This is a genomic window from Bacillus sp. PK6-026 (assembly GCF_054161455.1).
In genome coordinates this window covers 3,766,754-3,997,439 of record NZ_CP096418.1, presented here as the reverse complement: position 1 = coordinate 3,997,439, position 230,686 = coordinate 3,766,754, and the positions used below count along the sequence as shown (strand labels likewise).

Genomic DNA, 230,686 nt, shown 5'->3' with positions numbered 1-230,686 from the left:
ATTGTTTCATAGCCGATGACAGGAAGGAGCGGCCCGAAAATCTCTTCCTGCATGATCGGCGATTCCCAGTCGGGTTCATCGATAATGGCCGGAGCAATTTTAAGTGCGTCTTTTTGATACGTTCCGCCTGTTACGATATTCTCGTTGTGTAAAAAGCGGAGTAACCGTTCGAAATGACGTTCGCTTATGATTTTTCCGTACGCCGGATGGCTTTCCGGCGCTTTTCCGTAAAATGTTTGGATCGATTGCTTCAGAGCGTGCAACAGCCCGCTTTTCACATCTTTGTGTACGAGCAGATAATCAGGCGCAATGCACGTCTGTCCTGCGTTTGTCAGCTTTCCGAAAACAATCCTTTGAGCTGCAAGCTTAAGATCAGCATCCTTGTGCACGATGCAGGGGCTTTTTCCGCCAAGCTCAAGTGTGACTGGAATGAGCTGTTTTGCTGCGGCTTCCATGACGACTTTGCCCACGGGAACACTGCCTGTAAAAAAGATATAGTCAAATTTTTGCCGCAAAAGCTCTTGATTCGTCTCCACCCCGCCCTCAATAACGGATACATATTCGGGGGGAAAGATTTCTTTAAGCATCTTGGATATGACGCTGGATACAGCGGGAGCAAGCTCTGACGGTTTGATGACGGCCGTATTCCCCGCAGCAAGTGCGCCGATCAGAGGCGAAACGGCAAGCTGAAACGGATAGTTCCATGGCGCGATGATCAGGACCGTGCCATAAGGCTCCGCAATGACGATGCTTTTTGAACCGATGTGCGAGACGGCCGTTTTGGCCTTTTTCGGCTTGGCCCATTTTTTTAGTCGTCTGCTGATGAAGCGGATTTCTTCCAGTACAATGCCGATTTCCGTCATATAGGCTTCGTGCTCTGATTTATTAAGGTCTTTCTGAAGGGCCTCGAGTATGTCCCGTTCATATTTTTTTACAGCATTCTTAAGAATGTTGAGCTGTTCCAGACGATTTTCAACAGCGAGTGTTGACCCGCTTAAAAAATATCGCTTTTGCTCGGTAACGGTCGTTTCGATGGAGGGTGTACGTTCTGCCATTCCCTGATTCCTTTCGCTTTTAGAAATTCGAGTGAAGTTTTTTTTCATTATGTGTGACAGCCTTTTCAGCTGTCAACTTTTAGCCGTAATAAAATCGGCGTTTTCCACCTGCGTTTGCCTGCAGATATCTTTTTTAAAAGTGCAAAAGGTGATATTTCACAGCAGGAGAGGCAATTTTTCGCAATGGATATTTGCAAAGTGCATTCGGCACGGGAGAAGTTAATTTGGTAAAATGAAATGGAAACTGAAAACGGTTTGGAGGATCGATTTGATGAACATACATATATCAAGTTTGCTGCAGAAGATGGAGGACGAATTGAAAAAAGCAAAGGAATGCAGCCAGGAAAATGAATTGAAAATGCACATCGCGGTTATCCGCTCCCTTTGCGACGTCATTGTTGAACCGCAGCAGCGGCCGTCCGTCCAGTCTTCACCCTATGTTCAAACGGCCAATAAACCATCGAGCGACCAGCTGATGCTAGAAAAAATGATGGGGAGCGCCGGTGCTGAACAATACAAAAAACAAGAGAAACAAAAGCACGAAGATGACGGCAACGGAGATTCTATTTTTGATTTCTAGGCGCCGTCGGCTGTTTTAAAAAAGAGAGGTTGATCAACTTGAAACTGCTTTTTGGGGCTTTACAATGGACGGCATTTATTATTGCGGCCGCAATCGTGGTGCCCATTGCAATCGGGCAGTCATTCGGGCTGAACCAGGCAGAGACCGCTGGGCTGGTTCAAAGCACTTTTTTCGTGCTCGGCACAACGGCTTTTATCCAATGTTTATTGGGACACCGCCTGCCGATTAATGAGAGTCCGGCCGGCCTCTGGTGGGGCGTGTACACGATTTATTCCGGTCTTACAGGGACCGTATTTGCGACTCATATTGAAACGCTTCAGGGGCTGCAGGGAGCGATGCTGCTAAGCGCGGTTTTCTTCTTTATTTTTAGTTTATTTAAAGTTATTGATAAGCTGGCTGTGATGTTTACTCCTGTTGTGACGGGCATTTATTTACTGCTGCTGGTCATCCAGCTTAGCGATCCGATCGTTAAAGGTGTCATGGGGATCGGCTACCGGAAAAACGAGGTCGATATACCCGTGTTTTTGCTGGCGGTTGTGGTCATGCTGGCTACGTTTCTGATGAGCCGGTCAAACATTCCGGTTCTCAAGCAATATTCAATTTTAATTGCGCTTTTCGGCGGCTGGGTCTTATTTGCCGTATTCGGCGTGGCGAAGGCGCCTGAGCATGCGAACCAGCTGTTCCGCCTTCCGGATATTTTTCCGTTCGGAATGCCGCTGTTTGACAGCGGATTAGTCGTTACTTCGCTATTTATTACAGTATTGTTAATCGTCAATATGCTCGCCAGCATACGGGTGGTTGAAGGAGCGGTCAGACAGTTTGAGAAGCTGGAGGAGAGGAGGCGGGCACGTCCTGCCGGATTTATCGCCTCCGTCAGCCATTTGCTGAGCGGATTGCTCGGAGCTGTAGGCACGGTGCCGATATCCGGGGCGGCCGGGTTTATTCAAACGACGAGAATGTCTTCGAAAAAACCGTTTTTGCTCGGGAGTTTGATCGTGATCGTCATCAGCTTTTTCCCGCTGGTCATGAATACTTTTGCCAGCCTGCCGTCTCCGGTCGGCTTTGCGGTGAACTTCGTCGTGTTTTCAACGATGGTCGGCCTGGCATTTGCCGAATTCGATTCTTATGAAAAGGACGAGGCAGGCCGCATCCGTTTTGTTACCGGGATTGCGCTCCTTGCCGGCGTGGGGGTCATGTTTGTACCTGAAAGTGCTTTGGAAGGAATGCATCCTGTTTTTGTTTCCATTTTAAGCAATGGGCTTGTCCTTGGAACAATTGTAGCGATTGCTGCGGAACAGATGCAGCTACGGAAAAAGAAATTTGACAATATCGTGTCATGAGATGTGTAAACGTTGAAATTAAAGGCGTGTGCGCTATGATGATAAAAGAAAGGCGGGCGATTTGATCGTGAAATTATTTTTAATTTTAGGTGCTGTCAATGCGATGCTTGCGGTTGCTTTAGGGGCGTTCGGAGCTCATGGTCTTGAGGGGAAAATTCCCGAGAAATATTTGCAAATCTGGCAGACCGGCGTCCAGTATCATATGTATCATGCGCTCGGTTTAATTGCCGTCGCGCTCATCGCGTCAAAGCTTACAGATGCGGGAAGCGTAACTGCGGCAGGTTGGCTGATGTTTGCCGGAATCGTTTTATTTTCAGGAAGTTTATATGTCCTCAGCCTTACGCAAATCAGCGTCCTCGGTGCGATTACTCCGCTGGGCGGCGTGGCGTTTATTGCCGCATGGATCATGGTTGTTGTATCAGCTGTTAAATACTTGTAGCTTACTAAAAAGCCAATCTCCTGAAAGGATTGGCTTTTTTTTATTTTAACAGGGGCTGATTCATGGTAATTTAATGTTATGAACAGGGCGAAAGACCCGGCTTTTGCATTTTGACAGAAGGGATGTGCATGGCGGAGGACCGGTCTCCGTTCAAAGATGAAAATTAAAGTGATCATTGCGGATGACAATTCATTCATAAGAGAGGGTATGAAAATCATACTGAGCACTTATGATGAATTTGAAGTGCTGGCGACGGTGGAGGATGGCTTGCAAGCGGTCGAATTTTGCCGCGGCCAAGCTGTGGATATTGCACTGCTTGATGTCCGCATGCCCAACATGGATGGAGTGGAAGCTGCGCGGCTCATTTCAGAAACGGGCGCCAAGCCTTTTATTTTAACAACGTTTGATGATGACGAATACATCGTCGCTGCCATACGGAACGGAGCAAAAGGATATTTGCTGAAAAATGCCGATCCTGAGCGAATTAGAGACGCAATTAAAAGCGTGTACAACGGCCATACTGTCATGCAGGATATCATCCTCGACAAGATTAAATCTAATTTGGCGGAGCATAAAGAAGCGGAATCCAAAATAGACGAAAGCCTGTTTACCGAACGCGAGCTCGGAATTATGGCCCTGATTGCCAGAGGGCTGTCCAATAAAGAAATATCGAAAGAACTGTTTATTTCTGAAGGTACGATTGCCAATTATATTTCCTCGATTTTGGGGAAAACAGGGCTTGAACACCGGACGCAAATCGCAATTTATTATTTAACTGGAAAAGTTAACTTTTAATCTGGGGGATCACCATGGAATTGCGGATTTTGACCGGCAAACTGATTTTGCTGGGATTTATCATCTATCAATGCGTTTCTTCGGAAATTGACAATCTGCCGTGGCTTGTGTTCAGCATTCTTGTTTACGCCTGTATCAACCTCGGGATTTCAATTTTATCTGAAGGAAAAATAAAAAAGCTTTTTATTATTATGTCTGTCATCATTTCAATTTTTTCTTATGCCGAGGTGCACCCCCTATTTATTTTATTTCTTCCTTTTAGCCTGTATGAAGGAGCAGCTAATTTCGGGCTGCCGAAGTGGATGGTACTTGCCGCTTCAATCGTTCCGGTTTTGTTTATCAATGAAAGCATCTCAGCGGTCTACGCGTTGACAGCCGCTTTTCAATTTTTGCTGTACTGGGCGGCAAGCCAAGATGCAGCGCGGATTGAAAAGCTTGAACATCATATCGATCAAACGAGAAGAGACCTGGAGAAGGTAACAAACATGCTGCGGGAAAACAAAGAGTTTATCAGACAATCCGAATATACGTATAAGCTTGAGGAGCGGAACCGGCTTTCCCAGGAAATACACGATAAAATCGGCCATTCCATGACAGGAGCGCTGATTCAGCTCGAAGCGGCGAAGCGCGTCCTTGACATAGACAAGGAAAAAGCTTCCGAGCTCCTGCAAAACGCGATTAACATCTCCAAGGACGGGATCGAAAATATCAGATTGACGTTAAAAAGCGTCAAGCCGCCCTCAGAACAGATGGGTATCCATAGATTGAAGCTGTTTATCGATGAATGTTCGGCGCGGTATCATATGAATATTTCATTTTTGCATAAAGGCGATTTGGATGTTATTTCTCAAATTCAGTGGAAGATTATGTTTGAAAATATCACCGAAGCACTGACAAACTCGGTGAAATATGCAGAAGCGACACATGTATCCATCTATATTCATGTGCTGAATACACTCATTAAAGCCGAAGTGAAAGACAATGGAAAAGGGCGGCAGAAAATCAAGAAAGGGATGGGGATCATCGGGATGGAGGAACGGGCCGCTTCTGTTAACGGAAAGGTGATTGTTGACGGTTCGAACGGCTTCTCTGTCACCACCTTGCTGCCCAAGCATGAATGATTTCATGAATTGAATATGAATTTTCTCATGTGAAAAAGATGAAATGCTGCACTGCCGCACCATTCATCTTTTTTTTATAATGAAATCAAAATGAGGTGAGAACATGAATGTATTGGAAATCCATCATCTAACAAAAAAATTTGGCGACTTCGTTGCCGTCGACAATATATCACTCTCGATCGAAGAGGGCGAAATATTTGGATTGCTCGGCGCAAACGGGGCCGGAAAGAGCACGACCATTCACATGATCTCGAGTTTGCTGAGATGCAATGAAGGCGAGATTTTGATTCTCGGAAAAAACATTGCGAAACACCGCAAATTCGCCAAGATGAATATCGGCATTGTCCCGCAGGATCTGGCCATTTACGAGGATTTAACGGCATATGAAAATGTGAAGTTTTTCGCCGGACTCTATGGTCTCCGCGGGGCCCAATTGCGCAATCGGGTGGAAGAAGCATTGCAGTTCGTCGGTTTAAGCGATAAGCATAAAAGCTTCCCGAAAAATTTTTCAGGCGGAATGAAAAGAAGGCTCAATATCGCCTGCGCGATCGCCCACAGGCCAAAGTTGATCATCATGGATGAACCAACGGTGGGGATTGATCCGCATTCGAGAAATTATATTTTGGAATCCGTCAAAAAGTTAAATGCGATGGGCTGCACGATTATTTACACCAGCCATTATATGGAAGAAGTTGAAGAGATCTGTACGCGGATCGCCATCGTGGATCATGGAAAAATTATCGCCGAAGGAACGAAGGAGCAGCTGAAATCGATCATTACCAACACGAAAGATATTCAGGTCGTTCTTAAATCGGCGGAAAATGTCGATATCGGCGAACTGAAAACGATCAGCGGCGTGGAGGCGGCTGCTCTTGAAGACAATACGATCAAAATCAACTCGGATGCAGGTGTCAATAATTTAAACCAGATTATTGAGAAGCTGATGAAAAACGGGGCCGAGATTCGTTCATTGGAAGAAAAAGCGCCTAATTTGGAAACCGTGTTCCTGACCTTGACCGGAAGACAGTTGCGCGATTAGAAAGGGGGCCATGGTTTGAATACACTCATCATTGCGAAAAAAGAAATTGTATCGGCTTTTCGGGACAAGCGGACATTCCTTTTTATGCTGGCATTTCCGATTGTACTGATTATGATTTTAGGCACCGCGCTGACGAACGCTTTCGATCAGCAAACAGCAGCGGTCGGCGAGGTTCATGTTCTGTATAAAGACAAGGCTGACGGAGCGTTTTCGGAAGGTTTTAAAACATTCGCAAAAGAAGCGAAAACATCCGGAGTTCATTTTAAAAAAATATTGTCTGATACGGATGGAAAACAAGAAATCAAACAAGGGAACTACGATGCTTACCTTGAGATCGAAAACAGCGGCATCAAGCTTTACCAAATGGATAAAAACAGTATGAAAAACAGCATTATTCAAGGAATGCTGACCGCGTTTGCAAACCGGTACAATGCCGCACAAGAGATCATCAAAGCCGCTCCTGAGCAAGCGGGTGCCGTGCTCGGGGACATACCTGGCGACCATTATATCAAGGAGACGTCTCTCAGCTCAGACAGAAAGCCCAACTCCATGGATTATTACGCGGTTACCATGACCACTCTGATCGCGCTTTACAGTGCACTAAGCGCCAGTTATTTAATAAGGGGAGAGCGGCTTGGAAAAACAGCCGACCGGCTGATCGCGGCGCCGGTTCAAAAAGGCGAGATTTTTGCCGGCAAGCTGATTGGCAATCTTGTGACAAACGGATTGTGTATTTTTGCCGTCGTCATATTCAGCAAATACGTATTTAAAGCGTACTGGGGAGATCATCTCGCCCTTGTGGCGGCCGTGCTGTTCAGCATCGTATTGTTTGCCGTATGCCTCGGCCTTGGCGTCAGTTATTTGACGAGAACGGGGGAAGCGGCAGTGGCGATCATTAACGTGTTGATTCCGCTGGTTGCATTTTTCGGAGGCGCTTATTTTCCTGTCGAGGGTGCGGAAGGTGTTTTAGCTTTGATCAAAGACCTGTCTCCGCTCACATGGACGAACGAAGCTATTATGAACATTATATTTGCGGACGATCTAGCGGCGGGGCTGCCCGTAATCTTGCTGAACATCGGTTTATCCCTGTTATTTCTGCTGATTGCCGTTGTCTCATTGCAGAGAAGGGAGGGGCTGTAAGATGAAAGAAATGCTATGGCTTGTCAAAAACACACTGAATGTCACCTTCAAAAAGAAGATCAATATCTTTCTGTTCGTATGTCTGCCCTTGCTAGGCATATTCGTATCGCTTTTAACAGAGGGAAGCATGGACAAGACAGATTTGCGCGTCGGAATTATCAATCATGACGGCGGACGAATCGCCGAAGATACTAAGGATTTTTTGAAGGGGATCGAGAATGTCAACATCAGCGCGGTCAGTGAGGCAGAAGGGAAAAGTCAAATTGCGTCAGGGGAGCTTGATTGCGTCATTACGTTTGAACAAGGCTTTTCTCAAAGCGTGCAGAGCGGAGAACCGGCTCATATCGCCATTGCATCTGTCAAAGGCGCTGAAATCACCGGGTTTGTGAAATCGTATGTTTATCATTACATTGATAATATCGCCGCAATCGGCAAATCGGCGCAGGGGAATGAAAAGCGTTTTGAGGAAATGTATAAAAATTACCGGAGTTCTGAAACGGGTGTCAAAACATATACGGTTGAAGACACGGCGAAAAATAGAAACATGACGGAGCGAACGGTCGGTTTTCTTCTGATGGCGATGCTTTTTTCAGCGGGAAGCTTGACCGAACTGTTAGTGAAGGAAAAAGAGAACAGAACGTATTTCAGGCTTTTGACCACACCGATAACGGCAAGACAGTACGTTATGTCCAATGTGGCCGTCAGTATGTCTGTCATCGCATGCCAAATCTTTTTAACATTGATAATGGTGAAATATGTGTTCCGGATGGAGACTGGCATCTCATTTTGGGAGATGGCAGCGGTGCTGTTGATTTTTGCGCTAAGCGCGGTCGGCCTGGCGCTGATCACCGTCGTCTTTGCAAATAGCTCCAAGTCATCCGGGGTATTGCGAAATTTAATATTTATGCCGACGATCATGCTGTCCGGATGTTTTTGGCCGATTGAAATCATGCCGTCTTTCGCACAGCGTATCGCGGACTTTCTTCCGCAGCGGTGGGTGCTGGATACGCTGGCAAAATTGCAGGAGGGACAGCAGCTTCAAGGTCTGTATTTGAATATCATGATCCTGTTTGCTTTCGCTGCTGTCTTTTTCCTCATCGTTATTTACAAATTCAAACGTAATAATGATGTGAGAAACTTTGCTTAATATCTATAAAAAAAGGGTTCGGTTTTAATGAAACCGAACCTTTATCTTGGGGTATATGAGGCCATTGAATACGGATAATCATAAGTGATCGGCTCATCAAACGTAATATAGTCAAGATACACCATCAGCAGCAAATAGCGTGTGCCTGTTTTTCTGTCGCTTAAAATAATGTGGTCGCGGCCGGCTGCTTCAATTTCTCCCCGAAAGACTTTCGCATTCCATTCCGGATTGTTTTCAAATGTCATATATACGGTTGCCACTTTTCCGCGATTGAGCCGCAAAATATTTTCAATGTAGGATTGCTCAAGCGGCAGCATGCCGGGGATACTCGGTGAAGTCTGCTGTGCTGAAGGCATCGGAGGGACCTGGACTCCTGCCGGCTGCGGCTGGAACAGCTGTGGGCCGGGCTGCTGATACGATTGCTGCCCCCCCGTTTGGGTGAAAGGCTGCTGTCCATGCTGCTGGTACATTTGCCCCATCTGCCCCATCTGCCCCATCTGCCCCATCTGCGGATAAGGGTTGGGCCCCATTTGCTGCCGGAAATCCGGCATTTCAAGCTCCTGAAGCGGCTGAATCTGATTTTTTTTAAATTTCATCTCGTTCCTCCTCATTTCATTGTGTCAAAGTCATGCCTACCGTCCATACATGAGGAATGATAAAGTGCTGCTATGAAGACGATCCGGCTGTAAAAGACTCAAGATGATAGATCAATATTTCCCATCCCTTTTACAGTATGAACGGGCGGGATGGAATATGACGACACATCATGTTGGAAAGAGAAAAACAAAAAGACCGCTCGTGAAAAGAGCGGTCTTTCTGCATATTAACCTGTGATCACTTCATCTTCAGGATGGCGGATCGGCGCCTTCTTCGGCTTGGCCAGCGTAAACGCCATAGTGAGAGGCCCGACGCGGCCGATAAACATCATCATCATGATAACCGCTTTGCCTGCGGTCGTTAAATCAGGTGTCAGTCCCATCGACAGGCCGACCGTTCCAAAAGCGGAAAATACTTCAAAGACGATTTCCAAAAATGGAGCATTCTCTGTGATCGTCAATATAAATAATGCGAAAAGCACGAATAAAAAACTGATCACAATGATGGCCAAAGCTCTTAAAATGGTTTTCATTTTAATCGCCCTTTTGAACACAACCGTCTCGCTTTTTCCCCTTAAAAAGGTGATCGTCGCCAAGATCATCACGATAAACGTTGTCAGTTTAATTCCGCTTCCTGTTGACGCGCTTCCGGCTCCGATAAACATCAAAACGATGGTTAACAGGAGGGACGGCGTTGTCATCTGGGCGATATCAAGCGTATTGAATCCGGCAGTTCTCGGTGTCACACCCTGGAAGTAAGCGCCCCACATTTTGTCGGCTAAAGGCAGTCCGCCGAGCGTACCTGGATTCGAGTATTCCAAAATAAAAATCAGCAAGGCGGCTGTCGTATTGATGATCAATGTTCCAACGATCATGAGCTTGGAATGCAGCGATAATGTCCGGAAGTTTCGCTTTGTCCATAAATCCAGCAGAACGGTAAAGCCGATACCCCCTGTAATGAAAAGGCCTGTGATGACAATGTTGACAATCGGGTCGCCCACATATTGAGACAAGTTGTCCGGCCACAGGGAGAACCCCGCATTGTTAAAGGCTGAAATCGTGTTAAACAAACTATGAAACAAGCCTTTTTGCAAACCGTATTCAGGAACCCATCTGATCGAAAGGATCAAAAATGCCACAAATTCTATGACAATGGTGAAAATAAACAAATGCTTGACCAGGCGGACAAGTCCGCCTAAAGAAGTCTGGTTAAATGCTTCTTGAACGAGAATCCGCTGCTGCAGGCCGATTTTTTTGCCGATCATCATGATGACGAGAACGGCAAACGTCATTAAGCCGAGTCCGCCGATTTGAATCAGGCACATAATAACTGTTTGTCCGAAAACCGTAAAATCTGCCCCTGTATCGACAACAACAAGCCCCGTTACCGTAGTTGCAGAGGTGGCCGTGAATAAAGCATCCACCCATGAGATGTAAGTAGTGGATGCGCCGGGCAGCTTCAATAAACAGGCGCCGATGGCAATGATAATCAAGAAACTGAGCGCCAGCGTCTGCGGCGGACTAATATTGATGATCTTACCTTTTACAAGATTTGAAGAAACCAATTTAGGCATTTTTTCGTTCCTTTCTTCATCCATTCAGTCAAAACATGAATGGAGAAAAAGCAAGGTGATTTCAAATTTAAACGCAGATGGTCATGTTTCAATAATGTCAATAATGTACAGCCAGATACACCGTTTGTCAACAAAAATCAGGAGAATGAAGAGAAGGAATGCGGACGGGTCTTTTGTCCTTTACTAAAGAACAGCGAAGAAAATCAAGAGGAGCAACGCCTGGTTAAATTCTATTATTTTGCATTTATTTTAAAAATATGACATGGAAAACATTTACTACCTGTTGAAAAAATGGTAGTTTTTAATAGAAATCACCAAAGTGCCGGCGCTTTGGGAAGAAGGCGTTGCTTGATGTTGCCTTTCTTGTACGCTTTCGTCATGACGAATGATGAAAAAAATGATGACTAGGGGGAATTGCTGTGTTGAAAAGAATGTATCGTTCTAAATTGTCAATCTTGGCGGTTAGTCTCGTGATGATGGTTTCGATTTTTCTGCCTTCGTTCCAGGCTAGCGCTCAAACAACCAAAACTGAATCTGTCTACCGCCCGGCTGCGAACGCTTCCTTGTATGCGACTATAACAGGTGCCAGCAAACAGGAGTGGTCGTTCTCGGATATTGAGCTGACGTATCGTCCGAATTCAATCCTGGCGCTGGGAACGGTTGAATTTACATTGCCGTCGGGATTTTCCGCAACAACGAAAGATACCGTGAACGGAAGAGCGTTGACTACAGGGCAAATTTTGAATAACGGAAAAACGGTAAGGCTGCCGCTTACAATTGATCTGTTGGGTATTGCGGAGTTTAAGCTTGTGCTGGCAAACAAAACGCTGCCTGCCGCAGGAAAGTATACATTCCGGGCGGAGAACAGAGTGCTGGGGCTCGGATCGACTTTCTATGCCGAATCTTCAATCGAGGTGCAAAAAAGGGCGACTCCGCCTACACAGCCGTGTAACTGCAAGTAATAGGAAAAAAAGCTCCAAAGACCGAGGTCTTTGGAGCTTTTTATCATTACACATGCAAAAATGCAGGCAGCTGTTCATTTGCGAGGCGGTTGCCGACAAAGAATGAACCGAATTCACCGTACCGGGCGCTTACTTCATCGAAGCGCATTTCATAGACGAGCTTTTTGAACTGGAGCACATCATCTGAAAAGAGCGTGACACCCCACTCATAATCGTCAAATCCGATTGAGCCGGTAATAATCTGTTTCACTTTGCCCGCATAGCCGCGGCCGATCATCCCGTGGCTGCGCATCAAGCTTCTTCTCTCTTCCATAGACAGCATGTACCAGTTGTCATCGCCCGATCTTCTTTTATCCATCGGATAGAAGCAGACATATTTGGCGTTCGGGAGCTCAGGGTACAGGCGCGCACGCACTTGCGGATTTTCGTAAGGGTCTCCCTCGCCGCTTCCCATATAGTTGCTCAGCTCGACAACGGATACGTATGAATAAGCAGGTATCGTGTATTCAGCGAGTTTGGATTTATTGAACTCAAGTTCAATTTGATTTAATTCCTCCATCGTAGGACGCAAAATCATCAGCATGAAGTCCGCTTTTTGGCCGACGATGCTGTATAGCGTGTGGCTTCCGTTTCCTTCTTTTTGAGCAGCTCCCCATTTTTCGAGAAGACCTGTAAATTCGCTAATAATGATCTGGCGCTCATCGCTTGAAAGCATTTTCCATGCGGACCAGTCCATTGTCCGGAAATCGTGAAGGGCATACCAGCCGTCAAGCGTTTGGGCGGCTTCGTTCGTTTTTTGCTGTTCGCTCATTTTGCAATCACTCCCAATTTGTATGTACTTGCCTTCATCATATCATAGTTTGCCGCGTTTTATCCGTTTAGAAGATTTGAACAAAGGTGACGATCTGTCGTATAACTGGGAAAGGCTGTTATATACTAATAGAAGTGTTTAAACCCTGCCGCACTTAAATTAATTTAAAAAAAGCGTTTAAAAAGTGAAAGCATTATAATAAAATACAGAAGGATTGAATTTATATCACAAAAGAGTATGCTTAATAGAGAAATGAAGTATTTGTGACACTTTCAAGGAGGGTATATAGTGGCAGATCTATTTACAACAGTGCAGGAAAAAGTAGCAGGAAAAGGAGTTAAAATCGTATTTCCGGAAGGTATGGACGAGCGCATTCTCAAAGCTGTCAACGATTTGGCCGGAAACAACGTATTAAAGCCGATCCTTGTGGGAAACGAGCAGGAAATCAAAGATAAAGCGAACGGGTTGAATTTGACGCTGGATGGCGTTGACATATACGATCCTCATACATACGAAGGAATGGAAGACCTTGTTCAGGCTTTCGTTGAACGCCGCAAAGGAAAAGCGACGGAAGAACAGGCCCGCCAAATCCTTTTAGATGAGAACTATTTTGGAACGATGCTTGTTTATAAAGGGCTTGCCGACGGTCTTGTCAGCGGTGCGGCTCATTCAACAGCGGATACGGTTCGCCCTGCGCTGCAAATTATTAAAACAAAAGAAGGCGTGAAGAAAACTTCCGGCGTGTTTATCATGGCGCGCGGCGATGAGCAGTATGTATTTGCAGACTGTGCGATCAATATTGCGCCTGACAGTCAGGACCTTGCGGAAATTGCAATCGAAAGTGCGAACACAGCGAAAATGTTCAACATTGACCCTCGTGTCGCCATGCTCAGCTTTTCAACAAAAGGCTCTGCAAAATCAGACGAAACTGAAAAGGTAGCCAATGCGGTTGCGATCGCCAAAGAAAAAGCGCCTGAGCTTACACTGGACGGCGAATTCCAATTTGATGCGGCATTCGTTCCGTCTGTCGCCGAGAAAAAAGCGCCGGACTCCGTCATTAAAGGTGATGCAAACGTATTTGTTTTCCCAAGCCTTGAAGCGGGGAACATCGGCTATAAAATCGCTCAGCGCCTCGGCAACTTCGAAGCGGTCGGTCCGATTCTGCAAGGGCTGAACATGCCTGTAAACGACCTCTCCAGAGGATGCAACGCTGAAGACGTTTATAATCTTGCGCTGATTACGGCAGTTCAAGCGCTGTAATTTGTTTTTGAAAAAGGTGAACCTGAAGAGGTTCGCCTTTTTTTATGCTTCAATCGCTACATTCAGCAGAGATTCCGCCCCTTTCCGACCGGGATCGAGAGGCGGCCACTGACAAAGGTCAAAAGGAAAATCGGAACCCGGAACAAGGCGGTCTTCTCCGATGAGCTTCTTTAAATATGCCGCGCTTTCTTTCTCCCACAGCACGCTGTCAAACCAAAACTTCCGCAAATATTCGCGCGGCGGCGCCGAAAGCGATGAAGAAACGCCGGCCCATTTGTCATATCCTTTGTCCAGTCTTCCGATCTGATAGGGCAAAAAGCCGCCGCCGTGCGCCAGCAGAATTTTCACATTGCGAAAACGGTCTGTAAACCCGCTTAACAAAAGATCAGCGGCGCAAATTGTCGTTTCCCACGGAACGCCGATCAAATTTGGCAGCATCCTGCGGCGAAGCCGCGGATCTTCAGAAAGGAGCGGATGGATAAAGATAATCGCTTTTCTTCTGTCAGCCGTTTCCCAAAACGGTGTAAATGCTTCGTCTGAGAGAAGCATTTGCGAAGCGCCGGGGCCGATAATCGCTCCTTTAAGGCCGTTGTTCATCGCTTCATTCAGGCGCTCGCTCGCCTTTAAAGGGCTGTTCAGCGGGACGGTGCCGAGGCCTGAAAGGCGGCCGTCGTGTTTTTTAACCCATCCGGCAAGCGCTTTGTTGTATACAAAGGACAATTCGTCTGTGATTTCTTCGGCGAGATCGTAAAGGAAAAGCTGGGGAACCGGCGATACCAATGAGTGTGAGACGCCGGCTTCCTGCTGGGCTTCCAAATATAAAGCTTCCTGGTAGAACAGCTCTTTTAATTCAAAGCCCCATTTGTGATTGACCGTCAAAAACTCCGCTTGGCGGCCATCCTTTTTTTCGCGGACGGCGTGGACCTTCTTTTCATTGTCGTCCAGCCAAAGCAGCACATCGTGCGGTATAAAGTGCGTGTGAAGATCATACAAAGCCGATTCCCCCAATTTTTATATTCGTTTCCAGTACCCGATTCTTTCGGAAATATCCCGGGCCGCTTTTTTCACTTGGTATACGATTTTCGCCTGCCGGGCCTTTATGCGTTCTGCCGGACCTACGACACTGACGGCGTACAACACTCGTCCCGCGTGGTTTCTGACGGGAGCTGAGATGGATGTGACACCATCAATGAATTCCCCGCAACTGACGTCAAACCCGTTTTCTTTAACGGTTTTCAGCGCCTCCCTCAATTTGTCCTCGTCTGTAATCGTTTGTTTTGTACAGCTTTTCAAGCCTTCCTTCACATACTCATCCAATATGCCGTCTTCGTCAAAGGCGAGAAGCACCTTGCCCGAGCTTGTGCAATGCATCGGGTTTTGCCGCCCGATATATGAGAGAAGTTCGACAGGGCGGGGGCATTCCGTCCGATTGAGATAAACGACGCTGAGCTCGCGTCGCATCGCAATATGCGACGTTTCGCCGGTCTCTTCTGTCAGCCGTTTGAGGACCGGCTGGGATTCGCGGTTGATTTCAAGAGTGGAGTTGACAATGGTGTTTAACTTCAGAACCGATAAGCCGAGCTTGTATCTTCTGGATTCCGGGTCCTTCATGACAAACCCTTCGCTTTCCAATGTAGTCAAAAGGCGCGATACTGTGCTTTTTCCGAGGCCGAGCGATGAGGCGAGTTCGGTTAGTTTCTTTTCCGGTGTCTCTAATGTAAACGATTGAAGCAGACGAAGTGCATTTTTTACTGAACCGAGCAGCTGGTGGTCCTTTGTCTCAACAGTCATAGGTTCCTCAACTCTCTCCCTTGTTTTCGTTGCCTTTTATTCCATAATATAACATGATTTTAAAAATAAAAAAGCGGAAAATATCAAATTTTCGGAAAAAATGTCTGAGTTGTTCCGCATAGAGGAACATTGCTGTTTTCTTGTCGTTTAAAATCATTTAACTTAATGGAAAGGATTTGAAAAGGAGGATGTTTGTAGAATATGAATGTTCAGACCCCATCGGCAAAACTCGTAAAACCTTTTGACTGTCAGCACTACATAAACGGCAGGTACTTTCCTTCAGAGAACGGCAGTACGTTTGACAACATCAATCCGGCTACACAGGAAATCATCGGGAGCGTTGCGGAAGGAGGCAAAAAAGAGGTCGATCTTGCAGTCGCGGCAGCAAGGCGTGCTTTAAACGGACGCTGGAAAAACATGACCGCTGACGAAAGGATTCGGATCATCAGAAAGGTCGGCGACATCATACTTGAGCGTAAAGACGAACTGGCAAGGCTCGAGACATTGGATACGGGGAAGCCGCTTTCGCTCTCAAGTAATTTAGATATTCCGCGGGCTGCTTTCAACTTTCATTTTTTTGCGGATTTTATGAGAGGAGCCGGAACAGAAGCTTATCAAACTGACGATCTTGCAATCAATTATGCGATCCGCCGTCCGGTCGGCGTCGTCGGGCTGATCAATCCGTGGAACTTGCCGCTGCTTTTGCTGACGTGGAAATTGGCGCCTTGTCTGGCGGCGGGAAATACAGCCGTCATCAAACCGGCTGAACTGACGCCGCTGACAGCCACGCTCCTCGGGGAAATCTGCCATGATGCAGGAATGCCTGACGGAGTCGTCAACATCGTCCACGGGTTTGGGCCTGATTCCGCCGGCGCTGCGCTTTCTGAGCATCCCGATGTTGATGCGATATCTTTCACGGGAGAAACGACAACCGGCAAAATCATTATGGAAGCTGCTTCGAAAACATTAAAGAAACTTTCCTTTGAATTGGGAGGAAAGAACCCGAATATTATTTTTGCCGATGCCGACATGGAGGAAGCCGTCAGCATCTCATTGAAATCGAGTTTCGTCAACCAGGGCGAAGTATGTATGAGCGGCTCCCGCATCTATGTCGAGCGGGAAGCGTATGACGAATTTCTGAACAAGTTCGTTGAGAAAACGAAAGAGCTCAAAGTCGGCGATCCTTTTGATCCGGATACGAATATCGGCGCCTTAATTTCTTCTGAACACACCGAGCGTGTGATGAACTACATCGAATTGGCCAAACGGGAAGGCGGCGTTATTTTAAACGGAGGAAAACGCCCTGAAGGACAGGAATCCGGCTGCTTTCTTGAACCGACGATTATCACCGGACTTTCCCGCAATTCCAGGCTCATCAAAGAAGAAATCTTCGGGCCGGTCGTGACGGTGATTCCGTTCGACGAAGAGGAGGAAGTTATTGCACAGGCTAATGATACACATTACGGATTAAGCGCGACCGTATGGACGAACGACCTCCGCCGGGCGCACCGCGTAGCCGGGCAAATCGAATCGGGCATGGTATGGGTCAACAGCTGGTTTCTCCGCGATCTTCGGACACCGTTTGGCGGCATGAAACAGAGCGGGCTCGGACGAGAAGGAGGCATTCACAGCCTCGAATTCTTCAGCGAATTAACCAATATTTGCATCAAGCTGTAAAAGGAGGAAAACGGATGAATGCCACAGCATTGAAGGATACGGCGCGCCTCTTGTATCTTGCTGAAACAGAGAAGCGCGAGGTTGAAAGAATCACAAAGGACTACCCGGAGCTGACCGTCGAAGAGGCGTATGCGATTCAAGAAGAACTGATTCAACTGAAATTATGGGATGGCAACGGCATTATCGGTCCGAAAATGGGCCTGACAAGCCGGGCGAAAATGGAGCAGATGAACGTCGAGGAGCCGATCTACGGTTATATTTTTGAAGATATGATCGTACCAAACGGCGGAAGCATCCGGATGAACGAGCTGATTCACCCGAAGGTTGAAGCCGAGATTGCTTTTGTGCTTGGAAAGGATATTGAAGGGCCGGGTGTTACAAAGGAGAAGGTCCTTGAAGCCGTTGCTGAATTGATTCCCGTTCTTGAAGTGATTGACAGCCGTTATGAAAACTTCTCATTTACCCTGCCTGATGTCATTGCGGACAATGCGTCATCTTCAAGGGTGGTGTTAGGTGAAAAAGTGAAGATGCCGGACCATTTCAAGCTTGATGAAGCAAAAGTCTCTTTAGTGATAAACGGCGAGGTCAAAGAGCAGGGCACTGGTGCAGCAGTTGTCGGACATCCCGCAAATTCGGCGGCCATGCTCGCCAATATGCTCTCCAGGAAGAAACAAAAGCTTGCGGCCGGAAGCATCATTTTAACGGGCGGTGTAACGGGAGCTGTCATGCTGCAGCCGGGCGACCGCGTTTCAGCACAAGTAGAAGGACTAGGAGATGTATCATTTTCAGTCCAATCATAACCTGAGGTGATCATATGCCGATCGTTCATATTCAATTATTAGAAGGCCGGCCGCCTGAAAAGGTCGAGGAAGTCATTCAAAAAGTGACGGAAACGTTGAGCGCCACCCTTGATGCTCCGAGGGAAAACGTCCGTGTTCTTGTCACCGAAATTCCTAAAAGCCACTGGGGCATAGGCGGAACACCGGTTTCAAAATTAAGACCTTAAAGAAGGCGACGGGAGGAATCTACATGTCAATCGAATTGGCGGCGCTTGTTCCGCATACACCGAGGATGTGCTTTGAAGATAAAACCCCTGACTTTCAAAAAGAGCTGGTCAAAGGGATGAAGCGGCTCTCCGGGATCATCGAAAGAATTCAGCCTGATGCCGTTGTCTTGATTTCCTGTCACTGGACGTCAAGCTTCGATCATCTGATCGATGCGGCTCCCGATCATCAAGGCGTTTTAACAGCTTTGGAGTGCCCGAATTTAATTTCCGATGTTCCGTATTCTTACCCCGGGGACACGGAATTGGCGCTGCAGTTGGCCGAAGCCGGCGCAAAAGAGGGGCTTTCCGTCATTCCTATCAACGATCCCGCCTACTGCTGGGACTACGGGACAGTTGTTCCGCTGCGCTATCTCGTTCCAAAAGGGGATATTCCGGTCATCGATTTATCGGTTACATTGGCGGCGAACCTGGAAGAAACGTATTTGTGGGGCCGGATTGCCGGAAGAGTACTGAAGGAAAGCAGAAAGAAAATCGTGTTCATCAGCAGCGGGGCACTCAGCCACCATTTGGTGAGAGGGCCCGAATGCATGCCGACTTTGGCCGAACAGGCCCTCGATGCTCAATTTTTAACCTATTTAACAGACAACGATCTTATATCTGCTCAGCAGATGCTGCCTCAATATGCTAAAAATGCCGGACTTGAAGCTGGCGGCCGTCACATTGCAATGCTTTTGGGCGTGCTTGAAGACGGATGTAAAAGCACGTTTTACGGATACGGCCAGTCTTCCGGGAGCTCCAATGTCGTCATGGCATTCGAACCTGCGGGGCAAAAAGCTCGCACGCACGCTTTCAATGAAAAAGACACCGTACGTTAAGCTGTTCTCATAATACGATTAGAATCGTGGAGGGAAACATGAAAAATCGTTCAGTTCATCCAGCAGAAATCATGGCGGCCAGCAAATTCAACAAAGTGCATCTGACTGTTTTCCTATGGTGTTTTTTCGCCATCGCCTTTGACGGTTATGATATTGCGATGTACGGCGTCAGCTTGCCGTGGCTGATGGAGGAATGGAGCCTGACCGCCATTCAAGCCGGAGCGATCGGCAGCTATACATTGATCGGTATGATGCTCGGCGCACTTATTTTTTCACCGCTCGCAGATCAATACGGCCGCAAAAAGGTGTTAGGCTTCTGTATTTTTCTGTTCAGCCTGTTTACGGCATTGGCCGGGCTGATCGATTCTCCGCTTTTGTTTACGATCATGCGGTTTCTTGCTGCTCTTGGAATGGGCGGGTTGATGCCAAATGCGATTTCGCTGATGACCGAATATTCGCCGAAAAAAAACAGAGCGGTGATCGTAGCCGCCATGTATTGCGGCTATTCCGCAGGCGGTGTGCTGGCGTCTCTCGTCGGCATGTTCGCCGTGCCCGGGACAAGCTGGAGAGTGCTGTATCTGATCGGAGCCGTGCCGCTCTTTGTGCTCCCGTTTTTTTTCAGCCGGTTCCCCGAATCTCTGTCATTTTACGTTTTGAAGAAGAAGACGAAAGCGTTGGCTGAGATTCTCAATCAGGTGCATCCGGCGGGACGGTACAGGGAAGACGACAATTATCAAATTTCGGTGATTGCGAAAGAAAAGAAGGGCTTTCCAGTTAAAAAACTGTTCGAACAAAAACGTGCAGCGAGCACATTCGCATTCTGGCTTTCCGTTTTCAGCTGCCTTCTCATGGTCTACGGCTTAAATACATGGCTTCCGAAAATGATGCAGGAGTCAGGTTACGGGCTGTCGTCAAGCTTGTCATTTAATCTGGCGCTGTGCAGCGGACAAGCCGCAGGAGCGGTACTCGGCGGATATTTGGCAGATAAGGCCGGCCATAAAAAAGTGCTTGCGGCGATGTATGTCATCGGGGCCTTTTGTTTTGCAGCGTTTGGAATGACGATGAACGCCGTTCTTCTGTACTTGCTGATTGCTTTAGGCGGAGCATGCACTGTCGGAGCGCAAAATATCGCCAATCCTTATATTTCAGAATATTATCCGAAAGAAATCAGAGCGACCGGAATCGGCTGGGCGCTCGGGGTCGGCAGACTCGGAGCGATCATTGCCCCTTCGCTGTTTGCATTGATTCTTGCTGCCGGGATGGAGCCGAAGCAGGCTTTCATGGTGTTCGCGATCCCGAGTGTTTTTGCTGCGCTTGGCATCATGCTCGTCCAAGAGAAGCATGCTTCATTTGATTTTGTCTCTAAATCGGAAAGCGCCGAGTTTACGTTAGAAGCCACATCAAAACATGGATAAAGGGAGGAAACCATTTTGCGGACACAAGTGGGAATTATCGGAGCGGGGCCTGCCGGGCTTATGCTCGCAAACCTGCTCCAACGCCGGGGAATCGAAGCGGTCGTGATCGAATCCCGCTCGCGAAAGGAGATTGAAGAAACCATCCGTGCAGGCGTTCTTGAACAGATGACGGTAGATTTGCTAAATGAAACAGGCGCCGGTGAACGGATGATGAAAACAGCCATGTTTCATCAAGGGATTGAGATCCGCTTTGGCGGCAAGCGGCACAGAATTGATATGCACAAGCTGACGGGAGGAAAGTACATTGCCATCTATCCCCAGCATGAAGTGATCAAAGATTTAATCGACGTCCGTCTGCAATCGGGAGGGCGCATCGTTTTCAATGTGTCTGGCGTCCGCCTGTCAAATATTGATACAGAAGCGCCCGTCATCACTTATCAGACTGAAAACGGCGATACAGAAGAACTGACCTGCGATTTCATTGCGGGGTGCGACGGATTTCATGGGCCGAGCAGACAAAGCATTCCGAGGGAGATCCGCAAAGAGTACGAAAAGGTGTACCCATACGGATGGCTCGGCATATTGGCTGAAGCCCCTCCGTCCTCGTCTGAACTTGTGTATGCCCATCATGAGGACGGGTTTGCCCTCGTCAGCACGAGGACTCCGGAAATCCAGCGGCTTTACCTGCAAGTCAGCCCTTCAGATTCAATCGGGAACTGGCCGGACGAAAGGATATGGGAGAAGCTTCATTTAAGGCTGTCGGCCGATGACGGATGGAAGCTGACTGAAGGCCCTGTGATTCAAAAGAACATTGTCTCGATGAGAAGCTTTATATGCGATCCAATGCAATACGGCAGACTGTATTTAGCGGGGGATGCCGCGCATATTGTACCGCCGACCGGTGCGAAAGGCCTGAATCTTGCGATGGCGGATGTCCAACGGCTTGCGTGGGCGCTCGAAGACTATTACGAAGCTGGCAAAACCGAACGGCTGGACCGCTATTCTGAGGCTTGCCTCCGCCGCGTCTGGAAAGCGGAGCGCTTTTCCTGGTATATGACATCCCTGCTGCACCGTCATCACGGCTACACGCCATTTGACTACCAAATTCAATTGGCTGAGCTTGACCATGTCACAACCTCAACAGCGGCCGCTCAAAGTCTTGCCGAAAATTACGTCGGGCTGCCGCTCGAATTCGGAGAACCGTCTTTAAGCGTCACATGAATGAAGGAGAAGCGCCGGAGATAAGAAAAAATCCCACATCATGTTTTCGTAAATGGTATAATGGATGTTGGCTGAAATGCATAACGAAAGGGTTTACAATATATATGGCAAAGCAACCGATTGATCTACTCATCCAGCCGAAATGGAGAATTATTGACCAATCCAGCCTCGGCCCATATTTTGATGCAAAACAATCATTTGCGATAGATGATACGCTGTGCGCTTCTGTCGGAAAGGGTTTGTCTCCGGCGACGGCGCGTTCCTGGGTGCACCATGACACGATCGTGCTCGGAATTCAGGATACAAGGCTTCCTTATTTACAAGACGGGATTTCATTGCTTGAAGAAGCGGGCTATCAAGTCATCGTTCGCAATTCCGGCGGACTGGCCGTCGTTTTGGACAGCGGGGTTTTAAACGTTTCGCTGATTTTTCAGGATAAGAAAAACGGAATTGATATCGACCGGGGCTATGAAGCGATGTTTGAGCTCGTTAAGCGAATGCTGTCATCCTATGACGCAGCAATCGAAGCCTATGAAATCAAAGGCTCTTACTGTCCGGGGAGCTTTGATTTGAGCATCGGGGGAAGGAAGTTTGCGGGAATTTCCCAGAGGCGGCTGAGAGGCGGAGTGGCTGTTCAAATTTATTTATGCGCTGATCAAAGCGGAAGCGGTCGCGCTGAGCTGATCAAACGTTTCTACGACACCGCATTGAAAGACATGCGCGGGAAAACAAAAGCCGTTTATCCCGATATTCGCCCGGAAACGATGGCTTCGCTCTCTGAGCTTCTCAATGAAGACATCTCGGTGCAGGACTTGATGCTCTTGCTTCTGACACAGCTGAAAGAGCTGGGCGGGGAGATTTATCAAGGCCCCCTCACGCCCGCAGAAGAAGAAGCCTATGAAAAAAACCTCGTCCGTATGATTGAGCGGAATGAAAAAGTTTTTGGATAGAAGAAGAGCCTCTGCGCTCCCGTTATATTCGTTGCCAGGCATGCTTAAAGCGGCGAAAAACCGCGGCTGCCTCTAGCGGATTGAGAAAATGCTTCATAGACGGCAAAATCCTAAAACGGTTGAACGTTTCAGGATTTTGTCACACTTCACCGCTTCCGAAGCGGTTTTTTTATGCTGCGCTTAAAGCGCTTTTTCGTTTTACATATGTTTTGATGAGAAGATAAGCCGCCAAAGCGATGATATACGCCAAACTGACAGCCATTAAAATTACGGTTGCCGGCGTATGCTTGGCCGCGTAGACGAAAAAATCAAGCTGGGAAATATCGTGTGCGTATTTTATGGAGTCCTCTCCATAGAGCAGTTTTGTAAACTTGGCTGTATATTTCCACTCCCACGGCACCTTTAAAAGCTCGCTGCCTTGATACCAGCTTGCCAATGCAGAAAACAAAAACAAAAGGGCTGCCGTGCCTAACTGAACCGCATATAAAACAAACTTCATCGAATACCCCGCCTTATAAATTGCTATCCCTATTATGAAATTTTTGTCATATGAAAGCAAGCCGCAGAGGTAAAAAATACCCCCTTTTTTCAAGAAAGGGGTATCAGCGTATCGGCAAATTTTTATGTTTCAGTTCTGTCTCTTTGCCGCACCCTCTGAAAGCGCTATTCAGCCATTTTTTCTAAATTGCCGTTCCGGTCCATTTTGAAGGCGGGCGCAGCGTGTTCGTCTTCTTCGAATAAAACTAGTTTTCTTGCACGGTTCATAATTTTTACGAGCGTTTCGTAGTCTTCCTGGATGGTCGACTGGTCTTTTTCCAGCTTTTTGACTTCAGCTTCAAGCTTTTCAACTTTTTTCGTCAGCTCTTCATTTTCCTGTTTTAAGCGGTCATTTTCCATTTTTAAAGCGGCAGTCTGTGCTTCGTTTCCTGTGTAGTTTTGCAGGAAGCGGATCACATCATCGATCGTCATGTCTTTCGATGAATCGGCTGAATGGCCTGCCTGCGGCTGGTTTGGCGATAGAAGGTGCGATAAACTAGCTAACTCTTCTTTAAAGCTCTCATCAACATAAGGCAGATGCTCGCTGGCGATCGGCTGCTGTTCGCTTGAATCGGCGGTTGCTTTCTGCTGCCCAATGACGCTTTCTGCAGGCGGTTCAGCCTCTGTTTCGACAGGCGGCTTGTATAATAAGCGTTTTTTCGCCGGCTGGCCGTTTCCAAGGGCGCGCATTCTTTGCTTCCTTTGTTTTTTAGCCAGCTGCAATGCTTTTTCGTATTGGTGGCGGACAACCGCGTTCCATCTAAAACCGCAGGCGGCTGATGTCCTGTTCAGTCTGTCTCCGACTTCCTCGAAGGCGTTCAGCTGTGTGCTGCCTTCTCTGACATGCCGCAATACCGTTTCAGCAAGCAGTAAATCATTCTCTTCAGACCAAGCGTCTTGTCTTTGTTTCATCACTTCTCAACTCCCATTGTCAGTATTGGTATTAGATTGTCCATTTTGGAAAATATTTATACAAGTTTGCTAAAAGAATAGGAACTGATTTTTTTAGCGCGATCCTTGCAGGAATGAAAGAATCCTTGTAAAATGAAGGATGGTGTCATTTTTTATCAAAGTTCGGCACGGTTGAATGCCTTTCATAAAGACAGATGAACAAAACGAAAGGAAGCGTATGAAATGGCTAATGAATTTCGAGTATGCGACGATTGTCAGGCCACTAATTTAAAGACGCTTTTGCCCCGTCTGAAAGAAATCGATCCGGATGCAAAAGTGGAAATCGGCTGCCAGTCTTACTGCGGGCCGGGACGAAAAAAATCGTTCGCGTTTGTCAATAATCGTCCGCTGTCAGCTCCTGATGAAGACGAGCTGATCGAAAAAGTGAAAAAGAAACTCAAAAAATAACCGCCTCCCTAACGGGTCAGGCGTTTTTGCTTGTTTGCCGGCTTTTTTGCAGTCTGGAACAAATAGCCGGGTAAATTCAAGGATGTTTTCAAAAAAGCAGACTCGATATAATAGAAACAGACCTAAAAGAAAACAAGCAGATCGGGCAATACTTACAATATACATTTAGTTCTCCGAAGAAAAAGAGACGGATGGGCAGCGATCAGTTTGCCTCACGTTTGAAAAAAAGAGGGACAAAAATGGCGTATCCAAACGGAAAATTATCAGAAGAAAAAGTGTTTAAAGACCCTGTTCACCGCTATGTCCATGTACGGGACAAGCTGATATGGGACTTGATCGGAACCCGTGAATTTCAGAGACTGCGCAGAATCAAACAGCTTGGAACGACCTATTTGACGTTTCACGGAGCCGAACACAGCCGTTTCAACCATTCTCTCGGCGTCTATGAAATTGTCAGAAGAATGGTTGATGACGTTTTTAAAGGCAGGGAGGAATGGGATGACAGCGAGCGTGATCTGTGCCTTTGCGCCGCATTGCTGCACGATTTGGGGCACGGCCCGTTTTCCCATTCGTTTGAAAAGGTCTTCCGGCTTGATCATGAAGATTTTACGAGAGCGATCATTTTAGGCGATACAGAAGTTAACCAGGTGTTAAACAAGGTGAGCCCGACGTTTGCAAAGGATGTCGCTGAGGTCATCGCGAAAACCTATCAAAACAAACAGGTCGTCAGCCTGATCTCAAGCCAGATTGACGCTGACCGCATGGACTATCTCCAGAGAGACGCCTATTATACCGGCGTCAGCTACGGCCATTTCGATATGGAGCGGATCCTCCGCGTGATGCGGCCGCGCGAAGACCAAATCGTGATTAAGCAAAGCGGAATGCATGCCGTTGAGGATTATATTATGAGCCGGTACCAGATGTACTGGCAGGTCTATTTCCATCCTGTGACAAGAAGCGCGGAAGTGATTTTGACGAAGATTCTTCACCGTGCAAAGCAGCTTCATGAGGAAGGCTATGTTTTCACGCATGCGCCTGTGCATTTTTATTCTATTTTTGAAGGCAATGTCACATTGGAAGATTATTTGAGTCTTGATGAAGCAATCATTCTTTATTATTTTCAGGCCTGGGAAAAAGAAGAGGATGAAGTTTTGTCTGATTTATGCCGCCGTTTTATCAACCGCAGGCTGTTCCAGTATGCGGAATTCAATCCGAATGAGGAAATGGCGACTTACTTTGAACTGACCGCCTTGTTTAAAGAATCAGGGATTGATCCCGATTATTATCTTGTGGTGGATTCGTCCTCAGACCTTCCTTATGATTTCTACAGACCGGGGGAAGAAGAGGAGCGCCTCCCGATTCAATTGCTGACGCACAACGGCCAGATTAAGGAGCTGTCGCGGCAGTCCGATATTGTCGATGCGATATCAGGCAAGCGGAGAACGGACCATAAGCTGTATTTCCCGCTCGATTTAATCGAAGGATTGCCTGACGGCCGTCATGCGAAAAGAATGAAAGAATTGCTCGGACTGATATAGAAAGAAAAGGATGAAGGAGATGGCGGAGATTTGTTAAAAGAACATGCAAAGCTGATGAAGGTCTTCTCGGATTCGGGGGAGATTGTAGGGCGGAAAAAGCTGCAGAAAATCATTTATATCGCAAAGAAATTGGAGCTTCCCTTTTATGAAAAATATGATTTTCATTTTTACGGGCCCTATTCAGAGGAGCTGACGCTTCAAGTCGAAGAACTTTGCAATCTCGGATTTCTTCATGAAGTCAAAGAAAAAAAAGGCGGCTATTATCAATACCGCTATTCGCCCACTGAAGCGGGAACGCAGTTTTTGAGCCAGTGTGAGCTGGATATGCGGGATATTAAAGCCTATATAGACGACGTGAACGGCCAGTCATCGCGCTTTTTGGAACTGGTGTCGACGATTCTGTATTTTGAAGGACTGGAGCAGGAAGAGATCAGAGAAAAAGTGTTTACCGTAAAAAGCAAGCAGCGGTATACGGACGAAGAATTCGATGAAGCCGTCGCTTACATAAAAAAACTCAGAGACCTTTGTTCATAAGCCTGCCGGAAAACGGTAGGTTTTTTGTTTTGTTTTATTGTAAACATTTTGGAATTTTTGTGGGGAAATAGAAAGGAGCAGTAAACAGAACGCGTGTAATATTTCCTCTTTTTGGATGAATTGAAGGAATTTTTAGATAACTAGCAGAATCTTTCATTCGTTCAAAAAAAGGAGGGAATTAGCAGTGAAAAAGCGTTCTATATTCTTATCTCTATTACTTTCCGTCAGTCTCATCCCCGGTTTGACGGCAGGCGCCGCCAAGGTTGACGGGCACGATCATGAACACGGCCATGAAGTAAAAGGAACTCATATCGATTCTTTGCCTAAGGCGAAAGACTTTAAAGACTTGAAAGGAAAAGTTCAAATAGAAAGAACGGTCAATACGAAAATATTGGATGAGAAAGGAAATGTGACGGGAACAAAAACGTTTAAAAAGAATACGAGCAAAGGGACATTTTCAACCCAGGCAGGCACGGGCAGTCAGAAAGTGAGCGTCCTGGCCGTGGCTGACGCTCAGTATCGCGCGAAATACAGCGATTGGCAGACGAGAATCGTCCAAATTATTGAGCAGGCGGATGTCATGTTCAACAGGGACCACGATATTGATTTTGTCGTCGAAGCCGTGGCGCCTTGGACTTCTTCAGGCAGCAACAGCTCTCAAATTCTATCAAACCTTCAGAGCAATTTCAGCGGGCGCAGCTATAAATTTGTCGTCGGATTTACGGCGAACAGCAATTTTGACGCCGGCGGCATCGCATACGTATACAACAGCAAGCCGAACGGCAGCGCCTTCAGCGTAAACCTCGACCAGGGAACGGCCAACACGGCAAAAGCGGCGACCCACGAATTTTCCCATAACTTCGGCTTGAACCACGATGCGCAAGGAAGCGGAATCCGCTGCATTATGAACTACGACTACGCCTACACGGTCGATGTCTGGGATTCGGCTCACAATAGCCAGATCACAAGAAATAAAGCTTGGTATAAATAATAAAAACGGCGTCCCGCATGTAAGCGGCAGACGCCGTTTTTATTACATATCGCTCATTCGTTTGCCGGCGACACCGTAGTTTTCCTTTTTCAATTCCTCAATGATGACCGCGATTTTTTCTGCAGGTGCGCCTGTTGTTTCGGAGACGGCTTCGGTCACTTTTTTCACCAGATTTCTTTTTTGATCATCTGTGCGGCCTTCCAGCATTTGAACCGTTACGTACGGCATATGTTCTCCTCCTCCTTTTAAAAAATGGCTGCTTACTTTAGCATCAGCTGCTCTTATAGTATACTGGAGATAGTAAATCTTTGTATATGAGAAAGAGGGAAAGCCACATTTTAGACCGTTTTCTTATTTATCCGCTGGAAATGATTCCGTATGTTGTTTTGACACTTGCTGCCGCATTCACCGTGCATGAGGTCGCCCATGCATATGTGGCATACAAATTCGGTGATGAGACGGCCAAACGGCAGGGCAGGCTGACGCTCAACCCGCTCAAGCATCTTGATCCGTTTGGAACGATTTTGATCTTTATTTTGGGATTCGGATGGGCAAAGCCGGTGCCCGTTAACCGCTTTTATTTTAAAAATCCGAGGCTGGCCGGATTTCTCGTGTCAATCGCAGGACCGATCAGCAACCTGATCCTTGCTTTCATCGGTTTTATATTGCTGCTTTTGTCCGTGAAGCTGTCCGGGACGCTGCCTTCCGGTTTTTACAGCGGCTTGCTTCAATTTTTTACGATTTGGGTGAATCTCAACCTGCTTTTATTTCTGTTTAATTTAATGCCGTTCCCGCCCCTTGACGGTTTTCGGGTTATACAGGATGTGGTCGCCCCCGATGTGCGGGCGAAGCTGTCGAAATATGAAGCGTACGGCTCGATCGTGTTTCTGATCATCGTCATTACGCCGCTTGGCCAATATGTATTCTGGCCGTTTTTGAATGAAGGGCGGGAATATATCATCTCGATATTTAACAGCGTTTTCCGGCCGCTGATGTAGGAGGTATTTTTGATGGAACAAGGAAAAAAGAAAAAAACAATCGGATTCAATATTATTAAAAGCGATCCGACGGACGGACACGGGGGATTTGGTGCAGGGGCTTTAAGCCTTGACAACATCTCGCCTGTCTTTGTCGATGTCGAAGAGAAAGAAGCGTTTGTTGATATCGGCGCCATGCACGCCCGCAGCACGGTTGAAAAAGGAATCAAATTTTTGCCGAACAAGGAAGAGGTGCCGAACGGAAAACCTTACTGGCTTGTGTGGGTTACGATCGACCGCAGGGAAGAAGGCCCTTATTATGCGGGGGTGACGGCTTGCGAAATGACTGTGGACAGAAGCATCCGCCGCGGCTACAAATCGCTTCCGGAGCACGTGAATTTAATGGATAAGTCGATGAAGCGGAAGATTATCGTCGAGCACATGGATGAAAGTTCCAAGCGCGTTCTGGCCGATTTTCTGAAAAATCATGATCAAGGGCTTTGGGACCGTTCATCAGACGAGCTGAAAAAGGGATTGCTTCAGCAATAGGAAAAAAACCCCCCGGACCGCCGTGAAGTCCGGGGGGTTCGTCTATCCCGCCCAAAAAAGTTTATTCTTCTTTTTTAAACCATTTTTCCCACCACTTTTTCCGCTTGTGGGGAGCGGCGGGTTTTTCGCGCCCGGCTTTTTGATCCTTATAGATTTCTTTTCCGTAGCAAACCTGCTCGGGTTCAGTACCTTCGATAAAATAAGCGAAATATTTGGACGGACAGCTGGGCGCCGCCGCATAGCCTGTAGCAGGGTCAATATACATCCCTTTCACGCCTTCAGGCGGCTTTAAAGCTGCGGCGGGCGCGTTTTCAAGCGCTTTTTCCATAAATTTGGCCCAAATTTGTTTGGCATAGTTTTTCTCTGCGACGGCATCGATTGTCCGCTCTTTGTCATATCCCGTCCACACGCCTGAAGCAAGGCCGGGATAAAAGCCGATCATCCAGCTGTCGGTGCTGGTCGTTCCCGATTTTCCGGCGTATGGGCGCGTCAGCTGATCTGCGATCGTCCGCCCGGTAACAGTTGTATAGCCGTTGAGTGATTTGTCGAACATTCCGCTCATCATGTTTGCCGTGATAAAAGCCGCTCTTGGGTCAAGGATTTGTTTGCTTCGCTTCGGTTTTTCGTAAAGAACCTCCCCGTTCGAATCGGTAATTTTCGTAATAAAGGAAGGTTCGATTTTTTTTCCGCCATTGGCAAACATGGCGTATCCGTTTACCATTTCAATCGGCTTCACGGGGGATGTTCCGAGCGCAAGCGACGGCACTTTTTGCAGCGGGCTCGTGATGCCGAATTGTTTTGCAGCATCAATCAGTTTGTCCATGCCGAGGAAAAGGTGCGTTTTCACGGCGTAAATGTTATCGGACAAAGCCAGGGCCTGAAGAAGAGTGATCGGGCCGTCTGCGTAATAGCCGTGATAGTTGCTCGGCGAATAAGCGCTGCCTTGCCCGAGCTCAAATGTCGTTTCTGCGCTCCTCATCCGGGTGGCCGGCGTAAAACCGTTTTGAACAGCCGAATAATAAAGGAAAGGCTTCATAGTGGAGCCGGGCTGCCGCATAGCCTGGGTTACGCGGTTAAACGGGCTTTTTTCGTAGTCGCGTCCTCCGACAAGCGCGAGAACGCTGCCGTCGGACGGATTGATCGCTGCAAACCCTGCCTGAATGTCAGATGACGAATCAATCGTGCGTTCGATCGTGTCCTCGGCAATTTTTTGGAGACGCGGGTTGAGCGTGGTGAATACGTTGTAGCCGCCGGTTTCTGCTTGCTCCGGTGTCAAATGCAGCAAGCGCGCGATTTCTTTAACCGCTTCGTCATAAAAGTACGGAGCGGTTTTAGCGGTTGTTTGCTTATCCTGTTTTTCAAAGCGGAGCGGCAGTTTTTTCAGTTCTGCCGCCTGCTTTTTCGTGAGCTTGTTTTCTTTCTCCATCATTGTCAGGATTATTTCTTGGCGTTCTTTCGCCTTTTTTTCATTAACAAAAGGCGAATAAACGGAAGGACCCTTTGGAATGCCGGCAAGCATCGCAGCTTCCGCCGCATTGATATCCTTGGCCCGTTTGCCAAAATACATCCGGGAAGCAGCTTCGATTCCGTAGGCTCCATGCCCGTAATAAATCGTATTTAAATAGCCTTCCAAAATATCTTTCTTTGTGTAGTTTTGTTCGAGCCGTATCGTATAAAAAGCTTCATTCCACTTTCTTTTCCATGTTTTATCGTGGCCGAGGTAGAGGTTTCTCGCATATTGCTGTGTAATGGTGCTGGCTCCCTGAACTTTGGACATCGCCTTTAGATCGGCGATGAGGGCGCCGCCCATCCTCATATAGTCGAAGCCATGGTGCCGGAAGAAGTTCCGGTCTTCAACGGCAAGTGTGGCATCGATGACGGCGGGATTGATGCTTTTCAGCGAAACCCAGTACCGCTTTTGCCCGTAATGCGTCTCTCCCATCTGCTTTCCGCTTCCGTCATACAGCACGGTAGACCTCGGCACCTGAATCGAAGGAGCGCCTTGCCATTTGGCTGCCAGGACCACCGTCATGACAACGATTGAAAGGAAGATCAGCATCAATGCTCCCATGAACAAAAATGCGCGTATCGTCTTGATAGTTAAACGGACCCGCTTGTCCGTCATCATGTCCATGTTCAAATCTCCTCCCGGATAAATAAATGTTCTTATCATTATGAGGAAAAAGAGGAGGGTTTAAACAAGCGGGAAGGAAAAAACCGCAGACCCTCTAGGAGGCGATTAACAGAGCAACCGGAGGAATCCTCAGTTTTGGCAGTCGCCGCTGCAGAATAAGCTTATGTACATCTGTGGCAAGCTCAGCCGAAAACGGCCGTCGGGAATGGAATGACTCCTGAAAATAAATCGATCCGTCTTTACAATCACCTGCAATTCCTCTATACTTTTTCCTTAGGCAAAAGCCGATGCTTCAGTGCAGAATAATCGTCGCCGCAGGCGAGAAAAATAGATGGAAATACAGCTTATCACGAAAGGAAGATGACGCTTTGAGCGGACTTTGGTACACAGAGAAGCAAACGAAAAACTTCGGCATTACGATGAAAATCAACAAGACTTTACATACAGAGCAGACGGACTTTCAAAAGCTCGAAATGGCCGAGACGGAAGAATTCGGCAACATGCTGTTTCTTGACGGCATGGTCATGACATCTGAAAAAGATGAATTTGTCTACCACGAAATGGTGGCGCATGTGCCCCTGTTTACGCATCCGAACCCTGAGCATGTACTTGTGGTCGGCGGCGGAGACGGCGGCGTCATCCGTGAAATTTTGAAGCATCCGAGCGTCAAAAAAGCGACGCTTGTCGATATCGACGGCAAGGTGATCGAATACTCTAAGAAATTTTTGCCTTCCATTGCAGGCAAACTTGACGATCCGCGCGTCGAAGTAAAGGTCGATGACGGCTTTATGCACATTGCAGAATCTGAAAATGAGTACGATGTCATCATGGTCGATTCAACCGAGCCTGTAGGGCCGGCTGTCAACTTGTTTACAAAAGGCTTTTACGCCGGCATAGCAAATGCGCTAAAGGAAGACGGCATTTTTGTTGCTCAGACGGACAACCCTTGGTTTACACCTGAACTGATCACTAACGTTCAGCGCGATGTAAAAGAGATCTTTCCGATTACAAAGCTGTATTTGGCCAACATTCCGACATATCCAAGCGGATTGTGGACGTTTACGATCGGTTCGAAAAAATACGATCCTCTTGAAGTGGAGGACAGTCGCTTCTTCGATATTGAGACGAAATACTATACAAAAGAAATTCATAAAGCGGCATTCGTCCTTCCGAAATTCGTCAGCGATTTAATCAAATAAAACAGTTTGGCGCAGGATGGTATTCTGCGCTTTTTTTCAGGGAGGTTTTTGAAGATGAGATTTGATGAAGCATATTCCGGCAAGGTGTTTATCGCAAGCCGCCCCGATTGGGAAGAGGCGGACGCCATCCTTTACGGCATGCCGATGGATTGGACGGTCAGCTACCGTCCCGGATCGCGCTTCGGTCCGGCGAGAATCCGCGAGGTGTCCATCGGGCTTGAAGAATACAGCCCTTATTTGGACAGGGAGCTTGACGAGGTTCATTTCTTTGACGCCGGCGACATCCCGCTGCCTTTCGGGAACCCGCAGAAGAGCCTCGACATGATTGAAGAATATGTTGACAGCATTTTAGAAAAAGGAAAATTCCCGCTCGGAATGGGAGGAGAGCACCTCGTTTCATGGCCGGTTATTAAAGCGATGTATAAAAAATATCCCGATCTTGCCATCATCCATATGGATGCGCACACAGATCTCCGCGTCGACTATGAAGGAGAGCCGCTCTCGCATTCGACGCCGATCCGCAAAGCAGCGGAACTGATCGGTCCCGGCAATGTCTATTCATTCGGCATCCGCTCCGGTATGAAAGAGGAGTTTGAATGGGCAAACGAAAACGGTATGCACATTTCCAAATTTGAAGTGCTTGAGCCGCTTAAATCCGTCCTGCCGAAACTCGCAGGGCGTCCGGTTTATGTAACGATTGACATCGATGTCTTAGATCCCGCTCATGCGCCGGGAACCGGTACGGTTGACGCCGGAGGCATCACATCAAAAGAGCTGCTCGCTTCGATTCACGAAATCGCCCGCTCAGACGTCAACGTCGTTGGAGGAGACCTGGTTGAGGTCGCTCCGGTCTACGACCATTCGGAACAAACCGCAAATACGGCAAGCAAGCTGATTCGCGAAATGCTGCTCGGCTGGGTGAAATAAACAGGCTGTCCTTTTTCGGGACGGCTTTTTTCTTAGAAAATGGTTTATCTTCCCGTCCGTTCTGTTAAGATGGTATAAAGGAGCAGCGGTTGAACTTTTTTTCCCGAATGATTATACTAATCAAGTCAAATCGGATCAAAAAAGGAAGTGTCGGAATGAACCAGGAGACACCCGTTAATATCCATGTGAAATCTGTTATCCGGGAAGGATCGGACACGGAAACGATCGAGTTCCGGACAACTGGGTTTTATTATATGAAAAAAGATAAAATATATCTTTCTTATCATGAAGAGCATGATGCGGGAAAGGTGAAGACGATCGTAAAAGCAAGCGAAAACGAAGTTCTGGTGATGCGTTCCGGCGCCATTGAAATGAAACAGCGTTTCAGGCCGGGCAGCCGCACCGTCACTCATTATAAAATGCCTTTCGGCAGGCTCGAGCTTGGCGTGGATACAAAATCCGTATCAGTCACCCGGCAGCCGCCAGACGGAATGATCAGCGTTGAGTACGATATGATTGTAAGCGATGAACAAAAGCATTTACATATGATGTCGATTTCGTATAGAGGAGGACACGAGTCATGAACATAGTCGAACAAATGAAAGATGTGCTGAAGCAGGAAATTAAAGAAGCTGTCATGAAAGCCGGCCTCGCCGCAGAAAGCGAGATTCCCGAAGTCGTATTGGAAGTCCCGAAAGACAAGTCGCATGGAGACTATTCCACTAACATGGCGATGCAGCTGGCGAGAATCGCCAAAAAAGCGCCGCGGAATATTGCCGAGGAAATCGTCGCATCCTTTGATAAAGGAAAAGCGTCGATCGACAAACTTGATATCGCAGGACCGGGTTTTATCAATTTCTACATGAACAATCAATATTTAACGAAGCTCATTCCGGCTGTGCTTGAAGCAGGAGAGGCCTACGGTGAAACAAATATCGGAGGCGGAGAACGCGTTCAGGTGGAATTCGTCTCAGCAAACCCGACGGGCAACCTGCATCTTGGGCATGCCCGCGGAGCCGCTGTCGGAGATTCTCTCTGCAATGTACTTGAAAAAGCGGGGTATGAAGTGAGCCGCGAATATTACATCAACGATGCCGGCAATCAAATCAACAACCTCGCATTATCCGTCGAGGCCCGTTACTTTCAGGCGCTTGGAAAAGACAAGCCGATGCCTGAAGACGGATATCACGGCGAAGACATTAAGGAAATCGGCCGAAAGCTCGCCGATGAATTCGGCGACCGTTTTGTTCATGAAGAAGAGAGCGAACGCCTCGCGTTTTTCCGTGAATACGGCTTAAAGTACGAATTAGGCAAACTTCGTGAAGACCTCGAGAATTTCCGTGTCCCATTTGATGTCTGGTACTCAGAGACATCGCTTTACCAAAACGGAAAGATCGATCAGGCGCTCGAAGCCCTTCGCGAAAAAGGGCACATCTATGAAGAAGACGGGGCGACATGGTTCCGCTCGACGGCGTTCGGCGATGACAAAGACCGCGTCCTGATCAAAAAAGACGGGTCCTACACGTATCTTCTGCCTGACATCGCTTATCACAAAGACAAGCTTGACCGCGGCTTCCAAAAGCTGATCAACGTGTGGGGAGCGGACCATCACGGCTATATCCCGCGCATGAAAGCGGCCATTGAAGCGCTCGGTTATGACAAAGAAACGCTTGAGGTCGAGATCATCCAGCTCGTCCATCTCTACAAGAACGGCGAAAAAATGAAGATGAGCAAAAGAACCGGAAAAGCTGTGACAATGCGCGATCTCATTGATGAGGTCGGCCTTGACGCGGTGCGTTACTTCTTTGCGATGCGCAGCGCCGATACGCACATGGACTTTGATCTTGACCTGGCTGTCTCCACATCGAATGAAAACCCGGTTTACTACGCGCAGTACGCTCATGCGAGAATTTGCAGCATGCTGCGACAAGGCGAAGAAAAAGGTATTTCATTTGAAGGGAACCTTGACCTGACGAAAATCGCTTCTGAAAAAGAGTATGATCTGCTTAAAGTGATCGGCTCGTTCCCTGAGGCTGTCGCCGATGCCGCAGAGAAGCGGATTCCGCACCGCATTACAAACTATATTTTTGAATTGGCATCTGTGCTCCACAGCTTTTACAATGCTGAGAAAGTTCTCGATCCGGCAGATGAAGAAAAAAGCCGGGCGCGTTTATCATTGATGAAGGCAACACAAATCACATTAAATAATGCACTCAAGCTGATCGGCGTATCAGCTCCTGAAAAAATGTAAAACGAATCCCCCGTCCTTTGAACGGGGGATTTTTTCTTGATTTGGTGAGGAGGCGTCTCACACAAGGAAGGTCCGTCGCCTTCCCTTATTGAACTTGAGCGTCAGAAAGAATCGATTGTGCTTTTCTTACTAACTCCTGCGCCATCTTCCCTTCGATGACAATCAGGCACTCATTTTCGCGATTGGCCATTCTGAACATTTCCAGTTCAATTAAATCTTTAATTTTGCACATTGTTTTTCTTGAGCATATATAAAGCTGATGTCTGGCTGAGCGGCAAAGTCTGTACAGCTCAATCAAGTTTTTTAATGTCATCGATTGTGCGCGGAGCTTAATCGACTCTGCTTGGTTCATCATATATCCCTCCGTATGTAATCATCACTTTGGTGAAATGTTACCCGCATGTTATGCAGGATAAACGTACGATTCATAAAAAATATGAAATCGATTTCGCCAGCCATTCGATGGGCCGCTGCATCACCGGCCGCTTCGCATACCGCTCCTTTGTCAGAAGCTCGGCGTGTTCAATACTTTCCTTGACGACGTCAAAGAATTGTTTTGTCCAGTCTTTATCATGGATGACGACATTCACTTCATCATTGAGAAACAGGCTTCGATTGTCAAAATTTGATGTTCCGATCATCACATGCCGGTCGTCGACGATCAATGCTTTTGCATGATAAAAGCCTCTGTAGTACCGGTAAATATAGCAACCCGCCTCCAAAAGTGCGGGAAAGTTCGTGTAGGCGGCCTCTTTGACAAGCGGATGGTCGGCTTTCATCGGCACGAGAACCGAGACGATCACGCCTCTTTCCCTGGCTGAAAGAACTGCTTGCTGCAAAGCCGGACTCGGAATATAGTACGGCGTGCAAATCATGATTCTTTCTTTTGCCTGATCAATAAATGAAATGTATTTTCCTTCCAGAGAAAACCCTTTTGTCGCATGTATCGAATGGGTGACAGCTCCTTGATGGAGCGGCGGGAACATACCGCTGTCCGGCTGTGATAGCGGCACTTCTCTATTGAAGTCTGATAAAAAAATGTGCTGCAAGTCGGCAACACCTTCCCCCGTCATTCGCAAATGGTAATCCTTCCACGGGCCGAATTCCGCTTTTTTACCAAGGTATTCTTTCGCAATGTTAAATCCGCCCACATAGCCGATCTTTCCGTCTATGACGGCGATTTTCCGGTGATTTCTTGCATTCAGTCGATAAAAGAAATAAGGGAAGCCCGGATTGTTGACAAAAAAAACGTGCGCTCCGCTTTGTTTCAATTCTGACAGCGTTTTTTTCTTTACCTTCATCGCGCCGATCCGGTCAATCAGCAAGCGTACACATACGCCGGCTTTCGCTTTATCCTTCAGCATTTTTAAAAATTCAAGGCTGATATCATCGTTCTTCACAATATAAAACATGACATGCACCGACGATTCGGCCTGGCGGATGTCATCCAGCAGCCGCTCACACAAGTCTTCTCCGTTATGAATCAGTTCAATATCGCTTTTCTTCTCTGAAAAAACGGGTTCGTAGGCTTTCCTTTCAAAGGCTTTGCGGCCGAAACGGAAATCGAGCGCAAGAAGCAGGATGAGAAAACATACCATAATCATAAGCGGCACCAATGAAGACACTCCCTTTTTTCGTGTAAAGAATAGTGTCCCCCTAATTTCCTGCATTTATGAAAACATATTGACTGAACACTCATTCATTATTTAAGATAAAGGTAGTTCAAGGGGATTTAAGGTTGGGGAAATGAAAGGGGGAGCAGCTGATGAATGTCTTATTGTGGTTGAATTTCATTGCGTTTTTAGGTGTAACCGCTTACGCCGTTTATCTGTTTGTCTACTTGATCCGAACGAGAATCAGTTACATCAGGCTCGGACAAAAAGAGGATTTTGATAAGCGGACGAAGGAGCGCCTTCAAAAGATATGGGAGAACGTGTTCGGCCAAAAGAAACTGCTTAAAGATAAAAAAAGCGGCATTATCCACGTCATGTTTTTTTACGGCTTTATTCTCGTTCAGTTCGGAGCGATCGATTTTATTTTGAAAGGGCTCGTTCCCGATCAAGGACTTCCGCTTGGCAGCGTCTACCCGGCGTTTACGTTTTTTCAGGAAATCGTCACGTTGATGATTTTAATTGCGGTGGTCTGGGCCTTTCACAGGCGCTATATTGAAAAACTCGTCAGACTAAAGCGCAATTTGAAGTCGGGGATCGTGCTCATGCTGATCGGCGGCTTGATGTTTACCGTTTTACTCGGAAACGGTATGAACATGATCTGGCATGAACATTCATTATCATGGCACGAACCGATGGCATCAGGCATCGCTTTTGCCCTCGGCTTCATGGGAGAAACCGCCTCAGCGGCAGTGTTCTATGCGGCATGGTGGGCGCATCTTCTTATCTTACTGACATTTTTAGTCTATGTGCCGCAGTCAAAGCACGCCCACTTAATTGCCGGACCGGCAAACGTATTTTTCAGCCGGCTGACAAACCCGGGAAAGCTTCAAAAAATCGATTTTGAAGATGAAACAAAAGAAACGTTCGGCGTCGGACGGATCGAGGAATTCAGGCAATCCCAGCTGATCGATCTTTACGCGTGCGTTGAATGCGGGCGCTGTACCAATATGTGCCCGGCTACCGGAACAGGCAAGATGCTTTCGCCAATGGATCTGATTTTGCGGCTCAGAGACCATTTGACAGAAAAGGGAGCAGCAGTAACATCGAAAACGCCTTGGGTTCCCGCGCCTCTCTTTCAGCATACGAAAGGCAACCAGCTGGCCATGGCGGCGGGAGGAGAAGGATCAAGAGAAGCGGCTGCTTCAGAGCTATACAATCCGAGCTTAATCGGCGACATCATCACCGAAGAGGAAATTTGGGCATGCACAACGTGCCGGAATTGTGAAGATCAGTGCCCGGTCATGAATGAGCACGTCGACAAGGTCATCGATCTCCGCCGCTATCTCGTGCTCACAGAAGGAAAAATGAATGCAGATGCCCAGCGCGCCATGACGAGCATTGAAAGACAGGGTAACCCTTGGGGATTAAACAGAAAAGAACGCGAAAACTGGCGTGACATGAGAGACGACGTTAAGGTGCCGACAGTGAAAGAAATGAAGAAAAAAGGCGAGGCCTTTGAATACCTGTTCTGGGTCGGGTCGATGGGATCGTATGACCGGAGAAGCCAGAAGATCGCCATGGCTTTCGCGCGCCTTCTCAATCAAGCCGGGGTCACGTTCGCGATTTTAGGCAATAAAGAAAAAAATTCAGGCGATACGCCGAGGCGGCTTGGCAACGAGTTTTTATTCCAGGAGCTTGCCGCAAAAAATATTGAAGAATTTGAAAAAAATGATGTTCGAAAAATTGTAACCATCGATCCGCATGCATACAATATTTTTAAAAATGAATATCCTGATTTTGGTCTGAAAGCGGAGGTGTATCATCATACAGAAATTCTCGCTGCCCTTATTGAAGAAGGAAGGCTGAAACCTGAGTTTCCGGTTCGCGAAACCGTCACCTTTCATGATTCATGCTATTTGGGCCGCTACAATGAGGTTTACGAACCGCCGCGCGATATTCTGCGCTCCATCCCGGGCATCCATTTAGTGGAAATGGAACGCAGCCGTGAAAACGGAATGTGCTGCGGAGCGGGGGGCGGTCTCATGTGGATGGAGGAAGAGACGGGCACAAGGATCAACGTTGCCAGAACGGAGCAGGCGCTCAGCGCTTCACCTTCTGTCATCAGTTCGGGCTGTCCGTATTGTTTGACGATGCTAGGCGACGGAACAAAAGCCAAGGAAATGGAGGATCAGGTCGGCACCTACGATGTGGCGGAGCTGCTTGAACGCGCCGTATTCGGCTCAGAACAAAAAGAACATGCTTCATAGACGGATTTCAGGTTTTGAATAAAGAAGGTGTGAGCCGGATCTCCGCCTTCTTTTATCTTCGGTATGCACAAATCATGATAAGGGGAGAGGATGTCAGGTGGCGAGATCGGTTATTGCAGGCGGCGCGCGCACGCCTTTTGGAAAACTCGGGGGCGCGCTTCAGTCAAAGACGGCAGCGGAGCTCGGCGGAATCGCCGTAAAAGAAGCATTAAAACGTTCCGGTGTACATCCTGAGGATGTCGATGAAGTCATTATGGGTTCCGTTCTTCAAGGCGGACAGGGGCAGCTGCCGTCGAGACAGGCTGCGCGTTTTGCGGGACTGCCATGGGACGTCAAAACGGAAACGATTAATAAAGTGTGCGCTTCAGGTTTAAGAAGCGTCACAATGGCGGATCAGATCATCCGGGCTGGTGATGCGGAGGTCATTGCAGCAGGAGGTATGGAATCGATGTCAAATGCCCCTTATTTGCTTCAAAAAGCGAGATGGGGGCTGAGAATGGGAGACGGAGCGGTTAAAGATTTGATGATCACAGACGGGCTGACATGCTCATTTACGGGTGTTCATATGGGCTCCTACGGAAATGCCGCTGCAAAAGAGTTGGAGATTGCAAGAGAAGAACAGGATCGATGGGCGCTCAGGAGCCACATGCGGGCCGTACAGGCTGCAGCTTCAGGTGCGCTCGGAGAAGAGATCGTCCCTGTTTGTATACCGCAGAAGCGGGGCGGCGAATTAACGGTTGATCAAGATGAAGCTCCGCGGCGCGATACGTCATTGGAAAGGCTGTCACAGCTTGCTCCGGTTTTTGACCACGATGGGACAATTACTGCGGGAAACGCGCCGGGGGTAAATGACGGAGCATGCTCGCTTATCGTGATGAATGAAGACAGGGCAAAGGAACTCAATGTGAAGGTGTCCGCCGTCATTAAAGCGCACACATCCATTGCAGTCGAAGCCAAAGACTTCCCGAAAACCCCAGGGCTTGTCATCAGAGAACTGCTTAACAAAACCGGAGCTGAGCTTTCTGATATCAAACTGTTTGAAATCAATGAAGCGTTCGCCGCGGTAGCTTTGGCAAGCGGAAAGATCGTGGGCCTTGACATGGAGAAGGTCAATGTCAACGGCGGCGCCATTGCGCTAGGTCATCCGATCGGCGCGAGCGGGGCAAGAATCATTTTGACGCTTATGTACGAATTAAAACGGCGCGGCGGCGGTACAGGTATTGCTGCCATTTGCAGCGGCGGCGGTCAGGGAGACGCCGTGATGATCGAGGTATAAAAAAGGGGGAGTTTAAATGAAAAAAGACACGATCATGGTCATCGGAGCCGGCCAGATGGGGGCCGGGATCGCCCAGGTCTCTGCCCAGGCCGGATACAATGTTTACATGTACGACGTATCACCTGACCAAATTGAAAAGGGAATGAAGCGCATTTCCGGCCAGCTAGTCAGACAGGCGGAAAAAGGCAAGCTTCCGCATGGAGACGTACAGCAAATCTACCAGCGTCTTTCTCCTTCGGCTTCGCTCGACGATGCGCGGGAAGCTTTTCTCATCATTGAAGCGGCTGTTGAGCAAATGGATGTAAAAAAAGAGATTTTCAAACGGCTTGATGAAGTGACCGAAGACTCAGCCCTATTGGCATCAAATACATCGTCATTGTCGATTACGGAACTCGCTTCCGTCACGAAAAAACCTCAAAATGTCATCGGCATGCATTTTATGAACCCGGTTCCGGTCATGCAGCTTGTCGAGGTCATCAGGGGGCTTGAGACGAGCGGCGAAACATATGAAACCGTCGTGGCTGCGGCGGAGCGGATGAACAAGGTTCCGATCGAGGTGCGGGATTTTCCGGGATTTATCTCCAACCGCATTTTAATGCCGATGATTAACGAGGCGGTTTTTGCGCTTTATGAAGGCGTCGCCGAGAAAGAAAGCATAGACGGAATCATGAAGCTTGGCATGAACCATCCGATGGGCCCGCTGGCTCTCGCTGACCTGATTGGTCTGGATACGTGTCTGTATATTATGGAGACGTTGCATGAAGGTTTTGGCGATGATAAATACCGGCCTTGTCCGCTCCTTAAACAATATGTCAGCGCAGGACGTCTCGGAAAGAAAACGGGCAGAGGGTTTTATACGTACGAAAAGCAGCCGACATAAGGAGGGGTGACCTTGAATTTTCAGTTTACAGAAGAGCAGACCCGCATGCAGAAGATTGTCAGGCAATTTGTTAAACAGGAGGTCGCTCCTTTTGTACCTGAAATGGAGAAAGGGCGTTTTCCAACCTCTCTTTTGAAGAAAATGGCGGAGCGCGGCTGGATGGGGCTTCCGATTCCGGCTAAGTACAGCGGGGCCGGTCATGACTTTATCACCTATATAATGATCATCCATGAGCTGTCAAAGAAAAGCGCCGTTCTTGGCGCGGTTCTATCTGTACACACGTCAATTGTCACCATTCCCATTCTTTTATACGGAAATGAGCGGCAAAAAGAACATTATGTTAAAAAGCTGGCAGCAGGGCAGTACTTGGGAGCCTTTTGTTTAACCGAACCGAGTGCCGGTTCCGATGCGGGCAGTCTAAAAACCAGGGCCGAAAAGCGCGGCGATACCTATGTGCTCAACGGTACGAAAGTTTTTATCACAAACGGCGGAGCCGCCGACATTTATCTTGTTTTTGCTTCAACCGATCCGAAAGCGGGAACGGAGGGCATTTCGGCTTTTATCGTGGAGAAGGGCACGCCGGGCTTTTTTATTGGGAAAAATGAAGAGAAAATGGGGCTTCACGGTTCGCTGACGGTCACTTTAAATTTTGATAACGCTGTCATTCCCGCCCGGCAGCTGCTGGGGAAGGAAGGTAAAGGATTCAAAATGGCCCTTTCCAATCTGGATACCGGGCGGATCGGAATTGCGGCGCAGGCTCTGGGCATCGCCGAAGGAGCGCTTTCTGAAGCCATCGAATTTCTAAAAATACGGTATCCGGACGGAGAGCTGTATAAGAACGGACAAGGGCTTGCTTTTAAGCTGGCCGACATGGCGGCGAGGACAGAGGCTGCCAGGCTTCTCGTTTATCAGGCCGCTTCGCTGAAACAACAAGGCGTCCAGACGGGAAAGGCTGCTTCAATGGCCAAACTGTTCACTTCGGAAACGGCAATGTATGTCGCCGGAGAGGCCGTGCAGCTGCTCGGAGATTTTGGATATACAAAGGATTTCAGCGCTGAACGATATTTCAGGGATGCGAAAGTGTGTGAAATTTATGAGGGCACAAGCGAGATCCAGCGGATCGTCATCGGTAAGCATTTATAAGGGGGGGAAAAGAATGATCTTTAAGCTGAGTGAAGAGCACCAAATGATACAGAAGATGGTGCGCGACTTTGCCCGTCAAGAGGTGGAGCCGACTGCAAAGGAGCGGGATGAGGAAGAGCGGTTTGACATGGAACTGTTTTCCAAAATGGCGGAATTGGGGTTGACGGGAATACCGTGGCCTGAGGAATACGGGGGGATCGGCAGTGACTACCTCGCCTATGTCATCGCAGTAGAAGAGCTTTCGAAAGTCTGCGCCTCAACGGGCGTCACCTTGTCAGCCCATACTTCGCTTGCAGGCTGGCCGATTTATGCATTTGGAACGGAAGAACAGAAGCAGGAATACTTAAAGCCGATGGCCCGCGGTGAAAAGATAGGCGCCTACGGATTGACGGAGCCCGGTTCAGGCTCTGATGCCGGCGGCATGAAAACGACCGCGGTCAGAAATGGTGATGATTATATTTTAAATGGAACGAAGATCTTTATCACAAACGGCGGAATTGCAGACATCTACATCGTGTTTGCCAACCTTGCGCCGGAACAGAAGCACAAAGGCACAACCGCTTTTATCGTTGAAAAGGATTTTCCCGGTTTTTCTGTCGGGAAAAAAGAAAGGAAGCTGGGCATCCGTTCATCGCCGACAACCGAAATTATCTTTCAGGACTGCCGCGTGCCTTTAAAAAACCGCCTTGGCGGGGAAGGTGAAGGCTTTAAAATCGCAATGCAGACGCTTGATGGAGGAAGAAACGGAATTGCCGCTCAAGCCGTCGGGATTGCCCAGGGTGCATTTGAGGCGGCGAAGGCGTATGCGAAAGAGCGGAAGCAATTCGGCAGGCCGATCGCTGAGCAGCAGGGCATCGCTTTTAAACTGGCTGATATGGCGACGGAGATTGAAGCTTCAAGGCTTTTAACCTACCAGGCGGCATGGCTGGAATCAGAGGGGCTGCCTTATGGAAAAGCTTCCGCGATGTCGAAGCTATATGCAGGGGATACGGCTATGAAAGTGACGACGGAGGCCGTGCAAATATTCGGCGGATACGGCTACACAAAGGATTATCCGGTCGAGCGCTTTATGCGCGATGCAAAAATCACTCAAATCTATGAAGGAACGCAGGAAATACAGAAGCTCGTCATTTCGAGAATGCTGATGAAATAAGGGCGGAAAACAGCCGTCTGGCACGGTTTGGACTGCTGCCGGCGGACAGGCCGCCGACGCAGTTTTTTTCGTTTTCAAGGGGCCGGACGCTCCCGGCTGTTCTATGTTTCAATCCCGCTTGCCGCCGATTTCCAATGCAACAGGTAAAAATTATTGAATTAACGGGAATAAAGGTGGCATAAAGTGATTTCTTTTGTTTATAATGAGAGGTATGGTTTGTCGTAAAGACAGGGATTACATGCTTATTTTCTATGACAGAGATAGTAGATACATACATGAAGATAGAAAGGGAGTGTCTGGCGATGAGTTTGAAACAATACTCAGAGGAACAGCTAAAGGAAATGGCTTTAGTTGAAATCGCATACGAAATTTTTTCGGAACACAAAAAACCGATTACATTCCAGGAGCTAACAGATCAAGTGGCTTCCTTGCTTGGAATGGGGAAAGAAGAGCTGGAAGACCGCATCGCCCAGTTCTACACAGATTTAAATATCGACGGACGCTTTTTGGCGCTGTCAGACCAAACGTGGGGCCTGCGCAGCTGGTATCCGTATGATCAGCTTGATGAAGAAACACAACCGACTGTAAAAGCGAAAAAGAAAAAAGCGAAAAAAGTGGTTGAAGAAGATCTTGATCTTGACGAATTCGAAGAAATCGACGAGGATGATATTCTTCTTGACGATGTCGAAGACGACTTGGACATTGCCGCCGATGAATTCGAAGAAATCGATGAAGCCGACGATGATGAACTGGATGATCTTGAAGACGAGATCCTGGACGATGATGATGAAGATTTTGAAGAAGAGGAAGACGAGGAGTAATTTTGCCGCCTGAACGGAATTCATGTTTAAATCGATCTTGACTTTCACAGGCGAACTATGTAGTATGTATTTTGGGCTCTTCAAAACGAAGAGATTCGAGTGATACGGACTATCAGCTCCCTTTCAAGAAATTGAAAGGGAGCTTTCTTGTTTTTCCGCCTCCTTATCATTTAAATCATTTAGAAAAGATCTAAATGATTTTTCATAAAAAGAGCATTTTAAGGAATAAGCGTTAATCGAAGAGAGGGGTACAGAAATGACAAAATATATCTTTGTAACCGGAGGAGTTGTATCCTCGCTTGGAAAAGGAATTACGGCGTCTTCGCTCGGCCGCCTGCTGAAGAACAGAGGTTTGAATGTCACCATTCAAAAATTTGACCCGTATATCAACGTAGACCCGGGGACAATGAGCCCGTATCAGCACGGTGAAGTGTTCGTAACCGACGACGGTGCGGAAACGGATCTTGACCTCGGCCACTATGAGCGCTTCATCGACATCAATTTAAATAAATACAGCAACGTGACAACAGGAAAAATCTATTCCACGGTGCTGAAAAAAGAGCGCAGAGGCGATTATTTAGGCGGTACCGTACAGGTTATACCTCATATCACAAATGAAATTAAAGACCGCGTATTCCGCGCCGGAAAAGAAACAGGCGCTGATGTCGTGATCACCGAAATCGGCGGAACCGTCGGTGATATCGAATCGCTGCCGTTTCTTGAAGCGATCCGCCAGATCAAGAGCGATGTCGGCCGCGACAATGTGATGTACATTCACTGTACGCTAGTTCCATATCTTAAAGCGGCGGGAGAAATGAAAACAAAGCCGACTCAGCACAGCGTAAAAGAACTGCGCAGCCTCGGCATTCAGCCAAATGTCATCGTCGTGAGAACAGAAATGCCGATTTCTCAGGACATGAAAGATAAAATCGCGCTGTTCTGCGACATCGATCCTAAAGCCGTCATCGAGGCCGGCGATGCGGATACGCTCTACTCCATTCCTCTCGACCTGCAAAAACAAGGGCTGGACAGCTTAGTCTGCAGCCACTTGAAGCTGGATTGCAGAGAAGCCGATATGGAAGAATGGAAAGAACTTGTCAAAAAGGTAAAAAGTCTGTCCAAAACGGTGACAATCGCTTTGGTTGGTAAATACGTCGAGCTCCCGGATGCCTACATTTCAGTTGTGGAATCGCTTCGCCATGCGGGTTATGCGTTTGACGCAGACATTCAGGTTAAATGGATCAATGCGGAAGAAGTGACGGAAGACAACGTTGCCGATCTTGTTCAGAATGCGGATGGTATTCTTGTGCCGGGCGGATTTGGAGACCGCGGTGTTGAAGGGAAAATCACGACAGTCAAATATGCCCGCGAACAAAAGATTCCGTTCTTCGGCATTTGCCTCGGAATGCAGGTGGCATCGATTGAATACGCAAGAAATGTGCTCGGTCTTGAAGGAGCGCACTCAGCCGAAATCGATCCTTCCACACCGTATCCGATTATCGACCTTCTCCCTGAACAAAAGGACATTGAAGACCTCGGCGGAACACTGCGTCTCGGACTTTATCCGTGCAAGCTTCAAGAAGGGTCGAAAGCGTATCAGGCATATGAAAATGAAGTGGTCTATGAACGCCACCGCCACCGCTATGAATTCAACAACGAATTCAGACAGCAGATGGAAGAAGCCGGATTTGTATTTTCCGGGACAAGCCCTGACGGCCGCCTCGTGGAGATTATCGAGCTTAAAGATCATCCATGGTTTGTCGCGTCTCAGTTCCACCCTGAATTCACGTCAAGACCGACAAGACCTCAGGCTCTGTTCAGAGACTTCGTACATGCTTCGCTGAAGACTTCGGAAAAGCTGTAAAAAAGAAAAAGGCCTACCGGCACATCACGCCGGCAGGCCTTTTTTGGATTTTTCTGGTGATAATGGCGGCCCGAACTGGTACTATATTCATTAAGGCCGGCCCCACCGTCATTAATTTCCTTTAGGCAACCCTGTTTTATTGGTATTCCTGAAGAATTTCCTTTAATGTAAAGGATAGGGCATGATAAATGTAGAGGCTGACCATCAGGGACGGAAATCCGAACCTTGTTCCGTCTTCATCGGGAAGAAGCGGCATTCTCAGCTTTGAATCGATATGGACATCGGCGAATGATGCGATCGGGGCGCCGTCTTTTCCCGAAGGGGAGATGACAACAAGTCCGATTCCTCTTTCATACAGTTTTTCCGCCATTTTCAGCTCTTCGTCATCCGCTGAACCGGCGCAGAACATCAGCACTTTGTCCGTCATTTCAAAATCGGGCCAGTTTTCTTCGTTCTTCGGCAGCACTTTGACTGAGGGGAACGGTTCAGAACTGTACATCGCTTCTTTCAAAATGCCTTCCAATTCATTTTTTCCGTATACATAAACCGAATGATCACTGATGACCGCCTGAGCCAACAAGCGGGCGCCGTCCTCTATCGATTGGGCCTCGCCCTCTTGAATCCGGTTGAAGATTCCCGTCAATTGAGTGGTGAAAATTTTAAGCAAGCTGACTCCTCCTTTTTTACTGACTATCATTATATAACAAAAGAGAATAATGGGAAAAATCCTCTAAATATGTCGCAAACTTAAATATTTTAATTAAAGGAAAAGAGAAAAACAAAACAGAATAGATAAACTACTGCTTAATTTTGGCGAAAATTATAAATATAGAGGTGTAAATCATGAATGAGAAGATTTTAATCGTAGACGACCAGTACGGGATTCGGGTTCTGCTGAATGAAGTTTTCAATAAAGAAGGATACAAAACCTTCCAGGCTGCGAACGGGATTCAAGCGCTTGACATTGTGAAAAACCAGCGCCCCGACCTCGTTTTGCTCGATATGAAAATCCCCGGCATGGACGGAATTGAAATTTTGAAAAGGATGAAGGTCATTGACGAGGGGATCCGGGTCATCATTATGACGGCCTACGGAGAGCTCGACATGATCCAGGAATCGAAGGAGCTCGGAGCCCTGACGCACTTTGCGAAGCCTTTTGACATCGACGAAATTCGCGATGCCGTTAAAACCTATCTGCCTATAAAGTCCAACGGATAGCTGAAAAGTTTTTGATGTTGTCACAGTCACAATGTTGCCGATTTGTTGATTAATTGTTATTCTATATAAGTAGAGAAAAGCTATCTAACGTTTTTAAAAAACCAAAACATTTTACATATGGCGGATTTTTCTGGTCATGCTAGGTAGGTGTGGAGGCTTTTTTCGCAAAAGCAAATCAGGCTACATAAGGAGGACTTTCGACATGCCTTTAGTATCAATGACGGAAATGTTGAATAAAGCAAAAGAAAACGGATATGCTGTCGGACAATTTAACTTAAATAACCTTGAGTTCACTCAAGCGATTTTACAAGCCGCTGAAGAAGAGAAATCTCCTGTTATCCTCGGTGTATCAGAAGGTGCAGGACGCTATATGGGCGGATTTAAAACCGTTGTGGCAATGGTTAAAGCGCTGATGGAAGAATACAACGTAACAGTACCTGTTGCGATTCATTTAGACCACGGCTCAAGCTTTGAATCTTGTGCAAAAGCGATTCATGCGGGATTCACTTCCGTTATGATCGACGCTTCCCACCATCCTTTCGAGGAGAACGTTGCGACGACTTCAAAAGTTGTTGAGCTTGCTCATTTCCACGGTGTATCAGTTGAAGCTGAGCTTGGAACTGTAGGCGGACAGGAAGACGACGTAATTGCTGAAGGCGTCATCTACGCGGACCCTAAAGAGTGTCAAGAACTTGTTGAGCGCACAGGAATCGACTGCCTTGCACCTGCATTAGGTTCTGTTCACGGCCCTTACAAAGGCGAACCAAACCTTGGATTCAAAGAAATGGAAGAAATCGGAAACACAACTGGTCTTCCGCTCGTACTTCACGGCGGTACAGGCATTCCTACTGCCGACATCAAGAAAGCTATTTCTTTAGGTACGGCAAAAATCAACGTCAACACTGAAAACCAAATCGCTTCTGCGAAAGCTGTTCGCGAAACGCTTGCTGCGAAGCCTGAAGAGTATGATCCGCGCAAATACCTCGGACCTGCACGCGAAGCTATCAAAGAAACAGTGATCGGCAAAATGCGTGAATTTGGTTCTTCAAACAAAGCATAATGACGATTGGAAAAGCATCTGTTTTCCCCGCAAAGCCGGGGGAACAGGATGTTTTTCTGATGTTTTAGGGAAGTGCTGTTAACACATGCCTTTGACGGCATGAGGCTCTTTTGCTTCCCGTTCAGTCAAAAAAGCCGCCTGATAGCGACAGGCGGTTTTATCCATATCATCCGGAAAGCGCAAACATGTTCCACAGTTCAGACATTTTCATGACAGGAGGTTTTATCAATATGCTGTTTTTTATTGATACTGCAAATTTAGACGAAATCAAAGAGGCACACGCTCTCGGTGTGCTTGCAGGAGTTACGACAAATCCTAGTTTAGTAGCAAAAGAAAACATTTCGTTTCATGACCGTCTGCGTGAAATTACCGAAGTGGTTTCTGGGTCAGTCAGCGCCGAGGTTATTTCTCTGAAGGCTGAAGAGATGATTGAAGAAGGAAAAGAGCTTGCGAAAATCGCGCCGAATATTACGGTGAAAATTCCGATGACGTCTGACGGCCTGAAAGCTGTTAAAGCATTAACCGATCTCGGGATTAAAACGAACGTCACGCTGATCTTCAGCGCAAACCAGGCGCTTCTTGCCGCAAGAGCAGGAGCTACGTATGTTTCCCCGTTCCTGGGACGCCTTGACGATATCGGCCACAACGGCCTCGATTTGATCAGTGAAATTAAACAAATTTTCGATGTGCACGGTTTGGACACGCAAATCATCGCCGCGTCCATCCGCCATGCGCAGCATGTGACTGAAGCCGCGCTAAGGGGAGCGCATATCGGTACGATGCCTCTCAAAGTCATTCATCAGCTTACAAAGCACCCGCTGACTGATAAAGGGATTGAACAGTTTTTAGCTGACTGGAATAAATAATTGCTTCATGTGGGTGGCAAGTGGAGGGGCTCCCTCCGTTTGTCACCATTTTGTCTTACAAAGAGAAATGAATGTTTTGCAGAAGAGAACCTTGCCGCAGTCTGCTTCGCTACTTTTCTTCCCGATAAATTTAAAATCTGTTGTATTCTTTCTCTTTTAATTGGATAGATTTTGAAATGAACCATTTATTTTGAGTCTGAAGGAAATCTCATTATGAAGCGCTCCATTAGCTATCTTCTTTAAGGAAGGAGACGATCATGGAAAAGTTAAATATAGCCGGCGGCGATCCTCTCAATGGCACAGTACATATAAGCGGAGCGAAAAACAGCGCTGTCGCTCTCATACCTGCGACGATTTTGGCTGATTCGACGGTTACGCTTGAAGGCCTTCCCCATATTTCAGACATTTTGACGCTGCGCGATCTGCTGAGAGAGATCGGCGGAAACGTTCACTTTGAAAAGGGAGAAATGGTCGTTGATCCTGCGCCGATGATCAGCATGCCTTTGCCGAATGGAAAAGTGAAACAGCTTCGGGCTTCTTATTACTTAATGGGCGCGATGCTCGGACGCTTTAAGAAAGCGGTCATCGGCCTTCCAGGCGGCTGCCACCTCGGTCCGAGACCGATTGATCAGCATATCAAAGGTTTCGAGGCGCTCGGAGCCGAAGTGACGAACGAACAGGGTGCGATCTATCTGCGTGCGGAGGAATTAAAAGGCGCGCGCATTTATCTTGATGTCGTCAGTGTTGGAGCAACGATCAACATCATGCTTGCCGCCGTGCTTGCCAAAGGCAGAACCGTAATTGAAAATGCTGCGAAAGAACCTGAGATTATCGATGTTGCCACCCTTTTAACGAGCATGGGAGCAAAAATAAAAGGTGCCGGTACGGATGTCATTCGCATCGAAGGCGTTGAGTCGCTTCACGGGTGCAGACACTCGATTATTCCGGACCGTATCGAAGCCGGCACTTTCATGATCGCAGCTGCTTCCATGGGACAAGAAGTGCTGATTGATAATGTGATTCCGACGCATTTGGAATCGTTAATCGCCAAGCTCCGCGAAATGGGAGTTCGAATCGAAGAAAGCAGCGAGCAGATTTTAATGGTCGGCGGACAGAAAGAGCTGAAACCCGTCGATTTAAAAACGCTCGTATACCCCGGTTTTCCGACAGATCTGCAGCAGCCGATGACATCGCTCTTAACGAAGGCGAACGGGACGAGCGTCGTCACTGACACCATTTATTCCGCCCGCTTCAAACATATTGACGAGCTGAGGCGCATGGGCGCGTCGATGAAGGTCGAAGGCAGATCGGCGATTATTACCGGTCCCGTTCCTCTGCAGGGCGCCAAGGTGAAAGCGAGCGATCTGCGGGCGGGAGCGTGTCTCGTTGTTGCGGGTCTAATGGCGGAAGGAGTCACGGAAATCACCGGTTTGGAGCACCTTGACAGAGGCTACAGCCAGCTTGAAGAAAAGCTGGCAAAGCTTGGGGCCACTGTCTGGCGCGAAAAATTGACAGACCAGGAAATTGAACAGCTGCAAAATTCCTGATGGACAAATGCTGTGATAGATCAAACATAAAACGATTTCATACGGGTGAGGGGAGATTAGATAGGAATGGAAAGAAGCTTATCGATGGAACTGGTGCGTGTGACAGAAGCGGCTGCGCTTAAGTCAGCGCGCTGGATGGGTAGAGGTAAAAAGGACGAGGCCGACGACGCTGCGACAAGCGCCATGAGGGATGTATTTGACACCATTCCTATGAAGGGAACGGTCGTAATCGGAGAAGGGGAAATGGACGAAGCGCCGATGCTTTATATTGGAGAAAAGCTCGGCAACGGCTACGGCCCTCGCGTAGACGTAGCAGTAGATCCTCTCGAAGGGACGAACATCGTCGCAAGCGGCGGATGGAACGCACTCGCAGTCATTGCTGTGGCTGATCACGGAAACTTGCTGAATGCACCTGACATGTATATGGATAAAATCGCTGTAGGTCCTGAAGCTGTCGGCTGCATCGATATTGAAGCGCCTGTGATTGACAACTTAAAAGCTGTGGCAAAAGCAAAAAATAAAGATGTAGAAGATGTCGTAGCCACGATTTTGAACCGTCCTCGGCACGAGAAAATCATCCATGAGCTTCGCGAAGCAGGCGCCCGAATCAAGCTGATCAACGACGGGGACGTGGCCGGTGCCATTAACACCGCTTTTGATCATACAGGCGTCGATATTTTATTCGGCTCAGGAGGAGCTCCGGAAGGCGTCTTGTCTGCTGTCGCACTCAAAGCTCTCGGAGGAGAAATTCACGGAAAGCTTCTTCCTCAAAACGAAGAAGAACTGAGACGCTGTGAAAAGATGGGGCTTGATACGGGCAAAGTGCTCCGCATGGAAGACCTCGTCAAAGGAGACGACGCGATTTTTGCTGCAACCGGTGTCACAGACGGAGAGCTCTTGAAAGGCGTGCAATTCAAAGGATCTGTTGGAACGACCCACAGTATAGTCATGAGAGCGAAATCCGGTACGGTGCGGTTTGTGGACGGAAGACACAGTCTCAAGAAAAAACCTAACCTGGTCATCCGGCCATAAGAAAAAGCGGGGATATAGACGACCCGCTTTTCCCTTGTATTTCACTTCACAAATTGAATCAAGGTTCATACTCTGATACAATAGCTAACGGCTTTTCTTCTTTATGTCAAGGCATTTTCAAAACAGGGTCATCTCTATCAATTTCATGTCAAATCGTAAATGAAGTTGAATATGTACGACAAATGAGGTAAAACTAAAGAGTGCTGCGAAATTTTCTGCACATGTTGGTTCTTAGAGAGCCAAAATCCTGCCGCATCTATCAGATATGCGATTATCTTCTCTTGTTAAGTCCTCGCTTCTTTCTCGACTCATACTTATAATCCTTTTCAATACGTCGATATATATGGGTAGAAGCGTTGCCGGTAAACGAATCGGCAGTATAATCAAGCGTCTTTCATGAAATTGATGAGACAAAGTAAATTATTCGATTAGAAAAGAGTGGTGTTCTTAGTGAAAGATGTATCCATTTCATCTTTGGAAAATATGAAATTAAAAGAGCTGTATGAGCTTGCAAGGCATTATAAAGTCTCTTATTACAGCAAACTGACAAAAAAGGAACTGATTTTTGCCATTCTGAAAGCGAACGCCGAACAGGAAGATCTGCTGTTCATGGAAGGCGTATTGGAAATCATCCAGTCTGAAGGGTTCGGCTTTCTCAGACCGATCAATTACTCCCCTAGTTCAGAGGATATCTATATTTCCGCTTCGCAAATCCGCCGTTTTGATTTGAGAAACGGTGACAAAGTGTCCGGAAAGGTCCGTCCTCCAAAAGAAAACGAACGGTATTACGGCCTTCTGCATGTTGAAGCGGTTAACGGCGACGATCCTGAATCGGCAAAAGAGCGCGTGCACTTTCCAGCGTTAACGCCTCTTTATCCAGACCGCCAGATGGTGCTTGAAACGAAACCGAATCACCTGTCAACACGGATCATGGACATGATGGCGCCGGTCGGATTTGGACAGCGCGGTCTGATCGTCGCTCCGCCTAAAGCAGGTAAAACCATGCTTTTGAAAGAGATCGCGAACAGCATCACAACCAACCATCCGGAGGCGGAGCTGATCGTGCTTCTTATCGATGAAAGGCCTGAGGAAGTGACTGATATCGAACGTTCGGTTGCAGGAGACGTCGTCAGCTCCACGTTTGACGAAGTGCCTGAAAACCACATCAAGGTGGCCGAGCTTGTTTTGGAACGTGCGATGAGGCTTGTCGAACATAAAAAGGACGTCATCATTTTAATGGACAGCATTACAAGGCTTGCCCGCGCTTATAACCTAGTCATTCCACCGAGCGGCCGAACGTTGTCAGGGGGAATCGATCCCGGCGCTTTCCACCGTCCAAAGCGTTTCTTTGGAGCAGCCCGCAACATCGAAGAGGGCGGCAGCTTAACGATCTTGGCGACCGCGCTTGTCGACACGGGCTCGCGGATGGATGACGTCATTTATGAAGAATTTAAAGGGACAGGGAACATGGAGCTTCATCTTGACCGTTCTCTTGCGGAAAGAAGAATCTTTCCTGCCATTGATATTCGCCGTTCGGGTACGCGTAAAGAAGAACTTCTCGTTCCGAAAGAGCACCTTGACCGTCTGTGGTCCATCCGGAAAACGATGTCTGACACGCCTGATTTCGTCGAGAAATTTATGAGAAAAATGAAAAAGACGAAAACGAATCAGGAGTTTTTCGATATTCTGATCCAGGAATGGAAGCAAGCGAATATGTCGGCGGCAAGGCGCTGATTTAAAACTTTAGTTTGCAAAACGTCCGAATCGCTGTTATAATTTCATCATGTGCGTTCCGGAGGTTTTGTCCCGGAATAATAACTCTGTTTCCGAATTGGATTCAGGGCGGAAGGAGATGACAGATATGAAAGCAGGAATTCATCCTGAGTTCAAAAAAGCAACAGTCAAATGCGCTTGTGGAAACGAATTTGAAACAGGTTCAGTAAAAGAAGAGGTACGCGTTGAGATTTGTTCTGAATGCCATCCGTTCTACACTGGCCGCCAAAAATTCGCTTCTGCTGATGGTCGTGTTGATCGCTTTAACAAAAAATACGGTCTTAAGTAATAATAGATATGATAAACAGGCAGGATTTTTCTTGCCTGTTTTTTTACTTGCAATAATCGCTGGAGAGGAGTTAGTCGGATGTACATCATGAAGCAAAGCGGATGGCTTGAGCTCATATGCGGAAGCATGTTTTCGGGCAAGTCAGAGGAGCTTATCCGCCGGATCAAAAGGGCAACGTTTGCGAGACAGGAAGTCAAAGTGTTTAAACCAGCCATTGATAATCGCTACAGCAGTGAATCGGTTGTTTCGCATAATGGGACATCCATTGTTTGCCATGCCATCGCATCTCCGGAAGAAATTTTTCAATACATAAGCAAAGAAACGGATGTCATCGGCGTCGATGAAGTCCAGTTTTTTGACGAATCGATTGTCGGCACGTTAACTTCTCTGGCTGATCAGGGCTACCGTGTGATTGCAGCAGGTCTTGATTTGGACTTCCGGGGCGAGCCTTTCGGTGTCGTGCCAGATCTTATGGCTTTAGCGGAAACGGTGACGAAGCTGCAAGCGGTGTGCTCTGTCTGCGGATCTCCGGCCAGCCGTACGCAGAGGCTGATCAATGGAAAACCTGCTTCTTATGACGATCCGGTCATTTTGGTGGGGGCTTCCGAAGCATATGAAGCACGCTGCCGCCACCATCATGAAGTGCCTGGAAAGCCAAAATGAAATCGGACAAACACATAAGATTTTCACGCAAAAAACACTTGGTAAAAACAAGTGTTTTTTTTATTGAATCCTTTTTATAGGAATTAATGTAATTAAAAAACTTAATTAAGAATACGAAAAAATTAACTAATTTTCATCGCTTGAATTTTGACAAAGTCAGGCATAAAATGACTTACTGTAGTCAGTAAAAAGTAAATAGGTTTTAAGAAATGTTCAGTTTTTTGTCAAAAACGCGCGTTACATATTTGACAATCTACATGTGTAAAAAAGGCAAATGTTCTATATTGTTTACCGTATTTATTTCACTTCATTAATATTTTAAGAAAGAAGGTAATTAGTGTGAACAACATGAGAAGAACGAAGGAAGGATATTTGGAGACTTCTTTGCGGGGAAAAGACGTTCTTTCCATTCCGACGCTTAATAAAGGTGTTGCATTTTCGCTTGAAGAAAGAAAGAACCTTGGTCTTGAAGGGCTTCTGCCGCCGACTGTTCTCAGCCTTGATCAGCAGGCGGAACGGGCTTATGAACAATTTTCCCGTCAACCTGACAGACTTCGTCAAAATGTATATTTGAACGATCTGCAAAACAGAAACGAAGTGCTTTTCTATAAATTATTGCAAAACCATCTGCGTGAAATGCTTCCAGTTGTCTATACGCCAACTGTCGGTGAAGCGATTCAGGAATACAGCCACGAATACCGCAGACCGCACGGTGTTTACTTGTCAATCGATGATATAGACGGAATCGAAACGGCGTTTAAAAACCTGCAGGCGTCTGCTGATGACATCGATTTGATCGTTGCGACCGATTCCGAAAGCATCTTGGGCATCGGCGACTGGGGCGTCGGAGGCATCAACATTGCAATTGGTAAGCTTGCAGTATATACGGCGGCAGCAGGAATCGATCCGAGCCGCGTCATCCCAGTCGTACTGGATGTCGGAACGAATAATGAAAAACTGCTAAACGATCCGCTTTATATCGGAAACCGTCATCCGCGTGTAGAAGGTGAGCGTTACGAACAATTTATCGACGCTTATGTCGAAACAGCATTGAAGTTTTTCCCTAATGCGCTTCTTCACTGGGAAGATTTCGGAAATAAAAACGCTCGCAATATTATGAGTAAATATAACCATAAAATTTCAACATTTAACGATGATATCCAAGGAACAGGGGCTATCACGCTGGCAGCGATTTTAGCAGCTGTTAAAAAGACCGGCACGTCTTTGAAAGACCACCGCGTCGTCATCTTCGGACCTGGTTCTGCGGGTATCGGAATTGCTGACCAAATCCGTGACACCATGGTGCTTGAAGGGCTTTCAGAAGAAGAAGCCAGCCGCGCATTCTGGACAGTCGACTACAGAGGATTATTAACGACAGGCATGGATCAAATTTTGGATTTCCAAGAACCGTATTTGCGCGATACCGAAGAAGTGAAAGAATGGAAACGCAATGAAAAGGGAGAGATTTCCTTTGAGGAAGTCATCCGTCAAGTGAAGCCTACCATTCTGATTGGTACATCAGGTGTTGCCGGCGCCTTCACTGAAGAAATTATCAAAGAGATGGCGGCTCATACTGAACGTCCGGTGATTCTGCCGATGTCCAATCCGACACATCTGGCTGAAGCTGTTCCTGAAGACTTGTTCAAATGGACGGACGGAAAAGCGCTTGTGGCGACGGGAAGCCCGTTTGAAGCTGTTGAGTACAATGGCGTGAAACACGAAATCGGACAATCCAATAATGCTTTCGTATTCCCTGGATTAGGCCTGGGAACAATCGTTTCGAAGGCGAAAGTCATCACAAACGGCATGTTTGCAGCATCTGCAAACGCGGTCGCGAACATGGTTGACCATGAAAAACCGGGTGCAGGCCTGCTGCCGAAAATTGACGACCTGCAAGACGTATCCGTTCAAGTGGCAATTGATGTTGTGAAAGCTGCCATTAAAGACGGCGTGGCTCAAGTTCAGCCTGAAGATGTCGAAAAGGCGGTTCGCGAAGCCATGTGGCGTCCGGAATATCAAACAATTGTTGCAAAACGCGACTAATATTCAATACTGAGGAAACGATAAAAAGAAACAGCAGCCCGGGTCCGGATATTTTGTCACCGGGCTGCACCAATCAAAGATGAAAAATGGGATCGACGGCTGTGTAACAGGGCGACTGCGTTTATCAGCCGCCGTTAATTCGTCCCTGAAAGGGACAACATAGAGGAGGAAACAGTCTTGGACTTTTTAAATATTTTAATCCTCCTTGCGCCAATATTTTTTGTTATTGCGCTGGGATGGTTCGCGGGTCACTTTGGAAGCTATGATGCTAAATCTGCAAAAGGGGTAAGTACGCTCGTTACGAAATACGCGCTTCCGGCCCACTTTGTTTCAAGCATTTTGTCAACGCCAAAAGATAAGTTTTACAGCCAGATTCCGCTGATGATTTCACTGGTCATCGGTATCGTTGGATTTTACGTAATTATTTTGCTTCTTTTACGATTTTTATTTAAGTACGATTTAACAGATGCTTCAATGTTCTCATTAAACTCAGCTCAGCCGACATTCGCCTTTATGGGAATTCCGGTATTGGGCAGCCTGTTCGGCATGCAGGAAGTTGCGATTCCGATCGCGATTACGGGAATTGTCGTGAATGCGATGCTTGATCCTCTTGCGATCATCGTCGGAACTGTCGGCCGTTCTTCTAAAAAACAAGCGGAAACGACAGACAGCATTTGGAAGGTAACAGGAAAATCAATTTTACACGGTTTGTCTGAACCGCTCGCTTTTGCACCGCTTGCAAGTATCATTCTTGTATTATTCGGTCTGCAAATTCCTGAATTGCCGCAGAAAATGCTTGATATGCTCGGAAATACGACTTCAGGTATCGCTCTTTTCGCAGTCGGGGTGACTGTCGGAATCCGTAAAATCAAATTCAGCATGCCTGCTTTGAGCATCGCTTTATTAAAAGTCGCTGCTCAGCCTGCTTTAATGTTTGTGATCGCGATGGTCGTGGGCCTTTCTTCCGCCGACATGACAAAAGCGGTTCTGCTTGTGGCATTCCCTGGATCTGCCGTGGCGGCTATGATTGCTACAAACTTTGAAAGCCAGGAAGCAGAAACGGCATCCGCGTTTGTGATCAGTGCGGTGCTGTCAATTATTTCACTGCCGATATTGATTGCCATTACAGCATAATGAAAAAGCTTGCAAGAAGCCGTTTTATGGCCTTGCAAGCTTTTTTGCGCTTTAAAAAGAGAAGATCGATTTCAATTTGCTTTTCGGTTTTTTTTCTTCTCTTCTGCCGGCTGTATCTTTTTCGTGGCGGTTCATGCTTTCCAATTCACTGATTTTCTGTTCGAGATGTTTGATCTGCTGCCGTTCTTCTTCCAGTTCGCGCCTTTGCTGCAGAAGCTGATAGGAGACGACATCGTCCGCTTTTTGTTCAAGCTTTCTTTCCAGCTCGGCGATTTTCTTTTGGAGCAGCTCGCGTTCAAGCTGTTCGTGCTCTAAAAAACGCTGCAGCTTTTCTTCGAGCCGCTCATTCAACGGGGGTGCCGGCTCTTCCGTTTGAACCATTTCGTTTTTCTTGATGAGGAAGGTTTTTTTCGGGCGTTTGACTGTGACATCCTGCATAGGCGTACCGTTTTTTAACTGCTCTTTTACTTCTTTTAAAATGGCGATATCGTCTTTCGTGAAAAAGTAGTGGCCAAGCTCATTTCGGGAAGCGGGCAGTTGCAGCTGCTTGACCCAGCGCTGCACCGTTTTGGTTGATACCCCGAGTTCATTTGCCGCATCAGCAGTATTCATATGATACCTCCTTTTAACCTGTAACTGTTCATTAAAAAGGGTATTCGACCTGAATGAAAAGCTTCCTTCCTGTTAGACAAAAGAAGAAGGGATTCGGCAAAGAAAGCGGTTTTTCCACAGATGGCGAAGGCGTTGCTATGCCTCGTAAAGCTCTAAAGGCAGGCCGTCCGGATCGGAGAAGAACGTATAGCGCTTGCCTGTTCCGGGATCGGTGCGAACCGGTTCGGCAATGATGCCTTTTTGCTTGAGCTCCTTGACGGTCTGATCAAGATCGGCCACTGTGAAAGCCAAATGGCGGAGCCCGGCAGCTTCTGGTCTGGTAAGGCGCTCGGGCGGATCTGGAAAAGAAAACAGCTCGATGACATAGCGGCCGTTTAATGAGAGATCCAGTTTATATGAATCCCGGTCCTTTCTGTACGTTTCGCTCAGAATCTCAAGTCCGAGCTTGTCGACATAGAATGTTTTGGATGCTTCATAATCCGAGCATATGATGGCGATGTGATGAATCGATTCCAGCATTGAGTTAAGCTCCTTTTTTCTTAAAAGTATAGCAAAAAGACGCGGCAGCTGCCGATAACGGCGAAGTTGTTTTGACGGGGAGGAGTCCCTGTACTATAATTAGAATGTTACGCACAGCAAACAGAGGTGAATAGCGTGTTAGACCGTTTAAAATCGATAGAGGACCGGTACGAAAAATTAAATGAACTATTAAGCGATCCGGAAGTTGTCAACGATCCGAAGAAGCTTAGAGAATATTCGAAAGAACAATCTGATTTACAGGAAACAGTTGAAGTATACAGACGTTATCGGAGCGCGTCGGAACAGCTGAGCGATGCCAAAGCGATGCTTGAGGAAAAGCTGGACTCCGATATGCGCGAGATGGTTAAAGAGGAAATTTCCGAACTGCAGGAAGAAATCGAGTCGCTCACAGACCAGCTGAAGGTATTGCTGATCCCGAAAGATCCGAACGATGACAAAAACGTTATCATGGAAATCCGCGGCGCAGCGGGCGGAGAAGAGGCTGCTTTGTTTGCCGGCAACCTGTACCGCATGTACAGCCGCTACGCAGAGCTCCAAGGCTGGAAAACAGAAGTGATGGAAGCGAATATGACAGGCACAGGCGGATATAAAGAGATCATTTTTATGATCAATGGGAACGGCGCATACTCAAGGCTGAAGTATGAGAACGGCGCACACCGCGTACAGCGCGTTCCAGAGACCGAATCCGGCGGGCGTATCCATACATCCACGGCAACGGTAGCCTGTCTTCCTGAGGCTGAAGAGGTAGAAGTGGATATTCATGAAAAAGACATCCGTGTCGACACCTTCGCGTCGAGCGGTCCGGGAGGGCAAAGCGTCAATACGACGATGTCAGCCGTCCGTCTGACCCACCTTCCGACAGGTGTTGTCGTGTCTTGCCAAGATGAGAAATCTCAGATCAAAAACAAAGAAAAAGCGATGAAAGTTCTGCGCGCGCGAATTTACGATAAATTTCAGCAGGAAGCTCAGGCTGAATATGATCAAAACCGAAAATCCGCAGTCGGAACAGGGGACCGTTCAGAGCGCATCCGCACGTATAACTTTCCGCAAAACCGCGTCACTGATCACCGGATCGGCTTGACGATCCAAAAGCTCGACCAGATCCTTGAAGGCAAGCTTGACGAAGTCATCGACGCGCTGATCGTAGAAGACCAGGCAAGCAAGCTGCAAGAGGCGGAAAGCTGAGATGAAGACGGTATTTGAAGCCCTTAAATGGGCTTCTTCTTATTTGGCCGAAGCGGGAAGAGACCGGAATGCCGCGGAAATTTTGCTGACAGATCAGCTGAAAATCGACCGCAGCAAACTGTTGGCAAGCTTCCATGATGTCATATCAGAGTCTGATTTTTCGCGGTTTAAAAAATCTGTCGAGCTTCATCATCAAGGAGTGCCTGTTCAATATATCACCGGAAAAGAATCCTTTTACGGACGGGAATTTTCCGTAAATGAACACGTTTTGATTCCGCGTCCTGAAACAGAGGAAGTCGTTGAAGCTGTTCTTTCTGAAGCGGAAAGAGTTTTTCACGGAACAGATCGCCTTAAAGCCGTCGATATCGGTACAGGAAGCGGGGCGATTGCGGTGACTCTTGCGCTTGAGAGCCCGCGTTTTTCCGTCACGGCGACGGATATTTCGGAACAAGCTTTAAGCACGGCAAGACACAACGCTGACCGGCTTGGGGCGAAAGTGGATTTCATCGGCGGCGATTTGCTTGAGCCGCTTATCAAGCGACAGAAGAAAGCTGATGTCATCGTTTCAAATCCACCTTATATATCTGAGGAAGACATGAAGACGCTGTCAGATGTCGTACGTCTTCATGAACCCGCCGGGGCTTTGACGGACGGTGCTGACGGATTGCAGTTTTATAAGCGTTTCATGAAAGAAATTCCATTTGTCATCGCAGATCAGGCACTGGTGGTGTTTGAAATCGGCTGGACTCAGGGGAATGCCGTCAAAGACATGTTTCACCGGTTCTTTCCTGATGCTGACGTACGGGTGAAAAAGGATCTTAATGGAAAAGACCGCATCGTCTGCGCGGTAATTGAGCAACATCGTTAAGGAAACCGCCGGAAATGAAGTGACCCTAAAAAGTTAAAATCTCATGAAGCAGTTTGACTGGCATGATTCCGGTATAGTACCAGGTTTCATGCCTTTTAATTTGATCTTGATCCGTTTGTGATTGTAGAGAATCAATATACTATGCTGGTCCTTTTTTGAAATGTTCGACGCTCCAAATTCTTTAAAATAAATGAATTCTGATTTTAAAATGCTAAAAGAAGCTTTCCGCCACCACATTGCCGTGACAGTTGCCTTTACGGGACATGCTTTGTGTGATGTTTCGTTGTTTTGAACTAAGGCTTTCAACTTTTTTAAGCAGGCATTCTCCATCCGCAGGCGTTCAATTTCCGCTTGGGTCCCTTCGTCTGATCCTTCTTCATAGGTAAACTCCGCTTTTTAGGGTACCTATTCCTCCGGTTTCAAGCTGTTTCACGGATAGATGTCCCATTTTCGAGTGAAGTACCTTTTGGTTTATCTTCGGCAGAATAGCTTGTATAGGCTTTTTAGACGCGTCTTCTCCATGATATCGGTATTGCGAATCCACCCATGAAAGACACTGTGCGAATTTCCTCAACTGTAAATTTTAAAAACTGCACCTCCAATTGTGAAGTGTGTCTAACAAAAGAGGGGCAGTTCAAATTCCCGGCGGTCTTTTTTGTTAAAAAACAGCAACCGCAGCCATGACCGTTCAGAAGGCCTTCTTTACCGTTTTTTAACAAAAATTTTATCTGAATAAAATAAAAAATAGTTCAAGATTAATATATACCCTAAACAGATTGTCTGATTTTTAATGTAGGAGACAGAGTCACGACATCCCTCTGTAATCCGCTTTCCCCATTTAGGTGGTTTACCATTGCACATACGGCTTTTTGAGCCAGCTCTTCAACAGGTATATCGATTGTCGTGATTTCCGGATCGGTCACCTCACAGATCGATTGATTATCATATCCAAGCACTGCAAGCTGCTTTGGCACTTCATATTGATAATAGCGGGCCCTTTTAATAATTCCTGCGGCCACTTGGTCGTTTCCCGTAAAAATGGCGGTCGGCTTTTCGGACATGTTGTGGATCTGGTCCATAATACGGAAGCCGTCATGAATGGTAAATGCGTGGCTGAACATCCACTTCTCCTGGAAATGTAAACCCGCATCAGACAATGCTTTCATAAACCCTTCTTTTCTCATAATCTGGGCCTTGCTGTGTATCGTGTCACAGCAGAAGGCCATTAAATGATGCCCTTTTTGAATAAAAAGCTCCGTTCCTTTATATCCGGCTTCGAATTCGTCATAGCAGATCACCGGCACGTCCGCTTCGGCGTGGAATTCATTTGCCAAGACTACAGGACCGTATTTGACGTATTTTTTGATGTCTTCCCACTCATTTTCAAGGCTGCATAACATAAGCCCGTCGACTTCTTTCCTCTTGAGCAGCTCCAGTACTTTCAGTTCATTCTGCTTTTGATAAAACGTCTGAAACACAATGACTTTGTATTGGTGTTTCAGCGCTTCAGCGGACACATGCTTCATGAGCTGCGCGAAGAATGGATGGTCCGCGTGAGGGACAGACACTGCGAGAAACATCGTTTTGTTGGATCTGAGCTTTCGTGCAGAGGTGTTCGGAATGTAGTCCAATTTTTCGATGACTTCCAAAACACGCTTCCTTTTTTCTTCAGATACATAAGGATGGTCGTTCAGTACTCTTGAAACAGTTGTTTTTGACACATTACTTAATTTTGCAATTTCGTCAATCGTAGGCATAAAGTCACTTCCTGAAAAAAAGAGTTGTTATGGTATCGATTCCATCATTTAAGATATGTCATGAAATATGACAATTTCCCAAAATAATAAAAATGGGGTGAAATTGATGAAAACCGCAAGCGAAAACATGACTTGCACAAGCAAACAGCTATTTGTCCTTCTGAATGATTTGAAGGAAGGGAAGCACGCTGGTGAATGCCGTATAGACGACACACTGGCTAATCAAAAATTAAAAGAGACATTGCAGCAGGATCAATTCGACTTGACCGCCAATTTGCTAAACAGAATGGATTCTCCGCCCTCCAGAGTTGATTTTATGCCGCTTCATCGACTGATCACAGAAGAAGAAGTAGATGACGTGATTCATGCGGTGAAAGGCGTGCTGCCGACCGGGCAATTTACAAGCGGTTCTTATGTCGGTGTATTTGAAGCTGAAATAGCCGCTCTTTTGAGAAAAAATCATGTCATGGCTTCCTCCAGCGGAACCGATGCCATGATTGTCGCACTGAAAGCTGCGGGTATTGGACAAGGTGATGAAGTCATTATGCCTGCAAACAGCTTTGCTGCAACGGAAAACGCCGTGCTTGCAGCTGGAGGCACTCCGGTTTTCTGCGATATTGACCCTGTTACATTTTGCATGGATCCTTCTGAACTTGAAGCATGCATCACTTTGAAAACGAAATGCATTTTGCCTGTACACCTTTATGGAAAGCTGCCAGACATGGAAGCCATTGCAAAAATCGCTGATAAATACGGCATCCCGATTATTGAAGACGCCTGTCAGTCGATCGGCGTTTCCGATCTGGGAAAAAACAGCCTTTGCTCCATATTAAGCTTTAATCCGTATAAAAATCTCGGCACTTGCGGAAAAGCAGGCGCAATTGTGACGGATGATCCATCATTTGCATCCGCATGCATGGAATATATGTACCACGGCTTTGAACTGAATCAAAAAAATAAAAAGGCTGCTGATTACGGCTTTAACGCTAAGATTGATAATTTGCAAGCCGCTATTGGACTGGCAAGGATGAAACATCTTTCATTAAATAATCTGAAGCGCTTATATTTAGCAGATCGTTATATTACGCATTTGCAGCAGTATGAAGACAGAGGTCTGATCCAATTGCCTCAAATGACCGATGATCATGTATGGCATTTGTTTACAATTAAAATGATAAGCGGAAATCGAGACCAAGTCAAAGATATGATGCTTAAATTTCATAATGTCCAAACAGATATATACTACCCGATTTTATCCCATCATCAAAACACACCACTTGTAAAAGCCGATTATCAGCAAACATCGCTGCCGGTCACTGAATCGGTGCATAAACAAATGCTTCAGCTTCCTCTCTATCCGGGACTCACCGTAGAAGAACAAGACAAAGTAATGGAGGCCTTAATTGATGTCGTATCATGAAACACTTTCTTTTCACACTTTGCAGCAAGTAAACAAGCCGAAGTACGCCGTATTTTGCGATTTTGATGAGACATATTTCGCCCACAGCATCACCGATGAATCGAGGAAAGCGCTCATGGACCTTGAAACATTTATTCATTCGAACCATCTCGATCACAAGATTTTGCTCGGCTGGGTGACCGGGAGCAGCCTGTCATCTGTTCTTGCAAAAATGAAGCGGGGAGGCTTTCGATATCTTCCGCATTTTGTCGCCAGTGACCTTGGCACTGAGATCACGTATTTCTCTGAAGAAGGCCAAGTCTCTGATAAAGATTGGGAAGCCCGATTGCAAGAATCGAATTTCTCCCATGATCTGGTCGAAGACATCAAGCAGACTCTCTCTAAAAAATATGAGATTGAGCTTGTGCCTCAGACTCAGCATGGTTTTTCCCGCTATAAAATCAACTATTACTATAGATCGTCGGATGAGAACACAGATAAGAGGGCGCTTGAAGCCATCAGACGGCTTGCAAGAGAGCATGAAATAGGAGTAAATATCAATCGCTGCAACCCTTTGGCAGGCGATCCGGAAAACAGCTATGATGTGGACTTTATCCCTTTGCGGACAGGCAAACCGTACATTGTGGATTTTATATTGAATAAATTCGCGATAGAGAGGGAGAATTCATTTGCTTTCGGCGACAGCGGAAACGATGTGGATATGCTTAAAAAAACCGGACATGGTTATCTGGTGGGGAATGCGACAGCAGAAGCAAAGTCGCTCCATTCCCGTATGACAGAAGGCAGCTATACGGCTGGAATTTTAGAAGTGCTAAAAGCCCATATCAAAAGATAAGGAGTGTCCTTAGATGAAAATCGGAATTATTGGAGCCGGAGGAATTGCAAAAGCTCATGCGAAAGCTCTTTCAACAGTCAAAGGTGCCGAGCTTTCCGGGTTTTTTGATATCAACTCGCTTGCCTCGCGCAAATGTGCGTTTGAATATGGAGGAACCACATTTAACAGTATGCAGGAGCTGTTGAATCAGTCGACGGCAGTCATCGTTTCATCGCCGAACTTTTGCCATAAAGAACATGTGCTTGAAGCGATGGCCGCAGGTAAGTATGTATTGTGTGAAAAACCGATGGCTGTCTCAATGGAGGAAGCGGAGGAGATGAAAAACAGGGCGTCTCAATCTGCTTATATTCCGATCATGGGCTTCAATTACCGCCATCTTACATTTGTTCAGCGCCTAAAAGATATGCTATCCGGCAATGAACTTGGAGATATCTTGTCCATCAATGTCCATTTTAAGAAAAACAGCGCCTTGAGAAGAAAAAAATATACTTGGCGCGATCATTCGAAAAGCAATAAAACGAGCGGGGCATTAGGAGATTTGGGTGTGCATTTAATCGATCTCATTCTTTATTTGTTCGACAGCCCGTTTAAACTGGACAGTTTAAAAGTCAAAATGATGACGGTCGTCAAAGAAAAAGAACAAAAACAGGTATATGTTGATGATCATTCTGAAGTATACGGCCAGCTTGAAAATCATGTGTTTGTCAATATGATTACGTCAAAATGCACAAAAGCGGATGAGTGCGGCTTTAGCATCGAGGTCAATGGCCAAAACGGCGTATTCTACTATCATTCACGGCAGAAAAATCAGTTTTTGCTGAGGACCGGATTGACGGAGCAGATGATAACAATGCCGGACACGTGGCTGACAGACCCTGAAAATGAATTTTACGGATGGGCCGATTCCTTCAGAGTTCAGCTGATTCAATGGATGAACGGAATTCGGGATCGCAATTTCGCACCTCTTGCCACTTTTGATGATGGATACAAGACGCAGTTCTACTTAAATGAATTTTTCAATAAAGGTCAGCAGCTGTCCCTTTCAAAACAAGCAAACTAGCATTGCGAAAAGCCCTTGCCGGCCGTGCCAATAGCCGCAAGGGTTTTATGGTCTGCAACGAAGGAGTGAGTCTAATGAAAAAAATATTTCTATTCGGCTGTTCGTTTTATTTTCTCGTAGGGGTTATCCATATCCTGCTGGGGAGCCTGTCACCTTATATCATTCAAGAATATCACCGGGATGTTCATGATCTATCCTTCCTGATCTTTTTCCAATTCACCGGTTTTCTAATCGGTGTCCTGCTTGCGCCGATATTTGTCAGGCGCACCTCTCATGCGGCTGTATTGACGTTTGGCCTTCTTCTTATTCTCGTAACGCTTTTAGGCGTGTTCCTTTTTGATATGTTCATCTTTTTTGTCATCATGGGGTTTTTGCTCGGCTTTGGCGCCGGTACTTTAGAAACGACGATGGGAGCGTATGTGATTGCCCAAGATAAAAATGCGAAGGGGATGAATATTTTAGAGGTTTTTTTCGGATTGGGCGCTTTGCTGTTTCCTTTTCTGATTTATATCCTTACGGAACGATATGCCTGGCATTTCCCCTTGTATGCTTTATTTATCTTCGTTTTTGTGCTTGCGTGTATGTGGGTGGTTTATTTGTGCAGAAAAACCCCTGACACTGCTTCCGGTCAAATGACTTATCAGGAAAAACCGACTGTGTCAGCCATATTTGAAACCGGAAGGAAAGAAAAAAGCATTTTCCTTTTTCTCATATTCGCTTTTGTATATGCGGGTATCGAGACCAATTTCGCAAACTTTTTGCCGGCGCTGATGCTGGAAAAAGGAGCAGAAGAAATCAGCGTGATCAGCGTTTCGTTTTTTTGGACGGGAATGGTGTGCGGGCGTTTGTTGACAAGTATTTTTGGCGGACGCTTGACTTCCGTTGCCTTTCTGATCTTCAGTGCCGGAGCCTTGACTGTTTTGCTTTTGATTCTGGCATGGTTTCCGGTTCATCAAACACAGCTGCTCCTCGTATTTTTCATCGGGCTCTCGGCAGCCGGCATTTTTCCGTGCGCCGTCACTCTGGCCTCGTTGGCTGGAAAGCCTTTTACAGAGGAAATCACCAGTCTCTTCATTTCATCCGCAAGTCTGGGAGGAGCGCTTCTTTCATTTTTGATCGGCTGGGCGATTGATGCAAGCGTAGCGGCTGTCTTCCCGTTTCTGCTGTTCGGCGGATTGGGGGGCTTGCTGCTCGTGATCAGCGCGGTGATTTTTTTATCCGGCCTGCAAAAAAACAAGCAGAGCCATTTGGATATGTAGACCTTTTAGGAAGAGATTACAAGCTTAGTAGAATTTTTTTCAGCATCCGTTTAAACCGTTCCATCTTTGACCATAATATTGCTAGAAAAGGTTGAAGAACGGAGAGGAACGGTGGGGAAAATGAAGAAATCAAACATTGCCTGTATGTATATTTTTCTTTTATTAATAGGAGCGCTTGCAAATCTCACGACGGAAGAGACGGCCCAATCATCAGACGGGAAGCCTGCCGTGATTCCAGATGAAGCGATTCGGCTGCGGATTTTGGCAAACAGCGACAGCGGGAGCGACCAAAGCGTCAAACGCAAAATCAGGGATGAGGTCAATAAACAAATTACGAAATGGGTGGAAAACCTGACCTCGGTTGAGGAAGCGAGACAAGTCATCAGGTCGAAGCTGCCCGAAATCAAAGAGGTTGCCAAGGATGTTATGAAGCGCGAAAATGTCCGGCAATCCGTGTCTGTCCGTTTTGATCGAGTCTCATTTCCGACAAAGCTATACGGCAATATGGTGTATCCAGCCGGAGAATATGAGGCTGTTTTAATTACATTAGGCAAGGGAGAGGGAGCCAACTGGTGGTGTGTCCTGTTTCCGCCGCTTTGCTTTCTTGATTTTTCCAATGGGGAAGCCGTAAAGTCGCCTGAAGACGAACAAACCGATGCCGGGGAAAACGCCCGGGAAGAAAAAACAGTCGCTGCAGATGAAGCGGTATCTGGCAAAGATAAAGAAGACAAAGAAGTGAAATTTTTTCTTGTCGAATGGATTACCGGGCTTTTTTCTTAAAGGAACCGCCGTGCTTTCGTGCAGGGCGGTTTTTTACTGTTTGTTTTTTCATGATGGTTATTCACGCTTTTGAATATGATATAATTTTCCAAAACGGTTCAGGGAAAATACTGCTTTTCGAATATACACCTTCTGCCCCTTTCTGATGTGTCAATTACATTGCCCGGTAGAAAGAGAAACTGTCTTATCACCAGTACAGAGTTCATTTGCATACTCATTCAAAGCATTAGTTCCTGCTAATCAAAATTGAAAAATGAATTGCCGGCTTTCTTCCAAATCAAAAGGTATATTTTACTGTCGCCCTCATAGATTGGATAGAGAAGTTAAAAAACGGGGTGAAAAGATGTTCTACCAATTGAGGTTAGCGGAAATGAAAGACATGAATGCGATCGAAGCGTTTTTAAAAAAGGCGGGGACAAGCCATAAAGGCATTGAGGAAGCGAAGAGCCAGTTTATCATGATGGAAGACCCTCCCGATGAAATCGTCGCCTGCCTCGGAATGGAGGAATTTGAAAACAAAAAAGGGCTGCTGCGCTCGCTTGTCGTGTCTGACAAGCTCAGCCAGGGCCACATCGTTTCCCTGTTTCAAAGCATGCAGGTATTGTGTGAAAAGCGGGGAATCCAAACCCTGTATTTAGTTGCCAATAAACGAACATCGATGGATTTCCTTGAAGTGCTCGGTTTTAAACAAGCTGCGGCAATTCCGGAAGAGCTTGATGGATCAGAGCATGTTTCAGACTCGTTGAGCGTAAACGGAGCCGTTTTGATGGAGAAAACGTCTAATTAGCCGTTAACTTATACACAGAGATATCCACGGATTCAAAAGCGTTATCCACAAAATGTGGACAACGCTTGTTTTCTTTTTCTTCATCTTTTATACTTTCAACAGGATTTACATGAATGATTAACGTTTTTAGTGTTTTGTTAAGGGAGTTTTGATGTTAATGAAAACAAAAGTATGGACTGTGGATGTAAAACGTGATTTGTCCACAAACTGTCCACAAATTGCACAAGCGGCAAGACTGCTCAAGCAAAATGAAACGGTTGCTTTTCCGACAGAGACGGTTTACGGTCTTGGTGCAAACGCCAAACACAGCGAAGCAGTAGCTAAAATATACGAAGCGAAAGGGCGTCCGAGCGACAATCCGCTCATTGTCCACATCGCTGAAATTGAACAGCTCGGAGAATTTGCAGAGGTTGATTCGCCTCAGGCCGAAATGCTGATGAAGCGTTTTTGGCCCGGACCGCTGACCCTTGTGCTGCCTTGCAGACCCGGGGTGTTATCCACAAAGGTGACGGCGGGGCTCGATACGGTCGCGGTCAGAATGCCTGATCATCCTGTTGCCCTTGAGCTGATTAGACAGGCCGGCGTTCCGGTGGCCGCCCCGAGCGCCAATCTGTCCGGGAAACCGAGTCCGACGAAAGCCGAGCATGTCGTTCACGATTTAAATGGAAGGATTGCAGGTATCGTTGACGGCGGTCCTACAGGAGTAGGGGTTGAATCAACAGTTGTTTCATGCACCGGGGAAATTCCGGTCATTTTGAGGCCGGGCGGCGTCACAAAAGAGCAGCTCGAAGAAGCGGCCGGCTCTGTCTTGATTGACCAGGGCCTCACCGACGAAAAAAAGGCGCCGATGTCTCCCGGGATGAAATATACGCATTATGCACCGGAAGCCCCGCTTGCCATTGTGAACGGAAGCGTTGAAGATATTCAACGGCTGATCGGCCAATATCAGAAAGACGGCATGAAAGTCGGCGTCCTTACGACAGATGAACGGGCCGGTGCCTATCAGGCGGATGCCGTCCGCATCTGCGGCAGAAGAGACCGTCTTGAAACGGTTGCCGCCGGTTTGTATGACATTCTCCGCAGCTTTGACGAAGAACAGCTCGATTTTATTTTTGCTGAGTCTTTCCCTGAGGAAGGGGTGGGCCGGGCGATTATGAACCGGCTCTTGAAAGCGGCAGGCCATCGCGTAATCGAAGCGTAGCCTAAGCAGGGTTGTTCTATCCGCCTTTGGACGTGCATAAGCTAGAAAAGCTGGCGTGTCCAAGGGGGAATTGCATGAATGTTGATGTGTTAATAGGCGAAATCCTGACGCTCTCGATCATGGCTTTTGCACTCGGCATGGATGCCTTTTCAGTCGGTCTTGGAATGGGAATGGCCAAGCTGAAAAGGAACCAAATCTTTCAAATCGGCGTCATTATTGGATTGTTCCATGTCATCATGCCGCTTGGCGGTATGATTGCGGGACAGTTTCTTTCGGGCGCGCTTGGTGCGCTTGCGGGGTATCTTGGAGGAGCGCTTTTATTGGTGCTGGGCATTCAGATGATTGCCGCATCTTTTAATAAAAGCGGGGAGCAGATCATCTCTCCGCACGGCTTCGGCTTATTCATTTTTGCCGTCGGCGTCAGCCTCGACAGCTTTTCAGTCGGTCTCAGCCTCGGCCTCTACGGGACGAAACCGCTATTAACGATCTTTTTGTTCGGTTTGTTCAGCATGGTGTTAACTTGGGCAGGTCTGCTGCTTGGAAAAAAGGTTCAAACGTGGCTTGGAGCTTACAGCGAAGCGCTCGGAGGAGCCATCCTGCTGAGCTTCGGCCTGAAGCTTTTGCTGCCCATTTAATTGAAAGAGGAGAAAATCTTTTTCCCGCTTTGCATAACATAATGAAACTTAGAAAAAGAGGGGAGAGATCCTCTCTTTTTTGATTTCTGGAGCGGATTTTATTATTTTCCGGCTGAATCCTTTATAATATGAACAAAGGAGTGAACAGGATTGAACATACTATTTGTCTGTACTGGAAATACGTGCCGCAGCCCGATGGCGGAAGCGCTTTTTAAATCTGCGGCTGCCGAAAAAAAACTGGATGTCTCCGTCAAATCTGCCGGGTTGTTTGCTCCTGAAAACGGAAAAGCTTCTTTATATGCAGTCGAAGCGCTTTTTGAAAAAAACATCGCTCTGAATCATACATCTTCACAGCTTTCCGAGGAGAAGGTTGAATGGGCGGATCTCGTGTTGACGATGACGGAGCAGCACAAACAGGTGGCAGTACATGAATTTTCAAAGAGCCGAGATAAAATCTATACGCTGAAAGAGTATGTCAAAGGAGAAAGCGGGGACATCATTGACCCGTTCGGCGGATCTCTCAGCGACTATCAAAAAACGAGAGATGAGCTGGAGCAGCTGCTGAAAAAATTGGCAGAAATGCTGGCGGGAAAATCTCGGGAATAGAAGCTAAGGAGCGTTTGCAAATCGAGCGGCAGCGGGTACAATAGACATGATCAATCAGAAATATATAGCGGCTGTATACTGCTTAACGGTCTGCACGAGACTTTTGGCGGCACATCAAACGAGGAGGAGTCATTCCAATGAAAGTAATCATTGCTTCAGATCACGGCGGAATCAATATCAGAAAAGAAATTATGGCATTGATGGATGAATTGAACATCGAATACGAAGATTACGGCTGCGAATGCGGTTCAGGATCTGTGGACTACCCGGATTATGCGTTTCCGGTCGCGCAAAAAGTGGCGGACGGGGAAGCTGACAGAGGCATTTTAATATGCGGAACAGGAATCGGCATGAGCATTTCCGCCAATAAAGTAAAAGGCATCCGCTGCGCCCTTGTCCACGACGTTTTCAGCGCGAAAATGACAAGAGAGCACAATGACACGAATGTTCTTGCGATGGGTGAACGGGTGATCGGCCCTGGTTTAGCGAGAGAGATTGCAAAGGTTTGGCTTACGACTGAGTTTTCAGCCGGGCGGCACGCTGTCCGCATCGGAAAAATCGCCGATTATGAAGATAAGCATGAATAAAGGGTGTCGTCAATCATGAAGAATCTCGAACAAACATGGCGTTCTATATTAGATGAATTTCATCAGCAGGCAAATTTACGCAACGGCCACATCGTCGTCATCGGATGCAGCACAAGCGAGATGGCCGGAAGGCGAATCGGCACTTCGGGAAGCGGACAAATCGCTGAAGCGGTCTACAAAGGCTTAGAAGAGCTCAGGGATCAAACAGGAGTCGCCCTTGCTTTTCAATGCTGCGAGCATTTAAACAGGGCGTTGGTTGTCGAGGAAGAAACGGCGAAAGCATACCGTCTTCCCGTTGTTTTTGCTGTTCCTGTTCCGAAAGCGGGGGGTTCCATGGCTTCATATGCCTATCAACATATGAAGGCTCCTGTCCTTGTTGAACAAATAGAGGCCGATGCGGGGATCGACATCGGCGACACGTTTATAGGGATGCATTTAAAGCCTGTGGCCGTTCCTGTCCGCGTCTCTCAAAAACAGCTGGGCGAAGCGCATGTGACGCTTGCGCGGACAAGGCCGAAGCTGATTGGAGGCGTCCGCGCCGTCTATGAAGCGGAGTAGCGGAAGAAGCGGGGGGAAGAGCCGGACAGGCTTTTTTTCTTTATTAAAATAATTTTTTGAACAAATGATATGTCGAACTATATGATTTGTCTATTCGTTTAATATTCGGTTTTTCCAATAATAAAAAACGATTTTTAAAAATAATCTCTTACATTTGCATGAAAAACCGTGTACAATGAGATGGTATAATTAACGAAATGGAAACAGATAGGAGAGGATCTCGCTGATGAAACATTTACCTGCGCAAGATGAACAAGTTTTTAGCGCCATTCAAGATGAGCGGAAACGTCAACAGTCGAAGATTGAGCTGATCGCTTCTGAAAACTTTGTAAGCGAAGCGGTTATGGAAGCTCAAGGCTCGGTTTTAACAAATAAATATGCGGAAGGATATCCTGGTAAACGCTACTACGGCGGATGTGAGCATGTAGATGTCGCAGAGGATATCGCGCGCGACCGCGCCAAGCAGATTTTCGGCGCCGAGCACGTCAACGTTCAGCCGCATTCCGGCGCACAAGCGAACATGGCGGTATACTTCACGATTTTAGAGCACGGTGACACCGTATTGGGAATGAACCTTGCTCACGGCGGACATTTAACGCACGGCAGCCCTGTCAACTTCAGCGGTGTTCAGTACAATTTCGTTGAATACGGTGTTGATAAAGAGACGCAGTATATTGACTACGAAGATGTACGTGAAAAAGCGCTTAAACATAAGCCTAAGCTGATCGTGGCCGGGGCAAGCGCGTATCCGCGCACCATCGATTTTAAAAAGTTCCGCGAAATCGCTGATGAAGTCGGAGCCTATGTGATGGTAGACATGGCGCATATCGCCGGACTTGTAGCAGCAGGTCTTCACCCGAATCCTGTTCCTTACTCTGACTTTGTGACGACGACAACTCATAAAACGCTTCGCGGACCGCGCGGCGGCATGATTCTTTGCCGTGAAGAGTTTGCAAAGCAAATCGACAAGTCGATCTTCCCTGGAATTCAAGGCGGACCGTTAATGCACGTGATCGCTGCAAAGGCTGTTTCCTTTGGCGAAGCTTTAAAAGACGAATTCAAAACATACGCCCAAAATGTCATCAATAATGCGAAGCACTTGGCTGAAACATTGAAAAAAGAGGGCATCGAGCTCGTATCAGGCGGAACGGATAACCATCTTGTGCTGGTCGACCTGCGCTCTCTCGGCATGACCGGAAAAGTGGCTGAAAATGTTCTTGATGAAGTCGGCATCACCGTCAATAAAAACGCGATTCCTTATGATCCTGAAAAACCTTTCGTAACGAGCGGAATCCGCGTAGGTACAGCAGCCGTGACAAGCCGCGGCTTTGATCTGGAAGCGATCGAAGAAGTGGGAGCGATCATCGCGCTTGCCCTTAAAAACCATGAAGACGAAGCGAAGCTGGAAGAAGCAAAACAGCGCGTAGAAGCGCTGACAAGCAAATACCCGTTATATACCGGGCTTGATTACTAAGATATTTGTGCCGCTCCCAAAAGGGGCGGCTTTTTTCATAAAATTGTCTCCTGATTTTTGTTGAAACAAGCTGTTTTTTTATGTAGAATCAATAGAAGTGTGTGAAAAAAAGGAGCTGAAAACGGATATGGGAAAGGTATATGTGTTTGACCACCCTCTTATACAGCATAAGCTTACATACATCCGGGATGTAGAGACCGGAACAAAAGAATTCAGAGAGCTTGTTGATGAGGTTGCAACGCTGATGGCATTTGAGATTACGCGGGACCTGCCGCTGGAGGAAGTGAATGTAGAAACTCCTGTGCAAATGGCAAAGTCAAACGTCATCGCCGGAAAAAAACTCGGGGTTGTTCCGATTCTAAGAGCGGGACTGGGAATGGTAGACGGAATTTTGAAGCTGATTCCCGCTGCAAAAGTCGGACATGTCGGGCTTTACCGTGATCCTGAAACATTGAAGCCTGTTGAATATTATGTCAAGCTTCCATCCGATGTTGAAGAACGCGAATTCATCGTCGTCGATCCGATGCTGGCTACCGGAGGTTCGGCGGTAGAGGCACTGAACAGCTTGAAGAAACGCGGCGCAAAAAATATCCGTTTTATGTGTCTGATCGCTGCTCCGGAAGGTGTAGACGAAGTTCAGAAGCATCATCCTGATGTTGACATTTACATTGCCGCTTTGGATGAGAAACTAAATGAAAAAGGATATATCGTTCCCGGATTGGGCGACGCCGGAGACCGCATGTTCGGAACGAAATAATGTAAGAAAATCCTGAAAAAGGGTTTTCTTTTTTTGTGTTTTATACCATAATTAAACATGTGTGCGTCTTAAATGGGGCGAATTTGTGAACATTTTGTGAGAGACACTGTGATTATGAATAGTTTTTTAACTTTAAACAGATTGACACCTCAGGGGGGCTATTGTATGCTAAAATAGGCTATTATGATAAGGTTTTCATAGCGGTTATCATAATGACCAGTCCTCTGTTAAAATCCTTTGAAAACCCCATATTTGCAGGCGACAGACAGATCACCGGCCCGAGAATTTTCGGAGTGTGTGAAGTCTTGAACAGAACACTACGTTCTGTAAAATGGTCAGACCGCCTAGTTTACCGTAATCGTAAGATAGATTTAAAATTTTCACATCAGGAGCGTATTTGATGACCGATGCGAGTCTTTCATTCCGTAGGCAACAAAAATATGTCCTATATATTTTAGCAGTCTGCGTGTTAGGCTATGGATTTCTGCCATTTCAGGCGATTTTTTTAGGCCTGATTACCGGCACTGTTTTCAGCTATTTCAATCTCTGGCTGCTGACCAAAAGGATGCAGGCCTTCGATAAAGCAGTGGCAAAAGGCAAAATGATCCGTTCTCTCGGGACTGCTTCCAGATTGTGCAACGCCATTATCGCGGCGGCCATTGCTTATAAATACCCTGAATATATTCATTTGGCAGGCGTCATTGTGGGGTTGATGACAATTTATCCTGTCATTATGATAGATTCCTTTATCCAGCTAAAACGTTCATCAATGGAAGAGAGGTGAAGACCCTTTGCACGAATCAAGAGTTGTTAACTTTTTAGGCCTTAACTTTGATGTATCAAGTATCTTAATGATTACTGTGACAAGCATCATCGTCTTTCTGATAGCGGTGCTGACCACAAGAACACTCGCGATCCGGCCGACGAAAGCCCAGAACTTTATGGAGTGGATTGTCGACTTTGTTCGCAATATTATCGGCAGCACAATGGATCTTAAAGTCGGCAGAGACTTTCTCGCCCTTGGCATAACCCTGCTGATGTACATATTTGTTGCCAACATGCTCGGCCTTCCGTTTTCCATTACAGTAGGCCATGAATTATGGTGGAAATCCCCGACAGCCGATCCGGCGGTTACTTTAACCCTCGCCGTCATGGTAGTAGGCCTCACTCATTACTACGGAGTGAAAAGAAAAGGGTTGGGGGAGTATACCAAAGATTTCTTCAGACCAATTCCGTATTTAGTGCCGCTCAAAATTATTGAAGAATTTGCGAATACATTAACATTGGGATTGCGTCTTTACGGTAATATTTTCGCCGGCGAAATTCTGCTCGGCCTTCTTGCCGGAATGGCAACCAACTTCTATTCTCAAAGCATTTTCATGGGGCTGGTTGGAACCATTGGAGCGGTTGTGCCGATGATCTTATGGCAGGCGTTCAGCTTGTTCGTAGGTACAATCCAGGCATTCATCTTCACGATGTTAACAATGGTTTACATGTCTCACAAAGTAAGTCATGAACACTAAAAACAAGACATATCCGAAAAGGATAACAATTTAAAGGAGGAACTTTTTCATGAATTTAATAGCAGCTGCAATCGCAATTGGATTAGGTGCACTTGGTGCAGGTATTGGTAACGGACTTATCGTATCACGTACAGTAGAAGGAATCGCACGTCAGCCTGAGGCTGGTAAAGAATTAAGAACGCTTATGTTCATCGGGGTAGCATTGGTTGAGGCCCTTCCGATTATCGCTGTTGTTATCGCGTTCTTAGCATTCTTCGGCTAAAAACTTATATAACTAGTAAAATGGCGAAGATCACTGCAAGAGGCCTTCGCCATTGCTTTATGGTTGCTTGAACTGTCATAACGGCCGGAAGAAACAACCTCTTGAAAAAAGAGGGAGAACATTTTTTCGATGGCCTCGGAGAGATAATCTGCAAGAAGGGAGTTGCCGTATTCGATGTCTTTTTTACCACAGGTTATGGGTGCAGGAGTAGGGTTTAATGCCGGAACAATGCTGTTCCAGCTTGTTGCCATGCTGATTTTGTTAGCGCTCTTGAAGAAATACGCTTTAGGGCCGCTATTAAATATAATGAAAGAGCGTGAAGACTACATTACCGGAGAGATTTCCTCTGCCGAGAAAAAGAATGAAGAAGCGAAGAAGCTCATTGAAGAGCAGCAGGCGCTTTTGAAAGAAGCGCGTGAAGAATCCCATTCTCTGATTGAAAACGCGAAAAAACTGGGAGAACAGCAAAAGGATGAAATCATCAAGGCTGCGCGCCAGGAAGCAGAACGCATGAAAGAATCAGCCAGAAGCGAGATCGTCAAAGAAAGAGACCAGGCTGTCAGTGCGCTGCGCGAGCAGGTTGCATCACTGTCTGTGATGATCGCTTCGAAAGTGATCGAAAAAGAGCTTGACGAACAAGCCCAGGAAAAATTGATCCAAGACTATCTTAAAGAAGTGGGAGAAAGCCGATGAGCCAATCAGCTGTCTCCAAACGCTACGCAGCCGCTTTGTTTGACATTGCCCTTGAATCCAAGAAGGTCAATGAAATAGAAGAAGAGCTGACCGTCGTTAAGAAGATATTTATTGATCATAAAGACCTCAATGCCGTTCTGAGTCATCCTAAAGTGCCCGCTGAAAAGAAAAAGCAGATTTTAAAAGACTCGTTCGGATCTGTTTCGACTGCAGTCTTACATACGCTTTATCTTCTCGTTGACCGCAGCCGCACGTCAATCGTCCCGGATCTCGCGGACGATTATGTAAAAATGGCGAACCGGTTCCGCGGGACGGAAGACGCGATCGTATACTCTGTAAAACCGCTCAGTGAAGAGGAAATTTCCTCTTTTTCTCAAGTGTTTGCAAAAGAAGCAGGCGCCGCTTCACTGCGCGTCAGAAACGAAGTGAATCCGGATCTGATCGGCGGAGTAAAAATCCGCATCGGGAACCGTATTTATGACGGCAGTGTAAGAGGAAAGCTTGACCGGATAGAACGTCAATTAGCAGGCGAAAATCGAAAGAAGGGGTGAAACCTAAGTGAGCATCAAAGCTGAAGAAATTAGCACTCTTATTAAACAGCAAATTGAAAATTATCAGTCTGAAATAGAAGTTCACGACGTAGGTACGGTAATTCAGGTCGGTGACGGTATCGCACGCGTGCACGGCCTTGATAACTGTATGGCAGGTGAGCTTGTCGAATTTTCAAACGGTGTGCTGGGCTTAGCTCAGAACCTTGAAGAATCAAACGTAGGTATCGTTATTTTGGGACCTTACAAAGACATCCGTGAAGGTGACGAAGTCAAAAGAACCGGACGGATCATGGAAGTTCCCGTCGGTGAAGAGCTGCTCGGCCGCGTTGTCAATCCGCTCGGTCAGCCTGTAGACGGAATGGGCCCGGTTCTCACAAGCAAAACCCGTCCGATCGAAAGCCCGGCACCTGGTGTTATGGATCGTAAATCCGTTCATGAACCGCTTCAAACGGGAATTAAACCGATCGATGCGCTGATTCCTATCGGCCGCGGTCAGCGTGAGCTGATCATCGGTGACCGTCAGACGGGTAAAACATCGATTGCGATTGACACGATCTTGAACCAAAGAGATCAGGACATGATTTGTATCTATGTTGCGATCGGTCAGAAAGAATCGACTGTTCGCGGTGTCGTTGAAACGCTGCGCAAAAAAGGCGCTCTTGACTATACCATCGTTGTCACAGCTTCCGCTTCACAGCCTGCACCGCTATTGTATCTAGCGCCGTATGCGGGTGTTACGATGGGTGAAGAATTCATGTACAACGGAAAACACGTGCTGGTTGTGTATGACGACCTTTCAAAACAAGCGACGGCTTATCGTGAACTTTCCTTGCTTCTGCGCCGTCCTCCAGGCCGTGAAGCATTCCCTGGAGATGTATTCTACCTGCACTCCCGCTTGCTTGAGCGCGCTGCGAAACTGAGCGACGCTAAAGGCGGAGGATCTTTAACAGCATTGCCGTTTGTTGAAACGCAGGCTGGCGACATTTCAGCCTATATTCCGACAAACGTCATCTCAATCACAGACGGACAGATCTTCCTGCAGTCTGATTTGTTCTTCTCAGGCGTGCGCCCTGCCGTCAACCCTGGATTATCGGTATCCCGTGTCGGCGGATCTGCGCAAATCAAAGCGATGAAGAAAGTAGCCGGTACGCTTCGTCTTGACTTGGCATCTTATCGCGAGCTTGAGTCATTTGCACAGTTCGGATCTGACCTTGATAAAGCGACGCAGGCCAAGCTGAACCGTGGAGCCCGTACAGTGGAAGTTCTGAAACAGGATCTGAACCAGCCGCTCCGCGTCGAAAAGCAGGTTGCCATTCTTTATGCCCTGACCCGCGGATTCCTTGATGATGTGCCTGTAGAGGACATCAGACGCTTTGAAGAAGAGTTCTTTATGTACCTTGATCAAAACCATAAAGATCTCCTTGATTCAATTGCTCAGACAGGAAACCTTCCGGCCGACGAGGACATGAAGGCTGCGATCGAAGGCTTTAAACGTACGTTTGCACCTAGCAACTAAACATTTGAAGTGAGAAAAAGATCTTCTTTTTCTCTCTTTTTCACGTAAATTCGGAGTGAATTTGAAAACAAAAAGGTGGTGAAACCTTTTGGCCTCATTACGGGATATTAAATCCAGAATTACTTCAAATAAAAAAACGAGTCAAATCACCAAAGCTCAGCAAATGGTTTCTGCCTCAAAGCTGAACCGCGCTGAGAGTAAAGCGAAATCGTTCGTTCCATACATGGAGAAAATGCAGGAAGTCGTTGCTGATATTGCGCTTGGATACACCGGAACGCATCCGATGATGTCGAGCCGTCCCGTGAAGCGGACCGGCTATCTGGTCATCACATCTGACCGCGGACTTGCCGGCGCTTTTAACGCTAACGTTCTCCGCAAAGCGTACCAGAAAATCCAGGAGCGCCATCAGTCAAAAGACGAATATGCGGTCATCGCGATCGGAAAAATGGGACGCGAGTTCTTCAAAAAACGCGGCATCCCGGTTATTTCCGAAATGACCGGCATCAGGGACGAAGTTTCCTTTCCAGAAATTAAGGATTTGGCGAACAGTACGATACAAATGTTTATCGATGAGACATTTGATGAACTTTACTTGTTCTACAACCACTTTGTCAGCGCAATTTCTCAAGAGGTGACGGAGAAAAAGCTGCTGCCATTATCAGATATCGCGCCAAACAAAAAAAGAACTTCCTATGAATTTGAACCGGACGAAGAAGAAATTTTGGAAGTGCTTCTGCCTCAGTACGCTGAGAGCTTGATTTTCGGCGCGATTCTGGACAGTAAAGCGAGTGAACATGCTGCGCGGATGACAGCGATGAAAAACGCAACGGACAATGCGAAAGAGCTTATCGCTGACCTCGAACTGTCTTACAACCGTGCTCGTCAGGCGGCGATTACGCAGGAGATTACGGAAATTGTCGGCGGTGCAGCTGCCTTAGAATAGAAAAAGCTTGTCAGGAGGGATAGAGATGAAAAAAGGACGCGTTAGCCAGGTATTGGGACCGGTCGTAGACGTTCGTTTTGAAGACGGTCACTTGCCTGAAATATATAATGCGATTAAAGTTACACATAAAGCGCAGAACGAGAATGAAGTAGATATCGAACTTACCCTTGAAGTAGCGCTTCACTTGGGTGATGATTCAGTTCGGACGATTGCAATGGCTTCAACTGACGGTGTTACACGCGGAATGGAAGCCATCGACCTGGGAGAGCCGATCTCCGTTCCGGTCGGAAACGTGACACTCGGCCGCGTATTTAATGTACTCGGGGAAAACATCGATTTGGATGAGCCGCTTCCGGCTGATGCTGCCAAAGATCCGATTCACAGAGAAGCTCCAACATTTGATCAGCTATCAACAGAGGTTGAAATCTTAGAGACGGGTATTAAAGTCGTCGACTTGCTCGCTCCATATATTAAAGGCGGAAAAATCGGTCTTTTCGGAGGAGCGGGAGTTGGAAAAACCGTCTTGATTCAGGAGCTAATCAACAACATCGCTCAAGAGCACGGCGGTATCTCTGTATTCGCGGGTGTCGGCGAGCGTACGCGTGAAGGAAACGACCTTTACTATGAAATGAAAGATTCCGGCGTTATCGGCAAAACGGCAATGGTCTTCGGTCAGATGAACGAGCCGCCTGGTGCGCGGATGCGCGTTGCCTTGACAGGACTTACAATGGCAGAGCATTTCCGTGATAAAGAAGGCCAGGACGTATTGTTCTTTATCGATAACATCTTCCGATTCACTCAAGCCGGATCTGAAGTATCTGCACTTCTTGGACGCATGCCGTCTGCGGTTGGTTATCAGCCGACGCTTGCAACTGAAATGGGTCAGCTTCAGGAACGGATCACTTCTACAAATGTCGGTTCCGTTACATCGATTCAGGCGATCTACGTTCCTGCCGATGACTATACTGACCCGGCACCGGCAACAACGTTCGCTCACTTGGATGCGACAACAAACCTTGAGCGTAAGCTGTCTGAAATGGGTATTTACCCTGCGGTTGACCCTCTGGCTTCAACTTCTCGTGCACTTGCGCCAGAAATCGTCGGAGAAGAGCACTATCAAGTGGCCCGCCAAGTACAGCAAATCCTGCAGCGCTATAAAGAGCTTCAGGATATCATTGCGATTCTCGGTATGGATGAGCTTTCTGACGATGATAAGCTTGTCGTCAGCCGTGCGCGCCGCGTACAGTTCTTCCTATCGCAAAACTTCCACGTAGCTGAACAGTTTACAGGACAAAAAGGTTCTTACGTTCCTGTCAAAGAAACGGTAAAAGGCTTTAAAGAAATCCTTGAAGGTAAGTATGATCACCTTCCAGAGGACGCTTTCCGTCTTGTCGGCCGAATCGAAGAAGTTGTCGAAAAAGCGAAAGAAATGGGTGTAGAAGTATAATCTGGTCCTAGGAGGGTAAAAGCATGAAGACCTTAAAAGTCAATATCGTTACTCCCGACGGCCCAGTATACGATGCGGATATAGAAATGGTAAGCGTTCGAGCAGAGAGCGGTGAGCTTGGTATTTTACCCGGCCATATTCCGACGGTTGCTCCGCTAAAAATTGCTGCAGTCCGTCTGAAAAAAGACGGTCAAACTGAGCTGGTTGCCGTCAGCGGGGGCATAGTTGAAGTCCGCCCTGACCATGTCACCATTCTGGCCCAGACGGCGGAAACATCTGAACAAATTGACAAAGAACGCGCCTTGGCCGCAAAACGGCGTGCCGAGGAACGTTTGCAAAAGCATACGCCAGATGTTGACATTATTCGGGCAGAGCTTGCTTTAAAACGCGCGATTAACCGGTTGGATGTTGCGAGATAAAGATGAGGATCCTTCCCATATTAAGGATGGGAAGGGTTCTTTTATATTCATGATTAAACAGAATTGAAAATGTTGAAAAAAGTTCACAAATTGTTCGCCTTTTTAGTTTGAATCTATCTATAATACAAAATAGTAAGCTATGTTCTCTTCCGCCAGAAAGAGGATGTAAGACATTCAAGCAAACTCCTCAACATTGGCCTCAGGCAACAGAGGATCACTCCATCTATGGGAAAAAGTTCTATCCATGAACGTCTTAACATGAAACATCAAAACTGTTAAAATGACTTGAAATGACCGGCATTATTCCTTTATCCCACAGCAGAAGAGACTAGGCAGGCCGGAGCCACCAAACCGGCTGGAACGTAAGGAGGCGTCATCAATAATGGAAGAGATCGGACAACAGGCTGCTGTCAGTATCATCGTTCATCTTTTTTTTATTGCATTGACTTGGTGGGCTCTTCTGGCGGTCAATATTGATCCGCTTATCAGGAAAGGAAAAGTCATTCAGGCGAGGGTGTTAATGATCATCATTACAATCGCCGTCGGCTCCACCGTCAGCAATTTTTTCCTGGACTATCTTTATTATTCCAGACAGCTTCAAAATTTATTTTCATGATTGAGTAAAAGAATTTTTGGGAATGGACAAATGTGGGTAACGCCGCATTCCGCAAAATCACCGGGGGACCTTGTTTTTCCACGTATGCTTTTCCTACGATCCGTCAACAATGGAGAGTAGGAGAGGATGATGCGGAATGAAGACAAAACAAACGGTTAATGCCCTCATTTTTATTGTGGTTTTATTTTTAATTGTTCATGTCTTTCAATCGCTTGAAGCAGCGGGCAATACGCCGCTGGAACAGCTGGCGGAAGGTTTGAGCCGCCATGATGTCGAGCTTGAAGAATGGACCCTGCACACAAAAAAGCAGCTTACCCTAAGTGAAAAAGATTTTTTTGCAAAACTGAAACATTTCAAGAAACAGCATCGACAATATCAATGGACTATAACGCGGGAAGACGATGATACAGTTAAAGCAACAGGTGTTTTTCAGGACAAAAAAAATCACATCAATTCCAAAATACATTTGGTATCCACCCACAAAAACCAGAGACTTGTTTCGTATTTATTGTATGAGCAAAAAGGCGCGGGACCACGGGAAAACTGGAATACTACATATAAGCAGTTTGAACGGGATGCATTCGACATAATGCGAGAAAAGACCGCAATTTTTACTTGTCTAAAGGGCCATTTAAATGGTATGATGAATGTTGTTTTGCAAAAAAAAGCAAATGAACTAGTACATGAATTTGATGCAAAGTCAGTTGAAGATTTAATCGAACCAAATTTCGTTTCTATTTCTGCTTACACTAACGAGTGGAAAGAATCCATCAAGACAGAAAAACACCGTATGAATCTGCAAGTCTCGCTTAGAAATGCGGGAATGGGCGAAAAACTTACCGTCACGGTTGGCACACCAATCGTCACGACTGAATATTAATATAGAGAAATTGGGACGCGGAGGGGAATACCTTGGAAAAAATCATCGTCCGCGGCGGTCGAAAGTTAAACGGCACAGTCAAAGTTGAAGGAGCAAAAAATGCCGTTTTACCAGTTATCGCTGCATCTTTATTAGCCAGTGAAGAAAAAAGCGTAATATGTGATGTGCCTACGCTCTCCGATGTATATACGATTAACGAAGTGTTACGTCATTTAGGCGCAAGTGTACATTTTGAAAATAATACAGTAACGGTTGATGCATCTCGCACTTTGTCTACGGAAGCTCCGTTTGAATATGTTCGTAAAATGCGCGCATCTGTATTGGTGATGGGTCCGCTTCTTGCTCGCACAGGTCACTCGAGAGTGGCTTTGCCTGGAGGATGTGCAATCGGTTCAAGACCGATCGATCAGCATCTGAAAGGCTTTGAAGCAATGGGCGCAAAAATTAAAGTCGGAAACGGCTTTATTGAAGCGACTGTAGAAGGCCGCCTTCAAGGCGCAAAAATTTATCTTGATTTTCCTAGTGTCGGAGCAACTGAAAACCTGATTATGGCTGCAGCTTTGGCTGAGGGCACGACAACGCTCGAAAATGCTGCTAAAGAGCCTGAAATCGTTGATCTGGCTAACTATATCAATGCAATGGGCGGTAAAATTCGGGGTGCCGGTACAGGCACCATTAAAATTGAAGGCGTTAAGGCGCTTCATGGTGCAAAACATACCATTATTCCTGACCGGATCGAGGCGGGTACGTTCATGGTTGCCGCTGCGATTACCGAAGGGAACGTACTGGTAAAGGGAGCGGTTCCTGAGCACTTAACATCTTTAATTGCGAAAATGGAAGAAATGGGCGTTCAAATCATGGAAGAAGGAGACGGTCTTCGGATCATCGGTCCTTCTGAATTGAAGCCTATTGATTTAAAAACAATGCCACATCCAGGTTTCCCGACTGATATGCAGTCTCAGATGATGGCTCTTTTGATGCGCGCAAATGGAACCAGCATGATCACAGAAACCGTCTTTGAGAACCGCTTCATGCATGCGGAAGAATTCCGCCGTATGAACGGAGATATTAAAATCGAAGGCCGTTCTGTCATTATTAATGGTCCTGTGCAGCTTCAAGGTGCTGAGGTGGCCGCAACGGATCTTCGCGCCGGCGCAGCTCTTATCCTTGCTGGCCTTGTCGCTGACGGTCATACGCGCGTAACCGAATTAAAACATTTAGACCGGGGATATGTCAACTTCCACCAAAAACTTGCCGGTATCGGTGCTGATATTGAGCGCGTTAACGATGAAGAAGCGGTTCATATTGAAAATAAAGAAGTTGTATCCGATTTAAACGCATAAATCAACGTGAAATCAGTATGTCATCCGGCATACTGATTTTTATGTTTCAAGTATTCTATATCAGTATGCCTCCCATATCTATCATTATGCACAAGAATGGCTTTTAAAATACGCAGCCGCAGTTGAAAAGTACAGTCATATTAGCTTGTCCCCGCCCATAAAATGAAAGAGACAAAACAGAAATGGGGGCACTGATTTGAAACAGCTATTTATTGTACTAGCAGGAATCTGCATGCTGATTTTACTCATACCAACACTGCTTGTCCTCCCTTTTCACGGGGGACCGGGGGCAATCAAAACAGAAAAGCACGCTCAGCAACACGAGGAAAAAAAGAAAGTCACCTTAAAAGAGTCTCCCGTTTCAATTCCGGTCTACAGAACGGCTGACCGGAAAGTTGAAGACATTCCGCTTGAAGAGTATGTCATTGGTGTCGTTGCTTCGGAAATGCCGGCTGATTTCGATATCGAAGCTTTGAAAGCACAAGCGCTCGCGGCCCGCACATATATTGTGAGGCAAATGGTATCAGAGCAGGCTGTCCGATCGCCGAAGGGCTCGCTCGTCGATGATACGCAGATGTTCCAGGTGTATAAAAACAAAGAAGAGCTCCGCAGGCTGTGGAATAAAGATTACGATTGGAAAATCAAAAAAGTGACCGAAGCTGTCGCCAGTACGCAAGGCAAAATTTTAACCTATGATCATAAGCCAATTGACGCTTCGTTTTTCTCGACGAGCAACGGGTACACCGAGAATGCGGGGGCTTATTGGACAAGTGATATTCCGTACCTGCAAAGCGTGAAAAGCTCCTGGGATACAAAGTCGCCGAAATTCCTGAACCACAAAACGTTTACTGTCACTGAATTTGAACAAAAGCTCGGCGTGAAGCTGCCCAGCTCAAACAGCATTGGGAAGATCACTGAAAGAACGCCGGGAAAACGCGTAGCGACTGCTGTCATTAATGGAAAGAAGCTTGAGGGAAGAGATATTCGTGAAAAGCTCGGCCTCAAATCGGCAGACTTTGATTGGAAACGCGACGGGAATCAGATTACCGTCACGACGAGGGGTTTTGGACATGGAGTAGGAATGAGCCAATACGGCGCACATTATATGGCGAAAGACGGCAAGAAAGCGGAAGCCATCGTCAAGTATTATTACAAAGGAACAGCCGTATCCAATGCTGATGAATTTTTAAATAAATACATGGCGAAAAAATAATAAAGAGACGTCTGCCTCATTGGCGGCGTCTTTTGAATGTCATCAAATTTGGCATTCTTATGAAGTTGATGTACGCCAAAATATTATACAAATATTTCAAGAATCATGTGCCGGAGGGCTTGCTGAACAGCGTCAAAAGGCCGTGAATCTCTTGTCAATATAAGGGTTCACAGGCTATAAAGTCTATTTTATCTGCTTGTTGTATGCTGAAATGAATAACGAGGAAAAGGAGACATGCCCTATTTATTTCTCCCTGGTGTTCTTCTACGATATTAATGTGTTAACGACTTTATTTAAGAAAGGGGAAAGGGAGAAATGAAGAAGAAGCTGACATTAGGGATTTTGACCGCTATGGTTCTTAGCCTTGGTTCACCTGCTTTCGCAGCTGAGAAAAAACAGGAGGTAACAGTTGCTGAAGATTCGCCTAACATCGCGATTATGCTTGATGCAAGCGGCAGTATGGCTAAAAAGATCGGCGGAGTCTCAAAATACGAGCTTGCCAAAAATGAGGCGTTCAGCTTTGGTTCAAAGCTTGAAAATGCAAACGTGCTCATGAGGGTTTTCGGTTCAGAGGGAAACAATAAAAACTCCGGAAAAGTACAATCCTGCAATGCAATCAGAGGAGTGTACGGATTCCAAACGTATGACGAGCAAAGCTTCCGCAATTCATTAAACGGCATCGGACCGACTGGATGGACACCGATCGCAAACGCGCTGCAAGATGCCAAAAACGCGCTTGACCAGCAGAACAACAACGGGAAAAACGTCGTCTATCTGCTGACAGACGGTGAGGAAACATGTGGAGGCAACCCGGTAAAAGTCGCAACAGAACTGCGCAAATCTAATGCGGTTGTCAACGTAATCGGCTTTGATTATGAAGGAGATTTTCACGGACAATTGACAAGCATCGCAGCAGCTGGCGGCGGTGAATATTTCCAAGCAAAAACCAAAAATGACATCAAAAGAATTTTCACTCAGGAAGCAATCGAGCTTTCTAAATAAACTGGAAAAAAGCTGTGGACATGTTTCCGCAGCTTTCCTTTTTTGATGAAAAGATTGTCAAAAGTCAAGTAAAACACTTTACAAATATTAAGTTATTGTTTCAGAACGTTGAACCCCGCTGAATCCTTTGGAGGGGTAATTTGTCGTAACTGTTGTTTTATTGGGACGAAAACGGTCTTTTAGCGGACTTTTTTGGTAGGACTTAAGTGGAAGTGTCGGTCGATTATCGTAAGGATTATGAAGAATTTGTGAATTTGAAAAGGAGATCCGGCCTATTTATTTCTATCAAGCCTTCTTTTACGATGTTGGTGGACTAGATCTCATGCGGAAGTTCGGTCCGAAAAAAAGTGCGGAAAGGAAAGTGAGAAAGGTGAAAAAAAGGTTTACTCTGTTAACAACGTTCACCATGCTTTTGTCATTGGCTCCGGCTGCTGCTTTCGCGGCTGAAGACGGAAATGCGGACAACAGCAAAAAAGATGTCAATGTTGCAGTTGTGCTTGATGCAAGCGGCAGCATGGCACAAAAGGTTGAAGGAGAAAGAAAATTTGATATTGCCAAAGAATCCGTAACCGACTTTGCTGACCTGCTTTCAAGCGATGCGAATGTTATGCTGAATGTGTTCGGACATAAAGGCAACAATAAAAACTCCGGAAAAGAACTATCTTGCGGTACGACGGAAACCGTCTATGATCTGCAGCCGTTTTCTTCCAACTCGTTCGAAAACGCTTTAAGCGGAATTAAGCCTACAGGCTGGTCTCCGATTGCAAAATCTCTTTATGATGTAAAAGAAGATCTTGCCGATAAAGATGGTAAGAATTATGTTTACATCGTGACAGACGGTGAAGAAACATGCGGAGGAGACCCTGTTCAGGCAGCGAAAGATCTGCGCAAATCCAACATTAAAACAATCGTCAACATTGTTGGACTTGATGTGAAAACCGTGAAAGAAAAAGCTAAGCTTAAAAAAGTAGCTGCTGCTGGCGGCGGAAAATTGATTGAAGCCGACTCAGCTTCTGATTTTAAAAAGGTATGGAAAGAAGAAGGCGTAAAACTGTCTCAGTAACTCCGTACGAGAGCGGGACGGCCGCAGTGCCGTCCCGACCTTCTGTTAAGCTAATCTGTCGACATTTCGAGTTCTTCGATTCGTTTTTCTGCATAGCACGGATCTTTTCTTGAATGGAAAATCTCCGCCTTTTCAATCATGACCGCCGTGTTGTATTCCGGAATACGGGCATGGTTTTCGTATACGCCTTTAGGGATCAGGACATTTCCTTCCGGCCAGTAGACCGCCGTGTTTCCGCGTTGTACGGTGGCATATTTTGCCCGGCCTTGGAAAGTTCCGTAGCGGTTGAATAGAACGATCGCTTCTCCATCTTGAATATAAAGCTCCTCGGCATCTTTTGGATTGATCATGACATCCCGGCGATCTGCCGCGTTGAAAGGATCTTTTTCACTATAAATCATCGAGTTGAACTGTTTTCCCCTCCTTGTCGTCACGAGGAAGCGTCCTTCAGTTTGTCTGTTTTCAGGAAGATCGACGGGGATCAGGTTACCCTTACCGTCTGCCGTCGGACACATCCCGCCTTCACAAAGCCAGGCGCCGCCCCATTGAAAGACATCTCCGCGTTTTTTTAAATGCTGAATCCCGTCATAATTCCGGTTGGCAGCAGCGATTTCTTCACGGATTTCTGCAGCGTCGTCAAAATGGATCAGTTCTTTGTCTGCGGGCCGAACCCGTTTGGCAAGATCCATATAAATTTCCCATTCAGAACGGGCTTCTCCGATGCGCGGTCCTTTAATTTCAGGGCTGAAATAGACCATCCGTTCCGTACTGGTCGAGGTTCCTCCGCCAGGCTGTTCATATCTTGTCATTGCGGGGAGAATGATAACTTCTTCTTTGGCATCGACAAGGGTGGAAGTATTGAAGATGATGTCCTGATGGACTCTCATCTCAACTTCCTGTAATGCTTTTTTGATAAAATCGGGGTTCGGCATCGTTTCCAAAAAGTTGCCTCCGCTCGTATAAAACACTTTTACTTTTCTTTCGCTTTCGTTCGGCAGCAGCATGTTTTCGATTGTCTGGCCGATCGTATCGCCTTGCCAAGTCGGTATTCGAAAGCCCCAAATCTTCTCGATCCGTGCGGTAGTTTCTTCGTCAAAATCACCGCCTGGCAGGACGAAAGGATCGGCACCCATTTCTCCAGAACCCTGCACACCGCTGTGCCCTCTGATCGGCATAAGGCCGCAATGCTTTCTGCCGATGAATCCTTGTAAAAGGGCGAGATTTGCCACCTGTGAAATGTTGTCGGTCGCAAAACGGTGCTGTGTGAGTCCCATGCTCCAAATGAAAACGCCGGTTTTCGCCCGGGCCAGCAAGATGGCGAATTCTTTCATTCTATCTGTCGATATGCCGGATGACTCTTCAAGCGTCTTCCAATTTTGTTTTTCGATATGCTGTTTAAGCTCATTGAATCCGTTTGTGTGTGCTTCGATAAAAGCGCGGTCAATGCTTGAACCGGGGGCCTCCCGTTCCATTTCAAACCAGTGCTTCATTACCCCGTTCATAAAGGCAATGTCGCCGCCGATATTGACTTGGTATACGTCATCAGTGATTTTGGTGCCGAAAAGGGCGCTCTCAGCTATCGATGGAATCCAATATTTCTCCATCGAAGGTTCCAGGTACGGGTTGATCATAATGATTTTTGTTCCCGCTTTTTTGGCGGCATACATGTATTTTGTTGACACCGGCTGGTTATTGGCGGCGACAGATCCCCAGAAGACGAGGACATCCGTCCCGATCCAGTCTCGGTAGCTGCAGCTTGAGGCGCCGATGCCAAGGGACCTTTTTAAAGCCGTTTTGCTTGGCGAGTGGCAGATCCGCGAGGCGTTGTCAATGTTGTTTGTGCCGATAAACCGAGCCGCTTTTGCGGCTGTATAGTATACCTCATTCGTAATACCCCTGGCCGTTAAATAAAAGGCGAGCTGTCGTTTATCAATCGATTTGATTTTGTCCGCGATTCGGCTGAGTGCTTCGTCCCATGAAATTCTCGAAAACGACCGTTCTCCTTTTTTTCTCGACAGCGGATAAGGGATACGTCCGAGCTTTCTCAGCTCGGTGCTATCCAGCTTTCTCAGCTGTTCAATGTCGGCGGACAGCCATTTGTCCTCGATCGCAGGCATCGTATTTAAGCGGAGGACGTTCAGCCGCGTCGTGCATAGATGAGGCCCTGTGAGCGTCTGATCACGGAGCCCGGATACACCGAGCGCACAGCCGTCGCACACGCCTTGCGTCAAAATTCTGTAGGCGTACGAAAGGTTGTCTTTATTGTCCCACGCCGTTTTCATCGTATCTCTGATATGCTTTGGCTTTACCTTTCCGAGTCCCAGCGGCGCCCAAGACGCCCACAGTTTTGGCGCGGGTTTTTTATTCAGCTTCATCGGACCTTCATGCTTTGTTTTTCCCATTCCATTCTCTCCTTTCCAGCGGATACTGCCAGATCATCCTTTTATCGAGTTTGAGACATGAACCGCCGCTTTTTTTCGCAACTGTTTAATGTCGGTTCTAATGAAGATCGAAATGAACAGGCCGATGGCGAACAGTGCTGCGAAAACCGTCAGGCTCTGGCTGTAGCTTCCTGTTGCATCACGCACCCAAGAAGAGAACATCGGGCCCGCAAGTCCTGCCGCCGCCCATGCCGTTAAAATGTATCCGTGAATTGCACCGAGCTGCTTTGTTCCGAACAAATCCCCGATATAAGCCGGAATTGCGGCAAACCCGCCTCCATAGCACGTATAGATCAATGCCATCAAAACAGAGAATACGGCCTTGTCAGAAATAAACGGCAAAAGCGGAAAGGCGATCAGCTGTACAGCGAAAAAGACGGTATACGTATTCGGCCGGCCGATGTAATCAGATGCTGAGGCCCAGCCGATCCGCCCTAAGCCGTTAAATGCGCCCAAAACGCCGACGAGAGCGGCAGCAGCGGCGGCGGACATGCCCGCACTTTCCTGCGCCAGCGGCGAAGCGATGGATATGATGGCGATTCCGCACGTAACATTAATAAAAAGCATCAGCCATAAATAATAAAAGCGTTTCGTTTTAATGGCTTCATTTGCCGTCAGCTGGGAAATATCGGCGCTTTGCGCCTTTCCGTTTTTTTCGGTTGAAAATCCTTCAGGCTTCCAGCCGTCTTCCGGCGGAGCGAGGTAAAGCGAAGACAGCATCATCACAAGAAAGTAGCAAATGCCGAGAATAAAAAAGGTATTGGCTATACCGACCGCTGAGATCAGCATCTGTATGATCGGGCTGCTGATCAAGGCCGCAAATCCGAATCCCATAATGGCTAGCCCCGTAGCCAAGCCGCGGCGGTCAGGAAACCATTTAACAAGCGAAGATACGGGCGTAATATAGCCGACGCCGAGTCCGATTCCTCCGAAGATGCCGTAAAACAAATAAAGCAGGGGAAGGGAGCCGATCTGAACGGCGAAGCCTGAAAACGTCACGCCAGCTCCGAAGAAAAGAGCGGCGAGCATGCCTGCTTTTTTAGGGCCGTGCTTTTCGACGAAGTGCCCCAAAAATGCGGCTGAAAGACCGAGAAATAAAATAGCGATGCTGAACGTCAGGCTGATCTGGCTGAGGCTCCAGCCGAAGGTTTCAGCGAGCGGGTTTGTAAAGACGCTCCATGCGTATACAGACCCGATAGACAAATGAATACCTACAGCACATAAAGCAATGAGCCACCTGTTTTTCACTTTTTTCATGCGAGAACCTCCTGTGGAAAAGAAAGGCTTGTCATAAAGACAGAAGGCTGCCGGGGAGCGATTGTTTGAAAGCGGTTTCCGGGGTTGCTGCGAAGAAAGGCAGTCTGTTTGAAAAGTGTATATTTTTTGAACTTTTAAAAAATAATATCATGTTTTCAAGCTATCAACAAGATGAAGCTTCCAAATTTGACCTGACGGTTGTGAAACGGCATGATAGACGAGTATAGTAATAGATATGATAAGAAACAAAGGGGCGGGGTTTATTCATGGGGAAAAACATCACAACAAGCCGAAAAATTTTCCGTTATGATAATGGAGAGATGACACAGCAAGAAGATCAGATGGCAACGGAATTCCCCCTGACTGTCATGGTGAACGGTGAGGAATTTGTCACGCTTGTTTGTTCGCCGGACAGCCTGGAAGAACTGGTGATCGGATTTCTCGCGTCTGAAGGTGTGATCCGATTTAAAAATGAGATTAAAAGGTTTACAATAGATGAAAGTCTCGGATTCGCATATGTCGACCTTGTCAGCTCAAAAAAGCTGGTACTGAAGGATTACACGAAGCGGGTGATCGGCTCCTGCTGCGGAAAAGGGCGGCATTTTTATTTCCAGCAGGACGTCAAAACCGCAAAAACGGCGATTGACGGCGTGACCATTACGCCTGAGAACTGTTTGGCGCTGATGCGCGACATGCAGAAAAACAGCAAGCTTTTTCGCCATACGGGGGGCGTTCATAATGCCGCTTTGTGCAGCACTGACAAGCTGATTGCAGTCAGATCTGATATCGGAAGACATAATGCGCTTGATAAATTGTACGGATATTGTCTGCTTCACCAGGTCCCTGTGCGCGACAAGCTGATCGTGTTCAGCGGCAGAATTTCTTCGGAAGTGCTGCTTAAAGCCGCAAAAATCGGGGTTTCCGCGGTCATTTCCAAGTCGGCGCCGACCGAGCTGGCCATTCAAATGGCAGAGGAGCTGAATATCATGACGATTGGTTTTGCCAGGAACCGGTCATTTAATGTATATACGCATCACGAGCGAATTCAGTTAACATAAAGGAGGCAACAGGCGTGAACAACAACAGTGAACAAGTTTTGGATCAGAAAAGCCGGCCGCTTCGGGATTTAAGAATTTCTGTCACCGACCGCTGCAACTTAAGATGTACGTATTGCATGCCTGCCGAAATCTTTGGACAGGATTATCCGTTTTTGCCAAAAGGCGAACTGTTGTCCTTTGAAGAGCTTGAACGATTGGCCAAGCTGTTTGTTCATCAGTTCGGGGTGGAAAAAATCCGCCTCACCGGCGGCGAGCCGTTGATGAGAAAAGATATGCCGGAATTAGTCGGGAAGCTTGCGGAGATCAAAGGGATTCGCGATATTGCGATGACGACGAACGGCGTTCTGCTGCCGGTTTACGCTGACAAGCTGAAAAAAGCGGGGCTGAAACGGGTCACGGTCAGCCTGGATTCCCTGGATGACGAACGTTTCAAAGCGATCAACGGCAGAGGCGTCTCCGTCAGCAAGGTGCTGGCCGGAATTGAAGCGGCGAAAGAGGCCGGACTCGGCGTCAAGATCAACATGGTCGTCCAAAAAGGGGTCAATGAAAAGGATATTTTGCCGATGGCCCGCTATTTTAAAGAAAAAGGCCATATCTTGCGGTTTATTGAGTTTATGGATGTCGGGAACACAAATGAATGGAACCGTCAGTCAGTGGTGACAAAAGCGGATATCATCCGGATCATCAATGAAGACATGCCGGTTGAACAGATCGACCCGAACTACAAAGGAGAAGTCGCCAAACGGTACGGATATCTGGACGGTTCAGGAGAAATCGGTTTTATCTCTTCTGTATCCGATGCTTTTTGCAGCACGTGCAACAGAGCAAGACTATCGGCGAAAGGCGAGCTTTTCACATGTCTTTTCGCATCGAGCGGGTTTGATTTAAGAACTCTGATCAGAAGCGGGCAGACCGATCAGGAGCTGGTAAAGGCGATCGGCACCGTCTGGCGGAATCGCGATGACCAATATTCGCTCGACCGCGCTCTTTCAAAAGCGGCTCCGCGGAAAAAGGTTGAAATGTCCTATATAGGAGGATAATTGACCGCCTTGGAGAGAGCCGTCCATTGAAAAGATGGGCGGTTTTTTTTATGCTTCGGAGGCCGGCTTGATTTGCATATTGACAGGTTTGATACGGGGGGAAAAGCGGAAATTCTTTAAAAAACATGGGCTGAAACAGAAAGGATGATTGAATGTTCGGACTGCAGGATATTGTCAAATTCTTCTGGTCGTTCTTGATCGTTTTTCCCGCCGTGTCGGTGCTTCATGTCTTGGGCCACAGCGTCATGGCGGTGTTGTTCGGCGGGAAATCTTCGCTTGAAATCGGGATGGGCAAAAAATTGCTGAAAATCGGCCCTGTGCAAATCAGAAGTGTTTACTTCATGGATTCCTTCTGCAAATACGGAGATCTGAAATACGATAACCGTTTTACGAATGCGATGATTTATGCCGGCGGATCGCTGTTTAATTTAGCGTCTATTTTTATTGTCAATCTGCTGATTATCAAAGACATCATACCCGAAAATATTTTTTTCTACCAGTTTGTTTATTTTTCAACCTATTATGTATTTTTTGCTCTGATTCCCGTGAGATATTCCGAAAATCATCTTTCTGATGGAATGGCAATTTATAAAGTGCTGAGATATGGGGAGAAGTACGAGATTAATAATTGAGTATGCCGGCTGCGGGCACAACCCGAAGCCGGCGTTTTTCAGACATGCATGATGTCTTCAGGCAGTTTCCTTAGCTTTCGAACGGATTCGATGAATGTTTCCAAAGGATCACAGCCGCTAAAATATTGAAATGCTTCCCGATCCCCGTTGTTCATCACGACGAGGTGATCGCCTCCTGTGATCAGCCCTTTTTCGCGGCGGAACGAGGAGATGGTATCAAAGCGGATGTCAAGGTGAAAAGGGGCGCCAAACAGAGAAGAATAAAACATGAGCCGCCTGTCAGTGGCCGCAAGCACGCCTCTGTAAGGAGTGTAACGTGCAGACAGTCTCGCGTTATAAGCGCAAAGAATAATAGATCTGATCTCTTCATTCGGCTCAAGCCGGACATCCAAAGCTGCTTTTCCTTCTGCTATCTCTTTCATTGAAAAACACTCCTTTCATCAATCAATACGAAAGATCCTATGAAAAAGTTCCAAAGTGAGACATGAAGGTGGTTTGAAAAAAATTTTATTTATTCTTACGATTATTAAGGATATGATAATAGTTGACAAAAAACTTATCCTGTAACTATAATGATTACATCGGTGGTGAAAACTTATGGTGAACACTCGTCTTTCAGTGGCCATTCATATTTTGTCTTTAATCGCTGCAAACCCGCGGGAATCTTCGGAAATGATCGCCGGGAGCGTCAATACGAACCCGGTTGTGATCAGACGCATGATCAGCCAGCTCAAAAAAGGCGGTATTCTGACGTCGCGGCCGGGAGTGGCCGGGGCAACCCTGAAAAGAGATCCTGAAGATATATCTCTGCTGGATATTTACCGCGCGGTTCAGCCGCAAGAGGAATTGTTTGCGATTCATGACAAGCCGAATCCAAACTGTCCGGTTGGAAGACAAATTCAAACAACGCTTGACCAAACGTTTCACAGCGTTCAGCAGGCGATGGAGAACGAATTGGCCAGCAAGTCTCTTAAAGACGTCTTAACTCATCTCTTTTAAATAAGAGATGATGTTTCATCATCAACATGTAACTTATTTTGTTACAAATAAGGAAATATTATTGATGACACATCCACAATCATCACAACACAGCCTTATGAGGCCTATGGTGGACATTCATGATCGTATGCCGGTTATCCTTACTGATGAGAATGAAAAGGGAGGGCTCACCTAAAACTGCATATCTACAAAGCTTGCTGCAGCCATATGATGTTGATGTAGGGAAGCATATCGCTTAATATATCACCTTCGCTTAGCTACTATGTTCTAAGTAGTCGGTGATATTTTGTTGTATCGCCAATTCAACATCGTTCAATTCCACTCTTCCTTTAAAATAGCGTAATAATATTCATCCCACCATTCATTGTCTTTGGGAATACATTTTTTAAAGAAGCCTTCTCTTCTCATTCCAATCTTCTCCATCACTCGGTATGATGGAATATTCTCAGGTTGACACGTAGCTATAATCCTATGTAAGTTCATTTCTTTAAATCCATATTTCAAGATAGCTTCTGCTGCTTCAGAAGCATACCCTTTATTTTGATATTTACGATTAAACACCCACCCGATCTCATATGTATGTTCACCAAAATACTTATGAAAAACAATATGGCCTATAAGTAAATCTTCATCCATTAGTATGACAGGGAATTTTTCAGCGTTATTCCCTTTGTTTTTATTTACAAATGCCTTTGCATCTTCTTCAGTAAAAACGCCTTCCGGTATATACTTCATCACATTAATATCTGATGTATACTCATATACAGCTTGCCAATCTTTAAATTCAAATTCACGTATCAATAACCTTTCTGTTGTGATATGCATGAAACGAACCTCCCATCACTCTTTATTTCGATATTAAGACAACAATGACCTCTTTAAAGACGATCCTTATTCAACAATCTGGCACAAAGCAAGTAGCTCAGCCTGTATCTTCATGCAGACTTTTATATATGCTTTTGATTGATCTCATCATCATCCTTGTTCTTATGTACTAATCGTTTAACTTTCCGATGTTTTTTCGTTCATCTGCCCGGCGGCAATTTTCGACCTGGAAGGAAAGCGAACAGGTTCATATCAAAAAGGTCAGGAAAACTTAATCGTAAACGCCGCCGGAGAAAGCTACATCAGCTATGCAGACTATTCCATTGCAGTGGTGGACGAGGCTGAAAAAGGCGAGCATATCAATGAGCGTTTCACTGTTGTCGGTGAAGCCGAATAATAAAAGCCTGTCTCGGGATCAATTCCCGAGACAGGCTTTTGATTTTCATTCATAATAATAAGGATCATACCCGCTGTGTAAATCGGTAAGAATACCTAAAAAGATCAGGAAGAAAAAGACGACTATGCATAAAATAAAGATCACAATAATGGATAGTAAGAAGAAAAATTGCCATTTCATAAACTTCACATAGTTATCAAGCAAGGCTTCATGCGGTTCTTGCGGCATGTCATCACTCATTTTCTGAGCGGCGTTTGCCGATTTTATAAGGTAGATCCCCGAAAAAACCATCAGCACACCTGGAGCGGCTCCGATGATAAGCAAAGAAATTCCGAAGAAGGCATAGATGCCTCCGCCGATAATCATAAAAACGCCGGTTATTTTCCCCCATTTTGCAATCGCATCAAGCGATTTTTTCATGCTGGATGTCATTTCCAAAATAAGAAGTCACGCCTTCCCTTTAAATATAGTCATTTCTCTATAGTTATACACCAGGCAAAAAGATATTGAAATGATAAGTATTGATTTTTTATTATATTTTAAAGTGCACATTGGGCAGATGACCGCACTGACAACATTATTCCCCAATAAAAGCGACTGTGTTATAGTAAATCGTAAGAAGCATATTGCTATAAGTGATGTGAAATGCACCTTGCAAACTGGTATTTTGTGCCGGACCAGAACCCCGCAACCAATTTACCATATTGTTTTAGGGGCATTTTTATTTTTGTGATATTACTGGTGTTAAGAAAGGCGGTTTTTCTATGAAATCTTCTTATTTCTATCGTCTCTTGCAAGTCGATCATATAAGAAAGCCCGGCGATCTTCCGGATGAACAGCAGCTGGCAGACTCTTTTGTTTTGATCTTTCACTTGAAGGGTGAAGGGAGAATTGATATACAGGCATCAGGCAGTCCGCTCCAAAAAGAAACGCTGTATATTGTTCCGCCTTATGAAACATTCGGAATCACAGCTTCGTCAGCTGAAATCAGCGGGTATCTCATCAGGCTGCAGCCCTACAGCTATGACGACCGCCGCCTGACACTTGAAGCAGACACCGATCCTGACGTTTTTTCCGACCTTCAGATGATGAATGTCCATTCTGTCGGAAATCTGGCCTCCCGCCTTCAGGAACTTTCCGCCTTATGGCCGGCATCTTCAGCACTCCAGGAGATGAAATGCCAAGCAGACCTGCAGCAGCTTTTGTACGATATCTATTCGGCTAAACTGACCCATCCCGAAAACACCGCATCAGCCATAGGAAAAACAAAGGAGTATATTGAAGAGCATTCAGATGCACACCTGACGCTTGATCAACTCGCGCAAATGGCCGGAATCAGCGCGAAGCACTACAGCGAAACGTTCAAAAAGCTGTACGGTCGAAGCGTGACAGAGTTTATCACTGAGACGCGGATGACGAAAGCAAAGCAGCTGATGGCAAAAGCAAGCTACAAGCTGAGGGAAATCTCAAGCCAAATCGGGTATCAGGATGAATTTTATTTCAGCAGGACATTTAAGAAGCATACGGGCTTATCCCCGACCGTTTATATGAAAAAAAGGCGCAGGAAACTGGCGGCCTACGGCCAGAATACGATCGGTCAGCTGATACCGCTGCACCTCATTCCTTACGCAGCTTCTCTGCATCCGAAGTGGACATCGTATTACTATAAACATTACGCGGCAGATATTCCGGTTCATCTGAGCGCTTACCGCTTTCACGAGCCGTGGGAAGAAAACCTGCGGACATTGTCATCGGCTGCCCCTGAGCTCATTATCAGCATGGACAGCGTGTCTCACGAGGAACGGAAACAACTCCAGTCGATCGCCGATGTCTTCTTTTTGCCTTCACAGGAACAATGGAGGAGGCATTTTATGCTGACCGCATCCCATTTGGATGAAGAAGCGGAGGCTCAGAAATGGCTGCTGTCTTACCAGCGTCTCACCGAAACCGCAAAAGAAACGCTTTATCCAATCTGCGGACGCCGAAGTTTTTTGTTTTTGCGCCTGCATAAACACGAGATTTATCTGGCGCATAACCGCTCTGTTCAAGATGTATTTTTTGGCGACCTTGGCTTTGAACCTGCTGTATCGCTGGAAGAACCGATTGACCGGTCCGTCTCCATCGAAACGATTGCGGCATATCAGCCGGATATCATCATGATTTTCATTTTTAAAGAGCCCGAGACGCTGGCATTCTACCGGGAGCTGCAGCAGTCGGCTGCATGGCAGGATTTGAAAGCGGTGCGGCATCACCGGGTGTATCAGGTGAATTCAGATCCTTGGCGGGAATATTCCGCATGCAGCCATGAACGAATCATTCGCCAGGCGGTTCGGCTGCTGTCCGGAAAAAATCCATTTTAATTGCCGGATATAATCCATGGTGTTATCGAAGAGGCTTACCTATAATTTTAATTGATAATAGTTATCAATTAAATCAGGGGGTCTCAGTCAGATGAGAAAACTATCAATCTTATTATTTATTCTCCTTCTCGCGTTTGGCGCAGCGGGATGCGGGAACAGCAAAGAAAAGGCGGGCGGCGATGGCAAGAGCTTAGCATCAGCTGAGAAAAGCATCGAGTACCTCGATCATACATACAAGGTGAAGACCCCGGCCGAACAAATCGTCATTACGGGAAGCGTGGAATCGATGGAAGATGCCAAGCTTCTGGATGTTCACCCGGCCGGTGCCATTTCCTTCTCCGGAAAGTTCCCGGACCTGTTCAAGAGCATTACTGACAAAGCAGCTGCCGTCGGCGAAAAAACAGAACCGAACCTAGAGAAAATTCTTGAGCTTAAACCGGATGTCATCCTGGCTTCAACGAAATTTCCCGATAAAGTGGTGAAAAAACTGGATAACATCGCGACGACGATTCCTGTTTCCCACGTTTCTTCAAATTGGAAAGACAATTTAAAGCTGCTGGCTGAACTGACAGGCAAAGAAGATAAAGCGAAGCAGATTATTTCGGATTATGAAGCAGACCTTAAGGAAGCAAAAACAAAGCTTGAGAAAACGGCCAAAGATACAAAAGCGCTCGTTGTCAGAATTAGACAAGGCAATGTCTTTATCTATCCGGAAGACGTATTCTTTAATTCCACATTATACGGCGAGCTGGGTTTCACAGCTCCAAAAGAAGTCAAGGCGGCAAAAGCCCAGGAGTTAGTTTCTTTAGAAAAACTGAGCGAAATGAATCCGGACTATATGTTTGTTCAATTCTCTGACGATGAGAATGCAGACAAGCCGAATGCGCTGAAAGATCTAGAGAATAATCCAATTTGGAAAAGCATTTCTGCAGTGAAAAATGACCATGTATTTGTCAATGCTGTAGATCCGCTTGCGCAGGGCGGCACGGCATGGAGCAAGGTTGAATTTTTAAAGGCTGCAGCTGAGAAATTGGCGCAGAACAAATAGAAAAGGTTCCTTGAGCTATGCATTCAAAGCAAATGACCCGCATCATTATGATTTCTGCTCCGTTTGCCATACTGCTGTCCGTTTTTCTGTCGGTATGTTACGGTGCAAAACAGCTTGAGCCCGAAGTGATTTTTTCAGCGCTGCTGCATTTTGATCCGGGCAACACAGATCATCAAATCATTTGGCATTCCCGCCTTCCGCGCGCTGCCGGCGCTCTTTTAATCGGAGCGGCGCTGGCGGTGTCCGGTGCGCTTATGCAGGGTATCACCCGAAATTATTTAGCTTCCCCGTCGATTATGGGCGTTTCCGACGGATCAGCATTTGTGATCACGCTGCTGATGGTGGTGATTCCGGGTTCGACCTCCCTGGAGATGATGGGCTATTCGTTTATCGGATCAGCCGTTGGCGCCGGCCTCGTCTTCGGCCTCGCCTCGGTGATTCCAAACGGTTTTATGCCGGTTCAGCTTGCCATCATCGGAACGGTCACAAGCATGCTGCTCAGCAGTCTGTCAGCGGCGATGTCGATTTACTTTCAAATTTCCCAGGACGTCAGCTTCTGGTACAGCGCCAGGCTGCATCAATTGAATCCCGAGCTGCTGAAGTATGCTGTGCCGTTTTTTGTGATCGGCATCATTCTGGCGCTCTCTCTCAGCAAAAAAGTGACAGCTTTATCATTGGGAGATGACATTTCCGAAAGCCTTGGTCAGAAAAAGCAGGCCGTCAAATGGACAGCGATGGCAGCGGTTGTCATTCTGACAGGCTGCTCCGTCGCCATGGCGGGAAAAATTGCTTTTGTCGGACTGATTGTACCGCATATTACGCGTTTTCTCGTCGGGGCGGATTACAGCCGGATGATTCCATGCTCCTGCGTTCTCGGCGGCATTTTTTTGACGCTGGCCGATCTTCTCAGCCGGCTGCTCAACTATCCGTTTGAGACACCGATTGAAGTCGTCACTTCGGTGATCGGCGTTCCTTTCTTCCTTTATTTGATCAAAAGAAAAGGAGGGGAGCAGCGTGCCTAAAAAAGTTGCAGTCATCTATGCTGTTTTTATTGTGCTGATTCTCACAATCTGTTATCTCAGCATAACAATAGGATCGTTTGTCGCACATCCGGCTGAGCTGTTATCAACATTGCTTCACATCAATCCGAATGAGCAATACGCCATTCTTCTTTTTGAGCTGCGTCTTCCAAGGATTGTGACGGCAGCACTCGTGGGTCTTGGGCTCGGCATTGCCGGTTCCGTTATCCAGGCGATGACAAGGAACGGACTGGCTGACCCGGGAATCCTGGGGATTAATGCCGGTGCGGGTGCAGCAATCGTCGGCTACATGCTGATCTTTCAAGGCCAGACTGAAACGACAAGCCTGCTCGCTGCAATGGGGATGCCATTCTTCGGCTTGATCGGGGGCATTTTGGCGGCGATATTCATTTTTATGTTTGCCTGGCATGGCGGCAACTTGGATTCGGGAAGAATTATTCTCGTTGGGATCGCGATCAATTCGGGTTTCAGCGCTATTTCGCTGTACCTGTCATTGAAGATGAATCCGAATGACCACGAAATGGCCATGGTTTGGAAAAACGGAAGCATCTGGTCGGCGAATTGGACGTATATTCAAGCGGCACTGCCGTGGCTGCTGCTTCTCATCCCATTCCTGCTGACAAAATCCGGCCTGCTCGATACCATTCGCTTTCATGAAGATACGGTGAAGAGTCTCGGCGTATCCGCCAATGTTGAAAAAGTGGTGCTGCTGACGGCTTGTGTCGGCATCATCAGCGCCTGTGTGGCTATCTCTGGAAGCATGGCATTTGTCGGCCTGATTGCTCCGCACATCTCGCGGAGGCTCGTCGGCGTTCTGCACCGCCACTCATTGCTGTTAAGCGGATTGATCGGGATGTTTCTCGTATTGTGCGCCGATTTTGCCGGAAAGCTGCTGTTCCAACCGTCCGAAGTGCCGGCGGGTATCATCCTCGCCATTTTCGGTGTGCCTTACTTCTTATTTTTACTGTTTAAACAAAAAAAGACGGTTCATTAGACTGTTTTTAGCTCAATCAAAGAGGGGAAGGGAGAATCACATGGCTCAAGAAAAACTTCAGCAGTCTGTCAATGCTGCTGAATGTATTCCGGTGGCGATACCGGGGACAGAACAGCGGTGCATGCGTTCAACGGATGGGAGCCGCACATACCGGATTTTTATTGCTAAACCATTTGGGGAACCGCCGCCCGCAGGATATCCCGTAATTTATCTGCTTGACGCCAATTCCGTGTTTGGAACAATGGTGGAGGCATTGCGGATGCAGTCGCGTCGTCCCGATAAAACCGGCGTCGTGCCGGCCGTTATCGTCGGCATCGGCTATGAAACCGACGCTCCCTTTGACCGGGGGCGATATTACGATTTTACTCTGCCGGATTCGGGCGCCGAGCTGCCCAGGAGACCTGATGGAGCAGACTGGCCGGAGCCGGGCGGGGCGAAAGCTTTTCTGTCCTTCATCGAACAGCAGTTAAAGCCGGAGATCGAACAGGAATTCACGATTGATGTGAAAAGGCAGGCGATTTTCGGTCATTCCCTTGGCGGACTTTTTGTTCTGCAGACCCTGTTTACAAAACCGGCCCTGTTTCAGACATATATCGCCGGAAGTCCGTCCATCCATTGGCATCCGTCCTTTTTTGATGAGGAGCATGACTTTATTTCGAAGCTGCAGGAAGCGGATGGCGATGTAAAGGTATTGCTCGGGGCGGGAGAGCTTGAAAAGACGCATAAAAGCGGAATGAACGACAATGCAAAAAGGCTGGCCGCCCGCTTGGCCGCCTTGGAAAAGCAGGGGATTCGCGCGGAGTACCATGAATTTAAAGGGGAAGGTCATATATCGGTTCTGCCTGTGTTAATCAGCAGAGCGCTCCAGTTTGCCTTCAAGCCTGATTGACAGCGGGGCGCTTCCGGCGCCCCGAGCTTTAAGAAAAGATAAGAATGGATAACAGATAATATACCATGAGCATTGATACGGATAAACAATCGAAAACGATTTGACCGTTTGCATTTATTGGTATATTATATTTTTGAACGATAATGATTATCATTATCAATTAAGAATTTAGCTTTGGCAGTGACTCTTTGAGACTTGGGAGCTGCCGTTTTTAAGAAAGGAAATGATAAGAGTGAAAGGCAAGGTTGCTTTGGTGACTGGGGCTTCGCAAGGAATCGGCAAAGAAGTGGCTCTGTCGCTTGCTGAACGCGGGGTGTTTGTTGCCGCAGCTGATCGAAATCGAAAAGGGCTGCTTGAACTTGAAGCCGAACTTGAACGAAAAGATCTGCAGGGTTCCGGTTTTGCCGCGGATGTGGGCGACAGTGCCGCCGTCGATCAGCTTGTGGCCCATGTTGAACGCGAGATCGGTCCGATAGACATGCTTGTCAATGTAGCCGGCGTGCTCAGAACGGGTCTGATCCATTCATTGAGTGATGAAGATTGGGAGAAGACGTTCAGCGTCAACTCTACCGGGGTTTTTAACGTATCGCGTGCCGTCGCCCGCCGGATGATTCCGCGCAGAACTGGAGCGATCGTGATTGTCGGATCAAATGCGGCGGCAGTGCCGCGTATGCATATGGCCGCCTATGCGGCCTCTAAGGCGGCCGCTTTAATGTTTACGAAATGTCTCGGCCTTGAACTTGCCGAGTACAATATCCGCTGCAATATCGTATCGCCCGGATCAACCGATACGCCGATGCAGCGGTCGCTATGGCAAGGTGAGGAAGCTGCGCAAGGCGTAATTGAAGGATCACTTGAAACATTCAAAACGGGAATTCCGCTCGGAAAATTGGCTTCGCCGGCTGATATTGCAGATGCTGTAGTATTTTTGCTGTCTGACGGGGCTCGTCATATTACGATGCACGATTTGCGCGTCGATGGCGGAGCAACGCTTGGAGCCTGATTCAATCTAAAGGAGGTTTTAATGATGATAGAACGTCATGTCGTGTCAGAAGCGCTTGCCGATCAGCTGTTGAAGGAATATCAGGCCGGAGCTTCATTCTTTTTCTCTTCCCCTGAGCGGACCATTCTGGCGGAAGGTGTTTTGGCTTCTGTTTCTCAAACGGAAGAGCAAAGCCTTGCTCAGCGGGCTGCGGAAGTTCTGAAAAAAGCGAGGGAGAACGGGCAGAAAAATCCGATGGTGGTCGGAGCTGTACCGTTTGACGATACAAAGCCGGCGCAGTTAACCGTGCCGGTCGAAGCGTGGCAGGCGGGGCCGCTGACATGTGAAGAAGACGGTAAAGAGGAGCCTGAACCTGCCCTGTACCCCTATGATATCGAGCAGATTCCAAGCCCGGAAGCGTATATGACCGGGGTCAGACGAGGGTTGGCAGGTATAGCAGCAGGAGAATACAGTAAGATCGTCCTTTCCCGGTCTTTGCAGCTGACCTCGCCGATCAAAGTCGATATCGGTCAATTGCTGCGAAATCTTGCCCGCCGCAATACAAGCGGGTACAACTTTGCCGTTGACTTAACCGGGCAATCGCCGGAAGCGCCTCGTACCACTTTGATAGGCGCAAGTCCTGAGCTGCTTGTATCACGGTCCGGGTTCCGCGTTACGGCAAATCCTTTAGCAGGTTCAAGACCTCGAAGCGATGATCCTGAAGAAGATCGAAGAAGGGCGGCTGAACTGCTTGCTTCTCCTAAAGACCGTCACGAACATGCGGTCGTAGTCGAAGCGGTTGCTTCCGGGCTCAAGCCGTTTTGCCGAAAGCTGGAGGTGCCGGAACCATCGCTGATCAGCACGCCGACGATGTGGCATCTTTCAACTGAATTGAAGGGAGAGCTTACAGATCTTTCTGTATCTTCATTAGAGCTCGCCGCCGCTCTTCATCCGACGCCCGCTGTTTGCGGCACGCCGACGAATGCGGCGAAAGAAGCGATTAAACAGATTGAGCCGTTTGACCGCGGATTTTTCACAGGTATGGTCGGCTGGTGTGACGCGGACGGTGACGGTGAATGGGTCGTAACGATTCGCTGTGCTGAGGCGGAGGAACACGCGCTGCGGCTGTACGCAGGCGCCGGAATTGTCGCCGGATCGAAGCCTGAAGAAGAACTTGCAGAAACGTCTGCAAAGTTTCGGACGATGCTTCTTGCGATGGGAATGAACAGTGAATAACGGAGGGATAAAGGATGTTGAAAGGGTGCCCAACATGGCCGAAGGAGTTTGCGGATAAATATCGGAAGGAGGGATGCTGGCGAGGCGAAACATTTGGGGGAATGCTGAGGGAACGGGTCGAAAAACATGGCAGCCGCATTGCCCTTACATACGGAGATACCCATTTAAGCTATCAAGAGTTAGACAAGAGAGCCGACTCTTTGGCCGGCGGTCTTTTAAAGCTTGGGATCAAAAAAAATGACCGCGTCGTTGTCCAGCTACCGAATGTCATCGAGTTTTTTGAAGTTTGCTTTGCACTCTTCCGAATCGGAGCTCTGCCTGTCTTTGCGCTTCCATCGCACAGACATAGCGAGATCACGTATTTTTGCGAGTTTTCTGAAGCTGCTGCTTATGTGATTCCCGATCATCACGCAAGGTTTGACTACCGCAAGCTGGCGAGACAGGTAAAGGGAAAGCTGCGGGGGCTTCGTCATGTCATTGTCGCCGGCGAATCGGAGGAGTTTGAAGCGCTGTCGGGCCTTTATGATCAGCCTGCACCTCCGCAGAACGTCCATTCAGAAGATGTCGCTTTTCTTCAGTTGTCAGGGGGAAGCACAGGTCTTTCTAAGCTGATCCCGAGGACGCATGATGATTATATATACAGCTTGAGGGTCAGCGCAGAGATTTGCAGGCTTGATCACAACAGCGTGTATCTTGCCGCTCTTCCAATCGCTCACAATTATCCGCTCAGTTCGCCGGGAGTGCTCGGTACACTCTATGCGGGAGGCCGAGTCGTTCTTGCGTCAGGAGGCAGCCCGGATGAAACCTTTCCTCTGATCGAAAAGGAGAGGGTAACGATCACAGGTCTCGTACCGCCGCTTGCGCTAATCTGGCTTGACGCTGCTCCGGCGCGCCGGGACGACTTGTCAAGTCTCCAGGTCCTTCAAGTCGGCGGAGCGAAATTCAGTGCCGAAGCCGCCAGACGCGTCACATCGGTGTTTGGCTGCAAACTGCAGCAGGTTTATGGCATGGCAGAAGGTCTGGTCAACTATACCAGACTTGATGATCCTGAAGACACGATCGTTCACACACAAGGCAGACCGATGTCTCCGTTTGACGAAATTAAAATTGTGGATAAAGAAGGACGCGAACTTGGACCCGGACAGACCGGGGAGCTTCTGACAAGAGGTCCTTATACGATCCGCGGCTATTACAAAGCTGAGGAACATAATGCCAAAGCGTTCACAGAAGACGGGTTTTACCGTACGGGCGACTTGGTCAAAGTCAATTCATCAGGCTATTTGATTGTTGAAGGACGAGCCAAAGACCAGATCAACAGAGGCGGGGAGAAGGTTGCCGCGGAAGAAGTGGAAAACCACCTGCTCGCACATCCCGCCGTACTCGATGCGGCGGTTGTCTCGATGCCGGATCAATTTCTCGGTGAAAGAACGTGTGCGTATGTTATTCCACGCGGCGCTGCACCTGCTCAGGCTGAATTGCAATCGTTTTTGAGAGAAAGGGGCCTTGCAGCCTACAAAATACCTGACCGGGTGGAAATGGTTGAAGCATTCCCGCAGACAGGCGTAGGAAAAGTCAGCAAAAAAGAACTGCGTACAGCGATTGCTGAAAAAATGTCTGCAGCTAAGAATATCACGTGATAAAAAAATGAGAGGATGTGATTTGATGGCCATTCCTGCCATCTTACCGTACCAAATGCCAGAAGCATCAAATATGCCGAAAAACAAGGTGTCATGGACTCCTCATCCGAAGCGTGCTGCACTTCTCATCCATGATATGCAGCAATATTTTCTCAACGCTTACCGTTGCGGCGAGTCTCCGGTAACAGATCTGCTGGCTAATATTAAGAAGCTTCGGAAGCGATGTGCCGAGCTTGGCATTCCGGTTATTTTCACGGCTCAGCCAGGCGCTCAGACACCGGAAGAACGGGGGCTTCTCCAAGATTTTTGGGGACCCGGAATCGGTCCTGATCCCGATGAGCAGAAGATCGTAGATGAGCTGAAACCGAATAAAGGCGACATCGTTCTGACCAAGTGGAGGTACAATGCGTTCAGAAAAACCAACCTTTTAGGTGTGCTGGAGGAGCAAGGTCGGGATCAGCTCATCATCACCGGCATCTATGCCCATATCGGCTGCTTGATGACGGCATGTGATGCGTTTATGCAAGATATTGAAACGTTTTTTGTCGCCGATGCGGTGGCGGATTTCTCATTAAAGCATCATGAAATGGCTATCACATACGCAGCTGACCGCTGCAGCGTCACAATCACTGCGGAACAGCTTTTGAGCCAGCTGAAAGATGACGCAAGCCATGAACACGCAAAAGAAAGCTCTCATGCACTGACAAAACAGATCATTCGCGAACAGGTCGCATCGCTTCTTCTTGAATCACCGGAAAAGATAAGCGACAGCGAAAATTTGATTTACAGGGGACTTGATTCCGTGAGAATCATGAGTCTCGCGGAGCGCTGGCGCCGAGCGGGGCGGGAGGTGTCATTTGTGGAGCTTGCGGAGGACCCTTCGATTGAAAACTGGTGGAGACTGTTGTCCTCCTCTAAAGAAGCACCCTTGCCGAATGCAGACTATCAATGAAGGAGGTCGCCTTAATGCTTGAATGTCAACATAACCGAAAGCCATTATCAGGAGCGCAAGCCGGCATTTGGTTTGCTCAGCAGCTTGATCCGGAAAATCCGATCTACAATACAGCTGAATACGTTGAAATTAAAGGCCCGCTTGATCAGGAGCTTTTCGAGAAAGCGCTGCGCCATGTCATGAAAGAAGCTGAATCATTCCATGCCAGATTTGGAGAAGATCAAGACGGACCGTGGCAAGTGATCGTTCCGTCGGCAGATTTTCCAATTCATTATGTTGATGTCAGCTCAGAAACCGATCCGGAACAGGCGGCGAAAAGCTGGATGAAGGATGACCTTGCCCGTCCGGTTGATCTGACTCGCGGTCCGCTTTTTACAGAAGCGCTTTTCAAAACGGCGCCGGATCATTACTTCTGGTATCAGCGAACTCACCATATCGCAACGGACGGGTTCAGCTTTACATTGATCGCCGAGCGGCTGTCAAAAATATATACCGCATTGATGCAGAACAAATCGATCGATCAGAGCGGAGCCTTTGGCTCCCTCGATTTGATTCTCGCGGAGGAAACGGCTTACCACGCATCAGAGAAGTATCAGGAAGATCGGCAATTTTGGCTTGAGCGATTCAGCGATGAACCGGAGGTAGTCAGTCTTGCCGAAAGGGCGCCGCGCACCTCTTCAAGCTTTCTTCGCAGGTCTGACTATCTGCCGAGTGAACATGCTGAGCGTCTTCTGTCTGCCGCAAGCAGAATGGGGGCAACTTGGCACGAAACCGTGATGGCAGCAGCTGCAATATATGTTCATCGGCTGACGGGGGCAAATGACGTCGTTCTCGGGATGCCGATGATGTGCCGCCTTGGGTCAGCCGCTCTCCATATTCCGGGTATGGTCATGAATCTCCTTCCGCTTCGGATTGGCATGCAGCCGGACATGAGCGTAGGAGAGCTGGTCAAGCAAATCTCAGCAGAGATGATGAAGCTGAGGCGTCATCAGCATTACCGCCACGAAGAACTGCGCCGGGAACTCAAGCTGCTTGGCGAAAATCAGCGGCTGTTCGGTCCGCAGCTTAATTTGATGCCTTTTGAGCAACGCTTGAATTTTGCCGGCTGTCAAGGCATCGTGCATAATCTTGCCACAGGACCTGTGGACGATCTGTCAATCAACATTTACGGCCGCCCGGACGGAGGCGGGTTGAAAATAAACATGGATGCAAACCCCGCTGTTTATCATGCGGATGAACTTGAACATCATATTCATCGTTTTCTTACTCTTCTGAAAACGATTGCCGATTGCGAGCAAACTCAGCCGGTGGGGACGTTGGATATTCTTCTCCCGGAAGAACGCGCTCAAATTTTAATCGAATGGAATCAAACAGACCGCGGTCTTCCAAATGAGAGTCTTACGCAACGATTTGAAATGATGGCGAAGGAGTACCCTGAATCTCCGGCAGTCGTTTCCAATGATGAGGTTCTCACCTATTCCGAATTAAATAAAAGGGCAAATCAACTGGCTCATCTGCTGATCAATAAGGGGGCGAAACCCGAGACATTCGTTGCTTTGGCCCTGCCGCGCTCAGCGGAAATGATTGTCAGCATGCTCGCCGTTCTCAAGGCTGGAGCGGCTTATTTACCTATAGATCCCGATTATCCGGCTGACAGGATCGAGTATATGCTCAATGATGCACAGCCGCTGTTTGTCATCACCAGCAAAAAAGCACAAGACATGATCAGTTCGCAAACGCCGAAGTTCATCATTGATGAACAAACTGTTATGGAAAAAATCTCCGGATGTTCTGAAGGAAATCCCGGCAGACAGCATTCCGGCGCTCAGCCGGCATATATGATTTATACATCCGGATCAACCGGCAGACCTAAAGGCGTAGTTGTACAAGCTGAAAGCTTATTCAATTTTTTGCTTTCAATGCAGGATATGTTCCCGCTTAATCAAGACGACCGGCTGCTGGCCGTCACAACGATTGCATTCGACATCTCAGCACTCGAAATTTATTTGCCACTGATCAGCGGGTCGGCAGTCGTTCTTGCCGAGAAGGAGACGGTACAAGACCCCTCCGCATTGGCTAAAATGATTGAAACATACGGAATCACAATGATGCAGGCCACACCGACCCTTTGGTATGCATTGGCCTCGAGCGCTCCGGAGAAGCTTAAAGGTCTTCGTGCGCTTGTCGGAGGGGAAGCTCTGCAAGCCAGCTTGGCCCGGCAATTGCAGCAGCTTGGATGCACATTAACGAACCTTTATGGACCGACGGAAACAACGATTTGGTCTACAGCCGCCGCGCTGGGAGGCAACTGCACGAAATCTCCGGGGATCGGCCGTGCGATTTGGAATACGCAGCTGTATGTTCTAGACGCCGGATTGCAGCCCGTGCCTCCGGGAGCGGCTGGAGAACTTTATGTGGCAGGAACAGGAGTGGCGCGCGGCTACTTGAACCGTCATGCTCTCACGGCTGAACGCTTTATTGCGAATCCATACGGGCCGCCTGGATCGAGGATGTACCGGACGGGCGACCTCGTGCGCTGGCGCGAAGACGGGTCGCTTGATTATATCGGCCGTGCGGACCATCAAGTCAAAATTCGCGGATTCCGCATTGAGATGGGAGAAATAGAAGCGGTGCTTGCAAATCATCCGGTTGTTAAACAAGCTGCTGCTATTGTTCGTGAAGACCAGCCCGGTGATCCGCGTATATTTGCGTATGTCGTTCCCGCTTCGGGAGAAAGCCTTCATCCTGTCGAGCTTCGCGGCTACGTTGGTGAAACACTGCCCGACTATATGATTCCGTCTGCATTTGTCATTCTTGATGAACTGCCGCTTACGCCGAACGGAAAGCTTGACCGCAAATCCCTGCCGGCTCCGGCATTGAGTATGCATACAGGGGGACGTGAGCCAAGGACACCTCAAGAGGAAATATTGTGTGATTTATTCGCTGAAGTGCTGGGGGTGCCGCGAGTCAGTATTGATGACAGCTTTTTTGATCTCGGCGGACATTCGCTTCTGGCAGGCAGGCTTGTCGGCCGGATTCGGGAAACGCTTGGCGTCGAACTCGGAATCGGCCGTTTATTCGATGAGCCCACAGCCGCCGGGCTTGCCAAACAGCTTGATCAGGCGCAGAGCGCCCGTCCGGCATTGCGTAAAAGAGAGCGCCGGGAAGAAATTCCGCTGTCCTTCGCGCAGCGGCGCCTATGGTTTTTGCACTGTTTGGAAGGACCGAGCCCGACCTATAATATTCCGGTTGTCGTTCATTTAACCGGACGTTTGGACCAAGAGGCGCTGACAACCGCTCTGAGCGATGTGGCAGCAAGACATGAGCCGCTTCGAACAATTTTTCCGTATCAGCAGGGGACAACACACCAGCTGATATTGGAAGCGGATCAAGCGCGTCCCGAACTCGCTGTATCCCATGTCAGCGAACATGATTTGGAAAAAGTCCTGGCTGAGGCTGTTCGGCACCGTTTTCATTTAGAAAAGGAACCTCCGTTTCGCGCCCAGCTATTCGTACTCGGACCGGACAAATTTGTTCTTCTTCTGCTTTTGCACCATATGATTGGCGACGGCTGGTCTTTAACGCCGCTGACCCGCGATTTGGAAACCGCCTACAATGCGCGTCTGAATGGTGAGGCACCTGCTTGGGAGCCGCTTTCTATACAATATGCCGACTATGCCGTATGGCAGGAACATCTGCTTGGACATGAGAGCAATCCGGACAGTCTGATTGCCAAGCAGCTCGGGTATTGGTCAAAGGCATTGGAACATCTGCCTGATCAGCTGGAGCTTCCGACTGATCACCCGCGTCCGTCGGAATCAAGCTACAGAGGCGGTACGATTGATCTCAGCATTGACGAACAGCTACACGGCCGTTTGCTCGGTTTGTCCCGCAGCACCGGAGTCAGCATGTTCATGATTTTGCAGTCGGCCCTTGCCTCACTGCTGACACGGCTCGGAGCAGGCCACGACATTCCGCTCGGGAGCCCGATAGCGGGAAGAAACGATGATGCTTTAGGCGGAATTGTCGGATTGTTCGTTAATACGCTTGTGCTCCGAACAGATACATCGGGTAATCCAAGTTTTCGGGAACTTCTGAACAGAGTTAGAAAAGTAAATCTTGCAGCATATGAGCATCAGGACCTTCCGTTCGAGCGCCTTGTTGAAGTGCTCAATCCTGCCAGGTCAAGAGCGAGACATCCGCTGTTCCAAATCATGCTCGCCTATCAAAATACGCCTGAACCTGAGCTTGAACTTTCCGGCCTTAAATCAGACATTGACATTCGCAGTGTCGGCGCAGCCAAGTTTGATTTGACGATTGAGCTTCGGGAACATCGAAAAGCGGATGGAACACCCGCAGGTATCGGCGGATTTGTGGAATACAGCACAGATTTATTTGAGCGAAATACGGTTCAAACATTGGCCGAACGGCTTGTCAGACTGCTGGATTCAGCAGTATCCGACCCTGATCAGCCGATTGGAAGACTTGATATTCTCCTTCCGGCCGAACGTGAAAACATGCTGGCTGACTGGAGCAAATCGTCCAACAACATACCTTGTTCATCTTTGCCTGTTTTATTTGAAAAGCAGGCTGCGAAGGACCCGGAAGCCGTTGCGGTTATATATGAAAATGACTCGCTCACATACGGCGAGCTCAATAGACGCGCTAACCGGCTTGCCCATCTCCTGATCGCCAAAGGGGTCGGTCCCGAACAATTTGCTGCCCTGGCGCTGCCAAGATCTTTGGATATGGTTGTCGGACTGCTTGCAGTGCTGAAAGCTGGCGCGGCATATGTGCCTCTGGATCCGGACTACCCGGCAGAAAGGATAGCGTTTATGTTGAATGATGCACATCCTGCCTGCATCGTTACGAGTTCAGCGGTCGAATCATGCCTTTCTGTTCCCGCATCTGTTGAACGGATTGTCCTTGATGACCCTTGCATACAAGAGGAACTGAACGGATGCGCTTCTGCGAATCCGGTTGATGCCGACCGTATGAAGCCTTTGCTGCCTCTTCACCCGGCGTATGTCATTTACACATCCGGTTCGACCGGCAAGCCGAAAGGAGTGATCGTTCCACATCAAAATGTCGTGCGGCTGTTCGGAGCGACTGACCAATGGTTCCATTTTGGCTCTGACGATGTTTGGACGATGTTTCATTCTTACGCATTTGACTTTTCGGTATGGGAAATTTGGGGAGCGCTGCTCAATGGGGGACGGCTTGTCGTGGTGCCTCATACAATCAGCCGCTCGCCGGCCGACTTTCTCAATCTTCTCGTACGCGAGGGAGTGACTGTGCTCAATCAGACCCCTTCCGCATTTTATCAATTGATGCAGGCTGACCGGGACAATGCTGAGACAGGAAAGTGCCTTTCCTTGCGCTTTATCATTTTTGGAGGGGAAGCGCTCGAACTGAAGAGGCTTGAAGATTGGTATGAACGCCATCCGGAGCATTTCCCGCGGCTGATTAATATGTACGGAATTACAGAAACGACGGTACATGTCAGCTATATTTCCCTCGATCAGCAGACTGCAGCACTTCAAGCGAACAGCCTGATCGGTCAAGGGATTCCCGATTTAGGTGTATATGTGCTTGATGAATACCTTGAACCGGTACCCCCGGGCGTCACCGGAGAGATGTATGTGTCGGGGGGCGGCCTCGCACGGGGTTACTTGGGCAGACCCGATTTGACGGCAGACCGTTTTGTCGCTGATCCGTTTGGTCCGCCCGGAACCCGGATGTACCGAACCGGCGATCTTGCCCGCAGGCGCCAAGACGGCTCTCTTGATTATATGGGCAGGGCCGATCAGCAGATCAAGATCCGCGGCTTTAGAATCGAACTCGGCGAGATAGAAGCGGTGCTTGTCCGCCATCACAAGGTGAATCAAGCTGCTGTAGTTGTAAGGGAAGACCAGCCCGGGGACAAGCGCCTGATCGCCTATGTTGTCCCGACGTCTGAAGAAGAAACTGATCCGGCTGAACTGCGCCGGTTTGCCGCAGGCACTCTGCCGGAGTACATGGTGCCTTCTGCATTTGTAAAAATTGCAGACCTGCCATTGACTCCAAATGGCAAACTTGATCGAAAAGCGCTGCCTGAGCCTGATTTTGCCGCGGCTGTTAAAGGACGGGGGCCAAGAACACCGCAGGAAGAAATCTTATGTGATCTTTTTTCAGAAATCCTCAATGTGCCGCGGATTGGTATTGATGACGGATTCTTCGAACTTGGCGGTCATTCTCTGCTCGCCGTACAGCTGATGAGCCGCATTCGTGAAGCGCTCGGCGTCGAGCTCGGCATCGGCGACCTGCTTGAAGCACCTACTGTCAGCGGACTCGCTGAACGGCTTGAATCCGGCGGCGGGCAAAGTGCGCTGGATGTACTGCTTCCGCTGAGAACCGGAGGCAGTCAGGATCCCCTGTTTTGTGTGCACCCGGCCGGGGGCCTCAGCTGGTGTTATGCCGGTTTAATGACGGCACTCGGGAAGGAATATCCGATATACGGCCTTCAAGCTCGCGGGATCGCAAGGCAGGAAGAGCTTCCTGATACGCTCGACGACATGGCCGCGGATTATATCAGGCACATTCGTACGATTCAGCCAACAGGGCCTTATCGTCTTCTCGGCTGGTCTCTCGGAGGCAATGTTGTACATGCGATCGCAACTCAGCTGCAGGAACAAGGGGAAGACATTTCGCTTCTTGTCATGCTTGATGCATACCCGAATCACTTCCTTCCAATTAAAGATGCACCTGATGAGCAGGAAGCATTGATTGCACTCTTGGCATTGGGAGGATACGATCCGGACAGCCTTAACGGGGAACAGCTGAAACTTTCCAGTGCGATCGATATACTGCGCCGAGACGGCAGTGCGCTTGCCAGCCTGGATGAGGCTGCGATCTTGAATTTAAAGGAGACCTATGTGAATTCCGTCCGGATTTTAAGCGAATATAAGCCCCGCGTCTTTCATGGTGATATCCTGTTCTTCAAATCTACCGTGATACCGGAATGGTTTGATCCGATTGATCCGGAGTCATGGCTTCCTTATCTGAACGGAAACATTGATATTCATGATATGGATTGCCGGCATAAAGATTTGTGCCAGCCGGAGCCGCTGGCCGAAATCGGACGTCATGTTGCGGAAAAACTGGACGGCTTGAAAAAGATACGGACAAGTAGGGAGAGATAACGATGACAAATCCTTTTGAAAATGAACAGGGCACATATGTTGTTTTAATGAATGAGGAAGGCCAGTATTCACTCTGGCCCGCCTTTGTTCATATTCCGGCAGGGTGGGAGATTGTCTGCGGGGAAACGAGCCGCAGCGCCTGCATCGACTATATCAGCTCGAATTGGACCGATCTCTCGCCGAACAGCTTGAAGCCGGCTGCAGAAATTCACGGCGGTCAGCAATGAAGAGAAGGCCGTTCAATCAAAGGACGGTTGTCAGCATTGTATATGTAACGGCCATGTTTATGGCTGCAATGGATGCGAGTGTCATTAACATGGCATTGCCCGCCATCATGAACGAATTTCAAACTTTGCCGTCTGCTGCAGGCACAATTAACATCGGATACTTAGTCAGCTTGGCGGTCTTTCTTCCCGCAGCCGGCTGGTTTGGAGACCGCTTTGGGACAAAGCGTGTTTTCCTTGCCGCGCTTTCCATATTTACGGCTGCATCCGCATTATGCGGAATCGCTGACAATCTGGCGGCATTAAACGTATTTCGCGTGATCCAGGGAGCCGGCGGCGGATTGATCACACCAGTGGGAATGGCAATCTTGTTCAGGACGTTTCCTCCGCACGAACGGGCTAAAATTTCGAGAGTTCTCGTCCTTCCGATTGCGGTCGCGCCTGCGGTTGGGCCGATCATCAGCGGGTTTCTGACGGATCAGCTGTCATGGCGCTGGATTTTTTACATTAATATTCCGATCGGTATGATCATTCTGCTGTTTGGCCTGTTATATCTTCATGAACATATGGAGCCGAAAGCGGGGAGATTTGATTGGCTAGGATTTCTTTTCGCTGGGCCGGGAATGGCGTTGGCAGTTTTTGCACTCAGCCAGGGGCCTGTGCAGGGCTTCGGCTCTCCGAATGTGCTTGTTTCAGGAACCGGGGGAGTGATTCTCCTCGCCATTCTCGTTTTTGTCGAGCTGAAGGCTGAGCATCCGCTGATTGAACTGCGCTTATTGAAGGACCGGGTTTTTGGAAAGATGAGCGTCATTTCGCTTTTGACAGCAGGCGGACTCCTTGGCATGCTCTATATATTTCCGCTGTTGTGCCAGGAAGCACTCGGCTATTCTGCGACCGATACCGCTTTGATCACGTTTCCCGAAGCATTAGGCTTGATGCTGGCCTCCCAGCTGATGCCGAGGTCGTTAGATAAGCTCGGGCCGAGGCGGGTAATTTCCGTTGCGCTTTTAGGCGCCGCTGTATTGTTTGGGCTGCTGAGCCTGACCGGATACGGGTCAAATCTGTGGCTTCTCAGGCTGCTGCTGTTTTCGGCGGGCTTTTTTCTGGGGCATGCGGTTGGCGCTGCGCAGGTTGTTTGTTTTGCCAACATTTCATCCTCATCAATGGGTCGGGCAACGACGCTGTTTAATGTGCAAAACCGGCTCGGATCTGCTTTTGGAGTTGCCGTCATGTCGTGCGTCCTTGCTGTGCTCAGTCAGCCTGGCGCAGGGATAGAGCCCGATTTATCAGCTTACCGGACCGCTTTGCTCGGTGCAGCCGGCTTCCTCATGGCAGCATTTTTCATCGCACTCAAGCTCAAGGACGCTGACACTGAACGTCAAATGGACAAGCATGCTTCAGTTTCCAAGGGTGCGGCGGCTTCCGGTAAGTAAAACAAAAATCCTCCCGTTTCCGGGAGGATTTTTTTACCGCATGAATGACGCGCTATAAAATCGGCGACAGCAGGATCGAAATGGCTTCTTTGAAGCGGATCGATTTGCTTCTGTTTAAATATTCCTCATAGATCAGCTCCCTTGAGACTTGCAGATCTTTTTCAAATGATAGGACAAGGCTTCTCGAAATTTCCTCATCGTATAAAAAAGCATTCACTTCAAAATTGAGCTTGAAGCTGCGCATATCAATATTTGCCGTGCCGACCGATGAAATTTCTTCATCTACAACAATTGTTTTCGCATGGATAAATCCGTTGTCGTAAATAAATACGGAAGCGCCGGCTTTTAAAAGTTCGCCGATGTAAGAATAGGTAGCCCAGTACACAAAAGGATGGTCGGGTTTGTTAGGAATCATGATTCTCACGTCAACGCCGGACAGACAAGCAATTCTGAGGGCATCGAGCAGGCTTGCGTCCGGAATAAAATAAGGCGTCTGTATAAGAATCGACCGCTTTGCCGTTGATATCATTTTAATATAGCCGTTTTTAATCTGCTCCCATTCTGAATCGGGGCCGCTGGTGACGATTTGCATGCCGATGTTTCCGTTGGAATCGATGTCAGGAAAGTGGTTTGGCATATATGTAATATCGTGATGGTGCGAGGCCTGATTCCAATCCAGGATAAAACGCGTTTGAATCGAATGGACTGCCGTTCCTTTGATTCTGAGATGCGTGTCCCGCCAATAGCCAAAAGCCGGATTTAGACCGAGGTATTCGTCCCCGACATTAAATCCTCCGACATAGCCGATGACGCCGTCGATGATGACGAGCTTGCGGTGGTTGCGGTAATTCATGCGCAAATTGATAAATTTAAAACGCGACGGGAAAAAAACTTCGACAAATCCTCCCGCCTTTTTCAGATCTTTGAAAAAGCTTTTCCTGAGGCTTCTTGATCCCAATTCATCATACAAAACACGGACTTCAACGCCTTCTTTTGCTTTTTTGATCAGCGCGTCCCGCAGCTTTTTTCCGATCTCATCGCCTTTATAAATATAATATTGAAGATGTATATGGTCTTTGGCGTTTTCAATGTCGCGAAGCAGTCTGTCGAATTTCTGGCGTCCGTCCGTTAACAGCTCGACCGCATTGTCTTCCGTGAAAACGGCGTGGTTATTCAGAATGTGCATATAAATCAAGTCTTTGCTGTCCGCCGTCGCTTTATTGCGAAATTCAAACTCGCGGTTTTTCAGCTTGGTCAGCTGCTGTTCCAATATTTTTTCCATCCCGATCCTCTTTCGGTCTTCCCATTGAAAAAGGTGATTCCTGCTCAAATTGTGGCCGAAGAGCAAATAGAGGATAAAGCCAAGAACGGGAATAAAGAAGAGTACCAAGAGCCAGGCCCAGGAGGAGCTTGCATCCCGGCGTTCCCTAAAGATCACAACGATTGCCAATAGCGTGTTTAAAACTAATATAAAGCCGAGAAATATCGATGTGATGCTGATATTTTTAATAATATCCATATTGAACCTCACAAGACGGATTTGTTTTTATACATTCCATTTATAACAGTTACTCCCCTTTCAAGCAACTATCTCATGTTATACGGGGCGGGGGACGGAAAGTTCCTAATAAAAAGGGGAAAGGCAAAAAACTGTAAAACATGTTGGATCTAAGTTACGATATACATATAAAAAGCGTGATTTAATCAGCGAAACAACGCCTCTTTAACCAAATCGGGAGGGATTGATTATGGATATGGAACGTTTCCATCAAATGCCGGCTTTTATGAAAGAAGAAATGGATAACCTCAAGCATGTGGCGGCGCCGTTCTTAAAGAAAAGGCTGATATTTCTTTTTATCGCGATTCCGCTGCTTGTTGCTTCATTGGTTTATCTTTCTTCTTTTTGGGGGCAGGCATCCTATGGAACCGATTCAATGATAAAAATCGGCTGCGCTGCCGCAGCAGCAGCTTTCGGCATGGCACTGTTCAGAGAGTCGTCTTACCAAAAAAGAAATGTTCAGCAATCGGTGATGCAATATATATTGGAACGGATGCAAACAAGCGAAGTGCTTTCCGATGAACGGAAAAGCCGCTACGTTCAGGCGGTCAAAGAAGAGCCGTTTACTGTGATGAGAAGCTTTTTGGAATTTTTAAATGAAGAAGAGATCAGAAGGCGCAGGCTGGCTGAATGATGAAAGAAAAAAAGAGCTGCATGACAGCTCTTTTTTTCGTGCCATGATGATCAGGCTTCATTCAATTCTTTTCCTAATATTTTTAAATCGTACCGTATTCGATCCATCTCGGCGATTCCGGGAAAGTGTCCCCACTCGGTAAAGCCGTATTTTTTGAAAAGCTTGATGCTCGGTTCGTTGTGGGCGAAAATAAACGCCATTAAAGAACGGATTCCAAGCTTTGGCGCGACTTCAAGCGCTTTTTCAAGCACCGCTGAACCCGCCCCTTTGCCGCGGTGGTCTTCATGAAGGTAAATGCTGACTTCGGCGGTTTTGTTATAGGCGGGCCTACCGTAAAATGATTCGAAGCTGATCCAGCCGGCGATATCCCCTTGTTCATTTTCCACAATATAAAGAGGCCTTGCCTCGGTATGGTTCAAAAACCAGTTCAGCCTTTCTTCAGGTGTGACGGGTTCTGTATCTGCCGTAACCATTCGCGACGCAATGGTGGAGTTGTAAATATCGACTACTGCGGGAAGGTCTTCCCGATTGGCGATCCGTAGTTTCATTCTCTCTGTCCTTTCTTCATATGTTATATCTTCGGCGTTTTTTCCGTTATCATGCACATTGGTGAAATTTCAGGTTTTAGGGCGGTTTTTACATAAAAACGAAGCAGCCGGTGCAGACTAACTTGAAAAAAAGTTTTTTGTAAATGTATATATTTTCTGAAAAGTGTTCAGAATGTTGCTGAGGTGATGAGTAATGAAAGAGGAAGAAAAGAATCGTACTTCCAAAATCACAAAGCTGCAACAGTTTTTTCGTAAACGCTGGGTATTTCCGGCCATCTATTTGACAAGTGCCGTCGTTGTATTAACCGCCGTTCTTTGGTATCAATCGGCTTCTAACAACGATGTAAAAGATCAGCTTGCTGACGATGGTAAGAAATCAGCCTATGATAACCGGGATGACGCGGTAGAAGTAGGCAAACCAGTCGAAAATGTCGCAATGCCGGTTGCTGATTCTGAAAATGTTTCTGTCGTTAAAAAGTTCTTTGAAACTGACGCAACTAAAGAAGAGAAAGAAGCAGCACTTGTAAACTATAATAACACGTACAGCATGAGCAAAGGTATCGACTTGGCTGAGAAAGACGGAAAAACATTCGATGTTTCCGCATCTCTCAGCGGTACGGTCATCAAAGCTGCAAAAGACCCTGTACTGGGCTACGTTGTTGAAGTTGAACATGAAAATGGTTTATCAACTGTGTATCAGTCTCTTTCTGAAGTAAGCGTCAAACAAGGTGACAAGATTGAACAAAATCAAGTCATCGGAAAAGCAGGCAAAAACCTTTACAATGAAGAAGGCGGAAACCATGTGCATTTTGAAATCCGCAAAGACGGTGTTGCGCTAAACCCGTTGAACTTCATGGACAAGCCGGTCTCCAGCATCGAAAAAGCGGTGGAGGAACAAGCGGCTGAAATGAAGGAACCTGCTCAGCCTTCTGTTGAAGAAAAGTCAAAAACAGAAGACAAAGCGAAAGATCAAACAGGTGGAAAAGACGACAAAACCAAACGGGAAGATTCGTCTGAAGGGTCAGAAAATCAAGACGGAACCCAGTCTGACGATTCAAGCCAGTCATAAGGCACGCTTCCCTCAGAGCGCCTATCAAATACGATAGGCGCCTTTTTTGTTACAATCATAAAAAACCCGTATCAAATTTGCAGAGCCAGCCGTTTATTAAGTAAGAGGCCTCTTTTAAGGAGTGTGAATGCATTCATGAATGAGCTAGAACAGCAAGCGCTGATGAAGTATTGCATGAGAATGACAGGTGATAAATGGGATGCCGAGGATTTAGTCCAGGATACCATCCTGAAGTTAATCGAAATCAATCGAACAGACGCCTCACATGCTTATCAAAAGACGGTGGCAAAGCATAAATGGATTGACCTGCTCAGAAAAAGGAAACGCGAAATCTTTCTGTCTGAAGACAATCTGGAAGACGGGAGGGCAGAGGGCATGAAGGCGGCCGATGACTTCGAGCACCTGCTGAAACAGCTTTCCGGTATTTTAACGCCGAAGCAATTAACGATTTTTCTGCTCAAAGATGTGTTTTCCTTTCAGCTGCACGAAATCGCCGAGTCGCTCGGTAAGCCCGAATCTTCCGTCAAATCGCTTTTATTCAGATCGCGTCAGCGATTAAAAAGGCTTTCTCCGGATGTTCTGCAAAGGGAAGCGGCGGACCGGGATGACGAACACATTGACCTGCTTGTTCGGGCGATATTGTATCACAACCCCGATGCTCTGCTCGAATTTGCCAAACAGACATGGCTTTTCGGCGCTTCACAGCCGTCCTGCATCAGCATGATGAGGTGTGCTGCCTAGGAGGAAAAAGGCTATGAACACCATACCTTACGTCATTGAGAAAACGGCTGCCGGTGAAAGATCGTACGATATTTTTTCCAGACTTTTAAAAGACCGGATCATTATGATCGGCTCTGAATTCAACGATGACCTCGCCAATCGGGTCACCGCCCAGTTGCTGTTTTTGTCAGCCGAAGACAATGAAAAAGACATTTCGATCTATATCAACAGCCCGGGCGGATCAACTTCCGCGGGATATGCGATTTTGGATACGATGGACTATGTGAAGCCGGATGTCCGCACGATCTGCGTCGGAATGGCAGCTTCCATGGGAGCGATTCTCCTCGCCGGCGGAACAAAAGGCAAACGGTATGCGCTCAAAAACAGCGAAATCATGATCCATCAGCCGCTCGGCGGCGTCAAAGGACAGGCGACAGACATGGAGATTTCAGCGAAGCGGATCATCAAACTGAGGGAAAAAATCGAGCACTTCTTTCACGAACGAACGGGCCAGCCCATTGAAAGACTAAAAGCCGACATGGAACGCGATTACTTTATGGATGCGGACGAAGCGAAGGCATACGGTGTGATTGACGCCGTTTTATAACATCAGAAAAGCTCCCGGCTTAACTTCAGCCGGGAGCTTCGATCTTTTTATAAAGCGTCAGGACCTTCCTCGCCTGTGCGGATGTTGATGGTGTTTTTAATTTCGTATATGAAGATCTTGCCGTCACCGGGTTCCCCGGTTTTCAGGACGTTTTGCGCCGTCTCGGCCACCTTTTCGACAGGCACTTTGCTGACGACGATTTCGACTTTTAACCTTTCATATACATTGCTTTCGCGTTTGACCCCGCGGTAAAGCTCTGTATGCCCTTTTTGCAGGCCGCATCCGTGTACATTGTAAAACGTAATGGACGTTACCCCGATTTTGGCCAGCTCCGTTTTCAGCTTTTCAAAGTTTGTAGGACGAGTTACAATTTCCACCTTATACATTTGACCGCTCATACCATCACTCCTGACAAATTAATCTTGATACGCTTTTTCGCCGTGCAGCGTCAGATCGAGGCCCAATGATTCTTCATCCTCTGAGGCACGGAGTTTAAAGAAAATACTGACTATCTTAATAATAGCGTATGTGACGATTGCGACAAACAAATATGTTGCGGCAATCGCAATCAGCTGTTTCCAAAGGAGACTGATGTCTCCGTAAAAAAGCCCGTTTGCTCCGTCTGCGTTGACTGATGTCGTCGCGAACAAGCCCGTCGCAATTCCGCCCCATGTTCCGCCGAGCCCGTGAAGTCCGAAGGCATCGAGCGCATCATCGTAGCCGAATTTTTTCTTCAGCGAAAACACACCCCAGAAACAGACGATTCCACCGATGAGCCCGATCCATACGGATGAGAAAGGCGTAACAAAGCCTGCGCCCGGTGTAATCGCGACAAGTCCCGCGATCGCTCCCGAGACGGCGCCGAGCATCGTCGGCTTTTTATTGATCAGCCATTCTGCCAAAATCCAGCCGATCAGCCCCGCAGCCGCAGCCGTATTCGTGTTGATAAAAGCGGTCATGGCGACTTCATCGATCGTCAGGGCGCTTCCGACGTTGAACCCGAACCATCCGAACCAGATCAAAGTCGCCCCGAGCAAAGTCAGAAGGAGGTTGTGAGGGGCGGTATCGCTGATATTTTTCCGCTTGCCGAGAACAATCGCAACAACCAGGCCGGCTACACCGGAAGAGATGTGAACGACGTTGCCGCCGGCAAAATCGATCGCTCCCAGCTCGTCAAGCCAGCCTCCACCCCATACCCAGTGGGCGACCGGCGAGTAAACGAAAACCGCCCAGAGCACCGAAAAAAGAATAAAGGCCGGAAAGCGCATTCGCTCCGCAAAGCTTCCGGAAATAATCGCAGTCGTCAGTACGGCAAATGTCAATTGGAACATCATATAAAGCGTATGCGGGATCGTCTCCGAATAATCGGCATTGGGTTCAAATCCGATACCTTGCAGTCCGATCCAATCCAAACCCCCGATCAATGGGTTTCCGGGAGCGAAAGCGAGCGAATAGCCGAACAAAATCCATATGATGGAAACGATGGCAATTGAAGATAAGCTGTGCATAACGGTGCTGAGCACATTTTTGCTCCTGACAAGTCCTCCGTAAAATAAAGCGATGCCCGGCGTCATCAGCCATACGAGCAAAGCGCAAAAGAACATAAATACTGTATCCCCCATCTGCATGTTTCATTCCTCCGTAGTCATTTAGATTGAGAGCAGATCTCTTTTTCTTTCATTATAGTGACAAAAGGGAGATATCATGATGAACATGTCAGATTTCCTCACATGGTTTTTAGGAAGAAAAGCGGACAGGGAGAGGCTGAAAGGGGGATTAGGCGATTTTTTCAACCTCAACTGCAACGATTCGATGTCCGTCCATATCTTTTACTTTGAAACGGTATCCTTCACTTTCGATCGCCGTTCCGGGCTTGCTCTCAATATTCTTCGTCAGCATCCAGCCGCCGATTGTATCAATCTCCTCATCTGATAAATGAATTCCGAGCAGGTCGTTTACATCGCTGACTAGTACTTTACCGCTGAGGATGTAATGGTCATCTTCCAGTTTCTGAACAGCCGATACTTCTTCAGTATCGAATTCATCGCGAATATCGCCGACGATTTCCTCGACGATATCCTCAACCGTCACAAGGCCGGATGTTCCGCCGTACTCATCTACGAGAATCGCCATATGTGTATGCTCTTTTTGCATTTTGACGAACAGCTGGTAGACGGGAATCGTTTCAATCACATGGATAACCGGATGGATATATGGCTTTAACGGTTTTGTTTCTAAAGAAAACCCGCCTGCAAGCTCAGCCAGCAGCAGTTCTTTTATATTGATCATTCCGGTGATGTGATCCTTGTCTTCTTCCATGACGGGGAAGCGGGTGTGCTTTGTTTCTTTGATGAGCTGCTTCACTTTTTTTACACTGTCGTCAAGAGACAGGACGGTCATTTCATTGCGGGGCACCATAATTTCTTTTGCCGTACGTTCGTCGAATTTAAAAATGTTGTTTACATATCTCAATTCATTCTGGTTGATTTCCCCGCTTTGATAGCTTTCAGATAAAAGTGTTCGCAGCTCTTCCTCTGAATACGCCAATTCGTGTTCACCGGTCGGCTTCAGGCCGAACAGACTTGTGATCATGCGGGCTGAATGATTAAGCAGCCATATAAAAGGAAACATGATTCTGTAAAACCAGATCATCGGCTGTGCAAAAAGCAGAGTAACGGTTTCCGCTTTTTGAATGGCGATCGTTTTTGGCGCCAGCTCTCCGATCACAACATTGAGATAAGTGACCGATAAAAAAGCGGCCAAAAATGAAAGAATATGTGTCATCGACTCGTTCAAGCCGATTTTGGAAAAAAGGGGATGCAGTAAGGTCTGCATCGTCGGTTCACCAAGCCAGCCGAGGCCCAATGCCGTCACGGTGATTCCAAGCTGGCAGGCTGACAAGTATTCGTCAAGGTGTGAGGTCACTTCTTTTGCGGCAAGCGCGCCCTTTTTTTTCTGAATGATCAATTGGTCGATCTTTGTCCGCCTTACTTTGACGATGGCGAATTCGACCGCGACGAAAAAGCCCGTTAATGCGATTAATCCTGCCACTGCAATCAGCTTCAGTAATTCCAATGCCCCGCCTTCTCAAAAAGAAGGCGCCACCTCCTTTTCTATGAAAAACTCATACTGGCTTCATACCACGTGCCGCAGCGCGGCAAACATGATGTTTATTTACGCGGAGGGCGGGCAAAGAAATATAAAACGAATGGGCCGGAAGAGGAGGAGACGAAATATGAGAGTTTTTCAGGGAGAGGGCTGGACATGGTATCAGCTCGGCCCTCACGAAAAAGCGACAGCACAAGGGCTGATCCAGCCCGATCATTGGCCGGAATGCCGAAACTGGTTTCAAGGCGTTCCATCGGCCAATATCAATTGCATTGATATCAATGCTGCCGTTCAAGGCAAGGAAGCGATCTACGGTTCATATATTTACGATCAGGAAGCGGAAGTTCAACAAAATCGGACAGCATTTCATTTTTACTTAACGAAAGACTATTTTTTCACAATGAATTTAGATATCTCGCAATTTGAAGAGACAAACAGAAGGCCGATCGATCAACACTTAAAGCGATGCAAAGACGCCCCTGAAGTGTTCCTGGTCCTGCTGGGCGAACTGATGAGAATGTATTTGAAGGAACTTGAGCACTTTGAAGTTCACCTTGGAAAAGTAAGGTGGGGATTTCATCATGACAACAATAAAAGCATCATTGAACTGATTCATAAGCGGCGTCATGAACTGCTCGTCATAAGAAGTTTAATTTTATCGATGAAAAAGGTTGCAATGGGTCTTAAAGAAACTTTTTTAACCAAATCGTTTGACGAAATCGAACAGCGCAGGACGTTTTACGAAATCGACAGAGGCATGTCATTGATCAAAGAGTATGCGAATGAAATCAATTATTTGCTCCATTCCGAGGAAGTGGTGACATCCCACAGAGGCAATGAAATCTTTAAAGCGCTGACGATTTTCACGACGATCTTTACGCCGATGACGGCTTTCGGCGCCCTGTGGGGAATGAACTTCGAAGTCATGCCTGAACTCTCATTAAAGTACGGCTATTTATTTTCGCTTATTTTAATTGCCGTTTCTACCGTTCTTGTGTACTGGTATTTGAGGAAGAAAGGGTGGACCGGCGATTTATTGAAGGATAAAAAACGATATATGAAAAGGAAGGGCTCTTTTAAATAGGTTTAAGCCCGTGGGATATCGGAAAAGCACATAATAACCCCAGTAAAGGAGGAATTCCGAATGAAACTAAAGGACATCATGACAACCAATGCCGAATGCTGCGAACCTTCTGCTCCGATTGCGGAAATTGCCGGGAAGATGCGTGATTACAATGTAGGTTCAATTCCGGTCTGCGAGAACGGAAATTTGACGGGGATCGTTTCAGACCGGGATATTGTTATCAGATGTGTAGCTGAAAATGAAACAGATGCGGCTGCTCGGGATATCATGAGCACACAGATGGTGACAGGGCGCCCGGATATGTCTGCTGAAGAGGCTGGTGATCTGATGGCGGAACACCAAATTCGCAGGCTGCCGATTGTTGAAGATGGCCGTCTTGTCGGAATCGTTGCTTTGGGGGATCTCTCCGTCTCACATGCGGATGAGAAAGCGGGAGAAGCTTTAAGCGAAATTTCAAAACCGGCTTAAACAGGTTGAAGGAAGAGCGTTTTCAGCTCTTCCTTTTTTATAGTGTAATATTTAGTGATTGATCAATAACTAAAATTCAGCTTAAGTTTTCATTAAGCATTTCAATGTTTCTTTCAGCCCTTCTTGATAAGGTGTAGCGGGAATTTTTCCTATTCTCTTTTCATATTTTTCCCCGTTGAGAATGAATGTTTCTTCAGTTAAGTACATGATTTCTACTACTTCTTTCATGACTGGATCAAATAATCCGCTTATACGAATGGCAAGTTTATTTAATGGTATTACTAATTTATTATTTCCGGTAATTTGGCGTGCGATTTTTATGATTTCTTTACCTGAAATCAGTCCGGCGCCGGGAATGTTCCAGTTTTCACCGTAAGAATCGTCTTTACTTGCGATTTCCACAATCATTTTTGCGGCATCAGGCAAATATACGTACTCCCGGGGGGTTTTTAGATTGCCGATAAAAACAGCTATTTTATTTGCTGCCATTCCGGTTAATGTAGGCTGTAAATAAGAATTTTGCGAAGTTTTTCCATAATAGTCGGGCAGTCTGACGATTAATGGTTTGGCATTTTTCCATTTCTTATCGAATATTAAGTTTTCAAAATCCACTCTTATCTTTCCTTTTTTTGTATGGGGCAGTTTCGGATGATTTTCGTCTCCTTTGGCAATTTGTCGGCCGTAAACATATATTCCATCCACAATCACGATTTTCTTGCCTGAAATATTTGCAGCCTTCATTACACTTTCACCGAGAAGCAGGAGTTTATCTGCCATTTCATGATATTGAACATTGGCGCATTGAAATATCACATCTGCATCCTTCGCTGCTTCACTGATGGTCTGTGCATCAAAGACATCGCCAAGCTGATATGTTAATAGCGGTGTTGAATGATGTTCTTTTATGAGATTCTTTAGTTTATTTTCAGAACGGCCGAAAGCGATAACCGGAATATTTCTTGACAGCAATTCTGAAACTATGACTTGACCTGTTCCACCTGTTGCGCCTAAAACAATTGCTTTTTCCATTGAAAATTCCCCCTTGGGTAAGTTATTAATCAATCAATAACTAATGCTTAAATAAAAAACCGAAACAAATCGGTTATTTTATTCTGTTTGGCCGTGCATGATCTCCGGCAAATCCAAGAAATAGGAAATGTTGCAAAGTATCCCTCTTGCCAGGAAAGTCGTAACTTCCCTCTCTGCATTCGGAACATTCGCTTCCTGGAACCTTTCCAGCGTATAGTTTCTAATACGTGATAAGCCCGTTTTTGAACAATTTCTGATCGATTCCTCCGTAACGGATAGTCCGATGACCTGTAAGGCTATTTCATTAGGGTGTGATACAGACAACTCTTCATATGCTTTGATCATGTTTGCTACGATCTGTTCGGAGCTGGATTCGACATTTTGAAACGTTTGGAGGATTCTTTCAAAGGCCCGATCGAGCGCGGCAACGAACAACTCTTCCTTCGTCTTATAAAACCTAAATATATAGGGCTGGGAAATACCGGCTTTTTCAGCAATGAGTGCTGTCGTGGTATTATAATATCCCTTTTCTGCAAACACTTCTAATCCAGCTTCAAGTATTTGCTCCTTTCGGTTTTCCTTACTCTGTCTTATGATATGCCGCCTCCCTTCATTTTGTTATTGATTGATTACTTACTGAGATCGTAACAGATTTCGATTCAAGATTCAAGCACGTAATTTTTAAAACATGTATCTATTGGTGCAACAGTTTTCATCCCCGGTCCCGCTGCAAAGGCCAAAATAAGACGTGCTGCCGTTTGGCGTAATGGAGAAGCGGAGCGGTATCAGGCAATATGAGACCGCTTGCTCCGGGCACCGTGTTTTGTCGGATTTCGGCTTCGGCCCGCTGCAGCGTCCATGGAGAATGATGGATGTCTTCATAGTAGACCCGGTTGTTGTACGTGGTGTACAGGCGGTATCTTTCAGTCAGCCAGTATTCGATGGACCCTTTTTGGGCGGTAAAGGAATCTGACAGCGGGCGGTAGCTGGCGCGGAAGGCCGCTTTTGAATCATACCTTCTGCTGGAAAATTCAATATGTTTTTTTTCTTTTACAAAGTTTATCCCGGCGTGAAAATAAGGCAAGTGGAACATTGCGCGCGCGCCGGCGACGGCTAAGCGCGAAGCGGCGTCAAGACTGAAAAAATAAATGCCCGGTATGCCTTTATATGATACATATGTCCGGACGTTCAGCTCGGGAAATCTGCTGACGAAAGGAAAGGGGGGCAAAAAACGGGGGCGCATATTTGTCAGCAGGAAAGGCAAAATGCCGATCCATGCTTTTCCATTGAATGTCTCCAGTTCCAAGGCCGCCGGTATTCGTCCGCGAATGGCTTCAGAATCAACAGCCCAATGGGCAAATAATACATGATTCCATGTTTGCGTCATCACCCACGGTCCTTCAGGCGGCGGAAAAGGGCGGTGTGAAGTATTTTTAATCATAGAACAGCACTCCTTCGATTCGAATGTTGACCCGTCTGCAACACATCCCGAGCCTGTTGTACAGTTTTATCATTTCCCTTTACGGTTAATTCAAAAACGAGGATACAAAAAACGGAGGAGTGATGTGATTTGTTCAAGCATACGAAAGTGCTGCAGTACCCTGCAAAACCTGAAAGACCCGATCCTGTCTTCGCCAAGAAAATGCAGGAAATACTCGGCGGTCAGTACGGAGAAATATCTGTGGCCATGCAATACCTTTTTCAAGGGTGGAATACAAGGGGAAATGAAAAGTATAAAGATTTGCTCATGGATACGGCGGCAGAAGAAATCGGACACGTCGAAATGATTGCGACGATGATCGCGCGCCTGCTTGAAGACGCACCGGTTTACGAGCAGGAAAAAGCCGCAGACGATCCTGTCATCGGTGCAATTATGGGCGGAATGAACCCTCACCATGCGATCGTTTCGGGACTGGGAGCCATGCCTGAAAACAGCACAGGCGTTCCGTGGAATGCAGGCTATATTGTAGCGAGCGGCAACCTTCTGGCCGATCTGCGCGCAAATGTCAACGCTGAATCGCAAGGCAGGCTGCAAGTCGCGCGGCTGCGCGAAATGACGGATGACAATGGTGTACAAGATATGCTCGGTTTTCTTTTAGCGAGAGACACGATGCACCAAAACCAGTGGATCGCCGCAATCAAAGAGTTGGAAGAAAAAGAAGGCGTCATCGTGCCCGGCACGGTTTCGGATGAAAATGAAAAAGAAGACATTGCGCATACTTTATACAATTTCTCGGATGGAGAAGAAAGCGCGCAGTTTGATTGGCTGAAAGAGAAGGCGCCGGACGGAGCGGAATTCCACTACGAGAGCGGCCCTGTCGCATATGGAGAAAAACCGGTCTTGAAGCCCGCTCCAAAACGAAGCCACAATACACCTGACTATGGAGAATAGAGCCGAACGGCTCTTTTTTTATTTTTTAAAATGACAAAACACTCCGTAAATATTAAAATAAGTGACAGATTTGCAGATTTTTTTATTGTCAGGTAAGCTTACTATAAAAACAACAGTAAGGAGTTATATCATGAGTAAAGTACTTATTTTTGGCCACAAAAATCCGGATACGGATACGATTTGTTCAGCGATTGCATATGCCGAATTAAAAAAGGAGCTCGGCATGGACGCAGAACCCGTCCGCCTCGGCGAAATCAACGGCGAAACCGAATTCGCGCTTGAGAAATTCAATGCAGAAGTACCCCGCCTTGTGAACACTGTTGCGAATGAAACTGACAGCGTGATTCTAGTTGACCATAATGAGCGCCAGCAGAGCGTCGATGACCTTGATCAAGTTCGCGTGCTTGAAGTCATCGATCACCACCGGATCGCCAATTTTGAAACGAGCGATCCTCTGTATTATCGCGCAGAGCCTGTAGGCTGCACGGCAACGATCTTAAACAAGCTCTATAAAGAAAACGGCGTCGAAATTAAAAAAGATATCGCAGGATTGATGCTGTCGGCGATCATCTCAGATTCCCTCTTATTCAAATCTCCGACTTGCACGGACGAAGATGTCAAAGCTGCAAAAGAATTGGCTGCGATTGCCGGTGTTGATGCCGACAGCTATGGACTCGATATGCTGAAGGCTGGAGCAGATTTGAGCGCAAAAACGATTCCTCAGCTTCTCTCTCTTGACGCAAAAGAGTTTACGATGGGAAGCCATAAAGTGGAGATCGCGCAAGTTAACACTGTTGATACAAACGACGTTCTCTCCCGCAAAGCAGAAGTTGAAGCAGAACTTGCAAAAGTGGTGTCTGAAAAAGGATTGGATTTATTTGTGTTTGTCGTAACCGACATTTTAACAAACGACTCGGTTGTCGTCGCTTCAGGACAAGCTGCACAAGCAGTGGAGAAAGCGTTCAATGTCACATTGTCAGACAACACAGCAACACTGAAAGGCGTTGTATCCCGCAAAAAACAAATTGTTCCGCCGTTAACCGAAGCCTTAAAAGGTTAAGGAAAGGAAATGAAAAACACCCGAATCATGAGATTCGGGTGTTTTCTTATGCCGTTCTGGATACGGCTTTCCGCAATTTCCGCAAGATCGATTCGTAGAGTGAGATGATCCGTTCAAAAAGCGGCTGCACATACGCTGAGAATCTAAATATAACGAGTGATACAAATAAAGCGACCAAAATGCTGCCTAAAACGTCAACAGGGTAGTGGTGTCCGACCCAAATACGGGAAAAGCCCGTCAACAACCCGAAAGCAATCAGGCAGGTTCCAATTTTCCGATGATAAAGCCAAAAAGCGATCGAAATGGCTAACGCCCCGGTTGTATGATCGCTGGGAAACGAGGCGTCTGCCGCATGATGAATTAATACGTCCACATGGTGAGCGACAAACGGTCTCGGCTCATAGTAAACCAATGACAGCAAATAATTTGCCGCCAATCCGAGAATACCCGTCACACCTGCCTGAAGAACGCTTATTTTATAAGAACGGTTTCCGAAGATCCAGATCAAAAGCAAAATGAGCGCATACATGTAAATTGCTTTTTCTGTAATCAAAATCATAGCGCTGTCCAGGATGTGGTTGTGGTTTGATAATTGATGAATACGTGTAAAAAGCCAATAGTTCAAAAAATCACCTTTTTAATAGAGTAGTAGTTTTTGGTCAGACAGTTAGGAGACGTATTTGATTTTGCAAAAGTTTCATTAAATGACAGATCGGACTGTATCAGCCGGCATGAAAAAAGCCGGGTAATCCCGGCCCGGCGAGGTTGAACGGCTTATTCAGCCATTGATATATCCCGCTTTTCCTTTGCGAGTGCGGGTTTTTGACTCCATGTATACAGAAACAGATTGATGAGCACAAAAACGCCTGAGAATAAATAGATGTTTGAAAAACCGGCTTGTGCCACAACCAACCCGAAAACATAGGATCCGACTGCGATCCCGGTATCAAACAGCGTAAAATAAGTCGCCGTTGCATAGCCGCTCCGGTGAGGCGGCGAAGCTTGAATCGCCAAGGTCTGAAGGCACGGCGTGATAGATCCGTAGCCCATGCCGATGACAGCTCCGGATAGCAAGAGCATCCCGCTGCTGTTTGTGAAAGCAAGCAGGAAAAGCCCGGCGCAAAAAATGATAATGGACGGATAAATGACGACTCCGGGGCCGACTTTATCATACAGTTTTCCCGTAAACGGCCGCGTGATCATCATTGTCACTGCGAACACCATAAAGAAATAGCTGCTTGCTTCAATAAGGCCGAGAGATTTTGCATAAACAGAGATGAAGGAAATGACGCTTGAATAACAAAACGACACGAACAATCCGACCGTGGCAATCCGAATCGCGCCCTTTTCAAACATGTTGGAAAAAGACAACCTGAACACAGCCGAACGGATGTCGCTTCCTTTAGGAATCCTGACCAGTGCCGTGCAAAGGATGGCCACAGTGACGATTCCTGAAAATAAAATAAACAGATCGGAAAAACTCATTTTATCCAGCAGGTTCAACGCGATAAACGGACCGATGACCACCGCCAAATTCATCGACATGGCAAAGTAGCCCAAACCTTCCCCGCGGCGGGCCGGCGGAATTAAATCGGCTGCAATTGCACTCGTCACTGTCGTGATGATGCTGAACCAAATGCCTTGGAAAAAGCGAATGCCAAGCAGCAGGTAGATATCGTGAATATAGATATAAAGAAATGATGCCAAAGTAAACAGCACGACACTGATGAGCGCCATTCTTTTTTTGCCAAAACGTTCAATAACGGCTCCCGAAAACGGCCTCGCAAAAATCGCGGACAGCATAAAGCCGCTGATCAAAAGGCCGCCCTCTGACTCGGAACCGCCGAGCTCCTGCATGGCATAAACCGGAAGCACGGTCAACAGTGCGTAAAAATAGACGAATATAAATAAATTAATCAAAACGACCATGATAAAATCCCTGGTCCAAATGGGTTCAGCTTGCTTCATAGGCTACAACTCCTCCTGATGTCCTTCTAATAATTGATTTAACAGCCTTTGAAATGTTTTTTTATCCCGTTCTTCAAATACGGAAAGCATTTCCTCTTCAAATTCTTGCATTTTTAATTGAATGTCATCATATTTAATTTTGGCTTCTTCTGTCATTTTGACGACTTTTTCCCGTTTGTCATCGCCCTGTATCCGTTCTACCCAGCCGTTTTTTTCGAGGCGGCTGACCGTTCTCGTCACAGTCGGCGCCTCAACGTGCAAGTAAGTCCAAATGTCTTTTTGCGTCATCGGTCCGCAGGTGTGAAGACAGTATAGGATCGACCACTGTGAACCGTAAAGGCCGTATGCTTCGAGCTGTTCATTCGTTTTTTTAGCAACCATCCGCGTGCTTTGATTGAGCTGGTGAATAATCTTTCGATTGATATGTTCCATTCCCGGACTCCTTCAAAATAGTTACCTAGGTAAATAATAAACTTTATTCATTTTACCGGAAGCCGAGATTAGTGTAAAGTTAAAATTTTTGAAACCCGAAATAAAATTATCAGAGAAACCCCTTGTCCTCCTTGAGTTTTTAGCATAATCCCATTTGAATGCTAATACACTGATACAAACCTAACAAAGAGAGTGTTTGAGGTGAGGGATCGTGGGAGTATTTCAAAATTCTACTTGGAAAAGCATAAAACGAAGAAGCTGCGTAAATAGCGAATTTTTTCACAAGACGGATCTCATTTCACACTTCTCACATCCATTTTAGGGAGGTCGAGTGGTGTGCACGATTACATCAAAGAGCGAACAATCAAGATAGGGAAGTACATCGTGGAGACGAAAAAAACAGTTCGTGTGATAGCGAAGGAGTTTGGTGTTTCCAAAAGTACCGTTCACAAGGATTTGACAGAAAGGCTGCCTGAAATTAATCCTGACCTGGCCAATGAAGTAAAAGAAATTCTTGATTATCATAAATCAATCAGACATTTGCGGGGCGGAGAAGCGACAAAACTAAAATATAAGAAAGAGGAAATCTTTGAAAGAGAACCCGTGCAATAAGGAATAATGGCTCAGAAACGAGCACCGTTTATCAGAATTTCCCGGTATCCTCCGTAAAAAGCCACAAAAATTTTATGAAGAACTTTAATAAGCTCTCTTTTTTTTCTAATATTTATGATAAAATATATAATTAGGGCAGAATGTGGACATTGCTGTGAAACAGATTTCGAGGAGGATATAGATAGATGTTTGCAAGGGATATTGGTATTGACCTTGGTACAGCGAATGTGCTGATCCATGTCAAAGGAAAAGGTATTGTCTTAAATGAACCATCAGTCGTTGCTCTTGACAAAAACAATGGGAAAGTGCTCGCTGTCGGTGAAGAAGCAAGGAGAATGGTAGGACGTACACCTGGGAATATTGTTGCGATACGTCCATTAAAAGACGGCGTCATTGCCGATTTTGAAGTAACGGAAGCCATGCTGAAGCATTTCATTAACAAGCTGAATGTGAAAGGTCTTTTTTCAAAGCCGCGCATGCTGATTTGCTGCCCTACAAATATTACTTCTGTGGAGCAGAAGGCTATCAGAGAAGCTGCCGAGAAAAGCGGCGGAAAGCATGTATATTTGGAGGAAGAACCTAAGGTGGCCGCAATCGGAGCGGGAATGGATATTTTCCAGCCAAGCGGAAACATGGTAGTTGATATCGGCGGTGGAACGACAGATATCGCAGTCATCTCAATGGGCGATATTGTCACCGCCTCTTCTATTAAAATGGCTGGGGACAAGTTTGATCTTGAAATCTTGAACTACATCAAACGTGAGTACAAGCTGCTCATAGGCGAACGGACAGCCGAAGACATTAAGGTTAAAGTCGCAACTGTTTTCCCAGACGCACGTCACGAGGAAATTTCCATCCGCGGCCGCGATATGGTCACAGGATTGCCGAGAACCATTACGGTAACGAGCAAAGAGGTGGAAGAAGCGCTGCGCGAATCTGTATCTGTCATTGTACAGGCTGCCAAGCAGGTGCTCGAAAGAACGCCGCCTGAGCTGTCAGCCGATATTATCGACAGAGGCGTTATCATTACAGGAGGCGGCGCGTTGTTAAACGGTCTTGACCAGCTTCTTGCCGAAGAACTGAAAGTGCCGGTTCTCGTTGCCGAAAATCCGATGGATTGTGTGGCAGTTGGTACGGGTGTCATGCTTGATAACATGGACAAGCTACCTAAGCGCAAACTGAGCTGATCAGAAACCTCATTCTTTTTTTAGAATGAGGTTTTTTATGTGAAATGCTTTAAAGGAAGCGAATGGCTGCCGATAAAAAGAGTAGTATGTTTGAATACCATTATAGAACAAATGTTCTGTGTTAGCAAATATAAATTGCAAGCCTTTCGCAAAAGAGGTTTTTCGATGAGAAACTCTGGAGCATGACACTTATTTGAGGTGAAATGATGTTAAAAGGACTTTATACAGCGACTTCTGCAATGATCACCCAGCAGCGCCGCACAGAGATGCTGACGAATAATATCTCGAACGCAAATACGCCGGGATATAAAGAAGACCAAGGGTCAATCCGTTCTTTCCCGGAAATGCTTTTGAGCCGGATTGAATCCGATTCTGTCAAGGCCGGCAGCGCTTCGCGTTCGTTTTCAACACAGACGCCGATCGGTTCTATCAATACAGGAGTTTACATGCAGGAACTGAAGCCTCAATTCTCGCAAGGCGATCTGCAAAGCACGAATGAGCCGACGGATATTGCAATCAGCGAAACCGAAGTTCCGGTCAATGGGGAAACAAACGATAAAGCAGCGCTTTTCTACGCGGTCCGGCTTGAAAATGGGGATGTACGCTATTCAAGAAGCAGCCGTTTTTCTTTAAATGAAAATAATCAATTGACAATAAACGGCCGACTCGTCCTTTCAACGGAAAACCAGCCGATTACGGTGGGAAGCGAGAATTTTCAAGTCGCTGAGGACGGAACGGTGACTGAAAACGGCCAAAACCTTGGAAGGATCGATGTCAGAATCGCGCTCGATACGAGAAATTTAGCAAGAGAAGGCGATGATCTGTATCGTACTGAAAACGGTGAGGCGCTGCCAAGCGCAGTCGGCAATCCCGCAGTCGCTTATTCTGTCAAGCAGGGGATGACGGAACGGTCGAATGTCGACGTGACGAGAGCTTATACGGAAATGACCGCTGCCTACCGCTCGTTTGAAGCCAACCAAAAAGTTCTTCAAGCTTATGATAAAAGCATGGAAAAGGCGGCCAATGAGATTGGAAGGATCGGATAAATGACCGATCGCGATCAGCGTAAATGGAGGATGTGGAAAAACGATGCTTAGATCCATGATCACGGCTTCAAACACAATGTTTGAACTGCAAAAACAAATTGATAATATCAGCCATAATCTTGCAAATACCGATACAACGGGATATAAGGCGAAAAACACGAGCTTTTCGGAGCTGATCAGGCAGCAGATTGAACAGGTAAACGAGAAAAATAATGAAGTAGCGGCAAGCAGAAAGACGCCGCCCGGACTTCGGCTCGGCGTCGGAGCCGTGATGACCGATCGGCTGACACATAAACAGGGAAGCCTTAAAGAAACTGGCCGCGATCTTGATATCGCACTGACTTCTCCTTATCAGTACTTCCAGGTCAATGTCGACGGGGAAGTGCAATATACAAGAGACGGAGCATTTTACCTGACGCCTGCGGCTGGCAACGCCAATCAGATGCAGCTGGTGACGAAAGAAGGGCATGCTGTTCTTGACGAAAACGGAAATCCCATCCGTTTCAACCAGCGTTATAAACACATCAAAGTTGACGATTCGGGAAGTGTCACCGTTTCGTCAGACAATCAAGGTGAAGCGCCATTGCGTTTTAACTTGGGAATCGTCCGGGCTGTCAAACCTCAGGCTCTTACGGAAGAAGGAAGCAATCTTTTTTCTGTCAGCGATGAATTGAGAGCAACGGCTCTCATCAATCTGAACGGAGCCGGGCGGCAGGACATTTCTCTAAAACAGGGATTCCTCGAATCATCAAATGTCGATGTATCGAAGGAAATGACCGACCTGATCTCTTCGCAGCGGTCTTATCAAATGAATTCCCGCGCCATCACGATGGGCGATCAAATGATGGGGCTGATCAATTCAGTTCGCTAGCAAAGCAAATAGGAGCCGGCCAAACGACGTTTGGTTCAGGCTCTTTTTATTTTCATTTTCAGCGTTGTCTTTCATCTTTTGTTGAAAAAGATTCCGTTTCATAATATACTTCCAGATGTACAGAATAAGGCACTGACATATCATTCTATACATATTTTTCGAAAAAGGAGATGTCAAGGCAATGCTTGATGCTCAGCAAATTAAAGAAATCATTCCCCACCGCTATCCCTTTCTGCTGGTAGACCGTGTGACAGAAGTAGAGGAAGGAAAACGGGCAGCGGGTTATAAAAATGTGACAGTAAATGAAGAATTCTTTAACGGACACTTTCCGGATTATCCGGTGATGCCTGGCGTTTTGATTGTTGAAGCGCTTGCGCAAGTGGGTGCCGTGGCGCTTTTGATGAAGGAAGAAAACCGCGGAAGGCTCGCGTTTTTTGCGGGAATCGACAGCTGCCGCTTCAAAAAGCAGGTCAAACCGGGCGATCAGCTCCATCTTGAGCTTGAAGTGCTTCGTTTCCGCGGTTCCATCGGCAAAGGAAAAGGAGTCGCGAAAGTGGATGGAGAAGTGGTGTGTGAAGCCGAATTGATGTTTTCTCTTGGCGAAAAACAGGAATAACGCAAACAGAATGGGTTTCCGTAAAAGCCCATTTTGTTTTTTTATCATAAAAGAGAAAAGGTGATCATTCATGTGGAAAGAATTTAAAAGCTTTGCGATTCGTGGAAATGTAATCGATCTTGCAATCGGGGTTATCATAGGAGGCGCCTTTGGAAAAATCGTGACTTCGCTTGTCAATGATTTAATGATGCCGCTCCTCGGTCTTCTGCTAGGAGGCCTGGATTTTTCAGCGCTGTCGTTCACATTTGTTGATGCCGACATTAAATACGGGCTGTTCATTCAGTCGATCGTCAATTTCTTTATTATTTCGTTTTCCATTTTTCTATTTATCCGTTATATCTCTAAGCTGAAGAAGAAGGATGCCGAAGAAGAAAAAGCTGCTCCTGATCCGCAGGAAGAATTGCTTAAGGAAATACGGGATTTGTTAAAAGAGCAGACGAAACGCTCTTAGAGCTATAGCGAAAAGGCTGTCCGGCGAAGACAGCCTTTTCTATATATTTTGTTTAAATGCTTCAAGAAGCCGGTCTCCGGAATATCCTTCTTTCATTAAATCTTCCAAGATCTTGTCGGAGCCTTTCCTCAGCTTTGAGCTGACCATTTTGCCGTCCAATAAGACGGAAACATGCTCGCCTAGTACCGTGATCTTTTTGACCTTCGCTAACAGCTGTGCGGGGCGGTTACTTTTTTTCGTGATCGTTACATATGTTTTCACTTCTTTGCCTTCCTGAAGGAGGTATTCGAAAAAATACCGGTATTCTTTCGAAACCAGCCCCTCAACCATCCAGTGGTTTTCTCCGTCTTCTTTATTAATGATAAGGCCGTCGATCAGCGGGAACTCCTCGAGCCGCTTTGAAGTTTCATCCTGGCGGACAATTTTTAAATCAATAAGCCTAAAGGTTTTCACTAGTATCACCTCACAAGCTTCCATAGTTGTATAACCATTATAGCACATTCGCTTGGAAGAACTCTTGACCCTGGTTTGTTTATGCAATAGGAGCATATTCGTATTTTAAATTTTGCAAAAAGTATTTTATAATGCTTTATTTTTATTTATACTTTAGGTGATATTGAGCAGGAGGTGACTTATGAACCATTTTTTCTTAAAAGAAGTATTTGTGATCGCAAGCAATCCAGCTGCTGACTGCCGTCAATATATGCCTATGATTTGCTTTTCAGCCGGAAACAAAAAGCACGAGATCAGCACGTATGCCAATGAAGGCATCGTGTTTCGCTATGAAACAAAAGACAGAATGGAAATATACGAATTTCAAGTAACGATTAAACAGAAAGAGTTGTCATTCCGTTTGTATGCTTGGGACGGGGGCTCATATGTCCGCGTATACTCAGAGCGGTGGCTGGCATCTCCTGTTTTTTTTCAGTTTCTGAAAAATACGTATTTCTCAAATAACAATGAGATGATTTTTTTAATTAATGGCAGAAAGAAACAAAAATTATGACGCGAACCCGGGTTTTTTCCGGGTTATTTTTCTTTTATGATGATTTTCCTTAAATACCGATCTCTTATAAACTGGGGATACCCGAACAGGAAGGGAGGGACGAAATGTTTAATGAGATCATGCTGGTCGGGCGTTTGACAAAAGATCCCGAACTTCGGTACACATCTGACGGTGTCCCTGTTGCAAATGTGACGCTGGCTGTCAGCAGGCCTTTCAAAAATGCAGCAGGCGAAATTGAAGCGGACTTTGTCAATTGCACCCTGTGGCGCAAAACTGCCGTGAATACAGCCGAATATTGTGAAAAAGGCTCCATCATCGGGCTGAGCGGAAGAATCCAGACTCGCCAATACGTCAATTCAGAAGGTGAACGCGTCTTTATTACAGAAGTTGTCGCCCGATCAGTCAGATTTTTGGGAGAAAGCCGAAAAGCCCATGAGCCGGCGGATGCTTAAACCGCAAGATTCCTTCTATAAACGCCTTTCTTAAAAAAAATCAATCAATATCCCCTTTTTTATCCCCCTTTATGGCCGGTTTTCAATGACCGGTTTTTTTATTTTAGACAAAAAATAGACAAATTTAAATTGACGTCCAAAAATTCCGAATGTATAATGTAAGCGAATACAACAACAAATGACTAATACTTGCACAAATGTGCAAAAGAAGGGTGATCTTATGGAAATAAAGGATGATAAACGCCTTCTGATCAAAGTCTGCAAAATGTACTACGAAGAGGATATGACACAGAGCCAGATTGCAAAAGCAACAGGGATATACAGAACAACGGTCGGACGCATGCTGAAAAAAGCGCGCGAGGAAGGAATCGTTAAAATCACGATCGATGACCATGTCGGGACACACTACGATTTGGAACGGGAGCTCGAACAACTGCTTGGGCTTAAAGAAGTGTACATATGCGACGCAAAACCGGAACAAACATCTGAAGACAAGAAGAAACTCGTCGGCAAAGCCGGTGCCGAAATCTTAAAACGCGTCGTGAAAGACGGAGATACGGTAGGCTTTGCATGGGGGACGACGATGGCGGGAATGATCGGGGAGTTTCACGGCGTAAAAAAACGGAGCGCTTCATTTGTGCCGCTTGTCGGCGGTCCGGGCGCCATGGATACGAAATATCACGTGAACAGCATCGTATACAGCATTGCCGGTGACTTTGGAGGAACGCCTTACTTTATAGACGCGGCAGCCGTTGTCGAAAAAAAAGAAACGAAAGAGGAAATCGTCAAGTCCCACTATTTTAAAAAAATAGAAAGTCTGTGGAACGGCCTTACCGTGGCAGCCGTCGGGATCGGAGCGCCGCTTAGTTCTTCAAATATGATCTGGACCGGATTTTACGGCGATCAGGATATCGAGCGCCTTGAAGAAAAGCAGGCGGTCGGAGATATATGCTCGCGTTTCTTTGATCGGTCGGGAGCGTTGGTAGAAACAGAGATTCATGACAGAACGATCGCGATAGACATCAAGAGGTTAAAGAATTTGGAGTATTCCATCGGTCTTGCTGAATCCCATGAAAAAGTCCCTTCTATTATCGGGGCTGCAAAAGGCCGTTATATTAATATTTTGGTGACAACTGCCGAAACAGCCAGAGAAATTGCCGAGGAGGTAAGAAACCAATTATGATCATTTACTTTATCATCGCCCTTGGAGCTGCATGGCTTCTCCAAAGTATTTTTGGTTTTTTGCAAATCAGGCATTTCAACCGAACATTCGCCGCATACAGATGTATGGGAAGAGTCGCGGTCGGAAGGAAGACCGGCTTATTCAGAGCCGGAACGGTCGTCCTGTTTGTCATTGACAAGCGCAATAAAATTTTGAAGGCGTCAAAAATGCAAGGTGTCACTGTCTTTTCAAGAATCAAGCCTTTAAAAGGGTTTGAAGGAAAGTATTTGTTGAAGATCGGACAAGCGGAGCTTGTCCGGCACGACCGCCTCACACGGCTCGCAATTGAAGATGCCTTGAAAACATTCGACATCATCACGAAAGGGGGTGATGTCCCGCAGAAGAAAACGCGGCTTCAAAAACTGATGAGCTTTCAAATCAAAAAAAGAGGTGAATTATGAAAAACGTAACATGGCTTGCGGAGAAGTTTATGGACTTATTCAGACATGGCGGAGAAGTGTTTGTCAGTATGCTTACAGACATCGTTCCTTTATTGATTATGCTTCTTGTCGCCATGAATGCCCTGATACGCCTGATAGGAGAAAAGCGCGTCGAAGCGCTCGCGAGGAAGTCGGGAAAAAATCCATTAACGAGATACATGGTTTTGCCTGTCATTGGTACGTTCATGCTTGCAAATCCAATGACGCTGTCGCTTGGCAGGTTCTTGCCTGAAAAATACAAACCGAGCTATTATGCGGCTGCATCCTATTCTTGTCACACGCATAACGGACTTTTCCCGCACGTGAATCCGGGCGAGCTGTTTGTTTTCCTCGGGATTTCCGCAGGAATTACGACGCTGGGGCATGAAACGACCGAGCTCGCTCTCCGCTATCTTCTGGTCGGGATTGTAACAAACTTTCTCAGGGGCTGGGTAACGGATATGACAACGGCTTATGTCGCGAAACAGCAGGGCATTGCCTTGAAAGATTCGATTGATCTAAAATAAGAAAGGCGGTTTACAGATGAGTTCCTATCGTTCGGTTGAAGTTTCAAAAGGGCCGGGAGGGTTTGGCGGGCCTCTGGTGATCACGCCTGATGAAGAGAGAAATAAAATCGTGTACGTCACCGGCGGAAACAAACCCGATTTTGCGGATCATTTAGCTGAGCTGACGGGGTGCACCCTGGTCGACGGCTTTAAAACGACAGTACCCGAAAACGAAATGGCCGCTGTGATCATCGACTGCGGAGGGACGCTGCGCTGCGGACTTTACCCGCAAAAGCGAATTCCGACGATCAATGTGATGGCGACCGGAAAAAGCGGGCCGCTTGCCGCCCATATTACAGAAGATATATATGTTTCCGGAGTAAAAAAAGAGAATATTAAACTGCTGGGAGCTGTGGAGGAGCCTGAACAGTCTAATATTCCAGAAGAAAAACAAATGCAAAATAAACAAAACCATTATAGCACAGAGAAAAAAATTAGTGAACAGCAGTCGCCGAAAGGGATGATGGCGACAATCGGGATGGCCATGGGATCGGTCGTCAGCACGTTTTATCAAGCTGGACGGGAAGCGATTGAAACCGTTATCAAAACAATTCTTCCGTTCATGGCTTTTGTGGCTCTATTGATCGGCATCATTAAAGAGTCAGGCATCGGAGACATTTTTGCCAAATATTTATCACCATTTGCAGGGTCACTGCCCGGATTGCTATTAATCTCGCTTGTTTGTTCATTTCCGCTGCTTTCCCCGTTTCTTGGACCCGGGGCGGTGATTGCACAAGTTGTCGGTTCGCTGATCGGCGTTGAGATCGGCAAAGGAAACATTCCGCCGAATTTGGCGCTGCCGGCGTTATTTGCGATCAATTCGCAAGCAGCTGCCGACTTTGTTCCGGTCGGCCTGGGTCTTGCGGAAGCGGAAGTCGAAACGGTTGAAGTCGGGGTGCCGTCGGTGCTGTATTCGCGTTTTTTGACTGGGGCGCCAACCGTTTTCATTGCTTGGCTGGCCAGCTTTGGCATGTATGACAGCTGAGGTTTTCTTAAGGAGGGAGAATTATGGTCATGCTGTATGAAACAAAAATAAACAGAATCGGAGATCAAGCAACGGCATTTTCAGATGAAAAGATGCTTATATTATTCGGCGAAGGCGCTCCGGATGAATTGAAAGATTATTGTTTATCAATTGATATAAAGCCTGTAGAAGGCGACTTCAATGAAGGCGATAAGCTAATACTGGGCGGCGAGTCCTACAAAATCACAGCCGTTGGGGGAGCCGTTCGCCAGAACCTGGCGAATCTCGGGCATATTACGCTGAAATTTGACGGATCGGCTTCAGCCGAGCTGCCGGGAACGCTGTACCTTGAACGAAAGGAACAACTGCCGGAGGTTTCAGCAGGAGACTGTATTCAAGTTAAAAGATTCTCATAAGGAGCGGGTGCAATATGGAGATGAATAAAGGAAAAGTGGCATTGATATGCGGCGGCGGCCAAAGTCTCGGAGAAGCGCTGTCCTACCGCATGGCAGAGGCGGGATATAACATCGCGGTCGCAGACATCAACGGCGAGAACGCCGAAAGGACGGCTGAACATGCAGCCGGTCAATACGGGGTCAAATCGCTGTGGATTCAAGCAGATTTTACAAAAGAAGCCGATGTGGAAAAAATGATCGGCAGGATCACGGAGGAATTCAATAAAATCGATGTGATGGTGTACAGTGCGGGAATCGCCAAAAGCAATAAGATCACAGATTTTGAGCTTGAAGACTGGGAACGGACCATCGAAGTCAATTTGACCGGGTATTTTCTTTGCGCGAGGGAAACGTCGAAGGTCATGATTGAGCAAGGAAGCGGGTCAATCATTCAAATTAACTCCAAATCGGGAAAGGTCGGCAGCAAACATAATACAGCTTATTCAGCTTCCAAATTTGGAGGTGTCGGTCTCACTCAAAGCCTCGCGCTCGATCTTGCCGAACACAACATTCGCGTGAACAGCATTATGCCGGGAAATTTGTTGAAATCGCCGATGTTCCAAAGCTTGATTCCGCAATACGCGAAAAAGCTCGGCATTCCAGAGAGCGAAGTAGAGCGCGTGTACACCGAAAAAGTGCCGCTCGGACGGGGCTGTACGTATGATGACATCGCCAATGCCATCTTATTTTACGCTTCTGATCAAGCATCCTATATGACGGGTCAGTCGATTAATGTAACCGGAGGGCAGGTCATGCATTAAAACACGAGGGGGAAGCGATGATGAACATGCTGATTGATTCAGCGCATATACCGGAGATTGAAAGATTGCTGGATTCATTTCCCGCTGGCGGCGTCACGACAAACCCGGCGCTGATCGCAAGGGAAAAGCAGCCCTTTAAACAGCAGATTCAAGATATTCGGCGGCTCCTTCCCGAGCATCTGCCTCTCCATGCCCAAGTGATCGCCGACCATTGGCGGGATATAGCCGATCAGGCGAAGGCGCTCTATAACTGGCTGGATGGAAACGTGTCGGTGAAGATTCCGGTGACGGCTCAAGGACTTTACGCGATCAGAGAGCTCGCGGCTGAAAACATCCAGACCACCGGGACAACGGTTTATACCGCTGCACAGGCTGTTCTGGCCGCAAAAGCCGGCGCCTCCTATGTCGCGCCGTATGTCAATCGTATTGATCAAGAGTATGGTCATGGGGCGGGCGTTGTCAAAACAATTGTCGACTTATTTAACACATACCGTTTAAATTGCAAAGTGCTTGCGGCAAGCTTTAAACATAACCGTCAAATTCTTGCCGTCATGGAAGCGGGGAGCCACGAGGCGACAATCAGCCCTGAGCTTTTAAGCCATTTGGCTGATCATCCGGCTGTAGACCGTGATATCCATGCGTTTCGTGAAATTTGGCACTCTCAATATGGATCATTTTCATTTTAGCATGCGAGCCTGAGGATCGGGAAACCGGACTCAGGCTTTATTTTTACTTATAATTACTTATGTGTTCTTGATTTATTCTGTGTAATAACTTATAATCACTTATAAATAATGAATTTTACTTGTGTAAAGAAGGAATGATCGAGTGTATCAAGAGGAAAGGTTAATTTCCATCATCGACTATTTAAAAGAGCGTAAACGGATTTCCGTTGAACAAATTTGTTCTTTATTCGGAGTTTCAAGAGATACGGCAAGGCGGGATCTGGTCAAACTGCAGGAGCAAGGCGCTATTATCAGAACAAGGGGAGGGGCGATTCTGCCTACCGTTCATGATGAGGTCAAAGACTATTCGGGCAGGCTGGGCATGGTTTCCGAAGAGAAAAGCATGATTGGAAAAGCAGCCGCTTCTTTAATCAGAGAAGGCGACCGTATGATTTTGGATGCTTCCACGACAGTCCAATCGTGCGCCGAGCATTTGCCGGATGTCAATTGCACGATCATCACCAATTCGATTAACCTTGCGGAGGTTCTTTCCTCAAGAAAAGGTGCTGATATCCACCTGCTTGGAGGGAAGCTTCAAAAAGAGCACCGCTTTTTGTACGGCGCCTCCGTCATTGAAAAGCTGTCATGCTATCATGTTGATAAAGCGCTGATCGGCGTGGTGGGGGTTTCCGAACACGGGCTTACAATTGCCCATGAGGAGGATGGAATGGTGAAGCGGAAAATTATTTCCCAAGCGAAACAAGTCATAGCGCTTGCCGACCATTCGAAAATCGGGAGAACGGATTTTTACCGGTATGCTGAACTCAGTGACATCGACCTTCTCATTACAGACCGGCTGCCGCCAAAACCGTTTCAGAAACTGCTTGATGAACATGATGTGGAGCTGCTCGTGGCTGAACATCACGATATTTAAGGGGGAAAACAGCAGATGAAAATGATTGCGGTCGATTTAGACGGGACGTTGTTAAACAGTGAAAGCAAGATCTCACAAGAAAACATCGATGCGATTAAAAAAGCGCGGGAACACGGGATTGAAGTAGTAGTTGCCACAGGGAGAGCATCCTTCGATGTTCAAACGATTTTTGAGCCGACAGGTATTAAAACATGGATTATTAGTGCCAACGGAGCGGTGATTCATGATCCTGAAGGACGCCTTTACCACTCGGTGCCGCTTGACAGGAAACGGGCGGAAGGAATTCTTCAATGGCTTGAAGAAAAGAATTACTATTATGAGGTATTCAGCGATGAAGCGATCTTCACGCCGCAAAACGGCCGCGAGCTGCTTGACATTGAGCTGGACCGCTTGAAAAGCGCAAATCCCGGGGCCGATCTTTCAAGGCTGGAACTCGCTGCTGAACAGCAGCTCAGTCAAAACGGATACGCGTACATCAGCTCCTATACCGACCTGTTTTTAGCGGGAAAAGATGTCAATGTATATAACATATTAGCTTTTTCTTTTCATAAAGAAAAACTGGAAACGGGATGGCAGCGATTTAAAGATGCGCAAGATATTACGCTTGTCACTTCAGCCGAGCATAACTTTGAAATTGAGCATCTTCAGGCGTCAAAAGGGCTGGCGTTGGAAAAGCTTTCACGCAAGCTCGGCATTTCCCTTCAGGAAACAGCTGCCGTCGGAGACAGTCTCAATGATTTTTCGATGCTGAAGATCGCGGGGAAAAGCTTTGCCATGGGCAATGCGCGCGAAGACATTAAAGAGATGGCTGATGAGGTGACGCTCACTAATGATGAAAATGGCGTCGCTCACATCCTGAATCAGCTGATTGAACAACAAGTCAAACCGGTTTAATTCGTACATCCTTTCAAATCGGCGTGATGCCGGTACATGGCAGCGTAACGATTGAAGGAGTGCGGTTAAGCAGCGGATGTTATTGATCCGCGGGCCGCCGACAATGTCGGCGGCCTTTATTTATTTTAACGCTGACTCGTGAACTATGAAGTATTATTTTCGTTACTTTTTATTCATTGTTTGATATGGTGATGTTTGTTACTATTTAACTATTATTTCAAATTCCAAGAATGGAAGGTGACTTTATCATTAGTTTAAATCCTCGAATTTAGAAAAAGATACTAGAACTCATTGAAAAAGAGTAAATAACAGGTGATCGATTTGGATAATCAAATGAGCATAATGTATGAGAAAGCAGAGCGGCTTTCAAAGTGGGGGAAAACAAAGGAAGCCTTGAAGGAAGCAGAGCAGTTTTTATCCAACTACCCCGACTCACACGAAGGCTATCAATTGCTTTCAAATATATATTTTAATGCGAAAGAATATGAAAAAGCCGTACAGTTTGCAAAAGAGGCTTTAAATTTAGATCCGATGAACTTTGAAATTTTGGCTGTCTTAACTCTTGCATACTATGAATTGGGAATGTACGAAGAGCATGAGGAAATAAATGAATTAATGATTTCAGAGTACCCTGATTATCACTACACTTATGCAATGCACGCTCAATTTCTTTTCCATGATAAAAATGAGTATGAAAAATCGCGTTTTTATATAGAAAAGGCAATGGAATTAGAACCTGACGATCCATTTTCTCTTGTCGTATACAGTGAAATTTTGGCGGTGTTTTTTGAGGATGGATTATCAAGGGCGTGTTCAGACAGAGCGCTTGCCCAAAATGCCGATGATGCCATGATCACGGGAATGGCTGCTTCTGCGGCGTATAGAAGAGGAGATTATGCACAAGCCTTGACTTTAAATAAAACAGCTCTACAAATCAATCCGAACAATCCAGGGATTGTACCCAATTTAGCGTTATACAACATGTGTAATTTTTGGTTTATGAAATACCCGTTGAAAGTCAGGCGCTTCCATGAGAAGCTGCGTGTTAAAAAACCGGTGTTGTTTTGGCCGCTTCTAGTCATTGTGACATTGGTCTTCAAGTGGCTTATGATTCCATACGTGTTTCTCGTCTACAGTACACCTTATATGATGAACGGGCTGGCGGGAGCCCTCATGCAGCGAAAATTGCCCGAACAGATGCGAGGTAGTTCGGTCCTCACATTTTTGAGGTGCACACCGATTTGGATCCTTTTTGTATTGCTGATCATTGTGATAGGAATCATATCATTCTTATACAGATTGATATTTTAAATGAATGAAAGAGTGGAAATAATGGAAATACATAAAGATAAACCGGGAACTCTATTTTTTGTTTTTTTCGGACTGCTCAGTTTTGTCGGCACGATGTCTTTGTATGACCGATTTGGGAATCTTCAAATGAAAATGCTGGCGGCTTCCGACAACTTGCTTTTTTGCTCTGATGTAAGCATATTTTACAGCCTGTTGCTGACCTTCATTTGTATACCTTACACCGTTAGAAAAGTGATAACTTCCAAAGGCTATCAGGGACGCTTGCAGCTGCCTTTATCCTTGATTCTTCTAGTGGTAGGGCTGACGCTGCTATGCAATGCTTTTTTTCAATATCAAAATATCGGGAAAAACAGCATTGTCATGAGAGAAGGGCTAATTTCCAGCACCAAACATTACGATATGGAAGATGTCACTTCTGTCCATGCCTATTATCAAAAAGGGTTAAAAGGGGCACTTTACCTGAAGTATGATCTGACGTTAAATGACGGAAAAAAAATCGATGCCGCCTTGTCCGACGAGTTTTACAATAAAGCTGATGAACTTGATAAGCTCCTGCAGCGGCAAGGAATACATATTGAAAGAAGCGGAATCAAAAAGAAAGATCAGGCCCAGCTAGAAAAACATGCGGGTTCCAAGGCGAACTATAAAGTGGTGAAAAGGATCTTAACCGGTACAAATCATAGATAGGAAGGATAAATATGAAGAGGGATGATACGGAAAAACGCGCAAAGGTGAAAGTCATTCAGTTTGATCAACATCAACATGCTTTAACCGAATTAGAACAATACTGTGAAACTTTTGCTGATGTCGGCGGATTAGAAGATATTAAAAAGAAAATCAACATGGACTTTATTTTGCCTTTGCAAAATCCTGAATATTTTAAAGCGTTTGGAAAAGCGACGGGGGGAAGTCTTCTTCTGTTTGGCCCGCCGGGATGTGGAAAAACATTTATCGCGAAAGCGATTGCCGGCGAGATCAAAGCAAACTTTATACACTTGGAGCTTCAAGCGATATTGTCCATGTATGTTGGGCAGAGCGAACATAATCTGCATGATATTTTTGAAAAAGCGCGTGATAACAGTCCTTGCGTTCTTTTTATTGATGAGCTTGATTCGATCGGGGGGAATCGGCAGGGAATGAGCCAGCATCATGACAGGGTGCTGGTCAATCAGTTGCTGATAGAATTAGATGGTTTAGGGACGTTTAATGACGGTGTGTATGTGATCGGTGCAACGAATACACCGTGGTATTTAGATCCTGCCTTACGCCGTCCCGGCAGATTTAATAAGATGGTATTTATGCCGCCTCCATCTGAAGAAGAACGTGTCGACATTTTAAATTTAAAGCTGTCCGGTAAGCCGCATGATCAGATTGATGTACTGAAAATTGCCAAAAAGACTTGCCATTTTTCGGGTGCTGATTTAGAACAATTGGTCAGCGATGCTTTAGATCAGGCGATCGAACGGTCGCTTCAGCAAGGAAAGCTGTCGCCTGTCCATCAGACAGATCTTGAAAGCAGCCTTCAAGGGAGAGTGCCTTCAACGCTTGAATGGTTTTCAACAGCGAAAAACTATGCCATGTTTAGTGATGCGAATAAAGCATATCAATCCGTTCTTGATTATATGAAGAGAAATAAGCTCAAATAGGTGACCTCCGCATTTTAAAGTGTCACTCGGTCAAAAGGAGAATGATAAGTATGAAAAAGCCGTTTCAATTGCCCGAAAAAATGGCCCGATACCGCGGGCAATTTGAACAATCAGCGCGGGATTTTTTGAAGCTGGACACGAGAAAAGGAAAAACAGGCCGATATGAAAGCAAACTGGCCGGAGATCCTTATTTTCCAAAGTCTGAACAGTATCCTGTCGATTCACAGGGAAAGCCGATGAAACTGCTTGCGCAAATTAATTTTTCAGACATGCCCCGCCTTGAGAATTTCCCGGAATCCGGTATTCTGCTTTTTTTTATCTCTGTCAGTGATGATGTTTACGGATTGAATTTTGATGATCCGTGTGAACAGTCGAGTTTTTGCATCAAGTATTTTGAGAATGTCATCGAAAATGAAGACGAGCTTGTCGACGATTTTTCGTTTGTGAAGCTTGAGGATGAGCTGGCCTTTCCGATTGAATGCGAATCCTCACTCACACCTGACACAGGGTCTGAACTTGTCTCTGCGTCCGACTTTCAATTTGAGCGATACGCGGGAAAGGGTGCTTGGACGTTCTTTGAGCAATTCGGCGATCAAGAGGAAACGGTGTTCGAAGAATACAGTGAAATGTACGGCGGCTTCTCCCATAAGATCGGGGGCTACGCAGCCTTTACGCAAGATGATCCGCGGGAAGGCGATTATCCGGATCATACCGTTCTGCTATTGCAAATTGATTCTGATGAGAACATTGACGCGATGTGGGGAGATGTCGGGATTGCCAATTTTTTTATAAGGCCTGATGATTTAAAGAATAAGGACTTTTCAAACGTATTATATAATTGGGACTGTCATTAACACAAAAAACAGCTGTCTATTTCAGACAGCTGTTTTGTTTAACTCGTAATAGCCGAAGCGTTCAGGGTAAATAACTCTTCTAGTTCATGTTCGGAAAGCTCGGTGATCCAATTTTCGCTTTGGATGATTTGATCGTTCAGCGATTGCTTCGATTCGAGCATGTGGTCGATTTTTTCTTCAATTGTGCCAGTGGTGATCAGTTTATGAACGTGGACGAACCGTTTCTGTCCGATTCTGTAGGCGCGGTCTGTCGCCTGATTTTCAACCGCGGGATTCCACCATCTGTCATAGTGGATGACGTGATTGGCGGCCGTCAAATTGAGGCCTGTGCCGCCGGCTTTTAATGATAAGATCAGAATCGGAAATTCCTTGTTCTGAAACTGCTCCACCATTTTGTCCCGTTCTAGCTTGGATAAACTGCCGTTCAGAAACTTGACCGGTTCGCCGAATGATTTCTCGAGCAGGCGTTTCATCATATCTCCCATCCCGAGATATTGGGTGAAAATCAGGCAGCTTTCATCGCTTTCGCGAATCGTCTTCGTCAGTTCCAACAGTTTTTCGAGCTTGACTGACCTTCCGTTAAGGAGCTCGCTCCCGGTCTCTTTTAAGTAAAGGGCAGGATGGCCGCAGATTTGTTTGAGCTTGCCGAGCATGCTTAAGATGAGAGCTTTGCGCTGCATTCCGGCGAGGCTTGACATATGTTCAAACGTATCTTTGACAAGCTGTTCATATAGTGAGGCCTGTTCTGCCGAGAGCGGGATGAACTCTTTTTCTTCCTGTTTTTCAGGCAGGTTGAGCGCGACTTCCTTGTCCTGCTTTGTCCGCCTTAATAAAAATGGTTTGATCAGCTGCTGGAGCTGTTCGATCCGTTTTTCGTCGCGGTCTTTTTCAATCGGCAGGACAAATCGCTTATGGAAGCTGCCAAGGCTTCCGAGATAGCCTTTGTTCATGAAATCGTAGATCGACCACAGCTCCGTCAAGCGATTTTCCATCGGAGTCCCGCTGAGCGCGATATGATGCATGCCTTTCAGCTTTCTGATTGAGCGGGATTGTTTCGTGTGCGCATTTTTAATATTCTGGGCTTCGTCAAGGCAGATGCAGTTCCAGGCGACGCTGCTGAGATCGTCAAAGTCGGATTGGGCGAGGCCGTATGACGTCAAGACGATATCTGCATCTTTGTAACATTCCTGAAACGCTTCACCTTTAGGGCGTTTTGGCCCGTAATGGAGCGCCGCCGTCAGGTCGGGCGCGAAGGTCTCAAGTTCGCGCTGCCAGTTCCCGAGGACGGAAGTCGGCGCAATGATGAGAGATGGCGTTTGTTGTCCCTGTTCTTTTAAATAGGCGAAATAGGCGATCATCTGGATGGTTTTTCCAAGACCCATATCGTCTGCCAGGCAGGCGCCGAAGCCGCAGTTTCTGAGAAAGATCAGCCAGTTCAAACCGTCTTCCTGATAAGCCCTGAGCGTTCCGTCAAAAAATTTGCTGACCGGGTATGACGGGAGATCATCGCGCTGGCTCAGCTTTCTGATCATGTTTTTCAGCTGATAGGACAGTTCAAACCGCACCTCGCTGAATGCGGAAGCATCGAACAGATCATCATCCTCGCGGGTTTCGCTCCGCTCCGTCAGCTCGCGCGCCAGGATGTCAGACATATGAAGCCCCTCTGTTTCTGCTCGCTCCATCAGCTTTTTCATTTGTTTGATAAAATTCGGATCGATTTTAATCCACTGCCCGCGTATGTTGACAAGCCGTCTTTTATTGGCGACAAGCTGCTCGAATTCTTCTTCTGTGAGTTCGATTCCGTTCGTAGCAAAACGCCAGTTGAAGTCCATCAATGCATTCATTCCGACAAAGGACTCGCCGCGGGGAGCCGATGACACTTTCGCTTTCAGCAGCATGTTGCTGTCTCTGACGATTTGCCACCATGACGGCAGCAAAATTTCAATCCCCATGCTGACAAGAGTTTCACTTGCTTCGGATAGGAAGATCCATGCTTCCTCTTCCGTTAAAAGCGTCGTTCCCGAGTCGATCGTTAGCCACGGCACGATTTGGCGGAATCTGTCTTGTTCCCGGGCGATTTTATCAGCGTATGCCTGCCACGATTTTTTCAGCCTGTTCAAGCCTTCAAAGAACTGAATGGCTCCGCTTTTTTTGTCGCGCAAAAACAGTTCGATTTTCCAATCGTCTCCGTCAAAGTCAGGTTCATTTAAGCGGAGTCCGACAGTAAACGGCATAGGGTTTTCATGCCAGCCGATCGTTTCAAGAAAATCGTCTTCATCAAGAAAGTGGCCCTGAAATGTGGTGACGGCGGGAGAATGTGCGACAATCGATTCCCATTTTGCTTTTAACTCGTCATTGTAGTTGATGTAGTCTTCGACAGCGTGTGAAAACCATTCAGCTGTATAGCCTTCCAAAATCCCTTCTTTATCTTTCCAACGCAGCACCTCTTGCTTCCATGCTTCATAGTCGGGAAGAAAATCTTCATCTGCGATAAACTCATAAATGGTGGAAGCCGTTTTCATCAAAGGTTCGGTTTCCTCGGTGAGATTGATGTCGCTGTACGAATTAAATGAGTTTTTGCCGAGAAATTCGACCGCCATCCACGGAGACAGCAGAACCGCTGGAGTCTCTAAACCGGCATCTTCGAGAAACGTTCCGTAAAAAGACGATTCGTGCCACTGAAACAAATACCTTTCCATTTCATTCCGCGTAAGAAACTGATGATCCTCGTCATGACAAGATAAAATGAATGTATAGTCTTCTGATTGTTCGACATGTATCACGATTTCCTTAAGACTCGCCATCGATCAACTTTCCTTTCTTAAGTTCCTCCTGGAAGGCTCTCAGCCGTTTATAGCGAGCTGAAAACTGCTCCATAAACCGGTTCCAGACATCCTGTTTTTTCGATTTCTTATAGAGGGAGCGCAGTTTTTTTAATTGTTTGACGGCTTCTTTGTAGCTTGAGCGGTTTTTTTGTTCAACCAGCCCGGAAATTTCTCTGTGATAGGAAGGAATCAAAGCTTCAGGGGCTGCTGCTGCGATATCTTTCAAGGCGTTCTGTCCGATCTCAGAGATAGAAAAACCGACAAGGCTGTGGATCTCCATCCACTCCGTAAAGCGGTTTTTGTTATATAAAAAATGGCTGTATTCAGTAAACGTATAAGGAAGGCACTTTTTGCAGTACCGTTCATATACATGCTCTTCTTTTGCGTTTTTGCTGTAATCGCTCAGAAACAGGAAGAATTCGCTTAAAACATCGCGTATTTCCCGGTACGGTTTATCCAGTCTGCAGAAGCCGGATGCAAGCTGTTCAAGGTGTTCGTACCATTTTTTAAGGCGCTTCCAGTCTTTTTTGGCGGTCATGACGCTGAGCCATTGAAATGTATAAGGAAGAATCTCAGGTGAAAACGATCCGGCTTGATCAAGAATCACATCGTCGTTTTTCAGCAGAAATTCAAGATGCAGCCTGCCGAATTGTATTTCAGGCGACGGCTCCAGATCGTTCAGCACATCGAGCTCCCGCTTCAGCCAGTTTGGCCGGGACAGAAGCGCACTCCAGATTTCCCCGAAAATCCGCAGCCTTTCATACTGAAAAATGTCTTTCTTGAGCAGCAGTTCCCGAATCGCGCCGGGGGTTTTTTCTAAAAACGGATCAAGGGAGAATGATAGCGCATATGTTTTCAGTTCATCGATTGAGCTGTAGATCGTGTCCATCAGCTGTTCGATATAAGGATTCAGCGAGTAAAAATCTTTTTCAGGATCAATGCGCCCTTTCTCGACGAGCGAATGCATGGCAAGCCATGTCGCAAGAGCCGCGTGGATTTGGTACATTTTTTTCAGCTCCGGCTCCGCAGGCGTCCGCTTTTTTAAAGCTGAAAAATACCCGTAGTAAAGGTATTGCATCGTTTGCTGGTTTTTAGGCGTATGCTCTTCCCATCGTCTGAACTCCGTTTTGAAAAACGATGTCCATTGATCGAGCGTGTGGCTGTGGGGTTTCATTCCACGCTGAAGCTGTCCGAGAATATCCCTGTTTTCGCGGCGTTTTTGCGCTTCTTTCCAAAACTCCGTAAACGTTCCCAATCGATCATATTGTGCATACAGATATAAATAAACGGCAAGCACATGCCGGCAGATGTTTTGAGCAGGGCAGGAACAGCTGCTTTTTTTAACGTCGGCGAGGTCGATGAAGACCTTCACCGGGACCACATCCTGAACGTAAGCACTGACCGTATGCCCGCTCATCGGCTTGACCCGATAGACGGAATCCTGTCTGTATAAAATAAGGGCTTTTTTCATGAGCTGAATGTTAGCTTCTGTGCACGGCAGTACATGCTTAAACTGTTCAGCTGCATCCATCACAACCGTTTTTGAAATCATGTCTTGAAGCATGTCTATCGCTCCTAACCGAATGGCTTTTAAAAAGTTTCCAATCTCTCTATTATAGCTTAATCAATCCGTCCAAAAAAGATTTTCTCAGGAAAAGGACATAAAAACGGATGGCTGTCGAATAATGTAATAGACTATGGCAAATTGATTCTTTACATCATATAATTTGAAATATAATCAGAAATGTTTTAATTTATGGAATCTGAAAGGAAAAGGATATGGATGACAAGGAATTGAATCAGGAAGAATTTTTGAGAATTCTTATGCATGCGTATGACATTGGTGAAAAATCAAAAGACATAACGACGAAAGAACTTCTTGAAGATCTCATTCTTCATATCAAAAATGGATATACGACGTAAAAGGTGTGCAAACTTCGGTTTGCACACTTTTTCGTTCAGCAAAAAGCGCGCAGGTCCTGCAAAAGTCGATATTTAATACCATATAAAGACGCGATTTCCCCGGTATCTCCCGTTATTTGTCAGGATTCATTTCTTTCGGAAACGAAAGAACCATGTATAATCAAAGGGAGGTGTTTAATTTGCTGAAAATTTAAATAAATACGCGAATCCTAGAGGGAGGCTTTTATGAGAGATCATATCGGCTTTAAAGATGTGTTCATCATTTTGAAAAAAAGATTCGTTCTGATCGCACTGATCACCATTGCGGCCGCTCTGTCCAGCGCTGCCGTCAACTTTTATTGGCTCACACCCGTCTACCAGGCATCCGCCCAAATCCTCATCAACGGCCGTCAAACGTCGAACTTCACCGATATTCAGACCAACCTTGAGCTAATCAACACTTATAACGTGATTATGAAAAGCCCGCTCATCTTAAATAAGGTTAAAGACGAACTAAACCTTCCGGAAACGGCTGAAGACTTGAAGCAAAAAATCATAGTTATCAGCGAAAATGAATCACAGATTGTCAGTATCTCCGCGACTGACAAGGATTATTCCAAGGCGGCGGACATCGCGAACACAGTCGTCACCGTATTCCAAAGGGACATTGACGGCATTATGGGTGAAAATACCGAAGTCAGCCTTGTTGCGAAAGCAAACCCCGAACATTCGCCTGCTCCCGTCAGCCCGAACAAGAAGTTCAACATCGCTGTTTCTACGGGATTCGGCCTGCTGTTTGGCGCAGGGCTTGCATTTTTACTCGAGCTTTTGAAAAATACCGTTCGAAATGAAGAAGACATCGAAAAAGAGCTGAACGTTCATGTGTTGGGAAATATTCTGTATGTAAAACCGAAAAAAGGACAAGCCCGGAAGCTGGAAAGCTTTATCGGTAAAGACCATACGATCTAAAACGGGAAAACACGGGGAGGCCGCCTATGATCGATATTCATTGCCATATTCTAGCGGACATTGATGATGGGGCAGCATGTATGTATGACAGTATAGAAATGGCTAAACAAGCCGCCCGTCAAGGGATTCATACGATTATCGCCACACCTCACCACCGAAACGGTGTATACGAACACCAAAAAGAGGCCATTCTGGCAGCTGTTTCGAGTTTAAAGACGCGGGTGCAAAAGGAAAACATCCCGGTGCTTATTGCTCCCGGACAGGAAATCCGCCTGTACGGCGAATTGAAGCGTGATCTTGAGCGCGGCAGACTGCTCAGCCTCGCCGGCACAAAGTATTTGCTGATTGAACTTCCTTACCACCATGTTCCGCGATATGCCGAAAAGCTGTTGTTCGATCTACAGTTAAATGGTTACATTCCGATTATCGCACACCCCGAGCGGAACCTTGAATTGATGGAGAATCCTGATCTGCTGTACCGCCTCGTCAAAAACGGCGCGTGCGCCCAGCTGACATGTTCAAGTCTTACAGGCCGCTTTGGCAGAAGCGTGAAACGGCTCGCCCGCCGCTTTCTTGAAGCGAACCTCGTCCACTTTATCGCATCAGATGCCCACAACCTCACGAGCCGATCTTTCTTTTTTGATGCAGTGGAAAGCGATTACGGCCGCGATTTCTTATACGTGTTTACAAAAAACGCGGGCCTTCTCCTGGAAAACCGGGAGATTCATAAAGAAACACCCCGTCCCGTCAAAAAGAAAAAGCTGATGGGCCTGCTGTGAAAGGTTGTTCACAAAAGCCCGTCAGCCAGAATATCAGCGCCGGTTATGCGGCGCTGATTTTTTATATCATCCGTTGAAAGCGACCGGACATCCCTCTCTACAACAGCGGAATGACAAGCCCGCCGTAAGCGAAGGCGGCCACGATCAGGAAAGCCGGATGGACGCGGAACTTCGTCAAGGCCGCCAAAGAGATCAGCGCGATGACAAGTGATTGAACCAAGCCGATCGACTGGATTGCGTCACCGCCGATTTCCCACGTTAAAAGAAGCATCATCATGGCGATAACCGGCTGAACCGACAAGGTCATTCCTTTGACGATTGGCGACTGGCGGTAGCGGCCGATCAGCTTGAGCAGCAAAACGAGCGCGATGGCCGAAGGCAGCACAGTTGCGATAAGAGCAATGAAGACACCGGGCCATCCGAGCACGCTGTAGCCGACATAAGCGGCGATTTTTGTCGCGATTGGACCCGGCAGTGCGTTTGCGAGCGCAAGCATGTTTGAAAATTCTTCTTTTGACAGCCAGTGAAAATGCTGAACAACTTCTTCAAAATTAAGCGGAATTGAAGCCGGACCGCCCCCGTAGCCCAATAAATTTGCAATAAAGAAAGCCCAAAATAAATAAAAGATGATCATGAAGCGGACACTCCCTTATCCTTTTCCCGGGCCGCTTTTCTTTTTAATTTAAAGTGGAACGCGCCATACGTTAAAAACAGGATGACAATGATGCCGGGATGGATGGAAAACACCTGAAGACCCAAAAATGCAAGAATAAAGAAAAGCACGCCGGCAAGCAACCCGAAGCCTTTCAATGCTTTTTGCCCAAATTCGTAAGCCATGATGCCGAGCATGACGGCGATGACAGGGGTAACAGCGCCGATCATGCCGCTTACGATTTTGGAGTGGCTGAGCACATTAACGGCTGCGAACAAGGCGGCCATCGCAACGCACGTCGGCAAGATATGGGCCGCTGTAGCCACGACAGCGCCCGGAACGCCTTTGACTTTATGACCTAAATATGCCGACATTTTTGTAGCGATCGGTCCGGGCAGCGCATTGGCAATCGCCAAAATTTCCCCGAATTCATCATCATCGATCCATTTGAACTTTGAAACGGCTTCATGACGGATCAGCGGGATAACGGACGGTCCGCCGCCAAATCCCAATATCCCCGTTCTTGTCATTGCGATGATCAGTTCCCGGTAAGGGTGCTTCATTTCGCGTTTCCTCCTATTCAGTTAAAGCTTCATTCCCATTCGGCTCTTATATCGTTTAATCAGCATCTGGCAGTCGACACTCACGACGCCTTTCAGAGGGTACAGGCGCTTCGTCAAAAATTCCTCCATCTCCTGATCATTTGCGAAAATGCCGTGCATATGCAGTTTGCTCGGCCCTGTCATATGATAGAGGCTTGTCACGGCGGGCTCTCTTTCTAAAGCAACGGCAACAGCCTCTAAATATTGGGGTTCGACTTCAACATTGAAAAACACCGATACATGAATTCCAACTTTGACTGGATTGATGACGGCTGTGAATTTTTCAATGATGCCTTCTTCAATCAAGTTGTTGATCCGCGTTTGTACGGCAACTCTTGAAAGTCCCACGCGCTTTCCTAAATCCGTATAAGAGATTCTTCCTTCCTCATGCAAGATCGAAAGGATTTTTTTATCCGTTTCATCAAGAATTAAATTTGGCATATGGTAGTCGAGGCTCACAAATGTCCCTTCCTTTCTGTTTGGTCATGATCATACGAAATTGCTTGTCAATCGCGTTATAAATGAACATTTTGTAAATTGTATCATAATACGGATTTCGATATGAATCATTTTAACGTTTTTTTAATACTTATTGAAAAAGGGTTGTTAGTTTTTCTTCCCTGAAAGTAGCGCCTCCTTAAACGGGCCACTATACTTCAAAGACAAATGGATGCTTGAAAGAAAGGAAGAGAGCTATGGAGAAACTGAAGATCGGTTCGAAACAAATGGTTGTCAGTCCTCATTATCTCGCTTCGCTTGCAGGGAACAGCATCATGGAGAAGGGAGGAAACGCGTTTGACGCGGCTGTGGCAGTAAGCGCGTGCCTTGCTGTTGTCTATCCGCATATGACAGGACTCGGAGGGGATGCTTTTTGGCTGATGTATCACAAAGGAAGCGGTGAGATCAAAGGATACAATGGCAGCGGGCGGTCGGGGCGGAAAGCGGACCGGAATCAGTATAAAGGAGAGCGTGCCATTCCGGTCAGGGGCATGAGCAGTGCGATTACCGTGCCGGGGATGGCGGACAGCTGGGCCGAAATACTGGCGGCATACGGCCGTTTATCGCTTCGGGAGGTGCTGAAGCCGGCGATCATGTATGCAGAAAAGGGTTTCCCGGTCTCGCCGGATCAATGTCAAAACACGGTGAAAAACGCTGAGTGGCTTTCCGGTATGCCGATCACTGCAGATATTTATCTTCCGGGAGGAAACCCGCCCACTCCAGGTGAGCGCTTTGTGCAAAAAGAGCTCGCGCGCACTTTGGAGATGATCGCTGAGAAAGGAAGAGACGCCTTTTATAAAGGGGAAATTGCCCAAGCTTCAGCAGCCTATCTGCAAAACAACGGAGGCATCTTGACCCTGGAAGATTTCGAGCGGCATCAAGGGGAATGGGTGTCTCCGCTTTCCTCTACATACAGAGGATATGCGATCTATCAAATGCCTCCGAATTCACAAGGATTTACCGGTCTTATGGCATTGAATATTTTGGAAAACTACGACTTTGGCATGATCGAGCACGGTTCTTTCGAATATTATCACCTGCTCATCGAAGCATTGAAATTAAGTATTTCCGACAGCAATAAAGTATTGACTGACCCGGCATTTTCCCAAATACCGCTGGAGCGCCTGCTTGACAAAGGGTATGCGCGGGAGCTGGCCGCAAAAATTGGACTGTCGGCTCTTCAGGCGGAGAGCCGGCCGCTCGGCAGTGATACGGCTTATGCTGCAGCAGTAGATGAAGACGGGAATGCTGTTTCGTTTATCCAAAGTTTGTATTTCGAATTCGGCTCAGGTGTGACAGCTGGAGATACCGGCGTCATTTTGCAGAACAGAGGGTCGTTTTTCTCGCTTGATCCTGACCATGTCAATACACTGGAGCCGGGAAAAAGAACTTTTCATACGCTGATGCCCGCCATGGCGTTCAAAGGCGGCAAGCCGAAATTTCTTTACGGAACGCAGGGGGGAGAAGGACAGCCGCAGACGCAGACGGCTCTTATCACGAGAATGATAGATTACGGGATGGATCCGCAAACAGCCGTTCATGAACCGAGATGGCTGTGGGGCAGAACATGGGGAGAACGGGTGGAAGGTGTAAGAATAGAAAGCAGAGTGGCGCCCGAAGTGATTGAAAAACTGCGTAAGCATGGGCATCATGTAACCGTTGTCGGCGACTTTGACGGTGTGATGGGTCATGCCGGCATCATCGAGATTGATGATCGAGGTTTCCTGAGAGGAGGAAGCGATCCGAGAAGCGATGGAGCGGCAATCGGCAGTTAACTCCGTTTTCAAAACGCGCAAACGTCAATATGAGAAAAAAACCCGTGAACAAGGAGGATTTGTCCGCGGGTTTTTCTCTATCCGGCTATGAGTATTGATCCGAGATTTCGATGAAATGCTTAAGCGCCGGATTGCGGTTGTCTTTTCGATGTGCGGTAATCCATTCTGCGCGAAGGGGAAAGTCTTCGATTTCTTTGTATACAACATCGAGGTTAAATAATCGTTTAGCCGCTGTAGGCACAACGGCGATTCCCATTCCGGCTGTCACGAGGCCGATCACCATTTGGTATTCTGTAGCTTCCTGGGCGATGTTGGGGATAAACCCGGCTTTTTCACACAAGAAATTAAATTCCGTGTATAAAGAGGGCCACGCTTCTTTGGCAATGACGATCAGCGATTCGTCTTCAAGATCTTTCAAATGTACCCGGGGTTTTTCTGACAGCGGGTGGTGTTTCGGAAGTGCAAGGACACAGTGGCTTTTCTTCACTGTGTATGACTTTAGCTCGTCGTTTCCCAACGGGGGATGCAGCACTCCGATGTCAATGTGTCCGTTTAGCAGTGCATTGACCTGATTGGGGGTTGAAAGCTCCCGAAGATCAATCTGGACGGACGGGTACCGGTTTCGGTATTCCCTGATGATGGGAGGCATGATCTCGTATGTGGCGGAGCCGACAAAGCCGATCACGAGTCTGCCCAGCTCCCCGCGGGCCGTCCGCTGAGCCATGTCGACGGCTTGATCAATCTGGGAAAGTCCTTCCTTGATTTGTTTTAAAAAGACCCCGCCTGCCGCCGTCAGCCTGACGGCTCTTTTTGACCTCTTCAGCAAGGTGACGCCTATTTCACTTTCTAGCTGTTTAATCTGCTGGCTGAGCGGAGGCTGAGTCATGTTCAGCCGAAGAGCTGCTTTTCCGAAATGCAGTTCTTCGGCAACAACCATAAAATAACGAAGATGGCGCAGCTCCATTATTCACTCATTCCTTTCTGAATGCGATTTCAGTCGTTTTACATATTAATTGTAAGACAAAGAAGTATTGGAAAACAATTTCCACAAGATGTATATTTAATAATACAATAATTTTATTAAAAATTCATTGTAAACGAATGAAAATGGAGGAGTGAGGGCTTTGAAAAATGTAGCCGCTAAAAATGAAACTCTTACTGTAAGAGGAGCAGAGCTTGTGGTGGATAGTCTCATTCAGCAAGGTGTCACTCATGTTTTCGGTATTCCGGGAGCGAAAATCGATGCGGTGTATGACGTATTGAAAGACAAGGGGCCTGAACTGATTGTTTGTCGTCACGAGCAGAATGCAGCATTTATGGCGGCGGCAGTCGGACGATTGACTGGAAAGCCCGGTGTTTGCCTGGTGACTTCGGGTCCGGGAGCGTCTAATTTAGCGACCGGTCTTGTAACAGCCAATACAGAAGGAGATCCGGTTGTTGCCCTGGCGGGTGCTGTAAAAAGAGCGGATCGTCTCAAAAGAACTCATCAATCGATGGATAATGCGGCGTTGTTTCAGCCGATTACAAAATATAGCGCAGAAGTGGAAGATGCGAACAACATCCCTGAGGCGGTAACCAATGCATTCAGAGCGGCAGCTTCCGGACAGGCCGGGGCAGCGTTTCTCAGCTTTCCGCAGGACGTTACGGCCGGTCCGGCAACTGCCAAGGCGGTGAAAACCATGCCGGCGCCGAAGCTCGGCGCGGCTCCGGATGAACTAATCAGCGCGGCTATCGCCAAAATACACAATGCGAACCTTCCCGTCGTGCTTGTAGGGATGAAAGGCGGAAGACCTGAAGCGATTGAAGCGGTCCGCCGTCTGCTGAGAAAAGTGAAACTGCCGTTCGTTGAAACATACCAAGCAGCGGGTACGCTATCTCACGATTTGGAAGACCAGTACTTCGGCCGGATCGGATTATTCCGCAATCAGCCCGGAGATATTTTGTTGGAAAAAGCGGATCTCGTTTTGACGGTCGGCTATGATCCGATTGAATACGACCCCGTCTTTTGGAACGGAAAAGGCGAGCGCAGTGTGATTCATCTTGATGAAATACAAGCCGATATCGATCATGACTATCAGCCTGAAATTGAGCTGATCGGCGATATCGCAGAGACATTAAACCATATTGAACATGATTCTTTGCCGGTTTCCATCGATGAATCATTTGCACCTGTGCTTGATTATTTGAAGAAAGCGCTGGAGGAGCAAAGCGAGCCCCCTAAAGAAACAAAAACGGATCTTGTTCATCCGTTGCAAATCGTTCGCGATTTGCGTGAATTGCTGAGTGATAACATCACAGTGACTTGCGACATCGGCTCCCATGCGATTTGGATGTCGAGATATTTCCGCACATACCGTCCGTATGGACTGCTGACTTCAAACGGCATGCAGACGCTGGGCGTTGCTTTGCCGTGGGCGATCGCAGCAACACTGGTCAATCCGGGACAGAAAGTCGTGTCTGTTTCCGGGGACGGAGGCTTCCTGTTCTCCGCGATGGAGCTTGAGACAGCGGTCAGATTGAAAGCGCCGATCGTTCACATTGTCTGGAATGACAGCACATACGATATGGTTGCGTTCCAGCAGGAGATGAAATACAAGCGGACGTCCGGAGTCGACTTCGGCGGAATCGATATTGTAAAATATGCTGAAAGCTTTGGAGCAAAAGGTTTAAGGGTCAATTCGCCTGACGAATTGGCAGAGGTGCTTAAAGCTGGTCTTGATGCAGAGGGTCCGGTTGTCATTGATATTCCGGTTGATTACAGCGACAACGTTCATTTGGCTGATCAGCGTTTTCCAAAAAACTTTGAGGAACATTTTAGTAAACAAGCCTCTAAGCAATCTTGATCACAGCAAGTCCAGTCATAACAAACAAAATCAAGGGAGTGAAACGAGGAAAATGAAAAGTGCAAGCAAACAAAAAGTGGTTCAGCCCGTTGACAAGAACCTTGACCAGGTCTTTCAGGTCTCAACGATGATATCGTTATTGGACGGAATTTATGACGGGGATTTTTACATGTCTGAAGCAAAGGATCACGGAGACTTCGGAATCGGAACGTTCAATCGGCTCGACGGTGAGCTGATCGGTTTTGACGGTGAGTTTTACCGTCTTCGTTCCGATGGCAAAGCCTATCCTGTTCAAGGAAGCGATTGTTCTCCGTTTTGCTCGCTCGCTTTCTTCCGACCAGATATTTATCACGAAATCAAGCAGCGGATGCCGCTTAAGGCGTTTGAGGAAGAAATGAAACGGATCATGCCGAGTGAAAACCTGTTTTACGCGATCCGCATGGACGGAATCTTTAAGAAAGTCAAAACGAGAACGGTTGAACTGCAGGAAAAACCGTACGTGCCGATGGTCGATGCGGTAAAATCGCAGCCGATCTTTGATTTTAATGATATTAAAGGGACGATCGTCGGCTTTTGGACGCCGCAATATGCCAACGGAATCGCAGTTTCCGGCTTCCATCTTCACTTTATTGATGAAGACCGCAATGTCGGCGGACACGTTTTCGATTATGAAATCGAAGAATGCACGGTACAAATTTCTCAAAAACTTAATATGAATCTCAGATTGCCGAATACGCAAGATTTCTTTAAAGCGGATCTCAATAAACATGATCTTGCAGCCGGAATTGAAGCGGCCGAAGGCAATCCCGAGTAAATGAAAAAGCCCCCTCTTTAAAAAGGGGGCTTTTTCTTCTTTAAAAATTCGGTTGCGAAAAAGTCCGGAATCCGGCGGGCCGTTTAGCTTATGCTTTCATTCCGGCAATCAAAACCGCTTTCAGACAAAAAGACACCGGATGCCCGTTTTCATCGTGGACGATGTTAAACATGTCACGGCAAGACTGGGACGGTTCTGACAAATGGGCATGGATGGCTGCCTTTCTTTGTTCAGGCACGGCGCCTCTTCGAAGCCAGCTCTCGTAATCGATCGGAAGATTCCATCTCTCCAGGACGGCAAAATCGAGTCCGTTCTCTTCAAACAGCTTCTGCCATTCGTTCTCTGAATATTCCCTTACGTGTGACGGGTCTCTCAATTGATTGAGCCGATTTATAAATCGGTCTAAAGCTTCGTCCTCCGGCGCACAATGATCGATGAGGAGAAAGGAGCCGCCTTTTTTCAAGACGCGCGCTATTTCCTGGATGGACCGGCTGATCTCCGGAAAATGGTGGGCTGCATACCGGCATGTGACAATATCAAAAGACTCGCTTGCAAAATCCAATTGTGCTGCATCGCCTTGAAGAAAAACCACATTTTCAGCATTTTTCTGTTCGGCAAATTGAGCGGCGGTTTGAACCATTTTTTCTGTAATATCGATTCCTGTGCAATGTTTGACAAAAGGCGAAAAGGCAATGGCCGTATGTCCCGCTCCGGTTCCGATATCAAGCAGGGTTTCACCACCGGTCAGATTTCGGCAGCTGACCATGGCATCAAGATCTTTTCCCGATGAGAACAGCGGCTCATCGCGATATTGCTCCGGGTTTTTTGAAAATTGCCGTTGCGCGCTAGTTTTCATTTGTATCATCCTCCTATCGGCTATGTATTTATATTAGGGGAGTCGACAGCCATCAGTCTAAGATATAAAATGTATGAAAATGATAGGCGGAAACTATGGGGGTGCGGGTATTGGATATGAGGCTTTTTGAATACGCGGCAGAGATTTTCAAAAAAGGCAGTTTTACAAAGGCGGCTGCCAGCCTGCATATCGCTCAGCCTTCACTGAGCCAGCAAATAAAAAAGCTGGAAAGCGAGCTTGGCTTTCCGCTGTTTTACAGAAACAGAGAGGGGGTCTCGCCGACTCCTCAAGGGATGCGCTTCATCCGAAAAGCACAGGATATTTTGCGGTCAAGAGATGAACTGCTGTGTGAAATGCGCGATCAGCTCGAGGAAATGGGGACGGAATTATCGATCGGCGTTCCCGCTGTCACGGGAGGATATCTTCTTCCGCCGCTCCTGAAAGCCTTTCTGAAAAAGCATCTGAACGTACAGGTTCAGCTGATAGAAGATTCGCCGGCGGCATTGGAAAACATGACGGAAAACGGAGCGGTGGATCTGTCGATTCTCCCTTTGCCGATTGAAAATGACAGGCTCGCGATCCGGCCGATACTGACCGAGCCGCTTTTTTTGGCGATTCCAAATGAAAGGGAGAGCTGGATGACCGGCCAATTGCGGAAGCTCATCGATTCGGTCCGGTCGAATCCCGAAAATTCCCCTCTTGCTTTGAAAACTGTCGAGGATGTGCCGTTTATTTTATTAAAAGAAGGCTACGGCTTCCGTAGAATGGTACTCGATTTATGTGCGGAGGAAGGGTTTCAACCGAAAGTGACCTTCAAAACAAGCAGCATTGAAACCGCCCAATCTCTCGTTGAACACGGAATGGGGGTCACGGTCGTGCCCCGGATGGTCATGCGAAAAGAGTCTGACAGAATCGTCTATGTTCCTTTACAATCCGATCCGTCCCGGACGCTTGTGTTTGCTTATTCGGAAACATGCTATTTGAGCCGGGCGGCAAAAGCGTTTATGGAGATGGCCAAAAAAAAACAGACCTCCATGTATGAAGAGGTCTGATTTTGTCGTTACTTTTTCGTTTCCAGTTTGAGCGGTGCGGGTATCGTTTTTTCAACTTTTTTACCGTTCAAAATATCGCGGGCCGCTTGTACGGCGAGCTTGCCGATCAATTCAGGCTGCTGGGCAATCGTGGCCGACATGTCTCCGGCCTTAACCGCATCTTCATTGCCGTCGAAGCCGACGACAAGAATCTCTTTCCCTGAGCTTCTGATCGCTTCAATCGCGCCGAGCGCCATTTCGTCATTATGGGCGAAAACCGCTTGAATATCAGGATTTCCTTGAAGAAGGTTCTCCATGACGTTCAACCCTTTTGTCCGGTCAAAGTCGGCTGTTTGCTTGGCGATCACATTCAGCTTGTCGTCAGCGGTCTTATGAAACCCTGAGCCCCGTTCCCTTGTTGCCGATGCGCCGGGGACGCCTTCAAGTTCAGCCACTTTTGCGCCTTTGCCGAGTTGCTGTACGATAAAGTCTGCTGCCATTTGCCCGCCTTTTACGTTATCTGAAGCGACGAGCGTTTCTACTTTTCCGTTTTCGGCGGAGCGGTCAAGGGTGACGACCGGGATGCCAAGCGAATTGGCCGATTGGACTGCCGTTGAGATGGCGGAGGAGTCGGCCGGATTGATCAATAAAGCGTCAACGCCTTGCTGCAGAAGATCTTCGACATCATTCGTCTGCTTTGCTGAATCATCCTGTGCATCGACGACAATCACTTCAATCCCTTGTTTTTTGGCTTCTTTGACAACTCCGTTTTTTAATGAAACGAAAAACGGGTTTTTCAAAGTCGAGACAGATAAACCGATTTTGATATCCGTTCCTTTTTCTTTATTTGGCTTTGCCCATTCCGGCGGCTCCAGCGAGCAGGCGGACAGAAACAGAAGCGCCAATGCGGTGAAAACCGTTAATGTTTTTTTCATCAGTATAGCCCTCCTTAAGCGGATTTCTTGCGGTCCAGCAGGACTGCGATCAAAATGACGACACCTTTGACGACCATTTGGAAAAAGGAAGAGACGCCAAGCAGGTTCAAGCCGTTGTTCAACGTTCCGATGATCAGAACGCCGATGAGTGTGCCGGCAATTCGTCCTCTTCCTCCGGCAAGGCTTGTACCGCCTAATACAACCGCGGCAATGGCGTCGAGTTCATAGGAAGTGCCTGCCGTCGGCTGGGCTGAGTTTAGCCGTGACGTCAAGATGGCTCCAGCCAACGCGGATAATAGGCCGGCAAGAGAATAAATCATCATTTTGACGCGCGGAACTTTAATGCCCGAGATCAGGGCCGCTTTTTCATTTCCGCCGATTGCATACGTGCGGCGGCCGAAAGGTGTTTTGTGAAGGATCACCCAGAGGATGATAAAGGCGGCCGCCATAGTTATGGCAGGGACGGGGATGCCTAAAAAGTAGCCGCGTCCGAAAAGCTGGAAGCCGTAGTGATTGCCGAGCCCTGTAATCGGATTGCCGTCTGTGTAAACCATCGTCAATCCGCGGAAAATCGTCATTGTCGCAAGTGTTGCGATGAACGGGGCCATTTTGCCCTTCGTGATTAACAGCCCGTTGACCAAGCCGAGCAGGGCTCCGATTAGGCAGCCGATGATGACGGCAAAAACAGGATCGATGCCGCCGGCGATCATGCCGGCGATCAATGCGCTCGACAGCGCCAAAATCGCTCCGACGGAAAGGTCGATGCCGCCGGTCAAAATGACAAAGGTCATGCCGAACGCGATCAGCGCATTAATAGCGACTTGTCTTAACAAGTTTAAAATATTTAACGGTTCTAAAAAGCTCGGGTTTAATACTGATACGATGACGACGAGAATAATCAGGCCGAGAAACGGACCGAGCTTTTGCATTACAGAATCGACATTAAGGCTTTTTTTCACAGCCGGTTGAGTTTTCATGTTACCGCCCTCCTGTAGCGAGTGTCATAATTCGTTCTTGCGTGGCATCATTTCTTGATAGCTCACCGCTTAGCGTTCCTTCATGGATCACAAGGACGCGGTCGCTCATCCCGAGAATCTCGGGCAGCTCTGAAGAGACCATGACGATCGCGACGCCGCGGTCTGTCAGCTCGTTCATCAGCTGATAAATCTCCCTTTTCGCGCCGACATCGACGCCTCGCGTCGGCTCATCCAAAATCAGCACTTTAGGACCGATTCCGATCCATTTGGCGATGACCACTTTTTGCTGGTTCCCTCCTGAAAGGTTTCGCGCGTGGGTTTCCGGCGATTCCGTTTTGATCGTCAGCCGCTTGATCAGAAGGTCGACAAATTCCTGCTCGCTTTTTTTGTCGATCCATCCTTTCGGTGAAAAGCTGGCGAGATTCGGAAGGGCGATATTTTCCCTGATGGACGTTTCGAGCACAAGTCCTTCATCCTTGCGGTTCTCAGTAATAAAACCGATTCCTTTTTGAACGGCGTCGCTCGGTTTTTTGAGCGTCGCTTTTTTGCCTTCGATGAAAATGTCTCCCGAATCAAGCGGATCGAGCCCGAAAACCGCCCTCATCAGCTCGGTGCGCCCGGCACCCATCAGTCCTGAAATCCCGACGATTTCACCGGAGCGGACGGTAAAGCTGATATTTTGGAAGACGCCTTTTTTGGATGCCTGCTTGACTTCGAGAACGACGCGTCCCGGATTTGGCTGTCTTTCAGGATAGCGTTCGGTCAGCTCCCGTCCGACCATCTTTTTCACCACTTCATGAAAGTCGGTGTCGGGAATCCGTTTCGTGTCGACTGTTTTTCCGTCGCGCATCACCGTGATCCGGTCGCAAATCGTGAAGATTTCTTCCATGCGGTGGGATATATAGACGATGGAGACGCCGTTTTTCTTTAATGCTCTAATGACGCCGAACAGTTTTTCAATTTCTCTTTCTGTCAACGCTGCCGTCGGTTCATCCATGATGATCACTTTCGCGTCTGTCATAAGGGCTTTTGCGATTTCGATCATTTGCTGCTGTCCGACAGAACAGTCTCCGGCTTCTTTTTCAAGAGAAATCGAGACCCCAAGTCTTTCAAGCTGCTCTTTTGCTAGCGCTTTCATTTTCTTGTTATTTAAAAATCCAAGTTTGGAAGAAAGCTCTCTGCCGATAAACAAATTTTCCAAAACGGTCATTTCAGGCCAAATGTTCAGCTCCTGATGGATAAAGGCGATGCCGTTCTGTTCGGCTTTTTTTGGATCTGAAAAATACATTTCTTTTCCGTCGATCTCGATCGTTCCGCTGTCCAGCCTGTGAAGTCCAGTCAACAGATTCATGAGTGTCGACTTTCCGGCGCCGTTTTCTCCCATTAAAGCGTGGACTTCACCTTCCTGAAGTTCGAAAGTAACGCCGGACAGCACCTGGTTTTGGCCAAAAGCTTTATAAATGTCCTTCATTTTAATATGCATGGGCTATCCCTTCTTTCCAGATGTAGAATGTAAACATCTAAAAGATCACTCCCGCGTGCAAGATGCAATTTGCATAAGGTGTTGCTTCCCCTGTGCGAATGACCGCTTTTGCATGGCTCGTCGCTTTTTTGAATGCTTCGTGGGGAATATAGTCAATTTTTTGGTTTGAAAATTCCGCTTTTAAAAACGCGGCTTGATCAGGATTGACGCTTTCTATTTCTTCGGCTGCCGTCACTTTTTCGACGGCCATTTCATCGGCGATGAGCTTTGTGACCTCTTGAAATCCGGGCGTACCCAATGTCAGTGCAAGATCGATTTTGGGGACGCCGGGAGGAACGGGCAGGCCGGCATCCGCGATGACGACGGTGTCGGTATGCCCGAGATCGGCCAGTAATTTTGCGATATGGCTGTTTAAAATCCCGTGTTTTTTCATGACAATTCACGCTCCACTTCATCGCGTTTCGGCATGCCGCCTTGCGCGCCGAATTTCAAAACCGAGAGGGAAGCCGCCCGGTTCGCAAAGCGCAAGGCAGATTCGATGCTTTGTCCTTCGGAAAGCGCAACGGCCAACCCCGCATTGAAGGTGTCTCCGGCTCCCGTCGTATCAATCGCATTGACAGGGAATGAAGGAACGACCCTTTCTTCCAGACCATTGTGATAGCGGACCCCGTTTTTTCCTTCTGTGATGAACAGCTTCTCCGGATAGCGCTTTAACGCTTCCTCCCGGGACATGCCCTGAAACAGTACCGAAGCTTCATGCTCGTTTGGTGTGATGTAGGCCGCATGTTCGACCGTTTCCGGGCAAAGCGGACGGGCTGGTGCCGGATTCAGCAGGAGAGGAATGCCGAGTGAGCTGCACAGTCCGCTGACATAATCGACGGTTTCTTCCGGAATCTCCTGCTGAATCAGAACGATGTCTGCCTGTTTAATCGCAGGCAGCGCTTTTTGAACGTATTCAGGTGTGACATGGTCATTTGCCCCTTTGACGACGATAATACTGTTGTCGCCGTCTGCGAGAACGATATGTGCGGTGCCGCTTTCCTGACCTGTAACCGGTTCCACATAGTCTGTCAAAACACCGTTCGCTTGAAAATTGTCGAGGATGGCTTTTCCGTAATGATCATCGCCGACGCAGCCGATCATATGGACCTCTGCACCAAGCCGGGCCGCAGCGACTGCCTGGTTGGCGCCCTTTCCGCCCGGAACCGTTTTAAAAGATTCGCCAAGCACCGTTTCTCCGGCAGCCGGCCGCTTGGGCGCTGTCACGACTAAATCCATCGAAGAGCTGCCAATCACGCATATTTTACTCATTGTCATTCCGCCTTTCTTGTCGTTTGTCTTTCAATAAAGGCAACCGGCATCTGCACTGCCGATTGTTCAATATATTCATTTTTCATTAATTTCAGCAGCAGTTTTGCCGCTTCTTTTCCCATTTCATAGGCGGGCTGCCTGATCGTTGATAAAGAGGGGAAAAGCAATTCGCTTTGCGGAATGTCATCAAAGCCTATAATCTGCAGTTCGTCGGGAACTTTGATCTTCCGTTTTAAGGCTTCATGCAAAACGGCTGTCGCCACAATATCATTGCTTGCGATTACGCCGTCTGTTTCCGGATAGGTGGCAAACAGCTCCGCTGCCCGTTTTTGAGCTTCCGGAACTGAAAATGTCTCGGTTTTCATAACATGAAAATCGATATCGGCCCCGCTTAGCATCTCCAGCGCTCCGTTGAAACGGTCTCTTGCAGTCTGAAGGTGGGCCGGTCCTTTAATCAGCGTAATTCGTTTCGCGTTTCTCCTGACCATTTCAGCCGCTGCGATTCTGCCGCCTTCGCGGCTGTCCGCGAATACAGCCGGCGCATTCTCGCCCGTCCGGTCAAGGAAGACGATCGGCATGGACAAGTCTTGATAATTTGGCGCATCCGGATAATTGGTCGCTGAAATGACTCCGACCACATGATTTTGTTTAAACGTCTGCAAATAATCAAGCTCTTTTTCCAAATTTTCATCGCTGTTTCCGAAGATGAGCCGAAAGCCGAGGCGGTGGATTTCATCTTCAACGCCGCGGGCAAGCTGAGGAAAGAACGGGTTTGTGATATCCGGCAGGAGCAGTCCGATCAGTCTGGACTCCCTTTTATAGAGAGACCTGGCTACTTCATTCGGGTGGTAATTCAGTTCTTCCATCGCTTTTAACACGCGTGTCCTCGTGTCTTCATGGACGTATCCCGTCTCATTTAATACCCGGGAAACCGTAGCGACAGATACTTTTGCAGCAAGTGCGACGTCTTTAATCGTAGCCAAAAAGACTTCTCCCTTCTATTTGTGTAACCGTTTACATAAAGATTATCATGATCCTTTTAAAATCTCAATAAAAAAAGGTCCGGCACTGAAATTTTTAGCCGGGTTGGGATATAGAGACATATACAGTTGTGTTGAATAGAAAATAACCTTCATTCGGCATAAATTGGCGAATACAGTAACAATGAGAATAGTAAGAAAAATTAAAAATGTTAAAGTTTGATGAATTATCGTTGAAAAAAATTAATGGCTTTTTAAATCTTAGGATTTTAACCTAAAATCTGAAGAAACAAGGTGAATCGAACGGCTCACAAAAAATTTGGATTTGTTAATGAATCCCGCTTTATGCTAATAAAGATTTTCATTTTTTAATAGGTAATCTGATTGTCATAGGACGTATTTGTTTTGAAGAGGGCATATTGGTGACTTTTTAACCTGTTGGAAAAGAGCAAAAATACAAAAATAAAAGGGATATCCCGGTTGACAGCCCATTTCTAGGGGATTTCAGCCGAGGGAAAAAGAGACCCTCCATCGATCCTTCAATCTTTCATCCGAAATAGGGAGAAAAGTACAAAAATCATAATGTCGAATTTTGAAAGCGCATACTTAAAACGCTGACAAAAAACTGATAGGAATTAAGAACTTTCGATTGCCAAAAATATCAATAAAAAGATAGGCATTATTAACTCGGACGAGGTGATCTTTGTCACGGAAAATTTCGTCGTCTTCTGTTACATAATGCCGATTGTGATTTCATAGTGAACCTATATACTGATGAATGAATTTACATATCAGATTCCAAGAAGGAGATGTAGACAAACAATGTGGGTAATGCTATTAGCCTGTGTAATCGTTGTTGGGATCGGCATTTATGAAAAAAGGCGCCACCAGCAAAACATCGATGCGCTGCCTGTCCGAGTGAACATCAACGGGATACGCGGAAAGTCCACGGTGACAAGATTAACAACAGGGATATTAATCGAGGCAGGCTACAAAACAGTAGGAAAAACAACCGGGACAGACGCAAGGATGATTTATTGGGACACACCGGAAGAGAAACCGATCAAAAGGAAACCTCAAGGTCCGAATATCGGAGAACAGAAAGAGGTTATGAAAGAAACGGTGGAAAGAGGGGCCAATGCGATTGTCAGTGAGTGCATGGCCGTTAACCCTGATTACCAAATCATCTTTCAGGAAGAATTGCTTCAGGCTAATATCGGCGTGATCGTGAACGTGCTGGAAGATCACATGGATGTGATGGGACCGACTTTGGATGAAATTGCAGAAGCTTTTACAGCAACCATTCCTTATAATGGACATTTAGTTATCACTGATAGTGAGTATACCGATTTCTTTAAGCAGATTGCAAAAGAAAGGAATACAAAAGTCATCGTCGCAGACAATTCTAAAATAACAGATGAATACCTCAGACAGTTTGAGTACATGGTATTCCCTGATAATGCGTCTCTTGCGCTCGGTGTGGCTCAAGCGTTGGGCATTGACGAAGAAACCGCTTTTAAAGGCATGCTGAATGCGCCGCCTGATCCGGGAGCCATGAGAATTCTGCCGCTGATGAACGCCAAAAATCCCGGACATTTCGTCAACGGTTTTGCGGCCAATGACGCAGCTTCCACTTTAAACATATGGAAGCGTGTAAAAGAAATAGGCTATCCTACGGATCAGCCGATCGTCATTATGAACTGCCGCGCCGACAGGGTAGACAGAACACAGCAGTTTGCGGATGATGTCCTTCCTTATATTGAAGCAAGTGAACTTGTGCTGATTGGAGAAACAACAGAGCCGATCGTCAAAGCATATGAAGCAGGCAAAATTCCTGCGGACAAGCTGTTTGATTTTGAGTACAAATCAACGGAAGAAATCATGTTCATGCTGAAAAACAAGCTTGAGGGCCGCGTCATTTACGGAGTCGGAAATATCCACGGAGCAGCGGAGCCTCTCATTGAAAAAATACAAGATTACAAGATTAAGCAGCTCGTTAGCTAGGAGGAAGAAAACACAATGTTTGGATCAGATTTATATATCGCCCTCATTTTAGGAGTCTTACTCAGTTTGATTTTTGCAGAGAAAACGGGAATTGTACCAGCCGGCCTCGTCGTACCGGGTTATTTGGGACTTGTGTTCAATCAGCCGATTTTCATGTTACTCGTTCTTTTTGTCAGTTTGCTGACGTATGTCATCGTGAAATTCGGACTTTCCAAAATTATGATTCTATACGGACGCAGAAAATTCGCAGCGATGTTGATAACGGGAATTCTTTTGAAAATCGGTTTTGATTTTATATATCCGGTGATGCCGTTTGAGATTGCCGAATTCAGGGGAATCGGAATTATTGTGCCGGGGCTGATCGCGAATACCATTCAAAGACAGGGATTAACGATTACGCTTGGAAGTACGCTTTTATTGAGCGGAGCAACATTCGTCATTATGTATGCTTACTATCTAATCTAAAGTTAGGTGTGTCAAATCGATGAAAAAACAACTGAACTTTCAGGAAAAACTGCTGAAGCTGACGAAGCAGGAGAAAAAGAAAACAAACAAGCACGTCTTTATCGTATTGCCCGTTATTTTCTGTTTAATGTTTGTCTTTACTTGGGTCGGAAGCGCCAAAACTCCTTCGCAAATGGACAAAAAAGAAGATGCCAAGCTTACAGCTACTTTTGTGGGCGATATCATGATGGGAAGAAACGTAGAAAAAGTGACAAACTTGCACGGTTCGGAAAGTGTCTTCAAAAATGTGAAGCCATACTTTAATGTGTCAGATTTTATCACAGGAAACTTTGAAAACCCTGTAACAAATGCAAAGGACTATCAAGAGGCAGAAAAGAACATCCATCTGCAAACGAATCAAGAATCAGTCGAAACTTTGAAAAAGCTGAACTTCAGCGTACTGAACTTTGCCAACAACCATGCGATGGACTACGGGGAAGACGGTTTGAAGGATACGCTGAATAAATTCTCAAATGAGGACTTGGAGCTTGTCGGAGCAGGGAATAATCTCAAAGACGCGAAACAGCACGTATCCTATCAGGATGTGAACGGTATTAAAATCGCAACGCTCGGTTTTACAGACGTCTACACGAAGAACTTTACAGCCAAAAAGAACAGAGGCGGAGTGCTGCCGCTCAGCCCGAAAATCTTTATTCCAATGATCGCGGAAGCATCCAAAAAGGCGGATCTTGTCCTTGTTCATGTGCACTGGGGACAAGAATATGACAATGAGCCGAACGACAGACAGAAGGATCTGGCCAAAGCGATTGCGGATGCCGGAGCAGATGTCATCATCGGTGCTCACCCCCATGTTCTCGAACCGATTGAAGTGTATAACGGCACTGTGATTTTCTACAGCCTCGGTAACTTTGTGTTTGATCAGGGCTGGTCAAGAACACGGGACAGCGCACTTGTACAATACCATTTAATGAATGACGGCAAAGGGCGCTTTGAGGTAACACCTCTCAACATTCGTGAAGCAACGCCGACGCCTTTAGGCAAAAGCGATTTCTTAAAACGAAAAGCGATCTTCCGTCAATTGACAAAAGGAACAAACCTTGACTGGAAAGAAGAGAACGGAAAATTGACGTTTGAAGTCGATCATGCGGACAAACTGAAAAATAACAAAAACGGAGTGGTGAACAAATGAAATTTGTCAGAGCCATTTGGCCGTTCGTAGGTTTAGTGTTGATCATTGCATTCATGTCTGCTTTCAAGTATTCTGATGAATTGTCAAACGATGAAAAAGCTAAAATCTCAACGGAAATCCAAAAAGTGAATCAGCAGGATCAAACAACGGAAAACCAACAATAACAGTGCAGAAAAGAGAGTGCCGCCGGCACTCTCTTTTTGCGTGTGCTGATTCCGGTTATAAAAGACCTGTGAAAAGCGGCTGGGAAACACGACAATTTTCTTAACCGGTCAGTGTATAAAGTTTTATAGAAAATCAGGAGAATATATACATGGTTTTGGGGTTCGTGTTTATTGTATTCTTTTGAAGGGAATAAAAACTGACAAATTTCGACTAAGCTTCAAACATGCATCACCTGACCAATTCGGAATGGGAACTGCAACTCATGTTCATGACCTCTTTAGAATATTTCCCTTCATCCATTTAATCCGCGCTTAGGTGAAAAAGCTGATCATGCTGTGCTGCGCGTTTCTTCTCGTATGACGCTGCTGTACACGCAAAAAAAGTCCTTTAAATATCCCAATTGAATGACGATGAAAGAGGAAAGAAGAGGAGGAACAGAACAATTGATAAAAAAAGCGGCAAACAAAAAGTTGGTTTTGTTTTGTGGAATTGCGGTGTTTTTGATGTCTTTATTTTTAACGAATCACAATGACGTATACGCCGATACGATCGGCGAGAAAATAGCAGAAACCGCCAGACATCTTGAGGGTGCGAAATACAGCTACGGCGGAGAGAAGCCGAAAACGGGGTTTGACTCGTCAGGCTTTGTACAATATGTGTTTCAATCGCTCGATATTACGCTCCCGAGAACGGTAAAGGAGCAATCGACCCTTGGAAGCAGCGTCAGCCGTCAGCAGCTCGAAAAGGGGGATCTTGTCTTTTTCAAGAATGCCGAGCTGGAATCGGACGGACCGACTCATGTCGCCATCTACATGGGAAATGATCAAATCATCCACAGCACAAAATCAAACGGAGTTGTCGTGACAAAGCTTGAAGGCAGTTCTTACTGGAGCTCGGGGTATCTTAAAGCGAAAAGGATCACAAAAGAGCCTAAGATTTCTATGGACCCGGTCGTTCAAAAAGCGAAGAGCTATGTCGGTGTTCCATATGTATTTGGAGGAAACTCTCCGGATCTCGGGTTTGACTGTTCAGGACTGACCCAATACGTTTTCAGAGAGGTGCTCGGTGTTTATTTGCCAAGATCGGCGGAACAGCAATGGGCGGTCGGTCAAAAGGTGAAGCTTGAAGATATCCGGCCGGGTGATGTTTTGTTTTTCAGCAATACGTACAAACCGGGAATATCCCATAACGCCATCTATGCCGGGGGCGGCCGGTTTATCCATGCGAGCCGTTCAAATAAAGTGACGATCTCTTACTTGTCGGCTTCCTACTGGCAGAAGAAGTTCACAGGAGTCAGACGTTTTGACAACATGTCCCTGCCGAAAAATCCGATTGTATCTGAAGCGATCAGGCATATCGGCGAAGTCGGTTATCAAAAAGGCGGCACATCGCCTAAAGAAGGCTTTGATACGGCGGGTTTTATCCAATATGTCTATAAAACGGCGGCAGGAGTGGAACTTCCGCGGTACGCTGATAAACAATACAGTACAGGTAAGAAAATCACAAAAAAGGAGCTGGAGCCTGGAGACATCGTGTTCTTTAAAGGAACCACTGTTCTGAATCCCGCCATCTATATCGGAAATGGCCAGGTCGTTCTTGTCACCTTGTCTGCCGGTGTGACGACAGCAGATATGGAGACGAGCGCCTATTGGAAAGAGAAATACGCCGGAAGCGTCAGAATTAAGTAGCAGAAAACCGCTCGAGTCATCTTCGAGCGGTTTTCTAATTATTGATATTCATTTTCCAGCAGTTTATTAATGAAATAAGCGACGCCGTTTTCGTCATTGCTTTTCGTGATAAACGTGCTGATATGCTTCAGCTCATCGATTGCATTGCCCATCGCGATCCGATGGCCGGCTTCCTCAAACATTGACAGGTCGTTCGGGCTGTCGCCGATCGCGTAGATGTCTTTTTTCTCGATTCCATAGTGACGGGCCAGCTCTTTTAAAGCGCGGCCTTTGCCGGATTCATCAGGCAGAATCTCGATGATATGTCTTCCGGAAGATGTGAGTCCCAATTTTGGAAAGGCTGAAAGGTCTTCTTTTGCTTTTTTCAGTTTTTCCATATCAAATGAGAAGCACAACAGCTTATAAATATGTTCGTCTCCGTTAAAAACCTCGCGAATGTCGGGGACCGGTTTGATGCCGAATTGTTTAAACTGAGTCAGTGCGCCCTGCCAAAGCGTATCCCTGTCTTCATCAGGGTTGGCGCTTGTGACGATATCGAGCTCTGCTTCAAGCTTCTGCTCTCCGTCATAAGGAGAAAGCAGCGCATCGTCCGTATAAACCTCAAAATAGATTTGATGATCTGTTAAGTATTGGGCGGCCTTTTTTCCGGCGTCCTTGTCCATTAACGTTCTGCTTAGGAGTTTATAGTTGAAATCGTGAACCGTTCCCCCGTTTGCGGCGATAATCGGAATATCCAAATCGTTCAGAAGCGCTTTGACGTCAAATGTGGCCCGTCCCGTGCAAATGGTTACGATGCAGTCTGAGATGAGCGCCTTTTTGATAGCGGCCCGGTTTTCTGCGGATATTTGGCTTTCGGTATTTAAAAGAGTCCCGTCTAAATCGATCGCAATTAACCTCATTATGTAAAGATAACCTCCTGTAAGAGCAGTTTGCCGTTTTTCGGGAGGCGAAAAACAGCTCTCTTCGGCAGTATTCCCTAAAAGGACATGTTATGTAAAAGGCTAAACCTAAATTTAGATTTTTTCAATAGTAAATCTTGAGTTTCATTAAAGAGAAAAAGGATGAATCATCTTCATCCTTTTTCTAATTATACATCCAGCTGCTGTTTTAATTCCTGCTTGATTTCGTTGAGATTTTCCTGGTCAAGCTGGAAATAGTAGACTTTGCCCGGTTGATAATCGCTCCCTTTCAATTGAAGGGTATCGATCGTTTGAATGGACGTCATAAACGGGATCAGCCCGATTGCATCATTCAGCGACAAGTTCATTGATACGTTCTTTCCGACTGTATCAAGGATATCGTCGTAAGCCGGAATGGCAGTAAGCGATTTGGATTTGTTGATAATCGATTTGATGACTTCCATCTGGCGATCGCCGCGCTTCAAATCCGTATCGGCTTTTCTCGTTCTTACATAAGCAAGGGCCTCTTCTCCGTTTAGCGTTTGCTCACCTGTTTGGAGATTGACTTTGCCTTTCGTATCCTTTTTAATCTGCCGGACAATATAGTCTTCTTTGATTGTGATCGGTACACCGCCGAGCTCGTCAACTACTTCTTTGAAAGCTGAAAAATTGGCTTCCATGACGTAATCAACCGGAATGTCGAGCAGGTTTTCGACGGTTTCTGTACTGAGGTCGCGTCCGCCTAATGAGTGGGCATGCGTGATTTTATCAAAGCCGCGTCCAGGGATGTTAACATAGGAATCCCGCGGGATGCTTAATAGTTTCACTGATTTGTTTTTTCTGTTGAACGTGGCGAGAACCATCGCATCGCTTCGTTCTTTGTCCATGCTTTGTCCGGGACGGGCGTCAATCCCCATCAACAGGATGGAGAAGTTATCTTTTTTAGGATTGAACTCTTTAATCCGCTTGACGGACTGTTCTCCTCTGGAAAGGGTGACTTGCGCATCTTTGGAGGCGTTCGCCACTTTGTAGTACGCATAGCCGCCTGCGGCTGCTGTCGCCGTCAGGATTAAAGCAATGAAAAACAATGAGTATTTCACCCATTTTCTTAGTCTCTTTTTCTTCGTTCGTTGCGATCGTAGCATGTATAAGCTCCTCTTTTATTTATATTAAAACGTACAATTGTTGAATAAGTCTAAATTTTGATAAAAAAATGGTTTTCCAATCTTGGATTTTACAAGATATTTGCTGTTTTGCATATGGGAATTCTCTGGAAATTCCGCGGGATCTGATCATTTTGCCGCCTTAAATAAGACGATGAAACAGATAAAATGTTTCATATTTTTAAATTCCTTTTAATGGTACTCCATGTTTCTTAGGTTTGAAGAAAGCGAGACAAGGTTAAAGATTATAAAAGACAAGCCTTGTTAGGAGGATATACTGATGAAGGGAAAAAGATCGAATGCCTGGCTTTATTTTTTTGGAGCCTTGGGCGGTGTGCTCTACGGTTATGATACGGGCGTCATTTCCGGGGCGATTTTATTTATGAAAGATGAGCTTGGGCTCAATGCCTTTACAGAAGGGCTGGTTGTCAGCGCAATTTTAATCGGGGCGATTTTCGGATCGGGTTTGTCCGGCAGGCTGACAGACCGCTTCGGGAGAAGAAGGGCGATTATGTCAGCGGCAGTGCTGTATTGCATTGGGGGGCTCGGAACGGCCCTGGCGCCAAGCACGGAATATATGGTGGTTTTCAGGATCGTGCTCGGCCTTGCGGTTGGCTGTTCAACGACCATTGTTCCTTTGTACCTTTCAGAGCTTGCGCCGAAGGAATCTAGGGGCGCGCTTTCTTCATTAAATCAGCTGATGATTACGATCGGGATTCTGGTCTCTTATTTGATCAATTATGCATTTAGTGATGCAGGTGCATGGCGCTGGATGCTGGGCTTGGCTCTTATTCCGTCAATCGGCCTTTTAATCGGTATCTTTTTCATGCCGGAAAGCCCACGCTGGCTCTTAACAAAAGGAAAAGAAGAGAAAGCGCGACGGGTTTTGTCCAAGATGAGGGGAGGAAAGCAGGTCGATCAGGAAATCAAAGAAATTAAGGAAGCGGAAAAGCAGGAGCAGGGGGGCTTGAAAGAGCTGCTGGAACCGTGGGTGCGCCCGGCGTTAATCGCAGGGGTCGGACTGGCGTTTCTCCAGCAATTTATCGGAACCAACACAATTATTTACTATGCCCCAAAAACGTTTACGAATGTCGGATTTGAAGATTCGGCGGCCATTTTGGGGACAGTCGGCATCGGTATGATCAATGTTCTGATGACGCTTGTGGCGATCCGCTTTATTGACAGGATTGGCCGGAAGCCGCTTTTATTATTTGGAAATGCCGGCATGGTCATCAGTTTAATCGTGCTTTCTTTCACCAATATCTTTTTTGGCAATACGACTGGTGCGGCATGGATGACTGTCATCTGTTTAGGTGTATTCATTGTCGTATTTGCCGTCAGCTGGGGACCGATCGTCTGGGTGGTGCTGCCTGAGCTGTTCCCCCTTCATGTCAGAGGGGTGGGAACCGGAGTATCGACTTTAATGCTTCATGCAGGGAACTTAATTGTGACATTAAGTTTTCCGGTCCTCATGGAAGCGATGGGCATCAGTTACCTGTTCCTGTGCTATGCGGCCATCGGAATCGCGGCCTTCCTGTTCGTTTTCTTTAAAGTAACAGAAACAAAAGGCAAAAGCCTTGAAGAAATCGAGCAGGATTTACGGGACAGGCACGGCGGAATCACGGGAACTGACACGCAGCCGGTTGAACGATAGGCAAAAGGATGGGCATGGCCCCATCCTTTTTTGTGTGAGGAGGCCAGCCAAGCCAATCATGGCTGATCTCTGTTTTCTCCGTCTTCTGGCTGCGAATCGTCATGGCGCGGCAGATTACCCGTTCTGATCGCCCGAAACACGAGAAAGAAAATAACGAAAACAACCAGCCCTCCGACTAGTATTTGCAGCAGCATCCCAACACCTCCGTTTTCTTCTATGTATGAATCATGACCGCTCTGCATGACGGTTAATGAAACGTTTGTTTAAAAAACTGAATAAGAACCCGGGTTTATCTCACACTAAAGTCAACTGAACGATAATGGGAGTGTGACGATTTGAAAGCTGTAACGTTTCAAGGGCCTCAGCATGTTAAAGTCAGCCAGGTGGAGGACGCCAAAATAGAAAGAAGCGATGATATCGTTGTCAGAATTACTTCTACGGCGATTTGCGGATCAGACCTCCATCTTTATCAAGGGAATTTTCCTCTTCCGAAAGGCTTCCAGCTCGGCCATGAACCGATGGGAATTGTAGAAGAAACAGGACCTGATGTAACAAAAGTGAAAAAAGGGGACCGGGTCGTCATCCCGTTTACCGTTGCATGCGGACATTGCTTTTATTGCGAAAACAAGCTGGAAAGCCAGTGTGATAATGCCAATCCCCATTATGATTCAGGCGGATATTTCGGCTACTCGGAAAAGTTCGGAAACCACCCTGGCGGACAGGCCGAATATTTAAAAGTGCCGTTTGGCAACTTCACGCCGTTTGTCATCCCTGAATCATGCGAGATGGAGGACGAGTCGCTCCTGTTTTTATCAGATGTCCTGCCAACCGCGTATTGGAGCGTGCTTCACGCTGGCGTTAAAAAGGGAGACACCGTCATTGTTCTCGGCTGCGGACCGGTCGGATTAATGGCGCAGAAGTTTGCCTGGATGGAAGGGGCGAAGCGGGTCATTGCAGTAGACTACTTGGACTACCGCCTAAGGCAGGCTGGAGCGTTAAACCGCGTCGAAGTATTTGACTTTACAAAATATCCTGACATGGGCGAGCATTTAAAGGAGATTACAAAAGGCGGGGCGGATGTCGTGATCGACTGCGTGGGGATGGACGGCAAAAAATCTCCGCTTGAGTACCTGGAGCAAAAACTGAAGCTTCAGGGCGGCACGCTCGGACCGATTCAAATTTCTACAAAGGCGGTCAGAAAGTGCGGGACCCTACAGATTACAGGGGTATATGGAAGCAATTATAATATGTTTCCGCTCGGCGCGTTCTTTTCCAGAAATGTTACACTAAAAATGGGGCAGGCCCCGGTTATCCATTTGATGCCTGAGATTTACAAGAAGATTGAAGAGAATCAATTTGATCCGAAGGAAATCATTACGCATCAGCTTCCGCTTGAAGAAGCCGGCCGCGCTTACCAATTATTCAACGGCCATGAAGATGATTGCATTAAAGTGATTTTGAAGCCATAGCTATGATAAAGGCTGCCGAGCTACCGGCAGCCTTTTCGGCGCATTATCTTGCCAGCCATCCGCCATCGACCGCCAGCACATGTCCATTCACATAATCGGATGCCGGCGCCGAAAGGAATACGGCGGCTCCGGCAATGTCATCCGGCTGACCCCAGCGCTCGGCCGGAATCCGTTTTAAGATTTCGGCATTGCGGTTTTGGTCCTCGCGGATCTGCTTTGTATTGTTCGTTGTGATATAGCCCGGCGCAATTGCATTGACCTGGACATTGTACGCCGCCCATTCATTGGCAAAAGACTTCGTCAATCCGGCTACTGCATGCTTGCTTGCCGTATATGCAGGGACGAGAATGCCTCCTTGAAATGAAAGAAGCGAGGCAATATTGATGATTTTCCCCTGCTTTCGCTCAATCATCTGCCGGCCGACAGCCTGCGTCAGCAAAAATAAGCTGTTCAAATTGACATTGATCACCGCTTCCCAGTTCTCCCGGGAAAAATCAGCCGCTTTTTCTCTGCGGATCGTCCCGGCATTATTGACGAGAATATCAATCTGATGACGGTCAAGCACCTCTTTTGCAAAGGTTTCAACCTCGTCAAGGCTGCCCATATCAAGCTGATAAGACGTAAACGTTCTATCGGTTTCTTCGATCAGCCGCTTTGTTTCATCAAGCCCGCTCGTATGTGAAGTGCCGATGATATCCGCTCCCGCTTTTGCCAGCGCTTCGGCAATTCCTTTGCCGATTCCAGTTCCCGGGCCTGTGACAAGCGCGGTTTTGCCTTCAAGTGAAAAATACGATTCAAGATATCCCATCTCACGTTCACGCCCTTACCGTATGACATTCATCGGGACAGCATCCATGTCCTTAAATGTGTAGTTTTCTCCGGCCATCGCCCATATAAAGCAGTAGTTGGATGTGCCGGAGCCCGAGTGGACAGACCACGCGGGTGAAATGACTGCCTGTTCGTTGCCGACGACGAGATGCCTTGTCTCCGTCGGTTCGCCCATGAAATGAAACACCTTTGCATCTTCAGCAAGGTCAAGATACAGATAAGCTTCCATCCGCCGGTCATGAACATGCGCCGGCATCGTGTTCCATGTGTTATTGGGTTCCAGAAATGTAATGCCCATCATCAGCTGGCAGCTTTGAATGCCGTCTGCATGAATCACTTTGTATAGATTGCGGACATTTGAAGAGGCTTCTTCTCCTAAATGATCGTATGGAAGCTCTGAAAGCGAAGCTTTTTGCACCGGATACTTTTGGTGTGCGGTCGCTGAGATGAAATAAAATTTGGCTCCGCCTTCATTCAAGCTTGAGAAAGAAACGTCTTTATTTCCCAGGCCGATATACAGAAAATCTTTGTGCTCCAGTACGTATTCTTCATCACCGACTTTGACCACACCGGGTTTCCCGACATTTACAATTCCGATTTCGCGCCGTTCCAGAAAATAGTCCGTTTTTAAAAAATCGCCGGCATTGAGCGCGATGGATTCCTTCACTGGAACGGCCCCGCCGATCACGACTCTGTCTTCATGCGAATAAACCATGTTCAGTTTGTTTTCAACAAACAATGACTCTATTAAAAAATGCTCGCGAAGCTCTGCGGTTGTGAATCGTTTCGCTTGTTCAGGATGAACAGAATAACGATTTTCCATACCTTCTCCTCCTTGAATTGGACGTTTTTAGACTGACTTGAATGAAGGGGCCAAAGTTTTTGGTAACGGTTTCAAACATGAATTGTAAAGTAAATAATGGAAATCGTCAACAGTCTTTTCACTTTTTTCTGAATATTGTCAAGGTCAATCTTGAAATATTAAAAAAGACTCTTCCAAATTTTAAATGATGTGATATGCTGATGGTATAAAGTTTTTGAAATCGGTTTCAAATCATAAGGTCATAGGAGTACTTGAATGAGGGATAAGCAAACAGCGAAAGTAACCATCAACGAAGTAGCCGCACATGCAGGTGTATCAAAATCAACGGTTTCCCGTTATATCAACGGGAAGATTGATGCCATCTCACCGAAAAAGGTGAAAAGCATCAAAAAAGCGATCGAGGAGCTTAATTACCGCCCCAGTCAGATGGCACAGGGGCTGAAGGTGAAAAAAAGCAAGGTTATCGGATTTTTGGTCGCCGATATTACAAACCCGTTTTCAGTCGCCACCTTGAGAGGGGTGGAAGAGGTTTGCGATCAGTACGGGTACAGCATCATGGTCTGCAACACGGACAACAGTCCTGAAAAAGAATGGGAGATGCTGCACAAGCTGAACGCGCATTACATTGAAGGGCTGATTATTAATACGACGGGAAGAAATAACGATGTGCTCATGGATTTAATCAGCCAGGATGTGTCGATTGTGCTCGTTGACCGGAAAGTGCCCGGGCTCAAAATCGATGCAGTTACAACGAACAACCGCGAAGTGACAAGTCAAATCGTCAATCTCATGTATGACAAAGGCTATGCCCAGGTCGGTCTGTTTACCGAGCCGATTAAAGGGATCAGTCCAAGGGAGGAAAGGGTTTCCGCCTATACAGAAATCGCGCTTAAACGCAATGCCGGCGGCAATCCCCTTGTATATGAGGCAGATGTCAAAGACAAAGAATCTCTTTTACATTCCGTCAAAAGCTTTTTAGAAATGAAAGAAGGGAAAAAAGCCATTCTTGGAAACAACGGGCTTCTGATGCTGAAAATCATCAGCTGCCTTTATGAGCTTGGCATTTCGATTCCGGAAGACGTCGGAATTGCCGGATTTGATGATACGGAATGGTATAAATTGATCGGTCCGGGCATTACCACCATCGCCCAGCCGTCGCATGAAATGGGCAGAGCCGCCATGGAGCGGATCATCAAACGGATTGAAGGAGATGAAAGTGCACCGCAGACGATTCAGCTTGAGGCAGAGCTTGTTCTCAGACAGTCGCTGTAGAACTCGTCAAATGGAGACACTCATACACCCGACAATTTAGGGGAGAGTGTTTTTCTGCAACTTTTTTTTGAAACCGGTACCATTTCGAAAGGAGAGTGAAATCATGTCGCTTGATGTGATGACATTCGGAGAATCGATGGCTATGTTTTACGCAAATGAAACAGGCGGACTGCATGAGGCTTCTTCGTTTTCCAAGGCTCTTGCCGGAGCGGAAACAAACGTTGCCGTCGGACTGTCGCGCCTGGGCTTTCGAGTCGGCTGGATGAGCAAGGTCGGCGCCGATTCGCTTGGAACTTTTATTTTAAATGAATTGAAAAAAGAAGGCGTCGACATCTCTGAAGTCAAACGCAGTGCAGACCGGCAGACAGGCATCCTGCTCAAGTCAAAGGTTGAAAGCGGGGACCCTGATGTCACGTATTACCGCAGAGGATCAGCCGCAAGCACGATGAGCATTGATGACTACCCGGCAGAGTATTTCAAAGAAGCCAAACATATGCATGTGACAGGCATACCTCCTGCCCTTTCAAGGGAAATGCGGGGCTTCGCCCGCCACGCCGTTCACCAGATGAAAAAAGATGGAAAGACGATTTCGTTTGACCCGAATCTCCGCTTCCAGCTTTGGCCGGACCAGCAGACAATGGTTCACACGATTCATGAGATCGCCGCGCAAGCAGACTGGTTTCTGCCTGGGATCAATGAAGGAAAACTCCTGACAGGCTGCAATTCTCCCGAGGATATCGCTAAATATTATGTGATGCAGGGGGTCAAGGTCATTGTCATCAAGCTTGGAAAAGAGGGGGCTTATTACCGGACACCGGACAAAGAGGGTTATGTGCCGGGTTATCAGGTGGAAAAGGTTGTTGATACCGTTGGCGCTGGTGACGGTTTTGCCGTCGGCATGATCAGCGGTCTATTAGACGGATTGCCGCTTGAAGAAGCAGTTCAGAGGGCAAATGCGATCGGAGCTCTGGCCGTCATGGCTCCGGGTGATATGGACGGCCTGCCGTCAAGGGATCAATTGAAAGCTTTTATGGCCGCAGAGGCAAACAACCAAAAAACAGGAGGTTGACCGTAATGGAAATGTCTATGATCGGAAAAGTGCAGGAGCAGCTGGCCGAGGCCGGGCTGATCGCGGTCGTCCGCGCAGGCGATAAGGAAGCTGCTGAGGAAAGCATTCACAGATTGATCGACAAAGGAATTACTGCGATTGAAATCACATATACGACGCCGGGAGCGTCTGAGCTGATTGAAAAATTTGCAGGAAAAGACGGCCTCCTTGTCGGAGCCGGAACGGTGGTTGAAAGCGAACAGGCGAGGGAAGCCGCGGCAGCGGGGGCAAAATTCATCGTCAGTCCGGGTTTTTCAGAAAAATTGGCTGAGGAAGCCGCCTCATTGCATACATTTTTTATTCCCGGCGTATTAACACCGAGCGAAATTATGGAAGCGGTCTCAAAGGGTTTTCGGGTTCTTAAGCTGTTTCCAGGGGGGACTTCCGGGATTCCTTACATGAAAAACCTCGCGGGCCCCTTTCCGAAGGTTCGTTTCATACCAACCGGGGGGATCCATCCGGGCGATGTGGAGAAATGGCTCGATGCCGGAGCATTGGCAGTTGGAGTGGGAAGCCAGCTGAACAAAGTGTCAGAAGCGGATATCCAGCGTATCTTTCAGCGTCGGATTCGGCAGAATTAAAGCGTGCGCAGCGTGAAAAGACTTCAGATTTTGCAAGATCGACAGCTTTGTTTTTTCATTAATTTCTAGAATGGGAGAAAAAATGATGAAAATTAAAGCAACGATTGAACGTGTGCCGGGCGGCATGATGATCATTCCGCTCTTTCTGGGCGCAACGCTGAATACGTTTGCTCCGGGAACCGCGGAGTTTTTCGGCGGATTTACAGGCGCCCTGATTACCGGAACGCTGCCGATTTTAGGAGTATTTATCTTTTGCGTTGGTGCAACAATAGATTTTCGTTCTTCAGGATATATTGCGAGGAAGGGACTGACACTTCTGATCGGCAAAGTCGGCATTGCCGCATTATTGGGTTTGATCGCAGCGCAGTTCATTCCAGATGAAGGCATTCAAAGCGGGTTTTTTGCCGGACTGTCAGTGCTTGCTATTGTAGCCGTTATGAATGAAACGAACGGCGGTCTGTATTTGGCGTTAATGAACCACATGGGAAGAAAGGAAGACGCCGGTGCTTTCGCCTTTATCAGCACGGAATCGGGCCCGTTTATGACGATGGTCACTTTCGGTGTGACAGGGCTCGCAGCATTTCCCTGGGAGACGCTGGCTGCAACCGTCATCCCGTTTTTACTCGGCTGTATTCTCGGAAACCTTGACCCTGAATTGCGCGATTTGTTCGGAAAAGTCGTACCGGCGATCATTCCGTTCTTCGCATTTTCACTGGGAAACACGCTCGATTTTAAAATGTTAATCCAATCCGGCTTTTTAGGTATTGTTGTCGGCGTATCAGTCGTCGTTCTCTCGGGTGCTTCTCTATACCTGCTGGACCGCTTTGTCGCAAGAGGAGACGGCGTTGCGGGCGTCGCGGCATCGTCAACGGCCGGGGCTGCGGTAGCCGTGCCGTATGCGCTTGCCGATGCAAACCCCGTGTTTGCGCCGGTGGCTGATTCAGCGACCGCGATCATCGCGACAAGCGTCATTGTCACCTCGCTTCTGACGCCGCTTGCAACCGTCTGGATCGAAAAACGGACAAAACAAAGAAAACCTCCGAAACAAATGACGATCGATTACAAGTCATTTCGCCGCTGACGCACCGGGACATTTTGTCCGGGGCGTTTTTTTATGACCGTTTTGAAATAACGTCACCAAATTGCTAAATTTAACGGGTATCATTTGTGCTAATATCAATATATAGTGTCCTGTGGAAGTTCGGACACTATATATGCTACTTTTTAGGAGAGATTAGGATGACAACAGGCTTTAAAGAACAGGGATTATTGCAATTGACAGAAACATTTCATGATATCGTCGGGTATGGAGATCACGATATTATGCAGGAAAATGCCAACGTAGACGGCCGCTCTCCGATGGGGCAAATGAGCCGGTTTGCATCCGAGAGTTCCAGACATTATGCGCTCCAGTACTTAATGTCGCCGGAAATCAAGAAAGCAGTCGATGACAACTTGATATATCCGCACGATTTAGACTATATGCCGAGCGGGACAACGACTTGCTGCCAGATCCCTTTGGGCCGGCTGTTAAAAGGCGGATTCCATACAGGCCACGGCTCTCTCAGGGAACCGAAGGACATTATGAGCGCATTGTCACTCGCATCCATCATTTTTCAATCGAATCAAAATATGCAGCACGGCGGCCAGTCATTTCCGATGTTCGATTACGACCTGGCGCCTTACGTCCGAAAAACGTACGAAAAGCATCTGGTGAAAATCAAACAATACCCGACAACTTTGACAGAAGAAGAGATAAGGGAAAGAGCGTGGGAAGAAACGGACAACACAACTTACCAAGCGTGCGAAGCCTTTATACATAATGCCAACAGCATGCATTCGCGGGGCGGCGGACAGGTTCCGTTTGTTTCAATTAATTACGGCACGGATACGTCAAGGGAAGGCCGCCTTTTGATCAAAAATATTCTGAAGGCGACAAAAGCAGGTCTCGGCAAGGGGGAGACGCCGATTTTTCCGATTCAGATCTTCAAAATGAAAGAAGGCGTCAACGTCGATCAAACAGACCCTAACTATGACTTGTACCGGCTTGCATTGGAAACGAGCGCTGAAAGGCTGTTTCCGAACTTCAGCTTTATCGATTCGCCCGTGAATAAACCTTTTTATGACGGAACACCGGAAAGCGAAATCGCTTATATGGGATGCAGAACGCGCGTCATGTCCAATATTCATGGGAAAGAAAACAGCATCGGCAGAGGGAATTTGTCATTCACCTCGATCAACATTGTCAAAATAGCGCTGCTCAGCGAAAATGTTGAACAGTTTTTTGCTTTGCTGAACCGCTACATGGAATTAACGATTCAACAGCTGCTTGAACGGTACGCCTTTCAATGCAAAAAAAGAGCAAAAGACTTTAAGTTCCTGTATTCGCAAGGCATCTGGCATGAAAGCGAGAAGCTTGATCCTGAGGACACGCTCGAGGATGTGCTAAAGCACGGAACATTGAGCATCGGATTTATCGGACTGGCTGAAGCTTTGACTGCATTGACAGGAAAACATCACGGAGAAAGCGAAGAGTCGTTTGAACTCGGCAAAAAAATCGTTCAGTCGATGAGAGATAAGGCCGATGAAGCCACAGAAAAACACAAGCTGAACTTTTCTTTGATCGCCACACCGGCAGAAGGACTTTCAGGGAAATTTGTCAAAAAAGATAAATTGGAGTTCGGTTCGATCCACAATGTCACAGACCGGATCTACTATACGAACTCGTTTCACATCCCTGTTCACTATAAGCTGACTGCGGTTGAAAAGATCAGAAAAGAAGCGCCGTTCCATTTGATGTGCAATGGCGGGCATATCAGCTACATTGAGCTGGACGGAGACCCGAAAAAAAACATTAAAGCGATGGACATGATTGTAACCGCCATGCGCCGGTCAGGCATGGGCTACGCCTCGATCAACCATCCTGTCGACCACTGCAAGGCGTGCGGATTTACCGGAATCATCGATAACGAGTGCCCGCAGTGCAAAAATCGAGATGAGGCTTTGATTGAACGGATCAGACGGATTACGGGATATTTAGTCGGAGATATGTCAAAGTGGAATTCGGCGAAAAGACAAGAAGAAAAGGACAGAGTGAAGCACCTATGAAAGTGATGAATATTATCCATGACAGCATCGTAGACGGAGAAGGACTGAGAACAGTCGTGTTTTTAGCGGGCTGCCCGCATATGTGTGAAGGCTGCCATAATAAACAAAGCTGGAATATCAATAACGGATTTGATATGAGTGTAGACGAAGTATTTGAGGAAATTATGAAAAACCCGCTTACAAACGTCACCTATTCAGGAGGAGAGCCGCTTTTGCATGCGAGCGAACTGATCGAACTGTCTGAGAGAATTAAGCAGCAATCCGAAAAAGACATCTGGCTTTACAGCGGCTATACGTACGAACAAATCTTGAAAAATGAAAAGCACAGCGCTTTGCTGGCCTATTGTGATGTCCTGGTAGACGGCCCGTTCGAAATCAAAAAAAGGGACTTGACGCTCCTTTACAGAGGAAGCTCAAATCAGCGCATTATCGAGCTGGCATAATCTGAAACAGAAGCCTCCGGGGCTTCTGTTTCAGCGTGTCGACAAACCCTCGCATTCGTTGTCAGGCCTGCGCGTCGGTGCTCACGAATTCCAACATTCGCTCCGCTCCGATGCTCGGCCTTCCTAGACTGCAAGGGTTTTCAATCACGCTGAAAGGATGACAAAATCCCAAAACAAAAAGCCGTTTTGGGATTTTGTCAACAATCTAAAACAGAAGCCTCTGGGGCTTCTGTTTTTCCTTTCCGGCATTGACTTCTATCGAGATAACGTCATAATAAATATGAAAAGGTTTATATTTTATCATACATGTCTATCAATAAAAGAAAGCGTTTTATTTACATAAGATAATCGTGAATTAAGGGAGGAGATGGCTTCATGACTCAATCACCGATATTTCTGCAGCCTGAGTTTAAAGAGAGGATCTGGGGGGGAGCGGCTTTGCGCGAGACATTCGGCTATGACATTCCCTCTGATTTGACAGGTGAATGCTGGGCCATTTCCGCCCATCCAAACGGGCCGAACATCGTTGCTTCGGGTCCTTACAAAGGAAAAACGCTTGCCGAGCTTTGGGACGAGCACCGCGAATTGTTCGGCGGTGCAGAGGGAGACCGTTTCCCGCTGTTAACGAAAATACTTGATGCCAATCAAGACCTTTCCGTTCAAGTCCACCCCGATGACTACTATGCGGGCGAACACGAAAACGGGGAACTCGGTAAGACGGAATGCTGGTATATCATCGATTGCAAAGAAGGTGCCGAGATCGTTTACGGCCATACGGCGAGAACGCGGACAGAGCTGGTCACCATGATCAACAGCGGTGATTGGGACAACTTGTTAAGGCGGATCAAAATCAAGCCGGGCGATTTTTATTATGTGCCAAGCGGCACGATTCATGCTCTTTGCGAAGGGACGGTCGTTTTGGAGACACAGCAGAGCTCTGATACGACGTACAGGGTATACGATTATGACCGGGCCGATCAAAATGGAGAAAAGCGCGAGCTTCACCTGACACAGGCGATCAATGTCACAACAGTACCGCACGTTGACAGCTATGTTGACGAATCGACAGAAACTCAAAAAGGGATTACCATTAAGACTTTTGTAGAAGCCGAATACTTCTCCGTATACAAATGGGAGATCGACGGTGCCGTTGAGCTGACCCAGGATGCCCCTTTCCTGTTATGCAGTGTGATTGAAGGAGAAGGAAAGCTCACTCAGGGCGGAGAATTATTTCCGATCAGCAAAGGAGCAAATTTTATCCTGCCGGCGGAAACGAATGACTTTACGATAGAAGGAACATGCGAATTAATCGTGTCTCACATATAAAAAGCTTAACGGTCTTCAAAAGAAGGCCGTTAAGCTTTTTTATTGTGAAAAAATAGTCCGGCTCGCCGATAAAAAGAGAAAGCAAGTTTTTGAAATTAGGAGGCTTATAGTCGAGGGGAGTAGAGAATGTGAAAAACATTAGAAAAACCGTTATTTTTGCTGCAATCATTTTGCTCATACATACGGCCGTCCCGGCAATCCCTGCTTTAGCAGCATATACCGATACTTCCGTCTACAAAATCGAAACAACAAAAGAGTTTAATAGCGAAAGCGAGGCGCTCAAAGTAGCCGAACAACTGAAAAAGGAAACGGGATGGAAAGCCGAGGTCAAACCTTCAGGGAAAAACGGCACAACTTACGTTTTGACAACAGGGGGGATAGAAGGGGAGAGCAGAGCAAAAAATCTGCTTTTGCAGTTTGAAAAAGAAACCGGTTTGAAGGCGTCCTATGGTCCGATTGGACAGAAAGAACCGTTTTCCAAAGCGGTATCAAAGGAATTTGCCGGTGAAGCAAAAGCCAAGGAATGGGCGCTCCAATTTGAAAAAGAAACGGGGCTGAAAGCAACATATACACTTGCAGGGAACAGGGAAGCATACGTGAAGGTTGCCACCGGAGGAATCGAAGGCGAAGACAACACGAAAGCCATCCTCGATCGTTTTCAAAAAGCGACCGGCCTCAAAGCGTCGTACGCACCATACGGAGCGGGACAAGCGATCGTCAAGCTTTATTCAGGAGAAATCGCAGATGAGAGCAAAGCGAAAAGCCTGCTTGTCCAATTTGAAAAAGAAACCGCTCTTAAAGGAACGATAGAAACAGTAAAGAAACAACAGCCCAGATATAAAATTGTGACAGGTGCGATACAAGGCGAAACAAACGCAAAAAATCTGCTGAAGCAGTTTGAAAAAGAGCTCAAGGTCAAAGGGGCATATGAAGCCGCCGGTCAGCCGGCGCAGCTTTACAATGTGAAATCGGGATATTTTAATGACGAAAAGACCGCGAAAAATGCCGCCGGCCAAATTAAAAAGAATACCGGTCTCACCTCAAGCACGGAAAAGGTAAAAGGCACGCGTTTCTGGATCGTCAGCATGAAAAGCGTAGACAGCCAAAACCTTAAAAAAGTCGACGCCTTTTTTAAAAAGAAAACGTGGCGTTATACTGCTGCAAAGGCAGGGAGAAAGCAGACATCTTTCAGAATCGTTTCCGTCCCGGTTTCAGATCAAAAGAAAGCAAACGACGGCATCCGGTTTTTTAAAAACAAAAACATTCAGGCTTCCGCCCAAAACGCCGGCGGTACGACCGTCAATCGCTTCCGGATCGCGTCCGGCGAAACAGCCGTCCAAGCGCGAATCAATAAAGGGCTGGAATTCTTCAAGAAAAACGGTGCGGCGGGAACGTCCGGACCGACGGGAAAAAAAGTGTACAGCCATTATCAGCTGACAACGGAGTCCGTATACGAACAGGACAAAGTGACGAAGGCGCTCAATTTCTTTAAAGAAACAGGCATTCACGCAGAGGCCGTCAAGACCGGCCAGTATTACAGCCGGTACAAACTGAGTTCGGAAGCTCTGATCGGCTCGGAGAAATTACAGCATGCGCTTGAATTTTTCAGCAAGCGGAGTATACCGGGCAAGATTGAACAAACGGGTGAGTACGGCTACAGGCAGTACCGGGTGACGGCAGGTCAGGTCACAAGCAAAGCAGATCTCGACAAGGGACTGAATGTCTTTAAAAAGAACAAAGTCAGCGCAACTTACCAAACAAAGACGGTCAGCCTGTTTCATATCTCAATCAATGAACTATTTACAGGGAAAGACCGTGCGGATGCTGCCGCCAATCGGATTAAAACGAATTACGGCTGGCCGGTGAATGTCATCAAAGTGAAAAACGGCCCGCAAATCACAACGACTGACTACGGAATCACGCTCAGCCAGATGGTCGACAAACAGATGAAAGTCAGCCCGCAAACGGATGCGCCGGCTTATGTTTCATTAAGCTACATCAATACGGCGAACCAAACCGTTACGGCTGATCTGCTGAATATCAGGTCAAGCCCCCTTGTGACAAGCGGGAACATCATTGGACAGCTGCAAAAAGGGGATAAAGTCAATATCATCTCCCAGGAAAACGGCTGGGCAAAAATCAGAATGAATTGGCGTAATGCCAGCAGAGAAGAAGTCGAAAAATATGTCAACCCGCAAAACTTTACACAAGACAGCTCGGCATACTTCCAATTTTTAAAACTCTCGCAAACGGCTGGCTTGAATGCCGCCGAAGTCAATGCGAAAATCCTTTATAATAAAGGGATTTTGACAGGCAAAGGCCAAGCGTTCATCGACGCGGCAAGAGCATACAGCATCAATGAACTGTACCTCATTTCGCACTCGCTCCTTGAGACGGGCAACGGAACTTCCGAGTTGGCAAAAGGAACGATGTTCAACGGCAAAAAGGTTTACAATATGTACGGCGTCGGGGCTTACGACAGCAATCCGCTTTACTACGGTGCAAAATACGCCTATGAACAAGGGTGGTTCACACCTGAGGCAGCCATTATGGGCGGAGCCAAATTCATCGGTGAAAAATACATTCACCACCCGACTTACAAACAGGATACCCTCTATAAAATGAGATGGTCTCCGAACGCTCTTCACCAATATGCGACAGATGTCGGCTGGGCTTATAAGCAGGTGGGGAGAATGTACAGTCTTTATACATTGCTCGATCAATATACGCTGTACTATGATGTGCCGGTTTATCGGTCATCATCATAAAAAGACCGGCCATGTTCCATTAGGAACCGGCCGGTCTTTTTTCATTTGCCGTCATATGCTCGCTTAAAAAGTTCAACAGGCGCATGCTGGCATCGCCTGTTGAATATTGATGCCATTCTTGTGCAAACCTCTTGATCTCTTCCTTTGTGATGGACATTTCTTTGATTTCTTTCAGCAGCATGTCGCTGTCCATGCAGGCTTTGCCGGGAATCACTGCTTCAAAATCATCGATCAGTCCGCGCTTTTCATTATATTCTGCCATATCATACGTGAAAAACAAAATCGGTTTATTTAACAAAGCGTACTCAAAGGCGACTGACGAATAATCGGAAATCAGAATGTCGCATTCCATCAGCAGATCCTTTAGCGGAACGTCTGATACATCTTTGATCAGCCCTTCATGTTCTTCAAAAGTAACCTGTTCCCGCACGGCCGGATGCAGTTTGACCAAAAGCAGAAATTCTCCCTTCAGTTCCCCGGAGAGCTGCTCCTTAGAGAAAGGGAGGCGAACGGACGTCAAACAATAGTCCCGGTATGTCGGCGCATACAGAATAATCTTTTGGTCCGGACGGTCCGCTGTTTGTCTTCCGGCATGAAAATATTCATCAGTTAACGGAACACCCGTCCGCAAAAAACGGTCATCTTTCACGCCGAATGACCGCTTGAAAATATCCGCCATTTTCTCCGAGCCGACGGCGATGTAATCAAAAGAACGATACACCTTTTTAAACCGCTTGATATCGGCGGCGGATCGATACCGGTTTCCGATATCTTCGAGTCCGAACTTTTTCAAAGCGCCGGACGCATGCCAAATTTGAATGCACGTCGTCTGAGGGCGTTTATTCAATACGCTTGTCAGCAGAAAATAATTATCCGTTAACACGAATTTACACTTAAACATCCGGTATACGGCCTTTATGAGATGAATCGGATTTTTCTCGTTGATCACTTGCGATCGAACGGAAGGATATTCATCTGCAAGGGAAACGGCGTGCCTTGTATAAAGGACTTCCATTTCAAACGGCCTGCTGCTGCTGACATACTCATCCAGCAGCGCGCGGGCATTATCCGGAAAGGAAACGAGCAACAAAGCTCTGTCGCGTGCTTTTATCCTTTTGAAAATAAAGCCGGTCAAAGCGAGACCGGCCGAGTAAATCATAACCAATAAAGAACGTATATTCATTCGTTACCCAGACTCTTTTCTACAAATCGATTTTGGATTGCTCTTTGATCTGCTCCGGATAGTAGTGCCGCTGTTTTTGAACTCTTTCCTCTTTCAAAACGGAAAGGACATATTTCGGGATGTTCAGCATCCGCTTCCACCTCGTCGGATTGGTCAGCAGACGGTACATCCATTCAAGATTTAGCTTGATGAACATTTTCGGTGCTCTTTTCACTTTTCCGCTGAACACGTCGAAGCTCCCGCCGATGCCGATCGCAATCGCTTGAGGAAATAAATGCTTATGTTCATAAATAAACTTTTCCTGATGCGGATATCCGAGAGCCACAAAAACCATGTCGGGCTTGGCTGCCGCGATTTGCTTGGCAACTTTGCCTTTGTCTTTGACATAGCCGTGTGAGTACCCGGCCAGCTCAATTCCGGGATACTCGGTTGAAAGCCGATCGGCAACCGCTTGAATAACCTCTTGTTTGGCCCCGTATAAAAAGACTCTTTTCTTTTTGCGGTCAGCCAGGCTCAAGAGGTTAATAAATACATCGTACCCCGCGATCCTCGATTTTAATCTGCTGTTGATCAGCCTTGACGTTAGGACGATGCCGATTCCGTCCGGCAGGATAAAGTCAGCAGATGAAACTGTTTGATAATAATCCTTGTCTTTTGCAGCCGCGTACCCGATCTCAGGGTTTACCGTTGCGATAAATGCCCCCTCATTGCGGTCGATAAAGGATTCTTCAAGATGATTCAAAAATCCGGGCAAATCCCCGTTAACATATGCAAGATAATGAACCGTTTCCGTTTGCAGCATAGTTTTTTTCCTCCTTCCGGTTAAGAAGTGTAAGTATATACGAATGTATGAAAGTCGAAGTTTAAGAGACCAGCCCAAAAATTCAGGAGGTCTAACGTATATTTTAGCATAGATCATTCATAAAAGCTTAACAATATCTTTACAATAGATTAAGATTTTTTACGTCTTATTTAGAAAGGGATCGATTTCTTAGGGGAAAATTTGGAATGCCATTTACCGTAAACAATACTTAACGTTTGATAGGCGATGTGCTATAATGAATGATCAGTAAAGACCTGTGAAATGAATGTAACTTATCGATTGTTTTCTACATGTCAATATAGCTTTTCGCCTTAAGATTAGAAAGGAGAGCGCATGACAATGAAGAAAGTCATCACATATGGAACGTTTGATTTATTGCATTGGGGACATATCAAGTTATTGGAACGGGCAAAACAATTGGGGGATTATCTCGTCGTCGCGATTTCGACTGACGAATTCAATCTTCAAAAGCAGAAAAAAGCATATCATAGCTATGAGCACCGCAAGTTCATTCTTGAAACGATCCGCTACGTAGACGAAGTCATCCCGGAAAAAAACTGGGATCAAAAGGTACAAGATGTGATCGACCATGACATCGATGTTTTTGTCATGGGGGATGACTGGGAAGGAAAATTTGATTTCCTGAAGGATTACTGCGAAGTTGTTTACCTTCCGAGAACTGAAGGGATTTCCACGACGAAGATTAAAGAGGAAATCGCGAACCTTTAATGTAGGCTTAGCTTTATAAAAATTCAAAAAGTACTTCTTAAAAAAGATAAGAAGTGCTTTTTGTTTCGTATACGAGTCATTTTAATATAATAAGTATGAACAGCTTTGCTTTTGAATAAAAAAAGAGGAGTAGACTGATCTTATGGATAGTGCAATTCCGATAGAATTTCAGCTGCGGGAAATAAAAATTAACGATGCTTGCCTCTATTTTGCGTTCGAAAGTTCTGCCTCTCTTGAACATGTCGGTGTTTTGGCAGTTAACCGCAATTCGAAAAAAGAGATGCGTGTAACTTGTAACAAAATAAACGATTCAAAGCAGTTAAAAGCAGTGGAGATATCTTTAGATGATCTATCTAATCTGATGATAGACGAAACGCTCATTGATTTTTATGTGATATATGAAAATAATGAAAAAAATCAATGTAAAAAGAGGATTTACACAGCCTCAAAACCAATAGAGCTGTCTTGGCATCGGGATCGAGCCAATCAGTTCATTTATTTGCCATATACGACCCGTAAAGGCCATTTCGCTCTTGATGTTCTACGAAGAAAAGCAGTGGCGGAGGCGGAAGGCATTAAGTTAAGCTCCGAAGGAAAACTCATGATCCAAGGCTATACTTTTCTGCTAGATGCGGAAGAACGTTCGATGATAAAAAGCAGAAGGCTGGTTTTAAAGGAAATTAGTCAAAAAGATGAGGAAAGGGTTTTTGATTTTCCTTTAAAAGACGTTCAGCGCGGTGATTCAGGTCATGCCGTTGGATTCGAGGCGGAAATTGATTTGAAAAAGCTTTATGAAGAGAACAGGATGCCTGCTTTCTTTCAATTTTTTATAGAATACGTAGGTGAAGATGCTGCAACAGGGGAGGAAATCGTTATAAAAAGCAGGGCATTCAGGCTTAGAGATGATATAGACTGTTTTTCAATTATTGACACAAAAAAAGGACCTGCCCGTTTTCACATCTATCCGCAGAAACGAAAAAGGGGCATGCGCCTAAGAATGAACGACTATACGATCAAAACCCGTGCAGTTTATTTTGCTAAAGGAAAAAGCAAAAGGCTGATGTCAGTCATTCGCAGAGACAAGAATAAAGTAAAGAAAAAGATTTCGGGCATTGTGACGAGAGCCTACTATTTTACTTTTGGACTGGCCGGCAAACTGCCTGTTAAAAAGAAAACCGTCATTTTTGAAAGCTTTGCCGGCAAGCAGTACAGCTGCAATCCGAGAGCCATTTACGAATATATGAAGGAACATCATCCGGAATACAACTTAATATGGAGTGTAAACCCGAGTTATACAGAGATTTTCGAAGAAAAAAACGTTCCTTATATTCACCGATTCACCCTGAAGTGGCTGTTTGCCATGGCAAGAGCGGAGTATTGGGTTGTAAACAGCCGGCTTCCTTTATGGATTCCTAAACCAAAGCACACGACATATGTGCAGACATGGCACGGGACTCCGCTGAAAAGGCTTGCCGTCGATATGGAAGAAGTGCACATGCCGGGTACCAACACTGAGAAGTACAAGCAAAATTTCACTAAAGAAGCATCGAAGTGGGACTATTTAATATCCCCGAATCGTTATTCAACCGAAATCTTTGCCCGCGCTTTTCAATTTAACAAAACAATGATTGAGTCCGGCTACCCGAGGAATGACTTTCTGTATACAGACAACCGCCCAGAAACGATGAAGGCCATAAAGAGAAAAATGAATATTCCCGAGAATAAAAAGGTCATCTTATATGCACCGACATGGCGGGATAATGAATTTTATGCTAAGGGAAAATACAAATTCCAACTTCAAATGGATCTAGACAAGATGCAAGAAAAGTTTGGGAAAGATTCTGTTATTCTGTTGAGAATGCACTATCTAGTAGCTGAAAGCTTTGATTTTGAACAGTATGAAGGTTTTATATACGATGCCTCAATGTATCCCGACATTAGAGAGCTGTATGTCATCAGTGATATTTTAATTACGGATTACTCGTCTGTATTTTTTGACTATGCAAATTTAAGAAGACCTATCATTTTCTATACTTATGATATCGAAAGTTATAGGGACACTTTAAGAGGATTTTATTTTGATCTTGAAAGAGAAGCACCTGGGACATTGGTCTACAATGAATCCGAGCTTATGGAAGAGATCGAAAGGGTACTTAGGAACCCTCAATTACACAAGAATTACGAGTCATTTTATGAAAAATTTTGTTCGTTTGAAGATGGCAAAGCTTCTGAGCGGGTCGTCAAATCTATATTTTAATCTTCATGAAAAAACAGCCTGAGTTTATACTCAAGCTGTTTTTTGTGTGGAGCTAGGACTGACACACATTTTTATAAAAGAGCTGCGGTGCATGATTGTTATATGATTCATAATCAAAGTGCGATATTCAATACCTTCGGTGATATATTTCTTCATAGCTTCAGTAAGTGCTTCTTCGATATTTTCAACAAGCACTCCGAGGCCTCCCCCGAGAACCGAACGAACACCGGTAACATTAGTAGCAATAATAGGTTTGCCGACTATCATAGCTTTCATTAGGACCAGGCTCTGTCCCTCTCCATGTAGGAGCATAAAGAATGACTTTTTTATCTAAAGGAATATTGAGTGTTTTTCTTACTTATTAACCGATTTTTTCAATTCGAGATCAGTTCGCGAATATCCGTTATTTGCGACTTTTCCGGCATAATTTCATAGATGTCGTGCGATGTAAGCTGCTTCCCGTAAGTGAATTGATTAGGACTAATAAGAGAATCACTGTGAAGCAAGTTTCGCTGAATGTTCTTGTGAGTAGACATTCCGCGATTCTTAATGTCCAAACCAAGCGTTTTTCACTGTGTTCTAATATAGCCCTTATTTAATAAAACGAATGACAATATTGGGGCGAAATCCTCGTGCTTGCTTGTTTTGGGAATAACCATTTGTGTCGTTTTTTTCCTATTATAACAGGCACGCATTCTCTTAGATATTTGTTTGAATAGCAATAACGAATAAAATTTGTTACAATTAATCGGTGCACGAGGTAACAGCTATTATATTAGGCTAAGGAAGATAAATCATGAAAGCATTACTAAGAGTGTTAAAAGAACAGTTTTTATCGCTGCCTTTAATCATCAGGTTGGCGGCATATGAAACAAAATCAAAATATCAAATGAACTATTTGGGCGTGTTATGGCAGTTTTTGAATCCGCTCATTCAGATGCTGGCTTATTGGTTTGTATTTGGGATCGGAATCAGAAAGAGCAGTGAGGTGGTTACGGGCGTCGGTGAAGTGCCTTTCATCATCTGGATGCTTGCCGGTTTGATCCCTTGGTTTTTTATCAGTCCGACGATTCTTGACGGTTCAAACAGTGTATATAAGCGAATCAACATGGTGGCCAAAATGAATTTTCCAATCAGCTCTCTTCCTTCAGTGGCGATTGCGGCTAACCTGTTCAGCTACTTTGTGATGATAGTGGTTTATGTCATTGGGCTGCTTGGGTTTGGGATTTATCCAAATCTTCACTGGCTTGAATATATTTACTATTTGTTTTGCATGATTGTTTTTATGTTCGCTTTCAGTTTGTTTAATTCAACAATCAGTGTACTGGTCAGAGATTATCAGTTCCTGCTGCAATCGGCGACAAGGCTGATGTTTTTCCTGCTGCCGATTTTTTGGGATATTTCTACGCAGCTGGGGGACAAGCATCCGACAATGTTGAGCGTGATTAAGCTGAATCCGCTTTTTTATATTATCGATGGATTCAGAAACAGTTTTTTCGGCGGAGATTGGTTTTTCGAAGATGTAACTTACACGCTGTATTTCTGGGCTTTGACATTATTAATCTTGACTGTAGGTTCTATCCTGCATATGAAATTCAGAGACAAGTTTGTTGACTTTCTTTAATACGTAAGGAGATTGTACGATGAAACTAAAAGTTTCGTTTCGAAATGTTTCAAAGCAGTATCATTTGTATCAAAAACAATCGGACAAGATTAAAGGATTGTTTTTTCCGGCTAAGGATAATGGTTTTTTTGCTGTGCGGAATGTCTCCTTTGACGTGTATGAGGGAGAGACAATCGGTTTTGTAGGGATAAACGGGTCAGGAAAATCGACCATGTCTAACCTGCTGGCTAAAATTATTCCGCCGACCAGCGGTGAAATTGAAATGAACGGCCAGCCGTCGCTGATTGCGATTGCGGCTGGTTTAAATAATCAATTGACGGGCCGGGACAATGTCCGGCTCAAATGTTTGATGATGGGGTTAACCAATAAAGAAATTGATGATATGTATGACAGCATCGTGGAATTTGCCGAGATTGGCGATTTTATTAATCAGCCGGTTAAAAACTATTCCAGCGGTATGAAATCACGTCTCGGTTTCGCGATTTCAGTGCATATGGATCCTGATATTTTAATTATTGACGAAGCGCTCTCCGTAGGGGACCAAACGTTTTATCAGAAGTGTTTAGACAGAATGAATGAGTTTAAAAAGCAAGGAAAAACCATTTTCTTTGTCAGTCACTCCATCGGCCAGATTGAAAAGATGTGTGATCGCGTCGCTTGGATGCACTACGGCGAGCTTCGCATGTTTGGTGAAACAAAAACGATTGTCAAAGAGTACAAAGCGTTTATTGATTGGTTTAATAAGCTGTCGAAAAAAGAAAAAGAAACATATAAAAAAGAGCAAACCGAAGAACGGAAGAAAGAAGATCCTGAAGCGTTTGCCCATTCTCGCAAAAAGAAAAAAAAGCCGAAATCACTGGCTAATGCCATTCAAATTGCTATTTTGTCTATCCTGACGGTTTTTACCGCAGGAACAATGTTCTCTAACACCCCGCTTCGTACCATTGTTTCGTTTGGCGCTATTCCGCAAAACGAAGTGAAGAACCATGATGGCGATGCAAAGGACAAGACAGAGGAACGCTTAACTGCAGTCAATAAGCAGGGGTTTATTGTAGATGAAAAAGTGTCTGTTTATAAGGATCAAGCTTTAAAACAGAAGACTGACATTACTCTTCCATTCGGTACCGAGGTGATGGTAGCTTCAAAAGGCAAAAAAACAGCAAAAATAAAGTTTAACAAGCATTCTTATTTTGTAAAACAGAGCGCTATTGCAATAAATATGAAACATGCTGAATTGCATGCTGCGGCCTTTACGCCTTATGTTCCGCAAACGGGAACTTCTACCTATGAATACTTCCTGGACTTCCTGGGAGACAGCAGAACCAGCATTCAATCGAAATTGAAAGGCTATACTGAAGGTAATATGGCTGACGGCAGAAGGACGCTGGATTATGATAATAAAAAAATCAGCTATGTGCTGGAGAATGATAAAGCATCAGAGCTTGTCTTTTATAACATTTCTCCCATTACTCCGACGTCATTGTCTTTAAGAGACAGTGATGTACTGTATGACAGCAGCAAGAATCGTTTTCTTGTGAATACAGCTGATCGGGTCTTTGCAGTTGATAACGAAGAGCATACGCTGACCTTGATATCGAAATAAGAAAAGGCTATTGGATGAATGTCCAATAGCCTTTTTGTTTAGATTTCTTCTTTGTTTAGTAGACCTTCCATTTATGGAAGGAGGTGCTCGTGAAGCTCTTTATCCTGCATCGCAAACTCAAGAGTTGTGGTGATAAAGCCAAGCTTTTCACCAACATCATAACGCTTTGCCTTTAGGCGGCTTCTCAACGAAGTTTTTTACCTGATCACGGCGGCGTTCGCTTGTCAGCGTGTCAGTATTGGCGTAGTGGCGTGTTTCTTCTTCTGGCACTTGCTGAACACCGATAATAGAAGAAAGGTTCTTTCATAATTGGCGCAATTCTGGTGTTTCTGTCTGAACAATATCGTCTCTAAACAACCGCAAACGGCTCATCGCCGATAAAGTTGCGCGCGAACCATACAGCGTGCCCGAGTCCCTTAGGCTCTTTTTGGCGGATATAGTTAATATTATCCAGGCTAGCAAGCTTTTTTCATTTTTCAGTTTGCCCTTTTTCTAATTTGATTAATGAGTTTCGCTTGTATCGTATTAATTCTACTATAAAAAACATGTGTCATCGTATAGTTGGATTAGAGCCTCTTAGTAACCTGAAAAGATTTTACTTTATCTTACCACAAAATTTTCAGGAACACATTTTTAACTTTAATATCACAATTCCTTCACGTTTTGACGATGAATTAATATGAGGAAGGCGTACAAAATAAATAACACAGCAGAAAGAAAATCGTTACACTTAAAAACGCAATAAAAGAATCGAATTTTCCGAAATAGAAAACTTGTTATAATAGGTATAGCTAAGATATTAGACCTGAAAAAAAATATATATATCAATACAACGGTGATACCAAAAAATACTGAGGATTGACATTTTGAAAGAGCCTTAACTTTTATAGGAACTTATGCTATTATTGTTTATTATTAATGATGCGTAAAAAATATGTCGAAATGATAAACAATCTGTTAGTTGAAAACGGTTAGAAGGTGATGTTATCTAATGAAGAAAGTGATACGTATGGAACATTGATTTATTTCACTACGGATATATGAAGCTGCCGGAGAGAGCAAAAAATCGGGGTGATTACTTTATCGTAAGATCTACAAAGGAATATTGTGAGATCATTTACCTTCCGAGAACAGAAGGCATTTCAACTACCCAAGTCAAAAAAGACATGGCTAGTTTAATGAAGCTCTAACTAAAAGAGGCTTGAAGTAAATTCAGTTGCTTCTTTTTTTCTTGTTTGCGCAAATATTAATCTTCACTCTTTAAGGAGTTCATGATGGAATTTTTTTATGATAACCAAATGCAGAAGTTTATAAGTTAGGGCTTATTCAGTTCTGATTAAGATTTTTGCTCTTCTTCCGAGAAACAATAAATTGATTTTATTTGAAAGCTATTCTGGAAAACAGTTTCACTGCAACCCTCGAGCAATTTACGAATATATGTATGAAAATAAAGACCAATATGGTCACAAACTGATATGGAGCATTGATAAACGATATCTGTCGGCATTAGACGGCGTTGATGCATATTTGAAAAGTTTTTCTCTTAAATGATTTGGTACTTGCCTACAGCTAAGTATTGAATTACAAACAGCTGACTGCCTCTTATGGATTACACAAGTATTTGCAAACGTGGCACGGCACTCCGCTAAAAAAACTAGCTAATGATATGGATGAAGTGCACATACCCGGAACCACAACTGAAAAGTATAAACAGAATGTTCTGCAGCAAGCCAGCAATGGGATTATTGAATTTCTCTAATGCATACTCGATTGAAATTTTCAAACGTGCTGTGCTCTTCAATATTCAAAAGGGAAATTTCTAAAGCTGGTTATACAATAAATGACATTCAATTTTCGTCAGATTAGAGAAAATAAAAAAATTTTATATGTGCACCAACTTGGAGGGATAATGAATTTAAGAAAGCTGGCCAGTATAAATTTAAACTCCAATGATTTAGGGGAAATGAAGAGGGAATCTTGGAGACTCTGTGGTTATTCTTCTTAGAATACATGATCTGATATATTAATTAAAAAACCCATTGTGTTTTTTGCATTTGATCTTTCGGCTTATCGGATTCCCTTAAATATTTTCTACTTTAATTTTCAACAGAAAACATCAGAAAACTTAGTTCAAACAAGGCAGAACTTATAAAAACAGTAAAAAAGTTGTTACACATAATCTATATAGATCTAACTATGAGCTTTTTATAATTTAGAAGATGTCAAGGCTTCTAAAAGAGTAATTGAAACAATCCTTTAACTTCTAAATAAAGAGGTGCTACATGTTTTCTATCATAATGCCAATATATAATTCTGAGAATTATTTAAGGGACTCAATAGAGAGTGTCATTAACCAGTCAATTGGATTTAAGGAGAATATAGAACTGATATTAATAGATGATGGCAGCGTTGACAGCAGTCCTCAAATTTGTGAATTCTTTAAAGATCTATATCCTAATAATATTAAAATCTTGAGAATTGAAAATTCCGGACCTTCTGCTGCAAGAAATTGTGGGTTATCAAATGTAAGTGAAAAATCCAAATTCATTGGTTTTCTTGATTCTGACGATACATTCTCTCAAAATGCGCTGCAAAGTGTTTATAATTTTTTTTGTGATTCCGAAGATGTAAACATTGCGGTATTACCTGTTTATTACACAGGTAAAAAAGAAGGCGGACATAAATTAAATAATAGATTTGAAAAAGGAACAAGAGTTATAAATATCCTCAACGATTATAAGGCTATTCATTTTTATATTGGCGGCACTTTTTATAGAAAACATATACTAAATAGTACCGCCCTGTTTGATGAAACTATAAAGTTTTGGGAAGACGCTATCTTTTTTAACCAGTTATTGCTGAAAGAAAAAAGATACGGAGCAGTTGCAGAAGGAAAGTATTATTATAGAAAACGAAAGGAAAAGAACTCATTAGTTGATCGTTCATGGTTTAACAAAAAAAGGTACACATATTTGTTGAATACATGTTATATGACTTTGTTGAGGGATTCAATTAAACAATATGATATAGTTCTGCCTTATTTGCAATTTTTAATTGTATATCATATGAAACTGTTTTTATATCAGAACTATAGAGATATTTATAAGTCTGTTTTAGATCAACAAGAACAAAAAAAATTTGTTGATGATTTTATTAAAATTTTAAGATATATTAAACCACAAATTATAAAAGAACAAAATATGCCCATGTATTATAAAGAATTTATGTATCACTTATTAGAAGCAAATACAGAAGCTCTTGAAAACATAAAAAAAGAAAGAGTACTACAAAGTTCATGTACTATTACCTCGACAAAAATAAAAGGATTTAAGCTTGAATTAACAGGGCACTTTATTAACCAGTATTATGAGATGCAAGAAAACGATGAAATTTATATAAGATATTTTAATAGATTAAAAAAATGCAAACGAGAAGAACTGAAAAAAACGATTGAAGTATGGGGATATAAATTAAGAGATTTTAGATATGCTGGCTTTGTTGTTGAAATACCGATTTGGGCTTTTGCATTTGACTTTGTCCTTAAAACACCAAATGATGTTTTAGAACTTAACCATGTAAACATTTTTAAAAGTTTGCTTACAAAGGTTTTTAAAAAAAGGTAGATTTAAACCTGTTTTTTAAGAGTGGCACTCCCTTTGGTTTTTCTTTTTTTACTGGATTCTTATTCATATAAACATTTTGTTTAGGAGTGATCTTTTATGAATGAAAAGAGTTTTAACTATGATTTCAGTGTTATAATGCCGATTTATAATGTTGAGTTATATCTAACTGATGCTATAGAAAGTATCATTAACCAGACTATAGGTTTTGAGAATATTCAGTTAATACTTGTGAATGATGATAGCCCCGATAAAAGTGAAATCATCTGTAAAGAATATGCACAAAAATATCCCAATAACATTGTATATGTACAAAAACAGAATGGCGGAGTGAGCAGTGCTCGAAATTATGGCTTAAGATATGCTGAAGGTAGATACATTCAATTTTTGGATCCGGATGATTTTGTTTCAGAAGGAACCTTCGAAAATGTTTTAAACTTCTTTGACCAGCATAAGAATGAAATTGATATTGTAGCAATTCCTATTTTTTTTGCAGAAGGAAGAACAGGAGAACACAATCTAAATAATAAGTTTTCTTCTACAAGAATATTGGATGTAGAAAAAGAACCGCATTATATATTAACTCATTGCTGTTCTACATTTATAAAAAAAGATGCCTTGAAAAATATCAGGTTTGATGAAAATTGTAAAATAGGAGAAGATGCCAAACTAGTTAATTTAATCATATCGCAAAAGAAAAAGTATGGTCTAGTTAAAGAGGCAAAATACCATTATAGAGTTAGAGAAGATGGATCATCTGCCATGCAGACTGCTAAAGCAAATAAGAATTGGTTTAACCATTCACTTATCACTTTCTCTAAGAATTTAATCGATATCACAAAAAACCATGAACAGAAAATACCTTTGTTTCTTCAATATATGATTATGCATGATTTGAAATGGAAATTATTGGTTAAAGACATTAGTGAAACACCTTTAGACGAAAATGAATACCGCGAATTTTTAACATTGATTCGAGAAGTATTATCGTATATCGACGACGATGTCATCATTAAAACAAAAAGTATCAGCCATTTCTATTTATATCATGCTTTAAAATTAAAACACGGTGAAAATTATAGTAGGTATGTATATAAAAGTGAAACCGAATATGATTATTATTTATACAGAGAAGATAAAATTGTTTCGAAATTATCGGATCAAACTCTAACTATTGAGATTTTAGAAGAAAATGAGAATTTTATTCACGTAGAAGGTTTTTGGAGCTCTTTGTTTGATTCCGAAGGTTTTAATTTTTATGCTAAAATTGGCGAAACAAAAATAAAAGCAAAGCATATAAAAAGACCGCATAATGACTATATAAGTTTAGGAGAAGTAATAAAAAAATATCCTGGTTTTTCTATAGATATTCCCAAAAGCTATCTAGCAGACAATCAACATATTGAATTTTATATAGCTAAGGGTGAAAAAATGAAGATAACAAAACTTCGCTTTTTCAAGTATTCAGGTTTGTCAAGCAATCTATATAATTCTTATACAGCTAAAAAAGATTATATTTTTTATTATAATTACAAAAAATTAATGTATGAAAAAAACAATATTAAAAATAGATTTATAAAAGAGTTTCGTTTCTTAAAATCTCTTCATAAATCAGGGGGGAAATCAAAGAAACGAAAATCAGCTATTAAGAAGGCATTGGTGGCAAGAATGGCATACCATGTTTTCACGATTTTTAATAGAAAACCAGTATGGTTATTCATAGACAGACAAGACAAAGCTGATGATAATGCCGAGCACCTCTTTAAATACGCAACCAACAAGAATGATGGGGTAAAAAAATACTTTATAATAAAAAAAGATAGCAAGGATTATGTCAGAATTAAAAAATACGGAAAGGTTATACCATACAGATCTTTTAGACATAAAATTTTAACCTTATCCTCCTCCAAGGTAATATCTACACATGCGGATAATTGGGTTGTAAATCCATTTTTCAATATGGAGATTTATTTTAGAGATTTATTTAATTTTGAGTTTGTCTTTTTACAACATGGAATAACAATGGCAGATCATTCTAAATGGTTAAACAAATACAGCAAGAATATCAAATTATTAGTAACTTCAGCGAAACCTGAATATCAGTCTATTGTGAAAGGGAATTACAATTATAATAAAGAAAATATCTTGTTGGGTGGATTTCCAAGATATGATAATCTTAAGAAGAGTAAAGGGGAAAAGCAGCTTCTAATCATGCCTACATGGAGAAAAGATATTGTATTACCTAAAGATCAGGCAAAAGGAGTAAGACCGTACAATCCGAAATTTAAAGAAAGTGAATACTTTGCTAGGTATAATGCTTTGATTAATGATGAACGGCTAATTCAATTTGCTAAGGATAATAATTATAAGATAACCTTTTTCCCGCATCCGGACATTCAACAACAGATCGTAGATTTTGAAAAACATGAGTATGTAAAGTTTGCAGATTATAATAGCAGCTATCAAATGTTATTTAATTCTTCTAATATAATGATTACTGATTTTTCATCTGTTGCATTTGATTTTGCATACGAGAAAAAGCCTGTGATCTATTATCAATACGAAAAGTCATACCATTTTAAACTTGATTACTATGATTATAAGAAAATGGGATTTGGCGATGTAATAGAAGATCATAACAGCTTAATTGATAAAGTTATCTATTATATGAAAAATAATGGTCGTATGGAAGATAAGTATAGAACAAGAGTGGATAACTTCTTTGCATATACTGATAAAAATAATAGGGATCGGATTTATAATGCAATTTTGCAATTAGACAATAGCAAAATTGCTAAATGAGCTTAAATTTGATCTTTAATGACACTTTAAAATTATGGGAGAAGTTCTGCGGAACTTCTCCTTACTTTTTTAAAAGGGAAAAAGACTCAACATCTCTTACAATATTCACCGGTGCTTTCAAATTTCTTTTACCGAAAGATCCAAAAAGTTATCTTTGGGATATTATGGCGGTTTTTAAAATACTGGCGTACTGTTTGTTTGTATTTGGTATGGGAATCTGCGACAGTAAGTAAGTCATAATAGGTATCGGAGAAGTGCCTTTTATTGTTTGGATGATGGCTGGTTTGATTCCGTGGCTTTTTATTAGACCGACTATTCTTGATGGATCAAACAGTGTGTTTAAGTTGATCAATGTAGTTGCCCAACCAGTTCAATGCCTTCTGTCGCGGCTACTTCAAATTTATTTAGTTAATTTTGTAATGATGAGTGTTTATGTCGCTTTTTTAGCAAGCGGTGTTTACCCTTGGATACAATATATTTCCTATTTAATTTGTATGATTGTATTTATGTTTTCATTCACTTCGTTTGGCGCTTTTCCGCAAAATGAAGTGTAGAACCATCATGGCGATGCAAAGGACAAGACAGAGGAACGCTTCTTCGCAGACAACAAGCAAGAGTTTATTGCATTTGAAAACGCATCTGTTTGAAAGGATCAAGATTCAAAGCGGAAGCTGACGGCAGCAGGACGCTGGATTTAGATAATGAAAAAATGCAGCTATGTACTGGAGAATGATAAAGCATCAGAGCTTGTTTTTTATAACATTTCTCTCGTTACTCCAGCCTCATTGTCTTTAAGCGACAGGCCGACCTTAATATCGAAATAAGAAAAGGCTATTGGATGAATGTCCAATAGCCTTTTTGTTTAGATTTCTTCTTTGTTTAGTAGACCTTCCATAAATGGAACAAGTTGCTCGCGAAGCTCTTTATCCTGCATCGCAAACTCAAGAGTTGTGGTGATAAAACCAAGCTTTTCACCAACATCATAACGCTTGCCTTCAAAGTCGTACGCAAACACTCTTTGAATTTCATTCAACTTTTGAATGGCGTCTGTCAGCTGGATTTCTCCGCCGGCTCCAACCCGCTGATCCTCTAAGTACATGAAGATCTCAGGCGTGAATACGTAACGGCCTAAGATGGCAAGATTAGATGGAGCTGTGCCTTTAGGCGGCTTCTCAACGAAGTTTTTTACCTGATAACGGCGGCCTTCGCTTGTCAGAGGATCGATAATGCCGTAGCGGTGTGTTTCTTCTTCTGGCACTTGCTGAACACCAATAATAGAAGAAAGCGTTCTTTCGTATTCATCCATTAACTGGCGCAATCCGGGTTTTTCAGCTTGAACAATATCGTCTCCAAGCAGAACCGCAAACGGCTCATCACCGATAAAGTTGCGAGCGCACCATACAGCGTGCCCGAGTCCCTTAGGCTCTTTTTGGCGGATATAGTGGATATCAGCCAGATTCGTAGCTTTTTTCACTTTTTCAAGGAGTTCTACTTTACCTTTTTCTTCTAGATTTCTTTCAAGCTCAGGAGAGTAATCAAAATGATCCTCAATCGCACGCTTGCTTTTACCTGTGACGATAATAATATCTTCAATACCTGCTTCAACAGCTTCTTCAATTATGTATTGAATAGTTGGTTTATCAACGATAGGGAGCATTTCTTTCGGCATTGCTTTTGTAGCCGGCAAGAATCTCGTTCCGAGACCCGCGGCAGGGATTATGGCTTTACGTACTTTTTTCATGTTCAGTACACCTTCCTTATACAATGTCTACGATCAAATTCAATGAATCGCAAGTATTTTAATGTCTTTATTGAACATACCCATTTTTCATATTGTTAACACTTTTTATCATATAAGAAAAACGAACTTTAAACAAGTAATATAGGGTAGTACTAAAACTTGAAATCAATAGAGAGGATTGCTATGGTAATGGATGCGAATGATAAACGTCAACATGCTTGAAACGATAAAAAGATAGTGTAAATAAAGATTCTATATAATAGTATTGATTCACCTGACCTGTTAGAGAAGGGCGCGCTGTTGCAGCTCTTCAGTCAGAGAAAAGTTTGGCTGTAAATAGGTCGATTACCTTCTGCAAAACAGCGTAAAGCCGGCAAAATGGTTGTTTTTTTGACCTAGAAACAAAAAGAGGACATTGTTTCAGCTGGACAAATTATTTTAACCTCCGTACGTACATAATAAGCTTGAATCGCTTTCCGAAGGTGGCACAAGAAGAGTATTCTTCCTTTATGCAGTTTTTGTCGATTTTTATGCTGTTTGGACAGGTGTATAAACAGGGAGAGGATGTCTCCTTATTTAATCTTCCCATTCTAGTGTGAAGAAGCTCAAAGATATTTTATCATGATTGGAACGGTGTGTTTTATTTCGAAGGATCCTGAAAGGTTTTGGTCGAGTATTTTATGCTGTTAGAACAAAGGGCATGTTCCGCCGTTTTAATAGCACCCTGAATCGAAAAAAAAGCTTCTCTTTAATAGGAATAAAAGTAAGTAAACTTATTAAAGAGAAGGATTCAATATTCTATTTAACAAACAATTACTTTAAGAAAAAGGTGACAATAGTGAAAAAATTAAAAGTCATGACCATCTTCGGCACGCGCCCTGAAGCCATTAAGATGGCGCCGCTTGTGCTTGAATTAAGAAAACACCCCGAAATTGAGTCTTATGTGACGGTTACAGCACAGCACAGGCAAATGCTTGACCAGGTGCTTGAAGCTTTTAATATAAAGCCTGATTTTGATTTGAATATCATGAAAGAAAGGCAAACGCTGGCTGAAATTACGTCTAATGCACTTGTGAAACTGGACGAGCTGTTTCAGTCTATCAAACCGGACATTGTGCTTGTTCACGGTGATACGACAACGACATTTGCGGGAAGTCTTGCCGCTTATTATCACCAGATTTCCGTCGGCCATGTAGAGGCGGGACTCAGGACCGGAAACAAATACTCGCCGTTTCCCGAAGAGCTGAACAGGCAGCTGACGGGATCGATTGCCGATCTTCATTTTGCGCCGACAGAGCAGGCCGAAAAGAATCTGCTCCGTGAAAATAAAGACCAGGAGACGATTTACGTCACTGGAAATACGGCAATCGATGCGCTTCACACAACAGTGAGGGACGGCTATTCACATCCCATTCTTGAAAAAATAGGAAATGACAAGATGATTTTGCTTACCGCCCACCGCCGTGAAAATTTAGGTGAGCCGATGGAAAATATGTTTAAAGCAATCAGGCGGATCGTCGAAGAATTTGACGACGTACAGGTTGTTTATCCCGTTCATCTCAATCCCGCTGTTCGTGAAGCGGCTGCAAAGCATTTCGGTGATCTGAAGAAGGTCCATCTAATAGAGCCGCTTGAAGTCATTGATTTTCACAACTTTGCGGCTGAAGCTCATTTCATCCTCACTGACTCGGGCGGGGTGCAGGAAGAAGCGCCGTCGCTCGGAAAGCCGGTCCTCGTGCTTCGAGATACGACGGAACGGCCCGAAGGCGTTCAGGCCGGGACACTTAAGCTGGCAGGCACGGATCAAGATAAGATCTATCAGCTGACTAAACAGCTGTTGACCGATCAAGATGAATATCGCAAAATGTCACGGGCTTCAAACCCATACGGGGACGGACAGGCTTCGCGGCGAATTGCAGAGGCGCTGCTTTATCGGTACGGATATCGAAGTGCGCGGCCTGACGTGTTTAAAGACTAATAAAAAAGCTTCCTTTTCAGGAAGCTTTTTTATTTATTAAGGCTTTCTTTCAGTTCGGCTGTAATGTCGGAAAGGGAACTTTCGTCAGCTTTGTAATAATAGATTCCGTTGATTTTTGTGCCGTCGCCTTTCAGCTCATGCTGGATGACTTTTGAGCGGGCTTCTTTATAGCCGGATTGAATATCCCACATATCGTCAAACGTGAGATTCGTTTTAACGTTGTTTTCGATCACTTTGAACATATCTCCGAATTTCGTGATAGACGATATATTGGCGCCTTTATTAATGATTCCTTCGATGACTTGACGCTGCCTGTTCTGGCGTCCGAAGTCGCCGTTCGGGTCTTCTTTCCTCATTCTCGTATAAGCGAGCGCTTCTTTTCCGTTCAGCGTAATCTCGCCTTTGCCAAATGAATATCCGTCATAGTTGAAAGCAAACGTACTGTTCACGGTAATGCCGCCAAGCGTATCTACGACATCCCTGAAGCTTTCCATATTGACTTTGATAAAGTAGTCGACAGGAACATCGAGGAAGTTCTCAACCGTGTCTACCGTCATCTGAACACCGCCGAATGCGTATGAATGGTTGATTTTATCCAACTTGCCTTTGCCGATAATTTCAGTATACGTATCCCGCGGGATGCTGACCATTTCAGTCGTTTTCGTTTTCGGGTTCACCGTCATATAGATGAGGGAGTCTGCGCGCCCCTTATCACCGTCCCGTTCATCGACACCCATGAGAAGCACGGAAAACGGGTCATGGTTATCAATGTCAACAGCTGAATCGCGTTTTTTTGATTTGTTAATATTTTCATGAATGCTCGCTACTGTAGATGCCGCTTTATGCCATAAGTAATAGGCGTAACTGCCTGTACTGAGAACAAAAATACCAATCAAAGCGATAATTGTATAAAAAATTTTTTTCTTTTTCTTCCTCTTTTCAGCTCTCATATAGCCCTCACCTTTTAATGTTCTACTTTGATTATAAGTTTCTTAAAATTCAAAAACAACAAAAAGTTATATGTGTCCTTTTGGATAGACGAAATCCTTAGAAAAATGTTTCAAAAAAACCAATCAATCTGCAAAATTTTTCGCTATAATTAAAGAATCTGTTGGAATTTGTCGATAAAAAGGGAGAGGTGAAGAAGATGAAAAAACTCATAGTTCTAACATTATCAATGCTGCTTTTGTTGTCAGCCTGTGGCACTTCGGGCCAATCGGAGGACAAGTCAAGCACAAACAATAAAAATGCGGCATCTGAAGAAACCGTCACTAAAGAAGGCTCATTCGTGGGGTTGGCTGACAGCCACACAATTGCGGTGAACATCGATGGCAAAGAAACAACGCTTCAAGTCGATGAAGATCTTCAGGATAAAGTCAATTCCATTGAAGAAGGCAAAAAAGTAGAAGTCCAATATAAAAAAGGCGGAAATGGCGTTTTGGAGCTGAAAAGCATCGAAACAAAATAAAGAGCTGAATCAAGGGGGTTTATAACGTTTTGAAAAAAATGAAGCTTCTGCTTCTGTCGTCAGTAACTGCTGCAGCTCTGATGTTTACACAATCTGCCCAGGCTGCCGACAAAACAATCTCGGTAAAATTAAGCAATTATTTGGGCAATAAATCAAGCGTTGATTTCGGCATTACCGGCGCATACGAAATTCCGGGCTCGGGAATTTCCGCGACAGAGCGGTACGGCGGGGCGACCCGCTTCGATGTGGCAAACAATGTTGCATCAGCCGGATGGACGAACCCGAGCACTGTCGTGATTGTCAATCGGGACGCTTTTGCGGATGCGCTTTCTGCATCTCCGCTTGCAAAGAAGTACGATGCGCCGATTCTATTAACTGATGCGGGCGCGCTGACGGCGAAAACCGAAACTCAAATTGCCAAGATGAAGCCTGATAACATCTTAATTATCGGGGGAACGGCGAGCGTTTCCAAAAATGTTGAAAACACGCTGAAAAAGTATGGGGCCATTGACCGCATCGGCGGCGCCAACCGCTATGATGTGTCCAAAAACATCGCGAGCCGGATGGGGTCCTACAGCCAGGCGATTGTTGCCACAGGTCTAGTCTTCTCCGACGCTCTGTCGATCGCGCCTTATGCGGCAATGAACGGTTATCCGATACTGCTTTCAGGGAATAATACGATCCGAAGCGATTACAATATTCCGAGCAAGGTTACGATCGTCGGCGGTCCGTTGAGTGTCAGCACAGGCGTTGAAAACACATTAAAGAAAAAAGCGTCTGTTACCCGCATCGGCGGAGCGAACAGATACGAAGTGTCGGCGAATATTGTCAACACGCTTAACATGAACGCATCAAAGGTTTTCATGTCTAACGGAACGACTTTTGCAGATGCATTGGCCGGTTCCGTTCTTGCAGCCAAACAAAAGCATCCTTTGCTGCTTGTCCAATCGGGCAGCCTGCCGACTCCTGTAGCAGATGTAGTCGCGAAAAAAGGAACCCAGTCTTTTGCTTTGCTTGGGGGGACCACTTCAATCACGGATTCATTGAAAAATAGTCTGGCAGACATGCTTACCGGAGATGGATACTCTGTTAATCTATCAAGCGGAAAGCTTGTACTCTACAAAAATAATAAAGCTGTCAAAACGCTTGGAACGACATTTACGGCATCACCTAAAAAATACTCGACATCAAATTCCATCAGCATCAACGGAAGGCCTTATTTAGGCAATATGAAGTTTACGATTGAATCAAGCAAATATGTTCGGCCGATAAACGAAAACATTCCGTTCGAAGATTATTTGAAAGGTGTTGTGCCGCACGAAATGCCGGCAAGCTGGCAGACGGAAGCATTAAAAGCCCAAGCGGTGGCAGCGAGAACATATTCGGTCGGTTCCGCAGGAAAAGTAGTGGCCGATACGCAAGCGTTTCAGGTTTACGGGGGATACGACTGGAATTCGAAGACATCCAGCGTTGTAAATACAACAAAAGGACAAGTTTTAAAATATAACGGCAACTTGATTTCGGCTGTTTACTCATCGAGCAACGGGGGATATACGGAAGCAAGCGCAGAGGTATGGGGCGGCAATGTTCCATATTTAATCGCCAAAGCGGATACATACGACCCGAAAAACAGCTGGTCGATATCCTTGAATAAAACGCAGATCAATACCAGCGGCTTAAACCTAAAGAGCCCTGGCACATGGTGGAATACGACAAATGAAACGAACTCTGCCTATTTGTCTGGGCTGAAAAGCTGGTTTATTACCAATAAATATCCTAGTGCAGAATCCATTAAGATCACGAAAATCTCAAGCCTGACCTTGAGCAGCGCGAAAACTGCCGGTCAGCGGCCGAAAACAGCAGAGGTGAAGTTTTCTTACTTTGTCAAAGAAAAATCAAACGGCTATGTTCTGTCAAACGGAAATCTCTCAGAAAAAACAGCGACGATTTCCGTGACGACGACTCAATTAAGATCGATGCTGGGCGGCATGAATATGAAGAGCACGTATGCTTCGGTATCCAACGTTACGAACGCTTTTGTTCTCAGCGGTAAAGGATTCGGCCATGGCATCGGCATGAGTCAGTACGGAGCAAATGCCAGAGCTGCTGCCGGGCACGATTACAAGAAAATCTTAAGTTTCTATTATCCAAATACGACTCTATCAAGCTATTAATAGAGTTAGAACAGGAGGCAGCAGTGCCTCCTCTGTTCATGTTCAGGGGAAAACATAACATTTACATTTTTGGAGGTTATTTTTTTGAGGGTCTTTCTTAAAGCTGTACCTATGTTGTTGTTAGGGTTCTTTTTGTTTGTACCTAATGTATTTGCAGCCAACTCTGTCACAAGATTAGACGGTGCAAACCGTTATGAGGTTGCGGTGAATGTTTCCAAGCAGGGATGGTCAAGTGCAAGCACAGTCATTGTTGCAAATGGAAAGGCATATGCCGACGTCCTTTCAGCGACTCCATTTGCTTACCGAAACAACGCGCCTGTCCTATTAACGGAAGCGTCCAAATTGCCAACGGCCACTAAAAACCGAATCAGTCAGTTAAAACCTAGCAAAGTGATTGTAATCGGCGGAACCGTCAGCGTTCAAAACGGCGTCGTAAGCGAGATTAAAAAGCTTGGTGTGTCATCTGTCGAACGCATCGGCGGGGCAAATCGCTACGAGGTTGCGGCAAATATTGCGAATAAGCTGCCGAGCAATTCAAAAGCTGTCATCGCCAACGGAACGGCCTATGCTGACAGCCTTGCGATCGGCGCATATGCCGCGAGAAACGGCATCCCGATCCTTTTAACATCGTCCAATTCCATCCCGACAGCGACAAAAAATGCAATGAAGAGCAAAGGAACAACATCGACCATTGTCGTAGGCGGTGAAGTCAGCATCTCCAGCACCGTATATAAACAGCTTGCTTCTCCGACGCGAATCGGCGGCAGCAACCGCTATGAAGTCGCGGCCAATGTCGTCAAGAAATACTATTCTTCTGCGAAGAGTGCAATCATCAGCAATGGCTATGCGTATGCCGACGGATTAACAGGATCTGTTCTGGCGGCTAAGCAAAACCGTCCGATGATGTTCACGAATGCATCATCTTTGCCGACACCGACAAGAGAAGTGATCGGTTCCAAAAACATGACGACGTTTACCGTGCTTGGCGGAACGGTTTCTCTTCAATCCAATGTCGTATCACAGCTGAAGAATCCGATCGTCGGCAAAAAAATCTTCATTGATGCAGGGCACGGTGGTACAGACAGCGGTGCTGTCGGCAACGGTTTATATGAGAAAAGCGTGAACCTTGATGTCGCAAAATTAATTAATACGAAATTATCAAACGGCGGGGCGCTGCCAGTTATGGCGAGAACGAACGACACTTACCTGACGCTCGCACAGCGTGTATCAAAAGCGCAGTCAAATCATGCGGATTTGTTTGTCAGCATCCATGCAAACTCGGCAACACCTGCTGCTTCCGGAACAGAAACCTACTATTATACAACGTATGAATCGGCCAACAGCAAAAGGCTGGCAACCGAGATTCAAAACCGTCTCTATGTTGCATTGAATACGTCAAACCGCGGTGTGAAAATCGGCAACTTCCATGTCATCAGGGAATCAAAAATGCCAAGCTGCCTTGTTGAACTTGCGTTTATCAGCAATGTAAGTGATGCGACAAAACTCAAAAGCTCGACCTACAAAGAAAAAGGCGCTAAAGCGATTTACGACGGAATTGTTGCTTACTATTAAAATATAAAGAAATTCGTTTTTCGGAAAAATTGCCTATGCTGCCTTTGTTTTGTCTTTATAATATAGTATGATATTTTTGGTGAATTTAAAGACAAAACGGAGGCGATGCATTTTTAACATAAAATCAATGAATTTACTAATTTTAATGACTCCTTTACATTGTGTTTACGTTCGTATGCTACACTGACGAATAGATCAAACAGTAACATACTAATCGAGGTGTATGCTAGTGAGTATCGACAAAAGTTTAAGAATGTACAATGAATATTCAAGCCAGCAAACTTATTCCTGTGCTCTATCAAAAAAAGCAGTACGTTATTTATATATGAAGCGGATAATGGATATCGTCCTTTCCTTGATTGGGCTCGCTCTTACACTGCCGTTTATTCTGCTGTTTTGTATATTAATCTGTATCGAAACACCGGGTTCTCCGTTATACCGGCAGGAACGCGTCGGAAAAGACGGAAAGCATTTTAAGGTGATCAAGCTGCGTTCTATGAGAATTGACGCAGAAAAATCCGGTGCGAAATGGGCGCAGAAGGATGATCCGCGCATCACTGCAGTCGGGTCTTTTATAAGAAGAACAAGAATCGATGAACTTCCGCAGCTGATCAATGTTCTGGCCGGAGATATGAGCCTTGTGGGACCAAGGCCTGAAAGACCGATGTTTACCGCTCAGTTTCACCATGAAATTCCGGGATTTAAAAACCGCTTAATTGTTAAGCCTGGGTTAACGGGACTTGCACAGGTAAACGGAGGCTATGATATCGGTCCGAGAGAAAAATTGGTGCACGATCTGTATTACATTCGGAATTTAACGTTTCTTCTCGATTTGAAGGTTATGCTGAAAACGATTAAAGTAGTATTAACCGGCGAAGGAGCCAGATAATACGAGGAAGTTAGGAATATGCTATGTCTACCATTACGAAACAAATATTAAGCGGTGCAAAATGGACAAGTGTTTCAACTTTGATCGTCACGGTCATTCAAATTATACAGTTTGCACTGCTCGGCAATATCATGACAATTGCCGAATTCGGTTTGGTCGGAATGCTGACCACCGTAACGATTTTTACACAAATTGTACTCGATATGGGATTCGGGGCCGCTTTAATTCAAAAGGAGAACATCAGTGAACGCCAATTATCGACCTTATATTGGCTGAATATCCTAACGGGCATCCTTTTGTTTATCGGCCTCTTTTTCCTGAGTCCGTTCATCGCAGACTTTTATCAGCGGGACGAACTGGTTTTTCTTGTGCGGATTTTGGCCATCATGTTTTTGATCGCCCCGGTCGGCCAGCAGTATCAATATATGCTGCAAAAAGATCTGAAGTTTAATGTGCTGAGCAAAATAGAAGCGGGTGTCACCGTTTTGTCATTTGTGCTCCTGCTCGTTTTGGTTTTTCTGATGGATCCGATTGTGGCCTATGCATTGTCACAAGTTTTTCTTAATTCGGTTAAAGGCATCATGTTTTTTGCTGTATATTTAAAAAAATGGCGTCCAACTCTCGTCTTTGCGTTGGGGGAAGTGAAAGAATTTTTCTCGTTCGGCGCGTTTCAGCTCGCTTCAAGGCTTGTAAACAGGCTTGGCGCCAATATCGACATGATTTTGATCGGACGGTTTCTCGGTGCGGAAGCATTGGGAATCTATAACCTGGCGTATCAAATTATTACGATTCCCGTATTAAAAATCAATCCGATCGTGACACGGGTAGCGTTTCCCGTCTTCTCAAAGAATCAAGGGAACAATCAAACGCTGCGCGAAGGCTTTTTAAATATGACAAAGCTTCTCTCGCTGATTTCATTCCCGCTTCTGATCGGACTGATGACTGTTTCAGATTTATTTATTGAAGTCGTCTTCGGAGAAAAATGGCTGCAGGCCGTACCGGTTCTGAATATCCTCGCGATTGTCGGGCTGCTCAGGGTTTTGATGAATCCGAACGGATCGGTTTTGCTGGCGAAGGGGAGAGCAGACTTGGCATTTTATTGGGACAGCGGGATCATGCTCCTTTACGGGCTGTCTCTTTATGCGGCGGTATTAACGAATGATTTGACGATCACCGCCTGGACCTATGCAGCGATCAGCCTGATCAATTTCTTTATCGGCAGATGGCTGCTCAAATATGTCATCCAGCTGAAGATGGGCGAATATTTCAGAACCGTTGGAAAACCGCTGGCCTTGACACTGCTCATGGCATTGCTGGCTCTTGTCTTGAGCGTCGGCAGCAGACATCTGCTTCACGGCGCCATGCTTCAGCTGGCAGTTTCCGTCGGAATCAGCGGAATTTTTTACGGTTTTCTGGTCAGTAAATTTTATCGGCGGGCTATGAAGATCCAATTAGGAAGATGACAGCAGAAAGGGCGTTTCATCATTGAAGGTTCTTTGGATTACCAGTGTTTATCCAAGCAGTCAAAAACCGGGAGAAGGCGTTTTTCATGAAACACAGGTTCAGGCGCTGCGGATGCAGGGCGTTGATGTGGCGGTCATATGTCCATCACCTGTGAACCCTGCTCCCCTCAGGCTGCTGAAAAAAAAATACCGTCAAGCACGAACAGTCCCGGAATATGAAGAAAGAAAAGGCATCCCGGTCTACAGACCGCCGTATACGGCTCTGCCTGGACAGCTAAAATGGGCTCAGCCGCATCGCCGGATTGCAAAGTCTGTATTAAGGACGATCGAGAAGCACGGGCTTGCGCCGAATCTTATCCATGCCCATTTCGCGATGCCATCCGGGGGTGCCGCTGCCGTTGTTTCACAGAGGCTGAAAGTTCCTTATGTTCTGACTTTGCACGGAAGCGATGTCAATATTTATCCCCATTACAGCAAAGGTGCATTTCGAGCATTTGAAACAGCTGTGCATTCCGCGGCAAAAGTTCTGGCTGTCAGCGATGAGCTGAAAGCCAAAACAAAAGAAATGACCGGTGCTGAATGCTCGGTTCTTCCTATCGGCGTCAACCTGGACCGGTTTCAAAAACCCTCCGCTTCAACATTTGAATTGAGGGAGAAATTCGGCCTGCCGAAAGACAAAAAATTGCTGACGTTCGTCGGCCGCTTGGTGAAAGGAAAAGGAGTAGCCGAGCTGGCGGAAGCGGTCAAGCAGCTTGATGACAGCTACAGAGCTGTGTTCATCGGCGACGGACCGGAGAAGCAGCACATTCGTCAAACCGCCGGTGAAAAAGCGATATTGACGGGGCAGGTCGCAAACCATGAGATATCAGAATATCTGGCTGCATCAGATCTGTTTGCGCTTCCTTCGTATTCTGAGGGGATGCCGACTGTCGTCATTGAAGCGCTCGCCCTCAAGGTTCCGGTGCTTTGTACGGCGGTCGGAGGGGTTCCGTCTTTATTCGGGAAACACGAACATCTGCTGATCAAGCCGCGCTCGGCTTCCAGCATAACAGAAGCTGTCAAAGGTTATTTGGAAGGTGCGGATTGGCAAGAAGACATCGCTGAAGAGCTGTATCAAACGGTACACGATGATTATGACGCCTTTGAAAATGCCGGCAAGTTACTGGATGTGTATGGGGATGTTGCTGAGAACAAAAATTAAGTTGGGATCTGTCGGTTAATATGCTTATGAGTGTTGAATATAATACTGTTTAAACCCATTTATTTGCGTCTAAGCTAATAAAAATAAGAATTGGGAAAACGGAAAACCCAGATTTTTTCAATAGAAAGAGATAAAGATCATTACCTAAATCAAGCTATTGGATTTGAAGGGTCAGCTGAAAGAAGGGAATGATAATGTTGAAAAGAATCGCTGTCATTGGAACGGGATATGTCGGGCTGGTGTCTGGAACTTGTTTTGCCGAAGTGGGAAACTCGGTTGTCTGCTGCGATATTGATGCAGAAAAAATAAGAGGACTCTCAGCAGGAGTGATGCCGATTTATGAAAACGGCCTAAAAGAACTTGTGGATAAAAACGTAAACGAAAATCGCTTATTTTTCTCTACTGATATTCCCAAGGCGATTGAAGAAGCAGAGATTATTTATATTGCAGTCGGAACACCGATGTCGGAAACAGGGGAAGCAGACCTGACATTTGTCAAATCTGTTGCCGAAATGATCGGGAAGCATCTGAACGGCTATAAAGTCGTCGTCAACAAAAGCACTGTCCCTGTTGGAACAGGAAAGCTCGTACAAGCCATTATAGAACGCAATTCAAAAGGGGAATTCCCTTTCGACGTCGTTTCGAATCCGGAGTTCCTTCGTGAAGGAACAGCTATTTACGATACGATGAATATGGAAAGAGCCGTCATCGGTGCGACAAGCGAAAAGGCTGCTGCGATTATTGAAGAGCTCCATAAGCCTTTTCAAACGAAAATCGTCAAGTCTAACCTTGAAAGTGCAGAAATGATTAAATACGCTGCAAATGCATTTTTGGCTACAAAGATCTCGTTCATTAATGATATCGCGAATATTTGCGAAAGGGTCGGAGCTGATGTATCAAAGGTGTCTGAAGGTGTCGGACTGGACAGCAGAATCGGCAATAAATTTTTGAATGCCGGAATCGGCTTTGGCGGCTCTTGCTTCCCTAAAGATACAATGGCTTTATTGCACATCGCGAAGTCAGTCGGCTATCCTTTTAAAATGATTGAAGCCGTTATTGAGACGAATCAAAAGCAGCGCGCCCACATTGTGCAAAAGCTCCTTGATGTGTTTGGCGATTTAAACGGCATGACCATTTCGGTTCTTGGGCTGGCATTCAAGCCGAATACAAACGATATGCGCTCGGCGCCGTCTCTGGATGTCATTCCGATGCTGAGAGGCCTTGGTGCTCATATTAAAGCATACGATCCCATTGCAATTCCGGAGGCAGAACGCTTATTGGGAGATCAGGCCATATACAGCAACGATTTGTATGATACTGTAAAGGATACTGATGCTTGCCTCATTTTGACAGATTGGCCACAGGTTAAAGAAATGGATTTTAAGAAATTGAAAACATATTTAAATCGTCCTGTTCTAATTGATGGACGTAACTTGTTTAAACTTGAAGATATGAGAAGAGAAGGATTTATTTATCATTCAATTGGCCGCCCTGGAGTACAGGGAGAGAAAAGCTTAACAAAAGTATAAAACGAGGGGTGTTATTAATGGAAAAAGTACTAGTGACAGGCGGATGCGGATTTATCGGCTCGCATATCGCTGAACAGCTTCTGAAAGAAAATTACCGGGTTTCAATTCTTGACAATTTAACTACGGGACACCGCTCCAACATTGAAGGTCTCGCGGTTGACTTTTATGAGCAGGATATTACAAAGCCGGAAGTCATCGACGTCATCAAAAGCATTGATCCCGATTATATTATTCATTTAGCTGCACAAGTAAGCGTGGCGGAGTCTGTCAGCGATTTTTTAAATGATGAAAACATCAATATCAAGGGATCGCTCCATATCATTAAGGCAGCGGGTGAATGCAGCGTGAAAAAGATTGTCTTTGCATCATCAGCAGCTGTTTATGGAGATCCTGAATATCTGCCTGTCGACACTCGTCATAAAACAAATCCAGGCTCACCCTACGGGCTGACGAAGCTTACGGTGGAGAACTACTTAAAGCTGGCCTATGATTTGTATGGAACCGAGTATTGCATTTTGCGGTACAGCAATGTATACGGGCCGCGCCAGGACGCAAAAGGAGAGGGCGGCGTCGTATCGATTTTCTCCGATTTGCTGACAAGCGGCAAGGCTCCAGTGATTTTTGGAGACGGAGAACAATCGCGCGATTTTATTTATGTCGGTGATGTGGCTTCCGCCAACATCAAGGCGCTCAAAGCTCAATCAAACGTTTGTTTAAACGTTTCGAACGGCTTTTCGATCACAGTCAATGAGCTGTTTGCAGAGATGAAAAAAGCGACGAACTCGGCGCTGTCTCCGATTTATCAAGATGAAAGACCGGGGGATATCCGCCACAGCACACTGTGTAATGAAGAAACAAAGAAAATTTTAAACTGGGAACCAAAAATGCCGCTCGCTGAAGGACTGGAAAAGACCATTTCATATTATAAAAAAGAAATGAATATGTAAATCACTGGCTGCTGGCTGATGTCGGCAGCCCTTTTCCAGAAAGAAGCGGAAGGAGGGGGAAAAATGAGTCTCAAACGTTCCGCGGTCAATGTTTTGGTTTGGCTCGCCGCATTGACCGCAGGGTTAGCATTCGTTGTATTGGCCCAGTCCAATGCAAAAAAAGTCTTGTTAGCATGTCTGATTTTGATTGCGCTGACTTTGATCATTGTGCTCCGGAAGTATTTGTCGTCCGAGCAATTGCTGATGCCCGTATTATATCTGCTCATCGCTGCAACATTTGCCAACAATGCTTTTTTTACGATTAAATTGGGCTTTTTCAGCCTGTTTCCATATCGAATTCTTCTGATTCTGGCAGGGTTCTTATTCATAGCGGAAATGTTGAAAGGCAGCCAGCACCTTGAAAAGTGGAAGCAGGTGCATGTTAAAGGCATTCTGATGTTTTTCACGTTTTGGTTCTGCTATGGAATGATTTCGCTGCTTTGGGTCAAGTCTGCTACTGAGGGCGTAAAATATCTGTTCCTATTGGCAATGGGAATGTTTTTTGTTTTTCTGATTGTTATGTTTTTTCAAAAAATGGATCGAATTCTCGCGTTTTATTACATATGGTTGGTCATGACCGTATTTTTAATGGTCATCGGGTTTTACAACCACTTTACATTAAACCACCTGCCGAGCTCGACCCTTTATAACGGGCCGCACTATAAACAGCACTATCCGACATCCGTCTTTTTCAATCAGAATGACTTTGCGACATTTCTATCCATCAGCTTTTTCTTTTATTTATCTTTTTTCAAAAACATTAAAAACAGCTATTTAAAAATAGCGGGGCTGCTCCTTGCGTTCTGTTCGGCCTACTTGATTTTCCTGACAGGATCAAGAGCCAGCATCCTGGGAATTATAGCCGGACTTGCCGTTTATGCGTTTATTTTGCTGCCGAAGGTGCTTAAAAAATGGGCGCTCATCGCCGCAGCTGCAGGATGTATCGCTTTTGTCACACTGTTTGCAGGAAAGATCACCGGAGCTTTTTATACATACTTTTTGGCTCCGCAAACTACACACGATTTCAGCGAGCCGCTGCCATCCAATGTCGCCAGGGCAAACTTGTTGAAAAACGCCGGGCATTATGTGCTGGATACTTACGGATTTGGCGTCGGCGCCGGCAATGTACCTTATTATTTGGAACATCACGCATTGTTCGATACAGACCGGGTCGTGGAGGTTCATAACTGGCTCGTAGAGATCATGACGAATTTTGGAGTTGTGATGATGCTTGGTTATTTAACGATGTACATTTATTTAATAACTGTGCTTTACCGATATTATAAAAGATCGCTTGGAAAGCGGTACAAGCTTCTCATTGAAGGTTTGACAGCCGCGCTCGTCGCCTTCCTTGTATCAAGCATCAGTCCGAGTTCCGTCTCGAATCTATATTTCCATTGGGTGTTTCTCGCCCTTGTGATTGCGACGGTTAATACCTTTAGAGTCAGTGGAACGGATGAAACCGAACAGTATAGGTGATTTTTGAAAATCGAATTTAAAAACAGGGAGAAATTCATGTGATGAATTTAATCAAACGTATTGCTGGTAGAGTGAAAAAGTTTATTGTGGCGATTATTGCGCTTCCTCTTATTCTTGGTCTTGTCGGCTATTTTATGCCGAAGGGGAGCGTTGCTCCGTCCGATTACACGGCTACTGTAACGATATCAACCGGGAATTATGGAGAAGCGAAGTACAACAATGCAAAGCAGGTGCCGCTGCTGTTGAAAAACGAAGCCTTTTTAAAGGACATTTTCCCGGATATGCCGGAAGAGGATCTGGCGCAGTTGAAAGACGATCTGGCGATTGAAATCAGAACGGATTCACTTTTTAACTTAAGTTATACAGGGCCTGACAAACAGAAAACATTGGATACTTTAGGAAAAGTTAAAGATGCCTATATGAAAGGCGATAAGGCGCTGTTTTCAAAAAGGGAAGAAGTCATCGAAAAGAATATAAAGGCGCTTGAAGGCGAAACAGTCAGCGCTGATTCCAAAGTTGATAAACAGCGGTTTTTGTATGAGCTTGAAACAAGCAGGCTCGATATGAAGGCTGCTGAAGAAATTGAGCCTTTGATCGTGCTGGATAACCAGGCTGCCGGCATGTCGCCTAAAAAAAGAGCGGTATTAGGCGTACTGATCGGTTTAGCGCTGTCGTTTTTTATCATTGTCGTTCCGGAAGTATTCAGAGAACGTTAAATTTTTAATTGGGGATGTGGATCAGGACCATGACGAGGCAAAAACCTTTAATCTCTGTCATTACGCCTTCCTATAACGCGGAGGAATTTATCGAAAAAACCATTCAGTCCGTCTTAAATCAGACGTTTTCCGACTGGGAAATGATCATTGCCGATGATTGCTCAACAGATGGGACAAGAGACATTTTGAAGCGCTATGAAGAAGATGATGAACGGATCCATGCCATTTTTCTGAAAGAAAATCAAGGCGCTGCAGCGGCTCGAAATGCAGCGCTCAGCAAAGCCGAAGGGCGCTATGTCGCCTTTTTGGACAGCGATGATGTGTGGAAAGCAGAAAAGCTGGATAAGCAGCTTGCCTTTATGAGGAAGCATCAGCACGCTTTCACATTTACGGCATACGAGCTGATCAGCCAAGACGGCGAACCGCTTCATAAAACCATTCATGCACCCGTCAGCCTTACATATGATGATGTATTAAAAAATACGATTATCGGCTGTTTGACGGTAATGATTGACAGAGAGCAAACGGGTGATATCCGGATGCCGAATATCAGAACCCGTCAGGATTTGGCGACATGGCTGTCCGTATTAAAGCGAGGATTCAAGGCATTCGGTCTGAACGAACCCCTCGCCGAATACCGCATCGTTGAAACATCGATCTCCAGAAACAAGTGGAAGGCGGCGCGAAAAACCTGGTATGTGTACAGGGAAATCGAACGCCTTCACTTGATGAAAGCGACATGGTGCTTTTTCCATTACGCTAAGAACGCAGTCATGAAAAGATTATAACGGCATTGAGAAAAGGTGATTGAAAGTGAAAGCAGATCAAGTCATACACGTCATAGTAGCGACAGGTGAATGGGGACAGGATCAGCTAAGGTACAGAAGGCACCGCCTTGCTGAGTTTTTGGCTGGCCGCAAGGAGACGAAGGAAGTCATTTGGGTCTGTCCGTCTGAAAATCCTTCCCGCGAGACATTTACATTGCTTGACAACGGAATCAAGCAATTTGCAGTCAAAGATTTTTTGAAAAAGAAAATATTCAGGTTTGCCCGCTACAAGGATGTTTTTTATAAAAGCAAGCTGAAGCCGCTGCTTGACTGGCTGAAAGAAGACGTTCAGGGGGAAAAGGTGTGCTTATGGTACACATTCCCCGGTTTTCCGCTGCTGTCATCACTTTATCAGTGGGATCAGGTCATCTATGACTGCAGTGACCTGTGGGCGGCGCCGATCAGCGGAAGCCAAAGCCTTGTCTCAGGATTCAGGCAAAAGGTTATTTTTGAAGCTGAAGGCAGAATCATTAAAGCTGCTGATACGATTTTTTGCACTTCTGAATATTTGCACCAAAACGTAGCAGACCGGCTTCAAGGAGAGACAAAGCCGGTTTTTACAATCGAAAATGGTGTGGAATACAGCTTGTTTGCGAAAAATAAGCAAAAAGCCGATGTATTGAACGGAAGGGAAGGCACCGTCCTCGGCTTTATCGGCGGAATTAAGCCGAAGCTCGATTTTAAGCTCATCAAAGAAGCTGCCAAAACCAAAAAAGAGTGGACGTTTTTATTTGTCGGTCCTGACGGGACAAACGGAGATGAAGATTTTAAAGCGCTTCTTGAAGAAGAAAATGTCATTTGGACGGGGCCCGCTGCGCCGTCGGAAGTACCGGCTTATATGAATGTAGTGGATATCGGGATCATGCCGTATAAACCGTCGCCATATAATAATGCGGTATTCCCTTTAAAGCTGTTTGAATTTTTGGCTGCCGGAAAGCCTGTCGCCGGTATGAACCTTCCTTCAACAAAAAAGGTTGAACAGGAACACGTTTACCGTCATCTAACAGGAAACGACCCCGTTGAATTTACAGCGCTGTGTGAAGAGCTGGAGCTTGCGCATGAAGATGTCTCCCATGTGGAACTGCGCAGAAAGATCGCACATGAAAGAGACTGGCATCATTTATTTTTATCGATGCTTGATAAATTGAACTTGAATAAAGATGCATAATTTGCGGCGGGGGATATTAATTCATGATGTTTCTTTTGGCTGGAGCTTGTTATAATAAATAATGAAATTGTATAATGAAAAGGTATGATCTTTAATACGACCAGACTTCATTTAAAAAGGAGACTTCCTTATGTCTTATGAACGCACTGTACTTGCGTTTTTTGTCTCTCTCATTACTGTTTTAATTATTACTCCGCTTGTCAAACGTCTAGCAATCAAATCCGGGGTCGTGGATCAGCCGGATAAACGAAAGATACATGATAAAGTAATGCCGAGAATGGGCGGTTTAGCCATTTTTATAGGAGTATTGACCGGTTCGCTTGCCGGCGGCCTTTATGAAAACAGAATAACAGCAATTACACTCGGTGCTTTTATGATTGTCATTTTGGGCATTGTAGATGACAAACACAATTTGAGCGCGAGAATTAAATTTATCGTTCAAATATTAGTAGCCTGCATCATCGTCAGTACAGGCTTAAAAATGGAATTTTTATCGATTCCATTTTGGGATCTTCGCTTTGATTTGGGGTGGCTCGCATACCCTCTGACGATTTTATGGATCGTCGGGATCACCAATGCCATCAACTTAATCGACGGATTGGACGGACTGGCTGCGGGTATATCCGTCATCGGCCTTTCGACGATTGCCGTCATGGCTTTTTCTGCCGATAAAATCTTGATCTTCTCTCTGTCGCTGGTTGTCATCGGAAGCACGATCGGCTTTCTGTTCTATAACTTCCACCCGGCGAAAATTTTTATGGGAGACACGGGCTCGCTCTTCTTGGGCTATGTGATCTCGGTTCTGTCGCTGCTCGGACTGTATAAAAGCGTGACCCTGTTCAGCGTCGTCATTCCAATCATTATATTAGGAGTGCCGATATTTGACACGACATTCGCGATCATCAGGCGGATTTTAAACAAACAGCCGATTTCGGCGCCCGACAAATCGCATATTCACCACAGGCTAATGGCCTTTGGCCTGTCCCATCGAAAAGCCGTCATCGTCATTTATTTAATTGGCATCGTCTTCAGCCTGAGCGCCATTCTTTTAAAAACCGCGACGCTCTGGGTGTCCATCTTCATCATCTTCGGCTTAATCCTGTTCATGCAGATCATCGCAGAAGTGACAGGCCTTGTAAATGAGCAGTACAAGCCCTTTACGAAGTTTTACAGGCGGATGGTGAAGAGGAATTAATGTGCACAAAAACCCCTGGATTCCAGGGGTTTTATTTTTGCTGCAACTCAGGAAGCCTCACAAGCGGTTGGTTGATTAACTTAAACTCTATGAGAAGGAGGATTTTTTATGGATGATCATCACCTTGGACAGATCGAACAAATAATGAAAGCACTCTATAAATCCTGGTCTTCAGATTCAAGTTCAAAATGGAGTCAGGATAACCCTGCAAAGGGACAATGCGGCGTAACCGCCTTAATCGTAAATGATCTATTAGGTGGAGAAATAAGGAAAACAAAGCTGCCTGAAGGGTGGCATTTTTATAATGTTATCAATGGTAAAAGATATGATTTAACAATTTCCCAATTCAAAGAAGACATCCTGTATATGGATGTTCCCTCAAATAGAAACGAGGCATTCTCAGATACCAACGAAAA

At 46.0% G+C, this 230,686-nt stretch carries 222 protein-coding genes and 5 pseudogenes (2 of these 227 cut by a window edge); 168 read left to right on the top strand and 59 right to left on the bottom strand.

Annotation, left to right across the window (positions count from 1 at the left end; genetic code table 11):
- Positions 1-1,055: the 5' portion of an aldehyde dehydrogenase gene (locus M1D59_RS20395; protein ID WP_458117644.1), read on the bottom strand. 328 nt of this gene lie to the left of the window's left edge; 1,055 of the gene's 1,383 nt are visible here — the first part of the coding sequence; the start codon lies at positions 1,053-1,055; its stop codon lies beyond the left edge, outside the window.
- A 271-nt stretch (positions 1,056-1,326) separates the two neighbouring features.
- Between M1D59_RS20395 and M1D59_RS20390 the strand changes: the two genes are divergently transcribed.
- From M1D59_RS20390 to M1D59_RS20355, 8 genes are all read left to right on the top strand, one after another.
- Complete coding sequence (locus tag M1D59_RS20390) at positions 1,327-1,635, top strand: YwdI family protein (RefSeq protein WP_023857026.1); 309 nt, start codon at positions 1,327-1,329, stop codon at positions 1,633-1,635.
- Positions 1,636-1,673: 38 nt separating this feature from the next.
- Complete coding sequence (locus M1D59_RS20385; protein ID WP_023857027.1) at positions 1,674-2,975, top strand: purine/pyrimidine permease; 1,302 nt, start codon at positions 1,674-1,676, stop codon at positions 2,973-2,975.
- 67 nt (positions 2,976-3,042) lie between these two features.
- A complete protein-coding gene (locus tag M1D59_RS20380; protein WP_025810614.1) occupies positions 3,043-3,414 on the top strand; it encodes a DUF423 domain-containing protein in 372 nt (123 codons plus the stop codon).
- A 156-nt stretch (positions 3,415-3,570) separates the two neighbouring features.
- A complete protein-coding gene (locus M1D59_RS20375) occupies positions 3,571-4,209 on the top strand; it encodes a response regulator (protein ID WP_023857029.1) in 639 nt (212 codons plus the stop codon).
- Positions 4,210-4,223: 14 nt separating this feature from the next.
- The gene (locus M1D59_RS20370; protein ID WP_095291414.1) at positions 4,224-5,330 is read left to right on the top strand and encodes a sensor histidine kinase; all 1,107 of its coding nucleotides are present in this window, start codon (positions 4,224-4,226) and stop codon (positions 5,328-5,330) included.
- Between the two features lie 103 nt (positions 5,331-5,433).
- Positions 5,434-6,369 (top strand): ABC transporter ATP-binding protein, encoded by a 936-nt coding sequence (locus tag M1D59_RS20365; RefSeq protein WP_023857031.1) that lies wholly within the window; start codon positions 5,434-5,436, stop codon positions 6,367-6,369.
- A gap of 15 nt (positions 6,370-6,384) precedes the next feature.
- Complete coding sequence (locus tag M1D59_RS20360) at positions 6,385-7,509, top strand: ABC transporter permease (protein WP_458117643.1); 1,125 nt, start codon at positions 6,385-6,387, stop codon at positions 7,507-7,509.
- A 1-nt stretch (position 7,510) separates the two neighbouring features.
- A complete protein-coding gene (locus tag M1D59_RS20355; protein ID WP_020453328.1) occupies positions 7,511-8,656 on the top strand; it encodes an ABC transporter permease in 1,146 nt (381 codons plus the stop codon).
- Positions 8,657-8,697: 41 nt separating this feature from the next.
- On the opposite strand, the gene gerQ is transcribed toward M1D59_RS20355, so the two are convergent.
- Entirely contained in the window at positions 8,698-9,252 is a 555-nt protein-coding gene (gene gerQ / locus M1D59_RS20350; protein ID WP_146874629.1) for a spore coat protein GerQ, read from the bottom strand.
- A 227-nt stretch (positions 9,253-9,479) separates the two neighbouring features.
- Complete coding sequence (locus tag M1D59_RS20345) at positions 9,480-10,826, bottom strand: TrkH family potassium uptake protein (RefSeq protein ID WP_020453326.1); 1,347 nt, start codon at positions 10,824-10,826, stop codon at positions 9,480-9,482.
- Positions 10,827-11,248: 422 nt separating this feature from the next.
- Between M1D59_RS20345 and bslA the strand changes: the two genes are divergently transcribed.
- Entirely contained in the window at positions 11,249-11,788 is a 540-nt protein-coding gene (gene bslA / locus M1D59_RS20340) for a biofilm surface layer hydrophobin BslA (protein WP_023857033.1), read from the top strand.
- Positions 11,789-11,834: 46 nt separating this feature from the next.
- Here bslA and hemQ read toward each other — a convergent pair whose 3' ends face one another.
- Positions 11,835-12,599 (bottom strand): hydrogen peroxide-dependent heme synthase, encoded by a 765-nt coding sequence (gene hemQ, locus M1D59_RS20335; protein ID WP_020453323.1) that lies wholly within the window; start codon positions 12,597-12,599, stop codon positions 11,835-11,837.
- Between the two features lie 288 nt (positions 12,600-12,887).
- On the opposite strand from hemQ, the gene pta reads away from it, so the two are divergent.
- Positions 12,888-13,859: a phosphate acetyltransferase gene (gene pta, locus M1D59_RS20330; RefSeq protein ID WP_020453322.1), complete on the top strand. Its 972-nt coding sequence runs from the start codon at positions 12,888-12,890 to the stop codon at positions 13,857-13,859.
- A 42-nt stretch (positions 13,860-13,901) separates the two neighbouring features.
- Here the strand turns inward: pta and M1D59_RS20325 are convergent, their stop codons facing one another.
- Together M1D59_RS20325 and M1D59_RS20320 are read right to left on the bottom strand one after the other, a co-directional pair.
- Positions 13,902-14,852 (bottom strand): amidohydrolase family protein, encoded by a 951-nt coding sequence (locus M1D59_RS20325; RefSeq protein WP_048350408.1) that lies wholly within the window; start codon positions 14,850-14,852, stop codon positions 13,902-13,904.
- Positions 14,853-14,870: 18 nt separating this feature from the next.
- Entirely contained in the window at positions 14,871-15,650 is a 780-nt protein-coding gene (locus tag M1D59_RS20320; protein WP_026580260.1) for an IclR family transcriptional regulator, read from the bottom strand.
- 201 nt (positions 15,651-15,851) lie between these two features.
- Between M1D59_RS20320 and M1D59_RS20315 the strand changes: the two genes are divergently transcribed.
- The 7 genes from M1D59_RS20315 (at position 15,852) to M1D59_RS20285 (ending at position 22,794) form a co-directional block, all read left to right on the top strand.
- A complete protein-coding gene (locus M1D59_RS20315; protein ID WP_458117642.1) occupies positions 15,852-17,327 on the top strand; it encodes an aldehyde dehydrogenase in 1,476 nt (491 codons plus the stop codon).
- Positions 17,328-17,341: 14 nt separating this feature from the next.
- Positions 17,342-18,127 (top strand): 2-keto-4-pentenoate hydratase, encoded by a 786-nt coding sequence (locus M1D59_RS20310; RefSeq protein ID WP_023857037.1) that lies wholly within the window; start codon positions 17,342-17,344, stop codon positions 18,125-18,127.
- 14 nt (positions 18,128-18,141) lie between these two features.
- On the top strand, positions 18,142-18,333 hold the full coding sequence (locus M1D59_RS20305) for a 4-oxalocrotonate tautomerase (protein ID WP_020453317.1): 192 nt from the start codon (positions 18,142-18,144) through the stop codon (positions 18,331-18,333).
- Between the two features lie 23 nt (positions 18,334-18,356).
- Entirely contained in the window at positions 18,357-19,208 is an 852-nt protein-coding gene (locus tag M1D59_RS20300; protein ID WP_023857038.1) for a DODA-type extradiol aromatic ring-opening family dioxygenase, read from the top strand.
- Positions 19,209-19,246: 38 nt separating this feature from the next.
- Positions 19,247-20,623, top strand: a complete 1,377-nt coding sequence (locus tag M1D59_RS20295) for an MFS transporter (protein WP_023857039.1) — start codon at positions 19,247-19,249, stop codon at positions 20,621-20,623.
- Positions 20,624-20,638: 15 nt separating this feature from the next.
- Entirely contained in the window at positions 20,639-21,844 is a 1,206-nt protein-coding gene (gene pobA, locus M1D59_RS20290) for a 4-hydroxybenzoate 3-monooxygenase (RefSeq protein ID WP_025810621.1), read from the top strand.
- Between the two features lie 104 nt (positions 21,845-21,948).
- A complete protein-coding gene (locus M1D59_RS20285) occupies positions 21,949-22,794 on the top strand; it encodes a lipoate--protein ligase family protein (protein WP_026580256.1) in 846 nt (281 codons plus the stop codon).
- Positions 22,795-22,963: 169 nt separating this feature from the next.
- Here the strand turns inward: M1D59_RS20285 and M1D59_RS20280 are convergent, their stop codons facing one another.
- On the bottom strand, positions 22,964-23,293 hold the full coding sequence (locus M1D59_RS20280) for a YjdJ family protein (protein ID WP_023857042.1): 330 nt from the start codon (positions 23,291-23,293) through the stop codon (positions 22,964-22,966).
- Between the two features lie 164 nt (positions 23,294-23,457).
- Positions 23,458-24,246: an RsfA family transcriptional regulator gene (locus M1D59_RS20275; protein ID WP_101561356.1), complete on the bottom strand. Its 789-nt coding sequence runs from the start codon at positions 24,244-24,246 to the stop codon at positions 23,458-23,460.
- Between the two features lie 219 nt (positions 24,247-24,465).
- Here M1D59_RS20275 and M1D59_RS20270 point away from each other — a divergent pair, with 219 nt between their 5' ends.
- From M1D59_RS20270 to M1D59_RS20255, 4 genes are all read left to right on the top strand, one after another.
- Positions 24,466-24,690, top strand: coding sequence for a YuzB family protein (locus tag M1D59_RS20270; protein ID WP_003186096.1), 225 nt, complete (start codon positions 24,466-24,468; stop codon positions 24,688-24,690).
- Positions 24,691-24,929: 239 nt separating this feature from the next.
- Positions 24,930-26,228, top strand: coding sequence for an HD domain-containing protein (locus M1D59_RS20265; protein WP_025810625.1), 1,299 nt, complete (start codon positions 24,930-24,932; stop codon positions 26,226-26,228).
- Between the two features lie 30 nt (positions 26,229-26,258).
- A complete protein-coding gene (locus tag M1D59_RS20260; protein ID WP_023857045.1) occupies positions 26,259-26,762 on the top strand; it encodes a YwgA family protein in 504 nt (167 codons plus the stop codon).
- Positions 26,763-26,946: 184 nt separating this feature from the next.
- Complete coding sequence (locus tag M1D59_RS20255) at positions 26,947-27,753, top strand: zinc-dependent metalloprotease (RefSeq protein ID WP_025810626.1); 807 nt, start codon at positions 26,947-26,949, stop codon at positions 27,751-27,753.
- A gap of 42 nt (positions 27,754-27,795) precedes the next feature.
- On the opposite strand, the gene M1D59_RS20250 is transcribed toward M1D59_RS20255, so the two are convergent.
- Positions 27,796-27,981 (bottom strand): 2-hydroxymuconate tautomerase, encoded by a 186-nt coding sequence (locus tag M1D59_RS20250; RefSeq protein WP_025810627.1) that lies wholly within the window; start codon positions 27,979-27,981, stop codon positions 27,796-27,798.
- A gap of 86 nt (positions 27,982-28,067) precedes the next feature.
- Here M1D59_RS20250 and M1D59_RS20245 point away from each other — a divergent pair, with 86 nt between their 5' ends.
- Positions 28,068-28,751 (top strand): site-2 protease family protein, encoded by a 684-nt coding sequence (locus M1D59_RS20245; protein ID WP_035400430.1) that lies wholly within the window; start codon positions 28,068-28,070, stop codon positions 28,749-28,751.
- Positions 28,752-28,763: 12 nt separating this feature from the next.
- Positions 28,764-29,279 carry a YwhD family protein gene (locus tag M1D59_RS20240; protein ID WP_020453305.1) on the top strand — a complete coding sequence of 172 codons (516 nt, stop codon included), beginning with the start codon at positions 28,764-28,766 and terminating at the stop codon, positions 29,277-29,279.
- 61 nt (positions 29,280-29,340) lie between these two features.
- Here the strand turns inward: M1D59_RS20240 and M1D59_RS20235 are convergent, their stop codons facing one another.
- The gene (locus M1D59_RS20235) at positions 29,341-31,413 is read right to left on the bottom strand and encodes a transglycosylase domain-containing protein (protein WP_101561357.1); all 2,073 of its coding nucleotides are present in this window, start codon (positions 31,411-31,413) and stop codon (positions 29,341-29,343) included.
- Positions 31,414-31,781: 368 nt separating this feature from the next.
- Here M1D59_RS20235 and speE point away from each other — a divergent pair, with 368 nt between their 5' ends.
- From speE to argS, 4 genes are all read left to right on the top strand, one after another.
- Complete coding sequence (speE, locus tag M1D59_RS20230) at positions 31,782-32,612, top strand: spermidine synthase (protein WP_023857050.1); 831 nt, start codon at positions 31,782-31,784, stop codon at positions 32,610-32,612.
- A gap of 54 nt (positions 32,613-32,666) precedes the next feature.
- Positions 32,667-33,539, top strand: coding sequence for an agmatinase (gene speB / locus M1D59_RS20225; protein ID WP_023857051.1), 873 nt, complete (start codon positions 32,667-32,669; stop codon positions 33,537-33,539).
- Between the two features lie 155 nt (positions 33,540-33,694).
- Positions 33,695-34,123 (top strand): YwiB family protein, encoded by a 429-nt coding sequence (locus M1D59_RS20220; protein WP_224146329.1) that lies wholly within the window; start codon positions 33,695-33,697, stop codon positions 34,121-34,123.
- The gene (gene argS / locus M1D59_RS20215) at positions 34,120-35,790 is read left to right on the top strand and encodes an arginine--tRNA ligase (RefSeq protein WP_023857053.1); all 1,671 of its coding nucleotides are present in this window, start codon (positions 34,120-34,122) and stop codon (positions 35,788-35,790) included. The genes M1D59_RS20220 and argS overlap by 4 nt, the downstream gene beginning before the upstream one ends.
- 85 nt (positions 35,791-35,875) lie before the next feature.
- Here the strand turns inward: argS and M1D59_RS20210 are convergent, their stop codons facing one another.
- Complete coding sequence (locus M1D59_RS20210; RefSeq protein ID WP_023857054.1) at positions 35,876-36,142, bottom strand: hypothetical protein; 267 nt, start codon at positions 36,140-36,142, stop codon at positions 35,876-35,878.
- Positions 36,143-36,215: 73 nt separating this feature from the next.
- A complete protein-coding gene (gene cls / locus M1D59_RS20205; RefSeq protein WP_458117641.1) occupies positions 36,216-37,406 on the bottom strand; it encodes a cardiolipin synthase in 1,191 nt (396 codons plus the stop codon).
- A 149-nt stretch (positions 37,407-37,555) separates the two neighbouring features.
- Here cls (M1D59_RS20205) and M1D59_RS20200 point away from each other — a divergent pair, with 149 nt between their 5' ends.
- The 7 genes from M1D59_RS20200 (at position 37,556) to M1D59_RS20170 (ending at position 46,807) form a co-directional block, all read left to right on the top strand.
- A complete protein-coding gene (locus tag M1D59_RS20200) occupies positions 37,556-39,670 on the top strand; it encodes a (Fe-S)-binding protein (protein WP_458117640.1) in 2,115 nt (704 codons plus the stop codon).
- A 97-nt stretch (positions 39,671-39,767) separates the two neighbouring features.
- Entirely contained in the window at positions 39,768-40,946 is a 1,179-nt protein-coding gene (locus M1D59_RS20195; RefSeq protein WP_144497873.1) for an acetyl-CoA C-acetyltransferase, read from the top strand.
- Positions 40,947-40,962: 16 nt separating this feature from the next.
- Entirely contained in the window at positions 40,963-41,826 is an 864-nt protein-coding gene (locus M1D59_RS20190) for a 3-hydroxybutyryl-CoA dehydrogenase (protein ID WP_023857058.1), read from the top strand.
- A 12-nt stretch (positions 41,827-41,838) separates the two neighbouring features.
- Complete coding sequence (locus tag M1D59_RS20185; RefSeq protein ID WP_105979536.1) at positions 41,839-42,969, top strand: acyl-CoA dehydrogenase family protein; 1,131 nt, start codon at positions 41,839-41,841, stop codon at positions 42,967-42,969.
- A gap of 13 nt (positions 42,970-42,982) precedes the next feature.
- Positions 42,983-44,122: an acyl-CoA dehydrogenase gene (locus M1D59_RS20180; protein ID WP_035337908.1), complete on the top strand. Its 1,140-nt coding sequence runs from the start codon at positions 42,983-42,985 to the stop codon at positions 44,120-44,122.
- Positions 44,123-44,424: 302 nt separating this feature from the next.
- Positions 44,425-44,943 carry a DNA-directed RNA polymerase subunit delta gene (gene rpoE, locus M1D59_RS20175; protein ID WP_023857062.1) on the top strand — a complete coding sequence of 173 codons (519 nt, stop codon included), beginning with the start codon at positions 44,425-44,427 and terminating at the stop codon, positions 44,941-44,943.
- Positions 44,944-45,199: 256 nt separating this feature from the next.
- A complete protein-coding gene (locus tag M1D59_RS20170; protein WP_020453291.1) occupies positions 45,200-46,807 on the top strand; it encodes a CTP synthase in 1,608 nt (535 codons plus the stop codon).
- 136 nt (positions 46,808-46,943) lie between these two features.
- Here the strand turns inward: M1D59_RS20170 and M1D59_RS20165 are convergent, their stop codons facing one another.
- A complete protein-coding gene (locus M1D59_RS20165) occupies positions 46,944-47,474 on the bottom strand; it encodes a DUF2529 domain-containing protein (RefSeq protein ID WP_268460893.1) in 531 nt (176 codons plus the stop codon).
- A gap of 173 nt (positions 47,475-47,647) precedes the next feature.
- On the opposite strand from M1D59_RS20165, the gene M1D59_RS20160 reads away from it, so the two are divergent.
- The 10 genes from M1D59_RS20160 (at position 47,648) to M1D59_RS20115 (ending at position 58,432) form a co-directional block, all read left to right on the top strand.
- Complete coding sequence (locus M1D59_RS20160) at positions 47,648-48,025, top strand: response regulator (protein ID WP_094777382.1); 378 nt, start codon at positions 47,648-47,650, stop codon at positions 48,023-48,025.
- Positions 48,026-48,227: 202 nt separating this feature from the next.
- A complete protein-coding gene (locus tag M1D59_RS20155; RefSeq protein ID WP_020453288.1) occupies positions 48,228-49,085 on the top strand; it encodes a class II fructose-bisphosphate aldolase in 858 nt (285 codons plus the stop codon).
- Positions 49,086-49,315: 230 nt separating this feature from the next.
- Positions 49,316-49,951, top strand: coding sequence for a fructose-6-phosphate aldolase (gene fsa, locus M1D59_RS20150; RefSeq protein WP_020453287.1), 636 nt, complete (start codon positions 49,316-49,318; stop codon positions 49,949-49,951).
- A gap of 257 nt (positions 49,952-50,208) precedes the next feature.
- Positions 50,209-51,498: a UDP-N-acetylglucosamine 1-carboxyvinyltransferase gene (locus tag M1D59_RS20145; protein WP_023857064.1), complete on the top strand. Its 1,290-nt coding sequence runs from the start codon at positions 50,209-50,211 to the stop codon at positions 51,496-51,498.
- Positions 51,499-51,564: 66 nt separating this feature from the next.
- Positions 51,565-52,530, top strand: coding sequence for a class II fructose-bisphosphatase (gene glpX, locus M1D59_RS20140; protein WP_080131527.1), 966 nt, complete (start codon positions 51,565-51,567; stop codon positions 52,528-52,530).
- A gap of 450 nt (positions 52,531-52,980) precedes the next feature.
- Positions 52,981-54,264: a transcription termination factor Rho gene (gene rho, locus M1D59_RS20135; RefSeq protein ID WP_003186053.1), complete on the top strand. Its 1,284-nt coding sequence runs from the start codon at positions 52,981-52,983 to the stop codon at positions 54,262-54,264.
- A gap of 127 nt (positions 54,265-54,391) precedes the next feature.
- Positions 54,392-54,592, top strand: a complete 201-nt coding sequence (rpmE, locus tag M1D59_RS20130; protein ID WP_003186051.1) for a 50S ribosomal protein L31 — start codon at positions 54,392-54,394, stop codon at positions 54,590-54,592.
- Between the two features lie 78 nt (positions 54,593-54,670).
- Positions 54,671-55,255: a thymidine kinase gene (locus tag M1D59_RS20125; RefSeq protein WP_020453284.1), complete on the top strand. Its 585-nt coding sequence runs from the start codon at positions 54,671-54,673 to the stop codon at positions 55,253-55,255.
- Positions 55,256-55,594: 339 nt separating this feature from the next.
- Positions 55,595-57,298 (top strand): oxaloacetate-decarboxylating malate dehydrogenase, encoded by a 1,704-nt coding sequence (malS, locus tag M1D59_RS20120; protein WP_023857066.1) that lies wholly within the window; start codon positions 55,595-55,597, stop codon positions 57,296-57,298.
- Positions 57,299-57,475: 177 nt separating this feature from the next.
- Positions 57,476-58,432 carry an AEC family transporter gene (locus tag M1D59_RS20115; RefSeq protein ID WP_020453282.1) on the top strand — a complete coding sequence of 319 codons (957 nt, stop codon included), beginning with the start codon at positions 57,476-57,478 and terminating at the stop codon, positions 58,430-58,432.
- Between the two features lie 51 nt (positions 58,433-58,483).
- On the opposite strand, the gene racA is transcribed toward M1D59_RS20115, so the two are convergent.
- Positions 58,484-59,044, bottom strand: a complete 561-nt coding sequence (gene racA, locus M1D59_RS20110) for a chromosome-anchoring protein RacA (protein ID WP_043054497.1) — start codon at positions 59,042-59,044, stop codon at positions 58,484-58,486.
- 135 nt (positions 59,045-59,179) lie between these two features.
- Positions 59,180-59,563 carry an SMU1112c/YaeR family gloxylase I-like metalloprotein gene (gene gloA2 / locus M1D59_RS20105; RefSeq protein ID WP_020453280.1) on the bottom strand — a complete coding sequence of 128 codons (384 nt, stop codon included), beginning with the start codon at positions 59,561-59,563 and terminating at the stop codon, positions 59,180-59,182.
- Positions 59,564-59,698: 135 nt separating this feature from the next.
- Here gloA2 and prfA point away from each other — a divergent pair, with 135 nt between their 5' ends.
- Positions 59,699-60,769 (top strand): peptide chain release factor 1, encoded by a 1,071-nt coding sequence (prfA, locus tag M1D59_RS20100; protein ID WP_020453279.1) that lies wholly within the window; start codon positions 59,699-59,701, stop codon positions 60,767-60,769.
- 1 nt (position 60,770) lies between these two features.
- Positions 60,771-61,637 (top strand): peptide chain release factor N(5)-glutamine methyltransferase, encoded by an 867-nt coding sequence (prmC, locus tag M1D59_RS20095; RefSeq protein WP_458117639.1) that lies wholly within the window; start codon positions 60,771-60,773, stop codon positions 61,635-61,637.
- Positions 61,638-61,670: 33 nt separating this feature from the next.
- On the opposite strand, the gene M1D59_RS20090 is transcribed toward prmC, so the two are convergent.
- Positions 61,671-61,874 (bottom strand): IS3 family transposase, encoded by a 204-nt coding sequence (locus tag M1D59_RS20090; protein WP_404841430.1) that lies wholly within the window; start codon positions 61,872-61,874, stop codon positions 61,671-61,673.
- Between the two features lie 530 nt (positions 61,875-62,404).
- Positions 62,405-63,394, bottom strand: coding sequence for a LacI family DNA-binding transcriptional regulator (locus tag M1D59_RS20085; protein WP_020453276.1), 990 nt, complete (start codon positions 63,392-63,394; stop codon positions 62,405-62,407).
- A gap of 106 nt (positions 63,395-63,500) precedes the next feature.
- Here M1D59_RS20085 and M1D59_RS20080 point away from each other — a divergent pair, with 106 nt between their 5' ends.
- The 28 genes from M1D59_RS20080 to M1D59_RS19945 all read left to right on the top strand — a co-directional run bounded on the left by M1D59_RS20080 (position 63,501) and on the right by M1D59_RS19945 (position 88,824).
- Entirely contained in the window at positions 63,501-64,814 is a 1,314-nt protein-coding gene (locus M1D59_RS20080; RefSeq protein WP_318602493.1) for a DegT/DnrJ/EryC1/StrS family aminotransferase, read from the top strand.
- Complete coding sequence (locus tag M1D59_RS20075) at positions 64,801-65,649, top strand: HAD-IIB family hydrolase (RefSeq protein ID WP_195257842.1); 849 nt, start codon at positions 64,801-64,803, stop codon at positions 65,647-65,649. The genes M1D59_RS20080 and M1D59_RS20075 overlap by 14 nt, the downstream gene beginning before the upstream one ends.
- Before the next feature lie 13 nt (positions 65,650-65,662).
- Positions 65,663-66,709, top strand: coding sequence for a Gfo/Idh/MocA family protein (locus M1D59_RS20070; protein WP_105981272.1), 1,047 nt, complete (start codon positions 65,663-65,665; stop codon positions 66,707-66,709).
- A 74-nt stretch (positions 66,710-66,783) separates the two neighbouring features.
- The gene (locus tag M1D59_RS20065; RefSeq protein WP_035337893.1) at positions 66,784-67,968 is read left to right on the top strand and encodes an MFS transporter; all 1,185 of its coding nucleotides are present in this window, start codon (positions 66,784-66,786) and stop codon (positions 67,966-67,968) included.
- Positions 67,969-68,088: 120 nt separating this feature from the next.
- Entirely contained in the window at positions 68,089-68,748 is a 660-nt protein-coding gene (spoIIR, locus tag M1D59_RS20060; RefSeq protein ID WP_020453271.1) for a stage II sporulation protein R, read from the top strand.
- Positions 68,749-69,091: 343 nt separating this feature from the next.
- Positions 69,092-69,535: a GNAT family N-acetyltransferase gene (locus tag M1D59_RS20055; RefSeq protein WP_023857076.1), complete on the top strand. Its 444-nt coding sequence runs from the start codon at positions 69,092-69,094 to the stop codon at positions 69,533-69,535.
- A gap of 157 nt (positions 69,536-69,692) precedes the next feature.
- Positions 69,693-70,736, top strand: a complete 1,044-nt coding sequence (locus M1D59_RS20050) for an L-threonylcarbamoyladenylate synthase (RefSeq protein ID WP_458117638.1) — start codon at positions 69,693-69,695, stop codon at positions 70,734-70,736.
- 74 nt (positions 70,737-70,810) lie between these two features.
- Entirely contained in the window at positions 70,811-71,371 is a 561-nt protein-coding gene (locus tag M1D59_RS20045) for a manganese efflux pump MntP (RefSeq protein ID WP_023857078.1), read from the top strand.
- Positions 71,372-71,521: 150 nt separating this feature from the next.
- Positions 71,522-71,977, top strand: coding sequence for a low molecular weight protein arginine phosphatase (locus tag M1D59_RS20040; protein WP_023857079.1), 456 nt, complete (start codon positions 71,522-71,524; stop codon positions 71,975-71,977).
- A gap of 137 nt (positions 71,978-72,114) precedes the next feature.
- Entirely contained in the window at positions 72,115-72,564 is a 450-nt protein-coding gene (gene rpiB, locus M1D59_RS20035; RefSeq protein ID WP_020453266.1) for a ribose 5-phosphate isomerase B, read from the top strand.
- Between the two features lie 15 nt (positions 72,565-72,579).
- Positions 72,580-73,122, top strand: coding sequence for a TIGR01440 family protein (locus M1D59_RS20030; protein ID WP_224146335.1), 543 nt, complete (start codon positions 72,580-72,582; stop codon positions 73,120-73,122).
- A gap of 226 nt (positions 73,123-73,348) precedes the next feature.
- The gene (glyA, locus tag M1D59_RS20025; RefSeq protein ID WP_025810647.1) at positions 73,349-74,596 is read left to right on the top strand and encodes a serine hydroxymethyltransferase; all 1,248 of its coding nucleotides are present in this window, start codon (positions 73,349-73,351) and stop codon (positions 74,594-74,596) included.
- A gap of 127 nt (positions 74,597-74,723) precedes the next feature.
- Entirely contained in the window at positions 74,724-75,353 is a 630-nt protein-coding gene (upp, locus tag M1D59_RS20020; RefSeq protein WP_020453263.1) for a uracil phosphoribosyltransferase, read from the top strand.
- A 400-nt stretch (positions 75,354-75,753) separates the two neighbouring features.
- The gene (locus tag M1D59_RS20015) at positions 75,754-76,137 is read left to right on the top strand and encodes an ATP synthase subunit I (protein ID WP_020453262.1); all 384 of its coding nucleotides are present in this window, start codon (positions 75,754-75,756) and stop codon (positions 76,135-76,137) included.
- A gap of 7 nt (positions 76,138-76,144) precedes the next feature.
- On the top strand, positions 76,145-76,876 hold the full coding sequence (gene atpB, locus M1D59_RS20010; RefSeq protein ID WP_023857083.1) for a F0F1 ATP synthase subunit A: 732 nt from the start codon (positions 76,145-76,147) through the stop codon (positions 76,874-76,876).
- Positions 76,877-76,925: 49 nt separating this feature from the next.
- Positions 76,926-77,138, top strand: a complete 213-nt coding sequence (atpE, locus tag M1D59_RS20005; RefSeq protein ID WP_020453260.1) for a F0F1 ATP synthase subunit C — start codon at positions 76,926-76,928, stop codon at positions 77,136-77,138.
- A 174-nt stretch (positions 77,139-77,312) separates the two neighbouring features.
- On the top strand, positions 77,313-77,831 hold the full coding sequence (atpF, locus tag M1D59_RS20000; RefSeq protein ID WP_020453259.1) for a F0F1 ATP synthase subunit B: 519 nt from the start codon (positions 77,313-77,315) through the stop codon (positions 77,829-77,831).
- On the top strand, positions 77,828-78,382 hold the full coding sequence (locus M1D59_RS19995; RefSeq protein WP_020453258.1) for a F0F1 ATP synthase subunit delta: 555 nt from the start codon (positions 77,828-77,830) through the stop codon (positions 78,380-78,382). Before atpF ends, M1D59_RS19995 begins: the two co-directional genes overlap by 4 nt.
- 7 nt (positions 78,383-78,389) lie before the next feature.
- The gene (gene atpA / locus M1D59_RS19990; RefSeq protein WP_020453257.1) at positions 78,390-79,898 is read left to right on the top strand and encodes a F0F1 ATP synthase subunit alpha; all 1,509 of its coding nucleotides are present in this window, start codon (positions 78,390-78,392) and stop codon (positions 79,896-79,898) included.
- A gap of 88 nt (positions 79,899-79,986) precedes the next feature.
- Positions 79,987-80,841: an ATP synthase F1 subunit gamma gene (gene atpG / locus M1D59_RS19985; RefSeq protein ID WP_020453256.1), complete on the top strand. Its 855-nt coding sequence runs from the start codon at positions 79,987-79,989 to the stop codon at positions 80,839-80,841.
- Positions 80,842-80,866: 25 nt separating this feature from the next.
- Positions 80,867-82,288 (top strand): F0F1 ATP synthase subunit beta, encoded by a 1,422-nt coding sequence (atpD, locus tag M1D59_RS19980; protein WP_020453255.1) that lies wholly within the window; start codon positions 80,867-80,869, stop codon positions 82,286-82,288.
- A 23-nt stretch (positions 82,289-82,311) separates the two neighbouring features.
- Complete coding sequence (locus tag M1D59_RS19975; protein ID WP_020453254.1) at positions 82,312-82,707, top strand: F0F1 ATP synthase subunit epsilon; 396 nt, start codon at positions 82,312-82,314, stop codon at positions 82,705-82,707.
- A gap of 382 nt (positions 82,708-83,089) precedes the next feature.
- Entirely contained in the window at positions 83,090-83,323 is a 234-nt protein-coding gene (locus M1D59_RS19970; protein WP_003186001.1) for a DUF1146 family protein, read from the top strand.
- 136 nt (positions 83,324-83,459) lie between these two features.
- The gene (locus tag M1D59_RS19965; RefSeq protein WP_020453253.1) at positions 83,460-84,203 is read left to right on the top strand and encodes a YwmB family TATA-box binding protein; all 744 of its coding nucleotides are present in this window, start codon (positions 83,460-83,462) and stop codon (positions 84,201-84,203) included.
- 32 nt (positions 84,204-84,235) lie between these two features.
- Complete coding sequence (gene murA, locus M1D59_RS19960; RefSeq protein ID WP_020453252.1) at positions 84,236-85,546, top strand: UDP-N-acetylglucosamine 1-carboxyvinyltransferase; 1,311 nt, start codon at positions 84,236-84,238, stop codon at positions 85,544-85,546.
- A gap of 196 nt (positions 85,547-85,742) precedes the next feature.
- Entirely contained in the window at positions 85,743-86,759 is a 1,017-nt protein-coding gene (spoIID, locus tag M1D59_RS19955; protein WP_458117637.1) for a stage II sporulation protein D, read from the top strand.
- A 315-nt stretch (positions 86,760-87,074) separates the two neighbouring features.
- Positions 87,075-87,761, top strand: a complete 687-nt coding sequence (locus M1D59_RS19950) for a VWA domain-containing protein (RefSeq protein WP_023857087.1) — start codon at positions 87,075-87,077, stop codon at positions 87,759-87,761.
- 370 nt (positions 87,762-88,131) lie between these two features.
- Positions 88,132-88,824, top strand: coding sequence for a VWA domain-containing protein (locus tag M1D59_RS19945; protein WP_023857089.1), 693 nt, complete (start codon positions 88,132-88,134; stop codon positions 88,822-88,824).
- Between the two features lie 50 nt (positions 88,825-88,874).
- On the opposite strand, the gene M1D59_RS19940 is transcribed toward M1D59_RS19945, so the two are convergent.
- Together M1D59_RS19940 and M1D59_RS19935 are read right to left on the bottom strand one after the other, a co-directional pair.
- A complete protein-coding gene (locus tag M1D59_RS19940) occupies positions 88,875-91,226 on the bottom strand; it encodes an FdhF/YdeP family oxidoreductase (RefSeq protein WP_458117636.1) in 2,352 nt (783 codons plus the stop codon).
- Positions 91,227-91,259: 33 nt separating this feature from the next.
- Entirely contained in the window at positions 91,260-92,522 is a 1,263-nt protein-coding gene (locus tag M1D59_RS19935) for an L-lactate MFS transporter (RefSeq protein ID WP_458117635.1), read from the bottom strand.
- 266 nt (positions 92,523-92,788) lie between these two features.
- Between M1D59_RS19935 and fdhD the strand changes: the two genes are divergently transcribed.
- From fdhD to M1D59_RS19920, 3 genes are all read left to right on the top strand, one after another.
- Entirely contained in the window at positions 92,789-93,580 is a 792-nt protein-coding gene (gene fdhD / locus M1D59_RS19930; protein ID WP_023857093.1) for a formate dehydrogenase accessory sulfurtransferase FdhD, read from the top strand.
- Between the two features lie 14 nt (positions 93,581-93,594).
- Positions 93,595-94,620: a GTP 3',8-cyclase MoaA gene (gene moaA, locus M1D59_RS19925; protein WP_048350588.1), complete on the top strand. Its 1,026-nt coding sequence runs from the start codon at positions 93,595-93,597 to the stop codon at positions 94,618-94,620.
- A 152-nt stretch (positions 94,621-94,772) separates the two neighbouring features.
- Positions 94,773-95,252, top strand: a complete 480-nt coding sequence (locus M1D59_RS19920; protein WP_023857096.1) for a hypothetical protein — start codon at positions 94,773-94,775, stop codon at positions 95,250-95,252.
- A gap of 38 nt (positions 95,253-95,290) precedes the next feature.
- On the opposite strand, the gene M1D59_RS19915 is transcribed toward M1D59_RS19920, so the two are convergent.
- On the bottom strand, positions 95,291-95,674 hold the full coding sequence (locus M1D59_RS19915; protein WP_229129223.1) for a GRAM domain-containing protein: 384 nt from the start codon (positions 95,672-95,674) through the stop codon (positions 95,291-95,293).
- 175 nt (positions 95,675-95,849) lie between these two features.
- Between M1D59_RS19915 and M1D59_RS19910 the strand changes: the two genes are divergently transcribed.
- Both M1D59_RS19910 and M1D59_RS19905 read left to right on the top strand, forming a co-directional pair.
- Positions 95,850-96,251, top strand: coding sequence for an Rrf2 family transcriptional regulator (locus tag M1D59_RS19910; RefSeq protein ID WP_020453242.1), 402 nt, complete (start codon positions 95,850-95,852; stop codon positions 96,249-96,251).
- A 69-nt stretch (positions 96,252-96,320) separates the two neighbouring features.
- Positions 96,321-96,490, top strand: a pseudogene (locus tag M1D59_RS19905) (SOS response-associated peptidase family protein); the annotation flags it as partial.
- Between the two features lie 73 nt (positions 96,491-96,563).
- Here the strand turns inward: M1D59_RS19905 and M1D59_RS19900 are convergent.
- Positions 96,564-97,076, bottom strand: a complete 513-nt coding sequence (locus tag M1D59_RS19900; RefSeq protein ID WP_025810650.1) for a GNAT family N-acetyltransferase — start codon at positions 97,074-97,076, stop codon at positions 96,564-96,566.
- A gap of 193 nt (positions 97,077-97,269) precedes the next feature.
- Between M1D59_RS19900 and M1D59_RS19895 the strand changes: the two are divergent.
- Positions 97,270-97,473, top strand: a pseudogene (locus M1D59_RS19895) (NAD(P)-dependent oxidoreductase); the annotation flags it as partial.
- A 45-nt stretch (positions 97,474-97,518) separates the two neighbouring features.
- Here the strand turns inward: M1D59_RS19895 and M1D59_RS19890 are convergent.
- Positions 97,519-97,905, bottom strand: coding sequence for a DUF5362 family protein (locus M1D59_RS19890; protein WP_456283472.1), 387 nt, complete (start codon positions 97,903-97,905; stop codon positions 97,519-97,521).
- A gap of 332 nt (positions 97,906-98,237) precedes the next feature.
- On the opposite strand from M1D59_RS19890, the gene btr reads away from it, so the two are divergent.
- The 12 genes from btr to M1D59_RS19830 all read left to right on the top strand — a co-directional run bounded on the left by btr (position 98,238) and on the right by M1D59_RS19830 (position 117,449).
- On the top strand, positions 98,238-99,833 hold the full coding sequence (btr, locus tag M1D59_RS19885) for a bacillibactin transport transcriptional regulator Btr (protein ID WP_144497860.1): 1,596 nt from the start codon (positions 98,238-98,240) through the stop codon (positions 99,831-99,833).
- Between the two features lie 91 nt (positions 99,834-99,924).
- Entirely contained in the window at positions 99,925-100,881 is a 957-nt protein-coding gene (locus tag M1D59_RS19880) for an iron-hydroxamate ABC transporter substrate-binding protein (RefSeq protein WP_456283107.1), read from the top strand.
- 17 nt (positions 100,882-100,898) lie between these two features.
- The gene (locus tag M1D59_RS19875) at positions 100,899-101,903 is read left to right on the top strand and encodes a FecCD family ABC transporter permease (RefSeq protein WP_020453237.1); all 1,005 of its coding nucleotides are present in this window, start codon (positions 100,899-100,901) and stop codon (positions 101,901-101,903) included.
- Positions 101,896-102,915, top strand: a complete 1,020-nt coding sequence (locus M1D59_RS19870) for a FecCD family ABC transporter permease (protein ID WP_020453236.1) — start codon at positions 101,896-101,898, stop codon at positions 102,913-102,915. Before M1D59_RS19875 ends, M1D59_RS19870 begins: the two co-directional genes overlap by 8 nt.
- Positions 102,916-102,955: 40 nt before the next feature.
- Positions 102,956-103,804, top strand: coding sequence for an alpha/beta hydrolase (locus tag M1D59_RS19865; protein ID WP_075212899.1), 849 nt, complete (start codon positions 102,956-102,958; stop codon positions 103,802-103,804).
- Between the two features lie 223 nt (positions 103,805-104,027).
- Positions 104,028-104,807, top strand: a complete 780-nt coding sequence (locus tag M1D59_RS19860; RefSeq protein WP_456283108.1) for a 2,3-dihydro-2,3-dihydroxybenzoate dehydrogenase — start codon at positions 104,028-104,030, stop codon at positions 104,805-104,807.
- 24 nt (positions 104,808-104,831) lie between these two features.
- A complete protein-coding gene (gene dhbC / locus M1D59_RS19855; RefSeq protein WP_023857104.1) occupies positions 104,832-106,022 on the top strand; it encodes an isochorismate synthase DhbC in 1,191 nt (396 codons plus the stop codon).
- Positions 106,023-106,036: 14 nt separating this feature from the next.
- Entirely contained in the window at positions 106,037-107,659 is a 1,623-nt protein-coding gene (locus M1D59_RS19850) for a (2,3-dihydroxybenzoyl)adenylate synthase (protein WP_023857105.1), read from the top strand.
- Between the two features lie 25 nt (positions 107,660-107,684).
- Positions 107,685-108,611, top strand: a complete 927-nt coding sequence (locus tag M1D59_RS19845) for an isochorismatase family protein (RefSeq protein ID WP_023857106.1) — start codon at positions 107,685-107,687, stop codon at positions 108,609-108,611.
- A gap of 14 nt (positions 108,612-108,625) precedes the next feature.
- On the top strand, positions 108,626-115,792 hold the full coding sequence (locus M1D59_RS19840) for an amino acid adenylation domain-containing protein (protein WP_458117634.1): 7,167 nt from the start codon (positions 108,626-108,628) through the stop codon (positions 115,790-115,792).
- A 2-nt stretch (positions 115,793-115,794) separates the two neighbouring features.
- A complete protein-coding gene (locus tag M1D59_RS19835) occupies positions 115,795-116,019 on the top strand; it encodes an MbtH family protein (protein ID WP_095323618.1) in 225 nt (74 codons plus the stop codon).
- Positions 116,016-117,449, top strand: a complete 1,434-nt coding sequence (locus tag M1D59_RS19830) for an MDR family MFS transporter (protein ID WP_458117633.1) — start codon at positions 116,016-116,018, stop codon at positions 117,447-117,449. The genes M1D59_RS19835 and M1D59_RS19830 overlap by 4 nt, the downstream gene beginning before the upstream one ends.
- Before the next feature lie 52 nt (positions 117,450-117,501).
- Here M1D59_RS19830 and cls (M1D59_RS19825) read toward each other — a convergent pair whose 3' ends face one another.
- Entirely contained in the window at positions 117,502-118,950 is a 1,449-nt protein-coding gene (cls, locus tag M1D59_RS19825; protein ID WP_458118060.1) for a cardiolipin synthase, read from the bottom strand.
- Between the two features lie 247 nt (positions 118,951-119,197).
- Between cls (M1D59_RS19825) and M1D59_RS19820 the strand changes: the two genes are divergently transcribed.
- The gene (locus tag M1D59_RS19820; RefSeq protein ID WP_023857111.1) at positions 119,198-119,641 is read left to right on the top strand and encodes a YwnF family protein; all 444 of its coding nucleotides are present in this window, start codon (positions 119,198-119,200) and stop codon (positions 119,639-119,641) included.
- Between the two features lie 50 nt (positions 119,642-119,691).
- Here the strand turns inward: M1D59_RS19820 and M1D59_RS19815 are convergent, their stop codons facing one another.
- Complete coding sequence (locus tag M1D59_RS19815) at positions 119,692-120,189, bottom strand: GNAT family N-acetyltransferase (RefSeq protein ID WP_023857112.1); 498 nt, start codon at positions 120,187-120,189, stop codon at positions 119,692-119,694.
- Between the two features lie 193 nt (positions 120,190-120,382).
- On the opposite strand from M1D59_RS19815, the gene M1D59_RS19810 reads away from it, so the two are divergent.
- From M1D59_RS19810 to M1D59_RS19800, 3 genes are all read left to right on the top strand, one after another.
- Positions 120,383-121,258 (top strand): M23 family metallopeptidase, encoded by an 876-nt coding sequence (locus M1D59_RS19810; RefSeq protein ID WP_023857113.1) that lies wholly within the window; start codon positions 120,383-120,385, stop codon positions 121,256-121,258.
- Between the two features lie 135 nt (positions 121,259-121,393).
- Complete coding sequence (locus M1D59_RS19805) at positions 121,394-121,999, top strand: RNA polymerase sigma factor (RefSeq protein ID WP_075212904.1); 606 nt, start codon at positions 121,394-121,396, stop codon at positions 121,997-121,999.
- Between the two features lie 13 nt (positions 122,000-122,012).
- A complete protein-coding gene (locus tag M1D59_RS19800) occupies positions 122,013-122,585 on the top strand; it encodes an ATP-dependent Clp protease proteolytic subunit (protein ID WP_025810658.1) in 573 nt (190 codons plus the stop codon).
- A 47-nt stretch (positions 122,586-122,632) separates the two neighbouring features.
- On the opposite strand, the gene M1D59_RS19795 is transcribed toward M1D59_RS19800, so the two are convergent.
- The 3 genes from M1D59_RS19795 to M1D59_RS19785 all read right to left on the bottom strand — a co-directional run bounded on the left by M1D59_RS19795 (position 122,633) and on the right by M1D59_RS19785 (position 125,660).
- Entirely contained in the window at positions 122,633-122,983 is a 351-nt protein-coding gene (locus M1D59_RS19795; RefSeq protein WP_003185936.1) for a P-II family nitrogen regulator, read from the bottom strand.
- Positions 122,984-123,001: 18 nt separating this feature from the next.
- Positions 123,002-124,213: an ammonium transporter gene (locus M1D59_RS19790; RefSeq protein WP_023857117.1), complete on the bottom strand. Its 1,212-nt coding sequence runs from the start codon at positions 124,211-124,213 to the stop codon at positions 123,002-123,004.
- 148 nt (positions 124,214-124,361) lie between these two features.
- Positions 124,362-125,660 (bottom strand): hemolysin family protein, encoded by a 1,299-nt coding sequence (locus tag M1D59_RS19785; RefSeq protein ID WP_458117632.1) that lies wholly within the window; start codon positions 125,658-125,660, stop codon positions 124,362-124,364.
- Between the two features lie 160 nt (positions 125,661-125,820).
- Here M1D59_RS19785 and M1D59_RS19780 point away from each other — a divergent pair, with 160 nt between their 5' ends.
- Entirely contained in the window at positions 125,821-126,777 is a 957-nt protein-coding gene (locus M1D59_RS19780; protein WP_458117631.1) for a magnesium transporter CorA family protein, read from the top strand.
- 60 nt (positions 126,778-126,837) lie between these two features.
- The gene (locus tag M1D59_RS19775) at positions 126,838-127,245 is read left to right on the top strand and encodes a CBS domain-containing protein (protein ID WP_095323623.1); all 408 of its coding nucleotides are present in this window, start codon (positions 126,838-126,840) and stop codon (positions 127,243-127,245) included.
- A gap of 81 nt (positions 127,246-127,326) precedes the next feature.
- Here the strand turns inward: M1D59_RS19775 and M1D59_RS19770 are convergent, their stop codons facing one another.
- The 3 genes from M1D59_RS19770 to M1D59_RS19760 all read right to left on the bottom strand — a co-directional run bounded on the left by M1D59_RS19770 (position 127,327) and on the right by M1D59_RS19760 (position 129,715).
- A complete protein-coding gene (locus M1D59_RS19770) occupies positions 127,327-128,274 on the bottom strand; it encodes an NAD(P)H-binding protein (RefSeq protein WP_026580218.1) in 948 nt (315 codons plus the stop codon).
- Between the two features lie 78 nt (positions 128,275-128,352).
- The gene (locus M1D59_RS19765) at positions 128,353-128,868 is read right to left on the bottom strand and encodes a TetR/AcrR family transcriptional regulator (protein WP_035400336.1); all 516 of its coding nucleotides are present in this window, start codon (positions 128,866-128,868) and stop codon (positions 128,353-128,355) included.
- Positions 128,869-128,986: 118 nt separating this feature from the next.
- The gene (locus M1D59_RS19760; RefSeq protein WP_458117630.1) at positions 128,987-129,715 is read right to left on the bottom strand and encodes a YqjF family protein; all 729 of its coding nucleotides are present in this window, start codon (positions 129,713-129,715) and stop codon (positions 128,987-128,989) included.
- Between the two features lie 129 nt (positions 129,716-129,844).
- On the opposite strand from M1D59_RS19760, the gene M1D59_RS19755 reads away from it, so the two are divergent.
- Both M1D59_RS19755 and M1D59_RS19750 read left to right on the top strand, forming a co-directional pair.
- Entirely contained in the window at positions 129,845-130,666 is an 822-nt protein-coding gene (locus tag M1D59_RS19755; protein ID WP_101561377.1) for a manganese catalase, read from the top strand.
- A gap of 130 nt (positions 130,667-130,796) precedes the next feature.
- On the top strand, positions 130,797-131,726 hold the full coding sequence (locus M1D59_RS19750; protein WP_025810664.1) for a manganese-dependent inorganic pyrophosphatase: 930 nt from the start codon (positions 130,797-130,799) through the stop codon (positions 131,724-131,726).
- 46 nt (positions 131,727-131,772) lie between these two features.
- On the opposite strand, the gene M1D59_RS19745 is transcribed toward M1D59_RS19750, so the two are convergent.
- The 3 genes from M1D59_RS19745 to M1D59_RS19735 all read right to left on the bottom strand — a co-directional run bounded on the left by M1D59_RS19745 (position 131,773) and on the right by M1D59_RS19735 (position 134,126).
- Positions 131,773-132,351, bottom strand: coding sequence for an undecaprenyl-diphosphatase (locus tag M1D59_RS19745; protein ID WP_023857126.1), 579 nt, complete (start codon positions 132,349-132,351; stop codon positions 131,773-131,775).
- A gap of 149 nt (positions 132,352-132,500) precedes the next feature.
- Positions 132,501-133,694 (bottom strand): MFS transporter, encoded by a 1,194-nt coding sequence (locus M1D59_RS19740; protein ID WP_025810665.1) that lies wholly within the window; start codon positions 133,692-133,694, stop codon positions 132,501-132,503.
- Between the two features lie 3 nt (positions 133,695-133,697).
- Positions 133,698-134,126 carry a MarR family winged helix-turn-helix transcriptional regulator gene (locus M1D59_RS19735; RefSeq protein ID WP_023857128.1) on the bottom strand — a complete coding sequence of 143 codons (429 nt, stop codon included), beginning with the start codon at positions 134,124-134,126 and terminating at the stop codon, positions 133,698-133,700.
- 336 nt (positions 134,127-134,462) lie between these two features.
- Here M1D59_RS19735 and spoIIID point away from each other — a divergent pair, with 336 nt between their 5' ends.
- The 6 genes from spoIIID to mscL all read left to right on the top strand — a co-directional run bounded on the left by spoIIID (position 134,463) and on the right by mscL (position 138,909).
- A complete protein-coding gene (spoIIID, locus tag M1D59_RS19730) occupies positions 134,463-134,738 on the top strand; it encodes a sporulation transcriptional regulator SpoIIID (protein WP_003185911.1) in 276 nt (91 codons plus the stop codon).
- Positions 134,739-134,923: 185 nt separating this feature from the next.
- Positions 134,924-135,925, top strand: a complete 1,002-nt coding sequence (gene mbl / locus M1D59_RS19725) for a cell shape-determining protein Mbl (protein ID WP_229129230.1) — start codon at positions 134,924-134,926, stop codon at positions 135,923-135,925.
- Positions 135,926-136,131: 206 nt separating this feature from the next.
- On the top strand, positions 136,132-136,971 hold the full coding sequence (locus M1D59_RS19720) for a flagellar hook-basal body protein (protein ID WP_023857129.1): 840 nt from the start codon (positions 136,132-136,134) through the stop codon (positions 136,969-136,971).
- Positions 136,972-137,014: 43 nt separating this feature from the next.
- On the top strand, positions 137,015-137,842 hold the full coding sequence (locus tag M1D59_RS19715; RefSeq protein WP_023857130.1) for a flagellar hook-basal body protein: 828 nt from the start codon (positions 137,015-137,017) through the stop codon (positions 137,840-137,842).
- Between the two features lie 181 nt (positions 137,843-138,023).
- On the top strand, positions 138,024-138,458 hold the full coding sequence (gene fabZ / locus M1D59_RS19710) for a 3-hydroxyacyl-ACP dehydratase FabZ (RefSeq protein ID WP_003185902.1): 435 nt from the start codon (positions 138,024-138,026) through the stop codon (positions 138,456-138,458).
- A gap of 70 nt (positions 138,459-138,528) precedes the next feature.
- The gene (gene mscL, locus M1D59_RS19705; protein ID WP_023857132.1) at positions 138,529-138,909 is read left to right on the top strand and encodes a large conductance mechanosensitive channel protein MscL; all 381 of its coding nucleotides are present in this window, start codon (positions 138,529-138,531) and stop codon (positions 138,907-138,909) included.
- Positions 138,910-138,948: 39 nt separating this feature from the next.
- On the opposite strand, the gene M1D59_RS19700 is transcribed toward mscL, so the two are convergent.
- Positions 138,949-139,362: a YwpF-like family protein gene (locus M1D59_RS19700; protein WP_020453206.1), complete on the bottom strand. Its 414-nt coding sequence runs from the start codon at positions 139,360-139,362 to the stop codon at positions 138,949-138,951.
- Between the two features lie 181 nt (positions 139,363-139,543).
- Here M1D59_RS19700 and M1D59_RS19695 point away from each other — a divergent pair, with 181 nt between their 5' ends.
- From M1D59_RS19695 to M1D59_RS19625, 15 genes are all read left to right on the top strand, one after another.
- A complete protein-coding gene (locus M1D59_RS19695) occupies positions 139,544-139,915 on the top strand; it encodes a hypothetical protein (protein ID WP_023857133.1) in 372 nt (123 codons plus the stop codon).
- Between the two features lie 104 nt (positions 139,916-140,019).
- Positions 140,020-140,367, top strand: a complete 348-nt coding sequence (ssb, locus tag M1D59_RS19690; RefSeq protein WP_025810666.1) for a single-stranded DNA-binding protein — start codon at positions 140,020-140,022, stop codon at positions 140,365-140,367.
- 220 nt (positions 140,368-140,587) lie between these two features.
- Complete coding sequence (locus M1D59_RS19685) at positions 140,588-141,550, top strand: sugar-binding transcriptional regulator (RefSeq protein ID WP_095291473.1); 963 nt, start codon at positions 140,588-140,590, stop codon at positions 141,548-141,550.
- On the top strand, positions 141,547-141,990 hold the full coding sequence (locus tag M1D59_RS19680; RefSeq protein WP_020453202.1) for a transcriptional regulator GutM: 444 nt from the start codon (positions 141,547-141,549) through the stop codon (positions 141,988-141,990). The genes M1D59_RS19685 and M1D59_RS19680 overlap by 4 nt, the downstream gene beginning before the upstream one ends.
- Positions 141,987-142,535, top strand: coding sequence for a PTS glucitol/sorbitol transporter subunit IIC (gene srlA / locus M1D59_RS19675; RefSeq protein ID WP_020453201.1), 549 nt, complete (start codon positions 141,987-141,989; stop codon positions 142,533-142,535). The genes M1D59_RS19680 and srlA overlap by 4 nt, the downstream gene beginning before the upstream one ends.
- 16 nt (positions 142,536-142,551) lie before the next feature.
- Complete coding sequence (srlE, locus tag M1D59_RS19670; protein WP_020453200.1) at positions 142,552-143,559, top strand: PTS glucitol/sorbitol transporter subunit IIB; 1,008 nt, start codon at positions 142,552-142,554, stop codon at positions 143,557-143,559.
- 23 nt (positions 143,560-143,582) lie between these two features.
- On the top strand, positions 143,583-143,954 hold the full coding sequence (locus M1D59_RS19665) for a PTS glucitol/sorbitol transporter subunit IIA (RefSeq protein WP_020453199.1): 372 nt from the start codon (positions 143,583-143,585) through the stop codon (positions 143,952-143,954).
- 14 nt (positions 143,955-143,968) lie between these two features.
- The gene (gene srlD, locus M1D59_RS19660) at positions 143,969-144,754 is read left to right on the top strand and encodes a sorbitol-6-phosphate dehydrogenase (RefSeq protein WP_020453198.1); all 786 of its coding nucleotides are present in this window, start codon (positions 143,969-143,971) and stop codon (positions 144,752-144,754) included.
- Between the two features lie 20 nt (positions 144,755-144,774).
- Positions 144,775-145,440 (top strand): transaldolase family protein, encoded by a 666-nt coding sequence (locus M1D59_RS19655; RefSeq protein ID WP_023857136.1) that lies wholly within the window; start codon positions 144,775-144,777, stop codon positions 145,438-145,440.
- A gap of 142 nt (positions 145,441-145,582) precedes the next feature.
- Positions 145,583-146,353 (top strand): DeoR/GlpR family DNA-binding transcription regulator, encoded by a 771-nt coding sequence (locus M1D59_RS19650; protein WP_023857137.1) that lies wholly within the window; start codon positions 145,583-145,585, stop codon positions 146,351-146,353.
- 15 nt (positions 146,354-146,368) lie between these two features.
- The gene (locus tag M1D59_RS19645) at positions 146,369-147,247 is read left to right on the top strand and encodes a Cof-type HAD-IIB family hydrolase (protein WP_026580210.1); all 879 of its coding nucleotides are present in this window, start codon (positions 146,369-146,371) and stop codon (positions 147,245-147,247) included.
- 321 nt (positions 147,248-147,568) lie between these two features.
- Positions 147,569-148,558, top strand: coding sequence for a tetratricopeptide repeat protein (locus M1D59_RS19640; RefSeq protein WP_458117629.1), 990 nt, complete (start codon positions 147,569-147,571; stop codon positions 148,556-148,558).
- A gap of 21 nt (positions 148,559-148,579) precedes the next feature.
- Complete coding sequence (locus tag M1D59_RS19635) at positions 148,580-149,245, top strand: hypothetical protein (RefSeq protein WP_023857140.1); 666 nt, start codon at positions 148,580-148,582, stop codon at positions 149,243-149,245.
- 11 nt (positions 149,246-149,256) lie between these two features.
- Positions 149,257-150,204, top strand: a complete 948-nt coding sequence (locus M1D59_RS19630) for an ATP-binding protein (RefSeq protein ID WP_458117628.1) — start codon at positions 149,257-149,259, stop codon at positions 150,202-150,204.
- A 50-nt stretch (positions 150,205-150,254) separates the two neighbouring features.
- Entirely contained in the window at positions 150,255-151,058 is an 804-nt protein-coding gene (locus M1D59_RS19625) for a YwqG family protein (protein WP_096748362.1), read from the top strand.
- 38 nt (positions 151,059-151,096) lie between these two features.
- Here M1D59_RS19625 and M1D59_RS19620 read toward each other — a convergent pair whose 3' ends face one another.
- Positions 151,097-153,862, bottom strand: a complete 2,766-nt coding sequence (locus M1D59_RS19620) for a DEAD/DEAH box helicase (RefSeq protein WP_458117627.1) — start codon at positions 153,860-153,862, stop codon at positions 151,097-151,099.
- Positions 153,849-155,447 carry an SWIM zinc finger family protein gene (locus M1D59_RS19615; RefSeq protein WP_441297385.1) on the bottom strand — a complete coding sequence of 533 codons (1,599 nt, stop codon included), beginning with the start codon at positions 155,445-155,447 and terminating at the stop codon, positions 153,849-153,851. Before M1D59_RS19615 ends, M1D59_RS19620 begins: the two co-directional genes overlap by 14 nt.
- Before the next feature lie 215 nt (positions 155,448-155,662).
- Here M1D59_RS19615 and M1D59_RS19610 point away from each other — a divergent pair, with 215 nt between their 5' ends.
- The 3 genes from M1D59_RS19610 (at position 155,663) to M1D59_RS19600 (ending at position 157,533) form a co-directional block, all read left to right on the top strand.
- The gene (locus M1D59_RS19610) at positions 155,663-155,806 is read left to right on the top strand and encodes a hypothetical protein (protein WP_020453188.1); all 144 of its coding nucleotides are present in this window, start codon (positions 155,663-155,665) and stop codon (positions 155,804-155,806) included.
- 225 nt (positions 155,807-156,031) lie between these two features.
- Positions 156,032-156,754, top strand: a complete 723-nt coding sequence (locus M1D59_RS19605) for a YveK family protein (RefSeq protein ID WP_458117626.1) — start codon at positions 156,032-156,034, stop codon at positions 156,752-156,754.
- 26 nt (positions 156,755-156,780) lie between these two features.
- Complete coding sequence (locus M1D59_RS19600; protein WP_020453186.1) at positions 156,781-157,533, top strand: tyrosine-protein phosphatase; 753 nt, start codon at positions 156,781-156,783, stop codon at positions 157,531-157,533.
- A 97-nt stretch (positions 157,534-157,630) separates the two neighbouring features.
- Here M1D59_RS19600 and M1D59_RS19595 read toward each other — a convergent pair whose 3' ends face one another.
- The 3 genes from M1D59_RS19595 to M1D59_RS19585 are packed head-to-tail and all read right to left on the bottom strand — an operon-like array spanning position 157,631 to position 159,228.
- Positions 157,631-158,167 (bottom strand): chromate transporter, encoded by a 537-nt coding sequence (locus tag M1D59_RS19595; RefSeq protein ID WP_458117625.1) that lies wholly within the window; start codon positions 158,165-158,167, stop codon positions 157,631-157,633.
- Positions 158,164-158,748 (bottom strand): chromate transporter, encoded by a 585-nt coding sequence (locus M1D59_RS19590; protein WP_023857146.1) that lies wholly within the window; start codon positions 158,746-158,748, stop codon positions 158,164-158,166. The genes M1D59_RS19595 and M1D59_RS19590 overlap by 4 nt, the downstream gene beginning before the upstream one ends.
- A 21-nt stretch (positions 158,749-158,769) precedes the next feature.
- Positions 158,770-159,228, bottom strand: a complete 459-nt coding sequence (locus M1D59_RS19585) for an Lrp/AsnC family transcriptional regulator (protein ID WP_206761243.1) — start codon at positions 159,226-159,228, stop codon at positions 158,770-158,772.
- Positions 159,229-159,482: 254 nt separating this feature from the next.
- Between M1D59_RS19585 and ggt the strand changes: the two genes are divergently transcribed.
- On the top strand, positions 159,483-161,060 hold the full coding sequence (gene ggt / locus M1D59_RS19580; protein ID WP_075212731.1) for a gamma-glutamyltransferase: 1,578 nt from the start codon (positions 159,483-159,485) through the stop codon (positions 161,058-161,060).
- Positions 161,061-161,145: 85 nt separating this feature from the next.
- Here the strand turns inward: ggt and alsR are convergent, their stop codons facing one another.
- Positions 161,146-162,024 carry an acetoin biosynthesis transcriptional regulator AlsR gene (alsR, locus tag M1D59_RS19575; RefSeq protein WP_023857148.1) on the bottom strand — a complete coding sequence of 293 codons (879 nt, stop codon included), beginning with the start codon at positions 162,022-162,024 and terminating at the stop codon, positions 161,146-161,148.
- Positions 162,025-162,184: 160 nt separating this feature from the next.
- On the opposite strand from alsR, the gene alsS reads away from it, so the two are divergent.
- Positions 162,185-163,903: an acetolactate synthase AlsS gene (gene alsS / locus M1D59_RS19570; RefSeq protein WP_458117624.1), complete on the top strand. Its 1,719-nt coding sequence runs from the start codon at positions 162,185-162,187 to the stop codon at positions 163,901-163,903.
- Positions 163,904-163,955: 52 nt separating this feature from the next.
- On the top strand, positions 163,956-164,717 hold the full coding sequence (gene budA, locus M1D59_RS19565; RefSeq protein ID WP_023857150.1) for an acetolactate decarboxylase: 762 nt from the start codon (positions 163,956-163,958) through the stop codon (positions 164,715-164,717).
- Between the two features lie 88 nt (positions 164,718-164,805).
- On the opposite strand, the gene M1D59_RS19560 is transcribed toward budA, so the two are convergent.
- Positions 164,806-165,573 carry a class I SAM-dependent methyltransferase gene (locus tag M1D59_RS19560; RefSeq protein WP_033155066.1) on the bottom strand — a complete coding sequence of 256 codons (768 nt, stop codon included), beginning with the start codon at positions 165,571-165,573 and terminating at the stop codon, positions 164,806-164,808.
- A gap of 110 nt (positions 165,574-165,683) precedes the next feature.
- Here M1D59_RS19560 and M1D59_RS19555 point away from each other — a divergent pair, with 110 nt between their 5' ends.
- Positions 165,684-166,625, top strand: a complete 942-nt coding sequence (locus tag M1D59_RS19555) for a LysR family transcriptional regulator (protein WP_075212730.1) — start codon at positions 165,684-165,686, stop codon at positions 166,623-166,625.
- Positions 166,626-166,633: 8 nt separating this feature from the next.
- Here the strand turns inward: M1D59_RS19555 and rbsB are convergent, their stop codons facing one another.
- The 6 genes from rbsB to M1D59_RS19525 are packed head-to-tail and all read right to left on the bottom strand — an operon-like array spanning position 166,634 to position 172,293.
- Positions 166,634-167,539 carry a ribose ABC transporter substrate-binding protein RbsB gene (gene rbsB / locus M1D59_RS19550; protein WP_458117623.1) on the bottom strand — a complete coding sequence of 302 codons (906 nt, stop codon included), beginning with the start codon at positions 167,537-167,539 and terminating at the stop codon, positions 166,634-166,636.
- Between the two features lie 14 nt (positions 167,540-167,553).
- Complete coding sequence (gene rbsC, locus M1D59_RS19545; RefSeq protein WP_020453175.1) at positions 167,554-168,516, bottom strand: ribose ABC transporter permease RbsC; 963 nt, start codon at positions 168,514-168,516, stop codon at positions 167,554-167,556.
- A 1-nt stretch (position 168,517) separates the two neighbouring features.
- Positions 168,518-169,999: a sugar ABC transporter ATP-binding protein gene (locus M1D59_RS19540; RefSeq protein ID WP_080131519.1), complete on the bottom strand. Its 1,482-nt coding sequence runs from the start codon at positions 169,997-169,999 to the stop codon at positions 168,518-168,520.
- 37 nt (positions 170,000-170,036) lie between these two features.
- Positions 170,037-170,432 (bottom strand): D-ribose pyranase, encoded by a 396-nt coding sequence (gene rbsD / locus M1D59_RS19535; protein WP_023857154.1) that lies wholly within the window; start codon positions 170,430-170,432, stop codon positions 170,037-170,039.
- Positions 170,429-171,310: a ribokinase gene (gene rbsK / locus M1D59_RS19530; RefSeq protein WP_025810680.1), complete on the bottom strand. Its 882-nt coding sequence runs from the start codon at positions 171,308-171,310 to the stop codon at positions 170,429-170,431. The genes rbsD and rbsK overlap by 4 nt, the downstream gene beginning before the upstream one ends.
- 2 nt (positions 171,311-171,312) lie before the next feature.
- On the bottom strand, positions 171,313-172,293 hold the full coding sequence (locus M1D59_RS19525) for a LacI family DNA-binding transcriptional regulator (protein ID WP_458117622.1): 981 nt from the start codon (positions 172,291-172,293) through the stop codon (positions 171,313-171,315).
- An 819-nt stretch (positions 172,294-173,112) separates the two neighbouring features.
- Here M1D59_RS19525 and pgsB point away from each other — a divergent pair.
- The 5 genes from pgsB (at position 173,113) to M1D59_RS19500 (ending at position 177,801) form a co-directional block, all read left to right on the top strand.
- Entirely contained in the window at positions 173,113-174,294 is a 1,182-nt protein-coding gene (gene pgsB, locus M1D59_RS19520; RefSeq protein ID WP_095291498.1) for a poly-gamma-glutamate synthase PgsB, read from the top strand.
- Positions 174,295-174,309: 15 nt separating this feature from the next.
- Positions 174,310-174,759, top strand: coding sequence for a poly-gamma-glutamate biosynthesis protein PgsC (pgsC, locus tag M1D59_RS19515; RefSeq protein ID WP_003185831.1), 450 nt, complete (start codon positions 174,310-174,312; stop codon positions 174,757-174,759).
- 19 nt (positions 174,760-174,778) lie between these two features.
- Positions 174,779-175,948, top strand: a complete 1,170-nt coding sequence (locus M1D59_RS19510) for a CapA family protein (protein WP_231005532.1) — start codon at positions 174,779-174,781, stop codon at positions 175,946-175,948.
- Positions 175,945-176,112 carry a hypothetical protein gene (locus M1D59_RS19505; protein ID WP_023857159.1) on the top strand — a complete coding sequence of 56 codons (168 nt, stop codon included), beginning with the start codon at positions 175,945-175,947 and terminating at the stop codon, positions 176,110-176,112. Before M1D59_RS19510 ends, M1D59_RS19505 begins: the two co-directional genes overlap by 4 nt.
- 444 nt (positions 176,113-176,556) lie before the next feature.
- A complete protein-coding gene (locus M1D59_RS19500) occupies positions 176,557-177,801 on the top strand; it encodes a C40 family peptidase (RefSeq protein WP_075212727.1) in 1,245 nt (414 codons plus the stop codon).
- Between the two features lie 38 nt (positions 177,802-177,839).
- On the opposite strand, the gene M1D59_RS19495 is transcribed toward M1D59_RS19500, so the two are convergent.
- Together M1D59_RS19495 and M1D59_RS19490 are read right to left on the bottom strand one after the other, a co-directional pair.
- On the bottom strand, positions 177,840-178,700 hold the full coding sequence (locus M1D59_RS19495; protein ID WP_458117621.1) for a Cof-type HAD-IIB family hydrolase: 861 nt from the start codon (positions 178,698-178,700) through the stop codon (positions 177,840-177,842).
- A 188-nt stretch (positions 178,701-178,888) separates the two neighbouring features.
- On the bottom strand, positions 178,889-179,845 hold the full coding sequence (locus tag M1D59_RS19490) for an LCP family protein (protein ID WP_020453167.1): 957 nt from the start codon (positions 179,843-179,845) through the stop codon (positions 178,889-178,891).
- A 298-nt stretch (positions 179,846-180,143) separates the two neighbouring features.
- On the opposite strand from M1D59_RS19490, the gene M1D59_RS19485 reads away from it, so the two are divergent.
- Entirely contained in the window at positions 180,144-181,517 is a 1,374-nt protein-coding gene (locus M1D59_RS19485) for a sugar porter family MFS transporter (protein ID WP_458117620.1), read from the top strand.
- A gap of 56 nt (positions 181,518-181,573) precedes the next feature.
- Here the strand turns inward: M1D59_RS19485 and M1D59_RS19480 are convergent, their stop codons facing one another.
- Positions 181,574-181,711 (bottom strand): hypothetical protein, encoded by a 138-nt coding sequence (locus M1D59_RS19480; RefSeq protein WP_023857161.1) that lies wholly within the window; start codon positions 181,709-181,711, stop codon positions 181,574-181,576.
- 141 nt (positions 181,712-181,852) lie between these two features.
- Here M1D59_RS19480 and M1D59_RS19475 point away from each other — a divergent pair, with 141 nt between their 5' ends.
- The gene (locus M1D59_RS19475) at positions 181,853-182,986 is read left to right on the top strand and encodes a zinc-dependent alcohol dehydrogenase (RefSeq protein WP_458117619.1); all 1,134 of its coding nucleotides are present in this window, start codon (positions 181,853-181,855) and stop codon (positions 182,984-182,986) included.
- 43 nt (positions 182,987-183,029) lie between these two features.
- On the opposite strand, the gene kduD is transcribed toward M1D59_RS19475, so the two are convergent.
- Complete coding sequence (gene kduD / locus M1D59_RS19470; RefSeq protein ID WP_458117618.1) at positions 183,030-183,794, bottom strand: 2-dehydro-3-deoxy-D-gluconate 5-dehydrogenase KduD; 765 nt, start codon at positions 183,792-183,794, stop codon at positions 183,030-183,032.
- Between the two features lie 15 nt (positions 183,795-183,809).
- Positions 183,810-184,637 (bottom strand): 5-dehydro-4-deoxy-D-glucuronate isomerase, encoded by an 828-nt coding sequence (gene kduI, locus M1D59_RS19465; RefSeq protein ID WP_458117617.1) that lies wholly within the window; start codon positions 184,635-184,637, stop codon positions 183,810-183,812.
- A gap of 255 nt (positions 184,638-184,892) precedes the next feature.
- Between kduI and M1D59_RS19460 the strand changes: the two genes are divergently transcribed.
- The 8 genes from M1D59_RS19460 to M1D59_RS19425 all read left to right on the top strand — a co-directional run bounded on the left by M1D59_RS19460 (position 184,893) and on the right by M1D59_RS19425 (position 195,243).
- Positions 184,893-185,909 (top strand): LacI family DNA-binding transcriptional regulator, encoded by a 1,017-nt coding sequence (locus M1D59_RS19460; protein WP_458117616.1) that lies wholly within the window; start codon positions 184,893-184,895, stop codon positions 185,907-185,909.
- 103 nt (positions 185,910-186,012) lie between these two features.
- Positions 186,013-186,978 (top strand): sugar kinase, encoded by a 966-nt coding sequence (locus tag M1D59_RS19455; protein WP_023857165.1) that lies wholly within the window; start codon positions 186,013-186,015, stop codon positions 186,976-186,978.
- Between the two features lie 5 nt (positions 186,979-186,983).
- Positions 186,984-187,598, top strand: coding sequence for a bifunctional 4-hydroxy-2-oxoglutarate aldolase/2-dehydro-3-deoxy-phosphogluconate aldolase (locus M1D59_RS19450; RefSeq protein ID WP_020453160.1), 615 nt, complete (start codon positions 186,984-186,986; stop codon positions 187,596-187,598).
- 85 nt (positions 187,599-187,683) lie between these two features.
- Entirely contained in the window at positions 187,684-188,679 is a 996-nt protein-coding gene (gene kdgT / locus M1D59_RS19445) for a 2-keto-3-deoxygluconate transporter (protein WP_023857166.1), read from the top strand.
- A gap of 158 nt (positions 188,680-188,837) precedes the next feature.
- Positions 188,838-190,706, top strand: coding sequence for an anaerobic ribonucleoside triphosphate reductase (locus tag M1D59_RS19440; protein WP_103749400.1), 1,869 nt, complete (start codon positions 188,838-188,840; stop codon positions 190,704-190,706).
- Positions 190,703-191,149, top strand: a complete 447-nt coding sequence (gene nrdG, locus M1D59_RS19435; RefSeq protein WP_075212721.1) for an anaerobic ribonucleoside-triphosphate reductase activating protein — start codon at positions 190,703-190,705, stop codon at positions 191,147-191,149. The genes M1D59_RS19440 and nrdG overlap by 4 nt, the downstream gene beginning before the upstream one ends.
- Before the next feature lie 375 nt (positions 191,150-191,524).
- Positions 191,525-192,475, top strand: a complete 951-nt coding sequence (gene manA, locus M1D59_RS19430) for a mannose-6-phosphate isomerase, class I (RefSeq protein ID WP_039073051.1) — start codon at positions 191,525-191,527, stop codon at positions 192,473-192,475.
- 128 nt (positions 192,476-192,603) lie between these two features.
- Positions 192,604-195,243 carry an N-acetylglucosaminidase gene (locus M1D59_RS19425; RefSeq protein WP_458117615.1) on the top strand — a complete coding sequence of 880 codons (2,640 nt, stop codon included), beginning with the start codon at positions 192,604-192,606 and terminating at the stop codon, positions 195,241-195,243.
- A 19-nt stretch (positions 195,244-195,262) separates the two neighbouring features.
- Here the strand turns inward: M1D59_RS19425 and M1D59_RS19420 are convergent, their stop codons facing one another.
- Both M1D59_RS19420 and M1D59_RS19415 read right to left on the bottom strand, forming a co-directional pair.
- On the bottom strand, positions 195,263-196,426 hold the full coding sequence (locus tag M1D59_RS19420; RefSeq protein WP_026580197.1) for a CDP-glycerol--glycerophosphate glycerophosphotransferase: 1,164 nt from the start codon (positions 196,424-196,426) through the stop codon (positions 195,263-195,265).
- Between the two features lie 19 nt (positions 196,427-196,445).
- Entirely contained in the window at positions 196,446-197,225 is a 780-nt protein-coding gene (locus M1D59_RS19415) for a WecB/TagA/CpsF family glycosyltransferase (RefSeq protein WP_458118059.1), read from the bottom strand.
- 363 nt (positions 197,226-197,588) lie between these two features.
- Between M1D59_RS19415 and tagD the strand changes: the two genes are divergently transcribed.
- Positions 197,589-197,978: a glycerol-3-phosphate cytidylyltransferase gene (gene tagD / locus M1D59_RS19410; RefSeq protein ID WP_026580195.1), complete on the top strand. Its 390-nt coding sequence runs from the start codon at positions 197,589-197,591 to the stop codon at positions 197,976-197,978.
- Positions 197,979-198,120: 142 nt separating this feature from the next.
- Entirely contained in the window at positions 198,121-200,235 is a 2,115-nt protein-coding gene (locus M1D59_RS19405; RefSeq protein WP_458117614.1) for a CDP-glycerol glycerophosphotransferase family protein, read from the top strand.
- Between the two features lie 30 nt (positions 200,236-200,265).
- On the opposite strand, the gene M1D59_RS19400 is transcribed toward M1D59_RS19405, so the two are convergent.
- Both M1D59_RS19400 and M1D59_RS19395 read right to left on the bottom strand, forming a co-directional pair.
- A complete protein-coding gene (locus tag M1D59_RS19400; protein WP_458110659.1) occupies positions 200,266-200,511 on the bottom strand; it encodes a hypothetical protein in 246 nt (81 codons plus the stop codon).
- Entirely contained in the window at positions 200,471-200,575 is a 105-nt protein-coding gene (locus M1D59_RS19395) for a CDP-glycerol glycerophosphotransferase family protein (RefSeq protein ID WP_458118058.1), read from the bottom strand. Before M1D59_RS19395 ends, M1D59_RS19400 begins: the two co-directional genes overlap by 41 nt.
- Before the next feature lie 456 nt (positions 200,576-201,031).
- Between M1D59_RS19395 and M1D59_RS19390 the strand changes: the two genes are divergently transcribed.
- Positions 201,032-201,859 carry an ABC transporter permease gene (locus tag M1D59_RS19390; RefSeq protein WP_026580192.1) on the top strand — a complete coding sequence of 276 codons (828 nt, stop codon included), beginning with the start codon at positions 201,032-201,034 and terminating at the stop codon, positions 201,857-201,859.
- Positions 201,860-201,878: 19 nt separating this feature from the next.
- Entirely contained in the window at positions 201,879-203,462 is a 1,584-nt protein-coding gene (tagH, locus tag M1D59_RS19385) for a teichoic acids export ABC transporter ATP-binding subunit TagH (protein WP_458117613.1), read from the top strand.
- A 71-nt stretch (positions 203,463-203,533) separates the two neighbouring features.
- On the opposite strand, the pseudogene M1D59_RS19380 reads toward tagH, so the two are convergent.
- Positions 203,534-203,931, bottom strand: a pseudogene (locus M1D59_RS19380) (sugar phosphate nucleotidyltransferase); the annotation flags it as partial.
- Between the two features lie 522 nt (positions 203,932-204,453).
- On the opposite strand from M1D59_RS19380, the pseudogene M1D59_RS19375 reads away from it, so the two are divergent.
- The 6 genes and pseudogenes from M1D59_RS19375 to M1D59_RS19350 all read left to right on the top strand — a co-directional run.
- A pseudogene (locus M1D59_RS19375) lies at positions 204,454-204,652 on the top strand (hypothetical protein).
- A gap of 181 nt (positions 204,653-204,833) precedes the next feature.
- Positions 204,834-205,013 carry a CDP-glycerol glycerophosphotransferase family protein gene (locus M1D59_RS19370; RefSeq protein WP_245117679.1) on the top strand — a complete coding sequence of 60 codons (180 nt, stop codon included), beginning with the start codon at positions 204,834-204,836 and terminating at the stop codon, positions 205,011-205,013.
- Between the two features lie 25 nt (positions 205,014-205,038).
- A complete protein-coding gene (locus tag M1D59_RS19365; RefSeq protein WP_458117612.1) occupies positions 205,039-205,221 on the top strand; it encodes a CDP-glycerol glycerophosphotransferase family protein in 183 nt (60 codons plus the stop codon).
- Between the two features lie 523 nt (positions 205,222-205,744).
- Complete coding sequence (locus M1D59_RS19360) at positions 205,745-207,085, top strand: glycosyltransferase family 2 protein (protein WP_458117611.1); 1,341 nt, start codon at positions 205,745-205,747, stop codon at positions 207,083-207,085.
- 96 nt (positions 207,086-207,181) lie between these two features.
- Positions 207,182-209,884: a bifunctional glycosyltransferase/CDP-glycerol:glycerophosphate glycerophosphotransferase gene (locus M1D59_RS19355; RefSeq protein WP_458117610.1), complete on the top strand. Its 2,703-nt coding sequence runs from the start codon at positions 207,182-207,184 to the stop codon at positions 209,882-209,884.
- A gap of 670 nt (positions 209,885-210,554) precedes the next feature.
- A pseudogene (locus M1D59_RS19350) lies at positions 210,555-210,696 on the top strand (hypothetical protein); the annotation flags it as partial.
- Positions 210,697-210,746: 50 nt separating this feature from the next.
- Here the strand turns inward: M1D59_RS19350 and galU are convergent.
- Complete coding sequence (gene galU / locus M1D59_RS19345) at positions 210,747-211,625, bottom strand: UTP--glucose-1-phosphate uridylyltransferase GalU (protein WP_026580188.1); 879 nt, start codon at positions 211,623-211,625, stop codon at positions 210,747-210,749.
- An 838-nt stretch (positions 211,626-212,463) separates the two neighbouring features.
- Here galU and wecB point away from each other — a divergent pair.
- Positions 212,464-213,603 carry a non-hydrolyzing UDP-N-acetylglucosamine 2-epimerase gene (wecB, locus tag M1D59_RS19340; protein ID WP_026580187.1) on the top strand — a complete coding sequence of 380 codons (1,140 nt, stop codon included), beginning with the start codon at positions 212,464-212,466 and terminating at the stop codon, positions 213,601-213,603.
- A gap of 29 nt (positions 213,604-213,632) precedes the next feature.
- On the opposite strand, the gene tagU is transcribed toward wecB, so the two are convergent.
- Positions 213,633-214,553: a polyisoprenyl-teichoic acid--peptidoglycan teichoic acid transferase TagU gene (gene tagU, locus M1D59_RS19335; RefSeq protein ID WP_026580186.1), complete on the bottom strand. Its 921-nt coding sequence runs from the start codon at positions 214,551-214,553 to the stop codon at positions 213,633-213,635.
- Between the two features lie 197 nt (positions 214,554-214,750).
- On the opposite strand from tagU, the gene M1D59_RS19330 reads away from it, so the two are divergent.
- The 14 genes from M1D59_RS19330 to M1D59_RS19265 form a co-directional block, all read left to right on the top strand.
- On the top strand, positions 214,751-215,071 hold the full coding sequence (locus M1D59_RS19330) for a hypothetical protein (protein WP_026580185.1): 321 nt from the start codon (positions 214,751-214,753) through the stop codon (positions 215,069-215,071).
- Positions 215,072-215,100: 29 nt separating this feature from the next.
- Positions 215,101-217,245: a SpoIID/LytB domain-containing protein gene (locus M1D59_RS19325; protein ID WP_075212716.1), complete on the top strand. Its 2,145-nt coding sequence runs from the start codon at positions 215,101-215,103 to the stop codon at positions 217,243-217,245.
- An 84-nt stretch (positions 217,246-217,329) separates the two neighbouring features.
- On the top strand, positions 217,330-218,817 hold the full coding sequence (locus M1D59_RS19320; protein WP_026580183.1) for an N-acetylmuramoyl-L-alanine amidase: 1,488 nt from the start codon (positions 217,330-217,332) through the stop codon (positions 218,815-218,817).
- Between the two features lie 229 nt (positions 218,818-219,046).
- The gene (locus M1D59_RS19315; RefSeq protein ID WP_020453132.1) at positions 219,047-219,706 is read left to right on the top strand and encodes a sugar transferase; all 660 of its coding nucleotides are present in this window, start codon (positions 219,047-219,049) and stop codon (positions 219,704-219,706) included.
- A gap of 23 nt (positions 219,707-219,729) precedes the next feature.
- Positions 219,730-221,169, top strand: coding sequence for a teichuronic acid biosynthesis protein TuaB (gene tuaB / locus M1D59_RS19310; RefSeq protein ID WP_195536828.1), 1,440 nt, complete (start codon positions 219,730-219,732; stop codon positions 221,167-221,169).
- 22 nt (positions 221,170-221,191) lie between these two features.
- Positions 221,192-222,370 carry a teichuronic acid biosynthesis protein TuaC gene (tuaC, locus tag M1D59_RS19305; RefSeq protein WP_458117609.1) on the top strand — a complete coding sequence of 393 codons (1,179 nt, stop codon included), beginning with the start codon at positions 221,192-221,194 and terminating at the stop codon, positions 222,368-222,370.
- Positions 222,371-222,567: 197 nt separating this feature from the next.
- Entirely contained in the window at positions 222,568-223,899 is a 1,332-nt protein-coding gene (gene tuaD / locus M1D59_RS19300; protein ID WP_095292153.1) for a UDP-glucose 6-dehydrogenase TuaD, read from the top strand.
- Between the two features lie 17 nt (positions 223,900-223,916).
- A complete protein-coding gene (locus M1D59_RS19295; protein ID WP_101561403.1) occupies positions 223,917-224,846 on the top strand; it encodes an NAD-dependent epimerase/dehydratase family protein in 930 nt (309 codons plus the stop codon).
- A 63-nt stretch (positions 224,847-224,909) separates the two neighbouring features.
- Positions 224,910-226,364 carry a teichuronic acid biosynthesis protein TuaE gene (tuaE, locus tag M1D59_RS19290; protein ID WP_020453127.1) on the top strand — a complete coding sequence of 485 codons (1,455 nt, stop codon included), beginning with the start codon at positions 224,910-224,912 and terminating at the stop codon, positions 226,362-226,364.
- Between the two features lie 41 nt (positions 226,365-226,405).
- Positions 226,406-227,080 (top strand): teichuronic acid biosynthesis protein TuaF, encoded by a 675-nt coding sequence (gene tuaF / locus M1D59_RS19285; RefSeq protein ID WP_035337789.1) that lies wholly within the window; start codon positions 226,406-226,408, stop codon positions 227,078-227,080.
- A gap of 29 nt (positions 227,081-227,109) precedes the next feature.
- On the top strand, positions 227,110-227,868 hold the full coding sequence (tuaG, locus tag M1D59_RS19280) for a teichuronic acid biosynthesis protein TuaG (protein ID WP_026580179.1): 759 nt from the start codon (positions 227,110-227,112) through the stop codon (positions 227,866-227,868).
- A gap of 19 nt (positions 227,869-227,887) precedes the next feature.
- Positions 227,888-229,075: a teichuronic acid biosynthesis protein TuaH gene (gene tuaH / locus M1D59_RS19275; RefSeq protein ID WP_458117608.1), complete on the top strand. Its 1,188-nt coding sequence runs from the start codon at positions 227,888-227,890 to the stop codon at positions 229,073-229,075.
- Between the two features lie 130 nt (positions 229,076-229,205).
- Positions 229,206-230,270: a glycosyltransferase family 4 protein gene (locus M1D59_RS19270; protein WP_020453123.1), complete on the top strand. Its 1,065-nt coding sequence runs from the start codon at positions 229,206-229,208 to the stop codon at positions 230,268-230,270.
- Positions 230,271-230,378: 108 nt separating this feature from the next.
- Positions 230,379-230,686, top strand: the 5' portion of a protein-coding gene (locus M1D59_RS19265) for a YunG family protein (protein WP_020453122.1). It continues 76 nt past the right edge of the window; only the first 308 of its 384 coding nucleotides appear in the window; the start codon lies at positions 230,379-230,381; its stop codon lies beyond the right edge, outside the window.

What these genes read in the sequence shown, in the direction of transcription:
- srlD (WP_020453198.1), top strand. Translation starts at nt 143,969, where the DNA reads ATGGAGATGAATAAAGGAAAAGTGGCATTGATATGCGGCGGCGGCCAA.
- M1D59_RS19850 (WP_023857105.1), top strand. Translation starts at nt 106,037, where the DNA reads ATGTTGAAAGGGTGCCCAACATGGCCGAAGGAGTTTGCGGATAAATAT.
- M1D59_RS20090 (WP_404841430.1), bottom strand. Translation starts at nt 61,874, where the DNA reads ATGTGGTGGCGGAAAGCTTCTTTTAGCATTTTAAAATCAGAATTCATT.
- M1D59_RS19940 (WP_458117636.1), bottom strand. Translation starts at nt 91,226, where the DNA reads ATGGGAAAAACAAAGCATGAAGGTCCGATGAAGCTGAATAAAAAACCC.
- M1D59_RS19485 (WP_458117620.1), top strand. Translation starts at nt 180,144, where the DNA reads ATGAAGGGAAAAAGATCGAATGCCTGGCTTTATTTTTTTGGAGCCTTG.
- M1D59_RS19400 (WP_458110659.1), bottom strand. Translation starts at nt 200,511, where the DNA reads ATGAAAGCTATGATAGTCGGCAAACCTATTATTGCTACTAATGTTACC.
- M1D59_RS19735 (WP_023857128.1), bottom strand. Translation starts at nt 134,126, where the DNA reads ATGGAACATATCAATCGAAAGATTATTCACCAGCTCAATCAAAGCACG.
- rbsK (WP_025810680.1), bottom strand. Translation starts at nt 171,310, where the DNA reads ATGAGTAAAATATGCGTGATTGGCAGCTCTTCGATGGATTTAGTCGTG.
- M1D59_RS19975 (WP_020453254.1), top strand. Translation starts at nt 82,312, where the DNA reads ATGAAGACCTTAAAAGTCAATATCGTTACTCCCGACGGCCCAGTATAC.
- atpD (WP_020453255.1), top strand. Translation starts at nt 80,867, where the DNA reads ATGAAAAAAGGACGCGTTAGCCAGGTATTGGGACCGGTCGTAGACGTT.
- M1D59_RS19295 (WP_101561403.1), top strand. Translation starts at nt 223,917, where the DNA reads ATGGAAAAAGTACTAGTGACAGGCGGATGCGGATTTATCGGCTCGCAT.
- alsR (WP_023857148.1), bottom strand. Translation starts at nt 162,024, where the DNA reads ATGGAGCTGCGCCATCTTCGTTATTTTATGGTTGTTGCCGAAGAACTG.
- M1D59_RS19560 (WP_033155066.1), bottom strand. Translation starts at nt 165,573, where the DNA reads ATGAAAACTAGCGCGCAACGGCAATTTTCAAAAAACCCGGAGCAATAT.
- ssb (WP_025810666.1), top strand. Translation starts at nt 140,020, where the DNA reads ATGTTTAATGAGATCATGCTGGTCGGGCGTTTGACAAAAGATCCCGAA.
- M1D59_RS19880 (WP_456283107.1), top strand. Translation starts at nt 99,925, where the DNA reads ATGAGAAAACTATCAATCTTATTATTTATTCTCCTTCTCGCGTTTGGC.
- M1D59_RS19330 (WP_026580185.1), top strand. Translation starts at nt 214,751, where the DNA reads ATGAAAAAACTCATAGTTCTAACATTATCAATGCTGCTTTTGTTGTCA.
- M1D59_RS19510 (WP_231005532.1), top strand. Translation starts at nt 174,779, where the DNA reads ATGAAAAAACAACTGAACTTTCAGGAAAAACTGCTGAAGCTGACGAAG.
- racA (WP_043054497.1), bottom strand. Translation starts at nt 59,044, where the DNA reads ATGAATACTGCTGATGCGGCAAATGAACTCGGGGTATCAACCAAAACG.
- M1D59_RS19795 (WP_003185936.1), bottom strand. Translation starts at nt 122,983, where the DNA reads ATGAGCGGTCAAATGTATAAGGTGGAAATTGTAACTCGTCCTACAAAC.
- tuaF (WP_035337789.1), top strand. Translation starts at nt 226,406, where the DNA reads ATGAATTTAATCAAACGTATTGCTGGTAGAGTGAAAAAGTTTATTGTG.
- M1D59_RS19805 (WP_075212904.1), top strand. Translation starts at nt 121,394, where the DNA reads ATGAATGAGCTAGAACAGCAAGCGCTGATGAAGTATTGCATGAGAATG.
- M1D59_RS19270 (WP_020453123.1), top strand. Translation starts at nt 229,206, where the DNA reads ATGTCTTATGAACGCACTGTACTTGCGTTTTTTGTCTCTCTCATTACT.
- M1D59_RS19860 (WP_456283108.1), top strand. Translation starts at nt 104,028, where the DNA reads ATGATAAGAGTGAAAGGCAAGGTTGCTTTGGTGACTGGGGCTTCGCAA.
- M1D59_RS19355 (WP_458117610.1), top strand. Translation starts at nt 207,182, where the DNA reads ATGAATGAAAAGAGTTTTAACTATGATTTCAGTGTTATAATGCCGATT.
- rbsC (WP_020453175.1), bottom strand. Translation starts at nt 168,516, where the DNA reads ATGAAAACTCAACCGGCTGTGAAAAAAAGCCTTAATGTCGATTCTGTA.
- M1D59_RS19625 (WP_096748362.1), top strand. Translation starts at nt 150,255, where the DNA reads ATGAAAAAGCCGTTTCAATTGCCCGAAAAAATGGCCCGATACCGCGGG.
- speB (WP_023857051.1), top strand. Translation starts at nt 32,667, where the DNA reads ATGAGATTTGATGAAGCATATTCCGGCAAGGTGTTTATCGCAAGCCGC.
- M1D59_RS20220 (WP_224146329.1), top strand. Translation starts at nt 33,695, where the DNA reads ATGAACCAGGAGACACCCGTTAATATCCATGTGAAATCTGTTATCCGG.
- M1D59_RS20365 (WP_023857031.1), top strand. Translation starts at nt 5,434, where the DNA reads ATGAATGTATTGGAAATCCATCATCTAACAAAAAAATTTGGCGACTTC.
- fdhD (WP_023857093.1), top strand. Translation starts at nt 92,789, where the DNA reads ATGGGGAAAAACATCACAACAAGCCGAAAAATTTTCCGTTATGATAAT.
- M1D59_RS19835 (WP_095323618.1), top strand. Translation starts at nt 115,795, where the DNA reads ATGACAAATCCTTTTGAAAATGAACAGGGCACATATGTTGTTTTAATG.
- M1D59_RS20015 (WP_020453262.1), top strand. Translation starts at nt 75,754, where the DNA reads ATGACCGATGCGAGTCTTTCATTCCGTAGGCAACAAAAATATGTCCTA.
- M1D59_RS19775 (WP_095323623.1), top strand. Translation starts at nt 126,838, where the DNA reads ATGAAACTAAAGGACATCATGACAACCAATGCCGAATGCTGCGAACCT.
- mbl (WP_229129230.1), top strand. Translation starts at nt 134,924, where the DNA reads ATGTTTGCAAGGGATATTGGTATTGACCTTGGTACAGCGAATGTGCTG.
- M1D59_RS20280 (WP_023857042.1), bottom strand. Translation starts at nt 23,293, where the DNA reads ATGAAGTTTGTTTTATATGCGGTTCAGTTAGGCACGGCAGCCCTTTTG.
- M1D59_RS19655 (WP_023857136.1), top strand. Translation starts at nt 144,775, where the DNA reads ATGAACATGCTGATTGATTCAGCGCATATACCGGAGATTGAAAGATTG.
- argS (WP_023857053.1), top strand. Translation starts at nt 34,120, where the DNA reads ATGAACATAGTCGAACAAATGAAAGATGTGCTGAAGCAGGAAATTAAA.
- atpE (WP_020453260.1), top strand. Translation starts at nt 76,926, where the DNA reads ATGAATTTAATAGCAGCTGCAATCGCAATTGGATTAGGTGCACTTGGT.
- kdgT (WP_023857166.1), top strand. Translation starts at nt 187,684, where the DNA reads ATGAAAATTAAAGCAACGATTGAACGTGTGCCGGGCGGCATGATGATC.
- M1D59_RS19970 (WP_003186001.1), top strand. Translation starts at nt 83,090, where the DNA reads ATGGAAGAGATCGGACAACAGGCTGCTGTCAGTATCATCGTTCATCTT.
- M1D59_RS19630 (WP_458117628.1), top strand. Translation starts at nt 149,257, where the DNA reads ATGAAGAGGGATGATACGGAAAAACGCGCAAAGGTGAAAGTCATTCAG.
- M1D59_RS20285 (WP_026580256.1), top strand. Translation starts at nt 21,949, where the DNA reads ATGGCAAAGCAACCGATTGATCTACTCATCCAGCCGAAATGGAGAATT.
- upp (WP_020453263.1), top strand. Translation starts at nt 74,724, where the DNA reads ATGGGAAAGGTATATGTGTTTGACCACCCTCTTATACAGCATAAGCTT.
- M1D59_RS19995 (WP_020453258.1), top strand. Translation starts at nt 77,828, where the DNA reads ATGAGCCAATCAGCTGTCTCCAAACGCTACGCAGCCGCTTTGTTTGAC.
- M1D59_RS19695 (WP_023857133.1), top strand. Translation starts at nt 139,544, where the DNA reads ATGAACCATTTTTTCTTAAAAGAAGTATTTGTGATCGCAAGCAATCCA.
- kduI (WP_458117617.1), bottom strand. Translation starts at nt 184,637, where the DNA reads ATGGAAAATCGTTATTCTGTTCATCCTGAACAAGCGAAACGATTCACA.
- budA (WP_023857150.1), top strand. Translation starts at nt 163,956, where the DNA reads ATGAAAAGTGCAAGCAAACAAAAAGTGGTTCAGCCCGTTGACAAGAAC.
- M1D59_RS20345 (WP_020453326.1), bottom strand. Translation starts at nt 10,826, where the DNA reads ATGCCTAAATTGGTTTCTTCAAATCTTGTAAAAGGTAAGATCATCAAT.
- srlA (WP_020453201.1), top strand. Translation starts at nt 141,987, where the DNA reads ATGAAAAACGTAACATGGCTTGCGGAGAAGTTTATGGACTTATTCAGA.
- gloA2 (WP_020453280.1), bottom strand. Translation starts at nt 59,563, where the DNA reads ATGCTGGAATCGATTCATCACATCGCCATCATATGCTCGGATTATGAA.
- rpmE (WP_003186051.1), top strand. Translation starts at nt 54,392, where the DNA reads ATGAAAGCAGGAATTCATCCTGAGTTCAAAAAAGCAACAGTCAAATGC.
- M1D59_RS19450 (WP_020453160.1), top strand. Translation starts at nt 186,984, where the DNA reads ATGGAAATGTCTATGATCGGAAAAGTGCAGGAGCAGCTGGCCGAGGCC.
- M1D59_RS19800 (WP_025810658.1), top strand. Translation starts at nt 122,013, where the DNA reads ATGAACACCATACCTTACGTCATTGAGAAAACGGCTGCCGGTGAAAGA.
- M1D59_RS20315 (WP_458117642.1), top strand. Translation starts at nt 15,852, where the DNA reads ATGAATGTTCAGACCCCATCGGCAAAACTCGTAAAACCTTTTGACTGT.
- M1D59_RS19915 (WP_229129223.1), bottom strand. Translation starts at nt 95,674, where the DNA reads ATGAAAGAGATAGCAGAAGGAAAAGCAGCTTTGGATGTCCGGCTTGAG.
- M1D59_RS20145 (WP_023857064.1), top strand. Translation starts at nt 50,209, where the DNA reads ATGGAAAAGTTAAATATAGCCGGCGGCGATCCTCTCAATGGCACAGTA.
- glyA (WP_025810647.1), top strand. Translation starts at nt 73,349, where the DNA reads ATGAAACATTTACCTGCGCAAGATGAACAAGTTTTTAGCGCCATTCAA.
- M1D59_RS20190 (WP_023857058.1), top strand. Translation starts at nt 40,963, where the DNA reads ATGAAAAAAGACACGATCATGGTCATCGGAGCCGGCCAGATGGGGGCC.
- M1D59_RS20375 (WP_023857029.1), top strand. Translation starts at nt 3,571, where the DNA reads ATGAAAATTAAAGTGATCATTGCGGATGACAATTCATTCATAAGAGAG.
- M1D59_RS20295 (WP_023857039.1), top strand. Translation starts at nt 19,247, where the DNA reads ATGAAAAATCGTTCAGTTCATCCAGCAGAAATCATGGCGGCCAGCAAA.
- M1D59_RS19420 (WP_026580197.1), bottom strand. Translation starts at nt 196,426, where the DNA reads ATGAATATACGTTCTTTATTGGTTATGATTTACTCGGCCGGTCTCGCT.
- M1D59_RS20320 (WP_026580260.1), bottom strand. Translation starts at nt 15,650, where the DNA reads ATGACTGTTGAGACAAAGGACCACCAGCTGCTCGGTTCAGTAAAAAAT.
- M1D59_RS19965 (WP_020453253.1), top strand. Translation starts at nt 83,460, where the DNA reads ATGAAGACAAAACAAACGGTTAATGCCCTCATTTTTATTGTGGTTTTA.
- M1D59_RS20300 (WP_023857038.1), top strand. Translation starts at nt 18,357, where the DNA reads ATGTCAATCGAATTGGCGGCGCTTGTTCCGCATACACCGAGGATGTGC.
- M1D59_RS20170 (WP_020453291.1), top strand. Translation starts at nt 45,200, where the DNA reads ATGACAAAATATATCTTTGTAACCGGAGGAGTTGTATCCTCGCTTGGA.
- glpX (WP_080131527.1), top strand. Translation starts at nt 51,565, where the DNA reads ATGGAAAGAAGCTTATCGATGGAACTGGTGCGTGTGACAGAAGCGGCT.
- M1D59_RS19455 (WP_023857165.1), top strand. Translation starts at nt 186,013, where the DNA reads ATGTCGCTTGATGTGATGACATTCGGAGAATCGATGGCTATGTTTTAC.
- M1D59_RS19610 (WP_020453188.1), top strand. Translation starts at nt 155,663, where the DNA reads ATGGATGACAAGGAATTGAATCAGGAAGAATTTTTGAGAATTCTTATG.
- M1D59_RS20370 (WP_095291414.1), top strand. Translation starts at nt 4,224, where the DNA reads ATGGAATTGCGGATTTTGACCGGCAAACTGATTTTGCTGGGATTTATC.
- M1D59_RS20310 (WP_023857037.1), top strand. Translation starts at nt 17,342, where the DNA reads ATGAATGCCACAGCATTGAAGGATACGGCGCGCCTCTTGTATCTTGCT.
- M1D59_RS19760 (WP_458117630.1), bottom strand. Translation starts at nt 129,715, where the DNA reads ATGATTAAAAATACTTCACACCGCCCTTTTCCGCCGCCTGAAGGACCG.
- M1D59_RS20355 (WP_020453328.1), top strand. Translation starts at nt 7,511, where the DNA reads ATGAAAGAAATGCTATGGCTTGTCAAAAACACACTGAATGTCACCTTC.
- M1D59_RS19480 (WP_023857161.1), bottom strand. Translation starts at nt 181,711, where the DNA reads ATGCTGCTGCAAATACTAGTCGGAGGGCTGGTTGTTTTCGTTATTTTC.
- M1D59_RS19935 (WP_458117635.1), bottom strand. Translation starts at nt 92,522, where the DNA reads ATGAAAAAAGTGAAAAACAGGTGGCTCATTGCTTTATGTGCTGTAGGT.
- nrdG (WP_075212721.1), top strand. Translation starts at nt 190,703, where the DNA reads ATGAAAGTGATGAATATTATCCATGACAGCATCGTAGACGGAGAAGGA.
- M1D59_RS20305 (WP_020453317.1), top strand. Translation starts at nt 18,142, where the DNA reads ATGCCGATCGTTCATATTCAATTATTAGAAGGCCGGCCGCCTGAAAAG.
- M1D59_RS19865 (WP_075212899.1), top strand. Translation starts at nt 102,956, where the DNA reads ATGGCTCAAGAAAAACTTCAGCAGTCTGTCAATGCTGCTGAATGTATT.
- M1D59_RS20390 (WP_023857026.1), top strand. Translation starts at nt 1,327, where the DNA reads ATGAACATACATATATCAAGTTTGCTGCAGAAGATGGAGGACGAATTG.
- M1D59_RS19495 (WP_458117621.1), bottom strand. Translation starts at nt 178,700, where the DNA reads ATGAGGTTAATTGCGATCGATTTAGACGGGACTCTTTTAAATACCGAA.
- M1D59_RS19810 (WP_023857113.1), top strand. Translation starts at nt 120,383, where the DNA reads ATGAAAGAGGAAGAAAAGAATCGTACTTCCAAAATCACAAAGCTGCAA.
- M1D59_RS20265 (WP_025810625.1), top strand. Translation starts at nt 24,930, where the DNA reads ATGGCGTATCCAAACGGAAAATTATCAGAAGAAAAAGTGTTTAAAGAC.
- M1D59_RS20085 (WP_020453276.1), bottom strand. Translation starts at nt 63,394, where the DNA reads ATGCCTACGATTGACGAAATTGCAAAATTAAGTAATGTGTCAAAAACA.
- tagD (WP_026580195.1), top strand. Translation starts at nt 197,589, where the DNA reads ATGAAGAAAGTCATCACATATGGAACGTTTGATTTATTGCATTGGGGA.
- ggt (WP_075212731.1), top strand. Translation starts at nt 159,483, where the DNA reads ATGGAGAAACTGAAGATCGGTTCGAAACAAATGGTTGTCAGTCCTCAT.
- M1D59_RS19790 (WP_023857117.1), bottom strand. Translation starts at nt 124,213, where the DNA reads ATGCAGATGGGGGATACAGTATTTATGTTCTTTTGCGCTTTGCTCGTA.
- M1D59_RS19585 (WP_206761243.1), bottom strand. Translation starts at nt 159,228, where the DNA reads ATGCCAAATTTAATTCTTGATGAAACGGATAAAAAAATCCTTTCGATC.
- M1D59_RS20245 (WP_035400430.1), top strand. Translation starts at nt 28,068, where the DNA reads ATGAGAAAGAGGGAAAGCCACATTTTAGACCGTTTTCTTATTTATCCG.
- M1D59_RS19750 (WP_025810664.1), top strand. Translation starts at nt 130,797, where the DNA reads ATGAGTAAAGTACTTATTTTTGGCCACAAAAATCCGGATACGGATACG.
- rpiB (WP_020453266.1), top strand. Translation starts at nt 72,115, where the DNA reads ATGAAAGTAATCATTGCTTCAGATCACGGCGGAATCAATATCAGAAAA.
- tuaB (WP_195536828.1), top strand. Translation starts at nt 219,730, where the DNA reads ATGTCTACCATTACGAAACAAATATTAAGCGGTGCAAAATGGACAAGT.
- pgsB (WP_095291498.1), top strand. Translation starts at nt 173,113, where the DNA reads ATGTGGGTAATGCTATTAGCCTGTGTAATCGTTGTTGGGATCGGCATT.
- M1D59_RS19635 (WP_023857140.1), top strand. Translation starts at nt 148,580, where the DNA reads ATGGAAATACATAAAGATAAACCGGGAACTCTATTTTTTGTTTTTTTC.
- M1D59_RS20030 (WP_224146335.1), top strand. Translation starts at nt 72,580, where the DNA reads ATGAAGAATCTCGAACAAACATGGCGTTCTATATTAGATGAATTTCAT.
- fsa (WP_020453287.1), top strand. Translation starts at nt 49,316, where the DNA reads ATGCTGTTTTTTATTGATACTGCAAATTTAGACGAAATCAAAGAGGCA.
- M1D59_RS19720 (WP_023857129.1), top strand. Translation starts at nt 136,132, where the DNA reads ATGTTAAAAGGACTTTATACAGCGACTTCTGCAATGATCACCCAGCAG.
- M1D59_RS19910 (WP_020453242.1), top strand. Translation starts at nt 95,850, where the DNA reads ATGGTGAACACTCGTCTTTCAGTGGCCATTCATATTTTGTCTTTAATC.
- kduD (WP_458117618.1), bottom strand. Translation starts at nt 183,794, where the DNA reads ATGGGATATCTTGAATCGTATTTTTCACTTGAAGGCAAAACCGCGCTT.
- M1D59_RS19830 (WP_458117633.1), top strand. Translation starts at nt 116,016, where the DNA reads ATGAAGAGAAGGCCGTTCAATCAAAGGACGGTTGTCAGCATTGTATAT.
- M1D59_RS19645 (WP_026580210.1), top strand. Translation starts at nt 146,369, where the DNA reads ATGAAAATGATTGCGGTCGATTTAGACGGGACGTTGTTAAACAGTGAA.
- rpoE (WP_023857062.1), top strand. Translation starts at nt 44,425, where the DNA reads ATGAGTTTGAAACAATACTCAGAGGAACAGCTAAAGGAAATGGCTTTA.
- M1D59_RS19605 (WP_458117626.1), top strand. Translation starts at nt 156,032, where the DNA reads ATGAGAGATCATATCGGCTTTAAAGATGTGTTCATCATTTTGAAAAAA.
- tagU (WP_026580186.1), bottom strand. Translation starts at nt 214,553, where the DNA reads ATGAGAGCTGAAAAGAGGAAGAAAAAGAAAAAAATTTTTTATACAATT.
- atpF (WP_020453259.1), top strand. Translation starts at nt 77,313, where the DNA reads ATGTCTTTTTTACCACAGGTTATGGGTGCAGGAGTAGGGTTTAATGCC.
- M1D59_RS20250 (WP_025810627.1), bottom strand. Translation starts at nt 27,981, where the DNA reads ATGCCGTACGTAACGGTTCAAATGCTGGAAGGCCGCACAGATGATCAA.
- M1D59_RS20210 (WP_023857054.1), bottom strand. Translation starts at nt 36,142, where the DNA reads ATGAACCAAGCAGAGTCGATTAAGCTCCGCGCACAATCGATGACATTA.
- M1D59_RS19685 (WP_095291473.1), top strand. Translation starts at nt 140,588, where the DNA reads ATGGAAATAAAGGATGATAAACGCCTTCTGATCAAAGTCTGCAAAATG.
- rbsD (WP_023857154.1), bottom strand. Translation starts at nt 170,432, where the DNA reads ATGAAAAAACACGGGATTTTAAACAGCCATATCGCAAAATTACTGGCC.
- M1D59_RS19490 (WP_020453167.1), bottom strand. Translation starts at nt 179,845, where the DNA reads ATGCTACGATCGCAACGAACGAAGAAAAAGAGACTAAGAAAATGGGTG.
- M1D59_RS19460 (WP_458117616.1), top strand. Translation starts at nt 184,893, where the DNA reads ATGAGGGATAAGCAAACAGCGAAAGTAACCATCAACGAAGTAGCCGCA.
- tuaE (WP_020453127.1), top strand. Translation starts at nt 224,910, where the DNA reads ATGAGTCTCAAACGTTCCGCGGTCAATGTTTTGGTTTGGCTCGCCGCA.
- M1D59_RS20050 (WP_458117638.1), top strand. Translation starts at nt 69,693, where the DNA reads ATGAAAACAAAAGTATGGACTGTGGATGTAAAACGTGATTTGTCCACA.
- M1D59_RS20080 (WP_318602493.1), top strand. Translation starts at nt 63,501, where the DNA reads ATGAAAACCGCAAGCGAAAACATGACTTGCACAAGCAAACAGCTATTT.
- M1D59_RS20235 (WP_101561357.1), bottom strand. Translation starts at nt 31,413, where the DNA reads ATGGACATGATGACGGACAAGCGGGTCCGTTTAACTATCAAGACGATA.
- hemQ (WP_020453323.1), bottom strand. Translation starts at nt 12,599, where the DNA reads ATGAGCGAACAGCAAAAAACGAACGAAGCCGCCCAAACGCTTGACGGC.
- M1D59_RS19770 (WP_026580218.1), bottom strand. Translation starts at nt 128,274, where the DNA reads ATGGAAAAAGCAATTGTTTTAGGCGCAACAGGTGGAACAGGTCAAGTC.
- M1D59_RS19845 (WP_023857106.1), top strand. Translation starts at nt 107,685, where the DNA reads ATGGCCATTCCTGCCATCTTACCGTACCAAATGCCAGAAGCATCAAAT.
- tagH (WP_458117613.1), top strand. Translation starts at nt 201,879, where the DNA reads ATGAAACTAAAAGTTTCGTTTCGAAATGTTTCAAAGCAGTATCATTTG.
- M1D59_RS20270 (WP_003186096.1), top strand. Translation starts at nt 24,466, where the DNA reads ATGGCTAATGAATTTCGAGTATGCGACGATTGTCAGGCCACTAATTTA.
- dhbC (WP_023857104.1), top strand. Translation starts at nt 104,832, where the DNA reads ATGATAGAACGTCATGTCGTGTCAGAAGCGCTTGCCGATCAGCTGTTG.
- M1D59_RS19600 (WP_020453186.1), top strand. Translation starts at nt 156,781, where the DNA reads ATGATCGATATTCATTGCCATATTCTAGCGGACATTGATGATGGGGCA.
- galU (WP_026580188.1), bottom strand. Translation starts at nt 211,625, where the DNA reads ATGAAAAAAGTACGTAAAGCCATAATCCCTGCCGCGGGTCTCGGAACG.
- prmC (WP_458117639.1), top strand. Translation starts at nt 60,771, where the DNA reads ATGAAGACGGTATTTGAAGCCCTTAAATGGGCTTCTTCTTATTTGGCC.
- M1D59_RS19390 (WP_026580192.1), top strand. Translation starts at nt 201,032, where the DNA reads ATGAAAGCATTACTAAGAGTGTTAAAAGAACAGTTTTTATCGCTGCCT.
- M1D59_RS19900 (WP_025810650.1), bottom strand. Translation starts at nt 97,076, where the DNA reads ATGCATATCACAACAGAAAGGTTATTGATACGTGAATTTGAATTTAAA.
- M1D59_RS19950 (WP_023857087.1), top strand. Translation starts at nt 87,075, where the DNA reads ATGAAGAAGAAGCTGACATTAGGGATTTTGACCGCTATGGTTCTTAGC.
- M1D59_RS19590 (WP_023857146.1), bottom strand. Translation starts at nt 158,748, where the DNA reads ATGAAGCACCCTTACCGGGAACTGATCATCGCAATGACAAGAACGGGG.
- spoIIR (WP_020453271.1), top strand. Translation starts at nt 68,089, where the DNA reads ATGAAGAAATCAAACATTGCCTGTATGTATATTTTTCTTTTATTAATA.
- M1D59_RS20070 (WP_105981272.1), top strand. Translation starts at nt 65,663, where the DNA reads ATGAAAATCGGAATTATTGGAGCCGGAGGAATTGCAAAAGCTCATGCG.
- M1D59_RS20055 (WP_023857076.1), top strand. Translation starts at nt 69,092, where the DNA reads ATGTTCTACCAATTGAGGTTAGCGGAAATGAAAGACATGAATGCGATC.
- srlE (WP_020453200.1), top strand. Translation starts at nt 142,552, where the DNA reads ATGAGTTCCTATCGTTCGGTTGAAGTTTCAAAAGGGCCGGGAGGGTTT.
- M1D59_RS20125 (WP_020453284.1), top strand. Translation starts at nt 54,671, where the DNA reads ATGTACATCATGAAGCAAAGCGGATGGCTTGAGCTCATATGCGGAAGC.
- M1D59_RS19920 (WP_023857096.1), top strand. Translation starts at nt 94,773, where the DNA reads ATGTTCGGACTGCAGGATATTGTCAAATTCTTCTGGTCGTTCTTGATC.
- M1D59_RS19815 (WP_023857112.1), bottom strand. Translation starts at nt 120,189, where the DNA reads ATGAAACTACGGATCGCCAATCGGGAAGACCTTCCCGCAGTAGTCGAT.
- M1D59_RS19740 (WP_025810665.1), bottom strand. Translation starts at nt 133,694, where the DNA reads ATGAAGCAAGCTGAACCCATTTGGACCAGGGATTTTATCATGGTCGTT.
- M1D59_RS19875 (WP_020453237.1), top strand. Translation starts at nt 100,899, where the DNA reads ATGCATTCAAAGCAAATGACCCGCATCATTATGATTTCTGCTCCGTTT.
- tuaG (WP_026580179.1), top strand. Translation starts at nt 227,110, where the DNA reads ATGACGAGGCAAAAACCTTTAATCTCTGTCATTACGCCTTCCTATAAC.
- M1D59_RS20240 (WP_020453305.1), top strand. Translation starts at nt 28,764, where the DNA reads ATGGAACAAGGAAAAAAGAAAAAAACAATCGGATTCAATATTATTAAA.
- M1D59_RS20155 (WP_020453288.1), top strand. Translation starts at nt 48,228, where the DNA reads ATGCCTTTAGTATCAATGACGGAAATGTTGAATAAAGCAAAAGAAAAC.
- M1D59_RS20180 (WP_035337908.1), top strand. Translation starts at nt 42,983, where the DNA reads ATGATCTTTAAGCTGAGTGAAGAGCACCAAATGATACAGAAGATGGTG.
- M1D59_RS19440 (WP_103749400.1), top strand. Translation starts at nt 188,838, where the DNA reads ATGACAACAGGCTTTAAAGAACAGGGATTATTGCAATTGACAGAAACA.
- M1D59_RS19615 (WP_441297385.1), bottom strand. Translation starts at nt 155,447, where the DNA reads ATGCTTCAAGACATGATTTCAAAAACGGTTGTGATGGATGCAGCTGAA.
- M1D59_RS19665 (WP_020453199.1), top strand. Translation starts at nt 143,583, where the DNA reads ATGGTCATGCTGTATGAAACAAAAATAAACAGAATCGGAGATCAAGCA.
- M1D59_RS19715 (WP_023857130.1), top strand. Translation starts at nt 137,015, where the DNA reads ATGCTTAGATCCATGATCACGGCTTCAAACACAATGTTTGAACTGCAA.
- pgsC (WP_003185831.1), top strand. Translation starts at nt 174,310, where the DNA reads ATGTTTGGATCAGATTTATATATCGCCCTCATTTTAGGAGTCTTACTC.
- M1D59_RS19540 (WP_080131519.1), bottom strand. Translation starts at nt 169,999, where the DNA reads ATGCATATTAAAATGAAGGACATTTATAAAGCTTTTGGCCAAAACCAG.
- M1D59_RS20075 (WP_195257842.1), top strand. Translation starts at nt 64,801, where the DNA reads ATGTCGTATCATGAAACACTTTCTTTTCACACTTTGCAGCAAGTAAAC.
- fabZ (WP_003185902.1), top strand. Translation starts at nt 138,024, where the DNA reads ATGCTTGATGCTCAGCAAATTAAAGAAATCATTCCCCACCGCTATCCC.
- M1D59_RS19820 (WP_023857111.1), top strand. Translation starts at nt 119,198, where the DNA reads ATGGATATGGAACGTTTCCATCAAATGCCGGCTTTTATGAAAGAAGAA.
- M1D59_RS19890 (WP_456283472.1), bottom strand. Translation starts at nt 97,905, where the DNA reads ATGACATCCAGCATGAAAAAATCGCTTGATGCGATTGCAAAATGGGGG.
- M1D59_RS20045 (WP_023857078.1), top strand. Translation starts at nt 70,811, where the DNA reads ATGAATGTTGATGTGTTAATAGGCGAAATCCTGACGCTCTCGATCATG.
- M1D59_RS19595 (WP_458117625.1), bottom strand. Translation starts at nt 158,167, where the DNA reads ATGATCATCTTTTATTTATTTTGGGCTTTCTTTATTGCAAATTTATTG.
- rbsB (WP_458117623.1), bottom strand. Translation starts at nt 167,539, where the DNA reads ATGAAAAAAACATTAACGGTTTTCACCGCATTGGCGCTTCTGTTTCTG.
- btr (WP_144497860.1), top strand. Translation starts at nt 98,238, where the DNA reads ATGAAATCTTCTTATTTCTATCGTCTCTTGCAAGTCGATCATATAAGA.
- M1D59_RS19840 (WP_458117634.1), top strand. Translation starts at nt 108,626, where the DNA reads ATGCTTGAATGTCAACATAACCGAAAGCCATTATCAGGAGCGCAAGCC.
- M1D59_RS19360 (WP_458117611.1), top strand. Translation starts at nt 205,745, where the DNA reads ATGTTTTCTATCATAATGCCAATATATAATTCTGAGAATTATTTAAGG.
- M1D59_RS19680 (WP_020453202.1), top strand. Translation starts at nt 141,547, where the DNA reads ATGATCATTTACTTTATCATCGCCCTTGGAGCTGCATGGCTTCTCCAA.
- M1D59_RS20200 (WP_458117640.1), top strand. Translation starts at nt 37,556, where the DNA reads ATGAATGTCTTATTGTGGTTGAATTTCATTGCGTTTTTAGGTGTAACC.
- M1D59_RS19405 (WP_458117614.1), top strand. Translation starts at nt 198,121, where the DNA reads ATGGATAGTGCAATTCCGATAGAATTTCAGCTGCGGGAAATAAAAATT.
- M1D59_RS19780 (WP_458117631.1), top strand. Translation starts at nt 125,821, where the DNA reads ATGAGAGTTTTTCAGGGAGAGGGCTGGACATGGTATCAGCTCGGCCCT.
- M1D59_RS19620 (WP_458117627.1), bottom strand. Translation starts at nt 153,862, where the DNA reads ATGGCGAGTCTTAAGGAAATCGTGATACATGTCGAACAATCAGAAGAC.
- M1D59_RS19505 (WP_023857159.1), top strand. Translation starts at nt 175,945, where the DNA reads ATGAAATTTGTCAGAGCCATTTGGCCGTTCGTAGGTTTAGTGTTGATC.
- mscL (WP_023857132.1), top strand. Translation starts at nt 138,529, where the DNA reads ATGTGGAAAGAATTTAAAAGCTTTGCGATTCGTGGAAATGTAATCGAT.
- gerQ (WP_146874629.1), bottom strand. Translation starts at nt 9,252, where the DNA reads ATGAAATTTAAAAAAAATCAGATTCAGCCGCTTCAGGAGCTTGAAATG.
- M1D59_RS20065 (WP_035337893.1), top strand. Translation starts at nt 66,784, where the DNA reads ATGAAAAAAATATTTCTATTCGGCTGTTCGTTTTATTTTCTCGTAGGG.
- manA (WP_039073051.1), top strand. Translation starts at nt 191,525, where the DNA reads ATGACTCAATCACCGATATTTCTGCAGCCTGAGTTTAAAGAGAGGATC.